Genomic DNA, 203,911 nt, shown 5'->3' on the forward strand with positions numbered 1-203,911 from the left:
GAGATCGACGCCGCCGTGCAGAAGGCCGCCAAGACCCTGCATATCGACCATCTGCTGGACCGCAAGCCCAAGGCCCTGTCCGGCGGCCAGCGCCAGCGCGTCGCCATCGGCCGCGCCATCACGCGCGAACCCAGCGTGTTCCTGTTCGACGAACCGCTGTCCAACCTGGATTCGGCGCTGCGGGTCAAGATGCGCCTGGAGTTTTCACGGCTGCACGACCAGCTCAAGACCACCATGATCTATGTCACCCACGACCAGATCGAAGCCATGACCCTGGCCGACAAGATCGTGGTGCTGTCGGCCGGCCGCATCGAGCAGGTCGGCTCGCCGCAGCAGCTCTACCATCATCCGGCCAACCGTTTCGTAGCCGGCTTCATCGGCTCGCCAAAGATGAATTTCATCGATGGCAAAGTGGTCGCTATCGGCGCCAACGGCGTGCTGGTGGAACTGGCCAGCGGCGGCCGCCAGTCGGTCGCGGTGGATGGCGGCAGCCTGCAGATCGGCGCCGCGGTCAGCATCGGCGTGCGCGCCGAACACCTGATGCTGGATGCGCGGACGCCAATGCTTAAAGCCAGATTCACGGTGCTGGAAGCGCTCGGCGATTTCTCCTATCTGTACGCCGATTCGACAGCATCCGAGGAACCGCTGGTGCTGCGCGTGGCCGATACCGTCAGCATGCTGCGCGGCAGTGAAATCGGCGTCTCCGCCGACCCGCAGCGCTGCCATCTGTTCGACCAGAGCGGCCGCGCCCTGCCCCGGCTGAACGCTCCTGACAACGCCGCAGCGGCGGACCAGGGCCGCGCAGCCGCACAGGTGGCATAAAACCGTCGCCAACCGGACAACTATCGAGAACCACGCTTTTTTGTGATTCGCTTTTGTCATTCGCTTTTATCAATATTCACCAGGACTCGTCATGCAAGTCACTTCCTCCGCTGCCAATGGATCCGAGCAGATCTGGCTGCACATAGGCGCAGGCTCTTTCCACCGCGCGCACCAGGCGGTCTATCTTCACCACCTGATGGAGAGCGGCGATCGCAGCTGGTCGCTGGCGCTGGCCAACATCCGCGACGACATGACGCCGCTGCTGGATGCGCTGGAACGGCAGGACGGCGCCTATACGCTGGAAACCGTGACGCCCGGCGGCGTCCGCAGCTATGAAGTGATACGCTCGATCAAGACCATCGTGCCGTGGGACGCCGCGCTGCTGGAACTGACCGCCATCGGCGCCCGCAGCAGCACCAAGGTGATTTCCTTCACCGTCACCGAAGGCGGCTACTATCTCGATCACCAGCATCGCCTCGACACCGCCAACCCGGACCTGGCCGCCGACCTGCAAGGCGAACTGAACACCATCTACGGCGCCATGACCGCCATCCTGCGCGCCCGCGCCGCAGCCAACGGCGGCCCGGTGACCCTGCTCAACTGCGACAACCTGCGCCATAACGGCGAACGCTTCCATGACGGCTTGCTGCAGTTTCTTGCACTGCGCGGCGAGACCGCCTTGCAGCGATGGGTAAAGGAACATACTCGCAGCCCCAATTCCATGGTCGACCGCATCACACCGCGCCCTACCGATGAAGTGCGGGCGCGCGTGGCGCAGGCATGCGGCGAGCCCGATCCATGTGCGATCATGGCCGAATCGTTCATCCAGTGGGTGATCGAGGATGACTTTGCCGCCGGCCGTCCGGCGCTGGAAAAAGTCGGCGTCGAAATGGTGAAATCGGTGCTGCCCTACGAAGAAGCCAAGATCCGCATACTCAACGCCACCCACAGCTGCATCGCCTGGGCCGGCACGCTGGTGGGGCTTACCTATATCGACCAGGATTGCGCGCGCCCGGATATCCGCAAAATGGCCTTCGACTATGTGACCCAAGATGTCATCCCCTGCCTGACGCCCAGCCCGCTCAACCTGGAAAACTACCGCGACACCGTGCTGGAGCGTTTCAGCAATCCCAACATCCAGGACAGCAACCAGCGCGTCGCCGCCGACGGCTTCTCCAAGATCCCGGGCTTCATCGCGCCGACCCTGCAGGAATGCCTGGCGCGCGGCGTGGTGCCGCATGCCACGCTGATGCTGCCGGCGCTGTTCTTCCTGTTCCTGCAGCGCTGGGCCGGCGGCGAGCTGCCCTACGCCTACCAGGACGGCGTGTTCGACGCGACGGCCACCCGCGCCATGCTGGCCAGCGCCGACCCGCTGCGCGCCTATTGCGCCGATACGGCCTTATGGGGCAAACTAGCCGGCAGCGCGCAGCTGGAATTGCCGCTGCGCGAGGCGGTCATCAGGGTCCAGGACTGGCTGGCGCAGCAGCACTGATTCGACGCGAATAACGTGACCGATGGCGCAGGCCGGGATTGAACCGGCTGACGCCGGATCACCCTGCCCGCAGCAAAACGCCACACGCAAAGAGGAATTGCAAAATGTATCTGGGCATCGACCTGGGCACCTCGGAAGTCAAGGTAGTCCTGATGGACCACGCCGGCAATCTGCTGGCCGACGCCGGCTCCGCACTCACTGTCTCGCGGCCGCAGCCGCGCTGGTCGGAGCAGGATCCCGAGCAGTGGTGGCAAGCCACCGGCGACACCATCGCCAAGCTGCGCGCCAAGGCGCCGCAGCAGTTCGGCGAGGTGCGCGCCATCGGCCTGTCCGGCCAGATGCATGGCGCGGTCGTGCTCGATGCCAAAGACCAGGTATTGCGCCCGGCGATACTGTGGAACGATTTGCGCAGCATCAGCGAATGCGCAGAACTTACCGCGCGCGCGCCACAGCTGCATCAGATCGCCGGCAACCTCGCCATGCCCGGCTTCACCGCTCCCAAGCTGCTCTGGCTGGCGCGCCATGAACCTGAAATATTCGACGCCATGGCGACCGTGCTGCTGCCCAAGGACTGGCTGCGCCTGAAACTCACCGGCAACAAAGTCTCCGAACCCTCCGACGCCGCCGGCACGCTATGGCTGGATGTCGCCAAGCGCGACTGGTCCGACCAGCTGCTGGCCGCCACCGGCATGCGGCGCGCGCACATGCCGCGCCTGGTGGAAGGCGGCGAATCCTCCGGCACGCTGCTGCCTGAAGTCGCCAAGGCCTGGGGCTTGTCGCCCGCGGTCATGGTCGCCGGCGGCGGCGGCGACGGCGCCGCCAGCGCGGTCGGCATCGGCGCGGTCAATCCCGGCGACGGCTTCATCTCGCTAGGCACCTCCGGCGTGCTGTTCGTCGTCAACGACCGCTTCCGCCCCAATCCCGCCCAGGCAGTGCACGCCTTCTGCCACGCCCTGCCCGGCCGCTGGCACCAGATGAGCGTGATGCTCTCCGCCGCCAGCTGCCTGCGCTGGTTCTGCCGCCTGGTCAGCGTCGACGAAACCACCCTGCTCAACGAAATCGCCGCGCTAAGCCCGGCCGAACTGGAAAACGCACCGCTGTTCCTGCCCTACCTGTCCGGCGAACGCACACCCCACAACGACCCCTACGCCCAAGGCGTCTTCCACGGCCTGTCGCACGCCCACGGCCGCGCCGCCCTGGGCTACGCCGTGATCGAAGGCGTCAGCTTCGGCATGGCCGACGGCCTGCATGCCCTGCATACGGCAGGAACCGAAGTGAGCGAATTATCGCTGGTAGGCGGCGGCTCACGCAGCCCCTACTGGGCGCAACTGATCGCCGATACGCTGAAGGTGCGGATGGTGACCCACATCGGCAGCGAAACCGGCGGCGCGCTCGGCGCTGCACGGCTGGCCTGGCTGGCGGCCAATGATCAATCCGACAAGGAAGCCGTCATTTGCGCCAAGCCGCCGCAGCGCGAAGCATTCACGCCCAACCCGCTGCGCCATGCCGCTTTGCAGCCGCGGCTGGAGGCTTATAGGGAGATTTACCGCTGCCGCCCACAACGCTCCGGTGATCTAGATCAAGCGGCGCATTAACTGGCTTCACTTTTGATTAATTGCTGATAAAATCATTGTCAGCTTTTGCTGGGTAACTTGCGAGAGCAGTGCCGGTGTAGCTCAGTTGGTAGAGCAATTCATTCGTAATGAAGAGGTCGGGGGTTCGACTCCTCTCTCCGGCACCACGAGACATTTTAGGAAATCGCCATGAAGCGCCGCAAACCAGGTAAATACTTGGTTCTGCGGCGTTTTTTTCATTCCTGTCCCAATCTACAAAAAACCACCAATAACCACTAATTACTGATATCGATTCCCCAGAATTTACCCAACGACTCCCCAATTTCGTGATGTAATTGGCACCGTTTTTTAGGGGAAATAGGATATATGGCATCAATCGTAAAGTGTGCAGGTGGCTGGCGGGTTCAAATTGCAATAAAAGGGAAACGTAAGTCTGGAACCTACGCGACCAAAGCCCAGGCACAAGCATGGGCTGCTATGCGCGAAACCGAGATTCGCACCGAAGCAGCAACTGGGATGGTCATTGGCAAAACCTGCCGCGATGCCTTCGAGCGATACGAAAAAGAGGTTTCGCGTACTAAGCGTGGTTTTCGATGGGAAGCCTTACGCCTTTCCGGAATGACCAAAGCCGTCGTTGGAAAAGCCGTCTTCGGCGACGTCAAACTCAACGAGCTGACGGCCCCAACCGCCCCATCCATGCCTCATCGCCGCGCCTGCGTCGATCTGGGCCGCTTAGTGCGGCCCTTTTATCGTCCTGAATTGTTGCCTTGGTATGAAAAAGACTTCAGCTAGAGCCTTTCAATTGCAGTCCCCCCCACGCCTGTGGGCTTCGTTAAATGCGCCGCTTTTAACGCAGTTCGCAAAACCCCCAAGCCCTAAAGCTACGCGAAGTTCGCGAGGAAACTGACTGTATCAGCGCGACGCAAAATGACGCACTTTTGGACTGAGCCCCACAATTAAGTTCGGAGAGCGGCAAGACTCAAACGGCCGTTTATACCGACTCGGTCTCAAATTAATTAGATGGCATCTAGTCAGACCATACGTTTGTAAGCCGCCTCGCCCATTCCAGCAACATAACGTACGGACACGAATTTCCAAACGGCTTGGCTTTGTGTGAACTTACAAGCTTGATAGCCACCGTCTGTGAAAATCTTCCTGATATTTCACAGTTGTTGGTTTAATGCTGTCATCTGTATCAAATATATTGACAATGTCAGTAGAGAGCGCTTGACGACCATGTTGGTTACGATATGCGAGTAAAGCCAAGCCCATCGACTCCTGCATCGGTGAAGGATAAACATTTTCACTTCCACCGAAACAACAAACAAGAATATTGCGCTTCTCCAATATCAATCGTATTCTTCGCAGCGCATCAAAAAATCCCCTTTCTGAGGATTCATTTAATGTGCAATCTGGAATGCTAAGCATCAGTCGGGCAACGCTATCCCCATTCTCAAGCTCTTCTTCAAATCCGACCACCTCCACCAGTTCTTTCAAACCGTTCGCATACAGAATGAGAATATTTTTCCGAAATTGTTCCATTTTTCGCACCACCTATTCGCAACCACAATTAGGATTCGGGACATAAGTATTGGATGGTATCCCCTTTATCTGGGGATACGCACCCATTACTTCTCCTCCTGAAATTCCACCAGGCATTGCCATTTCTTGCTGCTCTGGATAAGGAGATTTCGCACCAAGCGCCCTATTTACGTCAACACCTCTTGGGGAGCAGATCTTGTAAACATAACCATTTTTCCCCGAAAAAGCTTCTGCAATTCCTTGTGAACGAGATGTCGGAACATAACCACTGTCTGGCGATCCTTGCGCATGTTTAAGCAAATCCATGTTATTCCCCTTAGGACTAAATCCAGAATTAAAAACTATATTTGGCGGTTGGCTAGCTCTATCACCTCGATACACAATAAAAGTTTTGCATTCACAATCACCAATACGAGTGTCACCCGCAAGAGATATCGTAGCTCCCAAAGTACCTAGCATCCGAAGCTGGGCTAACAACCCTGATAAGCTCGGTAGAGAAACTTCAGGCTCCGGATATGTTGTCGCGGACAAACCAGTAGCGTCCGTATTGCTCATTGGATTTGCGTTTGTATATGCGTATGTATTAACGCCGCCGCCTAGCCCAATCGGATCAGACTGTACATATCGCCCCTGCTGCGGATCATAATCCCGGTTGATATTGTAGAAATTATTCGTCTCTTTATCATACAGCTGCCCTGGAAAACGCTGGTTGTACGCGAATGCTCCCAAACTGCTCGGATTCTCATCCGGCGGTTGCAATCCAAACGGATCGGCATTGTCCCAACGCCATACCATCTGGTTGTCGGTTGCCTGTGTGATCACCCGTGGCGTGTTGATGTGATCTGCGTAGACATAGTAGATGTTCGTCGCTGTGCTCTGACTTGATCCTGTGCCTGTGGTCGCTTGTTTCAATACTGCGACCGGCAGGCTACCCAGATACACCGTCTCTTCGATCACTTGTTGATTAGCGTCGTATTCGCCGATCAGATGGCTTGCGCTGTCATACATGTAGCTGTTGCTGCCCGTGGCAATGATGCTGGTCGGACCTTGCTTTTGCACCCGCTGGTCAATACCGTTGTGGATGTAGGTGACGGTGTTTCCAGCGTTCGTTGCACTGACCATCCTTCCCCGATCGCTATAGGTATAGCTGATGGTGCTGTCGCTGCTCAGATTCCCTGCTGCATCATAGGTGTTGCTCTTGGCCGGCGTCGGTCCTGTCGTGGCCGTCAGCTGATTGCTGTTCGCCGCAATCGTATTGGCGTAGCTGCCGCTGCCGAAAGTCGCCTGGGTGCGGTTGCCGTTCTGATCGTACTGGAAGCTCTGGTTGCTGGTACTGCTGCTACCGGTGACGGAGTTAAGCCGGTCCAGGTTGTCATAGCCGTAGCTTTGGTTGAAGTTGGCAGGTGCGCTATTGCCGGTGCCCGTGCCGCTGTGGCTAGTCGCTGTGATACGGCTGGCCGCATCGTAGCTGATCGTCCGGTTGGTGCCGTTACTCAAGGCATTGCCCAGCGGGTAGCTGATCACACGACCATCCAGGTCAATGCCCCTGGCATAGGTGTTCGTGCTGGTACTGCTGCTATTGCCCCAGGTCCAGGCATTCACAGGACCAAAGGCTTGATAACCGATACCGGTCAATAAAGGGATGGTGCTGCCGGTATTGGTGTCACCACCGGTGGTATTGGTCGGATTCAGGGTCAGACTATTGATCCGCCCTGCAGCGTCATAACCGTAGTTGATCCGGTTACCGCTGGGGTAAGTCGTGCTGATCAATTTGCCGGTGGTAGTGCCGCTGCTGCCATAGCCGTAGCTGAGCGTGCTGCTGGCGCCAGTGCTGCTGAGCGTCTGCACCTTGGTCAGCAAGCGGCCGAAGCCGTCATAGGCATAGGTGGTCTGGCCGGAGCCGTCGACCATCCGAGTCAGGTGACCCTTGGCGTTCGGGGCGCCGCTGGTACCACCGTCGTATTCAAACTGGGTGGCAGTACCGCTGGCATAGCTGATCTGGGTCAGGCGGTTGAGGGCATCGTAGCTATAGGTGGTGGTCTTGCCACGGGCATCGGTACGGGTCTTCAGGTTGCCGGCGGCATCATAGGTTTTACTCGTGCTGCCGGTATCGGGGCTGGTGAGCGCGTTCTGGTTGCCCAGGCCATCCACGGCATAGCTGGTCACCAGATTTCTCGGATCGGTGACGGTGCTGAGCTGGTCCTGGCCATCATAGGTAAAACTGACGGTGGGGCTGGTGCCGCCTGCAGCCGGAACCGGTTGCACCTACTGGATCAGGCGTCCCAGCGGATCGTAGCTTTGGGTGGTGATGTTCCCCAGGGGATCGGTGATCTTGGTTCGATTGCCCATGGCATCGTATTCATAGCTGGTGGTCGTGTTCTGGACCGCTTGCGCCAGGGCTGCCGTGCCATTCACACTGCCCATCAGCGGACTATAGGCCAGCGTGAACAGTACCGCGCTGACCAGAGTCTTGATACTCGCTTGTTTCCCCATTAAACGCCCTCTCATTGCACTGCTCCCGTGATTTGTTGTATTCGATTTAAGGCATCTACTACACGACTGGTCTGACGTGCCAAAGCGCCACTTGGATCTTTGACTTGTTCACTGATCCGGTTACCCATGTTGTCCAGGGTATAGGCGATGCTGTTGCCGAGACTGTCGGCGATGTTGGTCAGGCGATGGGCGGGGTCATAGGTGTAGCTGACCGTGGAGGTATTGGGCAGCGTGACCAGGGTCAATTGGCCGACGCCGTCGTAGCCATACGTGGTGGTTTCTACCGTACCGCCAGACGTCACCGTCTTGCCGGTCAGCCAGCCGCGTGGGCTATAAGTCAGTGCAGTCGTGGCACCATTGGCATCGGTGATCAGTCCTACCCGGCCGTTGGCGTCGTAGTTCGACAGAGTCGAGACCTGACCGACCGCATTGGTGATCGTGCTCAGGTTGCCGCTACTGTCGTAGGTATAGGAGGTCTTGTCAGCCACATCGGTTCTGGGGCCGGTAGCCGTTAGTATCTGGCCGACGCTGTTATAGGTATAGCTCCAGGTGCGTGCAATGCCGACCAATGTTGGCGACAGGCCTTGCGCACCGGTCACATCGCTGGTGGCTTGCACCGTCTTGCTCAGCAGATTGCCGGAGGTGCCGTAGGCATAGGTCGTCAACAGCTTCGGTTCGGCGATCTGCAATGGCAAACGATAGGTCGCATGCCAAGTCGTCGTTATCGTTCTGGCTTGTGGCGTACCGGCACCCTCAACCCGACTGGTCTCCAGGTCACGCGTTAAGTCGTAGCTGTAGGTCGTGACGGTGCCGTTGAAATCCGTTTTGCTGGCAATATTGCCATGTGTATCGTATGACATCGAGCGTGTGCGCGTGAGATTTCCGCCCGTTTCACTGACCAAGCCAACCTTGGCAATGCCGTTGACGACCTGAGACGAATAAGCGCGTGTCGCGCCGCCTGCGTCGGTTGCCGTAGAGCTCGTCAATGTTGGGTAAGTCAGTGTGACTTTTTCAATACCAACTGCATGCTCCGAGCTGATTGCATTGCCCTGATTGTCATACGACCAAGTAGCAAAACGGCTGCTGTTCTCATCGACGATGCCGGTCAAAGCATGAGGAAAGCGTGAGTCTTCATACAAATACTGACGAGTGCGTGTGTCGGGGTATGTCACCGCTGACAAGTTGCCGTTGCTATCGTAGGTGTAGGTGTAGTTGCCTCCGGCAGGGTCTATCATCCCAAGTAAGATGCCCTTACTGCTGTAAGTAAAGGTCAATTGTCGACCGAATGCATCGCTAACACTAGTAGGCATCCCATACACGTTGTTGTATTGCAGGGTTTGCGTCAGTCCTTCACGATTGGTAATGGAGATCAATTTACCGGCTGTATCGTATTTCTCGGCTTCGTCGTTTTCGTTGAGGTACGTATAACCTGTGATGTTATTGTTGCTGTCGATTTGCTGAGTCAAGGATGTAACAGCTTGGCCCACATCAGCCACCCATGCACCATTGGTGAATTTGAAAGTGCGTGCCTTGCCATCAGGGCGGTATAACGTTGAGACAAGGGGGGAGTTGGCTCCGGTCACAATCATTAGTGATCTGTCATAGCCCAAGCGCCAACTAGAGTCGATTGTCACGCTGGAATAGGCACCGACGATGGTTGGTGGCGCGCTCATTGCAAGTGGAGTCCACGTAGTATTGCCGGAGCTGACTGCTGCAGACCCCAATGAAGAACCGGGATTTGCACCAAAACTGTTATAGATCCGATCGACCAGAATCGGAAATGCGCCTGTGCCAGCGTAGTCACGTTCTATTTGATATTTATTACCGAATAGCGGGTTGATCGGATTGCCTTCACAGATTGGGCATTGGCCTTTGTTCAAATTTGGGTCTGTGGTTGCTGGTGACGCGTCGCAAGTGGTGGTAGCGTAATTTGGAACGCTGCCAGGAGGGCACTGTAATTTTAGTTCAGGAGCTGTAATGAAGTTGTTATAAACAGTTCCATCTGAAAGAGTACAAGTCACACTACAGCTATAAACATTCACATTGGGGAAACGCTGAACCACCCCTGCGAAATGAAATTTAGCTGAGGGTTCATTGTAATAGCAAGAATAGTAACCATCTACGGGAGAACAAGCAGCACTTGGAGTTGAGTACTGCCCTCCAAAGGTGCTATTCGTCCATGTCGCGACTGGTGCAATGGCTTGTGCATACGTGCCGGTGAAGAACAGCAAAACGACAATAAATTGTTTGCATTCGCTTCCTATATCCACATCCCACCTTCGTTCCATTGGTGCACTCTTGATGCCAGGTTGCTTCACTGTTAAACGCCCTCTCATTGCACTGCTCCCGTGATCTGTTGTATTCGATTTAAGGCATCTACGACACGACTGGTCTGACGTGCCAGGGCGCCGCTTGGATCTTTGACTTGCTCACTGATCCGGTTACCCATGTTGTCCAGGGTATAGGCGATACTGTTGCCGAGACTGTCGGCGATGTTGGTCAGGCGATGGGCAGGGTCGTAGGTATAGCTGACGGTCGATGCGTTCGGTAGCGTGACCAGGGTCAGCTGACCGACGCCGTCGTAACCATAGGTGGTGGTTTCTACCGTACCGCCAGACGTCACCGTCTTGCCAGTCAGCCAGCCGCGTGGGCTGTAGGTCAGCGCTGTAGTCGCACCATTGGCATCCGTGATCAGCCCTACCCGACCGTTGGCGTCGTAGTTCGACAAGGTCGTCACTTGACCAACTGCATTGGTAATCGTGCTCAGGTTGCCGGAGGTATCGTAGCTATAAGTCGTTTTATCGACGACATCAGTTCTGGGCCCGGTAGCCGTTAGTATCTGGCCGACGCTGTTATAGGTATAGCTCCAGGTGCGTGCAATGCCGACCAATGTTGGCGACAAGCCTTGCGCGCCGGTCGCATCGCTAGTGGCTTGCACTGTCTTGCTCAGAAGATTACCGGATGTGTCGTAGGTATAGGTGGTCAGCAGTTTTGGCTCTGCGATCTGTAATGGCAAGCTGTAGGTGGCATGCCAAGCGGTCGTGATCGTTCTGGCCTGCGTTGTCCCTGATGCTTCCACCCGGCTGGTTTCCAGGTTACGCGTCAGATCGTAGTTGAAGTTGGCGACGGTGCCGTTGAAATCGGTACGGGTCGCAACGTTGCCATTGGCGTCATAGGTCATCGATCGCGACCGACTGCAATTAGATCCGCACGTTTCGGAGATCATGCCGGCTTTGGCAATACCGTTGACGATCTGTGATGAATACGTGCGACTGGCTCCGCCCGCATCGGTGGCGATGCTCGTGGTCAACGAGGGATAGCTGAGCGTTACTTTCTCTATACCAACCGCATGTTCAGAAGTAATGGCATTACCTTGACTGTCATACGACCAGGTGGCGAAACGATTGCCGTTTTCATCGATAATGCCGGTCAAGGCGCCGACAAAGGCAGTGTTTTCGTATACGTATTGGCGAGAGTGGCCGTCCGAGTAAGTGACGGTCGATAAATTGCTATTGCCATCGTTTGTATAGCCATAGGAAATATTACCGCCATCAGGGGTGCCAATCGCCGATAAATTGCCCGCAATATTATAAGTAAATGTGAGTTGACGTCCGAAGCCATCGGTGACACTTGATAGCTTGAATTGGCTATTGTTGTACTTGTATTGCAGGGTCTGCACCAGTCCTGCGTGATTGGTAATGGAGACTAAGTTTCCGATCGAATCATAACGTTCTACTTCGTCGTTTTCGTTTATATAGGTCCAGCCTATGGTGTTGCCGCCGCCATTGATATTGATTTGCTGGGTTAGTGTCGTCACCAATTGCCCCAGATCGGAGGCCCACACACCATTGGTTTTTGTGAAGGTGCGCGTCTTGCTGTCACCCCGGTATAGCGTTGCTGTGATTGTCGCCCCGGAAACCGCCACGAGCGTCCTGTCATAACTATGCCTCCATCCGAAATCCACAGGTGACTTGGTGTACATGCCATCCACTGTCGGTGCCGCTGCAGCGCTTCCGCTTGAACTTGGAGGAACGAAAACCGTCCATACAGTGCTGCCGGAGTTCGCTGCTGCCGACCCAACAGGTGAACCAGGTGCCATGCCAAAACTGTTATAGACCCTCTCCAATACGATTGGGAATGCGCCATCGCCTTTGTAATCAAGTTCTATTTGATATTTGTTACCCACCAGAGGATTGATCGGATTGCCTTCGCAAACCGGGCATCGCCCTTTGTTTAGATTGGGATCCGGGGTCGTCGGACTAGCGACACCGCATGAGGCTCCGGATTGAGGAAAACCTGGCGGGCAATATAATCTTTGCACGGCGTTATATCCCCATGCATAGGGGCCTGGCTTATATGAACCGCAAAGAAATGTTGTATTGCAAATTCCATCGCTTGTTGAATTTGGAGTTGCAACCGGATTTACACTGTAGACGGATTTTGGAGATGCATCGCAGATATAGCCGGCATCCGCTACACCAAATCCCATGCATGCGGCATAAGGTGTATCCCCTTTATAACCGTTGGAATCATAGGCGATCTTATTTGAAGGAGCGATCTGTGCTTGCGTCAGAAATGGCACAGCGAAGATAAAGATCGCAAGCACCCAACTCGTCAGATGACGTTGATTAATTAAACTCAAAATATATTGCACCCGTACGCCTGAGAAGACGCTTAGGTCTTGGTCATGGCGCTTATCGCATGAAGATATCAATGCTGGCATTTACGCGTTCCCCGTTCGGTCATTTGAGCAAAGCGCAAGCTTATTGCCGTTATCTAACTGACTGCTGGAATACGTAGCCGAGATTGCCAGAGTGACAGTGGACCTCGCATAGATCAAGTCGTGTTTATTTGTAAAACATTCGCTCATAGTCCATTTCCTGTGATTTGTTGTAAGCGATTCAAGGCGTTATAGACGCGGGTGGTTTGACGTGCCAGGGAACCGCTGGGATCCTTGATTTGTTCGTTGGTGCGGTGATCATCATGATCACGCAGCACATGCACACGAACATCCACCTATGCGTAGTTTTCAAATTCGACAGATAATTCGAGGTGTCCAACATAAAATCAATGTTCGTAGTCATTTCAATACGCTCCACCACCGCTGCCGATAATGCCGATAGGGTTTTCGTACTTTCCAATTCCATCACGACCATCCCGTTTATTCACTCGTAAGTCTTCCCAGCACAGCGTTGCCATCGGGTTTTGTCTCTTTGGTATTTTTATCTGGCCAAGAAACAGAGCCCTATTTGGAGCAGATTCACAGCTTACAATCCACTTTGTTTTCTTGTCGCAAGCAATACGAACTTACATTAAGTTACATGTGGCCGTGCGAATGTATTATGCTCAAGAAATATTTGCAATCCAGAAAGCAATTTATTGCCACACTGCACATTCATGGACAATCAAATAACAACACTCCGTTACATCTCCTCCCTATTTATTGCCCTCCTCCATTAAAATGCGGCAGTAAAGCAAGATTTCCCCACAGAAAACTCCCCCATTCACATGCGCAACATCCGGTACCTGATCGTCGAAATAAGCTGCTTGAGCATGGCGTTCTGGGGTTCTGCACATGCCGCCGACATCTACAAGTCCACCGATGCCAACGGCGCTGTCCGCTACGCCACCCAAGCCCTCGATCCGAGCTTTACCCTGATTTTTAAGGACACCCCGGCTCGTGCTGCCGGTAAACAGGCACGCCCCGTTACCCAACAAGCGCTGAACCTTGAGCCGCTGATCCAGGAGATGGCGCAGAAACACACCGTCGATGCCGCCCTGATCCGCGCCGTCATCGACGTCGAATCCCGCTTCAATACTTCAGCGGTTTCCAGCAAAGGCGCCGTCGGTCCGATGCAGTTGATGCCGGCCACCGCCCTGCGCTACGGCGTCACCGACCGTGCCGATGTCGCACAAAACCTCAACGCCGGCGTACGCTATTTGAAGGATTTGCTGTCGCAGCACCATGGCAATGTCGCATTGGCGCTGGCGTCCTACAACGCCGGCGAAGGGACCGTTGCCCGCTATGGCCGGCGCATTCCGCCCTACCGGGAAACCATGCTGTACGTCCCTGCCGTTCTCTCTTCCATGCAAACCGCTCAGAATGCCTTACCCCAATGATTAATTTCCCATTGCCTGTTGCCAGCAACGCCCGCCGCTCTACCTCCATCCAACCAGCCCATCGTCTGCACCGCCAACCCGGCTTTACCTTGCTGGAACTGCTGGTGGTCATCGTCATCATTGGCTTGCTGGCTGCCTACGTCGGCCCTAAGTACTTTTCCCAGCTGGGCAAATCCGAAGTGACAATCACCAAGGCGCAAATCGAGGCATTCGATAAAGCCCTGGATACCTACCGGCTCGACGTCGGCCGCTATCCGACGACGGAAGAGGGATTGGCGGCGTTATTGGTAAAACCGGCGACGGCCGCCAACTGGAACGGCCCCTATCTCAAGAAGGAAGTGCCGCTGGATCCGTGGGGACATGCTTACCTCTACCGCTCCCCTGGCAGCAAGCGCGATTTCGAGGTGGTCTCGTATGGCAAGGATGGCCAGCCGGGCGGTACCGACGAGAACGCCGACATCACCAATTAATCCGATTTATTTGTCTTTCCCTTCAGTGCAGCCCTTTCCATCACGAGCTTTCTATGCGGTATGACGTACGGGCCCTCTCTGCCGACCACGTGATGGTGCAACTCACCGTGGACGCCAATGACGAAGCGGATGCGCGCCGTCAGGTCGACGCGCGCGGCTTGTTTACGGCCACCATCAGTCCGCTACGCGCATCCGGCATCAGCTGGTTGATGCCGCGGGGTCCGGGCGCCGCCCGTTTCTCGCTGGTGCTGTTCAGCCAGGAATTGCTGGCGCTGTTGACCGCAGGACTCAGCATTGTCGAAAGCCTGGACGCCTTGCTGGAAAAGGAAACCAATGCCAACACCCAGGGCGTCTTGAACCGCTTGTTGAACGGACTGCGCGAAGGCAAGCGCTTCTCGCAGGTGCTGGCGGAACAAAGCGATTTATTTCCCCCGCTGTACATCGGCATCGTCAAAGCCGCCGAGGGCACCAGTGACCTGCCGCGCTCGTTGACGCGCTTTATCGACTATCAGCAACGGATCGACAGCGTACGTAACAAGATCATCAGCGCGGCGATTTATCCGCTGATTTTGATGATCGTGGGCGGTGGCGTATCGGCCTTTCTGATCGGCTATGTGGTGCCCCGCTTTGCGGAGGTCTATCAAGGCACCGGCCGTAAATTGCCCTGGCTGTCGCAACTGCTGCTTGATTGGGGACAGTTCGCGGCCACGCACACCCAGACGCTCGTCATTGGCGCCCTGATTGCCTTGCCGGTATTGTTTTTGACGCTGCGCCACTTCCTGGCCCGCGGCGGCGTCAGCAAGCTGATGCATCGCCTGCCTGGCATCGGCGAGCGCGCCCGCATCTATGAACTATCGCGCCTGTATCTGACCTTAGGCATGCTGCTGGAAGGCGGCATTCCCATCGTCTCGGCCATGAACACGGTGCACGACATGGTGTCGCTACAGATCCGCACAGGCCTGTCGCACGCCCGCGAAGCGATCCAGTCCGGCGGCTCGCTGTCGGCCGCTTTTGAGGCCAACCAGCTGACGACGCCGATTTCGCTGCGCATGCTGCGCGTCGGCGAACGCTCCGGCGAGCTGGGGCAAATGCTGACCCAGTCGGCGGCGTTCTACGATGGCGAGATCAGTCGCTGGATCGACCGTTTTACCCGCACCTTCGAACCAATCCTGATGGCCATCATCGGCATCATTGTCGGCGGCATCGTGGTGTTGCTGTATATGCCGATCTTTGATCTGGCAGGGAGTTTGTCATGAACGCTGCCGTTCCATTACCCACCCTGCCCGCCATCGATGTCGCCCTAGTGCAGGATGCGCGCAAGCGTGCCGTGCTGTCGCAACGCTCGTTCATCGTGGAGCTGGCATCCCTGACCGGTTCGGAACCGCGCTCGCTGGTGGCAGCGATTGCGCTGCAATTCCACATGCCGATGATCGAGACGGCCGACATGCTGGCGATGACACCTGCCTTCGACCTGCTGCCGCTGTCCAAAGCGATGCACCGGCGCTGCATCCTGCTGCGCGGCCCGGACAACACCTTGATTGGGGTCATCCCCGACCCCTTCGATACCGATATCCAGACCTGGCTCGATGTGCACGCCAAGGGTCATGTCGACTATCGCCTGGCCTTGCAAGCCGATATCCAGGCCTGTTTATCCAAGCAGGAAGAGTCGGCCCGGGCGGTGGACAACCTGGTGCCTACTTCCACCGACAGCCGGCGCGACAATAAGACCGCTGCCTCCCTGTCGTTTGCCTCCGTCAGCGCGGTCGCCAGTCCTGCTGTAAGGCTAGTCAATTCGACGCTGTACGATGCCTTGAAGGTCGGCGCCTCGGATATTCACATGGAAAGTACCGCCAGCGGCCTGGCAGTGAAATACCGGATTGACGGTGTGCTAGACCACGCCACCTCCCTCAACGATGTGGAAGTCTCCGAGCAGGTGATTTCCCGCCTCAAAGTGCTGGCGGAACTTGACATTGCCGAGCGCCGCGTGCCACAGGATGGCAGCTTCCGGGTGGAGGCTGCTGGACGGGAGATCGATCTGCGGATTTCCATCATGCCCAGCATCCATGGCGAAGACGCCGTGATCCGTATCCTGGACAAGCGGGCCATGATCGAAGCCTATGGGGCCTTGACGCTGGAAGCGCTGGGCTTCGATGCGCCATCCTTGGTGACCTTGCGCATGCTGGCGGAAGAAGCTTATGGCATGCTGCTGGTGACGGGTCCCACCGGTTCCGGTAAGACCACCACGCTGTATGCAGCGCTGACTGAAATCCACAACGGCCGCGACAAGATCATCACGATTGAAGATCCCGTCGAGTACCAGTTGCCCGGCATCCTGCAAATCCCCGTGAACGAAAAAAAGGGACTCACCTTTGCCAAGGGCCTGCGCTCGATCCTGCGCCACGATCCAGACAAGATCATGGTCGGTGAAATCCGGGACAAGGAAACGGCGGAGATCGCCGTGCAATCCGCCTTGACCGGCCACCTGGTGCTGACCACCGTGCACGCCAATAACGTGTTTGACGTCTTTGGCCGTTTTACGCACATGGGCATCGATCCCTATGCCTTCGTCTCGGCCCTGAACGGCATCTGGGCGCAACGCCTGATCCGCCTGAATTGTCCGCATTGCGCCGTGCCCTATTCACCGTCGGATGCCGAACTGGCGCGCGTGCACCTGACCAGCGCCCAGGTCAAAGACTATCAGTTCAAGCAAGGCACAGGCTGTGGCGATTGCCGAGGCACTGGTTACAAAGGCCGCAAGGCGATTGCAGAAATATTGACCTTGAGTGATGAAATACGTGAAATGGTGATTGAAAAAAGCCCGATCCGGCAGATCAAGGAAGCGGCGCGCCGCAACGGCACCCGCAGCCTGCGGGAAGCGGCATTATCTCTGGTACGCAGCGGCGACACCACGCTCGATGAAATCAAACGCGTGACGCTCCATGCTTGACTGGTTCACGGATCGCCTCCATATCGGCCTGTCGCGCCAGGGCATCGCGGTATTGCATGCCAAGGGCGGCCGCCGCCCAAGCACCACCGTGCTCGCCGACCACGCCTTTGCCACCGATGTCGCGGCCTCGCCGGAACAATTACTCGATGAAGTCCGCCAGGTGCTGGCAAATATCCAATGCCCGCGCCTGCCGACATCGGTCGTGTTATCGAACGATTGGGCACGGTTCTGGACCGTGACGCCGCCGGTCAATGCGGTACGTTTGTCCGATTGCCAGGCAGCGGCCCAGTTGCGTTTCCAGGCCTTGTTTGACGCGCCCCTTACCGGCTGGCAGATGGCGGCGGACTGGCAGATCGATGCACCCTTCCTGGCGTGCGCCATCCCCGACACCCTCCTCTCCCCTTTGCTGCAAGTGACGTCGGCATATCGGCTACGTTTAATCGAAGTGGCGCCGCAATTCATCATCGGCTGGAACCGCTGGCGCTCGGCGCTGCAGGCGGGAGTATGGTTTGGGGTAACGCATGACGACACCATTACGTTTGCAGCGATGGACAAAGGACAGCTTTGCACGATGCGTTCGGTCACCCGTCAGTTGCGCGACAGGGAACGGCATGGCTGGTTGCAGGAACAGCTCACCCGTGAAGCGTTGCGCCTGCAACTCCCGGCACCATCGGCGATACAACTCTGCGGACATCGATCCACTTCATGGAGCAGTTCTGCCAGCGATGACCTGGCCGTCAGATGGCTGGGGACGCAGCCCGTGCATGCAGGCCATCCATCGCCTTCCACCCAGGTGATCCTGGCCCACACCGGGGTGCGCCGATGATGAAAACGATTCGGATCGATTTTGCACCGCGTTCGCTGGCGCGCACCATCTCCCGCACCGGTTGGCGCAGTTGGCTCTGCGGCGCGTTGGCATTGGCACTGTGCCTGAGTGCTATTGCCATGACGGTGCGTCTGACGCAACAGCAACAACGCCAGCAAGCGCGCATTGACAGCGTGCTGGCGCAAACGAAGCAGCGCACGGCTGCGCAACCGGCCGCGCCCAAGCTCGTGGTGTCAGAGGGACAAGCCACTGCCGTCAATACCGCCATCCGGCAACTGAATTTGCCGTGGCGTGACCTGTTTGAGGCCATCGAGGGTGCCACGCCGACATCGATCGCCCTGCTCTCGCTGGAACCGGACGCCAAGCGGCAAGTGATCAGGGGACTGGCCGAAGCCAAGAATAGCGACGACATGGTGGACTATATCGCCCAGCTGAAGCAGCAGAAGCTGTTCACGGACGTGGTTTTGAATCGCCATGAAATGAACGACAAGGACGTCAATCGGCCGCTCCGCTTCCAGTTCCAGGCGCAATGGGGGAACCGGCCATGAGTTCCGTTTCACTGTTACAACTCGGGTGCCGACTGCGCCTGGCGCTCATGCGCATCGGTCTGGTGCATAGTTTCATCGGCTGCGCCCTGCTGCTTGGTCTCATTGGATGGTTGTGGGTGATCCCACAGCTGCGCGCCGATGCCGATGCGCAGCAAGTGGCGCTGGTGCGCGCAAAGAGTACCTTGGCCGCTCCCCCGGCAGCTGCTGCCGTGCCGCCACAATCTGCTGCAGAAAGTCGTCTTCAGGCATTCTATGCAGCCCTGGCGCCAACGGCAGATGCTGAGCAGCACATTAAAACGCTCTTCGCCATCGCGGATCATCAGCATTTGCAACTGAATCTGACCGACTACAAGATGGCCGCGAATCCGGATGGCCATTATCGGAGCTATCAACTGCAATTTCCCTTGTCCGGATCGTATGCAGCGATACGCCAGTTCTGTGAACAGCTGTTGCGGGAAATGCCGTTTGCATCATTAGACGAAATCAATTTCAAGCGGGATACCATCAATAGCGCGAAACTCGACGCCAAATTGCGCATCACGCTGTACCTGGCAAATAAGCCTGAATCCAGTCAAGCGTCTGCGGCGAAGCAGGAGGTGGCGCGATGAAGCGACGTCACCTGCTCATGGTAGCCGGACTGATCGGCTCCGGCTGCCTGGTCGTCTTTGGCGACAAGACGCCAGCGACCTCGATTGCCGAGCCGGTGGCGCGGCCGGTGCCGGCACGCTCTGCCGTTGTAGCCACAACTGAGGAGGCAACGGATAAATCCGATAAGGATAGCCAGCGCACGATACTCGCGCTGGTGCCACGCAGCGTGCTGCTGGATCGCGCCGACATCGCGGCAGACAACACCCTGTTTGGCAACCAGACCTGGACGCCACCGCCTCCGGTAGTAGCGCCCGTCAAACCGCCTCCGCCGCCACCGCCCATGGCGCCGGCATTGCCGTTCACCTATATCGGCAAAAAGCTGGAAGGCAACCATTGGGAAATCTACCTGGCGCAGGGTGAACAAACCGTGATTGCCCGCGAAAAAGAGATCATTGGCGGCCTATACCGCGTCGACGCGATCAAGCCCCCCGTGATATCACTGACCTATCTGCCATTGAAGCAGGTTCAAACACTTACTCTTGAAGGATTCGACTGATGGCAGGTCGTCCGTTTTTTTTATTGTTTAGTTCTCCAGCATCGCTACGCGGTGTCGTGCCGGCACGGCTGACCCCGTTCGCTGCTGCGGCCTTGTGCCTGCTGACCGGTGTCTTGCTGTCTGGGTGTGCTGCCCAAATGAGCTATCGCGACGGCAAGGAATTCATTGCCCACGACAAGATCGAGGAAGGCCTGGCCAAATTCCAGGAAGCCAGCACCCAGGATCCGCAGAATTTCGAGTATCGCGTCGCCTACCTGCAAACGCGCGAACGCGCCGTCTCCGGTTACTTGAGCCAGGCGGATCGCTTAGCGTCGGCCGGCAAGCGCGCCGATGCAGAAAAACTGTATCAGCGAGTACTAGCGCTGGACGCCAGTAGCGAGCGGGCACAGGATGGCCTGCGCAAGCTCTCGATGTCGGACCGCCATGCTGTGCTGCTGAAGGAAGCGCAGGCCGCCTGGGCGAAGAAAGACAGTGAGTCCGCGCAATTCAAGCTGCGCACCATCTTGAATGAAAATCCGGACGATGCCGGCGCCCAAGCGTTTCGCCGCATGATGTCGGAGGCGCTGGTCAATCCGCCGCTGGAGTCGACCTTATCGGCCGCGTATAAAAAGAAGATTTCCATTGAATTCAAGGACGCGGCCTTGAAACAGGTGTTCGAGGTGATTGCTCGTACATCGGGCTTGAATTTCCTGTTCGACAAGGATGTCAAAAGCGATCAAAAGACCTCAATCTACTTGAAGAACAGCACCATCGAATCGGCCGTGCACTTCATGCTGCTCACCAACCAGCTGGAGCAGCAGGTGCTGGATGCCAATACGATCCTGATTTACCCAAACACCTCGGCAAAGCAGAAAGACTACCAGGAGATGGTAGTCAAAACATTCTTCCTGACCAATGCCGACGCCAAAACAGTCGCTGCGACCCTGAAAGCCATCCTCAAGACCAAAGATGTCGTCATCGACGAAAAGCTCAACATGCTGATCATGCGCGACTCGCCCGAGGTTATCAAGCTCGCAGAAAAGCTGGTCGCCTTGCATGACGTAGCAGAACCGGAAGTCATGCTGGAAGTCGAGATCCTGGAAGTTACCCGTACGCGGCTGCAGCAGCTGGGGATTCAATGGCCCAGCAGTTTGACGCTGACCCCGCTGTCGCTGAGCGGCAATGCTTCCAATGCCCTGACCATGCGCGATCTGGGGCATCAGAATTCCGGCACGGTCAGCGTCGGCAACCCCAACGCCGTGGTCAATGCCAACGTGACCGATTCGGACGCCAATCTGCTGGCCAATCCCCGCATCCGCACCCGCAACCACGAAAAAGCCAAGATCCTGATCGGCCAGCGTGTGCCGAATATTACGACGACCGCGACCTCGACCGGCTTTGTGTCCGAGTCGATCAACTATGTCGATGTCGGGCTGACCCTGAATGTCGAACCGACCATTTACCTGGACAACGATGTCGCCATCAAGGTCTCCATGGAGGTCAGCAACATCATCAGCCAGATCACCACCAAAGGGGGATCCACTGCCTATCAGATCGGTACCCGCACCGCCAGCACGGTCCTGAGCCTCAAGGACGGCGAAACCCAGGTATTGGCGGGCTTGATCAATGATGAAGACCGGCGCGGCGGCAACAAGCTGCCAGGGATCGGGGAGATCCCGATTCTGGGACGCCTGTTCGGCACCTCGTCCGACAACAAGCAAAAGACGGAAATCGTGCTGTCGATCACGCCGCATCTGATTCGCAATATCCAGCGGCCGGATACCTCGCTGTCGGAATTCCGGTCGGGCACGGACACCAGCTTCCGGGTACGTCCGGAAGGCGGCGGTACGGCCCCGGCAGTAATCAGCGGCCCGGCGGCAGGCGATGCAACGAATGGCATGCCAGCAGCAGGAGTCAGCGGCTTGCCTGCGGTGCCGCAGATCCCCGGCAGCACGCCAGCGGCGGCCGGCGCGGGTGGTGTTCCTGGCGCGGCATTGACTGGCTCCCAGTTGCAATGGCAAGGTCCGGCGCAGGTCAAGGCCGGCGGCTTGTTTGCGGTGCAGCTGATGATGCAGTCGGATCAGCCGGTCACCAGCTTGCCGATGGCGGTCAACTTTGATCCGCAGGTGCTGCAAGTGGTGAATATCACCGAAGGGGATTTTTTAAAACAAGGCGGCGCGCAAACCAGTTTTAATAGCAAGGTCGACAATGGCGGCAAGATCCTGATGACGGGCACGCGTTCCGGGGACGGCGGCTCCACCGCACTCGGCACGATTGCGACCATCAATTTTAAAGCGCTGACGACTGCCGATGCCGCCCAGGTGCAGCTGCTGACCCTGGCCGCCGTGGGCGCCAAGGGAAGCCAGGTGAACGTGCCTCTACCAAAGGCGTATCAGGTGCAAGTCCAGCCATGATGGCCAGCCTGCGCGCCCGTGGTTTCACGCTGATCGAGTTATTGATCACGCTTGCCATCCTCGCGGTCCTGGCTGGTGTCGCCGTGCCGCTGGCGCAAGTGGCGATGCAGCGCCATCAGGAACAGGAGCTGCGCCGCGCCTTATGGGAAATCCGAGGTGGCATCGATGCCTACAAGCGCGCCAGCGACGAAGGACGCATCCCCAAAGCGGTCGGCGCCAGTGGTTATCCGAGTACGCTGGCGATACTAGTAGAGGGACAGCCGGATCAACGCGATCCGAAGCGTTCCAAAATCTTCTTTCTGCGTCGGATTCCATCGGACCCGATGAATACGGACAACCCGGATGACCCGGCAGCGTCCTGGGGCAAGCGCAGTTACGCCAGCGAAGCCAATGATCCCAAAGAGGGGGACGATGTCTATGACGTCTATTCAACCTCGTCCAAGGTCGGCCTGAACGGCGTGCCCTACAGAAAATGGTGATGCCGTGATAGTTCACTTTCCATCGACATCGCACAAGAAGCTGGCCTCGTCATCAGGCAAAGCCACACTACGCCATCGCGGTTTCACGCTGATTGAATTATTGGTGGTCCTGGCGATTGTGGCCTTGCTGGCGACGATCGCCTTGCCGCGTTACTTTCAAAGCATCGATACGGCCAAAGAAGCCATCCTTCAAGAAAACCTGCGGCTCACGCGCGATACCATCGACAAATTCTATGGCGACACCGGACGCTATCCGGACTCGCTCAATGAACTGGTGCAAAAGAAGTATTTACGCGCCCTGCCGCTGGATCCGATCCTGGCCAGCAGCACCGCCTGGGTGATTGTGCCGCCGGACGACACTGCCAAGGGGAATGTCTACAGCATCAGAAGCAGCGCGCCGGGCAATAATCGCGCTGGCAAACCGTTCTCTAGCTTGTAGATCATGACAGCACTTCGCACCAGACACACACGAACGCCACGCTGCCGGCATGCTGGATTTACCTATCTGGGCGTGTTGATCATGGTAGCGATTCTGGGTATCGCCTCCGTGGCGTCCCTGCAAATCGGCTCGTTGCTGCAACGCCGTGCGGCCGAAGAAGAATTGCTGCGGATCGGCAGCGCATTTCAGAACGCCTTGATCGCGTACAGCAACGCGACCCCACCTGGACAGTCGCATGGTCCTCGCTCATTGGATGAGCTATTGAAGGATCCGCGCTATCCGGGGATACGTCGGTATCTACGGCAATTGTATGTGGATCCATTGACCGGGAAAAGCGAATGGGGCGTCGTAGAATCCCCAGAGAATAGCAGCATTATTGGGGTGTTCAGCTTGTCTGAAGCCACCCCAATCAAGATCGCCAATTTTGAATCAGAGTTTGCCGATTTTACGGGGAAAACGTCGTATCGGGATTGGCAGTTTATTGTGCCAGCAAATTTGCCTCACTAAGCCAAACATTATCTCGATGCTTATCTAAGCCTCCCTTCCAGACAGAAACGGGTTCCAGATCACTGAAAACCTGTTGATCGCATCATCCACACATTACTGGGACGCATTGGCATCCATGGCAGTCAAATGTAACTCCGAATTTGGGAGGCACGACATTCGCCCCTCACCCCAATTTTTATGCCTTCGAATTCTCTCCCCCCCCCCCCGAGAAATCTACTGGCAATCGCTAGCTCACGACGAGATTACCTAGAAGTTAGCAATACATCATATTCGTCGAGCGCTTCTCTAAGTTCATCTATTACATCGCGTCCATTTGCACCATCTATGCGAAGAATACTAATTAGCTCTTCATATAAAATTAGAGCTTCCTTTTTTTCTCCGCGATCTTTCAAGTGATCGGCAAGATCTTTTAGCGCTAAAGTATTTTTCGAATCTATTGAGAGAATTTTTTCGTAGCACGCTCTTGCCAAACTTAATTGAATATTACTTTGTGTTGTTGGGATTTCGTCAAATTCTGCCGAAATCCACAATTCAATAGTATTACCCTTTAATCTCAGAGCATCTATGTCGTCAGGAAACTGATTTAAAATTAAGTCAACAATTCTCAGCGCCGCTTCATAGTCACCAGACAGCGCTGCCATTTTCGCTTCTTCAAGCTTACTAATGCGGTCAAATTCCATTTAGAATGACCCCGCATTTGGATCAATTATTTCTCCGCCAAGGTCTTCGAACGCCTTACATGCCATCATATCCCCCGCCAGACATTGGACTCTTACGACTGCCATGGTAACTTCTTCAAGAAATGGTGGGCAAAAAGATTTAGTAAAGCCCCGCTTGGCCACTTTAATCCAACCTTTTAGAAATCTCTTCCGTACTGGCGATGCGCTCGGATCCTTGAGAATATCTTCAGCACGTTGGACGGCTGCGGATACTTCAGCTTTTGTACTATTTTTCGTAATTCCCGCTACCGCGGAATCACTACCGCCAATACTAGATTGGCCCTGAACTTTACTATTACCAGATTGATCAAAATACTTCACAGGATTTCCATCAACATAGCTATATGTATTCATACCCCCATTTAATCCAATCGGATCCGACTGAACATACCGTCCCAACTGTGGATCGTAATCGCGATTGATATTGTAGAAGTTGTTGGTCTCTTTATCATACAACTGCCCCGGAAAGCGTTGGTTGTAGGTGAAAGTTCCTAGGCTGCTCGGGTTCTGATCTGGGGGTTGTAGTCCAAACGGATCCGCGTTGTCCCAGCGCCAAACCATCTGATTGTCGGTTGCCTGCGTAATCACCCGTGGCGTATTGATGTGGTCCGCATAGACATAATAGATGTTGGTTGCGGTGACTTGGCTTGTTCCTGTTCCCGTGGTCGTTTGTTTCAGTACTGCGACAGGCAAGTCGCCCAAATACACCGTCTCCTCAATTGCCTGCTGATTAGAATCGTACTCGCCAATCAGATGACTTTGCTCGTCATATATGTAGCTATTGCTGCCAGTTGGAATAATGGAATTTTGTCCGCTTTTTTGAACCCGCTGATCTATACCGTTGTGTGTGTAATTGATTGTAATACCGGCAGCTGAGGCAGTCACCATCCGGCCGCGATCATTATAGGTATAGCTAATGGTGCCGTCGTTGGTCAGATTGCCCACCGCATCGTAGGTGTTGCTCTTCGCCGGTGTCGGCCCCGTCGTGGCCGTCAGCTGATTGCTGTTCGCAGCAATCGTGTTGGTGTAGCTGCCAGCACCGAAGGTGGCCTGGGTACGATTGCCGTTCTGGTCATATTGAAAGCTCTGGGTATTGGTACTGCTGCTGCCCGTGACGGAGTTAAGCCGGTCCAGGTTGTCATAGCCGTAGCTTTGGTTGAAGTTGGCCGGTGCGCTATTGCCAGTGCCCGTGCCGCTGTGGCTAGTCGCAGTGATCCGGCTGGCCGCATCGTAGCTGATCGTCCGGTTGGTGCCGTTGCTTAAAGCATTTCCCAGCGGGTAGCTGGTGACACGACCATCCAGGTCAATGCCCCTGGCATAGGTGTTCGTGCTGGTACTGCTGCTATTGCCCCAGGTCCAGGCATTCACAGGACCGAAGGCTTGATAGCCGATACCGGTCAATAAAGGGATGGTGCTGCCGGTATTGGTGCCACCACCGGTGGTATTGGTCGGATTCAGGGTCAGACTATTGATCCGCCCTGCCGCGTCATAGCCGTAGTTGATCCGGTTGCCGCTGGGGTAAGTGGTGCTGATCAATTTACCGGTGGTAGTGCCGCTGCTGCCATAGGCGTAGCTGAGCGTGCTGCTGGCGCCAGTGCTGCTGAGCGTCTGCACCTTGGTCAGCAAGCGGCCGAAGCCGTCATAGGCATAGGTGGTCTGACCGGAGCCGTCGATCATCCGGGTCAGGTGGCCGATAGCGTTCGGGGCGCCTGTTGATCCCCCATCGTATTCAAACTGGGTGGGAGTACCGCTGGCATAGCTGATCTGGGTCAGGCGGTTGAGGGCGTCGTAGCTATAGCTGGTGGTCTTGCCACGGGCATCGGTACGGGTCTTCAGGTTGCCGGCGGCATCATAGGTTTTACTGGTGCTGCCGGTATCGGGACTGGTGAGCGCGTTCTGGTTACCCAGGCCATCGACGGTATAGCTGGTTACCAGATTTCTCGGATCGGTGACGGTGCTGAGCTGGTCCTGGCCGTCATAGGTAAAACTGACGGTGGGGCTGGCGCCGCCTGCAGCCGGAACCGGTTGGACTTGCTGGATCAGGCGTCCCAGCGGATCGTAGCTTTGGGTGGTGATGTTCCCCAGGGGATCGGTGGTCTTGGTTCGATTGCCCATGGCATCGTATTCATAGCTGGTGGTCGTATTCTGGACCGCTTGCGCCTGTGCTGCCGTGCCATTCACGCTACCCAGCAGCGGGCTGTAGGCCAGCGTGAACAGGACCGCACTGGCCAGAGTCTTGATACTTGATTGTTTCCCCATGAAACGCCCTCTCATTGCACTGCTCCCGTGATTTGTTGTATACGATTTAAGGCATCTATTACACGACTGGTCTGACGCGCCAAGGCGCCGCTTGGGTCTTTGACTTGTTCACTGATCCGGTTACCCATGTTGTCCAGGGTATAGGCGATGCTGTTGCCGAGGCTGTCGGCGATGTTGGTCAGGCGATGGGCGGGATCGTAGGTGTAGCTGACCGTGGAGGTATTGGGCAGTGTGACCAGAGTCAACTGACCGACGCCGTCGTAGCCATAGGTGGTGGTCTCGACCGTACCGCCAGACGTCACCGTCTTGCCGGTCAGCCAGCCGCGTGGACTGTAGGTCAAGGCAGTCGTCGCGCCATTGGCATCGGTAATCAGGCCTACCCGGCCGTTGGCGTCGTAGTTCGACAAGGTAGTGACTTGGCCGACGGCGTTGGTGATCGTGCTCAGGTTGCCGCTGCTGTCGTAGGTATAAATCGTCTTGTCCGCCACATCGGTTCTTGGACCTGTGGCGGTCAAGACTTGGCCGACCGTGTTGTAGGTGTAGCTCCAGGTGCGTGCGGTACCGACCAACGTTGGCGACAAGCCTTGCGCACCAGTCGCATCACTTGTGGCTTGCACCGTCTTGCTCAGCAGATTACCGGACGTATCGTAGGCGTAGGTCGTCAACAGTTTCGGCTCAGCGATCTGCAATGGCAAACTGTAGGTGGCATGCCAAGCCGTTGTGATCGTTCTGGCCTGCGACGTGCCGGATGCTTCCACACGGCTGGTTTCTAGGTTGCGCGTCAGGTCGTAGCTATACGTGGTGACGGCGCCGTTGAAATCGGTACGAGTTGCGACATTACCATTCGCGTCGTAAGTCTTATTCAAATTACTCACTCCGCCGTTCTGACCGCCAGGCTGACTTAGATTTGTAAGGTGATTACGATCTAATAAATTTGCAAAATCAAAATTTTGTTGTGTCCCGAGAGGATTAGTTATGATCGCAGAAACAATATTTTCGGTGCTATCCAACGTGTACACCACGCCATATTTTTCTACGCCGCCAGCATGCTCAGATGAAATGGCATAGCCATGTACATCGTAGCTCCAGGTCGCGAAGCGATTGTTATTTTCGTCGACAATTCCCGTCAATAGCACGCTTCTAGTAGAGCCGTTAGTATATGCAGGCTCGTTGTACAAATAACTGCGCTTTTTGCCGTCAGGATAAGTTATCGAAGACAGTAAATTATTATTGTAGCCATAGGTATACACATCGCCGGCCGGTGATGTCAGGGTCTGAATTCGACTGTTTCCATCGTAGGTGAGATTTAGCTGACGACCAAACGCATCTGTTACCTTGATGAGTAAGCCCGCTTTGGGGGCAATATTGCTCGGTGTACTGGCGTCGCTATACGTTAATACGTGACTTTGCCCGTTACGATGTGTCACCATCAATAGTCTGCCTGCGGAATCGTAGGACTCAGTCGAATCGTCGTTTGCAACCGTATATTTCCATCCGACTAGTCCGCCATTTACATCCTTAACTGAAACCAGTTTGTCCATCACATCGGCATCAGCGGTCCATGCGTTATTCAACAATAAAAATGTGAATGCCTTTCCATCAGGACGTGTAATTACGGCTGTGGCAGGTTGAACCGTTACGTTCGCAAGGATAGAACGGTCATATTCGTGAGACCAATTGTAATCACTTGGATAAAACCTATAAAAACTCCAGCTTGGCGTGCTGTTATAGGTACGTTGGAATAAAAGAGGAAATTTGCCTTCGCTCGTAATATCCGTTTCCACTTGAACTTTATTGCCATTATGGCATGTAAGGGGATTCCCAAATTTTGCCTCACACGAGCCCGCAGGAGGGGCACCTGGTGTTTTAGGGGACAGCGTTGGTGCACTGCAGGAAGAAAATGGCTGCACCCAGGAATACACACTGCCGTCATGGAGATTGGTGACACTCTCAATGCACGAGGAACCGGAGGCTGGGATCGAAGAAGTAATCGCGCTGTAGGTGGAACTGCCCCCGACGCCAACTCTGGCCGCACACATTGCAGTAATCGTTGGAACACATGTGCCACCGGCAGTGTCATCCTTTATAAAACCGGCATGAGCAGCAATACTTGCGAATAACGTCACCGCGCAAATAGTCAAGCCGACACTTCTAGATTGCTCCTTTTGGTGCCGATAATAGTTCAATGCATTTCTCCCGTGATTTGTTGTAAGCGATTCAAGGCATCTACTACGCGACTGGTCTGACGCGCCAAAGCACCACTTGGATCTTTGACTTGTTCACTGATCCGGTTGCCCATGTTGTCGAGGGTATAGGCGATGCTGTTGCCGAGGTTGTCAGCAATATTGGTCAGGCGATGGGCGGGGTCGTAGGTGTAGCTGACCGTGGACGTATTGGGTAGCGTGACCAGGGTCAACTGACCGACGCCGTCGTAGCCATAGGCGGTGGTTTCAACCGTACCGCCAGACGTCACCGTCTTGCCGGTCAGCCAGCCGCGTGGGCTGTAGGTCAGTGCCGTAGTCGCGCCATTGGCATCGGTGATCAGACCTACCCGGCCGTTGGCGTCGTAGTTCGATAAGGTCGTGACTTGACCGACGGCGTTGGTGATTGTGCTCAGGTTGCCGCTGCTGTCGTAGGTATAGATAGTCTTGTCCGCCACATCGGTTCTGGGACCGATTGCCGTCAATACTTGGCCGACCGTGTTGTAGGTGTAGCTCCAGGTGCGCGCAGTACCAACCAATGTGGGTGACAAACCTTGGGCACCGGTCGCATCGCTGGTCGCCTGCACCGTCTTACTGAGCAGGTTGCCGGACGTATCGTAAGCATAGGTCGTCAACAGCTTCGGTTCAGCGATCTGCAATGGCAAGCGATACATCGCGTGCCAGGCGGTCGTGATCGTCCTGGCTTGTGAAGTACCCGAGCCTTCCACGCGGCTGATTTCCAGATTTCGCGCCAGGTCGTAATTGTAGGTAGTGACATTGCCGTTGAAGTCGGTACTGGTGGCGACATTACCATTGGCATCGTAGGCAGTCGAATTCGAAGCTGCACTGCAACCGGCACCACTAGGCTGACTTTGGCCAGTGCTTTTCACAACGCCGAGGACTGTTTGAAAATTATAGGTACGCGTGGTACCAAGCGGATCGGTGACGCTGCTTTGAGTAAAAAGGTTCGGATAACTCACTGCAAATTTCTGCACTCCCCCGGCGAGCTCTGTGGAAACTGCTTTGCCAGCGCTGTTGTACGTGATGATGGCATAGCGAGCTGAGTTTTCATCGGTTATCCCTGTCAATGCAACCTGCAAATTCGTGTTGGCAGTTTTATCTTGCTCGTTGTACCAGTAGGTGCGTTTCTTGCCATCGGGGTAGGTAACGGAAGTTAAGTTGTTGGCAGGCGAACTACCGGCCAGCATGGTAGAGCTAGCTTCATCATAGGCATAGCTATAAATGCCGCCGGCAGGATCGGTCATCTTGACCATGCGTGCGGCAGCATCGTAGGTGAAATTCAACTGCGCGCCAAAATGATCCGTAACACGGATGAGCAGGCCAGATTTTGGGGCAATATTAACTGGCGTACTGACATCGGAATAAGTCCATGTCTGTACCTGCCCATCCCGTGCAGTGCTAGTCTGCAAACGACCCGTTAAGTCGTAAATTTCTGTCGAATCATTGTCTGCGTTATAGACCTTCCAACTAGTACCATCATCGGTTTTAGTAACGCGATCGTTTATATCGGCAGCGGGGCTGAGGTTGCTTGTCGTACCGAACGCGAGCATCCGGCCATTGCCGCGTTGGACAGCAAAATCGTTGGCTAGTCCGGTTGGCGCATACGCGAAGCAGTATGGTCTTCCCGTTTGATTACCAGTCCCTGGATAGCATCCCGAATAAATAGAATTGGCATTTAGCACCTGTTGGGGAGCAGTAAAATCGACGCCAGCCACCTGGTAATTATTTACCCAAGTGTTTCGATCACTGCGGTAAGTACGAGAAAATCGCAAAGCGTTGGCACCACTGCCGGCATAGTCCGTTTCGGTAAGCTTTTCTATTCCTGTGGACGGATAGATTGGTTTCCCCAATGCAAGGCAACCCTGTGTTTCTGGTTTTTGTGTATTGGGATTGGGGGTGCAAGTTATCGTATAGTGGGGCGCGCCATCACCGTTAACTCCTGTATCTTTGCTGCATTCGTAGCTCGTGAGGACTGCATTCGCCTCATAGATAGTTGGGTCACCTGCAGTCACATAGTGCATATTGAAAGTTAGCGGCACGCCGTTGTACCATGCGCTTTGATTGGGGGGAGCGTACAAATCCAAAACTGTTGTGCCAGGATATCTCGCCATAAAATTTGCTTTGTTTATTTCAAATGCTTCTTCCGGCGTATCGTATTTTCCTTGTTTGTCCGCATCGGTCCACCAAGCATTTATATAAAACATATGTGGATTTGTATCGCGAGCATGAACCACGGACATGCTGATAAGCGACATTAATCCGAGCAAAGTCAGTTTAATTTGGTGCGATTGAATCAATTTTTTTAAATTCCATTGGTCATTAGTTATCTCAATTTCATTTCCATCGGCTCTCCTCACTGCACTGCTCCCGTGATTTGTTGTATGCGATTTAAGGCATCTACGACGCGACTGGTCTGACGCGCCAAGGCACCGCTTGGATCTTTGATTTGCTCACCGATCCGGTTACCCATGTTGTCCAGGGTATAGACAATGCTGTTGCCAAGGCTATCGGCGATGTTGGTCAGGCGGTGGGCTGGGTCGTAGGTGTAGCTGACCGTGGAGGTATTGGGCAGCGTGACCAGGATCAGCTGACCGACGCCGTCGTAACCATAGGTCGTGGCTTCTACCGTACCGCCAGACGTCGCTGTCTTGCCGGTCAGCCAGCCGCGTGGGCTGTAGATCAGTGCCGTGGTCGCGCCATTGGCATCGGTGATCAACCCCACCCGACCATTGGCGTCGTAGTTCGACAGGGTCGTGACTTGACCAACGGCGTTGGTGATCGTGCTCAGGTTGCCGCTGCTGTCGTAGGTATAGATGGTCTTGTCTGCCACATCGGTTCTGGGACCGGTGGCGGTCAATACCTGCCCCACACTGTTGTAGGTGTAGCTCCAGATACGCGCTGTGCCAACCAATGTTGGCGACAAGCCTTGCGCACCAGTTACATCACTCGTGGCCTGCATCGTCTTGCTCAGCAAGTTGCCGGAGGTGTCGTAGGCATAGGTCGTCAACAGCTTCGGCTCAGCAATCTGCAATGGCAAACGATATGTAGTGTGCCACGTGCTCGTAATAGTTCTAGCTAGTGGCGTACCAGATCCTTCAACCCTGCTGGCTTCCAGGTTACGCGTCAAGTCGTAGCTATACGTAGTAGGAGTGCCATTGAAGTCAGTGCGCGATGCAACGTTACCGTTGATATCGTAGACAACTTTGGATGAAGCCGCGGCACAGCCAGCTCCTCCAGGCTGCGATTGGCCGGTCGCTCTAATGGAGCCCAAGACGCTAGTAAAGCTAGTGGTACGTGCAGTACCCAACGGATCAGTGATAGTAGTACTGCTACCATCGGAACTATAGGTCAACTGATATTGATCGACGCCACCGGCGTGCTGCTCCGAATAGGCTTTACCCTGAGCATTATAAAAATAGCTGGCAAAGCGGTTACCATTCTCATCAACCATCCCTGTCAGTGCGTGCGGTTGATTAGTGCCGTCGGTGTATGCCTGCTCGTTGTATAAATAAACTCTGCTCTTGCCGTTAGGGTAGGCAATAGAAATCAAGTTGTTATTCGCATCGTAGTTGTATTGATACAGTTCACCGGCTGGATCGATCATCGTAACAATACGATTTCTACGGTCATAGGTAAAATTCAACTGACGCCCAAACGTATCGGCCACGCGAAGCAGCAAACCAGCTTTGGGGGCAATGGTAGGCGGAGTGCTGCTATCGCTATACGTTAGGTTCTGGATAAGGCCCTCACGATCCTGAAGCGATATCAGCCTGCCATTGGCATCATAGATTTCAGTTGAGTCGTTAATTGCAACTTGATATTTCCAACCGGTCAGGACCCCGTTCGTGTCAGTAAATTGAGTCAGCTTGTCCATGACATCCGCATCTTGTGCGATATAAACATTGCCGTTGACAGTAAAGCTATTGGCAGTACCGTTCGGACGGCCGATGACAACAACCGCAGTATTGTCGAGAGTGACGCCGACCTCGATAAAACGGTCATAGTCGTGACGCCACGCATTCCCCAGCGTGGTAACAGCGCTTCCGTTTTGACTATTATATTGGCGTCGAAAAAGCATATGGCTGGACGCAGCCGCTATGTAGTCGATGTCCGACCAATATTTGTTCCCAGTGCCGGCGTGAATCGGTTGTTTGGTGCCGACTGGGATTGGGCATTGAGCCGGCGGGCCGTTGTCCTTACTACCTTGGCACTGACCTTGCAGGTGAATCTGTCCAGCAGGACAAGCGCACACTTGGGGATCGTTTGTGGCTTGACTCCCCTCGGGGCAAAAAGGAACCTGCTGCTGATTACCTAGCACACCCTCATCACCGTTATATTGACTTTTGCCAATCATTTGCCAAACGGGATAGCTGGACAAAACTGAATACGCATAGTTGTAATGCCATATTTGTCCTGCTGCGCAATTTATCGCACTAACTCGCTTGCTTGCGTAATATGCTCCAGCAGTTTCCAGATCAGAATAGGATGTTTTTTCATTGTAGGCACCTGGATTACCACAATCGGAATACTCCAGCGTACCTACAAAATTGCTCTTAGCTGGAAAAGTACTTGTACGCGCATGCGCAACCGATATTACCGCCAGCAATAGGGCGCACAAAACGGCAATTTGATAAACGATTGAATATCCATCTTGTTTCACTTTACGATACACGGTGTCTTGAATTACAGATCGGTATACGCGATTATGTTTTTGGTGGATCTGCCCTACCGAATTCCTCAGATAACCACTCATAGACCATTTCCTGTGATTTGTTGCACGCGATTTAAAGCATCCACCACCCGACTGATTTGACGAGCTAAGGCGCCACTTGGATCCTTGACTTGCTCACTAACACGGTTACCCATGTTGTCCAGGGTATAGGCGATGCTGTTGCCGAGGCTGTCGGCGATATTGGTCAGGCGATGGGCGGGGTCGTAGGTATAGCTGACCGTGGAGGTATTGGGCAGCGTGACCAGGATCAACTGGCCGACGCCGTCGTAGCCATAGGTGGTGGTTTCAACCGTACCGCCAGAGGTCACCGTCTTGCCGGTCGGCCAGCCGCGTGGACTATAGGTCAGTGCCGTAGTCGCGCCATTGGCATCGGTGATCAGTCCTACCCGGCCGTTGGCGTCGTAGTTCGACAGAGTCGTGACTTGACCGACGGCGTTGGTGATTGTGCTCAGGTTGCTCGAGGGGTCGTAGGTATAGGTGGTCTTGTCGGCCACATCGGTCCTAGGGCCAGTGGCCGTCAATACCTGGCCGACCGTGTTGTAGGTGTAGCTCCAGGTGCGTGCTGTGCCAATCAATGTCGGCGACAAGCCTTGCGCACCACTCGCATCGCTAGTGGCTTGCACCGTCTTGCTGAGCAGATTGCCGGAGTTGTCGTAGGCGTAGGTCGTCAACAGCTTCGGTTCGGCGATCTGCAATGGCAAGCTGTAGGTAGCATGCCAAGCCGTCATGATCGTGCGTGCTTGCGGCGTGCCGGACGCTTCCACGCGGCTGGTTTCTAGGTTCCGCGTCAGATCGTAGCTGTAGGTGGTAACGGTGCCGTTGAAACCGGTACGCGTTGCGACATTGCCGTTGGCGTCATACGTGACGGCCGACGATGCAGCACCGCAACCGGCGCCGCCGGGTTGGCTTTGGCCGGTGCTCTTGATTGTGTTGAGGAAGGTTTGAAATGCATAAGTGCGAACCGTCCCCAGGGGATCGGTGACGGTGCTTTGGCTGCCAGGCTGCGTGTAGCCGATGCTGTATTTCTCGACGCCGCCGGCATGCTCGGTCGAAATTCCTCGGCCACTGCTGTCGTAATTGAAGGTGGCAAAGCGCACATTGTTTTCGTCAACGATACCGGTCAGTGCAGTCGGCAAGTTTGCACCGGCCGTATAGGCCGGCTCGTTATAGACATAGGTACGGGTCTTGCCGTCCTGATAGGTCACGCTGACGAGATTGTTATTGCTGTCGTAGCTATAGCTGATCGTCTTGCCGGCCGGGTCCGTCATCTGACTCACTCGGCTACTGCTGTCGTAGGTGAAATTGAGCTGACGACCAAACTGATCGGTGATGCGTAACAACAGTTCGGCTTGAGGCGCCATCGTCGTTGCATCCGAATAACTCAGCGTTTGTACCAAGCCTTCGCGGCTGGTAATACTAACCAATTTGCCATTGGCATCATAATTTTCCAGCGATTGATCTGCGGCGATACGGTATTGCCAACCAGTGGTGTTACCTGCACTGTCGGCTTGGCGCGTCAGGCTATCGGTAACATCAGCATCTGGGTGATATGCGCCACCCGTTAGGGTGAATGTCAGAATCTTGCCATCGTTGCGTTGGACGCCAGCATTGTTAGGGTAAGCACTGTTCGTCTGGACCATGCGCTCATAGTTGCTGCTCCAGCGCGCACCATAACGACCGTTACGTGTGCTATTGCCATTATAGGTGCGCTGCAATTGCACACCATTGCCTACGGCATTCAGATAGTCCGATTCCAGCTGCCGCTTGTTGCCGTTGCCATGGTTGATCGGGTTGCCATGTTCCAGTTTGCAAGCAAGCCCCGTATTTTCGTCGTTTGGCGCTGCACCAGGATTGTAATTACAACTGTTCTGATTCTCTGCTTCTGGCTTGCACGACGGATCGGCTGCAGGGGGAGCGCCGCAAGCAAACGTCACAGGATTAACAGCGTCAGGCAAATCACAACTGCCTGTGGGATCAGGAATACCTCTCTGGGCAATACCATTCATTGAATAGCACACACCATATTTTTGACCAGCCATAGCTCCCCAGTAGCCTCCGTGACTTCCTGGAAAACTAGACCACCCCCAATAGGCACAATTTGCAGCGGGTGTTGGGGATTGATCGAATTTCCAACTGGATGCTTGTGCAAATTTCTGGGTACTGATCATCGTTAGCCCAATGATTAGGCTGACAAATATCCGGCGGAATAGATGCCTCAGCATGACAACATTCTGACCAATGGGCGTGGAACTATTGTTCATTACTGCATTAACTGGTTTAGTCGTACTCAATCGCCTTGACAGCGTTTCAATACTTTTCACTTCCGTCATTTCCATCCCTTTATGCGCCCGAAACTAAACTCCCGTGCCACGCTGTCATCACGCCTCTAATGAGCAATTTTCTTTTACGCAACTAAGAAGCGGTATCAGATCGCGGAACAAGATCCTCTTTCTTTGAGCTGGCCCAGATTTTCTCAGACTCAATCATGCTCACCGCACATTAAGTTACATACGGCAACGCAAATGTATTACGCGAAAGCAATTCCAGCAATCCAAAAATCTCTTTTTATTGCACTGCACATTCATAGGCATTCAAATAACAACACTTTGCAATGTCTCTACGTTTTTTCGTCGAGAAAGAGGGAGAAATATCGGTGTGAAATATTAAATATCTGCGACAGGCTTATGTTGCAGCGGCAGTGTGGGCAAGTGAAACTGCGCTATATGTACCAGCGACGAAAAGCTGATTTTTGGACAGGCCTCGGGGAAAAGGTAACCTTGGTAACCTGTCCCGCTTGTGGCATGTAAGTGCCTGATTTATAGAGGAATAGCTGGTTACCTTTGAAAGGTAATCTTTGGTAACTCAACAGGTTATTTATCTCTAAGCTTTTGATATCTATAACTATTATTTTTTAGCTATATTACCTACCACTATGGTAACCAGATTACCTCGAAGTTACCTTTTATCGAACCCCTCAAAGCCTTACTTGACGAGGGTTTCCGAGCGATTTCCAAAAATATTACCAATGTTACCGTTTCCCCGAGTGGTACTTTATTTTCATGAGCGTAAGCTAACAGCGCCAGATATTTGCCGCACAAACGATGCAATATCGAGTGCTACTGATGCTTGGCAAACTCGCCTCTGCCAGCTGGAGTAAAAGAAAAGACCCGCTCTATTTGCAAGCAACCGAGAATGCATTAAAACGTTTCTCAGGCTATCGATTTTGGGCTTGCGGGTTAAGTGATTGATACAGGATTGATACTAGTGCGTCGTGGAGCCACTAGGCGCGCGAGGAGTATCCCCTTGAACTAACGAGACAATTAAATCCGCATTGCTCTATTTAACTGTAGTATGAATTTGTTTCGAAATAGCGACAACTTTTCAGCGCGTCTCACGCCATTTTTCAAAACTATTTACGTCATCCCCATTTTTTACGAGATAGATAATTAACTCATTGATTTTAAACAGAATCAATTTCCTCTCTCCGGCACCACGCGCTTTTTGAATCGTATTCCTGCGCCTGCCAGTCGTGCACACTACCGTCTCGATTCACGGCATACTTCGTTCCTTTGCGTGAAAACCGCTTCCGGCGCAACAATCCGGGCGCGTAATCGCACGTTCATTTCGGATCAAGCCCAGTGCATAACCACAAGCTGCCTCATTCCCTCAATGCCTGGGACGGCGTCGACACTATCCACCGCGATCTGCTAGCCAGCAAGGATCGGCTATACGATCCTTGCCAATTCGCCTGCACAGAACCGCGGATGGAAGCGGAAAGCGCCGAGTACGGCGCCTATGCCTTCGAGCTGAATGGCCTGGCCATGCGCTTTCGCACTGCCAAAATCACGCCCACCAAAACCGGACAATTCGTGACCCTGTGGAAGCGCGCCGGCAAAGGTCCGATCCAGCCGTACGACATGGCGGATGCAGTCGATTTTTTTATCGTCTGCACGCGCACGGAGGAGTTTTTCGGACAATTCGTTTTTCCAAAATCGTTGTTGCGCGCGCAGGATGTGGTTTCTGAAAACGGCGTCGGCGGCAAGCGCGCCATGCGCGTCTACCCGCCTTGGGACCGGGCTGCGAACCGGCAGGCGCAAAAAACCCAGGCCTGGCAGCTGGCCTATTTCCTGGAGCTGCCGCATAGCGGCGCCATAGACCACGAACGGGCACGCTTGCTCTATCGTCAAGAACGATCATAATTTCAAGCAGCAATCGTCAGGAGCGCGAGCGACAACAAGCGCCCGCCGCAATCGCTGCCGGCCATGGCGGCTGCGGCTTTAAAACCACATCCGGCATGATGGCGTCTCGCCGTGGCACTGGGGAACAGCCGATTTCTGTATCATTCCCCCATGCAAATGTTCCAAAGCATCAAATTCCGCCTGATAGGCCTCGGTATCCTGATTATCGTGGCCGGCATCGGCTTGCGCCTGTTTTTTGCGCTGCCCTTTGCCCAAGGCTTGCTGCGCGACGAGGTGGCGGCCCAGCAATTGTCAGTGGCGTCGTATGTGGCGCGCGACATCGGCCATAGCATCCAGGCACGCCGTGCGCTGCTCGCCGAACTGAGTTCGGTGCTGCCGCCGGCGCTGCTGTCGCAGCCGCAGCAGCTGACGGCCTGGCTGCGCGAGCGGCAGCGCATCAATCCCTTGTTCAACAGCGGCTTGCTGGTGGTGCCGCCGGACGGCAAAGGCGTGCTGGCGCAGTACCCGACCGTGCCCGGGCGCGAGGGCCTGGTCTTTTCCGACAGCGACTGGTTCCGCGCCGCGCTACAGGCCGATGCCCCCGTGATGGGCCGGCCGAAGCGCGGGCGCGCCAATGGCGAACCGATCCTGGTGATGGCGGCGCCGGTGCACAATGAGGCGCATCAGGTAGTGGCGGTGCTGGCCGGCGTGGTGGTGCTGAACACGCCCGGCTTTCTCGACCGCCTGCAGGAAACCAAGCTCGGCGTCAGCGGCGGCTTCCTGCTGGTGTCGCCCGCCGACAAGCTGTTCGTCGGCGCCAGCGATCCGGCGATGGTGCTGACGCCGACTCCGCCGGCCGGCATCAACCTGCTGCACGATCGTGCCATGACCGGTTACCGCGGCACCGGCATCACCGTCAACGCCAAGGGTGTGGAAGAACTGTCAGCGATGGTGACGGTGCCCGGCACCGGCTGGTTCGTGGTAGCACGCATCCCGACCGCGGAGGTATTCCATCCGATTAACGCCATGCTCGGCTTCTATGTGCGCAACACGCTGGCGATCGTCGCCGGCATGATCATCATCATGCTGCTGCTGTTGCCGCGCACCTTGCGGCCGCTGACCGATGCCGCACAGGCGATGCGCGAGATGGCCGACGGCAAGCGCCAGCTGGCGCCGCTGCCGGTGCAGCGGCACGACGAGGTCGGCGGCCTGGTGCTCGGTTTTAATTATCTGGTGGAACGGCTGCGCGACAAGGAAGCGGCGCTCAGGGCAAGCGAAGCGCGCATGGCGTTCATGGCGCACCACGATGCGCTGACCGGCCTGTGCAACCGGGCCATGCTGGAAGACCGCCTGCAGCAGGCGATGGCACGCGCGCAGCGCGACGGCTCGCATTTTGCCTTGCTGTTTTGCGATCTCGATGATTTCAAGCCAATCAACGATGTCTTCGGCCACGAGGCCGGCGACGCCATCCTGCGCCAGGTGGCGGCGCGCCTGCTGGACGAACGCCGCAGCACCGATACCGTGGCGCGCCTGGGCGGCGATGAATTTGTCGTCTTGCTGAGCGATCTCAGCGATGCGCGCGAGGGCGCGATCAGCGTCGCCCTGCAATTGCTGGAAGCGATCGGCATCCCATTCAATATCGACGGCCAGCTGTTCGAACTGAGCGCTTCGATCGGCATTGCCTTGCATGTGGAGGCTGGGATTTCCACTTCGCAGCTGATGTCACAGGCCGATATCGCCATGTATCAGGCCAAGCGGGCGGGAAAGAATGAGTATTGTGTGTTCGAGGAGTCGCTGGAGCCCTTTCGCGTTTAGCGCAAGGGCTGGCATGCTGCGGGACGGGCAAATTTTGCCCATGCGTTATCGCGATGCGCACGCATGGTACGCGTGGGCACAGATGCCCACGCTACGGTTTATTACTTGGCAGGAGCCGGTTTGCCATCCAGCGGGAAGGCGCAGACGAAATTCATCATCACTTCGGCGACGGATCCGGGAGCCGGTTTGACATAGGTGGAGTTTTTCAGGGCGTCGCTGTGATCGACCTTGGCGCCGCCGCCGTCGAGTTCAGCAAACAAGATTTCCTTGCTCAGGCGCAGGGTCTTGGCCTTGCAGTCGTACTGGGTGAAATCCTGGTAGGACTGGAAAGTCGCCAGCGCCTTGGGGTCGCCGTCGTTCTTGCGTGGTTCCTTGAAATTCCACATGGACCATACTTCGCGGATACCCTTGGTTTCCTTGATCGATGCCTGGTCCAGCTTCAGTTCGGAAGTATCGCTGGAACCGACGGATTGCCAGTCGGCGGCGTTGGCCGCTACACAAGCGAGGCCGAGAGTCAGGGTGAGCGCTAATTTCTTCATGTGGTTTTCCTTATAAGGTGCGTGCAAGGTTCGACTTCGCATAGTAAACATTAATTCCCGCCGTGAGGCGGCGAATTGGTAACAAAATGAAAATCAAAAAACCCCGCACGCGGCGGGGCTTTTTGTCAGCAGCGCTGATTTGCTGCTCGGAGCCGGCTTAGCCCTTAGGTTTCGACAGGCATTGCTTCATGAATGCCTTGCGGTCGTCGCCCTTTTTACCGCTGGCGTCGACATTGCATGACTTCATTTTTTCCTGCTGTGTCATGGGCGCGGCGGCTGCCGGCTTTGTGCTCAGGCAATCTTTCATGAAAGCCTTGCGGTCATCGCCCGCTTTGCCGGCGGCGTCCTTGTTGCAGGTTGCCATCTTGCTTTGCTGCGAATTTGCGGCAAATGCTGGATTAAAGATAAAGCAGCAAGCGAGCAGTGCCAGAGCTGACATTTTTTTCATGGTTTTCTCCGTTTCCAACAGTTGGGTTAGACCGCCTGACCGAATGCAGTAAGGCTTGCTGCATTACAGCACGAAAATTGTTGGCTGCCAATATATTAGCTATATGCATATGCGGCGTCGGTATAAGAATCGCTTGGCAGCGCCATCATACGATGATATTCATAAACAGAATGACTCGTATGTGAAACCGAAATTGGATTAGTCATTTCAACATCTCTATACTGCAATGCAACATAGAAGACGAAATGAAAGGACAAATGATGATCTCTCCTCCACTGCCGATGTCGGCACGTTCGATTGCACACGCAATGCAAGCACAAGCGCGCCTGGATGCACGCAAGTTCAGCAATAAAAGCGCCGTTCAGCAAGAACCAGGTCTGATCGACAAGATCCTGGCAATTTGGAGCGCGCCTTACAAAAGAATGGGCGGCTCTTTCCTGCGCTTCTGATACAGAGCGCCCGCTGTGCCAACCAGCCCTGCCGCCTGCGGGGCTTTTTATTGCCCGCAATAAAAGCGGAGGCGTCGAGTTACCCACAGAAATTGTGCGCAAGCCTGTTGATAACCTTGCCGCGGACAATCCAAGTGATTGATCTATATGGAATTTCAGCAACTGCATACGACCGGATCACATGGCGCCGCTTATAACTCGCTTGCGTTTCGGTTCGCCGATGCGCGACCTATATTTGCAAAAGGCAAAAAAAAGCCCGCTCACCTTGCGGTTGCGGGCTGAATCCAAACCTTAGGAGGTGTTGGAGGAGACAGGTACAACTATATGGCAACGCAGCATGCGTGTCTGCTTTATTTTCTTGATAACAGATATTTTATATCTATATATCTCTTGTCATTTGCGCGATTCGTTATGGCCGCGGCAGGCGTCCGCGCGCGCCTTGCGCATGGCGCCATCCTTGCAACGCATGACGCTGTGCGTATTTATGCGGCGACTGCCGTCGTAAAAAGATTCCTGGCGACGGTCGTTCCTGGCGTCCGGATGGCCTTCCAGCCCCATGCCAGGCTGCGGCCGCATGGGCGCATCCTGCGCATGCGCCGCAGGGGCAATCGCCAGCAACAGCGCCAGCATGCTCAATAGCTTCTTCATATATCGGACCTTTCGTAATGAATTCATCAACAAAGGAATTTCTGATACCGGATCATCGATTCAACGGCCTGGATTCGAGTCTTATCCAAGCCGATACGTTCCGTTCTCCAATGGCTTCTTATTGAGATTGAGCGCATAAGGCCTGATACAGCGCATCGCCACGCCAGGACTGCAAGGCAGTCCCCTCGGCGGCATGGATCAGCGCCGTGATGCGGCGATTGGCCGGGGCATCCTTGCCGAGCGACCGCGCCAGGCCGACAATCGCTCCATTCAGGTAGTCGACTTCCGTCAGGCGCCCTGCCCGCAAGTCTTCCCACATCGAGGAACGCGCTTCCGGATCGATTTCGAGCATGGCTGCGGCTACCCGCCTGAACAGCGCGTCGGGCAAGCGCAACAGCAGCGGCAGCCATTGCGGCGCGACCCGGGCGATTTTTTCCGGACGAATGCCGGCCGCGCGCAGCAGCCGCAGCGCTTCCTCGATCAGCAAGGCCAGGCAGCGCCGGTAGGCGCGTTGCGACAGCTCGGTTTTGAGCGGCAGGTCGGACAGCGCATTCACGGCATTATTCAGGTTCAGCAGCAGCTTGCCCCACTGGACGGCGTCGAAGCCGGCGCACAGCTGAATCGGCAGATGAGCCTGGCTGAAGACGGCTTGCCATGGCTCCAGCGCGGCGCTGGCTTCGACCATCAGCTGGCCGCCGCTGCCGCGATGAAAGCGGCTGCCCTCCATCTGCACCACGTTGAACGGCACCATGCCCGCCAATACCTGCCAGCCCGGCAAGGCGCTGCGCAACACGGCTGCATTGCCGACGCCGTTCTGCAGGCTGACGACCAGCGCCGACGGCCTGGCGTGCTGCGCGATAGTCGCGGCGGCGGCAGCGCTGTCGGCGCTCTTGACTGTGACCAGGATCAGCTGCGCATCAGTCAGCGCAAACGGATTCTCCTGGTAGGGAAAGCCGGCCGCGGCCAGCTGCTGCCGGCGGCCGTCGAGATCGCTCAGCAGCACGCCCTGGCTGGCGATCTGCTGGCGCATGCGGGCCCGGCCTATCATGACCACGTCGGCGCCGGCAGCATGCAGCGAGGCGCCGATATAGACGCCGATCGAGCCGGCGCCGAACACTGCGATCCTGGCCATCAATATGCGATGTGCAAGCGGCGATACAGGAAACCGAGTACGAACAAGGGACCGATCAGCAGGAAGCGCAGGTCATCGAAAAACGAAGGCTTCTTGCCCTCGATCTTGTGACCGACGAACTGCCCGATCCAGGCCAGCACGAACACCGTGATCGACAGCGGCAGCACCCACTGCGCCGGCAGCACGTAGAGCAGCGCCAGCATCGTCCCCGACATCAGCAGCATGCCGAGGGCGAACGGCACCGACAGCGAAAAGTAGTACAGCATGGCGGCCAGCGCGCCGGCCAGCGCTACCCAGGGATGGATCGCCCACAGCAAACCCAGCAGCGTGAAGACGATCACCGGCACGCAGATGAAGTGGATCACTTCATTCACCGGGTTCAGGTGGCTTTCGGAATATTTGGCGAGCAGGCTGTCGATGGCTCGCCCCGATTGCGCTTGTGAGGTCTGGTTCATGACGGTCTCCATTCTTGTCTTGGCATACGTCCATCTTAGACCATCATTTTTCCTCGCGCTTGAACGCAATCGCCATCTTTTGCAGCTCCGAGGGGACCACGCCGAAGGTATTGCGGAAGGTGCGGCTCATGTGCGCCAGGTCGGCAAACCCGGCGGCGTACGCGGCGTGCGTCATATTATCGCCGCGCGCCACCGCCTCCACCGCAGCCAACAAGCGCGACCACAGCAGATAGCGCGACAGCGACAGGCCGGTCTGCTGGCGGAACAGGTGGGTAAAGCGGCTGGCCGACAAATGCACGGCGGCAGCCAATGCAGCGCCATTGAGCGTATCACGCCGATGGGCGGCGATGGCGGCCAGCGCCTGGCTGATGCGCTGGTCGAAACCAGGCTGTGCGTGCTCGTGCAGCGCGCTGCAGGCCAGCCAGTCCTGGGTCAGCTGTTCGGCGCCTGGCAGGTCGAGGCCGCCATTGCGCGCTACAGCCAGGCCGTCGCGCACCGGCGCGAAACCCTCGGCATTTCCATAGTCGGCCAGCAGAATGCTTTGCGCCGCCGGCGAGCGTTGCGGCAATTCGATGAACAGGTGCGCCAGCAGCGTGGACTCGCAATGGATCTGGTGCGGCTGGTTGGACGAGAAAATAGCGGCGCGCGTGGTGGTCCACGGCAGGTCGGGCGACAGGCGCGCCTGGAACGGCGCATCCAGGCCCCAGGTCAGCTGGGTGGCGAAATGCGCGTGGAACTTCGAATCGATGCCGGGGCCGATCACGAGGGAACGGCCGCGCCAGAGAAACAGATGCGAGTGTTGCTGATTCATCAGTGTTGCCGTCCTCGCAGGAAAGCACGTCGGTGGACTGTAACAGCCGATCAGAATTTGTGGCAGGTGCAATTGCCCCAGCGGTACAGATGCATTTTGTGGAAGATGTGCTTGATCTCGTTCGGCACGCCGCCGAACAAGATTTCCGGCGCAGTCAGGCCGAACACCCCGAGGCTGATCGACGGCTCCAGCGCCACCACGGCATGCCAGGTGCGCTTGGGAATGAACAAGGCATCGCCCGCCTCCACCCTTGCATACAAACCCTGGGTCTTCTCAAATTCCTTGAGCTGTTCCGGCTGCTGGTCCAGGCGCGAGATATTGATGTCGCTCAGGATCGCGCCCCAGTCGAACTTCTGGGAGATGCACATGTGCGGCGTATTCTCGGGCGGGAACAGGATGAATTCCTTGCTGCCGCGCACCTGGCAAAACCAGTTGTGCGGGAAGTCGTAGTGCAGGCCGGTGACCGTGTTGGCCGGCCCCATGAACACGTACTCCCAGGTCCAGCGCCAGCCCGGCCACAGATCCTTGATCGAGAAATCGTGGCGCAGCGCCGGGAATTCGTCGAGGATATTCCACTGCGCCAGGTACATGCGATCCGGCTGGAACGACTGCATGTGCGACCAGTCGAGAAAGAATTTCTCTCCCGCAGACAACAGATGGCGCCGGCGGTCCGGCAGCAGGCCGACGTCGTCCGCGAGCGGCTCCCTGGCCAGCTGCGCCAGCTCCTGCAGATAAGGGCCGACCGGCATCACCGGCCGGTGCCGGGTCTGGCCCTGCTCCACCAGGCCGTTCTGGAATTTCACCTGCGGCTCGCCGCCGTCCTTGTAGCGCAGCGCCGCCATCTGTTCGAACGACCAGTTGTGCTGCGCCGGCCAGTTGCGCAATGCGCCTTTCACCAGCAACGGCCGGGTACGAGCGCCGAAGCCGCCGTCGCGCTGGAGCTGTTCGGCGTCGATCTGGTCGACTAGCTGGAAGGATGGGCCGCGGATCGGAGTCATAGAAAAATAAGCAGAAAGAAGAGCTGGCTGAATCCGCTAGTTTAGCAGGATGCGCCGGGAATTTTTGCCTGCGGCTTTTCCCCGGCCATGACCGTGCCGCACTCAGAAATTGCGGATATCGTCCTGGATCATGCGGATCCGGTTGTCGCTGTTGAGGCGGTTGATCAGCTGTGCCTGTGCGGCCTGCCACAGCTGGTCGCGGTCCATCAGGTAACCTTCGGTGCGATAGCCGTACCTGCCGTTGCCGGGCACGTCGCCGTAGTAGCTGATGGTGGTGCGCCGGCTTTCCGCCACCTCGTTATAGCGCAGGTCCAGGTTAGGCACCCGGGTCACCGAGAGATCGAGCACGATCTGCATTGAGTTTTCTTCCACCACCACCCGGCGGTTGAAACGATAGGTGCGCACCGCTGTCGTGCCGTCCTGGTTCTTGATGTCGACATTCTCGCTGACGGCTTCCACGTATTGCCGGACCTTGGGCGGATAGTAGAGGTAGGACGTGTTCAGGTACATGCCAAGGTCGGCCGCACCGCCGCTCTGGTACTGGAAGCGGGTGAAGCCGAGATCGAACAGCGCCAGCACGCTGCGGGTGATGTCGCTGGCGGGCTCGTTGCTGCTGATCTGCAGCACCACCGTGCCCATGGTGCGGTATTTGTCGGCCAGCGTTTGCGCGTCCTTGTAGGCGCCATGGTCGCGGTAGACCGTGTAGGCATTGTAGAAAGCCTGGCCGGCGTCGCGGTACATGGCGCGGCTGCGCTGCTGGTTGCGCGCCACCAGGTCCTGGCCCTGCTTGTAGAATTCGCCCGCGTCCTGGTTGTCGGCGGCGAACTTGTATTTGTCGGCCAGCTTGGCGGCGTCCTTGTAGGGGCCATACATTTGAAACGTGCCGGCGGCGGCGGCGAAGCCGATGGCTGCCTGGCGGTTATCCTTGACCGCCGCCGCGGCGGTAGCTTTCAGATAGTACTGGCCGGCCAGATTTTCGCGCAGCCCCCGTTCGGGGTAGCGATCTGGCAAATCGGTATATTTTGCGTAATAGCTTCTGCCCGCCAGCAAGGTGCGGATCTCCAGCAAGGCAGAATAGGCCGCGATCTTCTTGTCGTACTCGCGATCGGCGACATGCTGGAGGGTTGATTCGTAGCTCGATTCAATGATGCGGAAACGTTCGCGGATGCCATTGCGCTCATCGCTGTCGTCGTAGCCGGCTTTCTTGTATTTCTCATCAAGATAGGCAATTGTCGATTTGACACTGGCGATGTAATCGCCTTTTTCAAACTGCGAAATCGAGGTCGACAAGGAAGCGCAGCCGGCCAGCAGCGCGCAGCCCAAAAGCAACAAGGCAGATAAGGCGGTCCTGATTTTTTGCATGCATTTTCCTGTTAGTGGCTCGCGTTGCAGCAATGGCATGGAGCAATGGCAGATCTTAAGCGGAAGCAAAAGCGTGCGCAATCTTTGCAGGCGCCGCATAAAGAGGCAGGGAAAAGCTGCAGATAAAAAAAGCCCACCACCTTGCGGCAGCGGGCTAAATATCAACATAGGAGAGGATAGGCTCCGATAGACAACTCATTCTAGTAAGAATCAAGCCCCGCCACACCTGTCACATTTGACAGGTTTACAAATCCAAAAACCTGCAATTAATTTCCTATCCGACAACTCCCTGGACGCTGCCATCCGGTCCGTCACGCCAGCGCGGCAATGGCTTCACGCAGCCACAGCAAGGCGGGATCGTTGTGGTTGCGCGGGTGCCAGGAGGCGAACAGGGAAAATCCGCGCGCCGGGAACGGCAGGTCGAAGCCATCCAGCCGCTCGCGGCAGCGCTGCAAAAAACGGCTGGGCAGCGTGGCCACATAGTCGCTGTTGCACAACAGGTCCGGCACCAGCGTGAAATTCTGCACGGACAGCATGACCTCGCGTTGCCGTCCCAGCAATTCCAGGTGCTCGTCCATGAAACCGTGAAAGCTGCCGCCGCTGGTGGACACCAGCACGTGCTGCAGCGCGCAGTACTGATCCAGGTCGAGCGCGCCGGCGCCGCGCGGATGGCCCTTGCGCTGCGCCATGACAAAGTGCTCGTCATAGATTTTGCGGGCCTTCATGGACGCCGGCACCATGCGCTCCGAGCCCAGCAGCAGATCGATCTCGGAGCGCTCCAGCTGGCTCGCCACCTGGCGCTGATCGGCGCTGACGAACGCGACCCTGACGCCGCTCCCAGCCAGCTGCGGCAACTGCTCCATCAGGCGCAAGCCGAGCACGGCGGTGGCATTGTCGTTGGCGGCAATGACAAAACGGCGGCTGTCCTGCCAGGGATCGAAGGCGGGACGTTGCCTGACTACCGTCTGCAGATCGCTGAGCGCGGCGTGCAGCGGCGCAATCAATCCCAGTCCACGTGCACTGGGGGTCATGCCGCGGCCACTGTCGGCCGGTATCAGCAAGGGATCATCGAACACCTTGCGCAAGCGCGCCAGCTGGGTCGACACCGCCGGCTGGGTCAGGTGCAACCGCGCCGCCGCCCTGGTCACATTGCACTCCTCCAGCAATGCGTCGAGCGACACCAGCAAATTCAAGTCTATCCCGCGAAGATCAATCACTTTGATAGGTCCTATGCCATTAATTGATTTCAAATATACGTCGGCGCGCCTTAGAGTACAACCATCGTCATCACAACCACACAGGAGAGCGGCATGAAAGCATGGATGTTCAACCGTAACGAACTGACACTGGCGCTGCAGGATACGGCGCAACCCGAACTGCGCGCCGGCGCCGCGCTGGTGCGCATGGAGGCGGTGCCCTTGCTGAGCTACACGCGCGACTACCTGCAAGGCAAGCTGCCCTATGCCTACCCGCCCAGCCCTTTTACCCCGGGCACCAACGGCATCGGCCGCATCGTCGCAGTCGGCGCCGGCGTGCAGTCGCTGCGGCCGGGACAGCGGGTTGCCGTCAATCCTTACTGGATAGCCGATGAAGCCGTGGCGGAGCCGCCGCAGGTACTGATCGGCCTGACCGGCATCAGTGCCGACAGCGCCCCCATGCTGGCTGAATTCCCGCATGGCTGCTGGCGCGAAGTCGCCGATTTTCCCGCTGCCACGCTGCTGCCGCTGGACGGGCTTGAGCATGTGGCGGCAGAGCGGCTGGCGCTGCTGGCGAAATTCATCATTCCTTTCGGCGGCCTGCGCCGCGGCCGCCTCAGCGCCGGCGAAACGGTGGCGATCAACGGCGCCGGCGGCTACTTCGGTTCCGCCGCCGTGCTGGCTGCGCTGGCGCTGGGCGCCGCCCGGGTAATCGCCCTCGGCCGCAATGCACAAGCCTTGCAGCAACTGGTCGAACTGGGCAAAGGACGGGTGCTGGCAGTGCCGCTGACCGGCGACCTCGGCGGCGACGCAGCGGCCATCCGAGCCGCTGCCGGCGGCGGCGTTGCGCTGGGATTCGACATGGTCGGCCAGGCCGCCGATGCCGGCAGCACCCTGGCGCTGCTGCACAGCCTGCAGCGCGGCGGCCGGCTGGTGCTGATGGGCAGCATGCAGGTAGACCTGCCGCTGCCGTATGGCGAAATGCTGCTGAATAACTGGGAACTGATCGGCCACTTCATGTACAGCTCGGCCGACTATCTGGCGTTGCTGTCGCTGGTGCGGGCAGGCCTGCTGCCGCTGGAAGCGGTGGAATTGAAAACCTTTGCGTTTTCCGCACTGGAAGCGGCGATCGACCATGCCGCGCAGATGAAGGGCTTGCAGGCGACGGTGGCGCTGTTTTGAGCGATCGGCGGCGATGCGCTAGCGCGCGGCCGACCATTCATTGGCCAGGAACTCGCGCCAGGGCTCGAAATACTTTTCGCGCCAGCCTTTCTTGACTTCCTCGTAGTCCTGCTCGGGCACGTCCAGGTGGACCAGGTCGATGCGGCCGTGCTCGCCCTGCGGATGAAAGGACAGGAACAGGATAGAGTCCGGATCGCCGGCGGCAAACGCCGGCGAGCGCCAGGTCTGCACGATCAGCCGCGGCTTGACCACCTGCAGCATGACGCCGCTGAGGGCGCCGTCGAAGGCCTGGAACTGGTCGCCGGCCTCGGCGCCTATGGCGGCCGGCAAGCCGGTGATGGCCTGGTGCAGCTGCGGATCGAGATACATGTCGAACAGCGCTTCCACCGACGCCTTCAGGACCACGGTCTTATAAATCACATTGCGCATGCTGGTTCTTCCTTCAGGCGATGGGCGAAGCATCAGGTCAACAAGCGCCATGGACTATCCGGATTTCCTGCAAATGGCGCAACAAGCAATTCCTTGCCGCCGGCGATGCATGCGGCTGCGACAAAACTTTACCTTATTTAGGACCTGTTGGCCTATGAAACTGATTTCATCGCCCGCCGCATGCCGACGTACAAGGCTTCCACTTTCTCCCGCGCCCATGGCGTTTTGCGCAGAAACGTCAGGCTGGACTTGATGCTGGGGTCGCTCCTGAAACAGCGGATGTCGATGCGCTGGCCCAGGCCTTCCCAGCCGTAATGCTCGACCAGTTCAGTCAGCATCGCTTCCAGCGTGACGCCATGCAGATGAGTATGTGTGTTTTGTGTCATGTGCTTCTCGATCAACATTCAAGCAGTCATTTTACGGCCAGGCCGGCACTTGTGAGCGCTGGCGCCGGCAAACGCCTGCGGCTTAAGTAAAGAATTGCAGTTTTCGGGAATTTTGTCGTTAGTTGAATGACAGCAATCTTCAAAGGAAGGTCACGATTTCAAAAACCATTACTGCGCGCAGCGCGGATCACTTCACAGCCGGCATTGCGTTGCAAATCGCGGCGCTGCAAAAGCAATTTGTTCAGAAAGCCTGCCTTGTCTCGCCACAAGTAAGGCGGCTGCCGCGTCCGACCATGCGGCAACCGCCCGGCACTACTCGGCCGGCCTGCTCAGGTTGCCGAAACTGGCGCGGACAAAGGCAGTCACCGCGTCAGCCAGCAGCTTATGCGTTTGCGTGGTCGGATGCGATCCATCCCAGAACACGAAGGTATCGGGATTACTGCATTGGGAACGCGTTGTTTGCGTTTTCAGGTAGTTGGTGAAGGAATCAGTATTGATGTCCAGGCACGATTGGGTGGTGTTGCTGATCTTGTATTTGGCTGGATTATTCAGCAAATCGTTGAACAGCGCATAGGTGTCGTACAACTGGATATTCAGGCTGCTGCCATACTGCGACTGCAGCGAAGCCACCAACGCAACCAGGCGGTTGTTCAGGTCCTTTACCTGCACCGCCACCGCCGCGCCATTGGCTTTGAAGTTGAACGATGGCGCCCTGGAAAGATCCGGCAGCGTGAGCAACAGGATGTTGCGGGCGCCGGACTGGATCAGATTTTGCAAGGCCTGTGTTTCGCCGCGGATCACCTGGTCGACCGTGCGGTTGTAATTGATCAGGTCGTTGGCGCCGATCAGCAGCGTAAACAAGGTGTTTTGAGGCCGATAATTCTGCGCCTTCTGCATGTACGCCGCATACGACTGCACCTGCTGGATTAGACCGGGAATCACCAGATGTTCGGTGTTCACACCTGCCCCACCGACGGCCCAGTTGTACAACGGCAGTTGCAGATTGGCGGCCAGATATTCCACCCAGCTCTTCCCGTTGCTGAACCGGCCCAGGAACCAGCTGTTGGAGTTCGGGATATTCCAGTTCGAAGCGTTGTAGATGTTCTGGTCATCGGACAGGCTGTCGCCAAAGTTGACGATCTTGTTGATGCCGGTCTGGGTGACGCTGTCGGTGGTCCAGACCGTGTAGTTGAACGACAGCGCATTGTCAGCCGCCGCCGCCATCGCCACCTGCTGCTTGATGCCCTTGCCGGCCAGCGTGCTCTGGCAAACCGACTGCAAGGTGTTTTGCGTGACATCGCTATAGAACATGTTTTGCCAGTCCAGCAGGCCGCCTGCCCGCCAGTAGCCGTTGATCCGATAGTAACCGCCGCTGGATGGATCCAGGCCCCAGACATAGGTCGTGGTCGGCTTGGTCGGATTGCTGTCGGTGCGATAGAAGCAACGCAAATAGGTGTAGGTGTTGCTACTGGTGCTGGCAGTGCCGGCGACAACATCGACAGGCAAGCCTGCTGCGCCAGGTTTTTGGGTTTGTTCCCCGCGTTGTTCCTTGAGCAGTTGGTCCTTGGACAGCGGACCGGAAGACGACAGATGATGAGTGAAACGAGGATCGGGTTTTACTTCTGGAGAGACCTGTGCCCAAACCATGCCGGAACACAGGATACAAAGTACGAAAAGCGTTTTCATTGCAGGTTTCCTTGTTGTAGTTACTGCTAAAGACAAGTTATACGGAAGGAATACCGCCGGCGGCCTGCAAACAGACGGTTGCCGATGCAGGAAAGGCGGCATCGACGAATCTGCGGCATCGGGACATATAAGTAACAAAACGACACCATGAATGCAGCCACAAAGATATTGTCACAATGAAATGAATTAGTAATTAGGCAAAACAACTAAAGATGCTTTCCTCTGATGCCTAGCCGGCTGTAACAGCCGAATCTGGAGTGAAGGGCGGGTACGCGGCGCGCAAAAAAAATCCACGCTGGCGGCGGGCACCAGCGTGGATCTCTGCGTCTGAATCAGCAAGCCTGTCTTGTCTCGCCACAGGTAAGACAGCTGCCGCAGCCGCCCGGCACTAGTTGGCCGGACTGCTCAGGTTGCCGAAACTGGCGCTGACAAAGGCAGTCACCGCATCGGCCAGCAATTTGTGCGTATGCGTGGTCGGATGCAGAGTGTCCCAGAACACGAAACTATCCGGATTGCTGCATTGTGCGCGCGCACTCTGCTTGCTCAGGTAGTTCGTGCTGGAATCGGTATTGATGTTCAGGCACGACTGTGTGGTGTTGCTGACTTGGTATTTGGCGGGGTTGGCCAGCAGGTCGTTGAACAAGGCATAGGTATCGTACAGCTGGATATTGAGGCTGCTGCCGTATTGCGATTGCAGCGCGCCGACCAGCGCGGTCAGGCGGTTGTTGAGGTCGATCACCTGCGCTGCCACCGTCGGCCCGGTGGTCTTGATGCCGAATACCGGCGCCTTGGAAACGTCCGGCAGCTTCAGCAGCAGGATATTGCGGGCGCCGGACTGGATCAGGCTTTGCAGGGCCTGGGTTTCACCGCTGATCACCTGGTCCACCGTGCTGTTGTAATTGACCAGGTCGTTGCCGCCGATCAGCATGGTGAACAAGGTATTTTGCGGCTGGTAGTTCTGCGCCTTCTGCATGTAGCTGACATACGACTGCACTTGCTGGATCACGCCTGGAATCACCAGTTTTTGCGTGTCGACGCCAGCGCCGCCGATGGCCCAGTTATACAAGGGCAGCTGCAGGTTGTTGGCGAAATACTCCACCCAGTTGTTGCCGTTGCTGAAGCGGCCGAGGAACCAGCTGCTTGAATTCGGCAAGGTCCATTGCGAAGCGTTGAAGATGTTCTGGGTGTCGGACAGGCTGTCGCCAAAGGCGACGATCTTGTTGATGCCGTTCTGCGCCACGCTGTCATTGGTCCAGACCGTGTAGTTGAATGACAGCGCATTGTCCGCGGCGGCGACCATCGCCACCGGCTGGCTGATGCCCTTGGCGGCGAGCGTGCTCTGGCATACCGACTGCAGCGTGCTTTGCGCCACGTCGCTGTAGAACATGTTTTCCCAGTTCAGCAAGCCGCCTGCCCACCAGTAGCCGTTGATGCGATAGTAGTCGCCGCTGGAAGGATCCAGGCCCCAGGCATAGGTGGTGGTCGGCCTGCTTGCATCGTTGCCGGTGCGGTACCAGCAGCGCAGATAAGTGTAAGTGCTGGTGCTGGCGGCGTTGGCCACCGCGGCGCCGGCGGCCAGGCTGCGCGCAGCCGGCTTGCGGGCCGGCTTCTGCTTCAACAGCTGCTCCTTGGAAAGCGGACCGGAGGAGGATAGATGATGCGTGTAGGCGGGATCGGGTTTCACATCGGCGGCAACTTGCGCCATCGCCATATTCGAACACAAAGCACAAAATACAAACAGAGTTTTCATTGCTGGATTCCTTGTTTTGTCTTGCTATCTTTGGATCACTGGAAGGTCCGGCGCAAGCGGCAATGCCGGCGCCGGCAACGAAACGGGACGCTGTCGCCGGCCGCGAGCGCAATTGGCGGTCGCAAGACGGCAGCAAAGGCTGCCCGGGCGAATATTGGCACGTGGCAACAATTAAAAATTGACAATATCAGCCATTAGATTTTTGCCTCTAATTCCCGTTTTATCAAATACTTACCCACAGAATTTGTGGACAGGATTGTTGATAACCCTGCTACAACTTAGCTACATGCTTGATTTATATAAGATTTTTCTCACTGCTCAGTTGCTGCCTCAGTTGCTGTATCGGGACTTACCCACAGATTTTGTGGACAGCATTGTTGATAACTACCGGGCAATTTAATTAAACCATTGATTTATAAGGGATTTTTGTTGCTGCTCAGTTTCACTCTGTATACTTACCCACAAATTTTGTGGACAGTCCTGTTGATAACTACCGTGCGATTTAGCTAAATCACTGATCTGTATAGGTTTTTTAGCCATGCTCAGATTCAGGCGCAAGCCGCTTCCGGCTGCGCCGGCATTTGTTTAAGAATCATTTAATTCAATCCGGCTAAACTGCTGCAATTGGCGGCGGCATGATTCGATTTCGCGGAAATCAGCGCCCGCGGTTTTTTCTAGGGAGCTGTAGCTATGCGTTTGCTGTTGGTGGAAGACGACCTGATGGTGGGTGAAGCCGTGCGCAAGGGACTGCGCCAGGATGGCTTTGCGCTCGACTGGGTGCAGGACGGCGTCGCCGCACTGAGCGCGCTGGGGCAGGAAGATTATCAGCTGCTGCTGCTCGATCTCGGCCTGCCGCGCAAGAACGGCCTGGAAGTGCTGAAGTCGCTGCGCGCCGGCGGCAACCAGCTTCCGGTGCTGATCCTGACCGCGCGCGATGCAGTTTCGGACCGGGTAGCCGGCCTCGACGCCGGCGCCGACGATTACCTGGTCAAGCCTTTCGACCTGGAAGAACTGGCGGCACGCATCCGCGCGCTGCTGCGGCGGCAGTCGGGACGCGCCGAGCCGCTGGTGGAACTGGGCGGACTGATCCTCAATCCGGCCACCCACGAAGTCACGCTGGATGGCCAGCAGGTCAATCTGTCGGCGCGCGAATTTGCCTTGTTGCGGGCTTTTCTGGATCGTCCCGGCGTGGTGCTGTCGCGCGCCCAGCTGGAAGAAAAAATGTACGGCTGGGACGACAGCATAGAAAGCAACGCGGTCGAGGTTTACATCCACGCCTTGCGCAAAAAGCTGGGCAGCAATTTCATCAAGAATGTGCGCGGCATCGGCTACATGGTGGCCAAATGAGGACAACAGCGTCGCTGCCATCGATCCGCAAGAGCTTGCTGCGCTGGCTCGCCGTCGGCCTCGGCGGCGGCATCCTGCTGGCCGGGCTGGCTCTGTATTTCCAGGCGCGCGGCGAAGCCAATGAACTGTTCGATTACCAGATGCGGCAGATCGTCGCCTCGCTGCCGCGCCAGGCGTTTCCGCCGATCATCGACGGCAGCGTCACCGGTCCGCGGCTGGACGACCAGATCATGATCCAGATCTGGGACAATACCGGCGTCGTCATCTATCACTCGCATGCCCAGGATTTCCTGCCGCTGCAGGCGGAACTGGGCTTCGCCAACGTACGGCTGAACAGCGGCCTGTGGCGGGTCTACAGTGCGCAGATCGGCAACACCGTGGTGCAGATCGCGCAGCCGCAAAGCGCCCGCAACCAGATCGCCGCGCAAATGGCGGTCAAGACCGTGTCGCCGCTGCTGCTGCTGTTTCCCTTGCTCGGCATCCTGATCTGGATCGCCGTCGGCCGCGGCCTGGCGCCGATCAAGCGCGCCGCCGCGGAAGTGCAGGCGCGCGACATGCACGCGCTGTCGGCGATCCCCGACGCCACCCTGCCGCAGGAAATCCAGCCGCTGACGCAAGCCTTGAACGACTTGCTGGCGCGCCTGGGACAATCGATCAATGCCCAGCGCGCCTTCGTGGCCGACGCCGCGCACGAGCTGCGCACGCCGCTGACCGCCCTGCGGCTGCAGGTGCAGCTGGCGGAGCGCGCCAGCGACGATACCGAACGGCAGGCTGCTTTCAGCGACCTCAAGCATGGACTGGAGCGCGCTACCCATCTGTTGCAACAGCTGCTGACGCTGGCGCGGCAGGAGCCCGGCGCCTTCGAACAAACCCATGTCAAGGTCGACCTGGGCGCGCTGATGCACAGCGCGGTCAGCGATTTTGCACTGGCCGCCAACGACCGCCAGGTCGACCTTGGCATCAGCGCCGAGACGCCGGCCAGCGTCAGCGGCAATGGCGACGCGCTGCGCATCCTGCTCAACAACCTGATCGACAATGCGCTGCGCTACAGCCCAGCCGGCAGCAGCATCGATGTCTCGCTGGCCAGCGGCGCCGACGGCGTGACGCTGGCGGTGGAAGACCATGGCCCCGGCATCCCGGAGGCGGATTTAGAACGGGTGTTCGACCGTTTCTACCGCGCCGCCGGCAGCCAGTCGCAAGCGGTCGGCAGCGGCCTCGGCCTGGCGATCGTCAAGCAGATCGCCGATGCCCACCGGGCTAGGGTCAGCCTGCGCAATACCGGCCACGGCTTGCTCGCCAGCGTGCGCTTTCCGGCTTGAAACGCCGGTGCCGCCGCCTGGCGGGCATGGCGCCAGGCGGCGGCAAAATACTTTGGATTTTTTAAGTTTGCTTTAATTCTGGCTCTCTATGCTGTGTGTCATTCCATCAGCAAAGGAGCAATACATGAACCGTCTGACCTTTACCCGCAGCACCATTGCCGTCGCCGTTCTGGTAGTGGCCGGCGGTGCATACCTGCATTCCAGGAATAAGGACATCGGTGTCGAAAATGCCAACGCCGCGGTGCCGGCTGCCGTGACGGCGCCAGTCAGCAATCCGGCGCCGCCCGGCAATGCGGCGCCCGCTGTCGCCGTAGCTACCGACTTTTCCAGCATCGTCGAGCGCGCCGGACCGGCGGTGGTGAACATCAGCGTCACCGGCAAGGCCAAGCAGAGCGCCGTCTCCGACCAGGATGACGATTCCGGGCTGGATCCCAACGATCCGTTCTCGCAGTTCTTCAAGCGCTTCGGCCCGCAGCTGCAGATCCCGCGCCATCCGCAGATCATGCGCGGCGAAGGTTCTGGTTTCATCATCAGCGCCGACGGCCTGATCCTGACCAATGCCCACGTGGTCGAGGGCGCCTCGGAAGTGACCGTCAAGCTGACCGACCGCCGCGAGTTCAAGGCCAAGGTGCTGGGCTCCGACAAGCAAAGCGATATCGCCGTGATACGCATCGACGCCAAGAACCTGCCGACGGTGCAGATCGGCAATCCGGCCCTGACCCGCGTCGGCGAACCGGTGCTGGCGATAGGCTCGCCTTACGGCTTTGAAAACACCGCCACCGCCGGCATCGTCAGCGCCAAGTCGCGCTCGCTGCCGGACGACACCTATGTGCCGTTCATCCAGACCGACGTCGCCGTCAATCCCGGCAACTCGGGCGGTCCGCTGTTCAACATCAAGGGCGAAGTAATCGGCATCAATTCGCAAATCTATAGCCAGACCGGCGGCTACCAAGGCTTGTCGTTTGCGATTCCTATCGATGTCGCCACCAAGGTCGAACAGCAGCTGGTGGCGCACGGCAAGGTCACCCGCAGCCATCTCGGCGTCAGCGTGCAGGAAGTGAACCAGGCCCTGGCAGAATCGTTCGGCCTGAAGAACGCCGCCGGCGCCCTGGTCAGCTCGGTCGACAAAGGCAGCCCGGCGGACCAAGGCGGCATGCAGCCCGGCGATGTCATTCTGCGTTTCAACGGCCAGGCCATCAATCATTCCTCGGACCTGCCGAGCCTGGTGGCCGATACCGCTCCTGGCACTTCGAGCAGCATCGAAGTGATGCGCGGCGGCCAGAGCAAGACGCTGACCGTCAAGCTGACCGAAGCGACGCCGCTGAAGGTCGCCGGCAAGGACAATGGCGGCGATTCGCAGGGACGGCTGGGCCTGGCGTTGCGCGAACTCAGCCCGGACGAGCAGCAGCAGGTCGGCATCCGCGGCGGGCTGGTGGTGATGGACGCCAACGGGCCGTCGGCGCTGGCCGGCATCCAGCGCGGCGACGTGATACTGTCGTTCAACGGCAAGCCGGTCAGCAGCGTCGAGCAGTTGCGCCAGCTGGTCAGCAAGGCGGGCAAGAATGTCGCGCTGCTGGTGCAGCGTGACAAGGACAAGATCTTCGTTCCATTGAACCTGGGCTAAGGCTCGCCACATTGCGGAAAGCGGGGCAGAGATGATCAAGCCGATAACGGGCAATAATTTATCGCAGCACATCCTGCCCTCTTCCGCCACCATGATCGGCGTCTGCATCACTGCGCTGTCGATTATCAAACTCGCAAGATTCAGCGGCCTGGCGATCTGGCTCAGCCACCTGCTGGCACTGAACAGCCTGGTGTTCCTTACCAGCGGCGTGCTCTCCTATGCATCAATGCGCTCGCGCCAGAGCATACGGCTCGAACAATACGCCGACATCGCCTTCATCTTCGGCCTCACCCTGCTCAGCCTCTCCACCGTCTTCATGGCGGTCGTGATTGACTGAACATTCCGGATTGAATTCTCATTCATCCAAAGTTATTCACAGAATCTGTGGATAGTCCTGTTGATAACCCTCGTCCACATCTTCTATGTAGTTGATCTATATGGATTTTTCACGCGTGCTTAATGTTGTGCGCGATATTCGATAAAGTGCTGAAAAAAACAGCAGCAACGCTGCTGCAATTCGCACCTTCAGGCAATCCCAGCGATTTGAGCGATCGATCAATTTGAATGGCCGGACAGGCTTGACTAAGCTGTGAGTGAGCGCCTGCACCAGTGCTCGCCATCGATTTGCGCACCGCTGCCCTGCATCCGCCGTCAAGGCAAGAAATATAATTATTTAACAAGCATTTCATCGTCAGCAAATATAATTAAAAAATATTCGCCGGCTGTCGATTCAAGCTTGCGTCCTTCGACTAGTTAGCAGATTCAGGAATTCACCGGCCAGGCCGGCAACCACTATCCCATGGAGATATCAAGATGCGATTCATGATCATACGCAAGGCTGACAAAGCTACCGAAGCAGGCGAAATGCCCAGCGAAGAATTGCTGACAGCAATGATTAAGTACAACGAAGAAATGATACAGGCCGGCGTCATGCTGGCCGGCGAAGGCTTGCAGCCGAGCGCCAAGGGCGCGCGCATCAAGTTCGCCGGCGGCAAGCCGACTGTGCTCGACGGCCCTTTCGCTGAAACCAAGGAACTGATCGCCGGCTTCACCATGATCCAGGTCAAGTCGAAACAGGAAGCGCTCGAATGGGTCAAGCGCTGGCCGCCGCTCGATGCCGGCGGCGGCGTCGAGCTGGAGCTGCGCCAGGTGTTCGAAGCGGAAGATTTCGGCGACGAGCTGACGCCGGAACTGCGCGAGACCGAAGAGCGCCAGCGCCGTCAGGCCATCGACAACAGCAAGCCTTGATCGCCCGTTGCCCCTATCCTATCCACTGACTATTGAGGAAACCATGCTCAAGACCATCGCCATCGTTATCGTCGTCGCCATTGCCCTGATACTGGGTTATGCCACGTTCCGGCCAGATGATTTCCGCGTCCAGCGCTCCGTCACGATCAAGGCGCCACCGGAAAAAATCTTCGCGCTGATCGACGACTTCCACGCATGGAGCAGCTGGTCGCCTTTCGAAAAACTGGATCCGGGCATGAAGCGCACTTTCAGCGGCCCCGCCAGCGGCAAGGGCGCGGCCTATGCCTGGGACAGCACAGGCAAGGCCGGCGCCGGCAGCATGGAGATCAAAGAATCCACGCCGCCTGGCAAGATCCTCATTAAGCTGGATTTCACGAAACCGCTGGAAGGCCATAACACGGCCGAATTCAGCATCGACACCCAGGGCGACAGCAGCAAGGTCACCTGGGCCATGTATGGACCGTCACCCTATGTCGCCAAGGTGATGGGCATCTTTTTCAGCATGGATAGCATGATCGGCAAGGATTTTGAAAGCGGCCTTGCCAACCTGAAAAGCGTTGCCGAAAAATAAGCGACGATTACCCCTTCCGCATTTCCATCATTCATCATCCATCACAGGAGCATGTCATGCAATTGCATCCCTACCTCAATTTCAACGGTACCTGCGACGCCGCGTTCAAGTTCTATGAAAAAGTCCTGGGCGGGAAAATCACCCTCAATCTGCGCTTCGGCGAAACTCCGATGGCCGAGAATATCGCTCCAGCTTTGCAAGACCAGATCGCCCACGTACGGCTGGAATCCGGCAGCATTGTGCTGCTGGGTTCAGACTGCCCGCCTGAGCATTTCGAAAAAGCCCAAGGCACCGTACTCTCGCTCAACGTCGACAACATCCCCGAGGCCGAGCGCGTGTTCAACGCCCTGAAAGAAAACGGCACCATCAAGATGCCCCTGGAAAAAACCTTCTGGGCAATCCGCTTCGGCATGCTGACCGACCAGTTCGGCACGCCTTGGATGATCAACTGCGAGAAAGATAACTGATAGCCACGCAACGATACGTACTCCGTAGTCCGTCAATTGGGGTCAGAGTAATTTTCGCAAAGAACGCGAAAAAAAACTCTGACCCCAATTGACTAGAGCGGCTCCGGTTTTGACGTTGGGGTTGTTTTTGACGTTGCCGTTGCTTTTGACGTACCCCCGCATTGAGACGTTGCCAAATCCGGCGCGTGTCAGCCGGGAATTGTGAGGGGCATGTTTGAGCCGAAGGCGAGTTTTGCCCCTCACCCGGCTGGCGCGCGCCGGATTTGGGGACCCGACCGAAGGAAGGGCAACGGCTTTGCGGTCGCCTTCTTTTTGGTTACTTTTTCTTGGCGAAGCAAGAAAAAGTGACTAGCTGCCGGGCTACCCCCGGCAAGCTTCCACGGAGTAGCTACTGTTTTAATTACGCACTAACTGCTCTGAGCTTGCCACCACGCCCACTCCGTAGCCCGTCAATTGGGGTCAGAGTAATTTTCGCAAAAACCGCGAAAAAAAACTCTGACCCCAATTGACTACAGCAGTGGTGTTTTGGTGACGGTTACGCGGTCGATGAAAAATTCGCCGTCTATGCATTTCCGGTGCGGCACGCCGGCCACCTTGAATCCCGGACCACCCTCGGCCACCCAGATCCGCGCGACAGTGTCAAACTCCTCCACCTCCAGCCCCAGCATCGCCGCAGACAACACAAACTGCGCCCCGTCCTTTTGCCTGTCACGAATTTCGTCTATCGTCTTTGCCATATTCTCAATCTGCTTTTACAGTTCCAGTTAAATCTTCAAGCATCGCGCAATAATTCACGCGGCAATTCATAGGTTTCCTTGATCGCCTGCAGCACGATATTTGAACGGATATCCTGCACGCCCGGGATCTTGTACAGCTTCTCCAGCACGAACGCCGAATAATGCTTCAGGTTGCGCGCCTTCACCCGCAACAGGTAATTGGCGTCGCCCGTAATGATATAGGAGCCCACCACCTCCGGATAATTCTGCAAAGCCTGCATGAAATTCTCATGCCAGCTTTCCACATCCCGCCGCATCGTCACTTGCACGAACACATCCAGTTCCAGGCCCAACTTCTCCGGACTCAGCAAGGCGCTGTAGCGGCTGATGATGCCCTCCTCTTCCAGGATCCGCACCCGCCGCAAACAGGACGAAGGCGAGAGGAACACCTGCTCCGCCAGATCCTGGTTGCTGATGCGGCCATTCTGCTGCAACAGCGTCAGGATGTTCAAATCGATGGCATCAAGCTGCATTGAAATTATCTTTCAATATTTATAGTAAATATCTAGATTAATTCTAAAATTAATTGAAATTGTATAGTAATTTCGTATAAAAATTCCAATAAGCTCGCCTAAAATAATTCCACCGATTCAGTCTGGCCACAGGAGAAAGCCATCGCTACCGCACAACAAATCTGGGACATCAGCCCACTGCTTGCCGCCAGCATCCCGGTCTGGCCCGGCGACACGCCCTTCAGCGCCCAGGCCACCTGGGAAATCGCCGACGGCTGCCCGGTGCACGTCAGCCGCATCACGCTTTCCACCCATACCGGCGCCCACTGCGATGCCCCCAGCCATTACGATGCCCAAGGCGCGGCGATAGACCAGGTGCCGCTGGACGCCTATATCGGCCCCTGCCGCGTGATCCATTGCATCGGCGCTGCGCCTGTCAGGCCGGAGGATATCGCGCACGCATTGGCCGATACGCCGCCGCGCGTACTGTTGCGCACCTACGCCAAGGCCCCGCAGCAAGAATGGGATCCGGCATTTGCCGCCGTCGCGCCGGAAACCATCGCCCTGCTGGCGCGGCACGGCGTGCGCCTGGTCGGCATCGATACGCCCTCGCTCGATCCGCAGGAATCCAAAACCATGGCGGCCCATCACGCAGTCAGGCAGCACGGCATGGCCATCCTCGAAGGCATCGTCCTTGATGCGATCGCCGCCGGCGACTACGAACTGATCGCCCTGCCCTTGCGCCTGGCCGGCATGGACGCCAGCCCCGTACGTGCCATCTTGCGCCATCCTGCGCCCTCTTCATCATCAGGAATCCATTCATGACAAACACCATCGACAGCCGCGCCGCCTGCCAGGCGCTGGACGCCAACGACCCGCTGGCGCCGCTGCGCGCACAGTTCGATTTGCCGCCCGGCGTCATCTACCTCGACGGCAATTCGCTCGGCGCCCGCCCCCGCGCTTCGCTGCAGCGGGCGCAGCAAGTGATCGAACGGGAATGGGGCGTCGACCTGATCCGCAGCTGGAACAAGGCTGGCTGGTTCGAGCTGCCGGGCCGCCTCGGCAACAAGCTGGCGCCGCTGATCGGCGCCCGGGATAACGAAGTGGTGATCACCGATTCCACCTCGATCAACCTGTTCAAGCTATTGGCCGGCGCCCTGCAGCTGCAGGCGGCCAAAGCGGATGCCGCGACGCGCAAGGTGATCGTCACCGAACGCGATAATTTCCCGACCGATATCTACATGGCGCAAGGCCTGACGGAATGGCTGGAGCGCGGCTACCGCATCCATCTGATCGACTCGCCGCAGGAACTGGCCAGCGCGGTCAACGCTGAAACCGCTGTGCTGATGCTGACCCATGTCAATTACCGCAGCGGCCACCTGCACGACATGCAGGCAGTCACCGCCGCTGCGCAGGAACAAGGCGCATTGGTGCTGTGGGACCTGGCGCATTCGGCCGGCGCCGTGCCGATCGACCTGCATGCAGCCAATGCCGATTTTGCCGTCGGCTGCACCTACAAGTACATCAACGGCGGCCCGGGCGCGCCCGCCTTCGCCTGGATCGCGCCGCGCCACCATGCGCAGTTCCGCCAGCCGTTATCGGGCTGGTGGAGCCATCGCGCACCCTTCACCATGCAGCCCGGATTCGCCCCGGTGGATGGCATCCGGCGCGCACTGTGCGGCACCCAGCCTATCGTTTCGCTGGCGCTGGTGGAATGCGGCCTGGACGTATTCGCACAAACCGACATGCCAGCGCTACGCAAAAAATCGCTGGCGCTGACCGATCTGTTCATCGGCCTGGTGGAGAGCCGCTGCGCCGGCCTCGACCTGACGCTGGCGACCCCGCGCGCACATGCCGAGCGCGGCAGCCACGTCAGCTTCGCCCACGCGCACGGCTACGGCATCATGCGCGAGCTGATCGCGCGCGGCGTCATCGGCGACTACCGCGAACCGCAAGTGATGCGCTTCGGTTTCACGCCGCTGTACACCGGCTTCACCGACGTCTGGGACGCTGTCGAGACCTTGCGCCAGATCCTGGCGAACAAAGAATATCAAATCAACGCGCAGCAAGAAGCTGTCACCTAGGAGACGAGAGATGGAATGCCCTTACAAGCCGAACGACAGCTGGCATGGCGCGCAGATGGAGTTCAAGGAAGACATGAGCTATGGCGATTACCTGGCGCTGGACCAGGTATTGTCGGCGCAGCGGCCGCTCTCGCCCAACCACAATGAAATGCTGTTCATCATCCAGCACCAGACCAGCGAACTGTGGATGAAGCTGATGCTCCATGAGCTGCACGCGGTGCGCCAGCAGCTGCGCGCCAACGAACTGGCGCCGGCCTTCAAGATGATGGCGCGGGTAGCGCGCATCATGGACCAGCTGGTGCATGCCTGGGATGTGCTGGCGACCATGACGCCGCCCGAATACACCGCGATCCGGCCTTACCTGGGCCATTCGTCCGGCTTCCAGTCGTATCAGTACCGGGAAATCGAATTCCTGCTCGGGAACAAGAACGCCGCCCTGCTGCAGGTGCACCAGCATTCGCCGGAATCCTATGCACGCCTGCAAGACGCGCTGCTGCAGCCGTCGATCTACGATGAAGCGGTGATGCTGATGGCGCGCGCCGGCCTGGTGCTGGATCCGGCGCGCCTGAACGCCGACTGGAGCAAGGCGACAGCCGCCGATGCATCGGTGGAGGCCGCCTGGCTGACGGTGTACAAGGCGCCGGACACGCATTGGGAACTGTATGAACTGGCGGAAAAGCTGGTCGACCTGGAAACCTCGTTCCGCTACTGGCGCTTCCGCCACCTGACTACGGTGGAGCGCATCATCGGCTTCAAGAAAGGCACCGGCGGCACCGAGGGGGCCAGCTATCTGAAGATGATGCTGGACGTGGTGCTGTTTCCGGAACTGTTTTCCCTGCGCACTTCCCTATAAGGACGGCGGCTTGCGGCTGGCGGCGCGTTCGCGCGCATCCTTGACGTCGGTCGGGTCGCAACGCAATTCCAGCAGCTGGTTGACGGCGATTTCGTCGGCCAGCGAAGTGGCCGTCACCGTGGCGCCGAAGAAGCTTGCATCCAGGTTGAACGCATTGCAAATGCGCTTGCGGCCAGCTTCATCGGCCGGCAGCTGCAAAACCACCGTGAGGAAATTCGGCGCCGCGCTGCCGTCAGCGTTCTGCAGCGGCAAGGATGGCATCGACGGCGCCGCGGCTTGCGGCTGAACAGGAGCGATTTCCGCGGGCGTGCTTGCCAGTTCCAGTTCGGCCTGCGTCACCACCACCGCGCTGTGCGGGCCGGGCCATTTCTTGACGCCGCCGATCAGCGCCGGCACGCCGCCGCTGACCTCGTACTCCGTCTCGGAAATCTTCTCGTAATGAAATGGCTCCCAGCCGTCGACGCCGTGCTTGCGCATGGCCACCTGCTCCAGCGCCAGGCTCTGCGGCGCACCATTGCCGAGCATGCCGACATCGCTCAAGCCGGTATCGCTGCCTGCTGCTTCGTCCATCTCTCTGCCTCTTGTTTTCAATCCTGCATTCAAAACGGATTGCTGACCTTGACTACCGGCGCTATCGCCAGCTTGTCCGGCAAGGTTCTCGATTCAAGCGCCTCGACCACGCTATTGACCAGCGACTGCAGAGCCTTTGCCTGCTCCAGCCCAACCTGATCCAAGGTCAGGTCAAGGTCGCCGAACAGGCTGACCCGGTCCAGCCGGTTTTCCACATTCATCTTGCCGATGGCGAGGGTTGCGCTTTCATCGGCAAACGGTACAAATTTAGACATGCGACCATCCTTTGTTTATCAGGTTCGTAACGAAATTGACCAGCATCTTGAGCACATCATCCAACAATTTTGACAGCAAGTCCTTTTCTATTTTTTTGATCTGGGCGGCCGGCTCGGCGCTTCTTTCCGCAGCACCGCGATCGGCCGGGCCGCGATCGGCCGCGCCCTTGTCTGCAGCATAGCGTTCGCTGCCGCTGCCGCGCCCGCCTGCTGCCGGCAAGGTCATCGCCACATCCTTGACGCGCTTCGGCACGCCGGGCAGCAGATCGATGCGCAAGGTATTTTCCAGTTGCGACAGCGACAAGGTCTGGTAGTGCGAAGTATCCGCGTTCTTGATGAAATAGGCGGCGGCCTGCTGTCTCTTGGGACTATAAACGACTTTATAGATATAGGTAGGCACCAGCACATTGCCGATTTTTTGCAGGTCCTGGCCGAGGAAAGCCGGCCCGGTGATCACGTACAGCTCGCCCTCCTTCACCGCCAGGCGCCGCACCGCGCTCTCGATCTCGGCCCAGATGTGGCGATTGTTCTGCGGATTCTGCGGAATCATGTTGGCCAGGCTGAAACTTTCATACTGCGAGGTGCGGTTGGCCATGTCGCCGTTCGGGCTCATGTGGCCGCGGTCGAAACCGGAACGGGAATAGTCTTTCAGCTCGGCGCGGCCGCTGATCAGCAAACCCGGCTCGGGATGGAAGGAGTTTTCGCGCGACAGCGTGCGCGCGGCGTCGACGTTGTCGCGCGTCAGGTGTTCGGCCGACCACAAAGGCGTGCGCGTGACGCCGGAATGCATGACGACAAAAGCCTGGAAGCACAACTCTTGCGTCTGGCGCGCCAGCTTGTCATTGAGAATCCTGGGGGCCTGGCCGGCGGCGTAATGGGAGGGGCAATCTGTAGCAAAGGCGGAAGATGTCAGCAATAAGCCAACAACTAGAAAACGACGAAACTTGTGCGGCATTGTTCACCAAAACTGTATAAATACCCAGTATAAGGTTTAACTTAAATCGCACCAAGCACTATCCGAATTTCAAGTGTTTTTTAGAGCCGCTTGCATGCTTGTGCAGATCTTCGCATGCAAGCGGATTACTTTATCAAGCCTATGTGATTTCCTATCCTACTCAGCCCGCCGCTTAGTTGGGCAAGGCATTCAGCTTCGGTTCCGGCACCACCGTCAGCGTTGTGGCAGGATCGATTTTCTTCAGGGACTGCGTCATTGAAACGACCGTCACGGTATCGATCTTGTCGGCAAAGCGCCGCTCGTTGGGATGATCGTCGAAGGCGATATTGGCGCGGAACATGCGGCCGCCCAGGCGGGTCACGGGACCCAGATTGAGCGTGGTCGGCTCGTAGCCCATCAACTTCAGCCATTGCTGCGATTTGTCGCGGCTGTCGATCTGGATATTATTGTCGGCATAGGCCTTGGCGAGCAGCTCCAGCACCCATTGATTGGAGTTTTCGTAGCGGGTGGAGAAGGGATAAGCCAGCATATTGTAGTGCGGCGTGAACAGCGCCAGATACTGGGAACGGTCGGACAGCCGGGCCAGGATTTTATTCTGCGCCTCCGGCGACGGGACGATCAGCAGCGATTCATAGCTGAACAGGTCGTCGAGGAAAAAATTGGCCAGGCCCTCTCTCCAGATCGCTGAATCGGCCGTGCCGCAGGCGTTCAGCAGATGCATGGTGCGCCATTGTCCGCTGGCCGGGTCTTTCAGCACAAAGGCGATATGCGAATAGCGCAAGCCGTACTTCGAGAGATCCTGGCCGACCCGCGCCACCAGCGCGACCTCAGGCCGGGCCTGATCCAGCGCTGCGGAAAGCGCGCTGGCGCTGCTGAACGCCATGCGCACCGAATCCGGACGCGGCGGCGTCTCGGAACAGGTCTGCCCGGCGATCGCCGCGCCGTGCACAGCGACTCCGAGCGCCATGGCGCACGCAACGGCGCACCTAATGCGACGCGCCCGCATCATTGCGACAACTTCGACTGGTACAACAATTCCTTGCCGACCGCGTTGGGCACGAAGGCCAGGATCTTGCCTGAGGCGACCAGCGCATACCCGGTCGATTCGGCCACCACCTTGATACCGTTGCCGACCGAGAGTCCGACCTGGCGCGCTACCGCTGCCGATCCCCGCACCACGGCCTTGCTGCCGTCCACCGTGTTCTGGATGATGACTTCCATTGCATCGCCGACGATCGTGCCGATGCCGACCACGACGAAGGAGGCGCCGACCACGAAATAGGTGCTGGCGGCGATCGGGCCGCCCTCGATCGAGCCCAATGGCGATGCCGCCATGCTGACCGCGCCCTGGCTGACTTCCTTGCTGCCGTCGGCAGCCTGGGTTGGCGCGTGCAGCGCGGCGCAGGCGGCCAGCGCGAGCAGAGTGTTACGCAGAGTTTTCAGATGCATGATGTCCCCGGTGTAGTTAGCGTCGTTTTGTTGGCATTGCTTTGCCAAAACCTTAATTTCGCCGGCAATCATACCTGTCATTTTTTGCAATGGGCAGCGATATGGATTATTTACTCCAACCGGCTACGTTTTACGTTCCGGCCCGCGGGAAAAAGACGCCCAAGCCATCGCACGAGACCAATCCCAAGCATAGGAAATACCCCGGCCATGTCGCGCCGGCGATAAAAAAACGGGGCAATGTCAGGCAGGTTTGCGGAATCCGCTGTCCACCCAGGCGCTGGCGCTGCTTGGACTGAGCTTGAAGCTGGCGGCGACGCGCACCTGCGCCAGTTGCTCGCGGTCCTCATCGTGGGCGGTCAGCAGCGCGTAGGGAAAATCATCGTCGGGAACGATGTCGAGCGTAACGTTGACGGTTGCGGCGCCGTCGCTGACGGCAATCGTCTTATGCAGCATCGCATGCAGCTGCTGCTCATGGCGGCGCACGAATTCGGAGGCGGTCTTGACTAGGGTGATGAAGGCGGAAGCGTCCAGCGGCTTGGGATTCTTCTTGTCGCGGCCCATGGTCCAGGGGCCGACCAGGGCCGGCTCCGGTTCGCCATCCTTGATCATTGCCACCGCCCAGCCGTCATCGTCGTCGTTCTTGATGATGCGCGCGGTCCAGCCGTCGTCTTGCCACAGGCGCGGTTCCTGGGTCTTGTGATCGTCGGTATCGGCGAATTCTTCGGGGGATGCTGCGGAGTGGTCTGTCATTGCGTCGGAAAGTTCAGGAAGCGGCAAAAAATGCGGAAAGACGCATTGTATAGCACCGGCCGCAAACGCTCATGCGCGCCGGTATTGCTTGCGGTAGGCGGCGGGCGACATGGCGAAGGCAGCGGTGAAATGCTGGCGCAGCGACACCGTGGAACCGAATCCGGCCAGCTCGGCAATCCGGTCTATCGCCTTGTCGGACGTTTCCAGCAGTCGCTGCGCCGACGCCAGGCGGTGATTGAGTAGCCATTGCGAGACGGTGGCGCCGGTCTTCTGCTTGAAGCGGCGGGTGAAATTGCGCCGGCTCATGGCCGCCCTGGCCGCCAGCACATCCAGGCACAGCGGCTGCTCCAGGTGCTCGATGGCCCAGTCCAGCGTCACGGTCAGCGCATCGTTGCCGCCGCTAGCCGGCAATGGCTGTTCGATGTATTGCGCCTGGCCGCCATGGCGGTGCGGCGCCACCACCATGCGGCGGGCGATACGGTTGGCGACATCGGCGCCATGGTCGCGCCGCAGCAGGTGCAGGCAGCAGTCGATGGCGGCGGCGGTGCCGGCCGAGGTCAGGATGTCGCCGTCGTCCACGTACAAGACTTTCTGGTCCAGCTTGACCTTGGGATACTTGCGCGCAAAATCTTCGCTCCAGACCCAGTGGGTGGAAGCGGCGCGGCCATCCAACAGGCCGGCTTCGGCCAGCACGAAGGCGCCCAGGCACAGGCCGGCGATGCGGGCGCCGCGCGCATGTGCTGCACGCAGGGCTTGCAGCAGCATCTCCGGCGGCCGTTCATCGGGATCGCGCCAGGCCGGCACGATCACGGTATCGGCCTGTTCCAACGCGGACAAATCATGCTCCACTTCGATATTGAATCCCGACATGGTCGCCACCATGCCGGTCTGCGCGCCGCAGATCAGCAAACGGTAGCGCGGCACGCCCAGCCGCGCCAGGTCGTCGCCAAACACCATGCAGGGCACGGACAGGTGGAACGGACTGATGCCGTCAAAGGCGACCACCGCGACGGTGTGCGCTTGCCCGGAATCGAGGAGGGAAATTGACATGGCCCGATCCTATCACATTATGTCTATCGGGACACTTTCGCCCTTGCCGCCAGCCGCCGATACTTCGTCCTGTTCCGCCGCCCGCGCAGCAAGCAAGGGCGGCGGCAAGGCAGCGATGAGCGATAGGCGTTCATCGCGCCGAAACCGACCGGGAGTATCGCAATGAACCATCCAACCATCCGCACCATGGCTGGCGCAGCAGCGCCAGCCAAGCTCGAAGCCGCCAGCACCGCCTTGCTGGCGATCGATTTCCAGAACGAATACTTCAGCGGCAAGATGCCGATCCCGGACGGCATGCGCGCACTGCGCAACGCCAGCCGCCTGGTCGCCCTGGCGGACCAGGCCGGCATGCCGGTGTTCCATGTCCAGCATCTGAGCCCGGCCGGCGCGCCGGTGTTTGCCGCCGACAGCCTTAACGCGCAGTTTCACAGCGAGCTGCAGCCTGCGGCGCATCACAGCGTGCTGCAAAAAACCTCCGTCAGCGTGTTTCCGACTACCGATATCGACCAGCGCCTCAAGGCGGCCGGCATCAAGACACTGATCATCAGCGGCCTGATGACGCATGCCTGCGTCGCCGGAGCAGCGCGCGACGCCGTGCCGCTCGGCTATGAAGTCGTGGTGGCGGACGACGCCTGCGCCACGCGCGATCTCGACAGCGCCGACGGCAGCCTGCTGCCGCACGCCGTGCTGCATCGCGCAGCGCTGGCTTCCATCGCCGATACCTTCGGCGCGCTGATGAGCACCGAACAGATTCTGCAACTGCCGCTGGCTTAACAAAAAAACGAAAGCATCATATGAAAAATTCATCAAAGATCTTGCTGGCCCTCGGCTCGCTCCTGCTCTCCAGCCAGCTGCTTGCAGCAGAAGGCGACAGCCATGCAAAACATGCCGGCGCGCTGATATCCCTGCCGGCGGCGGATTTGCAGTGGACCGGCATCCCCGGCAGCGGCGGCATCAAGTACGCCAACGTCCATGGCAACCTGAGCGGCAAGGGGCCTTACGAAGCGTTCGTGATTTTCCCCGCGGGTAAAGACAATCCCTTCCACACGCATTCGCAGAATTTGCCGACGGTGGTGCTGAAGGGAACGTTTTATGCGGTGATCGACGGCAAGCGCATGGAATATCCAGCCGGTTCCTTCTATAACCTGCCGGCCAGGCTTCCGCATTACAGCGGCTGCAATAAAGGCGAAGACTGCCTGCTGTTCCAGTACCAGGCTGACCATTTCGACTTGCTGCCGCAGACGCCGAAGGACTAGCCGGCCGCGCGGAGTCAAGAATGGTCGGTGAATTCAGTGGCATACTGTGCAGATCCGGGAGCAAATATGCGCCATGATATAGCTTTAATACGGCTTTAAAGAGAGAAGGGGCGCCACGCAAGACATGGCTGCTCCAGGAATGCATCGGCAATCACTCAAAGGCGGAATGAAAATGAAAAACTGGATCCGGCTCAACAAGGGATTTTTACTGTTCCTGTTTCTCTTCGGGATTTTCCGTACCGCCGTGGCTGACTGGAATCCGATCCCGTCCGGCTCCATGCGTCCCAACCTGCTGGAAGGCGACGTGGTGTTCGTCAACCGCCTGGCGTTCAACCTGAAAATCCCGCTGACCAATATCGTGCTGGGCCATCTGGGCGAGCCCAAGCGCGGCGATATCGTCACCTTCTTTTCGCCGCTGGACGACACCCGGCTGATCAAGCGCGTCATCGCCCTGCCCGGCGACACTGTGGAAATGCGCAATGAAAAGATGATCATCAACGGCAAGGAAGCCAGCTATGCGGTATTGGACAGCGCGCCTGAACCGATGGACCGCGGCAGCATCGTCGCCCTGCGCCTCAGCGAAAAGATGGGCAGCGAGCAGCACCGCATCCAGGTCCTGCCGCAAGTCAACGCCAACCGCAGTTTCGGCCCGATCACGGTGCCGCAGGATCACTACCTGATGCTGGGCGATAACCGCGACAACAGCGGCGACTACCGCCACTTCGGCTTTGTGCCGCGCGAGCTGCTGATCGGACGGGCCGAACGGATCCTGGTGTCGGCCGACATCAAGGGCAACTGGATGCCGCGCGCAGAACGTTTCGGCATGGCCCTGCAATAAACTGGGGACCGCGGAGCGCCGGATTGCCGAGTTCGACCGCAAGAACCAGAGTTCCTCCGCACAGGACAAGCAGTATCTTTGAAGTTCGCGGCGCCTGCCGCTCAACTTGAAAGATACCCGCCATGAACCTGATTGAACTGTGCCTGCTGGCGGCGATCTGGGGCGCCTCCTTCCTGTTCCTGCGCATTGCCGCGCCGGAGTTCGGCCCGCTGGCCCTGATCGCCCTGCGCGTCGGCATTGCCGCCCTGGTGCTGGCGCCGGTGCTGCGCTCCGCGCCGGCGCGCCGCCAGTTGCGCGCCAAGGCCTGGCCGCTGCTGGTGGTCGGCATCACCAATTCGGCGCTTCCGTTCGGCCTGTTTGCCTATTCCACGCTGTATCTCGATGCCGGACTGGATTCCATCCTGAACGCCACCACGCCGATCTGGACCGCGCTCATCGCCGCCGCCTGGTTCCACGCCAGCCTCGGCCGCCGGCAGGTCGCCGGCCTGCTGCTGGGGTTGGCCGGCGTGGTGCTGCTGGCGTGGGATACCTTGGGCGCAGGCATTCCCGGCGTGCCGCTGGCAATCGCCGCCGCGCTGCTGGCCACCGCCTGCTACGGCTTTGCAGTGAATTATTCCAAACGCCGCCTGGCCGGCATACAGCCGCTGGTGGTCGCTTTCGGCAGCCAGTTCTTTGCCGCCATCGTGCTGCTGCCGGCCGCCTTGCCGTTCTGGCCGCGGCAGGCTATCGCCGCCTCGACCTGGATGTGCGTGGCGGCGCTAGGCGTGGTCTGCACCGGCCTTGCCTACATCCTGTATTTCCGCCTGATCGAGCGCGTGGGTGCGGCGTATGCGGCATCGGTAACGTTCCTGATCCCGGTTTTCGGACTGATATGGGGTGCGCTCTTTCTCGGCGAAAAGGTCACGCCGGCCATGCTGGCCGGCTGCGCCGTGGTACTGCTGGGGACAGCCCTGGCCAGCGGCAAGCTGGAAAACCTGTTCGGCGGAAAACGCAAAGCCGGCCTGACGGTTGAGCAAAAGCTTTCCTCGGAAATAAAAATCAATAATAAATCACCATAAAATCACAATTTATTATTGTTTTACGATAATTTTAGACTAGAATACGGCAATCCTATCAACAAGGAAGCGCCGTGAAGCTGGATTTCATTACCCTCGCTCGCCGTTGCCTGACGACACTTTGCTCGTGGCTGGCCATCGCCATCATGGCGCTCTACCTCGGCTTCAAGCTCATGCCGCATCTTGGCGTCCACGGCTCCGTAAAAATGAGTTTCCAGGCCGCCACGGCCGACCGCGCCATGGCGAGCCTGGGCAACGCTTTCAATTTCCATATTTTCATTCATCTGAATTATCCACAATGACAGCGCCTAAAACACCGGACCTGCAACAGGATCGCATTGCACAGGCCAGCCAGCGCATGGCGAGCGTCACCATGCTGCTGCTGATCGCCATGCTGGTTTTCAGCATCGGCGGCTGGCTGTTTCCGCAGGAGTTCACCCATTTCTGCGATTAGACCAACGCCGCCATACAGCTCGGCATCGACCCAGCCAGCCTGCCGCTCTGGCAACTGCTGGGCGCCATCGTTATCACCAATATCCCTTTGCTGGCGCTGGGCTACGGCTTGTACCAGCTGCGCGCCCTGTTCCAGCGCTATGCACGCGGTGAATATTTCTCCGCAGCGGCAGCCATACACCTGGGCAGGGTCGGCCAAAGCCTGGCCTGGTGGGTCGTGCTGGGAGTTCTCTGCCAGCCGCTGTCCAGCGTCTGGCTGACCATCCTGCGACCGGTCGGCCATCGCCTGGTCAATGTCGGCTTTGGCAGCAGCGAAGTGGTTTCCCTGTTCATGGCCGCCTCCATCACCGTGATTGCCCGCATCCTGCAGCGCGCCAGCGAAGTCGACGCTGAAAACCGGCAGTTCGTCTGAGGAAGCAGATGAGTATCGTGATCACGCTGGACGTCATGCTGGCCAAACGCAAGGCGAAATCGAAAGACCTGGCGGCCGCCATCGGCATTACCGAACAGAATTTGTCGCTGTTAAAACAAGGCAAGGTGAAAGGGGTGCGGCTGGAAACCCTGGAAGCGATCTGCCGCTACCTTGACTGCCAGCCGGGCGACCTGCTGAGCTACGAGCCGGACAACGCCATGCCTGACGCCGGCGCAGAATAAACCTGCCGGGCCGGTTGCCGCAACCGGTCAATCAAAGTGTGAAGATAATATGCCTGACGCAAGCCGCTGGCCTTCAGCACCATATTCGCGCGCCATGCACTGGGGCATCCTCGCCTCGCTGCTGTTGCACGCCGTGTTGCTGCAAATGTTTTTGCAGCGCCAGCCGGCGCCGCCCGCAGCGGTCCGCAGTTCATTCTCGGACATGACGCTGTTGCTGCTGCCGACGCCGCAGCCGAGGCTGCCGCCAGCACAGGTGCAGCGCCTGGAACCTGCCGCGGCGCAGGCAGCGCCAGGCAAATCCCGTCGGCCGGCGTCCGATGGCAGCAAGAAAAACGTGACGCTGCCCTTGGCTGCATCGCCGATCGTCAATCAGGCAATTCACGCAGAGGAAAAAGAGCTGCCGGCTCCGTCCGAACCGCGGCCTCGACTGGATCTGGATGCTGCCGTGAAAATGGCCGGGAAGATCGCCAGGGATCCAAACAGCATGCGCGACGACAGGGCAGTCGCCCAGTTGAAAAGCCACCCGCTGGAAGCGGTCAATCCCGATAGCCGCCTGGCGCAAGACATACAGCGCGGCGCACGCGCCGATTGCCTGCAAAGTCAAAGTTCAACGGGGTTGCTGGCGCCGCTCTTCCTGATTGCCGATGCAGTGACGTCAAAAAAAGACGGGGGCTGCAAATGGTAGGCGGCTGCAGATTGATGTGCCGGGGTGAAATGCTCACGCTCGGCAGGGACGATCCTGCAAAAATGCAAGAGATCGCCCGTTGGGATCACGCGCCGATAACGCGGCGCGCCTCGCGCTCGGCCAGTTCCAGCGCTGCCTGTTCGGTTTTTACCGGCCGTCCGCAGCCTTTGCCTGTGGTTTGCACGAAAACCTGATCGCCGCGCTGCGTCGATACCTGGATCACGCCCTTGAACATGCCTCCCGGTGCTGGAGCAACCCGCGCTTCGACCGTCTTGTTTCCTTTGGTTTCTTTAAAGGCCATTTCGCTCTCCATTGTGATCGTGGCGTGATATTAGCATGCATGCCAGGTCGGTCGATTTAGCGTGGTGTTTCGCACATGATGGCCGTGCCCTTGAAATTTCGATATTTCCATGTCTGATTAATTTTTCTTCAGAAAAATGCAGGCTCATGGTAAGTTTGTCATCAAGCATTCCGCCCACTCAAATCCACCATCATGAAGATAAACGTCGCCATCACCCTGAACATCAGTGACGATCCGCAGCAATCGATCTGGTACAACGGCGCTAACCAGAACTGCTTTTTCCTCTACCAGCTGCTGCGGAAGTCGCCGCTGGTAGACCATGTCTGGCTGGTGCACAGCGACGGCATCAAGAATTACCCTGCCGGCCTGCTGATGGGAGACCTGCAGCGCGCGCTGCGGCCCATTTCGAGCGTGCTGGACAAAACCGACCTGCTGGTCGAGATGAACGGCTTCGTGTCGCCGGAACAGGTCGAACGGGTGCGCCGGCGCAAGGGCAAGGCAGTATCGTTCCGCTTTGGCAACGACTACGTGATCGCCGTCGAGACCATCACCTTCGGACGCGACCAATGGCAGCCCAACCCCCATCGGATAACATTCGACGAGCTGTGGACCAATCCCCAGCATGTCCACACCTGCAAGAGTTATTGGGAAAGCGTCTACAAGGCGCCGGTATTCGTGCTGCCGCATATCTGGGCGCCCTATTTCATCGAAGCTGCGCTGGCGGCAAATCCCGAACTGCGGCAGAAATGGGGCTACCGCAACCACGGAGCCGCCAAGCGGGTGGCGATTTTCGAGCCGAACATCAATGTCGTCAAGAGCACCCTGATACCGATGCTGGCAGCCAACCAGTTTTATATCGAACACCCCGGGCTGCTGGCGCATGTGTTCATGACGAATACTTTCCAGCTCAAGGAAAACAGTGCGTTCAAGCACCTCGCCCTGGGCCTGGAGATAGTCAAGGACGGCAAGGCCACGGCCGATCACCGCTTTCCGTTCTGCGCCTTCGCTGCCGAGCACACCGATATCGTGATTTCCCATCAATGGGAAAACGGCCTCAACTATCTGTTCTATGACGCGCTGTATGGCGGCTATCCGCTGGTGCACAATTCGCCGTTCCTGCGCGAGGCGGGCTATTACTACCGCGATTTCGATGTCGCCGATGGCGCCAGGGCTTTGGCCGAAGCAGCCTTGTCGCACGATGAAAACAGCGCCGCTTACGCGGCCAGGGCGCAGGCATTCCTGCATACCGTCGACGCCACGGCGGAGGCAAATATTGCCGCGTATACGCAGCGCATCGGCGCCCTGTTCGGCCCGCGCTGACCTTATCCGACGCAGCATTCGCAGCCGCGAGAAAAAATGATCCAGGAAAAATAAAGCAATGAACAACGACGACAAGCTGAAAACGCTCGGGATACTGATGTATATCGACGACCATCCCAACATGCTGGAGGATTTCAGCTGGATCTACAAAAGCTGGATCTATAGCGGCAACTGGCGCAGCTCCGACCTGGTCGCGGTATGCAATCCAAAAGTCCTGGACAAACTGCCCGGCGACGATCCCGGCGTCATCAAGATTCCATTTGAGCCGGTCGCAGTCGAAGGCAGCATCTGGCAGGGCTATCCCTTCATCAATTCCATCGCTTGCCTGAGCGGTCCGCACACCGACGATCTGCAGCAGCGCTACAAATGGCTGCTGAGGACCGATGCCGACGTCTTCCTGACCGAGCATCTATGCCGATTGCGGCCCAACACGCCGGTTCACGGCAACGGCCAGTACCTGTATACGACGCAGGAAGCGTGGGACAAGATGCTGGATTTCTGCCAGCGCCACGGCTTTCAGCATCACCGCGTATTCGGCTGCGGCCATTCGCTGCTGGCGCCCAGCGGCCACGTTCTGTTCTTCATCAGGGAACAGACCCGGGTGTCCGAACTGGTCTTGCGGGATTTCGGCAGCAACACCGGCCAGTGGCCGGGCTGGTTCCGCGGCGTGACCACCATGTACGCAGCGGAGATCGTGGCGAACCATCACTATGGCGCGTTTCTTGAGCACGGCAAGACGCAGATCCTGGACGTGCCCAGCTACAGCGTCGGCGACATCGACCAGATGACTTTCCATATCCACGGGATCCATACCGACGATTATTTTTCCAAGCACCATTATCGCGCCGGAAAATACGCGCATATCGATCCACAGACATTAGACCGGAGCAAAATCAACCAGTACTGCCATTGGATCGTGACGACCCCGCTCGATGAAATCAAGCGGCTGGCCGACTATCCTTTCTAGCGGCAGCATGCCGGCAGGCAGCGCGGCAAAGCCATCGTCACGACTGCATCAGGCTGAAACCAAAAAGGGCTGAGTCCTGTGCAATACAGAACCCAGCCCTTGGCCACTTGGCAAACTTTCGTTCGCGTCCATGGCAGCGTGAATAGCCTTAACTAATAGCCTTAACTAATAGCCGTAATTAATAGCAGTAAATAACAGTAAATAACAGTAATCAATAGCCGTAATTTTTAGCGACCGTATTCCCCAGGTATCCGCCGCCAACCACGCCCGCTACCGTCGCCAGGGTACGGCCGTTGCCGCCGCCCACCTGATGTCCCAGCAAGCCGCCGATGACCGCGCCGGTAGCTATCCCCAGCGGGCTTACCGACGCTGCCGGGCGGGCTTGCTCGACCGGAGCCTGGTATTGCGGCGCAGCTTCGTTTTGCGCATAGCTTGCGCCCTGGCTGCGATAGACATGATGCACTATCGTTTTTTGCCTGGGCGCCGGACGAGCCGGTTCAACCTGGTAGCCGGCGACTGGCGGCGTTGCCAGCGGCTGCATGTATTGATAGCCGTTCGCGGTCTGCACCAATACCGGCGATGCGCCTGCCGGCGTCATCGGCGCGGCGGCATTTGCCGCCGGCTGCTGCATGGCAGGGCTTGCCTCCGGAGCCTGCGCGCCAACCGCATTGCCGTGCGAGCTCGGAAGAAAGCCGGTCATCGCTGCGACACCAAGCAAGCTCACCAGGATAAGGGATCCGGCGGCGCCCGCTACCAAGGGGTGCAGACGGCTGGTTGTCTGGCTGGCTTCCATTTGATTCTCCTTCGACGTTGACAGTGATTTGATTCTACAAACGTATCGGCCGCCAACCCAGCTTGATTGTGTATCAAGTGTGTCGAATTGAAACACAGTGTTGTTTCATCTGATGACTACCGGGAGCGATCAAAAAGGGCTTGCCTGCAGCTGCTTCAATATCTGATAGGCGGCAGTCACGCGCGGCTCAGCGGGAGAAGATTTATTGACCAGCATCACAATACCCATCTTGCGGGCCGGAATAAAGGCAGCGTATGCCCCAAAGCCGCCGGTGGCGCCCGTCTTGTTGATCAGCACGTCGGCACGGGGCGGCAGCGGCGGGCTCAGCTTTGCGACCTTATTAGTCTGATATACCATCGCATCGGAATTCCCTGCCAGCACCTGGGCAAGGCTTGCCGAATCGGGATACATTTCCCAAATCAAGCCCTGTGTCATTTCGCCTGCCTTGAAATATCCTGTGTGCGTGTCGCTTATCGCGCGCTGCAATTTTTCATCCAGCTTGAGCACCTGCATGTTGGCGTCAATGAAGCGTATCAAATCGGCGGTATTGGTCTTCACCCCATAGGCTTCGGCGGCCAGCACGCCGGGATTCAGCCTGACCGGCGCATCCGTCTTGTTGTAGCCCTGCGCGTAATTTTTCATCTGGCTCGCCGGCACATTGATGTAGCTGTGCTTCATGCCCAATTCAGGAAATAATTTTTTTTCAATCACATCCTCGTAAGATGCATTCATGCTCTTGGCCACAATCATGCCGAGCAGGCCGATGCTTGGATTTGCGTAAGTCCTGGCGGTGCCGGCGGCATACGCAGGCTGCCAGTGCTTGAAATAATCCATGAGCTGATCGTTGTCGTGGACGCTATCCGGAACCTGCAGCGGGAAACCGCCGGCCGTATGCGTGCCCAGGTTGAGCAGGCTGACATGGTCGAAGCTGCTGCCGCGCAAGGCAGGCAAATATTGACTGACGTCGCCGGTCAACGAAAGCTGGCCATTGACCTGAGCGTATGAGGCCAATGTCGCCGTAAATGTTTTGCTTACGGAACCGATCTCAAACAGCGTCTCGTTGGTCACCGGCTGCCCGGTTTCCTTGGACGCCACGCCATAGTTGTAGAAATAATTCTTGCCGTCGACGGCGACGGCGATTGCCATGCCCGGGATAGCGTACTTCTGCATCAGCGGCTGCACGGCGCTATCGACGATTTCCTTGACCCTGGACTGGTCGAGATCGGCGGCAGCGTGGCTGCCGGCGGCGATAAAACAACTTGAAACGGCTATTGCCTTCAGCATGCCCGTAACTTTTCTATGCATGATTAGATGCCTCTCTGAATGTGATTGAAGAGATTTTCCGCAAGCGGACCTGTGGTGCGGCGCATGGCCTGGACCGTGCAAAGCACGATCACTTCGGAACCAGGATATTAAATGGCTTGCCGGGCGTCAGCACCCAGCTCGCAATGACTTTCGCGCCAGCCGGCCCGGCTTTGGTGACATGCACCACGTTGGCCGCCATCTGATAGCTGCCGCCCGCATGGAGCACCTGGTCCGGCTTGCCATCCACCTGGACGATCAACTCGCCTTCAAGGACGTAGGCGAGTTCGGGTCCGGTAGCCATGTGGCGGGGCTTTGCGGCATTGGGAGGGAATACGGCAATCCCCATGCCCATCTGGCGATCGCGGCCCTCGAGGCCGATTCTTTGCAAGACTTGCGTCTCTTTTGCATCAGGCGCCTTGTCGGCGGCCGCCACAGAATGCATGGCCAGGATGGCCGCCAGCAGGACAAGGATAGAGCGACTGGTTTTCACGGAGGCTCCTCATAAGACTCGATTAATCAAAATTTCTAATGCTTCGCAGTTTGACCGCCAAATCTGAGCATGCGCTTCCAGAAGTCGTTTTCAGGAAAAACGGGATAGGCTCTATCGATCATAAAACTGCAGGCCAAGACTTCGGAAGCCACCGCAACAGGCGGCGAGAAACTCAGAAACGTTGCGAAGGCGTCAATATCGCATCTCGGCGGACAACGAACAAGCGAGAATAATTTTGACGAGACAAAAGAAAATCTTATGACTCTGTGTGAATGCGGCGTGACTGCCTTGCGGCGCTTCCCAGCGCCCGCTGACAATATGCCGGAGATGCAGACGCACAGCCGGCGTTACAGGCCTGGGCCTGCAACGCCCTTCGAGCGCGTTCCATGCAGTGCTGCTGGTGCCGCAGGATTCATTCAGAACGCATCGCCGGGCACGCGCACCCATCCCTCCATCAGCACCCGGGCGCTGCGGCTCATGATGGCTTTGGTCACGCTCCATTCGCCATTGACCTGGCTGGCTTCCGCGCCCACCCGCAACGTGCCGGAAGGGTGCCCGAAGCGCACCGCATTACGCGCGCCGCCGCCGGCAGCGAGGTTGACCAAGGTGCCCGGTATCGCCGCGGCGGCGCCGATGGCGACGGCTGCGGTACCCATCATGGCGTGATGCAGCTTGCCCATCGACAGCGCACGCACCAGCAAGTCGATATCGCCGGCGGCGACCTGCTTGCCGCTGGAGGAAACGTAGCCGGCCGGCTTGGCGACGAAGGCCACCTTCGGGGTGTGCTGGCGGTTGGCGGCTTCATCGAGCTGCTGGATGAGGCCCATGCGCAGCGCGCCATGCGCGCGTATGGTCTCGAATTTTTTCAGCGCCGCGGCATCGCCGTTGATGGCTTCCTGCAGCTCGGCGCCGGTGTAGCCGAGCGCTTCGGCATTGAGGAAGATAGTTGGGATGCCGGCATTGATCATGGTGACCTTGAGCGTGCCGACTCCCGGCACTTCGAGATCGTCGACCAGGTTCCCGGTCGGGAACATGGATCCGCCAGCGCCGTCTTCGTCAGCGGCCGGATCCATGAATTCAAGCTGCACTTCCGCTGCGGGAAAGGTGACGCCGTCGAGCTCGAAGTCGCCGGTTTCCTGCACCGCGCCATTAGTGACGGGCACGTGCGCAATGATGGTCTTGGCGATGTTTTCCTGCCAGATGCGTATGGTTGCCATGCCGTTTTGCGGAATGCGGCTGGCGTCCACCAGGCCGCTGGCGATCGCGAAGGAGCCGACCGCGGCGGACAGGTTGCCGCAGTTGCCGCTCCAGTCGACAAACGCCTTGTCGATGGCGACCTGGCCGAACAGGTAATCGACATCGTGATCCGGTCTGCTGCTCCTGGACAGGATGACCGTCTTGCTGGTGCTTGAGGTCGCCCCGCCCATGCCGTCGATCTGCTTGCCGTAAGGGTCGGGGCTGCCGATGACGCGCAGCAGCAGCGCATCGCGCGCGGGGCCGGGTTTCTGTGCCGCTGCGGGCAGGTCCTGCAGGCGGAAGAATACGCCTTTGCTGGTGCCGCCACGCATATAGGTGGCGGCGATCTTGATCTGGGGTGCGTGGGTCATTTCATGCTTTCCTATTAATGGGCAGAGTCATCTGGGGTCAGAGTCGACTTTCGCGGTGCTTTATCGCGAAAATCGACTCTGACCCCACATGACGGATTCGGAGAAAGAAAAGCGCGTTCATGGTTTTTCTTTTCTAGCGACAAAGTATGTACTCCGTAGCCCGCTAAGTGGGGTCGGAGTGAAGTTTCTGCAAAAAGCGCGCAGAAAGTTCACTCCGACCCCAGTTAGCTGCGCAGCTTAAGCGCGACGAAAACCGGGGGCCGGCGCCTTGTCAGAGTCATCTGGGGTCAGAGTCGACTTTCGCGGCGCTTTATCGCGAAAATCGACTCTGACCCCACATGACGCATTCGGAGAAAGAAAAAGTGCATTCATGGTTTTTCTTTTCTAGCGACAAAGTATGTGCTCCGTAGCCCGCTAAGTGGGGGCGGAGTGAAGTTTCTGCAAAAAGCGCGCAGAAAGTTCACTCCGCCCCCAGTTAGCTGCGCAGCTTAAGCGCGACAAAAAACAGGGGCTGGCGCCTTGTCAGAGTCATCTGGGGTCAGAGTCGACTTTCGCGGCGCTTTATCGCGAAAATCGACTCTGACCCCACATGACGGATTCGGAGAAAGAAAAGCGCATTCATGATTTTTCTTTTCTAGCGACAAAGTATGTACTCCGTAGCCCGCTAAGTGGGGTCGGAGTGAAGTTTCTGCAAAAAGCGCGCAGAAAGTTCACTCCGACCCCAGTTAGCTGCGTAGCTTAAGCGCGACGAAAACCGGGGGCTGGCGCCTTGTCAGGCAGCTGTCGACGATTCGAGGAAGTCCTGGGCGAAACGCTGCAGCACGCCGCCCGCTTCGTAAATCGACACTTCCTCTGCCGTATCGAGGCGACAGGTTACGGGCACTTCCACGCGCTCGCCGTTCTTGCGGTTGATCACCAGCGTCAGCGTCGTGCGCGGCGTACGTTCACCCAGCACGTCGAAGGTTTCGGTACCGTCGATGTTCAAGGTGATGCGGTTGACGCCGGGCTTGAACTCCAGCGGCAGCACGCCCATGCCGACCAGGTTGGTGCGGTGGATGCGCTCGAAGCCTTCCGCTACGATGGCTTCCACGCCAGCCAGGCGCACGCCTTTGGCGGCCCAGTCGCGCGAGGAACCCTGGCCGTAGTCGGCGCCGGCGATCACGATCAGCGGCTGCTTGCGTTCCATGTAGATCTCGATGGCTTCCCACATGCGGGTGATCGTGCCTTCCGGTTCGACGCGGGTCAGCGAGCCGGCTTTGACCTTGCCGCTCATTTCACCGCTCATCTCGTCCTTCTCGCGCACCATCTCATTCTTCAGGGTCGGATTGGCGAAGGTAGCGCGCTGGGCGGTGAGGTGATCGCCGCGGTGGGTGGCGTAGGAATTGAAGTCTTCTTCAGGCAGGCCCATCTTGGCCAGGTACGCACCCGCTGCACTATCGAGCATGATGGCGTTCGACGGCGACAGGTGATCGGTGGTGATGTTATCGCCCAGCACCGCCAGCGGCCGCATCCCTTTCATCGTGCGGGCGCCGGCCAAAGCGCCTTCCCAGTATGGCGGACGGCGGATGTAGGTGGTCTGCGGACGCCAGTCGTATAGCGGGCTGACTTTCTCGCCGTCATCGGCGACCGCGGCAAACATCGGTTCGTAGACCTTGCGGAACAGTTCCGGCTTGACGCTGGAGGCGACGATGGCGTCGATTTCTTCATCCGACGGCCAGATGTCTTTCAGCGTCACCGGATGGCCGGCAGCGTCGATGCCGAGGATATCTTTTTCGATATCGAAACGGATGGTGCCGGCAATGGCGTAAGCCACCACCAGCGGCGGCGAAGCCAGGAAGGCCTGCTTGGCGTAGGGGTGAATACGGCCGTCGAAATTACGGTTGCCGGAGAGGACGGCAGTAGCGTACAGGTCGCGCTCCACCACTTCCTTCTGGATGACCGGATCAAGCGCGCCGCTCATGCCGTTGCAGGTGGTGCAGGCAAACGCGACGACGCCGAAGCCCAGGGTCTCCAGCTCAGGCAGCAGGCCGGCGGCTTCCAGGTACAGCGCGACCGTCTTGGAACCGGGCGCCAGCGAGCTCTTTACCCATGGCTTGCGCAGCAGGCCGCGGGCATTCGCATTGCGCGCCAGCAGGCCGGCGGCGATCATGTTGCGCGGGTTGTTGGTGTTGGTGCAGCTGGTGATGGCGGCGATGATGACGGCGCCGTCCGGCATCAGGCCTGGTTCGTTCTCTACCGTGCCGCTGATGCCGCGCGCCGCCAGTTCGGAGGTCGGCACGCGGTTGTGCGGATTGGACGGACCGGCAATGTTCCGCACCACGGAGGACAGATCGAAGCGGATGACGCGCTCGTACTCTGCGTGCTTCAGGCTGTCGGCCCAGAGGCCGGTTTCCCTGGCATAGATTTCCACCAGCTTGACCTGCGCATCGTCGCGGCCGGTGAGCTTGAGGTATTTGATGGTCTGCTCGTCGATGTAGAACATCGCGGCGGTGGAGCCGAACTCGGGAGCCATGTTGGAAATGGTCGCGCGGTCGCCCAGCGTCAGGTGGGAAGCGCCCTCGCCGTAGAACTCGAGATAGGAAGACACGACCTTTTGCGCACGGAGGAACTCTGTCAGCGCCAGCACGATGTCCGTCGCAGTAATGCCTGGCTGCGGCTTGCCGCTCAGCTCGACGCCGATGATGTCCGGCAGGCGCATCCAGGAAGCGCGGCCCAGCATCACGCTTTCCGCTTCCAGGCCGCCGACGCCGATGGCGATCACGCCCAGCGCATCGACCATCGGCGTGTGGCTGTCGGTGCCGACCAGCGTGTCCGGGAAGGCGACGCCGTCCTTCACCTGGATCACCGGCGACATGCGCTCGAGGTTGATCTGGTGCAGGATGCCGTTGCCTGGCGGGATGACGTCGACGTTCTTGAACGCCTTCTTGGTCCAGTTGATGAAATCGAAGCGGTCTTCGTTACGGCGGTCTTCGATGGCGCGGTTCTTGTCGAAGGCATCTGCATCGAAGCCGCCGCACTCGACCGCCAGCGAGTGGTCCACCACCAGCTGGGTCGGCACCACCGGGTTGACTTGCGCCGGGTCGCCGCCTTGCAGGGCAATGGCGTCGCGCAGGCCGGCGAGGTCGACCAGCGCGGTCTGGCCCAGGATGTCATGGCACACCACGCGCGCCGGGAACCACGGGAAATCGAGGTCGCGCTTGCGTTCGATGAACTGCTTGAGGGAGGCGGCCAGGGTGGCCGGATCGCAGCGGCGCACCAGGTTTTCGGCCAGCACACGCGAGGTGTACGGCAGTTTGTCGTAGGCGCCTGGCTGGATGGCGTCGACCGCGGCCCGCGTGTCGAAAAAATCCAGCTGGGTGCCGGGCAGAGGTTTGCGGTTTGCTGTGTTCATGGCTCAGTCGGAAAAGGAAGTATCATCAGATTGCGTCTAGGCGCCCCCGCCTCGTCGGTCACGTCATTCCCGCGGACGCGGGAATCCACATTGCTGGCGACGGCAGGGAAAACGGATCCCCGCGCGCGCGGGTGACGGAGTTTATAGCGCTAGCGCTTGGCGATCGGCACAAACTCCAGGTTGTCAGGACCGACATAGTTGGCCGACGGGCGGATGATCTTGTTGTCGATGCGCTGCTCGATCACGTGCGCGGCCCAGCCGGAAGTACGGGAAATCACGAACAGCGGCGTGAACATCGCGGTCGGCACGCCCATCATGTGGTAGGACACGGCCGAGAACCAGTCCAGGTTCGGGAACATTTTCTTGACTTCCCACATCACGCTTTCCAGGCGCTCGGCGATATCGAACATCGCCGTCGAGCCGGCGTCTGCCGACAGCTTGCGCGCGACTTCCTTGATGACCTTGTTGCGCGGATCGGAGACGGTGTACACCGGATGGCCGAAACCGATCACCACTTCCTTGTTCTCGACGCGGCTGCGGATATCGGCTTCCGCTTCATCCGGATTGTCGTAGCGCTTCTGGATTTCCAGTGCGACTTCATTGGCGCCGCCGTGTTTCGGGCCGCGCAGGGCGCCGATCGCACCGGTGATCGCCGAGTAGAAATCGGAACCGGTGCCGGCAATCACCCGGCTGGTGAAGGTCGATGCATTGAATTCGTGTTCCGCGTACAGGATCAGCGAGACGTGCATCGCCTTTTCCCACGCGGCGGATGGTTTCACGCCGTGCAGCAGGTGCAGGAAATGGCCGCCTATCGATTCGTCGTCGGTTTCGACTTCGATGCGCTTGCCGTTGTGGCTGAAGTGATACCAGTACAGCAGCATGGAGCCGAACGACGCCATCAGGCGGTCGGCGATGTCGCGCGCGCCGGGCGCATTGTGGTCTTCTTTCTCTGGCAGCGTGCAGCCCAGCACCGAGGCGCCGGTGCGCATCACGTCCATCGGATGGGAAGCCGCAGGCAGCGCTTCCAGCGCGGCCTTGACGCTGGCCGGCAGGCCGCGCAAGGATTTCAGCTTGCTCTTGTAACCCTTCAGTTCGGCGCTGGTCGGCAACTTGCCGTGCACCAGCAGATAGGCGATTTCCTCGAATTCGCACGTGTCGGCGATATCCAGGATGTCATAGCCGCGGTAATGCAGGTCGTTGCCGGTCTTGCCAACCGAGCATAGTGCGGTGTTGCCTGCGGTGACGCCGGACAGCGCGACGGATTTTTTTGGTTTGAATGCGGTTGCTGGTGCTTCGCTCATTTTTTAGTCTCCGGACGGAAAGGAATCGGTGTGCCTTGAATTAGGGGGAATTATTTTTTCTGGGCTGCAAAAAGTGCGTCCAGATGCTGCTCGAAATCGTGATAGTTGATCCTCTCATACAATTCCATGCGGGTCTGCATGGTGTCGACCACGTTCTTTTGCGTGCCGTCGCGGCGGATGGCGTTGTACACGTTTTCTGCCGCCTTGTTCATGGCGCGGAAGGCCGACAGCGGATACAGCACCAGGCCGACATCGGCTGACTTCAACTCTTCTACGGTAAACAATGGCGTGGAGCCGAACTCGGTGATATTGGCCAATACCGGCACCTTGACGGCTGCGGCAAACTGCTTATACATCGCCAGCTCTGTAATTGCTTCCGGGAAGACCATATCGGCGCCGGCTTCAACGCAGGCGATTGCCCGCTCCAGCGCGGATTCCAGCCCTTCCACGGCGAGCGCGTCGGTACGCGCCATGATGACGAAATTGTCGTCGGTGCGGGCATCGACCGCAGCCTTGATGCGGTCGACCATTTCCTGCTTGCTGACGATTTCCTTGTTGGGACGATGGCCGCAGCGCTTGGCGCCGACCTGGTCCTCGATATGGATCGCCGCGGCGCCGAACTTGATCATCGATTTGACGGTACGCGCCACGTTGAAGGCGCTGGCGCCGAAGCCGGTATCCACGTCGACCAGCAAAGGCAGGTCGCAGACATCGGTGATGCGGCGCACATCGGTCAGCACGTCGTCCAGATTGGAGATGCCGAGGTCGGGCAAGCCGAGCGAACCGGCGGCGACGCCGCCGCCGGACAGGTAAATCGCCTTGAAGCCGGCGCGCTTGGCCAGCAAGGCGTGATTGGCGTTGATCGCGCCGATCACCTGCAGCGGCGATTCTTCTTGCACCGCCTTGCGGAAGACGGCGCCTGCGGAATACTGACTCATGGGTTCTCCTGATAGATTGCACGCTGGGTGCACTGTTTCATGCAGATATCTGCACTGGGGTTTTATCGTTATAGAGCAATCGTCATGCCAAGCAAGCTGCAATATCTGCACGCATGGCAGGGCAATAAAATAATTTAATCAAATCAATCGCCTACAAAATAAGATGGCAATAAATCAATTTTATTACGGCCGGATAAGACCATCGAATTGTTTCATTTCATGTTACATTCACATGCATTGAAACATACGTGCAACACACGATGAAACATGCCCCCTTCCCCTCAGCCCCCTGCCCGGCGTGAGTCCGGCGACGCCGGCGAACGCAGTCAAAAACCGGTGATCTGGACCGTCTCGGTCTCGCGCCTGTCCGACCTGTTCCGCGACATTACACTGGAATACGACGACCGCGCGACGATCGAACCCATCTACCTGGGATTCGACGAGGCCGCGCGCCACATCCGCGAACGAATGGAAACGGAGCGCTGCGACGCTGTGATCGCCGCCGGTTCCAACGGCGCCTATCTGAAAAGCCGGCTGTCAGTGCCGGTGGTGATCGCCAAGGCCAGCGGTTTCGACGTGCTGCAAGCCTTGTCGCGCGCACGCCAGATCACGCCGGACATCGGCATCATCACTTACCAGTCGACGATGCCGGCGTTGAAGGAATTCCAGAACGCCTTCGGCTTCAATATCCAGCAGCGCGACTACGCCACCGAAGAAGATGCGCGGGCGCAGATCCATGAACTCAAGGCCAGCGGCGTCAAGGCCATCGTCGGCGCAGGCCTGATCACCGACCTGGCCGAAGAAGCCGGGCTGGCCGCGGTGCTGGTCTACTCTGCGGCATCGATCCGCCAGGCCTTCGACGATGCGCTGGAAATCGCCCGCCTGACGCAGCTGGAAGCGGGCCGTAGTCACGGCCGCAGTACCCCGCTGGCCGACACGCTGCGCGCCAAGCATGGCCTCAACGATTTGCTCGGCGAGTCGGCGGCGATGGAAACCCTGCGCCAATCCATCGTGCTGTATGCCAAGTCGCAAGCCACGGTGCTGATCCAGGGCGAAACCGGCAGCGGCAAGGAACTGGTCGCGCAAGCGATCCACCGTGAAAATCCGCGCGCGCTGATCGGCAACAAGCCGTTTGTCGCGGTCAATTGCGGCGCGATTGCGGAATCGCTGCTGGAGTCGGAACTGTTCGGCTATGAAGAAGGCGCATTCACGGGCTCGCGCCGCGGCGGCCACGCCGGCCTGTTCGAAGCGGCGCACCGCGGCACGCTGTTCCTGGATGAAATCGGCGAAATGCCGCTGGCGCTGCAGACCCGTTTGCTGCGCGTGCTGGAAGAACGCGAAGTGGTGCGCGTCGGCGGCACCCGGCCGATTGCGGTCGATGTGCGCATCATCAGCGCCACCCACTGCGACCTGGAGCAGCGCGTGCGCGAAGGCCGTTTCCGCGCCGACCTGTTCTATCGCCTGGCCGTGCTGCGCTTGACGCTGACGCCCTTGCGCGAGCGCCCGCAGGACTTGATCGCGCTGGCCGAATGGTGCCTCAAGAAATCCCTGGCCGCGCTGGGCGCCCGCCCGCATCCGAACCTGCATGCTGAAATCGTCGCTTGCCGGCCCCTGCTCAGCGCCTATGCTTGGCCCGGCAACGCGCGCGAAGTACGCAACCTGATGGAAAGAGTGGCGCTGTTCCTGGCAGCCGAACCGCTGCAGGCATTGTCGCCCGCCTTCTTGCTCAGCATCGCACCGGAATTCGGCCAGGCGCCTGCCGCCGCAACCGCAGGCGCCGCGCTGCCGGCCGCGGAAAGCATCGCGCAGGTGCTGGCCCGTTTCGGCGGCAACCGCGAAGCCGCAGCCAGGCATCTCGGCATTAGCCGGACCACCCTTTGGCGCAAGATCAGGAAGCAATAAGCATCGGCAGTCGCGGATGGAACAAGCAATTTCAGTATGCTTCACACCAATTCCGACACTCACCATCCCCAGGCTGAAACCTTCCTGCCTCCTCATACGAACAGGAAAGCTTACGTTTCCTCACGCTCCAGTCCGGCAAGCACAACGTTCATCAGTGCTTCAAACTTGGGGAATGAGCTGGTCAACTCGGGCAGATTGACCACCCTGGCGAGATGTTCCAGGCGTACGCACGCGGCAACGACGGCCTGTTCGCGAATCATTGAAAATGCCCCCTTTATCGAATGCAGCTGCTCCTGTACTTCCTTGATATCTCCCGTTGCCAGCGCGCGATGAATCACAGCGATCGATTTGGCGCTGCTTGCGCGCAAAGTCTGCAACAAATCTTCGCTCAGGACAGGTTTTTTTTGATCGAGTGCGCTCAATGACACCGGCCGAACGCCGCCCTTCATATACTTTCGCACCATTTGATCGATGTCGTCCAACGACATCGGCTTCAACAGCACATCGCTAATGCCAACTTGTTTGCATCGGCTGTGTTCTTCGGCGGAAGCATGGGCGGTGATGGCGATGATTGGCAATTGCGTTCCCCGGCGGCGCAAAAACGTCGCCAGGGTATAGCCATCCATGCCCGGCATGCTTAGATCGGTGAACACCATGTCATAGGCATTTTTTTCAAAAAGCGTCAGCGCATCGCTTCCGTTATTGCTCAGGTCCGCCTGGTAACCGAGCGTATCGAATTGATCGCGAATCAATGCCAGGTTGACCTCATGATCCTCCACCACAAGTATCCGGGCATGCCGCCCGGCCGGCATGGCTTCTGCTGCCGCCTCGCTCTCCACGACTGCATCAACGGCCCCGTTCGGCGCAAACGCATGTGCGATTGCCTTATACAGGCCGTCAAGGGAATAGCAGGACACCATGCTGCGTTTTCCTTTGGTCACAACCGTCCTGGGGCCATCCTCGGTGGCGTCGATCGTCCACGATGCCTTTTCGCAGGCAATATCTTCGTCGGCGAAGGTCCAGTCGCGCGGATTGCCGAAAATAAGCAACGGCACTGCTGTCATGTGCATCTCTGCCGGATCGGCAATCATTTGGACGTTGATCCCCCAATGCCTGAGCTGGTCGCCGACAGAAGCCTGCCGCTCAGGGGCAGAACAAAGCATGACCATGTCCGGCATGCCGGCAAACGGCGCCCACCATGCCGCAGCATTGGCATCAACCTGCAATGGCAGGCTGACGGTAAATGTGCTGCCGGCAGCGCTGCGGCGATCAAGCGTAACAATGCCGCCCATCAGCTCCGCCAGGCGCTTGCATAGCGCAAGCCCCAGTCCGCTGCCGCCGAAGCGCCGGTTAATCGAAACATCGCCTTGTACGAACGGTTCAAACAGTGCGGCCCGTCGTGCTGCTGTGATGCCGATACCGGTATCGCATACGCTGACGGCCAATAGCGGCGACTTGCCGTCCGTGCTGAGGGCATGGCCGTTGACGACGACGCTGATCTTGCCGCTGTCAGTAAACTTGATCGCATTGCTGAGCAAGTTCAGCAAGATCTGGCGCAAGCGGGCAGGATCTCCGAAATAGAAACGCGACTGATCTGGCGTGACCGTATAGAACAGATTTAGCCCTTTAGCATCGGCCAGCGGAGAAAAGATGGTGACCACTTGTTCGACAGTATCGATCACGTCGAAACGTATGTTTTCAAGCGTCATTTGGCCGGATTCGACTTTTGAAAAATCCAGGATGTCATTGATAATTGCAAGCAAAGCCCGTGACGAAGAATTCACGGTGCGCAGGCGGTCGGCCTGCATTTCGCTTAATTGCGAGCGGCCAAGTAATTCCAGATTGCCAAGAATCGCATTCAAAGGTGTGCGTATCTCGTGACTCATGGTCGCCAGGAATGCGGACTTTGCCTGGTTGGCGGTGTCTGCAGCGATACGCGCTTCTTCCAGCTTCTGTTCAATGAGCTTGCGCACCGTAATATCGGAAATGCTGCACAGCAGGACATCTACGCCCTGGTATTTAGTCCCGATCAAATTGGTCAGTAAATGCGACGTCGTACCGTCCGGCGCGGTAATCGCCAAATCATGATGCATCAGCTGCTTGCCCTGGAGATTGCCGAGCTTCGTCAGCCCATCCCAATACAAATCAAGAAATTTTCTTCGCAGGGGCCGCGTCTCATTGTCATACGACCGCATCACGTCATTTTGCATCAAGGTTTCGCCAGTGCTTATCGACAAAAGACTTAAGCCCACCGGCGCGATGCCGATGATTGTGCGATTCAGGTTTTCGCTTTCAAACACGCGTTGCGAACGCCGATATATCGGCATGAACACTTTGCGGTCAAAAAGAATCAAAAAAATCCAGAGTGAACTGAGTACGACCGTCGTTCCGATCACGTACGCCAATAGCAGCGGCCATCGCGCTGCCAGTATGGTGCGCCAGGAATACGCGTAGGCCAGTATCCAGCCGGTATCCGACAACGGTTCGCTGATGGTGAATGTGCCGTTTTCATAGAAAGGCTCAGAGGTATAGAGCTTTTCTTTCCAACTTTTGGAATCGACGACACGCTGAGTCAGGCCGGGGTCGGCTGAGTTGCCATGCCAGGCATCCAGCATAAGTTTTCCGTTGGTGTCAAGAACAATGAAATTCCCGTCGAAAGGCGTCTGGCTAAGACTATTCTTCAATAATTTCATTGGCTGATCACTGACAAATACAATGAAAACACGACCGTTTTCGTCAAAGGCAGGCTCTACCAGCTTGAAGGCTTCTTCATTGGTCAATGGATCGCGAGTGGCCGGCAACCACGTGATTTTTCTTGATTCGCGCAATTGCCTGGCAACTTCAGGATCGCTCAGGTCGCCGATATCAGGCGCAATTCTGCGAATCAGATCGCTTGTATCCCTGGCGCCGATAGCCTTGATCGGATCGCCTGATGCCGGTGGCGGCGTGAAAGAAATAAAGCTATGTTCCGGATTAAATACATATCCATGAAAATTGACGTTCCGCTGGCGAGCAGCGGCTGTCGCGGGATACGCCTGCTGTTCGACAAACGATAGGTATTCCGCATACGTGCTCGCTGGAAGCTGCGGCCCTATCTGTGCCAGCACAAGCTGTGGATCCAGATTTTTGTTGGCTTGGACTACCAGACGGCCGCCTTTTGCAGAAAAATCGCTCAACAATTTTTCAGGAGGTTTGCGTTGATCCGCCCATATCAATTCCGCGTTAATCAAGCCACGGCGCAACGTCGCCTGCCTCACTTCGATTTCCTGCAGGAACAAAGCCTTGTGGGTAAGGTAGACGTAACGGCCATCTGCAATGTAATCCTTTATGGAGGACCACGTCGCCAACGCGCAAGCGATCAAGATCATGACGGTTAAAGCCATACCGCCTCCCCAGAGCAGTCCGCGCTGATAACGGCCGAGCAGTCCTAGCTCGCTGAGCTTTTTCATCGATGCGGCAACCTTATTTCTTCCTTTGGAAAAAGCGTCGGAATTTGTCGAAAATGCCATATGGCTGCCCTCCCTGAAGCCTGCGAATTTTTCAATATTGCTCAGAGTCTAACTTTACAAACCGGGACTGCGGATATTTTTTCGCTGCAAATTCACATTTTTAATTTATGAGACCAGACCTATTATTTATTTAAATAATTTCATACCTGTCTCATTGTTGTCAGCAGCAATCCCCGATACAGTGGCTCATCATGGAGATCGTTCCAAGGGTGGGAAATATTCAAAACTAGGTAGGACAAATTGAAACAGGAACAAACAAAAAAAATTGCGCGACTTCTGCTCGGTTATGCAAGTCTCTCCGATGATGAGGCCCGGCATTTCACTAATGTCATGAATCAGTTTATTTTCGCTTCGTCTGTCCGCAAACGACAAATGAAAGAATGCTGGGAGCAAGAAGGCCAGCCAGTCATCAATAAAGACAACAAAAGTCAGCATCTTTAGCATAGACTTATCAAAAAATATTACCAGTCAGCAAGGATATGACACCACTCTCGATACGCGTCGTTGTCGCCGACGACCATCCTGCAATCATCAAGGGCATCCAGCAAGAACTCGCTGAGGCCAAGACCGTCGATTTGGTAGGCACGGCCGGTAATTCCACGGAATTGATTAATTTGCTTGATAAGCATCCGTGTGATGTCCTGGTGACTGATTATGCAATGCCTGGCGGCGAATACGGCGACGGACTGGCGCTGTTTAAATTTATTCAACGGCGTTATCCAAACATAAATATTATTGTCATGACAATGCTGGATAATCCTGCGGTACTACGCACCTTGATCTCCAGCAAAATCCACTGCGTCCTCAGCAAGTCCGACGATTCCAGCTACCTGCTTCCTGCCATCCATATCGCCCACTCTGGAGGCGAGTATTTTTCACCAACCATGCGTGCGATCATGCAGACCGTCACACGCGGGAAAAAGTCTGCGATCGACCTCACCAAGCGAGAGCTGGAAGTTGTGCGCCTGCTCGTTTCCGGATTAACCGTCAACGAAGTCGCTGAACAGCTCCATCGCAGCAAACAGACCGTCAGTGCCCAGAAAATCAACGCCATGAAAAAACTGGGGATCGAGCGCGATGCCGATTTATTCAAATACGCCATTGAGGTAGGCCTGATATCTTCATCCGCCATACCGCCTTGAACTGTATTGAAAGCATTCCGGTAACTTGCCATAAACGGAGAGTTCAACAAGCCGGAATTTAGCCGGCTCCGCCTCCCCAAACTCTTATGGGAGGAGCTCAAGCATTGATAGCTTATTCAACATATTCAACATATCCAACAGCTATCGAGTCGGAAGAATGCAGGGTGTATAGCGATTCATCAATTGAACCCATTCTGAGCCGGCCACTACCTCAGTTAACTCCTCAGATTCGGCAGGCGTCGCTGCAACTGATGCCATCAACGCCCGGAATTGATCGCGATATTCGGTCCGGCTCTTTTGCCTGCGTATTTTTTCCTCGACTCGCTTCGTATATGCGCTGCTAAATACCGCTATCCGTTCCATCATTTTCCGCAAATCGGAATCGTCTCCAGCAACTTCGGGCAGTTGCTGCCATAGGGAGATTTCATTCCACCGCCTGAATCGCATATATGCCGTACTCCATTTACCGAATTCCTGAGGAAGCAATGCCCACTTGACGTCTTGCTCAGAAATCAAAATCATCGCTTCGATAAACAGTCGATTGTTCTTGCCTTTTGCACCGGCATCTCCCATCCTGCCAAGCAAAACAGGTTCCAGTTTTTCCCATTGAGCATCGCTAAGTTTCATCACTCTATACTTCCTTATCTTTTCGCAGGCATTCGCATCATGCGTGCGATCATGCAAAACGAGGCACCCGATCATCGAGCGCCCCCCCCTCATTTATTTTGTAGCCATGCGCAACATGACAGCCTAATTCCAGCTGTATTTCATGCCCACCTGTCCCTTGACTGCGTAGTAGCTCCCCAGGTCGGTCTCCACCCCCAGCAGCGCCGATACCGCGATCGCCTTCGTGACCTGTCCCTGCAGGCCGACCTTGACTTCCGCCCGGTCGCGCGGCAGGTCGTCGCGGAAGACATTGCCGTCCATCGTCATCGACGGCGCCGATTGGCTGCCATGCCACCAGTTCAGCTCGCCGTAGGGACGCATGTCCGGACCGGGACCAACCGCCGAGGAACCATGCAGGCGCACGCCCAGACGCGTCAGCACGTTGCTGCCGTTCTGGCCGCCGACCGCTGTCCCGCCGACCTCCGTGAAATCGCCGGCGCGATAACGTCCGTAGACGATCTGCGCCTGCGGCTCCAGGTACAGCTTGGTCTTGTCCTGATCGTAGATCGGGAAGGAATAGCCGCCCTCGATCGACGCGGTCAGCGTGCGCGACCGGTACTGCTCGGTCGCCAGGCCGGCGCCGCCCACCGTATTGTTGTAACGGCCTGCCGTCAGCCAGGTATCCACATACGGACCGGACAGGATGTCATGGTTGCCGTACCAGGTGCCGTACAGGCCGACGTTGTAGCCATCCACCGTCCCGCGTGCCGTGCCCAGCGTATCGCCCGACCACAACTGGGTGCGGCTGGTTGACCAGGTCGTGGCAGTGCCGTACATGCCCATCACGCCGACGCGGAAACTGCCGTCGCCGCCGTCCTTGAAGCGCAATACATCCGCGCCGACATGGATCAGGCGTTGCTTCGCTTCGATGTCCAGGCTGCCGCCTGCGCTCTCGCGAGAGATATCCTGGCCTTCCACCCGCGCCCACGCGGCGCCATCGATGCCGCCAGCAGCGTCTTCCGCCGTCATGCCCGGCGCCTGGCCCTGGCGCTGGTGCAGCGTATGCACCGCCATTGTGGACGCTGCCTGGCGGTTGCCGAAATAGGCGCCGACTTCCGGGCTGATCACGGGAATCACAGGATCCACCGGCAACGGTGGAGGTTCAATTGGTTTGTCCGGATCGACAGGCGTTGGAGGATCGACAGGCTTTTCATCAGGAGCAGCGGCCGACACCAGGTACCAGTCGTCCGCCACGCCGCCATTGCCGCCGCGCTTGAGACGATAGTCGTAACCGCCGGCTGCAATCGTGTTCTTGCCGCTGCGATAGCCGTCCGAAGCCGGATCCAATACAAATGCATCGGGATTGGTCGTGGCGCCATTCAGGGTCTCGACGATCTGGATGCCGACATTGGTCTGCGCACCGCTGCCGCCGGCATGCTTCACGATCACGCCGGTATCGCCCGATACATTGACGCTGCCCGGGTTGCTGCAAGAACTGGCGGCGATACTGAGCGGCCCGCCGCCACCGCCGGGGGTGGCAGGCTGGCAGCCGTCGATGACCAGCTTGTCGGTACCAGAGCTGTCGTCGCCCCAGAAGGTATTGACCAGCAGCTTGCCGCCGTTGCCGACGTAATTGCCTTGAATGGTCAGCGCACCGAAAGTGCTATTGCCGGCGCCGGCACTGCCCGGAGCGATTATGCCGGCATTATTGACGTCGCCGATAATCCGGCCATAGCCGGCCAGTGTGCCGCCGCTGTTGACTGCGGTGATCGGCGCCTGCAACGTACCTTCGACATGCAAGGTGCCGTTGTTGATGTCGGCACGGGTGTCGAACCGGCCTATGCCGTTGAGGGTCCAATCCTGGCCGTTCATGGCCAGGGTCTGGAAACCTTCGAATTTGTCGAAGTCTTCGCTGCCTGTGCCCTCCAGGATTAAATCATTTGTGCCGTGGCGGCTGCCGAACACGATACCGTTCAGTATCGATCCGGTATCCAGCGTCAGTTGGTTATGCGTTGGGAATCCACTGTCTTCAAACACAATCGCGTAGCCGCCGGTACCGGTAATGGTGCCGGCGTTGTAGATACGACTGTTGGCGGACTCAAGCGCGATGCCGACATCGCCTTCAATGGTTCCTGCATTATTGATCGACACATCTGCGATTTGACTAGGATCGGCGCCAGCCAGGCGCTGAATGCCGTAGTCGCTGCCTTGGATGATGCCGCCTGCCGGATTGCGAATCACAACATCAGTCTGATCGGGGTCGATGACTACGCCAACTTGTGCCGACGCCGCCAGCGGCGCCGCGCATATAGCCAGCGCAGCCGCGCTTAGCGCCACTGCGCCCGGTTTGCTCTTGCCACGTGTTTTCGTGAGTTCGGAAACGGGCACCCACGCACCCAGTAACTGGCTCCAGACAATGCGAAATACCTTGTTCATATAACCCACCCCCTGGCAACTGTTAAGATTGACAGGAGCAAGCATAGGGATTTAGCCCTTGCTCAGATATTGGACCAGTAAGAAAATAATTTAAAAACGATAGGAAAAATCAGAAAATACTGATGAAATTTCGGAAGAACAAAATTTCCATCGCGCTCCAGAAATTTCTGGAACGATACAAGCTCGCCAGGCCGTACCCAAGCCCGCAAAAAAAAGCGGGACACCCGAAAAAATCGCGCGCCCCGCCCTTTCTTGCCGTCCAAGTCCGCTTAGGACAATTTACGACAATTACTTCCAGCTGTATTTCATGCCCACCTGTCCCTTGACAGCGTAGTAGTTCCCCAGGTCGGTCTCAACCCCCAGCAGCGCCGATACCGCGATCGCCTTCGTGACCTGTCCCTGCAAACCGACCTTGACTTCCGCCCGGTCGCGCGGCAGGTTGTCGCGGAAGACGTTGCCGTCCATCGTCATCGACGGCGCCGACTGGCTGCCATGCCACCAGTTCAGCTCGCCGTAGGGGCGCATGTCCGGACCGGGACCAACCGCCGAGGAACCATGCAGGCGCACGCCCAGACGCGTCAGCACGTTGCTGCCGTTCTGGCCGCCGACCGCTGTCCCGCCGACCTCCGTGAAATCGCCGGCGCGATAACGTCCGTAGACGATCTGCGCCTGCGGCTCCAGGTACAGCTTGGTCTTGTCCTGATCGTAGATCGGGAAGGAATAGCCGCCCTCGATCGACGCGGTCAGCGTGCGCGACCGGTACTGCTCGGTCGCCAGGCCGGCGCCGCCCACCGTATTGTTGTAACGGCCTGCCGTCAGCCAGGTATCCACATACGGACCGGACAGGATGTCATGGTTGCCGTACCAGGTGCCGTACAGGCCGACGTTGTAGCCATCCACCGTCCCGCGTGCCGTGCCCAGCGTATCGCCCGACCACAACTGGGTGCGGTTGGTTGACCAGGTCGTGGCCGTGCCGTACATGCCCATCACGCCGACGCGGAAACTGCCGTCGCCGCCATCCTTGAAGCGCAATACATCCGCGCCGACATGGATCAGGCGCTGCTTCGCTTCGATATCCAGGCTGCCGCCTGCGCTCTCGCGAGAGATATCCTGGCCTTCCACCCGCGCCCACGCGGCGCCGTCGATGCCGCCAGCGGCGTCTTCCGCCGTCATGCCCGGCGCCTGGCCCTGGCGCTGGTGCAGCGTATGCACCGCCATTGTGGACGCTGCCTGACGGTTGCCGAAATAAGCGCCGACTTCCGGGCTGATCACGGGATCCACCGGCAACGGTGGAGGCGGCTCCGGCTTGCACTTTGTATCATCGGTGCACGGCTCTGGAGGCGGTGGTTCCGGCTTGCACTTTGTATCATCGGTGCACGGCTCTGGAGGCGGTGGTTCCGGCTTGCACTTTGTATCGTCGGTGCACGGCTCTGGAGGCGGTGGTTCCGGCTCGCACCTGGCGCCGGCGGCACACGGCTCCGGCGGCGGTTCCACAGGAGCGGCAGCCGACACCAGGTACCAGTCGTCCGCCACGCCGCCATTGCCGCCGCGCTTGAGACGATAGTCGTAACCGCCGGCTGCAATCGTGTTCTTGCCGCTGCGATAGCCGTCTGAAGCCGGGTCCAATACAAATGCATCGGGATTGGTCGTGGCGCCATTCAGGGTCTCGACGATCTGGATGCCGACATTGGTCTGCGCACCGCTGCCGCCGGCATGCTTGACGATCACACCGGTATCGCCCGACACATTGACGCTGCCCGGGTTGCTGCAAGCACTGGCGGCGATACTGAGCGGCCCGCCGCCACCGCCGGGGATGGCAGGCTGGCAGCCGTCGATGACCAGCTTGTCGGTACCAGAGCTGTCGTCGCCCCAGAAGGTATTGACCAGCAGCTTGCCGCCATTGCCGACGTAATTGCCCTGGATCGTCAGCGCACCGAAGGTGCTATTGCCGGCGCCGGCACTGCCCGGAGCGATGATGCCGGCATTATTGACGTCGCCGATAACCCGGCCATAGCCAGCCAGTGTGCCGCCGCTGTTGACTGCGGTGATCGGCGCCTGCAACGTACCTTCGACATGCAAGGTGCCGCTGTTGATGTCGGCACGGGTGTCGAACTGGCCAGTGCCGTTGAGGGTCCAGTCCTGGCCGTTCATGGCCAGGGTCTGGAAATCACTGAATTTGTCGAAGTCTTCGCTGCCTGTTCCTTCGAGGATCAGATTGTTTTGCGCACCGATGCCACCATAGACCATGCCATTGAGCACCGAACCGGTATCCAGCGTCAGGTTGTTGGTGCCACCGTCGTTGTTTGAACTGAATATAATGGCGGCCGCATCATTGCCAGTAATGGTGCCTGCATTGTAGACATCGGCATTGGTATTGTCGAAGTAGATACCGACTTGCCCCTGGATGCTGCCAGCATTGCTGATCTTAGAACGCGAAGCCCCATTCCCTGCCACAAAGATGCCATTGCCTTCGTCATAATTTGTTCCGCCCTGGCCGATAATCTGTCCGGATGCCGCATTGGTAATATCTGCATCCCCTCTTATGACATAGACACCATTTCCACGTCCGTTATTTGCCGGCAAAAAGGCTGTGCCGCCATGATTGCCGGTAACCTGCCCCTCGTTGACCAGATTGAGCTTGCCGCCAAACCACGACGACACGCCGGCATTGCCGGTAATAGCTGCGCCGGCGCGATTGACAATGCTCGCGTCGTTCTGCACGAAGATGCCGGCGCCGGTGGCGCCGGCATCGATAGTACCGGCGTTATCGACAGCAATAGCTGCCGTTTGTTCGCCATAGATCGCCGCATTGGAACCCTGGATGCTGGCGCCGGCTTCATTGACGATCAGCGTCCCGCCCGTAGCGTAAATACCGCGGCCGGTTTGCGATGTCGGCGAGCTTGCAACGATCTGCCCACCCGATTGATTCACTATGCTAGACGTCATAGTCGCATCCTGGCCGAACAGCGCAATCCCGAAGTTGGCACTCCGGCTCTCGATCAAGCCGCTATTGACAATATCAGCCGTACCGCCGCTGACAAAGACACCAGCATCCTGTCCCGATACAGTGCCCTCATTGCGCAAGGCTAACGGCGCATTGGAAACAAGAATTGCCATACTACTTTGGGGATTGGTGAGACTGTCTTCAGCCCGAATGACTGCACCTTGCTGATTGAGGATGTTTAGATAAGAAGCTGCTCCCCCGGCGCCGTTGGTGATAGCCACGCGATCGGCAGAGATATTGCCAAAATTATTGATGGTCAGGCCGTCGCCGCGAATGCCATAAGGACGAAAGAAGGCAGTGCCATCGACCAGCCTGCCGACAATGCTGCCGTAATTGGTGATGCTGCTGCCGATGCCGGAAATATCCATGCCGGAATTGGAATTCGTGCCGGTGACCGTGCCGCGGTTAACGATGTCCCACACAAAACCGGCGGCGCCGACCAAGGCAGCGCCGGAAGGGTTGTTGGCGTTCACCGACGAACTAAGATTCACACCGTCGTTGATGACTGCCAAATTTCCCGTAGGGCTGCTGCTGGTCAGCACATATGGCGTGCTCTGATCGGTATCGATCACCACATTCGCCTGCGCCGACGCCACCAGCGGCGCCGCGCATAAAGCCAGGGCGACAGCGCCCAGGCCCACCGTGGCCACCGTGCTTGCGGCGCTCTTGCCGCGTGTTTTCGTGAGTTCGGAAACGGGCACCCATGCGCCCAGTATCTGGCTCCAGATAATGCGAAATACCTTGTTCATTTTTCGTTCCTTGACAACTGTAAAATTTGACAGGAGCGATTATGTGGATTTAGTCCGTCGGTGGATATTTGACGAGTATGGAAATGGACATTCAAACAATCAGACAAATACGAAACATTGATAAATTTCGATAAAGGCAAAATCTTCGTTACGCGCCAGAAATTTCTAGAGCAATACAAGCTCGCCAGGCCGTACCCAATCCCGCAAAAAAAGAGCGGGACACCCGAAAAAATCGCGCGCCCCGCCTTTTCTTGCCGTCCAAGTCCGCTTAGGACGATTTACGACAATTACTTCCAGCTGTATTTCATGCCCACCTGACCCTTGACTGCGTAGTAGCTCCCCAGGTCGGTCTCCACCCCCAGCAGCGCCGATACCGCGATCGCCTTCGTGACCTGTCCCTGCAGGCCGACCTTGACTTCCGCCCGGTCGCGCGGCAGGTTGTCGCGGAAGACGTTGCCGTCCATCGTCATCGACGGCGCCGACTGGCTGCCATGCCACCAGTTCAGCTCGCCGTAGGGACGCATGTCCGGACCGGGACCATCCGCCGAGGAACCATGCAGGCGCACGCCCAGACGCGTCAGCAGGTTGCTGCCGTTCTGGCCGCCGACCGTCGTCCCGCCGGCCTCCGTGAAATCGCCGGCGCGATAACGTCCGTAGACGATCTGCGCCTGCGGCTCCAGGTACAGCTTGGTCTTGTCCTGATCGTAGATCGGGAAGGAATAACCCCCTTCGATCGACGCGGTCAGCGTGCGCGAACGGTACTGCTCGGTCGCCAGGCCGGCGCCGCCCACCGTATTGTTGTAACGGCCTGCCGTCAGCCAGGTATCCACATACGGACCGGACAAGATGTCATGGTTGCCGTACCAGGTGCCGTACAGGCCGAGGTTGTAGCCATCCACCGTCCCGCGTGCCGTGCCCAGCGTATCGCCCGACCACAACCGGGTATCGTTGTTCGACCAGGTCGTGGCAGTGCCGTACATGCCCATCACCCCAACGCGGAAACTGCCGTCGCCGCCATCCTTGAAGCGCAGCACATCCGCGCCGACATGGATCAGGCGTTGCTTCGCTTCGATATCCAGGCTGCCGCCTGCGCTCTTGCGCGAAATGTCCTGGCCTTCCACCCACGCCCACGCCGCGCCGTCGATGCCGCCAGCGGCATCTTCCGCGCTCATGCCCGGCGCCTGGCCCTGGCGCTGGTGCAGCGTATGCACCGCCATTGTGGACGCTGCCTGGCGGTTGCCGAAATAGGCGCCGACTTCCGGGCTGATCACAGAAATCACAGGATCCACCGGCACCGGTGGAGGTTCAATGGGTTTATCCGGATCTACAGGAACCACAGGCGACACCAGGTACCAGTCGTCCGCCACGCCGCCAATGCCGCCGCGCTTGAGGCGATAGTCGTAACCGCCGGCCGAAATCGTGTTCTTGCCGCTGCGATAGCCGTCCGAAGCCGGGTCCAATACAAATGCATCGGGATTGGTCGTGGCGCCATTCAAGGTCTCGACGATCCGGATACCGATATTGGTCTGCGCACCGTCGCCGCCGGCATGCTTGACCACCACGCCGGTATCGCCCGATACATGGCCGCTGCCGCCTGGGCTGCACGCGTCATGCGGGGCGACAAGGCCAGAACCGCCGCCAGGGCAGGCGCCATCGATGATCAGCTTGTCAGTGGCTGCGCTATCGTCCCCCCAAATCGTGTTAATGATCATTTTCCCGTTGTTGCCGACAAGATTGTTGACGGTCAGGGTCTTGAAAATACCGTCGGAAACAAAGTTCAAGCTGCCACCATTGCTCAATTCCAGTTTATCGATGGCCTGGACACCGTTCTCCATGACGTTGACGGTGCCGCCATTGTCGGCATTGAGCTGGCTAGCCCTGGCGCCGCCATGCAGATTGACGCTGCCGCCGTTATTGACCAGGGTGCGCTTCGAGGTTGCGCCATCGTAGACGTTCTGCACACCGCCATTGACCGAGACATCGTTCGCGATGCCACTCTTATAGATATTCTGTGTACCGCCGTTATTGACAATCGTGTTATTGGCCTGACCGGAATATACGTTCTGCATGCCGCCGCTGTTGATCTTTGCATGATTGGCCGTGCCGCCCGTATCCACCACTTGATCAGCTCCGGCGTTGATCGTCGTATAGTTGGCCGTGCTGCCGCGGCCTCGCACTACCTGGGCGCCGCCGTTGAGCGTGGTATTGATTGCAGAGCCAGAAACGACATCTTGCATGCCGCCGGCGTTGACAACCGTGTCCGTCGCCACCGCTGGACCACCGCCAGGATCGCCCATCCAGGTGACCGTGTCGTCAATCATCTGGATACCGCCGTCGATGACGGTATCTGTGACACGGCTACCCGAATACACCATCTGCTGACCGCCGGTTTCTATGGTCGTATTTTCTATGTCGGTGCCGCCGCCCGCGGTACCGTACAGTTCCATGATGCCGCCATCGAGAATAAAGATATCCGCTCCGCCGAGGACAACGTCCTGCCAGACGACCGGGAGTCCTTCTATAAAAATAGGAATGCCTGCCACGGAAGCAGCACTATCAGCGAAATTATCGACTGTCGCATATGCGCTATTTGCGGCGCTAAAGCCGGTGCTCAGCAATGCCGCCGCCATCAGCGCATGTGAACATTGCCTGCCCCTGCGATTGACACTTGCTTTCTTTTTGCAGCCTCTGACCAGTTCAGATACTGCAATCCAGGCCGCCAAAGTCTGGCTCCAGATAGTTCTAAAGACGGTATTCATTCATCGCTCCTTTGCATTTACCAAGGAGAAATTATGTTGATCCGACCTGTGCTTTTATATAAGGCAGGGATTAAACAATCTATAAAAAAAATTGCGTCTGCCTTGGAAAACAGATTCCGTTGTGGAGAAACACAATGACTTGCACGCGCCAGACTTCCAACCCGATCAGGCGCGCTTCAGCGTATGCGATATCAAAAAAAACGAGGCGCCCGAATCATCGAGCGCCCCGCTATGGATTACTACCCTACTACCTCAGTACGTTAAGGTTGAGATAACCGGCCATTACTTCCAGGTGTATTTCACCCCCACTTGCCCCCCTACCGAGCGGTAATTGCCCGCACCGGTTTCGACGCTCAAGGAACCCCAGGCCGAGACGTTCTTGCTCAGTTGCCCCTGCAGGCCTATCTTGGTTTCCAGACGGTCGGACGGTTGCTTGTCGTTGAACGTATTGTTGTTCATCATTACGTTTTGCGTCGCCGGGCCATGCTTCCAGTTCTCTTCGATAAACGGATTGATCTGGTGATCGCTGCCGATGTTGAAGCTGCCGTTGAGGCGTACGCCAAGACGGGTCATGACGCTGTTGCCGGACAGGCCCGAGATCATGGTGCCGTTGGCAGTGTGATCCGGGGCGCGGTAGTTGGAGTAGATCACCTGTGCTTGCGGCACGATGGAAACCTTGCTCTGGCCATTGTCGAACAACGAGAAGGCATAACCGCCTTCCAGCGAAGCGCTCATGACGTGCGAACGGTAGCTGTCGCTCTGGGTGCCTGCGCCGCCGACCGTGTTGCTGAAGGCGCCGTAGTTGATCCAGGCATCCGCATACGGGCCGGTGCTGGTATCGCGATTGCCGTACCAGGTGCCGTACAGGCCGACGCCGTAGCCTTCGACCTTGCCGCTGGCGGTGACGTCCTGGCCCAGGATGCGGCCGGTGGAGCGGGTGGTGTTGCTGCCGTAGCCGGCCATGGCGCCAATCCGCACGCTGCCTTCGCCGCCGTCCGAGAAACGGAACACATCGGCGCCGCCATGGATCAGGCTGCCTGAGTTCTCGATGCGCAGGCCGCCGACGCCGTCGCCGCGGTTCTGGCTGCCTTCGACACGCACCCAGGCGTTGCCGTCAACCGCTGGAACGCCGGTTTGCGCGGTCGCACCTGCGCCCTGGCCCTGACGATCATGCAAGGTATGCGTGAACATCGACGTGGCCGCGGTACGGGCGCCGAAGTAGGCGCCGACTTCCGGCGAAATGACATCGGTTTCCGGCGACGGCAGCACAGGCTTCTCGCCAGGATCTCCACCGCCGTCACCGCCACCGTCGCCCGGATTTGGCTGGGTAACCGGATCGACAGGCTTGATAGCCGAGACCAGATACCAGTCATCCGCCACGCCGCCATTGCCGCCGCGCTTGAGGCTGTAATCGTAGCCGCCCGCCGACAGCGTGCCGACGCCGCTGCGGTAGCCGGTCGAATGCGCATCGAGCTTGAACGCATCCGCGTTGGTGGTGCCGCCGTTGGCGGTCTGCACCACCTGGATGCCGACGTTGGTCTGCTCGCCGGCGCCGCCGGCTTGCTTGACGATCAGGCCGGTATCGCCGGAAGCGTGGCCGCCGTCGATCACCAGCTTGTCGGTGGCCGAGTTATCGCCGCCGAACTCGGTGTTGATGACGACCGTGCCATTGTTGCCGACGTAGTCGCCCTTGACCACCAGCTGGTTGCCCACCTGGCCGCCGGCCAGGTTGATCGTGCCGCTGTTGCTCAGGCCGTTGGCCAGCGTGAAGGTGCCAGCAGCGTCGCTGGCATGGCCGGCCAGCGCGTTCAATGCGCTGATCGTGCCGGCGTTGCTGACGTGGCCGCTGACGGTGCCGAGGCCGGCCAGCGTCGCGCCATTGGCGACCGCGACATCGCCTGCGCCCGGCGCGCCGAGCGTGCCGTTGGCGATCAGGGTGCCGGCGTCGATGCTGGTCGTGCCGGAGTAAGCCAGGTTGTCGCCCGCCGTCAGCGTGCCGTTGCCGGCCTTGGTGAAATTGCCGGCGCCGGTGACGGCGTTGGCAATGCTCCAGTCTGTAGCGGTGTTGACCACCAGGTCACCGCCGTTGCTGACGCTGGCGCTACCCAGATTGGCGGCGTCGGCCACGGTCAGGGTGGCGCCGGCGTCGATATCGAAGGCGCCGCTGAAAGCACTGTTGTTGCCCAATGCAGCAATCGAGGTCGCTGTATCCAGATGCACCGAGCCGTTACCCGACAGCGCATTGCCGAAGACGCCGGTTGCACCGTTCAATTGCAAGCTGCCGTCGTTGGCGATAGCGCCGCTGCCCAGGCCTTGCACATCGTTCAACACCGCGCTCGCAGCAGCAGCGATGGAGGTCGCTGCCGACAGGCCGGCGTTAGCGCCGTCTACCGTCAAAGTGCCGCCTGCCAGGTTCAACTGGCCGGCGCCCTTCAGGGCGCCGTCGCTGACACCGCCGTTGGCGATGGTGAGCGCGCCGCCGTTGAGGTCCAGCGTGGAACCTGCGGCGCCGGTCAAGGCGCCGATGGCCTGGCTGTGACCAGCCATGTCGACTGTTGCGGCGTTAGCGATATGCAATGCCGAGGTCTGGCCCAGCGCATTGTTATTGGCCAGCAGCAGCGTGCCCGAACGCACATCGGTAGCGCCGGTGTAGTCGTTGCTGCCGTTCGACAGCGACACGGTGTTGCCCGCGCCGGTGTCGATCGCCAGGTCGCCGCTGCCGGTCAGCTTGGCGCTGAGGTCGCCGGCGGCGCCGCTGGCGCCTTCCCTGTTCGCCAGGATCAAGGCGTCGCTGCCCGTACCTTGCAGGTCGAGCTGCTTCAAGCCGTAGCCGACGTACAAGCCGTCTTGCGCCGTGCCGGTCATCAGGCGATAGTCGTAGGTTGCTTCCGCCACCTTGCTGCCGCCCTGGGTGATATCGACCTGCTGGGCGTCCGAGATCACATTGCCGTGCTGGTCGACCAGCGCAATGCTGCCGGCGGTGCCAGTGACCGTGCCGTTGCTCTTGACCAGCTGCACCATGACTTCCTGGTCGTCCTGCGCCAGCAGGTTGAGGGTGGTGTCGACGATAGGCGCGTCGTTGTCCAGGCCGCCGTCCGGCAGCTTGATCTGCACCGTGCCGGCGTCCATCACATTGAGGTTGCCGGAAGTGGCGACCGTGCCTGCCGCGACATTGTCGGACGGGATCGTCACATCGAAGACCGCCGTGCCGCCATTGAAGGCCAGCCCGCCGATCTGCTGGGCGCCATTGCCTACAGTCGTGGTGCTGCCAGCGCCCAGGTTCAGCGTGGCATGGGTCAGCGCGGCGGTGTTGTCGGCTGCCAGGTTAAAGGTGCTGTCGCTCAGGTTGACCTTGCCGGCAAACGCATTACCGACATTGCCAGTGAAATCGAACGCGTTGCCGCCGGCGTTGACGTTCACCACGCCGATACCGGCCAGGGTGTTGTTGAGCGCGCCCAGGTTGACGTTCAGCGTGCTGCTGCCGTCGATTGACAACGTACCGACATCGCTGCCGTTGTCGCCCAGCTTGAGTGCGGTATCCAAGGTCAGGCTGGAGCCGTTCTTGAGGTTCATCTGCTCGAAGTTCTGGAACACGCTGGCATCGCTCAGCGTATGGCTATGGCCATCGAAGTTCAATGCGTCAGTACCTGCGCCGAGGCCGCCGTCCAGCGAAGTGAACGTCTGGCCGTTGCCCTTCAGGGTGAACGTGTTGGAGCCCGAACCGGCCGCCACAGTCGTCACGCTGGCAGTGCCATCGAGTTCGACCGTGTTGCTGCCGTTGCCCAGGACGATCGCACCGCTCACCTGAGCGCCGTCCGCTACTGTCACAGCGTTGTTGCCGTTACCAGCCGTCATCGTGCCGTTGAGCTGGCCGCCAGTCGCTACTGTCAGCGTGTTATTGCCATTGCCGGCGCTGATCGCGCCGTCGAGGACGCCGCTGTTGGTGACGGTGTTGTTGGCGCCGTTCAGGGCGACCGCGCCGCGAATAGTCGCCCCCGCCGCATTCGTCAGCGCCATGCTGTTGCTGCCGAAGGTGAACGCGTCATGCGCCGCATCGACTGCCTGGATCGTACCGGTGTTGGTGAAGCTGGTCGCCGCGCCGGTATTGACCACCGCCGCGGTCGTGCTCTGGGAAGTGAGCACGCCGGACTGCGTGACCGCCGCCGTGGTGCCGCCGATCACCAGCGCTTCGCCACCGGCCGCGTTGGCGATGTTGACGCTGGCGCCGCTGTTGACGGTGCCGCTGGTGTTGGTGACGATACCGTGACCGCCGGCTGCATTGGCTGTGATGACCAGCGCCGCCGAATCGGACATATCCAGGTCCTTGTCGGTCATCGAGCCGTCGGCATGCATGAAAGCGATACCCGCGCCGCTGCCGTTGACCGTGATGGCGCCGCTGTTGGTCTGCGCCAGCGTGTTGCCGGTACGGATGCCGGCGCCGTTGGCCACCGTGAAGTTCACGTTGTTCAACTGCATGCCGGCGATTTCCGCCTGGTTCTCGATGCCGTTGCCGGAACCGGTGACGTTGATGGTGGCGCCGTCGGCCGTCAGGCCGGCTGCGCCGGCGCCGATCAGCACACCGTGCGCCGTGCCCTGGGCGGTGACCGTCGCCACGCCCGAACCGACCAGGTTCAAGGACGCATCCTGGCCCAGCTTGATCGCCGCTTCGCCGCCGGTCGCGACAATGCTGCCGCCGGTATTGTTGATGACCGAATTGGCTCCTTCCACATAGACAGCGACGCCGTCCACCGAGATATTGCCTTGATTTTGCAGCTGGCCGCCCAGCACCTTGATGCCGGTGTTGCCGCTGCCGGCGGTCATCGTGATATTGCCGTTGTTGACCAGCTTGCCGGCGTTCTGGCTGACCAGCGCAGTGGCGCCGGACAGGCCCGAAGTCAGGGTGGCGTTGTTGATCAGCTGGGCATCGGTATCGGTGGCAATCACGTTGCCGGCCAGATCGTATTCGTTGCCGTCAACCACGCCGGCAACCGCACCGTTGCCGGTCAGGCTGATGTTCACGCCTGCCTGCAAGGTGGCGTGCGCGCCGCCGGAGACCGCGACCGCGCTGGCATTCTGGCCGGCCACATCGAACTGGCTGCCGCTGGCCACGTCCACCGTGGTGCCGGCGCCGGACGCGGCAATCCCTTTGGCGCCGATGCCGGAGGTACGCAAGTTCGTCACGCCGCCCAGGCTCGCGCCATTGTCCAGGCGGAACAGGGTCGAATTGGCGCCGCTGGCGTCCAGCACCGTGCCTGGCGCCACATTGGCGTTGACCGAGGAACCCGCGCCATTGAGGCGGAAGGCGATCTGGTCGGTCACGCCGCTGCCGGCGGCGGCGAATTTCGGCACCGCCGTGCCGGACAGGTTGACCGTTGCGCCATTGGCCGCTTCGACGCCGATGGCGCCCTGGCCCTGCATGTCGATCTCGCCGGCCGTCATGTTGACCGTCACCGCCGAACCGTCGGCCGAAATGCCTGTGGTGCGATTGGCGTTGCTGCCGCCTGCCAGGATCAGGTTGCCCGAATTGTTCAGCGTGGTCGCTGCGCTGGTGGAACTGGCTACCAGGCCGATGCCGCCGTTGTTCATCGTGATATTGCCGGTGTTGGCGCCGGTCGAACCTTCATCCACCGCGATGCCGGTGGCGTTGGCGCCGGTGAAGACGATGTTGCCGGAGTTGGTCAGCGAGGCGCCGTTCTTGGCGATATAGCCGGTCACGCCGTCCAGGGACGAATTGAGGGTCGCACCCGCCGTCAGGCTGGTGGTCGTGTCGATCGCGCCGCTGGCGTTGCCCGCCAGGTCATGTCCCTGGCCGTCGACCACCGCCGCGGTGGCGTTGGCCTGGTTCAGGTTGATGGTGGCCGTATTGGCAATCGTGCCCTGCGCGCCGCCTTCGACCAGCACGCCGGTGGCGCCGTCGCCGGTCAGGTTGATGGTCATGCCGCCGGAGTTGAAATGGCTGGCGTTGCCGCTGGCGGCATCTTTACCAGTGACGACCACGGCAACAGAATCTTTACCCGAAGCGGTAAGCTGTGAAGCCGCACCGGCGCCGCCGGTGAAGCCGGCGCCTGCCGCCATGCGGAACAGGGTCGAGCCTTCGCTCGAGACATCCTGCGTACCGGTGCCGGTGTTGGTGATGGTCGCAGTCGGGCCGTAGACAAAGTAGCCGATCTGGTTGCTGCCCGATGTGAAGTTGACTGCGCCGTTGCCGCTGATGGCGACGTTGCCGCCGTTACGCGCATGCACGCCGATGGCGTGGTCGCCGGTCAGGTTGACCGTGCCAGAGAGACCAACTGAGCTGCCCGCGCCATCGGCCCACAGGCCGTAGTTCGGCAGCGTCGGGTCTGCGCCAACCGGCGCCGAGACGTTGATCGTGCCGGAACTGGTGGCTTTACCGCCACCAACCGCCTGAACACCAATACCGTTGACGCCGTTGAGATTGATGATGCCGGCGTTATCGATGACAGCATTGCTGCTCACGCCGGCGGCCTGGATACCAGTGTTAGCCAGCGGTGAACCGCTGCGCGCGCCGTTGACGTCGATGGTGCCGTGATTGATTGCGCTCGCCGCGCTAGTGCCCAGCGGTCCGACCCGAATGCCGTTCGCATTCTGCATGCCGCTGCCGATGACGATCAGGCCCTGGTTGTCGACATTACCGCCACCGCCGTTGTCGCCAACCCACATGCCGTTGCCGCCAGCATCAATGGTCGTATCCGCACCGCCTGCGGCCAGACTGCCGCCGGAGATGTCACCACTGGCGCCACGGCCAAGATAAATCACACCGTCGGCGCCGTTGATCACCGTGCCGCCGCTCAGCGCCACTGGACCATTCACCGGACTGAGCGACGTCGCAACCGAATTGATCACGCCGAGATTCATCGCACCGTTATTGACGAACGTGCCGTTAGTATCAGCGTTGACGGTATACACATTGCCGTTCCATACACGCTGCGTTTGTGTCCCGAGATTGATGATGCCATTGTTGGTCAAGACAGAGCCGGAGCCGCTGACCACATTGTAACCACCGGGAGCGAGAATGTTGGAGCTTGGTGCCGCATCCGCTGCCGTCGAGACGTAGCCAAGCGTCAGCACGCCATTGTTGATGCCCTGGCCGCCCCACCGCACATTAAATGGCTGGCCACCATCGGAGGCTGTACCAATACGACCATCATTGATGACAGTGCCGCCATTGGTGGCCAGCAACGTGGTACCGTAGGCCTGCTGGATGGTGGTGCCTGCCGGATTGGCAACGCGCGCAATCGCGTTGGCGCCGTCAGCCTGCAACAGCGCCTGGTAGCCGAGTGGAGCAATCAGTGAGGGATCCGGCGTATTGCCTTGACCGACCGGATTGAAGTCGACCGTTACAGGCGTCGTTGCGTAAGCCATTTTCACGTTGGCATCGTAAGTGGACGCGGCAAGATTGCCGGCCTGCATCTGCTGTACCAGCCAATTATTGTATTGCTGCAACGATGCCAGATTGGTGACCGTATGATTCGTGGTGGTGCCATGGCTATCGGTCACCGAGAAGTTGCCAACGTAGTTCACGGCTTGATAGGTCAGGGGACGATCTGCAACCTGTGCAGGCGTAGGGGCAATTGCAGCAGCCTGCCCCATGTTCACGTAGTTGCCGGACGTCCAGACCGCTTCGGCCCTGGTTCCTTGGGTGCCGTCAGCCAGCACCAGCGCGGTCTGTTTGGCCGCGCCCATGTTGATGCTGGTATCCGCCAGATTGACGTTGACCGTGCCATTGCTGACCGTGGCCAGACGGGCATCGAGATACGGAGACGCAGAAATGCCATTGCCGAACACGAGGACCTGGTTGGCAGAACCATCGTTGGGAAAGGCCGTACCCATCTGGCCCTGTCCAAACGATGCATCGTTGTACACCGGCACAACGATCATGTTGCCGGTGATCGGGTCAGGGACCGAGATCGTGCTGGCCTTGGCGCCCACCACCAGCTGCTGGTACTGGCTCAGGTCGCCGTGGGCGCCGGTGTCTACGTAGCCTTGCGCCATGGCATCGGCCAGGCTCAGGTAAGTGCCGCTGCCTTGCGTCGCAAAGCGGATGCTGTTTCCTGTCAGGTTGACGGTGCTGCCGTCGTTGATAATGGTGGCGCCGACCTGATGGTTATTGCCGGTATCCCAGTTGGCCGGGATCGTAATGTCGCTATCCAGCGCACCGATTGAGCGCGCCATGCCGGCAACGCCCGAAGCAGCTGGTTTCGCAGCAACAGCCGCAAACGCGTCGGCCACGCTGGTATCGGCGCTGCCTTCTGTCACCAGGTCGGTCAGGCTGCCGGTGTCGACGACGATATGGCCGCTCTGGTAGCCGCTGTCAGGGCTGGTGGCTGCATCGGTTGCCAATACCGCGCCGGACAAGGTCAGCCCCATCGCTGCCGTGGCCAGCAACTTGCGGGCGCTGCTTGAGCGCTTGCCTTTGCTCTTGGTGGTTTCTGCAACCGCAGTGAAAGTGCCGGTGGCTTCGTTCCACAGCACGCGATGGATTTTGTTCATTGTCAACTCCTATCAAGATGAAATTTCGATAGGAGCGAGTATGGAGATTCAGGTTTTTCTTAGATATTGGATGGGTCCGAAATTTAACCAAACAATAATAGGACTAGTCAGAATAAGTCGATTTCATTACATAAAAACAATACCTCTAGTACGTTTGAGGTTTCAGATATGCCTTGCTCGCTGCGGCTTGCCCTCTGCTTTCAACTTTTGCCAAAAACGGAGGGATGACCATCAACCGGGTTCAGACTACATGCCCCATTTGTTTTCGCATAAGAAAAAAATCGCTGTCATTACGAATGCCTAGTTTCTTGAATGCAAAACACTTTTGCGTGCTGATGGTTTTTGGACTGCGTGAAAATTTTTCGGCAATCTCCTTGATGCTCATGCCTTCCAGAAAGCAGCGCAGTACTTCCTTTTCCCGAACGGTCAACGATGTGCTGAGTATCAAAAATTCATTATCGGATGATGATATTTCAGGCTCCGCGATGTCGTTCTTCTTTCGACTGACTGTTTCCGAAAAATCCCTTATTACCAATGACGGCACATAGCACTTCCCTGCAGCGACCATCCGTATCGCGCTCACTATATCCTCCGGATTTTGCGTCTTGCTGACATAACCAAGACCTCCGGCCCGAAGCACCAGCGATACCCTGCTGAGGTTGCAGCAGGCGGAAACAACCAGGATTTGACTTGCGGGAAATTGCGATCGCAAGGACTTGATCATGGCCACGCCATCAATTTCATTCGGGCCGAGCGCATAATCAATCACCAGGACATCTGCCGGATTCCCGCGTAAGCCAGCAAATAATTCCTGGCTGCGCGAATACAGCCCGACCACCTGAAAATCAGCCTGGTTCGCCAGCAAGCCGGCGAGGCCCTGCAGAGTGACATGATGATCGTCCAAAAGGGAAATACGAGTCGGATTTGGCATGCTCTTCCTTGGTTGACTGATAAATATCGGAATGGAAATATTAATATGGTTTGGTGCATTTGAAGGCATCGGCTAACCATCATCGACTGTCAGCTTGTTGTCGAGCTGCATGACTATGTCAGCCAAGGCGTCAACGGCATCTCGCACGATATCCCAATCGATACCGTCCGGAACATTCAGTCCCGACTCCAGCGAATCCGCCAGCTCCCCTGCCTCCCATGCATCAAACATAGGGGCGCTTCCTTTGATCCGATGGCTGAGATGCTGCAGCAATGTGATATCGCGGTCAGCACAGGCTTGCCGCATCCTGCCGACATCGCTGCATATCGAGTGAACGAACAGAGCGTATAGCTCTTCTCCCTGCATGGGCTGAAAGAACCCGGCTCCGTCGGCGAGGGACGCATCCGGCAGCCAAACTTGCAGGAGCCGCCTCAGATCATCGAGCCTCAACGGCTTTTCGAGAATGTCGTCCATCCCGCTACTCAGGCATTTTTTGCGATGCACCGCATCAGTGGCCGCGGAGACTGCGATGATGGGCAAGTATTGTGCTCTGTTGCGGATGTTGTCGCGGATGGCTTTGGCGGTGGCATAACCGTCCATGTCTTGCATGTAGCAATCCATGAGCACCAGGGATATCTGCTTTCCCCCGGATGGATTTTTCTGTTCCTCTTTCAGAATCTGCAATGCATCCGCACCGCTTCCCGCAATCAGGGCAGTGCAGCCCAGCACCTCCAGTTGCCGCTCAATCGTATATTGATTGGCCCATTGATCTTCGACCACCAAGATGAGCGGGGATAGCGCTTGCATCGTCACAGCCTGCTGTACAGGAGCCGCGTCGGAAAGCATTTTTGCACTTGCTTCACCTCCTGCCATTTCGCGCGAGATGCATTGACAAGGTATGGTGAAGCTGACGGTAGTCCCTTTGCCTTGGTCGCTGTGCAGTGTTATCCGGCCGGCCATCAACGCAATCAGCTCGCGGCAGATCATAAGGCCCAATCCAAAACCAACATGCCGGCTGGAAATCGACGCATCAACCTGGAAAAAGGGCCGGAACAGATGCTTTTGATTTTGTTTTGATATACCGATGCCGCTGTCGATAACGTCCACGGTGAGTTGCCCTTGATCTTGTCCGCGATCTTGTCCTTGATCTTGCCCGGCCGACGCCGCATGTACTGTAGCAACCACCTCTATCGTGCCATGCTCGGTAAATTTGCTGGCGTTCGATAGCAGATTGAGCAAAACCTGACGCAGCCGCATGGTGTCGACAACGATCAGGATGTCTGGCGGAACATCGACCATGACATGAATTGGCACTCTCCTGGTCTGTATCTTGGCGGACATCATATCGACCGTTTCCTGCACCAGGCTGCCGATGTCGCAGGGGACGGCAGTCAATGCCAGGCTCTTGGCCTCCAGCTTGGAGAAATCAAGAATATTGCTTAGCAAGCCAAGCAGCGTCTCCGACGCAGCGTCCGCTACTTTCAACGTTTTCTGAAACTGTTTTCCCGTATCGGATTGCTGCAACAGCTCGATGGAGGCAACGATGGCATTCATCGGCGAACGTATTTCGTGGCTCATGACGGCCAGGAACATCGACTTTTCCTGTTCGCTGCGTATCGCCCGACGTCGTGCGATGCGCTCTCGACAAGCAAAAATGACCGTCAGAATAAAACCTAACAGGCAGAGCGCTATTTCAACAGCATAGTCGACAAGCAAATTCGATAAAGTACGATGACGAAAGCCGATTCCGGCTTCCCACTCGCGCGCCAATTGTTCGTTTTCCCTTGCAGTCATGGAATACAGAGCTTTGTCGATGATTGACGCGAGGATGGGGGCGTCCCTCCGTACCGACATGCTGACATTGAGAGGCCCCATGTCAATTCTTCCAGCAATACTCAGTTTCTCGGCAAACTCATTGCTCAGCGTCCGAAACGACATCACGTCCAGACTCAAAGCGCCTTCTCCCAAAGTGGCATCGGCCCGGCCATCCGCTACTGCCTCTAGCGCATCGCGCATATTGTCGACAAGAACAATCCGAATCGATGGATCTTTTTCGCGGAAAAAGGATGTGTATGCACTATCAGATTTGAGAGCAATGGTTTTGCCGGCCAGGTCCTGCCATCTGTATATGTGTCGCGCGGCGGGCAGGGTTATCGCAGTTGTCAAAGTACGATAGTAAGACACTGTATGGGCAACGGCATCGTTCGTCGGCGCATCGTCGCCAAGCTTGACAACAAGCGGATTCAAATCGATGTTTCCTGCTTCAATCTCTTTTTGAATCGTAAAGGAATCGGCGTATGGCACCATTTGGAGGCTCAGTCCAGTGACACGCGAGATAAATGCAAGATAGCCGGAAGCCAGGCCTTTATATTCACCGTTCTGTATGCGTTCACTCAGAACGCTATTTCTATCGATACCAACCCGCAGTATTGGATTTGCTGCAATCCATTGTCTTTCTTTTTCACTGAAACGCACGCCTTGATCGGCTTCAGTTGAAGCAGTTTCAGGCGAAGTAAAAATGGCTAGAAAAAAAATGCACAAAATCGGTTTTCGCATAAAAAACTCTTCGAAACCAGCCCTACAAAAATTGAGCAATGTCAATGGTGATTTACTCCAGGAAAATATGAATGCCAGTATTTCACTCCTTAACATCTACAGCAACCCTACCTGCCAATTGAAAAATGGATTTAAGAAATGCACAGGCTTCGCATTCGCGAAGTTTCATCACCTTGATGCGATGGAAAAAAATGGGCTCACCGCTTGATAAGCCATCATCAAGGCAGTGTGAATGGAAACGCCAAGGAACTATGGCGGCGAATACAAAATGGAAGCGGTGAAATTGGAATTAGAATTAGGCCAAGGCTTACCGATAACAGAAGCTGCTCATCGGTTGAGTATGTCAAAAAACAGTTTAAGAATGAGTTGAGAATTCAAAATATTCACGCCAGGTCACGGAACCAAGACGAAAGCCAACGCCATGGCGACAACTCAAAATAATTAAATAACAGCACGATCACGACGATCAAAATGCAATCAGCAGCATAACGAAATTTATTCATATTTACATTCCAATATATCAAGGGGGATATGAGTTCTACACATTGCAAATTGAACCTCAAGATTTTCCAGACTGAAATATCGGTGCAATCGCCGGCTCAAGATTGGTTGGTCCGTTGTGCGTTGGATCAGATCGACCAGACTGCGATCATCCGGCACTGTTGATCGATGAGATTTCTCATCATTCAAAACGATAGCCGAGCCCCGCCTGAGCAAAAAAAGCGCCAGCTATCAAATGCGTCAAGATGGCTGAGGAGGATGAATATCGCATTTCAAAAAGATTTAATTTCAAAAGAAAACTGCCCGCTCAAGTCTTGATCCGATGAAAATTTCGTGCGGGCAGCGTCATGCAATATCTCTACCTCTGCCACCACACCTAACTGCATGATGGGTGTGCTCTGCCCTGCGATCTGAGGGCTGACGCTGTCGCCTGGCGCCAGTACAATCGTTTGTCCATTGCGAAAAACATCGCGCTGGGATGTCCATGTGGCGGCCTTGCCATCCGCCAGCGCCTCTTGCAATTTCAGTTTTAGCCACGTCGCGTCATTCGCTGCGCTTAAACGATGAACATTGTCTACCCCGGCGCCAGAATCACCTCGCAATTGAATCGAGAAACGCGTCGGTACAGCGCAAAAAACATTAAGCATCAACGTCTGCTTGCCTAACGAAATTTGACCTTGCGTGCGGCGCATCACATTCAGACTCCCTAGGCTGATACGGCCAAGCTCCAGCTGCGAGCGACTCAGTATCAATTTACATGGAGGAGACGAGCTGTTTTCTTGAGCTTGCGACATGCTCGCTGTGCAAGCCAGACACAGCCACACTACAATGCATCGCCTGCACCAAGGGTTTTCCGCTTTCATTGATATTCCTCAAATGACCTCTGGCCAAGCGATGCTTATATCGCCTGGCGACAAACCGTCTCTGTACGCTCATAAAAAGAATCAACAGCTGCGTACTCCGGCAATTCAACATCAATGAAACAAGCTGAACCAGCAATATTGGTCACGCGTAACGACTGCTTCAGTTGTTCTGCCGTCAAAAGGGTTGTACCCCCAGTGCCGATTGACGCAATCCATGCCCCATTCTCATCGAAGATCGACGCGCCTTTGTCGGCAGGCTTGCCATGGTGATCAACGATCTTGAGCAGCACGCGACGTGTGCTTACAACACCGAAGGTCATATTGCTGACCGCACCTCGAGCCAGTCCTGCCATACGCACACCATTCTTGACGTCGGTATTTTTCGGCAGACTTTTCGTCACCAATTCAAGTCGAGCTTCTTGATAGGGAGGCATGTAAGGAGCAACCGCCCTGCCGCTGAGATCAGTCCATACTGGTCCTTGCGGCGTCTGAATTTTCACATCGGAAAGACCCGGCACTGTCATCAGTGCAAAGGTATCCTGCACACGATACGGCGACAAAGTAATGCCATCCCCATGGGCAACCAAGCCTCCTGAAATTTGTCCACTGTAGGAAATGCCACCCGCTCCGTAGCTCCCCACATTAACGCTGGCCTGCGCATACTTCGGCAAAATTGACAACCCAGCACTGTTGGAGATAGATCGATTTGTACTGCCGCCGTCTGCTGACAGGCGATAACTTGCATACTCATTGATACGATCACTGTAATCAAAAGTGACTGCTTGACGCCGGTTATTGCGACTGACCGCACTATTTAGACTACCCGATCCGAAAGGAATACTAAGCCCTGCGTATACCATTAAATCTCGGTTCACACCGGTGCTGCGATCAATGCTGACAGACACATTTTTCTTCTTGAAATTTCGCCCCCAGCGCAACCCAAACTGACGTATCCCTACGCTCTGACCGCCGCCAAATTGTGAGTAGTTGAGCGCCACACTACCTATGGCGGAGTGCTGATAGTTCGCAATAAAATTCATTTGCTTATATCCGAACTCACGCGAATCGACCTGCTCGACGCCGCCGATTATTGGCGCATCATATGGACTTACCCATGTATCTGAAAAAGTACGAAATTTTTTTGTGCGATAACTATACGAACCACTTGCAGACAACCGCTCGCTAAGTTGAACGCTAACATTGAGCGTGGCTTGCATCCCCAACTCCATGGTGCCGGCAGAATAGGCAAGCAAATGGTTAAGATCGGCCACTACTCCCCGTTTGATCGAGGCAATATACTGTGCGCCAAGCGAATAGTATCGTGGCGCCAGCAATGCGCTGGCTGCAATACTGGATCGATTGTCAAAAGGTAGATTCGCCCTGGCAGTTACTAACCAGTTATTGCCAGCTGCATAATTACTTTCGTCCCCGTAGCGTATTGGTCGGCCGAGTGCAATCGAAAAATTTCTTTCGCGAGGAACATAGTTGAAGGCCAATGCAGCTACAGGAACGATGAAACTGCGCTTCCGACCGTCTTCTTCAATCACGCTCACTTCCAGATGTTCGCTCGCATTATTGAGCATCAAACTGGTCAGCGAAAACGGCCCTGGCGGCACAACAGTTGAATAAATCAATGCGCCGCTTTGCCGTACTTCCACACGTGCTACTGTTTGCGCAATACCATCGACAGAAGTGCTGTTGCCAGCTTGCTCCAGCAAGGCCCCTTCAGGGAAAAATTGCATGCCGAGCAAAGATGGCATATTAAATTGCGTGTCGGCGACATTGATTTGTCCCGCCTGAAAAACGGATTTGTAGCCAGGCACTGTTTTTTGCACATGCGTACCCAGATGAGAAATCGATTTCCCTCTTCGTGAACGGGAATACGTTTGCCGGCTACGCAACATCCAATCAAACACATTCAATCCTGTCTCGGTATTGGCCAGGATTGTTGTATTGCCGCTCTTTGAAGCGTCTTTCATATAGGCCAGTTCGTAATTCAACAGACCGGCCGTACCACCTCTAATAAACCGATCGACATTCAATCCGGTGGAAACACGCAAAGCGTTTTGCGGCACAATTAACTCTACTTCTTCTCGGCTCGGATGTAAGCGTACGATAGTTTGCGGATACAGCTTGTGTAGATCAATACATGACGCAAGATGATCCCGAGGAGGAACGATAATATCGGCACGTCCAAGAAAATCCGCATCAGCACATAATTTTCCTTGCTCATCAAATTGCCCATGAGCCCGGCCAACCTTGATACCGTTAACGAACAGGGTGACATAATTGCCACCCTGATTAAAGCGCTTTTCATCCTTAAAAAAGAAGGCAATATCAGGCGAGAATCCCCTCGCCTTCAACGTTTCACGATCAAATGATTTGTCATTAGGTTTCACGTTATTTGCAGCAATGACCAATACCGATGGAAAAAACAGCAGAATTGCCATGCCAGCAAGCAGCTTTAGTCTCATGACATACCAAAAAATAAAAGGCTTCGCGATAATATGATTGCATTGTCACGATTTACTGAACGTATTCCTTATAGATAAAGCACTTCTATCGTAGCGTTGCCATCGAAGCGGACGTCCCCCGCTCCGGGAATGTTTGTGCTGACATCCAGGGATGGCGCTATATCCATGGGAAACTTAAACTGCGAACCAATTGCAGCAGATGCTGCAGATGGAGAGGCGGAAGTTGAGGCCGCTATATAAGGCCGGCTGTGCGCAAACAAAGCGGCAGGAAATGCCAGATTAGCCCAACCAGCCGCTGCTGTACTTACATTATTGGCGAGAAAAGAAACCCCTTTACCATCTACTTGTGGAGTTCCAAAACGTATCGCATAAGCTCCAATTGCTTTGCCGTTATCAGCTTTTCCTAGTCCGAAAAGGTTATCGGCGGCCACCTGCAAAGCCGGGCCAGGTGCAATCTGATCAAATTTGACATTCATATTTCCTGCTGGTTTATCCGTAGCACGATTGTCGGCAATCTTGATAGCAATCACCGTAGCTGCTGTACATTCGACATTGGCATCAATCGTACGTGAGCCGATCGCTGTTGTTAGAGTTGGACTGAGGATGGCTCGAGAGAAGGAACCAAACTTCACTTCTCCGCCATCGCTCAACGAAACTTTGCAGGCTGGCGAAGTAAGAGTCCCTGTGACCTTCATGACTTGGGTCGTTTGCCCGGCAGCTAAGCCCGCTACCGTTGTCAATCCTAAACCGGCCAATAACAAAACGCATGATTTCATCTCTACTCCTTTAGAAAGATAAATACGGGTTATAAAATCTACTACGGGTGGTGACGTCCATGAACTGCCTCAATGAACTTAACGTCCTGCAACCTGCCCTTCTACGACAAGCGCTTCCTGGTTATCCAGCAAATAACCGTTAACCGATGCTGGCCTGAATAATATTTTTCTGATCTCGGGATAAAACTGCTGGCTGCGAAGAACCACTCTCTCACCAGGCAAAATATAATTTCTTGGAAGGAATATGCCATCCCCGGACGGCTGTACTTGAATTTCTGCCCCCATGCGTACGACATATGGACCGGTATTTTCAACAGCGATCTGCCCGGCCGCGTTTTCCCATTTCAAAAGCTTCCACGGCTCGCTATTAGGCGGCAATTGAGCCGGACGTATGATGAGCGGAATATTCTGGCGAATCGTAACCCGCACTACATTGGGCTCGGCGTAGGGGATGCCTTCAAAAGAAACACGTTTGAGACGCTCCACCTTCAGGTTTGCATCATCTTTAAGAATGAAGCGAACTATTTGGGTATCACCGGGTTCCACACGCGTAATCGATGGCGCCACAAATAAAACATCGCTGATATCCTCAGGTATATCGATTATTTCGGAATGCAGCAATAATGGTTCACTTGAAGTGTTACGTAGTCCAATACTCCCTTCACCATCTTTTTGGTTGACGATCACTACGGACGACTCTAAATCCAGTGAAGCGTGTGCCGGCAACATCATCGAATACGACAATCCAGATAACGCTGTGCCTACCAGAATGAAATGTGAAAACCGTTGTTTTATTGGGCGTTTTCTAAAGTGGTTTAGGCCAAACACGGATGGACTTTCTTATCAGTTTTCACTTTCAGACAATGTCGTAGGATCGAAAAAATCTCATCCACGACTCCCTGATGCAGGTGACTACTATAGATAAGATGCGTATTTGAAAATATCGGGTATGAATTAGACTCTGGCTTATTTTTTTAAGGCGCGTTTTCTTCAGTTTTTGCTAAGGCTCAGCGACCGAAAAAATGACACTACCTTGCCATCTGGTGCGATCGCGCATACGGGTGGCGGCATCACTCACGTTGGATTCGATGTGCACTTGCACGGAAAGATTTTTTGCCTTTCTGTCCCGCTCCGCAACAAGTGAACACACTTTACTGCCTGGTAGCACACTGGCTGCAACCAGGTCTCGTTGACGGAGATCGCCAGACGTTTTGGCATCTCCAGAAACACTGTCAGGCGTTACCTGCGCTCTGATGCCATAGAGCCAGCGTATCCGGATCTGCGCACTCCGAGTGTCCTTGATCAGTACACCTTTAAGCTCTCATCCTGGCTTAAAACCGAAGTGACCAAATCACTGAAGCAGCGCCGCAACCTAAAACAGATGCATGCTGATCTATGTGCGTTGGGTTTTGAAGGGTTGTACGACTAGGGCGCGGCCTTTGCTCGACAGTAGCGATTGGATCAACAAGACAGAGTCAATTTCGCAAGCAAAAGCACAGTACGGCCGGGTTTTGTAGTGCAAATGAAAAGGCCTCCCGCTCGGGAGGCCTTTTAAATACTTGGCGGGAGAGGGGGGATTCGAACACCCGATAGGCTACGAAGCTACACATTCCCCCGTCACATTTCCCTTACAGATCACGCAGTTCCGTAAATTCACCTGCGATATTAGATTTAATTTTCAATCTGTGTAACCCATTGATTTGGTTGATTTTTGATTTATCAATATCGCAGTTTTATGAGCATGATTCACATCGAAGTCGTTGGACTCGAACCAAGTAGATGGGAGTACTGTGGGATTCATTTGTCTAGGACGGGACCCCGATCATGCCCCCGAAATCCCCTAGTTCGTCCCCCGATTCTTCCCCGAACACCGGACAGACTATGAACCTGTAGCGAGGGTACCACTATGGTTTTGGCCTGGACTTTAACATGAAGGCTAACGGAGTATGTTTTGTGTCATTCGGCGGAAGCTCGAAAGGTTGTGATTTCTCAATTGCTTGACTAACCGCCTTGTCAAAATCTACCAAACCAGATGATTTAAGTAAGGTTGCGGTGCGGATTTTCCCGTCAGGAAATAGCGTCACTGAATACACCACCGGATCATTTCCTTCCAAATCCGACGGTACGTCATATGTAATATTGGATTTGATTCTTTGCCCAATTGAAGAAACGGCGTTTTTTACATCCATATCACTATGGTCGGCCTCGGCAGTTTGGCAGAATGTCGATGACGAAAGAAGTAAAAAAGATATAGTGCCGGCAAGTTTCAAAAATATAGTCATTATTTTTATAAATCGTAATTTGATCTGAAAAGCAAATACCGCCAGCGATGTGAACGGCGACTGACAGAGGTTCGACGATTAAACTTGGCGGCTAACTTGGCGGTTAATGACTTGTCCCTGGACCAGCAATCGAAAAATTAAATAATTTCAGTTGGTGAACAGGCTCACAATATGCTGTGATAGTTCACCTTCATTTTCTCGCCTTGCCATACAATTTAAATCTCAGTTGGCTCAACTCTGAGACTTCAAAAATTGTTCAATTTCAGCCACATGATTGCTGTAGGAGTCCAAAGTGACACGATCGCATTCTCCCTCGCGAACTTGCCCTGAAGGTTTATCGGCCGGGAACAGAGTCACCCCATATCGCGCTGCCAATTGCAAGCGAGCATTTTCAAATCGCTGATTAATCGCAGCAAATGCGCCCGCGTCAAAAAAATCGCATTTGCGCACTTTTACAATTGCTCGAAAGTAGTTCGCGCGCCCGAAAAGAAACACAGCAGTAGGCGCTGTTTGACTTGGCGCTTTGAGAGAAGATGAGCCAGAATTCTGTGCGCCTGGAGGCGCAATAGGTTGTTTTGAACGTAACTGCTCTATATAGCGCAGCTCCGCCTTAGCCTTTGAGTCATTTTGATCAAGGTCCACACATTGCTGGTATATTTTTTCAGCGTCATCCAGTCGATTCTGCTCTACATACGCATAACCTAAACCTCGCCATGCTCTCGAAAGTTCTATATTTTTGAGGTCCGCAGGTGAAAATTCACGAGCAGCTGCTTCAGCAAGCTGGAAAGTTTGAATGGCCATCGACCAGTTCTTTTGTCGTTGGTATATGTTGCCTAATTCAGAGAGATATTGAGAATTGCGCGGTGAAAGCGCAAGCGCGTGCTCCAGAACCTCTTTCGCTTCAGAAATACGACCTAATTCACCTAGCGCATATGCCTTCGTATAATACGCCGTTGCCCAAGTAGTAGACGGAATCACCAGGGTGTTGGCATGTTTATTTATCCCCTCCCCAAGATACATAAGACTTTCCTGAAGTGTGCGAGCACTAAATAGCTTTTGTTCGGTGCCTTTGAATTTCGTTTGATAATAGTCGATAATTTTATCGAAATACCCATCTATCGCCGCGTGAGGATTCCCACCTTTTAGTAATGCGACGCCATCACTCAGCAACTGAAACTGCTGAGCCTCCTCTTTCGATGGAGTCTGTAAATTAGACGGCTCTTGATCAGCCCATGTCAAAGTAACCGAAAAATAAAAAAGACAGAACAGACATAAAAAAACACGACGCATAATTTAATCTCCGATCAGAACTGAAGGGCTGTCAACTGCTGCTCAAATAAAACCGCAAAAATATCTAATCGGTGAAGAAATACGCACCATTGACTTTCTTCGCATTCATGAAAGCAAAATCGGGAAATATTTTCTGGCGAACATACCACGTGTAGGCACACAGTCCAATGCCTATGGCGATAGCAATTAGTGTCTCAATCGGCGCTTTGGCGAATCCGCTAACTTGATTCCCAAATTGGGCAATCGTCAAAAGGATTGTGGCGTTATAGAACGCGACTTTGTTTTTATGAAACCCCCAAGCAAACCAGAGCATGAAGAATGCAATGAGAGCGCCGATGACCCAGCTTGCCGTGCGTCCAATTTGCATGCCGATGGAAAACCCGACAAGGAAACCTAGGCAAACTTGTAGATATGTAATCACCAGCAAAATTCGGACATATATCTTGTTTGCACCACATCTATGTGGATCAGCGTACGACGCTATCAAATAGGCGAGATCACTATCTTTTACACCTTGACCGGATAGTTTGTTGAATACATCAGTCTTGCTGGCATCTGACGAAAGAAGATCTGAAACTTTGTTTTTTATTTCTTTTTTATTCATCATAAATTTCACTCAAAATTTTCTCTTGAAAAATGTCGAGCAATGCCAGCCACGACTGCGTAGAATCACATTCCTTCGACACTGTGATACTTCTGTCTCCAAATCAACGAATAGCCGACAAATTCAGCGTCCCAACGCTCGCGGCAAGTTGAATCCGTGCATTCTGCCAGCTGGCCATGGCCTGAATGCGCTGCTGCTGCGCATTCGCCAGTGCCGTCTGAGTCGTCAACACTTCGAGAATATTCGCGACACCTTTTTGATAGCGGCTCGCGGCGGCCTTGAAGGCGTCATGCGCGCTATCCAGGATGTCTTGCGAGGTACGTAAATTCTCCGCACTGACTTTCAGGCTTTGATAGCTGGTCCAGACAGTCACCGCCACTTGCAGCTCAGCATCGGCCAGATTGGCTTCTTTTCCTTCGACTTGTGCTTGCGCAGTACGGATTTTGTAGGTTCGGCTAAATCCCTCGAAGAAGGGAATATCGACCTGCACCCCGACATACCGATCGCGCCCATTCGCACCAATATAGGGCTGCCCGACTCCCGAGCTTTGCGACTGGTTATTCGCGTTGTAGCGACCAACCAGGCTAATCGAAGGCCGTCCCTGTGCCCGCACCATTTGCTCGTTGGCCTGTGCCGCCTCCATATCCGCCCGCGCTGCAATCAGCGATGGATGGGCTTTCTGGGCCGACTGCAGCAACTCACCGACCGACTGCACCATTTCCGACTCCCGCATCGCCGGATTGTCCGATTCGATCAAGATGACAGAACCATCCGGGCGCTGCCCCATATCGATGGCGAGTGTGCCCAGGGCAGACTGCCAATCCCCCTCCGCTTTGTTGCGATTGAATACCGCCTGTGAGTATGCAGTCTTGGCTTGCAACTGATCGCTGATCGCAGCAACACCTTTCTGCACACGCACTGCCGCGGCTTCTAGAACGTGTTTGGCGTCCTCTTCAATATCGGTCGTTGCCTGAATGTTCTTTTGCGCGACGAGCGCCGCATAATAATCTTTGACGGCCGTTGCAAATACCGTCTGCAACACGTTGTCCTGACTTGCCATGGCCGACGTCAGCATCTTTTCGGCATTGTCTACCGTCGCCGAACGCAAGCCGAAATCGTACAGTACCCAATTGAGCGTCAGGGTGTCATTGTGATAGGTGCTATCGGACGCCACATAGAACGGCACAACATTGGCGCCCTGACTCGTAGACTTATCTTTTATCGCTTGCACTGAACCGCTCAAGGTCGGCAGATAGGCCGCCTTGGCAACACCAACCTGCGCCGCTTGCGCCTTCACATTGGCCCAGGCCGCCCTGGTCTTTGGATTGTGGCATAGCGCATTTTCAACAACATCGAGCAGCGTATAGGTCGCTTCCGGTCCTTCCGTGCACCCATGAGATGCGACCGATGAGGCCATCATCGTACTGGCAGGGCTTGCCGGCACGCTGCCAAGTTGAAACAGTGGATCATGTGGCGCCAGCTCGAATCCGAAACAGGGCTGGGCGCTTGCAAGGAAACCAAGCAATGCCCATTTATTGGCATGGTGTCGCGGTGGCGTTCGCCATATTCGGCGAGCGCCACCGGATAAGAAACCACCGGTCCGGCCAATCATCGTCTTCAGCATGATTGGCTTGAACTGGTGGCATCAACACCTATTTCACTAACGGGAACAGACATCCGTTAGGCGTGCTGAACAGCATGAGCTGCTGCCACTTGGAACGTATCAGCATTGGCACTCGCCGATGAGAAGGTCGGATCAATACCCGTACTACCATCTGTGAACGCAGCCATGGACTGAATCAAATGATTCAACGAACCAGATAGCGTCGTGCTTGGAGTGCTGCCTGCGACTGTAGAACTCGCCACCGCGTTCGGGTTAAATGCCAGGTTGACGCCAGCAATATCGCCGGTCGTTCCGTTTTGCCAGGTAAAGGTGCTGTCGTTGAGAATCGTATTGCCGTTGCTATTGACGTTTTCAGCGGTGGAGCTGAGATTGATCGACGTAATGCCCAACTGGCCCAAGGTTTCCAATTGGCCCTGCTGGAAGTTGCCCTTGCCGGTCGGATCGACCCACACCTTCAGCTCGCTCCACAAGGGATTGCTGGCATCCAGTACGCCACCAGTTTGGTTTGCCAACGTTGACAGCGCGCCAAAGCCAGCAACCAGATTGGCATCGTCCGTGACAGTCCCCGTGTTATTCGGGTCATAGACCAACATGCCTTCGCCCGCAGTGGCCCAACCGGTTTGCACCTTCTGACCATTATTCTGCATGTCGAAATAGGTGTTTGACCCGCTGAGCGACGTCGTTTGTACTTTGTTACCTTGCAAATTAAGAATAATAGGATCAGACACCGTTTCGTATTGAGCCACTTCTCCGTAAATAGCCTCTCCAGTGTTCGGATCAGTTCCAATTTGTTCTTCCTGATACCCCATCAATTCCTGATGGGTAGTCATACAAACAGGCTCTGTCGCTGGAGGTGTTGTTGCGGGAGGTGTTGTCGAGCTTGATCCACTGTTATCGATGTACGTTTCCGCTTGTGTCGGATCGGACGAGGTTCCTACATTCTTGCCACTTGCAGTATAGTCAACGGACGATTCCGCTCCGCTGCTGCTCCAGTTATCGACGATGGAGCCATTGGTGAGATTTTCTGTAACCGTGGCACCAGCCTGACCATAGATAGCGTCATTACCATTGACAATGGCGCTTTCGTTCGGTGCTACATAAATCGTATCCGGCGCAGCGGAATTAATCGTTTCCTTGCCTTTGTCATTCAACCCAACTGTCTCGCCCGCAGTTCCCAGATTGACGGTGTTATTCCCGGTACTGACGTCATTGATAATTGCGCCCGTTGCAACGCCGTCTACGATGTTACCGCCTTGCGTACTTCCGAAATTGACGTACGAGGTTCCGCCTACATAGGTCGTGTCCTGCGTACTGGCGTTGACTGTTTCCTTACCATTCACATTCACGCCGACCGTTTCGCCAGCCGTATCCATAGTGATCGTATTATTTCCAGCACTCACGTCATTAATGATCGCGCCCGCTGCAACACCGGTTACGCTATTGCCGCCTTGCGTGCTCCCGAAGTTGAGGTACGTGGTACCGCCCACCTGAATCGTATCTTGCGTGAAGGCGTTGACCGTTTCCTTGCCGTTCACATTCAAGCCAACTGTCTCGCCAGCCGTATCCAAAGTGAGCGTGTTATTGCCCGCACTCACATCATTGATGGTCGCGCCCGATGCAACACCAGTCACGCTATTGCCGCCTTGCGTGCTCCCGAAGTTGAGGTACGTGGTTCCGCCCACCTGAATCGTGTCCTGCATGAAGGCGTTGACCGTTTCCTTGCCGTTCACATTCAAGCCAACTGTCTCGCCAGCCGTATCCAGAGTGATCGTATTATTGCCGGCGCTCACATCATTGATCGTCGCACCGGCAGCAACACCGGCCACGCTGTTGCCACCTTGGGTACTCTCGAAGTTGAGGTAGGACGTGCCACCCACCTGGATCGTGTCCTGCGTGAAGGCGTTGACCGTTTCCTTGCCATTTACATTCACACCAACGGTTTCGCCTGCTGCTTGCAAAGTAATCGTATTGTTACCCGCGCTCACGTCATTGATGGTCGCGCCCGCGGCAGTACCGTACACGGTATTGCTACCTTGCGTGCTGCCGAAATTGACAAACGATGTTCCACCCACGAAGGTTGTATCCTGCGTACTGGCATTGACCGTTTCCGTGCCTTTGACGTTCACGCCAACCGTCTCGCCAGCGGTATCCATCTTGATAGTGTTGTTGCCCGCGCTGATATCATTAATCACAGCTCCCGCAGCAGTGCCTTCGACAACATTGCCACCTTGGGTACTGTTGAAATTTATATCGGTATTTGCAGAAATTTTGATGAGGTCCGCTGTGCCAGCATTTACAGTGTTGGCGTTGCCAGTACCCGTAACGGCAAGGGAGCTTCCATTGCCAACATTAAATGTATTCCCGTTCCCTGTAACAATATTGTTAATACCGGTAAACCAGATATTGTCAGTTCCTAACGCGCTCACCGTATTGCCGTTGCCGTTGATAGTTGCCTGTGCACCGCTAGCGACCGTGAAGGTCGCGTTATCAACTGTGACAACACCACCGATGACAGGTGCTTGGGTCGGCACCGACGTTGAGCTAAAGTTTAGTACTGATCCATTAGATGTCTTTGTGCCGTCATTTTCGAGCTGTTGCCATATATTAGTGCCATTAATGGTCTCGGCATGCTCCGTCGGATTAAACTCCCTAATCGTGCCAAACACGTCGTAATTGTTGCGTGTTGGCTCACCCAACTCATTTGCAACCAAGGTTTCCTGTTGCACCGCAACCTTCTCCGCCACAGTTGTGTATTGTGCATCTAATACGTGAGCATCAGTGGCAGCATTGGGATCCAATGCATGGGCGGCCTCATGTATGAAGGCAATTGCCGCAGATTGCACACTCAATACGCCATTACTTGATATTGCATGTGCCGCGGTAGGGTCCCAACTCATGACGCCGGATTGGGTAGAAAAATTATCACTATCGTCATGAACAATACTTATTGATGTGCCTTTGGCGACCAAAGCATCCAGCATCGTACGTGCAGTAGGGCTACCATCCAGGTAGGCCAAAGTTTGATTTAAATTCGCAATATCTTGTGCACTGGCGTTGGTGGAGATATTGAAGTTAGCTGCTGTGTAGGCCATTTTTTTCCTATCTATCATTTAATTTCCTCCAGTTCATATGAAGATCCTGAGGGAAATGAATACAAATAATTTTTGTCGTTCAATGCTTGCAATTAGTTACGGCACTTAATTACTGATGAATTGTTCGCAAACAATTTAATCTTGTTTCAAAATTTTTTGCACTCGGAGCGCCGGTCTCAACTGCCCAGTTGACTAAATCCTGAGGTAGCGAATCTATCGCGGCAACGGAGAGATTCACATTCGTTGAAGAATGGTTAAACGTCCCTTGAACTGTGTTTAGCCCAGAAAATTGCTGTCCAAACAAAATCTTGATAATTGTCCCATCCGCTAAAATCAGAAATATTCCATTGCGAGCGTCGAATTGCGACTCCTTATTTATGGTGGCTTTCACTTCGTTTTTCTTCAGGATATTTTGAAGATGGGCAATCATGGATGGATCTCTCGTACTATAACTACACCCTAATTTTCGCAGTTTATTTTCATCTAAACGCCCGTAAAATAACCAAGATGAAGGCGCCAAACTAACGGTCGCCTCTTGAATCGATCGAAGACTCGCAAGGCGACTAGATAAGTCCGTCGTTTGATCCTCTGAGTCTTTGAGTTTGTCAGTGGAAGCACTAATATTCTGTCCGAATGTCTGCATCGAAAACAAGACGCATCCCAGCGTTAGAGTCGCCAATAAACATCCGCTTGTTGTCATAATACGAAACCCGTTTAACCATTTCATCTGCATCGTGTTACCTCTCTTGAAATTTTTGAAATTGCATATAACAGACCCTTCATACTGTTTAGCGCTCTCTTAACGCTTCACTCCGATACTTCAACAACGGCGTCAGCAAATACTCAATGATCCGTCGCTGCTCCGTCTTGATCTCGACTGAGGTCGCCATGCCCGGCGTCAACGGTTCGTTCTTGCCATCGGCCATGATGGTGATCTTCAGTAGCTTGATCCGCGCCGGATAAATCAGCCCGAGCTTGTCGTCCTTAACAGCGTCCTGCGAAATTGATGTCACCTTACCTGGTAACGTGCCGTAATGGGTGTACGGGAAAGCATCGAGCTTGACGGCCGCCTCCTGACCAGGCCGCACAAAGCCAATGTCCTGATTCAGAATCTGCACTTCAATCTCTAAGCCGGCATCATCCGGCACCAAGACCAGTAATTCTTGCGCCGGCGTCACAACGCCACCAACCGTATGAATCGCCAGTTGCTGCACCGTGCCAGCAACCGGTGCATTGAGGTGCGTTTGCGTTTGCTTCTGCTCAGATTTCGCTTCATCGCCCTGCACCTGCGCCAATTGCTGTTGCGCCTGATTGAGAGCGTCCAGTTGCTCTCGCCGGAATTGCGCCATTGCGGTTTCGATGTCCTGCCGCTGCTCAGCAATGCCGTCCGTAAGTTCACGTGCGTAGCTTTGTTGCGAGGCCAACTCCTGCTCTGCCTGAATGCGAGTCTGCTGCTTTTCCAAAGCAGCATGGCGTGGTACGTAGTTCTGGCCCAGCAAGGATTGATAGTCGGCTTCCTCGGCACGCGCGATCGGCAAGGTCTGCTGCAGTCCCGCGATCTTTTGGCGTGCAGTCTGCAGTTCATGCTCACGCTTTTGCAGTTCCGTACGTAGCGAGGTCAGCTTACTGCGATATTCGACGAAGGTGCCTTCGGCCAGGCGCTGTACGTCATGCTGTCGCTCTGGCGTGGCATCGTGTATAGCTGGGACTTGTGGCGGTTTGTTGTCACGTTGTGCGTCCAGCAGCGCCTGTGCGCGCTTGGCTGTCAGCATCGCATCAATCCGTGCGGTGCGCGATTTGCCGACATCGGCAGTCGCCTCAGTCGGATCAAGTTCAATCAATGGCTGTCCGGCAGTCACATGCTGGCCGTTACTCACCAGGATCGCCTTGACGATACCCGCCTCCAGCGGCTGAATCACTTTGCTGTTCCCGTTGGGTACGATCTTGCCTTGCGCCACGGCGACAACATCGACCTTGCCGATGATCGACCAGATCAACGCGATCGCGAACAAGATCATCAAGGCCCACATCAGACTGCGTCCAACCGGAGAAGCGGGCGTTTCCAGCACCTCCAGTGCCGCCGGCAGGAACTCGACTTCATCGCGCTGCCGCCTGGCCGGCGCGCCCTGCGCCTTTTCTTCGGCCAATGAGGCGCGGGCGATGTCCCAGTAATGGCGCAAGGTATCAAGCAACATGGAGATACCCTGTCTGATGCTGCCACAAGGAGGCGTAGCGACCACCGCGTCGCTGGATCAATTCGTCGTGCGTGCCTTCCTCGACAATCTCGCCCTTCTCTACCGTAATGATGCGCTCAGCAATGCGCACTGCCGACAGGCGGTGCGCAATGATAAAGACGGTGCGGCCTGCGCAAATCTGCCGCATATTGCCCTGGATGATGGCTTCGGATTCCGCATCCAACGCCGAGGTCGCCTCATCGAAGATCAGGATCTTGGGATCCGTCGCCAACGCCCGGGCAATCGCAATGCGTTGCCGCTGTCCACCAGAGAGGCCAGTGCCGCGCTCGCCCAACTCCGTGTCATAGCCTTGCGGCAGTTCCAGCACGAACTCGTGGGCGCCGGCCAGCGTCGCCGCTTCGACCACTTTGTCGAAGGCCATACCAGGCGAGGCGAACGCGATGTTGTCGCGCACCGTCCCTTTGAACAGCATGTTCTCTTGCAGTACAGTCCCGATCTGCCGGCGCAGCGATGCCGGATCGAGTACCGCCAGGTCCATGCCGTCAATCAGTACCCGCCCCCGCTCCGGAGAATAGAGACGTTGCACCAGCTTGGTCAAAGTACTTTTGCCGGACCCGGAAGGGCCGACGATGCCGGTGACGCTACCTGGCTTGACCGTCAATGACAGGCCGCGCAAGATCTCCGGACCATCATGGCGGTAGCGGAACACCACTTTATCGAACACGACTTCGCCTTTGACTGGCGGCATCGAGGTTTGCCCGCTGGAGGTATTCGACTCGGCCTTGTTGTCGAGGATGTCGCCCAAGCGATCCATCGACAATCGCACCTGCTGGAAATCCTGCCAAAGCTGCGCCAGACGCAGCACCGGCGCGCTGACACGACCGGCCAGCATATTGAAAGCAATGAGCTCACCGACCGAGAGCGTGCCGTCGATGGCCAGCTTGGCGCCGTACCATAGCAATGCTGCCGTGGTCAGCTTGCTGATGAGGGATGCCACCTGATTGGCGGCATTGGAGAGATTAGAGGCTTTGAAGGCGATCGACACGTAGCCGGCCAGCTGCGTTTCCCAGCGGCGCTGCATCAGCGGCTCGACCGCCATCGATTTGATGGTTTCCACGCCGGTCACCGACTCCACCAGGAAAGACTGGTTTTCTGCGGAACGGCGGAATTTTTCGTTGAGGCGGGATTTCAGTGCCGGCGTTACCAGCACCGACAAGGCGATGTAGCACGGCAGCGAGATGAACACCACCAGCGTCAAGATGCCCGAGTAGGACAGCATCACCGCAAAGAACACCAGCGTGAACAGTAAATCCATGACAACCGTCAAGGCGTTACCGGTCAGGAAATTGCGGATGTTTTCCAGCTCGCGGACACGTGCCACGCTGTCGCCGACGCGCCGCGCCTGGAAATACGCCAGCGGCAGGTTGAGAAGATGATTGAACAGGCGGCTACCCAGCTCGACATCCATGCGGTTGGTAGTATGGCTGAAGACATAAGTGCGCAGACCACCCAGTAATGCCTCGAACACGGAAATCGTGACCAGGCCGAACACCAACACATCCAGCGTCGACATTGACTTATGCACCAGCACCTTGTCGATCACCACCTGCATAAACAGGGGCGAGACCAGGCCGAACAGTTGCAGGAAGAAGGAGCCGGCCAGTACTTCCAGCAATTGCTTGCGATATTTGACGATCGAGGGGATGAACCAGGACACATCGAACTTGCCGCCGCCCTGGGACAGGATGGCGCGCGATGTGATCAGGATCAGGCGGCCGGACCACAGCTGCTCGAATTCAGCCAGAGGGAGTTGAAAGGTGCGCTTCTGGACCTCGTCGTGCAACAACACGCCGTTGGCGCATTTGGCGAGAACGATAAAACTACCGTCCTTGAGCTCAGCAATGGCCGGTAACGGCGTCTGCGCAAGCCGATGAGGCTGGCTATTGACGAGCCTGGCCTTGAGCGCGATCTGTCGCGCCAAGCGTACCAAGGTGATCGCATCGACGCGATCCGAGCTGCCTGACAAGTGTTTGAGGCGTTCTACACTCGCCGCGACACCCGATAGCTGCGCCACCACCATCAGCGCAGCAATACCGCTGTCCAGCGCACTGCCCGGCAGTTGCCCTTCCCCTTCGCCAGACACGATACGCCCCATCATTTTTATTGCTTTCTACGCACGTCCTATGAGGAGGTGATTTTAGTTAGTATTTCAATGTTAATAATTGTTATCATCGTCATTGTTTCAAATAGTTACACTTTTCAAAGGAACCATATCGGGAGTGGTTGTGCTGTTGCAACAATTCTATTTTGAAAATGTCACAGAATTGCAAAAACAAATTTACCTCGCCCCAAAACACCAGGCAAATGCGTTGTGGTGCGCCAATCCGTTAAGACAATTTCCCCTAAACCGAAAGCAGTAGAAAAGCTTGGCATTTTTCGAACCGCGTTAAAAATAATCCATTTCACCTTCAGGACAGGCGTATGGGGCAATTGCTCTATGAGCGCCATTGCGGCTATTTTGTGATGACTGAAATTAATGTCGCTTATGCACAACGCATTTATGAGGAACGAGCCAAAAATGTAAATGAGATTGTTTATTTGCTGATGACAAATATAATGCGCCGTCAATTTGACGTTTGAAGATTCGCAATAAAATTCCAGCCAATAATAGAAAAGACATGCGCAAACTATCCATCACTACCGCACTGATCAGTGCCTTATCCGTCTCTACCGTCCATGCCGAAGACATCATTTCTCGATTCTCCGTTTTAGATCAAGGACGCTTTGCGGTGGATGGTGATCTGTCGACACAAAAAAATACCGGATCTCAAATTGACCGCACTGGCTTAACAGTAAACGGCCAACCAAAATTTTCTGGAACATCTAGAATTTACTCCAGCGCGGCATCGGTCGACGCAAATGTGGGACTTGGTTACGGACTCGAACTGTTTGCCAGTCTTCCCTATGTTCTTCGCAACTATAGCGAGACGAAATATAACAACGGGCAGAATTTTATATTTAACTCGGATGGCTTTACCGATGCCACCTTCGGCGTGAAATATCGCTTATTTAAAAGCGCCGACGCAACGGACGAAGTACTGTTCAGAGGCTCATTTTTGCATCACAGTGGCTCCAGAGGAAACATGCTCGGCGAACTGGATTTTCTGCATACGTTTTCGCAGACCATCAAGATCGCGCTTTCTGCACACTATACAAAGGTGCAGAGTGGCCCGGACAGCACCGGCTATGGCGCATACTTGATGTGGCAAACGTCACCGCAAATTACTTTGGTGCCATTCATCGCAGCAGGAAAAACCAATGCTTATCAACATTTATCTTCCTACAATTCGTACGAGGGTGGCTTAGAATTGCGCTATTCACCGAGCAGCAATTGGAACATCACACCAAGATTGACATTAAACCACGTCGACCAAAGAGATACCAATTACTACGTCGACAATCTGGGAAGCCAACGTATTATTGCTGGCTCAATTACTATTCAAAAAATATTTTGACCAGCTACTTGAGGCGATATAGGCGCTGCCGGTAACAACGCAGTAGCTGGGTGAGTGTACTATCAGCTCCTGGCACACCTCTTCGCCTCTTGCTCAATCTAGTAGTTAGTCATCACGATAGTTAGCTTGTATCTGCCTGCCACCAAAACCAGTTGGCCACATTTGTGGCCGCTTGTAGATGTGCATAATATTCGCGCAGACCTAACGCCAACTCTCGGCAGGCGCGACAACTGGTTGCGCTGTCTGCTTCGTCAGCTTCGATTTTCTGCTCCGTCTCCGCCGCCCACTCGGTGCGCGCGGCCGGCGCCGTGCTGGTCGCCGACAAAGACCAGCGCGGCCGCCGCAAGGCACCCTAATAACAGCTCCCATAGCCAGCCCGTACGTTCGCCACACCTCAGCCAATATCAGCGTCATAGCAGCATCTTCCGCGAACTCTCATACAGCGCAAGGCGATCCGCGTAGCCGTTCGAATCGCCGACCGTCGGCGTCTTCCGTTCGAGATTGACCAGGTCGCAGACGCCGTCGAAATCGCCGGCATCCGCCCATCTATTCAGACCATCGGTTTGCCAGAACCAGCCAGCAGACCGGCAGACGCCGGCAGACTGTGCGATCAGCTCGGGATGCTCAACACAATCAATGCCGAGCGCCATCATCAGCGCCGTATAGTTAGTCCAACCGGTAATTTGAATCAGTCCACGTCCGCGGAACAAATATCAGTCGCCATTGGTTTGCGCTACTGACGCCTGTCGCGCAACCGGCCGCAAAGGCAATATGCAAATCCCCAGTGCAGGCGCTGAAATTTAAAGTTCAAAAATGAAAGCGAGGAAAAATGGGCGAATCATCAATTTAAATTCAATGGGTATCCCGCAAGGTCAAATTGAACAGCTTGTCGTTGGAGGTGCTCAAGAGGTAAAAGGCTCACACCTTCCTGGCGAGCGATTTCATTTTCCACGATCCAAAAACAAATAAGCCTTGTGGCTACCGGCGCGTCACTGACGTTCGGGGACATTGGGATATAACGCTGAAGCGGGTGGGCATACGAAGTCGACGGCCATACAACGTGCGACACACCTCTGCAACAATCGGGCTCATGAGCGGCGCCAGGCCAGCGTTTCTCGCGAAACAACTCGGACACTCGTTACACATGTTTTTTGAGGTCTATGCGGACTGGATCAACGACACTGACGATGACCGTGAAATGGATAAAATTGAAGAGTCCCTAGGGAAAACTATCCCTGAGTTAACCCCAAAAGAAAAAGCCGCCCAATAATAAAGGCGGCTTTTCTTGAAAAGTCATTTAGTTTTAATGACTTGTATACTTGGCGGAGAGACGGGGATTCGAACCCCGGATAGGCTATGAACCTATACACGCTTTCCAGGCGTGCGACTTCAACCACTCATCCATCTCTCCTGCATTACAGCATTTCGTAAAATTTGAATTTCACGAAGCCGCGTATTATAGCAACAAATCGAGCAGAAGTAGAGATTTCTGTTTCAAGCCGTCCATTTTTGTAGATTTGTCCGCAAAGCCACAGCTTCATCCGGCAACTTCGCCCAACTTATCAAACCCGGCAACTATTGCGCTTCCTTGAGTTGCTCCAGGATCGCCGGATTTTCCAAAGTGGAAACATCCTGGGTGATTTCCTCTCCTTTCGCCAATACCCGCAGCAAACGCCGCATGATCTTGCCGGAGCGGGTTTTCGGCAGGTTGTCGCCGAAGCGGATTTCCCTTGGCTTGGCGATCGGGCCGATTTCCTTGGCGACCCAGTCGCGCAGCTCCTTGGCGATCTGCTTGGCTTCGTCGCCGGTGGGGCGGCTGCGCTTGAGGACCACGAAAGCGCAGATGGCTTCGCCTGTGGTTTCGTCCGGCTTGCCGACTACCGCGGCTTCAGCCACGATCGGATTGGCGACCAGCGCCGATTCGATTTCCATGGTGCCCATGCGGTGGCCGGAGACGTTCAGCACATCGTCGATGCGGCCGGTGATGGTGAAGTAGCCGGTGTCCTTGTTGCGGATGGCGCCATCGCCGGCGAGGTACAGCTTGCCGCCGAATTCAGGCGGGAAGTAGGCGCTCTTGTAGCGCTCAGGATTGTTCCAGATGGCACGGATCATCGAAGGCCATGGACGCTTGACCACGAGGATGCCGCCGTGGCCATCCGGCAGTTCGTGCCCTGCTTCGTCGACGATCACAGCCTGGATGCCGGGCAGCGGCAAGGTGCAGGAACCCGGCACCAGCGGTGTGGCGCCCGGCAGCGGCGAGATCATGTGGCCGCCGGTTTCGGTTTGCCAGAAGGTATCGACGATGGGGCAGCGCTCGCGGCCGATGTTCTTGTGGTACCACATCCAGGCTTCCGGATTGATCGGCTCGCCGACTGAGCCCAGCAGGCGCAGCGACGACAGATCGTATTGGGAAGGATGGATGTTCTTGTCTGCATCGGCGGCCTTGATCAGGGAACGGATCGCGGTCGGCGCGGTGTAGAAAATGGTGGCCTTGTGCCGTTGCACCATATCCCAGAAACGCCCGGCGTTGGGGAAGGTCGGCACGCCTTCAAAGATGATCTGGGTGGCGCCGACCGCGGTCGGGCCGTATGCGATATAGGTGTGGCCGGTAATCCAGCCAATGTCGGCGGTGCACCAGTAGACATCGTCGGGTTTGACGTCGAACACCCATTTCATGGTCAGCGCCGCCCACAGCAGATAGCCGCCGGAGGAGTGCTGCACGCCCTTCGGCGTGCCGGTCGAGCCGGAGGTGTACAGGATGAACAGCGGATGTTCGGCATCGACCCATTCCGGTTCGCACACATCGGCTTGCGATGCTACCAGTTCGTGCAGCCAGAGATCGCGCCCGGCGACAAAGTTGATGTCGCCGCCGGTGCGCTTGTAGACCACTACATTTTTGATGGTGTCGCAACCGCCCAGCGCCAATGCTTCGTCGACGATCGATTTGAGCGGCAGGCGCTTGCCGCCGCGCGCCTGTTCGTCGGCGGTCAGCACGGCGACTGCGCCGGCATCGATGATGCGTTCCTGCAGCGACTTGGCGGAGAAGCCGCCGAACACTACCGAATGGGTTGCGCCGATGCGGGCGCAGGCTTGCATCGCCACCACGCCTTCGACCGACATCGGCATGTAGATGACGACACGGTCGCCTTTTTTGATTCCGAGCGATTTCAGGCCGTTGGCGAACTGGCAGACTTTCTGGTGCAGCTCGCGATAGGTGACCTTGCTGACATCGCCGCCGTCGGTTTCAAAGATGACCGCGACCTTGTCGGCGTTGCCGTTGTGCAGATGGACGTCGAGGCAGTTGTAGGAGACGTTCAGCTGGCCGTCGTCGAACCATTTGTAGAACGGCGCATTGGACTCATCCAGCACCTTGGTGAATGGCTTGTGCCATTGCAGGTTTTCACGGGCCAGGCGGCCCCAGAAGCCCTGTTCATCCTGCTCGGCTTCGGCGGCCAGGGCGCGGTAGGCGTCCATGCCGGAAATTGCCGCAGTCTTGGAAAATTCTGCCGGGGCCGGAAAAATGCGGGTTTCCTGGCCAAAGGTTTCAATGTTCGCCATGCTGTCTCCTGCCTTTAATAGTTAAAGCCAAACATAAACTTTTACACTTACTCAAGCCTTACGTGCCCTTTACGTTCCTTATGCAGGGCAATGCTAGCGCTATCAAAGCACCACAATCGGATATCATCGCACATTCAGCTTATTCCTACAGCCCATGCGTCACACAAAATCCTACGTTTACCTGGCATTGGCCATGATGCTGGTAGGCGCCAACATTGGTTTCGGCAAGGCCGTCATCGCCGTCGTGCCGGTGCTGACGTTCGCCCTGCTGCGCTTCGTCATTGCCGTGATCGTGATGGCGCCGCAGTTCTTCAAGGCCGCGCCGCGGCTGGCGCGCCATGAATGGCTGACCTTGTTCGGCCAGGCTTTCTTCGGCACCTTCTTGTTTACATTGTGCATGCTGTACGGCGTCCAGCACACTACCGCCACGGCTGCGGGCGTGATCACCAGCACACTGCCGGCGGCGGTGGCAATCCTGTCGCGCCTGATCCTCAAGGAAAAGCTGCAGGCGCGCACGCTGGCCTCAGTCATGCTGGCGATCGCCGGCATCGCCGTGCTCAACCTGAGCAAGGGCGATAGCGGCGACAGCGGCAACACCCCGCTGGTGGGCAACCTGTTCATCATCGCCGCAGTGCTGTGCGAGGCAACCTATGTGGTGCTGTCCAAGCGCCTGACGCAAACCCTGTCGCCGTTGCGGATCACCGCTTACAGCCATCTGTTTGGCCTGCTGCTGATGCTGCCCATCGGGCTGGGCGCCGCCCTGTCTTTCGACTTCAGCGTGGTCACTGCCAGCATGTGGCTGCTGATCATCTGGTATGCGGTGGCGGCCAGCGTGATCGTGTTCTGGCTGTGGCTGACCGGCACCAAGCATGTGCAAGCCAACGTGGCGGGCATCTTCACCGCCCTGATGCCGCTGGCGGCAGCCTTCATCGGCGTGGTGTTCCTGCACGAGAGCCTGGGCTGGGCGCACTTCGCGGCGCTGGTGCTGGTGCTGACCGGAATTGCGATAGCCAGCTGGCCGCAGTCCGTGAAAGCGGTGCAAGAAGTGTAAAATAGCGCGCTTCGGCTACTACGCCTTTATCACATCGTAATGGCAGCGCGTTATTGCAATTCGTTGTTGCTACCGTTGTTACAACATCAATATCATCACCGCCACACCAGACAATACCAATGAGCAACATTCAAATTTCCCCGGTCAAAAAAGCCATAGGCGTCCTGCCGAACCTGATTTTCATGAGCCGCTGGCTGCAGCTGCCACTGTACCTGGGCCTGATCCTGGCGCAGTGCGTGTATGTCTTTCATTTCTGGGTCGAGCTGACCGACCTGATCGGCGCGGTGTTCGGCAATGCAGCCTCGCTGGACCACATCCTCGATGTGGTCACCATCGAGGGCGCAGTGCGTCCGACCAAGCTGACCGAAGCCACCATCATGCTGGTGGTGCTGGGACTGATCGACGTCGTCATGATCTCCAACCTGCTGATCATGGTGATCGTCGGCGGCTATGAAACCTTTGTCTCGCGCATGAACCTGGAGAGCCATCCCGACCAGCCGGAGTGGCTGTCGCACGTGAATGCTTCCGTGCTGAAGGTCAAGCTGGCGATGGCGATCATCGGCATTTCCTCCATCCACCTGCTGAAGACTTTCATCAACGCCAACGCCTATGACGTCAAGACGCTGATCGCCCAGACCGGCATCCACATCACATTCCTGCTGTCGGCGCTGGCGATCGCCTGGTGCGACCGCATCATGACGGCGACCCAGAACCAGGCCAACCAGGATCACTAATCGCTTCACCCATTTTCTGACAGAGCATCTTAAAGAGATACGCCATGACCACTCTAGCCACCCTGACCACGATCAAGCAAGAAGACCTCATCGAGTCGGTAGCCGCTGCGCTCCAGTACATCAGCTACTACCATCCCGTCGACTACATCCAGCACCTGGCGCGCGCCTACGAGCAGGAACAGAATCCTGCCGCCAAGGACGCGATCGCGCAGATCCTGACCAACTCGCGCATGTGCGCCGAAGGCAAGCGGCCGATCTGCCAGGACACCGGCATCGTCAACGTGTTCCTGAAGATCGGCATGGACGTGCGCTTCGAAGGCTTCAAGGGATCGATCACCGACGCCGTCAACGAAGGCGTGCGGCGCGGTTACCTGAACCCGGACAACATGCTGCGCGCCTCGATCGTGGCGGACCCGCAGTTCGAGCGCAAGAACACCAAGGACAACACGCCGGCCGTGGTGCACATGGAACTGGTGCCCGGCAATACCGTGGACGTGCAGATCGCGGCCAAGGGCGGCGGTTCGGAAAACAAGACCAAGTTCGTGATGCTCAATCCTTCCGATTCGCTGGTCGACTGGGTCATGAAGACCGTGCCGACCATGGGCGCCGGCTGGTGCCCGCCAGGCATGCTCGGCATCGGCATCGGCGGCACCGCCGAACGGGCGATGCTGATGGCCAAGCAGGTGTTGATGGAAGATATCGACATGTACGACCTGCTCAAGCGCGGCCCGCAAAACAAGACGGAAGAACTGCGCATCGAACTGTTCCAGAAAGTGAACTCGCTGGGCATCGGCGCGCAAGGACTGGGCGGCCTGACCACCGTGCTGGACGTCAAGATCATGATGCACCCGACCCACGCGGCCTCCAAGCCGGTGGCGATGATCCCGAACTGCGCGGCGACCCGCCACGGCCATTTCGTGCTGGACGGCTCCGGCCCGGCCTATATGGAGCCGCCATCGCTGTCGGAATGGCCGGAAGTGCACTGGGTGCCGGACACCGAGAAATCAAAACGCGTCGATCTCAATACATTGACGAAGGAAGAAGTCGCATCGTGGAAGCCTGGCCAGACCCTGCTGTTGAACGGCAAGATGCTGACCGGCCGCGATGCCGCCCACAAGCGTATCCAGGAGATGCTGGCCAAGGGCGAGAAGCTGCCGGTCGATTTCACCAACCGCGTGATCTATTACGTCGGTCCGGTCGATCCGGTGCGCGATGAAGTGGTTGGCCCGGCCGGCCCGACTACTGCAACCCGCATGGACAAGTTCACCGACATGATGCTGGAACAGACCGGCCTGATCTCGATGATCGGCAAGTCGGAACGCGGCCCGACCGCCATCGAATCGATCAAGAAGCACAAGTCGGCTTACCTGATGGCCGTCGGCGGCGCCGCTTACCTGGTGTCGAAGGCGATCAAGTCGGCGCAGGTGCTGGGCTTTGCCGACCTCGGCATGGAAGCGATCTACGAGTTCGACGTCAAGGACATGCCGGTGACGGTAGCGGTCGATTCCAACGGCATCTCGGTGCACAACACCGGGCCGAAGGAATGGCAGGAAAAGATCGCGCATGCAGCGCTGTCGAAAATCCCCGTGACCACCATCTGACCAGTCAAATCCATGACAGCAAGCAGTAACTCCATGCCGATGGCGCCCAGCGCGCCCATCGGCATTTTCGATTCCGGCATCGGGGGCTTGTCGGTGCTGCGCCACATCCACCAGAACCTGCCGCACGAAGACCTTTTATATTTCGCCGATTCCGCCTACGCGCCTTATGGCGACAAGTCGGAAGCGGCCATTTCGGTGCGCACGCTGGCGGTGACGGAATTCCTGCTGCAAAGCGGCGCCAAGGCGCTGGTGGTGGCCTGCAACACCGCGACCACCGCCGCCATCAAGGCAGTGCGCGCAGCCTACCCGGCGCTGCCGGTGATCGGCATCGAGCCCGGCCTCAAACCGGCCTCGGCGCAAACCCGCAGCAAGATCGTCGGTGTGCTGGCGACCAAGGCCACCTTGTCCAGCGCCCGCCTGCTGACGCTGCAGGAACAGATCTGCGCCGCCAGCGGGGTCCGCTTTATCCTCCAGCCCTGCGTCGGCCTGGTCGACCAGATCGAAAAAGGCGAACTGCGCTCGCCCCAGACCGCCTTGCTGGTGCGCCGCTATGTGGCGCCGCTGCTGGAACAGGGTGCGGACACCCTGGTGCTGGGCTGCACCCACTATCCTTTCATCCGCCCGCTGATCGAAGACGTAGTGCAGGAACTGGGCAGCGGTGCAGTGACCATCATCGATACCGGCGACGCCGTCTGCCGCCAGCTGGCCAGGGTCTTGAACGAAAACGGCCTGCTGCAAACGCAGGCACGTCCCGGAAGCGTCGCCGCCTTTGCCACCGGCAGCCTGTCGATGATCAAAACAACATTTGCCAGCCTGTTGCAGCTGTATCCGCCGGTGTCGCAAGTGGCAACGATTGCCCTGCCGGAAGGAATATCGTAATTCTGCATTATTTGATTTGCCAGGCCGCAGGTTAGTTTGTATAATAGCCAGCTGCCTTACTGCTGAACAAGCGGTGAGGTGTTGCAGAAGTAATGCAATGGTGGCTGTAGCTCAGTTGGTAGAGTCCAGGATTGTGATTCCTGTTGTCGCGGGTTCGAGTCCCGTCAGCCACCCCAACTAATTCAATAAAATCAAACAGTTATACGATTGCTTGATTTTCATATCGTGGAATTTCCAACGAAAACCGCGATTTAACAACGAAGCCCATCCAAATGATGGGCTTTTTTGCATTTAATCCAGCGACTCGCAGCGCGCTTCCTCTCAAAATCATCATTTTCCCCACCTGCCATAAGAGCAACATATTCTTGGCTCACGATTGCCAAATGCGCCTCGATCTCTTTATCACGCCAGGCCTGGTTACAGTTAGCGATCCAGACGCAAGCGCAGGCGAGATTGAGAAACGACCGGTAGTTGCAGCAAGTTTTCATGAGGGCCCTGTTTCCGAATCAATGAGTTCCGTCCGTTGAAGACTGTCTTGTCCCATGACAAACTCAATGAACTGTTCCGCCGGCATGGGTTTTCCAAAGTAATAGCCTTGCATCATGTCGCATGAATTTTCTCTCAAGAAATCAAGCTGGGATTCGTTTTCCACCCCCTCGGCAACAACTTCCAGACGTAAGCTATGCGCCAGCGCAATAATGCTTTTAACGATGGCGGCGTCGTCCTGGTCATGGGGGATGTCGCGCACGAAAGACTGATCTATCTTGATGATATCGACAGGAAAGCGCTTGAGGTAAGCAAGCGAGGAATAACCGGTACCGAAATCGTCGATAGTCAGGCGCACTCCGAGGGTATGCAGCCGATGCAGGGCCTGTAAATTATCTTCGGCGTTTTCCATGAGCGTACTCTCGGTGATCTCCAGCTCCAGCAGGTGCGGCGGCAAACCGGTTTCTACCAGGACCTGCTCCACAGCGGCAGTGAAATCGGATCTTAGCTGCCTAACAGAAAAATTCACAGCCATCCTCATGGCCGGCATGCCCGCTTTGATCCAGCTCTGCAATTGAAAACACGCGGTGCGCATGACCCAGGCGCCAATGATGTTGATCAGCTCGGTTTCTTCTGCAAGCGGGATGAACTCCTTGGGAGCCAGCATGCCCCGGGTCGGATGATGCCAACGTATCAGCGCTTCCATGCCAACGATGCGACCTGTGTCGAATTGGACTTGCGGCTGATAAAACACATCCAATTCCTTCCGATGCAATGCTTCGCGCAAGTCGCTTTCCAAGCGCATGCGTTCCGATATGGAATGCTCCATGGAGGCTTCGAAAAACATGAAACCGGAACTGGCCTTCTTGGCGCGGTACATTGCGGTATCGGCATGCTGCAGCAAGGTGCCCACGTCGGCGCCGTCCTGAGGATAGAGCGAAATACCGATGCTGGCGCTGACGACGATGCCATGGTTTGCAATCAGAAAAGGCTTGGATAAGGACTGGCAAATCTTCTGGGCCACGACACTGGCCGTATTCGATGTCGTCACATCGGCCAGCACGACAGTGAACTCATCCCCGCCCAGACGGGCCACGCAGTCGACGACGCGTACGCTGCGCTGGATTCGACGCGCCACGGCAATCAGCAATTGATCCCCGATATCGTGGCCAAGGGTGTCGTTCACGTACTTGAAGCGATCCAGGTCAAGGAACAGCACCGCCGCGCCGTTTCCGCTTTGCCGCGCCTGCTCGATGCAGCGCTTCAGCTGATCGAAAAACATGGCCCGGTTCGGCAGGCCCGTCAACGAATCGTTGAAGGCCAGGTTGCGCACCCGCTTCTCCGCGCGATTGGCTTCGACGATGCGGCGCACCCGTTGCGGCAGGACCGCGAAGTGGATCGGCTTGGGGATATAGTCGCTGGCTCCGGCTGCGAACGCGCGCTCTACCGACAGGTTGTCTTCCAGGCCGGTGATGATCAGCACGGGGATATGCTGGCGGCCGGGCAGCTCTTGCATGCGGGCGCAGGCGGTAAAGCCGTCCATCACCGGCATCACGGCATCCATCAGGATGACGTCCGGCTTGATACGCTTAAGGACACGCAACGCCTGGGCGCCATTTTCCGCCTCCGCCACCCGGAAGCCGTCTCTTAACAAGGTGTAGCGCAGGGCGCTGCGGGTGCTGCGGTCGTCATCGACCACCAGCACCAGGGCGCTGCCTTCCGTCGGCTTGGTGCTGAAATAGTTTTCGCTTGTCACCTCGCTGTACAGCAGGGCAGCCACATCATCGAATGCTGAACGCAGTTGCGACAGCAGAGGGTGGATTTCGTCGATATGCCCGGCCTGCTCCAGCTCCTCCACTTTCTTGGCCAGCATGGTCATGTTGGTTGCCCCCAGGTTGCCGCTGCTGCCCTTGATGGTATGGGCCAAAGACCGCACGGCCTCCGCATCCTTCTGTTCGATCGCCTTCTCCAGCTGATCAAGATTAAGCGGCGTATCTTCCAGGTAGGGCGTTATTGCATGCTGCAAGCTCGGCCCCAATATCTCCCGCAGCTTGTCGAATACCGAGCGATCCAGCGGACGCCCTTCGCTCTCGGCAAGGCTCGCCGCCGCCAATGCCGCTTCAGGTTCCCCGGCCTTGCTTCCGGCAGCTTGAATCAGCCAGCGCTCCAGCTTGCGCCGCAGCTCAATCAGGGTGATTGGCTTTGCCAGGTAATCATCCATGCCTGCCGCCATGCATTTTTCCACGTCGCCGCTCTGGGTATTGGCAGTCATGGCAACGATTGGCGTATGCAGTCCTTCAAGCTCTTCAATCTTGCGAATGCGCGCGGTGACCTCATAGCCGTCCATCTCAGGCATGTTGCAATCCATGAGAATCAGATCAAAGCGGTTGCGCTGAACCGTATCGATCGCCTCCCAGCCATTGTCGACACATTCACAGAGACAATCGCTCATGACAAGCATGCCGGTAGCCACCACTTGATTGGTGCGATTGTCGTCGACCACCAGCACGCTGTATTTTTTTGTCTTGGCAGGCAGCGCGTCCGGCAAATGTGCGCCCAGGACCGCGGCGGCATCTGTCTGTCGATCTGCCCGCGGCTGCCGGATCGCTTCCAGCAGGCGCTGCAGGCGCAACGGTTTGTCCAGGTAGGCATCGACCTCCTTGAACTGCACGCCTTTCGATGCGCCATGGTGCTGCAACAGCAGCAGGCGTGTCGCCGACAGCGTCGGTATGGAGCGGATATACCTTGGCAAGTCCCCGTCCTGCTCGTCTGCCTGGCTGCCTTCAATGATAAGTTGCGTATATGGCGCTGGCGCCGCCCGCGCCAGTTCTTCCCGCACTTCCGCAGCACTGCCGGCCATGCGGCAATGGATTCCGCGACTGGCCAGGCTCTGCTCCAGGAAGCTGCGAACGATCTCGCTTTTGGCCGAAATCAGGACCCGCATCCCATGCAAGTCCGGCTCCGGCGCGGCCATGACTGGATTTTCGCCTGGCTGGCAGACAATCGTGAACCAGAATGTGGAGCCTTGGCCCGGCGCACTGATCACGCCGATCTCGCCTCCCATGAGTTCCACCAGCTGCTTGCAAATCGCCAGGCCGAGGCCGGTGCCGCCGTATTGGCGCGCGGTGGCGCTGTCGGCCTGGGCAAACGAATCGAATACATGGCGAATCGCTTCCTGGTCCATGCCGATGCCGGTATCGCTCACTTCGATCCTCAGGCCGAAGCGTTCGCCGCTATCCGGATTGCGGGAGATGCGGACCGCCACCTGGCCGGTCCCGGTGAATTTCAAAGCGTTTCCGACCAGGTTGATCAGGACCTGCCGCAAGCGCATCGAGTCGCCTTTGATCCGGTCTGCGACATCGGTGGCCAGCAGATAACCAAGATCCAGCCCTTTTTCCTGGGCTTGCCTGGCCAGCAGCTCGAGGACTTCTTCCACCAGTTTGCGCAAGTTGAAATCGATCTCTTCCAAAACCAGCTTGTTAGCCTCCATCTTGGAAAAATCAAGGACGTCGTTGATCAGATCGATGAGCGTATGGGCCGAACTCCAGGCCACCTCGACGCATTCCATCTGCGGCTTGCTGAGCCGCATCTCCCTGAGCATGTCCAGCATTCCCACCACGCCGCTCAAGGGCGTGCGCACTTCATGGCTGACGGTGGCCGCAAATTGCGCCTTCATCATTGCCGCGTGCAATGCCTGGTCGCGCGACTGCTTCAATTCGAGTTCGCGCTCCTCCAGCACCGCCATCATCTTGTTGAAAGCCTGGGCCATGTCGATGATGTCGCGCGGCCCCTCGCGCATTGCACGCATGCCGGACTCGCCTGCCTCGGCGCGCCCCATCAGCTCTGACAAGGCATTCAAAGGCCGGAGCAGATTGCGCGCCAAAAGGCGCATGATTCCCAGCAAGATGAGAGCAAAGGAAAGCGTAATGGCCAGGTTGACCATCAGTAAGGAGAACACCAGCCGATTCATGGTTCCCTTGCCGAGCACGATATAGACATACCCTAGGAGTTGCGGCTTGTTCTCCTGCAACTCGAACGGCGATGCCGCTTCATGGCCTTGGTAGACCGGCGCGCCGAAGCGCCATTCCTTATCGTTTTCCTGTTCCAGCGTGGCCCTGCTCAGGACGACGCCAGAGCGCAGATTTTCGGTCGGCTTGACTGTCCGCCCTGCCTTGGTTTCCAACAACAAGACTTTGTGCGCAGTGTCAGTAATCTCTACCTGGATCACGTCAGGAAACGCGAGCGTGGTGGCGACCTCTTCACGGACATTGTCCGCGGAATGGTAAAGCAAGGCCAAGGTGCTCTGGCGCGCCAGATTCTCTGCAATATGCAGCCCTTGCTCGATCAGATAGCCCCGCACGCTGCGGTTGGTTTGCCAGGAATTCATCAGGGAGGAAAACAATGCCAGGCCCAAGATCGAGATGGTGACAATCGCCATCAATTGACGGCGAAATCCGGTGCGGCGTAAATAGGCTTGCAACATGATGAACTCGTCAAGATGAGGGAAAAAAGGCATCACATACTGGCTGGCCGCGCGGATTGCATCTGCATTGCATGAGCAATTTCGTCAACTAAGGCTCTGGAAAGACAAAATCAAAACTGCGTTGCTGCTGATAATCGAGATTCAATCCGATGTGGCTGGCGGTGCGCAGATTGACCGCCGTCAGCACCTCGCGCAACGGCGACACCCCGCGCTTGCGCGACTCTCCCGAAAGCACGCTCAAGGCGGAACTGGCCAGGTCGCGCCCTAGTCCCAGGTTATTAGGATACAAGGCGAACATGACGCCTTTCTTGACATGCAGGAAGCTGCTGGAAAACACAGGCAAGCCTCTGCTCCAGGATTCTTTCAGGACCAGCGGCAGGATGGTTTCATCATCTACCGTGGTGGCATCCTGGGGCAGCCAGATGGCGTCCTGCCGACTGTCGGCGACGGCGAAGGCAGCGTCGTAGAGGTGCGCCGCCGAGGCCAGGTCATGCGCTTCACGCGTGACCAGTTCCAGCCCCTGCGCCTTGGCTGCCTCGCGCGCCAGCTTGATCAGCCAGTCGTTATGCTGCGGGTCGTAGATCACGGTCACCCTTTTTATGCCGGGCAGCAGCCTTTTCAATAGTGCGAACAGCAGGGCCGGATCCGGCGTCAGGCTGATGCCGGTCAGATTGCGGCTTTCGCTTTCCGGCACCGACAGCACCCCGCCGACCACCACCGCGATGTCCGGCGTCAGCCCGGATACAGCCTTCAATCCTTGACGCCCTAGTGCAATCACCACCCTGACGCCGCCGCGCGTCAATTGCGCGCTGAGATCGCCGGCATTGCTGTTTGGCCCGACGGGATAAATGCTTATCTGTACCTTGGCTTGCTCCTGAATGCCTTCGATTATCTTGGAAAAGATGCTGCGATACGGCTCGCCGATATCCGGATAAATGACAGCGATCGCGCCTTTGCCGTCCAATACATCCTGTCGCCGTGGCGCGTCCAGCGTGGCCATGGTGGCGATGATCAGCGGCTGGAGCTCGCGGCGCACCACCTGCGCCTCGGCGGTATTTTCACGCCAGTCGGGCAAGCGGTTGACGACCGCGCCGGCGCGACCGCCAGGATCCTGGCCGGCGCTTCCCTGGGCGGCGAGGCCGAACGTGCATGCCAGCGAAAGAAGCAGGCCGGCTGCGATCCGCAATACAGCGGTGCAGGATATCCTGCACCGCTGCATCAGCACGGACGACTCACAGTTTGTGCTGAAACTGCACATAGAAAGTACGGCCTGGCAACGGGAAATCGAATGGAATGTTGCCTGGGGCGAAGCTGGGCTCCCTGGCATCTCGATTAAACACGTTCAACACCATCACGCTGGCACTCCAGTTGCCAATCAATTTTTCCTTGCGCACATTCAAATCCAGAGTGGTGTAGTCGGGCAGCTGGGGACGGGTATCGCCCGGCTGCCGCTTGCGGTCAGTGACGCGATTGATCGTGCTGCCGAATTGCCATAGCGGTGCGAAACGCCAGTCGGCGCGGCCGAACCAGCGCTGACGAGGCGCCAGGCCGGCATCCTGGCCGGTGGTCTGGTCTGTGGAATGCTGCAACGAATAGCTGCCGGACAAGCGCAGATTGCGCGTCGCGTCCCAGGTGGCTTCCATTTCCAGGCCGCGTCCGGTTTGATCGCCCGTGTTTTGCGCAGTCGAGCCGCTCGAAGGGTCGGCGTTCGGCACAAACTGGATGATGTTGTGCATGCGGTAGTAAAACAGGCTCAGGTTGGTTTGAAGCGTCTGGGTAGGCTGCCACGAGAACGCCAGTTCGCGGGTAGCAATGGTTTCCGGCCTGAGGCTGGGATTGCCGATGGTGACCGGATTGTTGATGCTGTACTGCTCGGTGAACGACGGTGCGCGGAAGGCGCTGCCATACAAGGCCTTGATCGAAAAATTGTAAGCAGCGTCCCAAACCAATGCCAGGCGCGGATTGACGGTGTTGCCGAAATCGGAATAGCGATCCTCTCGCACTCCGGAAGTCAGCGTCCAGTCTTTCGCCAGAGTCCACTCGTCCTGCGCGAACACATAACTGATGGTGCGCTTGTGGGGAGTCAGGTATACGTCGCTGGTGCCGCTGACATCGACGACGCTCGCAAGCGGAACGAATTCGACCCCAACCCCGGGAACCGCCACGATCTTGAAGTTCTTGCTTTCGCTGGTCTGGTACAGGTTTTCAATCCGATAGCCGGCGCCGAGCCGGATCCGATGCTTGTCGAACCCGGTATAGAAACCGGACACGCTGAATTGACTGTCGCGTTCAGCATGCCCCGGATTGCCGATCACCCCGTTCGGGAAAGCGCCAGCGAAAGCGCCTGGCGGGAACAGCACAGTTGGCGGCGACGCCGGCAGCTCGTTGACGTCTTTCACCGACGCTTGCGCCGTGACATCCCAATTGCGGAAAAAATTGGGGTTGGAGTAGGTCAGGTCTGCATTCCAGCGTTGCGCCCGCACCCGCGCGCCGGGATCGAGGCTGTTGGCCAGCCCGGCGCCGGTGCCGGTTTCCTGATCCTGGTAGCCGGCGCGCAAACGCCATAGCTCATAGGCGATGTCGACCTGCATATCCAGGCTGTTGCGCATGAGCTGCTCGTGTCCAGGGGCCAGCGAAGCGCGCGTGCCGAAGATTTTGTCGAGGCCGGTTTGCGCGTCCGCGTCTATCGTTTTATTCGCGCCGCCGGTGTGGCCCGCGCCAAGGTAGAAAGCGACATCCAGCGGCCCCATTTTCCCGCCGTGCTGAAACCAGGCCTCATGCGTATCGAATGATCCAGCCCGTGCGCCATACGCGGTGCCATTGATATCGGCCGCAGTCTTGGTAATGACATTGATCACCCCGGCGAAAGCATCGGCGCCATACAGCGCGGATCCAGGGCCGCGGATAATTTCGATGCGGGCGATATTCTGGACTGGCACGCCGCCCCAGGCGAAGTCGCGGTTGCCGAGAAAAGCATTGTTGATGGGGATGCCGTTCACCAGCATCAATGTCTGCGGGTTGTATTGCGTAGTGATGCCGCGGAAGGAATAGATCGGATCGTTGTAGAGGCCGGAGTAAGACACATGCAAGCCCGGCACGCTTTCCAGCGCCTGGTTCATATTGGTCGCCCCCATGGCCTGGATATCCTGGGCGGTTATCACCGAGGCCACCGCCGGCGCCCGGGAAATATCCTGCTGACTGCCGGTGGCTATGCTGACGAACGCTTTGTTCCCGTAAGAAAGCACCAGATCGTCTTCATCTGCATTTTGCTGTGCCGCAGCCGCAGCGGCGCTCAGAAACAGGATGGCAGCACATGGAATTCGAGATTGCCAGCGGTTTTTCATTGTTGCTCCATTTAATGGAACTCAAATATCGTCAGAAGATGTCGCCTCACCATCCCTCGCCTCCTCCTATCGACTACCTTATTCTTGCTGCCAGAGCCGCCGTCCGGGTCCTTCATAACGCAGCTGTGAACAACGCAGCGGAAATGTCGCTCCTGCAGGGCGTTCGCTGGCTTCCAGATAGCAAGGAGGCATGCCGGCCATAAACGATGGCAGCAGGAACAAGTAGCACTCTCGCGGCGAGAAGCCCATATCCAGCGGAATGGCCACGACTACGGCTGCATAGTTGATCGGTAGCCGCCGTCCCATCTGCAACAGCTGCCGTTCTATGTCAAAGGCCAGTCGAAGATGCGGCCCCTGCGGTATTTTTTCGCCTTCTATGCGCGCCAGAATCGCCGGAATGCGTTCATCCACCTGCAATGTCGCCACAGGGCGGCCATATCCCAGGATGCGCCGATGCTGCAGCAACTCTTGCTGCAGGACTGCTTCCAGCGACTCGCCTCCATTGATGCGGCCATGGGCCCGGACCAGGAAATCTGCCGCGGCGAATTCCGGTTGCCATCCATAGATGCTGGCTTCCGAGACCGCGATGGCGGCGGCGACGCCGAGCGCGCCGGTACTGCGGGCACTCCCCGCCAGGGCGGCAACACGGTTGTTCCACAATCGCGGATCCGGGTAACTGGTATAAGTCCAGAGAGCATGCAGGACGGCTATTTGCTCCTGCGAGTATCGGCGGCCGGTAATACCGAAGGTATACAGTGCGATCCAATCCATGTCTTTCAGATCCGCATGCAGATCGTGTCCGCGGAATACCGCGCGCTCTCCAGGAAAACAGGCGCCCATCCTGGTGCGCAAAGGGCCTTCATAGTCCAGCAAGACGTTGCTCATGCTTGCTCCTCGCGGAAAGCGGGACCGGGATCGTTTTCCAGATCCAGTTCAAAGAAGGGAAACTGACGGAAACCCTGCCTGCCTTGTTCCAGGGCGTGGATGGCGGCTCCCGGGAGGCGCAGCAGCAAGGCCAGCATCTCGCCTTCGCTTGCGGAAAAATCCATATCGGCAAGCGCAGCGGCGGCCACGCCGGTCATTGCCAGCGGATGGCCGGCTATCGTTTCCAGCGCCTCTCTTTCTTGCGACAACCAAGCCAGGCGCCCCGCAGGCATCATCGCAGCCAGATGCGAGAGGGTCTGGCGCACCGGATTGGCGCAGCGTTTTCCATAGGGATCGAAGCCAGGGGGATGCTCCGGCTCCGGCCATACTTGCAGGCGGGTCGGCGCGGCCGGGCTGGCAAGAGCGAAGCGCCAGTTTGCAAGTTCGGTTCCATTATTCTTCCATGCCTCCAGCGCCAGGAAGATTTCTCTTGCGCCGCCATGTGAACCAGCGCCGACCGCCAGCGCGGCCATGAGCACGGAGGCAGCGGTTGAGCCGCCGACTCCGGCTGCCATCGCCGCGTGCACGGAAGGATCGCGCGGGCCGGGATTGGCCAACGCTACGGCCAGCATTTCCAGGACTGCGGTCACAGCCGGTTCCGGGCGTTCGCCTTTGAACAGAAGGTACAGATATTCGACATAAGTGATCTTGCCGAGCAAATCGCCATAGACATCGTAACCTCGGCAATAGCAGGCTGCGGCGGCGAATGGATTGTCCGCTTCAGCTTCTTCTTGCCAGACGCTGCTGCGAATGCTGTGCCGGCTTTCTTTATCGCTCATCTGATCCCCTGTCCGAAGAAAACTGTTAAAGCAGGCTCATGCCGCCATCGACCACGATTTCCTCGCCGAGCACATAGGCAGCGTCGTCCGAAGCCAGGAACAAGGCGACCTTGGCTACTTCTGAAGGATGGCCGAAACGCTTGCTCGGGGACTTTTGCGCAATCTCGGCTTTTATGCTGTCGGCGACGTCGGGCGGCAGGCCGAATCGATCGAAGATCGGGGTGGCGATGGGACCAGGACTGATCGCATTGATCCGGATCCCGCGACTGACCAGTTCCAGTCCCAATGACTGCACCAGGGAGCGCAAGGCGGCTTTGCTGGCGCCGTAGACGCTGAAATTCGGCGATCCCAGCTGGTTGGCAATCGAGGTGGTGACAATGATGGACGCCGCGGCGCTGAACAGCGGCAACGCTTTCTGGATAGTGAAGAATGCGCCTTTGAAATTGGTCCTCATGATGTCGTCAAACAGGGTTTCCGAGACCAGCTCCATAGGCGCTGCCGCGGCAACGGCGGCATTGACGAACAGCACGTCCAGGTGCGTGAAGCGGCGTTCTACCTGCTGCATCAAGGATTCGATTTCGGCCAGATTTCCGGTATCGCTGCGGATCGCCAGGACATCGCCGCCTAACTCATCCCGGGCGCGCGCCAAGCCGTCCGGATCGCGTCCGGTAATCGCCAGGCGGGCGCCATGCTCCAGGAAAAGCTTGGCGCTTGCCAAGCCGATCCCGCTGGAACCGCCTGTGATGAGTACAGTCTTGCCGTTCAGTTTGCCCATGTCTGCTCCTTATAGATTTCCGGCCAGAACCCGCATGCGAAGATTGATCGGAGGCACCTCGTCGCGGTCTATCAGCACGTCCAGCAGCGTCGGCCCCGGCCGCGCGCACATCGCAGCGATATCCAGCTTGACCAGATCTTCAGGCGCGCGAATGGTATAAGCTGCAGCGCCCATGGCGCGCGCCATGGCAGCGAAATCGGTAGGCGGCAGATCGCAGCCGATATGCTCTGCTTCCGCCAGCCGCTGGCCATGCTTGACCATTCCCAAGGCCTGGTCGTTGAGTACGACGAAAATGACGGATAGCTTTTCGGCGACGGCTACCGATATTTCCTGACCGTTCATCAGGAAACTGCCGTCACCGGTAATGCACACCACTGGCATTTTCGGATTGCCGATGGCGGTGCCGATCGCGCCGCCGATAGCCCAGCCCATCGGCGCAAAATTCATGATGACGCGCAGCCAGCCGCCATAGGTCTTGCGTCGCCCCGGTGCGCGCGTGCTGCCTCCCCCGCCCTGGCGCCTTTCGGATATGCGCCTGTCCCGGGGTTGCAGATAATGAATCGCCCAGGCGGCGCTATTGCCGGTATCGGCAAGGAAACGCGTGGTCGGCGGAAATAACCTGCTGAGCTCACGCATCAGCCGCTGCGGAAGGATCGGTATGACGCTGCTCTCGTATTTTTTGGGAGCAATCAGCATCGTCTCAGGCTCCCAATGGTCGCTATGCTGCTTGCGGGCGAAGCGTCTCTGTTCATACTCGAAATTGCCGGAGCGGCGAACATCCTGCATGTGCTTGATCAAGCGATTGAAGATCGACAGGATCCGTCCCCGCATGTGAAAACGCGCCATTGGGCTCTGGCTGAGATGCTCCTCGGTGTCATCAATATGCACCAGCCGCGAGTTGAGCAAGCCGTCGCTCCAGCCGCCGCTGCTCCACTCCCCCAAGCCGGTGCCTATCGCCATGATCAAATCCACCGACTTGTCGCGTAAGGCCGTCTCGGCGGAAGCGTGGCCGGCGAAACCGAATACGCCGCGAAAAAGCGGATGACGCGGATTCACCAGGCCCTTGCCGTCTGGCGTAGTGATCACCGCAGCGCCGCTCAGGTCGGCAAATTCCAGTATTGAGCCAATCGCTTCGCAGCAGCCCACGCCTACCAGTAAGACGATATTTTCCGCTTTGGAGAGCATCAGAAGCAGCGTTGCCAGCGCTTCGTCGTCAACCGACGATGATGGCTGCAAAAGCGCCTGCAAATTGTAGGAAGGGACTAATTGCGTATTCGGACTGCGAAACACATCGACAGGTATGCTTAAGTGCACCGGTCCGACAGGCGTGCGGATGGACCGCTGCAAAGCAGTCATGAGCTTGTTTTCGAACTGCTGCGGATGGGATATCAGAGAGTTGTAGTGGGTGCAGTGCTGCAGCATGCTCAGCGTATCGACGCCGGTGCAAGTCGACTCTTGCAGAGGATGTTTGCCGAAAGTCGGCAAGGCTGGTTGCGCCGTGATCACCAGCATGGGGATATTGTTATCGTAGGCGCAAGCCACCCCGGTAATCAAATTGGTGGAGCCGGGGCCGGAGGTGGCGCAGCAGACGCCGATTTTGCCGGTTTCACGGGCATAGCCGTCGGCCATGTAGGCAGCCCCGGCTTCGTGCCGCGCCAAGACGTGACGCACTCCGCCCCTGCGGCCGCTTCTGGCAAGGGCATTGAAAAAAGGCTCGATGGCGCCGCCAGGAACACCGAAGACGCATTCGATTTCCATCTGCTCCAGATAGGCCACCAGCAGATCGGCTACTACCATGGGCGACGCGGAAGGCCGCTCCCAATTCTTACCCGGCATATCGCCATACACCGGAAAATTATCAGCACCCATATCAAATCCCTTCTTGATGGCGGGAAGATTGCTGCGGTACGTCGATGCACGTCGGACATTCTCGCGGGCGCCAGTGCCGGAGAAATATTGCCATACGGAAATTAATTGTAGCCTTCTCTTAGCAAATCGCAAAGCAAATAATCAAATCAAGTCGCTCTGACAACGATCCGGTCTTGAGTACTGGATGCCCAATGTTGCCGTTTTCTTCAAATATTGCCACCTATCAATATTGACAGCTATTTTTCTGAGATCTAATGCATTAATGTTAATAAGCGGTTAATGGTTATTGAACTGCCCTGCCATCGGACGCAACCTGCTATTCACTAGGGGAAAACCAGCCATGGTCATCGCCATGCCGTAGGCTCCACCTGGAATTGCAACGCGCCGGCCTGCCTGCCAGGCGATGCAATCCGCCTATGACGCCATTGGCCGCGTCTGCATCAACCGGCAGATCGCTATCAACGGCGACTGCACGGTCAACAGCATCACGACTGGCGGCGCACCGCTCATCCTGGCGGCGGCATCTCCGGCTTGCAATATGGCGGCATGCAGCGCAAGCCGGCTGGCCGCATATCAGGAGGCAACCCATGGTGAGAAAATCGCTTATCTTTTTCGTATTCAGCACGATGCTTGCAGGCCAGCTGCATGCTGCGGATCCGGGAATTTCCGACACCGAAGTACGCCTGGGCATGGTTAACGCGCAATCCGGGGCCGCCGCCGGGCTGGGCCAAGGCATGCGGGTTGGCGCCATGGCGGTTTTCAACGATATCAACGGCAACGGCGGGATTCACGGACGGCAGATAAATTTGCTGGTGGACGACGATGCCTACGATCCCAACAAGGCAATCGATGCAACATTGAAAATGACGGAGGAAATGAATGTCTTTGCTTTGTTCGGGTATGTAGGAACGCCAACCGCAAACGCTGTCCTGCCTATTATCAAGGACACGAAAATACCTCTCGTGGGGATATTCAGCGGAGCGATGTTTTTACGAAAGCCAGTCATTCCGGAAGTGTTCAATCTGCGCGCCAGCTACGGAGATGAAACGGAAATCCTGGTCGATCATTTCATCAAGGATAAAGGCGCCAAACGCTTTGCAGTCTTTTATCAAGACGACGGATTCGGCCTGGCGGTGCTGGCCGGAACAGAACAGGCATTAAAACGGCGCAACATCGACGTTGTCGCCAAAGCGACTTTCCAGCGCGGCACGATTGCCATCCAGGCCGGGCTCGCCACCCTGATCGAGAGCAGGCCTGACGTGGTGATCATGGCCGGTCCCTATACGCCTCTGTCGGCATTTATCAAAGATGCGAAGAGAGAGGGATTGAATGCCAATCTGGCGACCGTGTCCTTCGTCGGAACAGACAATCTGGTGAAGCTATTGGGAGTCGACGGCGACGGCGTCGTCATATCGCAAGTAGTCCCTTTTCCAGAAAATCGCGGCTTGCCGCTCGCTAGAGAATGTGCAACCTTGATCGAAAAATACGCCCCAGGGGAAAAGCTCGGATTTGTTAATTTCGAAGGATGCATTGCCGCCAGGGCCATGGCAATCGCCCTGGAAAGAAGCGGCTCGGGATTGACGCGGCTGGGACTCATCCGCGCTCTCGAATCGATCAAGGGATTGGATATCGGCGGCATGCAGCTTAACCTCGGGCCGGACAATCATCAGGCCTCGAACTCAGTTTTTTTGACCAGAATATCGCAAGGAAAAATAACCTCGGTTGAGACCATTCCAAAATAGCAGATGCGATGTCCAACCTGACAGAGAAGTTAGGCGTTAAAAAACGAGGTCTTCGTGAAAATAAAAACGAAACTGATGGCGAGCACCGGATTGCTGTTACTGGGGGTGATGGCGATCTCCGTGACAAGTCTCATCGCTTTAACCGCTGTTTCTTCAAGCGTATACAGGCTGACCGACGAAGCACTGCCCTTGCAATTGAAGACAAGCGAACTGCAGCGGACAATCGAAAAAATGTCAGCCAATTTTTTCACGCTCGGCATGTCCACTGATCGTCAGCAACAAGCGCAATCGTCTGCGGCGATCAATGGCAATATCAAATCGCTCGAGACCATCACGCGCGATATCCAGAAGCTGGACAGGCAAGGCATGGAGATCAATCCTGCCTTGTACAGGGACATGCAGAACAAGATGAACTTGGCGGTCAGCGACCGCTTAAGCGATACCGAAATATTCAGAGACGAGGCTCGCAACGTTAAAGGCACGTTAACAAATATAGAGCAATCGATAAGCACCGTTAAGACTAGTATTGACTCGCTGAATATCCAGGCAGAAAAAGTGGTCGCCGCGGCACAGCAAGAAAATCTTTCATCGAACCAGATCATCAAAGAATTCAGCAGCATCAGGCTGCACGTGAAAGACTTGATCATCATCGTGGGCGAGCTTGAAACCGTAAAGAACCGCTATCGGCTCACCCCCCTGGTGGAGCGCATGAAAGCTGCGGAAAATGCGATAAAGAATATTTCTTACACCCAGGATGACACGACAAAAATCAAGGAAATAGGCGATTCCGTTTCTGCATTGATTGAGCGCGTTCTCAACAACAAAAGCGGATTGATTGCCTTGCGCGCCAAAGTATTTGCGAACATCAGCGCAGAGGCCGATTATTTTTCGGAAAAGAAAAACATCATCCAGGAATTGGAGTCCGTTGACGCAAAGATATCCGAGGCCATCGATCCGATTGAAATGCAGCTCGTCCGCGACCGCCACGAGCTCGAAGCTGCCAATGCTTTCCTGCAGCAAGCGACACGCGTGAAAGACGCTGGAAACGCCATCACCGTCGATGTCAACGAGCTCAATAGCGCAATTGCAGGCGTGATCCTGAGCGAATCGGAGAGCCAATTCAAAACCAGCGTGGCCGTTGCAAGGACCGAAGCCAAAGAGTTGCAGGAGAGCGATTCCTTATTCAGAAAGGAGCTGCTGGAAACGCGGAAAAAAAAATACATTACCGATGCAAATGCCATCAGCCGGCTTATCCGGGTACTCATTGAGGGATCTGAAAGAATCATCACGGCAAAGGCGCGCGTGCTTGTAAGCGACGTTGCGCTGCGCGAAATCGTCGAGCAGGTGAATGTCGTCTCGCAGGGAAGAATGGCTTACAGCGACTTGCAAGTGGAAAAAATCGGCGAGCAGCAGCAAGGCGTGGTATCGAATGTTCAAGGTTCGGTCAATGCATCGTTTATCGTCATCATGGTCGCGACATTATTGCTGGGTTTCTGCGGCATCGCCGTCAATACGAAAATCGGAGCCTCGATCGTTCGTCCGCTTTCCCGTTTATCCACCACTATCGAACGCATACGAGGCGGCAAGGATCTCTCTTTGCGGGTGCTCGAACACGGCTCGGACGAAATCGGCATACTGATCAACGGCTTTAACAGCATGCTCGAGAATATCGACCAGCGCGATACCCAGCTCAAGCTCGCGACTGCGGAAGCGCAGGCCGGAAGCCGCGCGAAGTCGGAATTTCTTGCCAAGATGAGCCACGAAATCCGCACCCCCATGAACGGCGTGCTGGGCATGACCGAATTATTGCTGCGCACCGATCTCAGCGCCAAGCAACAACGTTTCGTCAACTCGGTGTACCGCTCCGGCGAATCTCTTCTGACAGTGATTGACGACATCCTGGATTTTTCAAAGATCGAAGCCGGCAGGCTGACATTGGAACAAAACGAATTCAATTTGCGGCAGACGATTGACGATGTCATTGTCTTGCTTGCTCACAGCGCGCATCGCAAGGACCTCGATCTCATTTGCCATATGGCAGACAATTTGCCTCAGAATGTCCAAGGCGATTCGGTGCGCCTGCGACAAGTCATCACGAATCTGATCAACAATGCGATCAAGTTCACCGACCACGGACAAGTAGTGCTGGACGTGCGCTGCGAGGACCAGGACCGTGTCTGTTTTACGGTATCCGATACGGGCATAGGAATAGCGCCGGGGGTCGCAGCGAATCTGTTCCAGCCTTTCCAGCAAGCGGACAGTTCAATTTCACGTAAATATGGCGGGACCGGACTGGGCTTGGTCATCACCAAGCAGCTCGTCGAAATGATGGGCGGGACAATCGAATTGAAGAGTTCGCCAGGTCAGGGGTCGATTTTTTCGTTCACCTTGCACTTTGAGCGGCTAGCTGAGGCGGCCGCCACCCATGCTTCTGCCATGCGGGCATCGCTAGCCGGGGTGAAAATACTGATCGTCGACGACAATGCGACCGACCGCAGCATCCTTCTGGAGCATGCGGGTGAATGGAAGATGGATGCCGCAAGCGCCTCGAGCGGCGCAGAGGCGTTGCAACAGTTGCGCGCCGCCGTGGCCAATGACGCCCGCTTTGATGTCGCCATCATCGACGTCTGCATGCCGGTCATGGATGGCGCTGCTCTCGTAAAAGCGGTCAAAGCCGATGCTTCCCTGGCTCAACTGAAGATCATCATGCTGACTTCGTTCGACACCGTCGACGACATCAATCTTGCCCGCAAGCTGGGGGTCGAATACTGCTTCAATAAGCCTGTGCGTGGAACCGATCTCTACGACGGCATCGTCACTGCAATGGCAGGAAATGCGCCAAATGCCGCGCGGCCCACGCTGACGGCGATCACTCCGGCATGCGCTCCGGCCGACAGTTCAGCTTCCCGTTCTCCTATGACGGTCAAAGTTTTACTGGCGGAGGACAACACAATCAATCAAGAAATCGCTGCAGCAATGCTTGAGGATACCGAGTACCACGTCACCATCGCTGAAAACGGTCATGCGGTGCTGTCCATGCTTGCTGCGGGCGATTTCGATGTTGTATTGATGGATTGCCAAATGCCGGAAATGGACGGCTTCCAGGCCACGCGCGTGCTGCGGCGCCAGGAACACCTCACCGGCTGCCCGCGCATACCCGTCATCGCGCTTACCGCGAATGCAATTGGCGGCGACAGAGAACGCTGCCTGGAAGCCGGCATGGACGACTATATATCGAAGCCGTTTCGTCGCGACATACTGTTGAAGACGCTGGCGCACTGGACACAAGCCGCAAAAATCGCGCCGAGCCCCGTATCAATTGCAGACGAGGCGCTGACCACGTCATCCGCGATGGAAGCTGTCATCATCGACCCTAAAGCGCTGCAGGCACTGCGCTCGCTGCAAAGACCCGGGCGTCCTGACGTGCTGACCCGGGTTGTCGATCTGTTTATTCTTGACGCGCCCCGCTTGCTTGCCGCAATGCGCAAGGCCGTCGCGGAAAATGATGCTGAGGCTTTGCGGCATGCGGCGCATACGCTGAAATCGACAAGTGCGAATGTCGGCGCCGTGGCGCTCGCCGCGAACTGCCGTGAAATCGAACAATTGGCGCGATCCGCGAATGTTGCAGCCGCCGCCGCACCATTGGATGGCGCGGTGGGAGAACTTGATCGCGTCCTTGCAGCACTTGCATTGGAAAGGGTTGCCGCATGAGCCAAGAAACCAACAGCCTTACCCTGGTGCTTGTCGTGGATGACGATGCGATGACCCGTATGCTTGTCGTCGAGGCGCTCGAGCCGGAGGGTTTCACGGTGGCGGAAGCAGCCAGCGGCATCGAAGGCATCGAGATGTTCCGGCGGCTCCAGCCTGACATCATGCTGTTAGACGTCAGCATGCCTGAGATGGACGGATTCGAGTGCTGCAAGCGCATACGTGAATTACCTGAGGGAAAGCGGATACCGATTGTCGTCCTCACCGGAAACGACGATGACGAATCGATTACGCAGGCATTTAAAGCCGGCGCTACTGATTTTCTTTCCAAGCCCATGCGCTGGAAACTGCTTCCGCATCGGGTGCGCTACTTGCTGAGGGCAAGCGAAGCATTGCAGGACCTGGCGCGCAGCGAGGCCAGTCTCACATATGCTCAGGGATTGGCCCACGTGGGAAACTGGGAATATGACCCGGAAAGCGCTGACGGTTACTGGTCTCCTGAAATCTATCGAATTCTGGGGCTCGACGAAAATAACACGCCGCCCCGTTTCGAATCGCTGCTGCAAGCGGCGCCCAACGATGAGCAACCCAAATTGATTTATTGCTTCATGAATCTACGTACCGAGGGCATCAGCTATAGCCTGGAGCACCGCATCACGCGCCCCGACGGGGACCAGCGAATTGTTCTCCAGCAGGCGGAAGCGTTGCGCGAGCAAGGCCGGATCCTGGCGCTGCGAGGCACTTTGCAGGACATCACCGAACGGAAGATGCACGAAGCAAGGATCGAGTACCTGGCCAACCATGACGCGCTTACCGACCTGCCCAACCGCAACTTGTTAAGCGACCGCATTACACAGTCAATCGCTCATGCGAATCGTAACGGCCAGCATATGGCTGTGATGTTTCTCGATCTGGATCGATTCAAATTCATTAATGACAATTTCGGCCACCCCGCGGGAGACAGCTTGCTGAAAGCCGTTGCGACCAGGCTGAAAGCGGCGACGCGCGAAGAGGATACCGTAGCGCGGCTGGGAGGAGATGAGTTCGTCATCATGCTGCCGGCTTTCAGCACTCCCGATAATACGGAGACTGCGGTACGAAGAGTACTAGAGGCATTTTCCGCGCCCTTCTCTGTCGGCGATCACGAACTGCATATCACGACCAGCATCGGGGTGAGCATTTATCCGGAGGACGGCGGCAATAGCGAGACCTTGCTTAAAACGGCCGATGCCGCCTTATACAGCGCGAAAGAAAAGGGCAGGAATTGCTCCCAGCTCTATACCCGCGAGATGGGCGTCCAGGTAGAGGAACAGGCGGAGCTCGAAAATGCACTGCGCCTGGCTGTCCTGCAGCATGAATTCGAGCTCCACTATCAACCCAAGGTCGACCTCAAAAGCCGCCGTGTCAATGGCGTTGAAGCGCTGCTGCGCTGGCGCCGTCCAGGAGTTGGCTTGATCCCTCCGGATAGCTTCATTCCGTTGGCAGAAGAAACGGGATTGATTGTACCGATAGGCGAATGGGTATTGAGAACGGCTTGCGTCCAGGCCAAAGCCTGGCAAGCCGCCGGGCATCTTGAGTTAAGCATGGCCGTGAACGTGTCAGCGCGCCAATTCCGGCAGCAAAATGTTATAGAACTGGTCCGCAGCGCTCTGCTTGACAGCGGCCTTGCGGCCGAATACCTGGAACTGGAGCTGACAGAAAGCGTGCTCATGCGTGATCGAGAGACTGCGGTGAAAACCCTGCGCAGCCTCAAAGAGATAGGCGTGGTTCTAACGCTGGACGATTTCGGCACCGGATATTCGAGCCTCTCCTATCTCAAGGAATTTCCCTTCGACGTAGTGAAGATAGACAAATCGTTCATCTCCGACGTGACGAATAGCGTCGATGGCGCTTCGCTCACCAAATCTATCATTGCCATGGCCGAATCTCTTCATATGACGACCGTTGCCGAAGGAGTCGAGACGGAAGGTCAATTGGGATTTTTGAGCAATAATCGCTGCGACACCATGCAAGGCTACTATTTCAGCCGCCCATTGCCGATAGACGAAATGGATGCGCTGCTTGGCGCAGGAACGCATCTGCCGAGCGACAACCGCCCCAGCGATCCGCTCAAGCGCACTCTGCTGCTGGTCTGCAACGATGAAGAAATACTGGCCTCCCTCAATCGTCTTTTACTTCCCGACGGCTATCAAATCTTCAGCACAAGCAGTCCGCTTGAAGCGTTGGAACTGCTGGCGATCCATCCTGTCGGCGTCATCGTATCCGACCTGGGCAAGCCGGAAATATCCGTCGTCGATCCCTTAAGCCGCGTCAAGGGACTTTATCCGAATATCGTCCGCATCATGCTTTCCGGCTATTCCGAAATACAGCTGGCGACTGGCGAAATCAATGAGACAACCGTTTATAAATTCCTGACAAAGCCGTGGGACGACCGGCTGCTGCGGCGGCATGTCGGAGAGTCGTTTCGTCGCTACGAAGCACGCACAAAGCCTAAGAATCCGGTGCAGGAATTCAAACCCAATGCACCTGCTCTGAAATGAGGAATCGCGGTACGCCGAACGAAAATTTTTCTTGAAATGCAGCGGTTTTTGAATCAACACGGAGAAGTTTATGAATACCGATTTCGACTGGCCACTGCCACCGCACTTCGAATCAATCTCTGCATCCTCAGCAGCCAGCGACGGCAAAGTGCCGTGCATCGTTGCCATGCCCGACGGTAACCGGAAAGTCGGCAATCTGCTGAGCTTTGACCTGGAAACCTCGTCGATAGAGTTCCACCCGGAACGCGCCAGCGGCAACCTGCGTATCGGCTTTGCCAATCTCAAAAGCATCCGCTTAACGTTGCCGATAGAGTTAAAGAAAATGGAATTGCCTTTAACGGTTGAAACACAAGGAGGTTTAACCATCCCAATGCGGCAGAAATGCATGATTTCGTTCAAGGACGGGGAACATTTGCTCTCCGAAACGGTAGGTTACGTTCCGCGTGAAAGCGGGATTTTTCTCTTTCTTGTTGGCGTCGGCAACAGCGTTGTGCGCTGGTTTATTCCGACGGAGGCAATTGCCAGCTATCAAATTGGCGAGAAACTCGGCCAGATGCTGATAGATACGAGAATGGCGTCAGCGGACGATGTCGATGCCGGCTTGAAGAAGCAAAGCCAGCTAAGGGAATCCAAGCTGGGTGAATATCTGCAGCTGGAGAGCCTGGTCACGGAAGTGCAGGTAGAAATGGCATTGCAAAAGCAGCGGTCGATGCCTCATCTTAAGCTGGGGGAGGCATTAATCCAGGAAAAACTGATCACCATTGAGCAGCTGGCGCAGGCGCTAAAGAAGCAGAATGAAGACAGAAAGCTGCACCTGGGCGAAATTCTGGTCGGCATGGGTTTCGTCACCAAGGAAAGCATTAAAAGAATATTGGCGCAAAAGCTTGGCATTCCCTTCGTTACCCTGCCCCAGTTCCAGTTCGACTTGAATCTGACCAAGATCGTGCCTGCCGACCTGGCGCGGAAATACATTGTGATGCCGCTCTACCGAACCCAGTCACGCATGGTGGTGGCAATGGAAGATCCACTGTCGTCAGAAGCGTTGAAGGCGCTGGCGTTCTGCGCCAAGCTGACGATCGACCCCGTCATGGCGTCGGAAACTGATCTGGTGGAAGTCATTTCAAGATTCTATGGCCGGCAGGGAGAACGGCAGGATATCTCTGAATTTGTTTCTAAGATGGACGATGGCATCGGCGCCGAACTGAGCCCGGCTGCCAATGAGGTCATTACTGAATCCGACAACACCATGGTTCGCCTGGTCAACAAGATCATCCTCGACGCCTTCGAACAAGGCGCCTCCGACATCCATATCGAAGTCATGAAAGGCAATGAACCCACCCGGGTCCGCTTTCGCAAAGACGGCATCATGGTCGATTATTCGAACATTCCGGCAAACTATCGCAATGCCCTGGTGTCCCGTCTCAAGATCATGAGCCGCCTCGATATTTCCGAGAAGCGCCGCTCCCAGGACGGGAAGCTGAATTTCGAGCAGTTCGGCCCTGCCAACATTGAGCTTCGAGTCGTCACCATGCCGACCACGGAAGGCCTGGAAGATATCGTGATGCGCATACTTGCCGCGCCAAAGGCCTTATCCCTGGACGCGCTAGGCCTGTCTGCCTCGGTGCTGGAAGGACTCAAAAAACTCGCCCTGAAACCCCATGGGCTGTTGTTTGTCTGCGGTCCGACCGGGTCGGGAAAAACGACGACTTTGCATTCTCTGCTTAGTTATATCAACACCAGCGAACGGAAAATATGGACGGTCGAAGATCCTATAGAAATTACCCAGAAGGGTCTGCGGCAAGTACAGGTCCACGCAAAAATCGACCTGACATTCGCTGCGGTATTGCGCAGCTTTTTGCGGGCAGATCCCGATGTCATCATGGTCGGAGAAACAAGGGATCCGGAAACGGCCAGGACCGTCATCGAAGCTTCACTCACCGGGCATCTGGTATTTTCCACCTTGCATACCAACAGCGCAGTCGAAAGCGTCGTCAGGTTGCTGGATCTCGGCCTGGACCCTTTTAATTTTGCCGATGCGCTATTAGGCGTAGTCGGTCAACGGCTCACGCGAAAATTGTGTACAGCCTGCCGTCAACGTTACTCCGCCACTGCCGAGCAAATCAAGATGCTCGCTTACGAATATTGCCTGGAAACCGGCCTCCAGGAAGACGAAGTGGTAGCGCAATGGCAAAAACAATATGGCAACGGCAGTGCAGCGCCGACGCTATACAAGGCCGTAGGCTGCGACAAATGCGACAAGAGCGGCTACAAAGGCAGATTAGGCGTACACGAATTACTGATTAACGCTCCAGCCATCAGGAAACAAATCCATGCGAAAGCGAATGTGCCGGAAATATTGAAAACCGCTGTTGGAGAAGGCATGCGGACCTTGAAGCAAGACGGAATCGACAAGATATTTCAAGGCTTGACCGACTGGGAGCAGGTAAGAATGCTCTAAGGCGAATATCGGCAGACCGGGCAGACCGAATAGATAAATCCACCTCCCGTTCAAGAGGTGGATGGAATTCTACCCGGCATGATCAGGTACTACTTGCCTTCTCCAGCTGTATCGGCTGCTTGGCAACCGGGGCAGCTCCGGTGTCGAAATAAAGCTTCAAAGCCATGATCTCGCGCGAGACATCCGCAGGAAAACCTTTGCGGGTTCCTCGTTGATCCAGCAAGAGTTCGGCAAACAGTTTTTCACCAGCAGGACGCTGCGGCCAAACTTCGGCGAATTGATTGGCGATACGCGGATAATGTTTGATGAGCCATAAAGGCCAGATTTCTGTAGGCAGGGACAGCAACCAATTGTATGTCCGCTCCTGCAACTTCAAATCGGCGGGCCCATGCAAGCGGCGCAATTTTTCCCAGTTCTGTTCTTGCCTGCTCTTCAGCTCCGCGTCAAGTACAGCCTTTGCTTCCGAAACCGAGACTTTTTCGAATGGAATTGAGTCCATAAAACCTCCTGAAAGGGGGGATGCAGAGTCGAAGTCGTCACTCTCCAGGTAACAATGGCGGGTGATTGGCGTCAATTGAAATATCCGACAACAAGCAGCTAAAATGTTTCCACCTGGAATTTATTCTACACCTTTTCAATCGTTGGAAACGATTGCTCCCTCTCGGCGATGTTGAGAATTTTCTGGCATGCAAGCCGTTAAGCAGCGGAACCCGCTATCGAAACAGCAGATTCTCACAATGAGATTAATAAATAACTATTGTATTGATCTGTGGCAGCCTATGATGAATAATAGTTTCCACAGAAGAACATTTTGATATATTTCCGTACGCCCTTTTACGATAGAAAAGAGACACGCCGACTTTCAATTTTGCAATCACTTCCCACAATAAAAAACCATGAACGGTCTCCGAGACAGATTGGCACGGCAAGCAGGATTAGCGACCAAACGTATATCGATTACGTCGCTGGCCATGATTTTCGTGATTCTTGTATGCCTGTCTTTGGTATTCATCGATGGCTGGCGAAGCTGGACAGCCCGTAATATCCAGCTGCAGGAAATGAGGGTTTCCACCTCCAATATGACGCGCGCCATAGCGCAACATGCGGACGATACGATTAAGGCAGCCGACACCACCCTGGTCGGTCTCGTCGAGCGGGTGCAAGCTGACGGCACCGGTCCTGAAGCTTTGCAGCGACTGCATCGGCTACTGGTCCAGCGGGTTCGCGAACTGCCTCAGCTCCAAGGTTTGTTCATCTATGACGAAAAAGGGAATTGGCTCGCCAATGCGTTGCCGGCGATGCCATCCAACGTCAATAATTCAGACCGGGATTATTTCATCTATCACAGTACCCACTTCGAACCAAAGCCTTACATCGGACTGCCCATACGCAGCCGGTCGACAGGCAAATGGATCATCACCGTCTCGCGCAGAATCAACCATGCCGACGGTAGCTTCGCCGGCGTTGCGCTGGCCACCATCGACATGGATTACTTCAATAAATTTTACGAAAGCTTCGATATCGGCCACCACGGCGCCGTCGTGCTTGGACTGAACAATGGCATCATGCTGACCCGTCGGCCGCTGTTAGAGGATACCAATGGGAAAAGCATAGCCAATACTCCTCTGTTCCGCGACTACGTTGCCAAGAGAGCCACAGGCACGATCTTCATCGTTTCCGCGCTGGACGGGGTAAGGCGCCTGAACAGCTTCCGACACTTGGACCAATATCCCTTGTTCGTCGCCACGGCGCTGTCGGAAGATGAAATCCTTGCCGATTGGCTCACAGATACTTATTTGCATTCCGCAGGCGTGGGGATACTGCTCATCGTATTGAGCATGCTGGGATTTCATCTGGTCGCTCAGATCAAACTGCGCTTGAATGCCGAAGCAGAACTGGTCCGGGCACGGGATGCATTGGAAACGCTCAACCAGACCCTTGAAAGGCTGGCGCTGCAAGACGGCCTCACCGGCCTTGCGAACCGCCGCCATTTCGACCTTGCGCTGGACAAGGAGTTTAGCCGCGCGGTGCGGGAGGCAAGTTCACTGGCCCTGGTGATGATTGATGTCGACTGCTTCAAGCAATATAACGACATCTACGGCCACGCGGCAGGAGATGAGTGCCTGCGGAAGATCAGCGAGGTTGTAAAGACCTGCCAAAGCCGTCCCGGCGACGTCGCCGCCCGCTATGGCGGCGAGGAGCTTGGTGTGCTGCTTCCCGGCACCGATGTGCGCGGCGCGATGGCGATTGCCGAAAAAATCCGTCTGGAGATCCACAACCTGGGCATTGAGCATACGGGGAATTCAGCCGGCGTGGTCACAGTCAGCGCTGGCGTCGACGCGTTCGTTCCGATCCGGGATCTGGATAATCCGCTAGAGCTGATACAGGCGGCGGACAAGGCCCTATACGCGGCGAAATCCGGCGGACGTGACCGCGTTTGCGAAAACAATAGCCCCGCTAGCTCCCACCGATCCGCCTTCCTGCAGGAGTCGCCTGCCGTCCTGTAAAGCGATCACCGTCGGCGCACAAGGCAAGCAGGCTGGAAGAGAGACGCCATCACGCTTGCACCTTACAGCCAGGCGTCAGAAATCCGTTTTCCCAAAACGGGCGACACCCTTGTTCATGCCGGGAGGATCGAGCGGCGCAAGATCAAGTTCGATGGGCTCGCCTATCCAATGCGCCAGACTGGTGTGATCGGCGAGGTCGTCGTCGGTGAGCGGATGCACCAGCGCTGTCAGCCCCGAGGATTCGATGATGGGAACAATTGCTCCCAGGTCCGCTTTTACGAAATGGATTTCAAACTGGGGAATCGGATGCGGGCCGACCTTGCGGTCCCGCAGCTGCCCGACAAAAAGAATCGGCGCAAGTCCGCTCAGGCGCCGATGCAAGGCTTCGGCGGCTGCGCGCTTATCGAGCTGGTAGTAGATATGGGCGTGATAAGGAGCGTTGTGATCATTCATGTTGTTTTCAGTTTGAAGGTTATATGATGAAGCTGCCGTGACTAGACTGAGACGCAGATCATTTTACAGCGCATTCCGAGTCGCCTATCCCGTCCCCTCTTTCCCCATCACATGCTCAGCGCGGAGATGCCATGACTGAAAAATCGATTCCCCCGGGCCAGCCTCCGGCTGCCGGCATTTAAATTCCCGGCCAATACAATATTTCCGCCTGTGATACGTCTTCACAGCATGGCAACGACGCTGACCCCTGACCTGATGGCCGCATCCGACAAGCAAATCACCGATACCGTCTTGCGCGAAACGGCGCGGCTGCGCAATTTCATCCGCCAGCGCATGTCCGATGCCAACGAGGCGGAAGACGTGCTGCAGGAGGTGTTCCATGAACTGGTCGAAGCCAGCCGGCTGCCTGAGCCGATAGAACAGGTGGGAGCATGGCTGTTCCGGGTGGCGCGCAACCGCATCGTCGACCGCTTCCGCAAGAAAAGGGAACAGCAGCTGCCGGATACGGAACAGCTCGACGACGAGGACGCCGGCATAGCCGAGCTGCTGCCGCAGGCCGACGCCGGCCCGGAAGCCGCCTATGCGCGCAGCGTATTGCTGGCGGCGCTGCATGAGGCGCTCGATGAATTGCCGCCCAAGCAGCGCGATGTATTCATCGCCCACGAACTGGAACGGCGCAGCTTCAAGGAACTGGCGGCGGAGAGCGGCGAGAGCGTCAACACGCTGCTGGCGCGCAAGCGCTATGCCGTGCTGCATCTGCGCCAGCGCCTGCAGGAAATTTACGACGAATTCGATGTGTAATATGAAGGAGAAATGAAGATGGACGACAGAAGAGGAAAGCTCCTGAAAATCGCGTTGCTGGTCTTGTTCGGCATCGCCGCCCTCGGCTGGATCGTGATGTCGCTATGGAACTGGCTATTGCCGTCGCTGTTCGCCGGCGTGCACCAGATCGACTACCTGCGCGCCATCGGCCTGCTGGTCCTGTGCCGCATTCTGTTCGGCGGCTTCCGCGGACGCGGCGGCTGGCATGGCGGCCATCATCGCCGGCGCTGGGAACAGATGACGGAAGAGGAAAAAGAAAAATTCAAGGATGGCATGCGCATGTTCCGCGGCCGCGGTAGATGGCATGAGTAAGCCGGTTTCAGCAAACTGCAAGCAGCCGCCCGGCGTCATCGTGCCGCTGGTGAATTTCAAGCGCTGCGAAGGCAAGGCGGATTGCGTGGCGGTGTGTCCGGAAAACGTGTTTGAAATCCGCCGCATCGACGCCGCCGATTTCCAGCCGCTGGGGACGCTGAATAAATTGAAGCTGCGGGTGCACGGCATGCAAGTGGCTTACGCGCCGAATGCCGACGCCTGCCGGGCTTGCGGCTTGTGCGTGGCAGCCTGCCCGGAAAAAGCGATTTCCCTGACGCGCGCAGCCTGATCAGTTCCTCCCAGCAATATTCTGGCAGGCGCGCTAAAATCGCGGCTACATTCCGTTACATGTCATCCGAAACTATGGAGCCCGATTCATGCTGCGTTCTGCCGTGCTGTCCGCCTTGCTCACCCTCACCGTCACTCCCTTCGTCAACGCCGCCAACGATTCCTTGAGTACCGTCGCCGAGCGCTCCGGTTTCCAGAAGACCGGGCGCTACGAAGAAGTCATTGCGCTGTGCGCCGCCTTCCAGAAAACTTATCCGAAACAGGTACGCTGCACTGAATTCGGCCGCACGCCGGAAGGACGGCCGATGCTGGCGCTGATCGTCTCGCGCAGCGGTGCGCTCAGTGCTGCAGAGGCGCACAAGCGCGGCCTGCCGGTGCTGCTGGTGCAGGGCGGCATCCATGCCGGCGAAATCGACGGCAAGGATGCCGGCTTCCTGGCTTTGCGCGAAGCCTTGCAGGATACATCCGCCGACAACCCGCTCAGCAAGCAGGTGCTGGTCTTCGTGCCGGTCTTCAATATCGACGGCCATGAGCGCTTCGGCCGCTGGAACCGTCCCAACCAGCGCGGTCCGGAAGAAATGGGCTGGCGCACCACCGGCCAGAACTTCAATCTCAATCGCGACTATGCCAAGGCCGATGCGCCGGAAATGCAGGCCATGCTGAAGCTGGTCAACCAATGGGATCCGCTGGCCTATATCGACCTGCACGTCACCGACGGGGCCAAGTTCGAACACGACGTCTCGATCCAGGTCGAGCCGGTGCATGCCAGCGACCTGGCCTTGCGCAAGGATGGCCAGGCGCTGCGCGACAACGTCATCGGCGATCTCGCCAAGCATGGTTCGCTGCCGCAGGCTTTCTATCTCTCCTTCAATGTCGACGACGATCCGAGCTCGGGTTTTGTCGACGACGTTTCACCGCCGCGTTTTTCCACCGGCTATTTCCATCTGCGCAACCGCTTCGGCATGCTGGTGGAAACGCATTCCTGGAAAGATTATCCGACCCGCGTGCGCATCACGCATAACGCCATCGTCGCCGTCATGGCGCAGATCGCGGCGCATGGCAGCGACTGGCTGAAGACGGCGCAGCAGGCCGACCTGCGCGCGGCGCAACTGGGCGGCGAGGCGGTGCCCTTAAGCTACAAGGCCAGCGCGCAAACCCGGCCGGTGGCGTTTCGCGGCTACGAATACACCCGCACGCCATCGGATATTTCCGGCGCGCTGATGACGCATTACGATGAAAGCAAACCGCAGATCTGGAATGTGACGCTGCGCGACGACCTGCAGCCGGACCTGAGCGTCAAGGCGCCGCTGGCCGGTTATCTGGTGCCGGCAGCGCATGCCGCCTGGGTCGGGCAGAAACTGCAGCAGCACGGGATCGCTTTCCGCGTATTGCCGGCGGCCCAGGCTAACGCGCAGCTGGAAGCCTTCCGCGCCGACAAGACCAGCCTCGATCCGAAATCGCTGGAGAGTCACCAGCGCCTGACGCTGCAGGGCGCATGGCATGCCGAAACCCGCGAGCTCGGCGCCGGCGCCTTGTTCGTACCGATCGCCCAGGCCAAGGCGCGGCTGGTGATGGCTTTGCTGGAGCCGCAGGCGCCGGATTCGCTGGCAGCCTGGGGCCGATTCAACAATGCCTTCGAAAAGAAGGAATATATGGAAGCGTATGTAGCGGAAGACGTCGCGCGCGCGCAACTGGCGGCGGATCCTGCGCTGGCGGCGGAGTTCAAGAAGAAGCTGGCCGACGATCCTGAATTCGCCAAGGATCCGGCAGCGCGGCTGGAGTTCTTCGCGCGCAGGCACTCTTCCTGGGACGAACGGTTCAATCTGTACCCGGTGCTGCGCACCGATGTAGTGCCGGGGTAAAAACGGCGCTGAACGCTGGTTTTGTTGTTGCGCCCGGGATTACTGCCGGCGCAGCAACGATTTACTCTTGCGAACCGCCGGCTTTACGGGACAGGTAGAAACGCAGGGCGAAAGCAGCGACAACGGCCAGCAGCGGCAAAGTTTGAAGAAAGGTCATGATAGGGCTCCGAAAGAATAGAATCAGTGTTGATGCGTTGCAGCATATAAAAACGCTGCACATATAGCCAATTCTTATTTCTGATGCCTACTATCAGTTCCGTGAATAACACGGCGCCGGCTTTCCCGTTTTCCCATATAAAAAGCCCGCTATCTTTAACGATGCGGGCTTTCCCTGTCTCCTCACCTCTAGAGAGATGGACTCTTTTTTGCGTGAAAGTGATACTGAGCTAAAAAACTTTAACAGTCATCATGCGCCGCAACATAGCGTTGTTTTGCGCCCACACAGACAGATACAACTTGTTGCTCAGGTCGATTTCGCGTAGCGGTAGCATCACCGTCCCTGCCGGATAAAATCCACGGCCTTTTCGGCAATCATGATGGTCGGTGCGTTGGTGTTGCCGCCAATCAAGGTCGGCATGATCGATGCATCAACCACCCGCAAACCCTGTACGCCATGCACTTTCAAGGTGGGATCGACCACCGCGGCCGGGTCGGCGCCCATCTTGCAGCTGCCGACCGGATGATAGACCGTATCCGTATAAGTCCGCAGCACATCGCGGATCTGGTCGTCCGACTCCACTCCCGCGGTGCGTATGTCGCGTTTGCTGTAGGCGGCCAGCGCCGGCGCCTCCAGCAGCTTGCGCGTCATCTTGAAGCCGGCCACCATATCTTCCAGGTCTTGCGGATCACCGAAAAAATTCGGGTCGATCAGCGGTGCATCCTGCGGATTGGTGTTGCGCAGCCTGACCTCGCCTTTGCTGCGCGGGCGCAGCAGGCAGACGTGACAGGAAAAGCCGTGTCCCAGATGCAGTTTGCGAGCGTGGTTTTCGACGCAGGCGATGACAAAGTGCAGCTGCAGATCCGGCGCCGCCAGCTCCGGACGCGTCTTCAGAAAACCGCCGCATTCAGAGAAATTACTGGTGAGCATGCCGCGCCGCTCATGCCGAAAGCGCTGCAGTTCCTTGAACATGCGCAGCGAACCGCTAGCGGAAATGCCGAAGGTGTCCAGGCTGTCCGACTTATGGCAAAACACGAAGTCGGGATGGTCCTGCAGATTCTTGCCGACGCCGGGTAAATGATGCTGCACCTGGATGCCGAGCTTGCGCAGCTCGGTGCCGTCGCCTATGCCCGACAGCATCAGGATCTGGGGCGACTGGAAGGCGCCGGCCGACAGGATCACTTCGCGCCGCGCGCGCACGGTGCGCAGCTGGCCGCCCTGCCGCACTTCGACGCCGACGGCCCGCCCTTGCCGCATGATCAGGCGCTCGGTATAGGCGCCGGTTTGCACGCTCAGGTTGCTGCGCTGCCCGATATGCGGCAGCAGATAGGCGCGCGCCGCACTCCAGCGCTCGCCATTTTTTTGCGTCACCTGATATATGCCCAGCCCTTCTTGATGCTCGGCGTTGAAATCGGAACTGAGCGGGTAGCCGGCCTGGCGCGCGGCTTCCAGATAGTGCTGGTGGATGGGATTGTCGGTGCGCAGGCCGCTGACCCATAAAGGACCGTCCTGCCCGTGCCAGGCGTTGGAAAACTGTTCGTTATGTTCTGATTTCTTGAAATAAGGCAGCACATCGTCGAAGGACCAGCCGCTGTTGCCCAGCTGCGCCCAGTGATCGTAGTCTGTGCGATGGCCGCGGATATAGACCATGGCATTGATCGCCGAGGAGCCGCCCAGCGTCTTGCCGCGCGGCTGATAACCGCGACGGCCGTTGAAACCGGCTTGCGGCACGGTCTCGAAGGCCCAGTTGTTGAACCTGGTGGGCACCATGCTGAGCGCGCCGACCGGCATCTTCACCGCCCAGCTGTCGCCGCTGCCGCCGGCCTCCAGCAGACATACCGACACTGCCGGATCTTCCGTCAGGCGCCCTGCCATCACGCAGCCGCCAGAGCCGCCGCCGACCACCACAAAGTCGAACTCTTCATCCACGTCGCGTCTCCCCGTCTTGTTATAGGCATTGCGTGCAGCAGGCTCAGCCGGCCGATGCAACAAATTTAACAGCTACGGGAAAATCACGCTACGTGGTGAGCTAGAGCAATTGTTTCAATTGCGTAAAACGATTACATAAACCGATCGGAAAGATATCTGCTGGATTCAGTGTGCTTTTGACATCACTACCAGCCATTTGCGGAACAGCAGGATTTCCAGGTGGCCGGCCTGGATGCCGGCATTGCACTCGAGGACAGGATTGCTTCGATACAGGCGTTTGTAGAAATCGCGGCAGATGAACAGCTCGCGCTTGCCGAAACGCATCATGATTGAGGAAGGGGTAGACTCCATACCAAAGCGGGAGCCGGAGGTAATATCCAAGTTCGTCATGGCAGCAATTCCAATCTCGTTGAAGGAGATTGAACTGTACCACAACTACTGTATATTCATACAGTAAAATGCGGCGTGTCTGTTTTTAGTCACGCCGCACTATATTGCTTCTCTTGCCGATCAGCGCGGCAAGATCAACGACGCCAGCCGCCGCGGTCATGCCAGTGATCGTGCCAGCCGCGTCCGCGCCAGTAGGCCGGACGGCCATAGCCATAATAGCCGGGAGGATAGTAGCCCGGAGCGCCATAGACTACGACTGGCGCCGGACGCACATAGACTGGCGGCGGCGGTGCATAGTAGACCGGCGGCGGCGCTAAATAGACCGGTGGCGGCGGATAATAAGCCGGCACGCCGACATTTACCGACCAGTTGACGCCGGCAAAGGCAGGCGCGGCCGAAAACATCAGGCCGGCGGCGGCAAACAATCCAAGCAAGGTAACGCGCATGGTCTTTTTCATGGCAGCTCTCGATGTATCTGGGTTAAACATAGCTATATTTAACCTAAATTCCGGACACATCGCCACGCAGAAGTCGTAAGGCCTGTAACAACATGTATCGCGATGGCCAAACCGTGGCGTTTTAGGAACAGCCGAGAGCTAATCGGTCGCCAGTTCGCTGCGCTTGAACCTGGCGACAGCGACCATTCCCAATGCGATCACGAAGAGCCCTGCCAGCAGCATGGCGGCGTTGCCCATCACCCGGGCATAACCCAGATTGGCGACATTCAGGAAAGGATAAGGATAGAAGCCGGACGAACCGCCGCGCAGCATCGCCATCACGAAATACGCCAGCGGATAGATCAGCCACAGCAAGCTGTCCTTCGCCTGCAAACCCTGCTTCGGCACATACAGCGACCAGTACAGCAAGCACAGCAGCGGCACGACCGTGTGCAAGCCCTCGTCGGACAGGCGGTGCAGGCCGGTGAACGGCGCATGGTTGCGCAGCAGCAGGTTGTAGCCGACGCCGACGAAGATGATGTACAGGGTCACCGCCGTCTGCACCCCGGGCCGGGAGAAATACTGGCCGGGCAGCGAGTCCGGTTTCAGCAGCAGCACGCTGCAAGCCACTGCGACCAGTATATTGGTGAGGATCGTCAGGTAGCCGAACATGCGCCACACCGCCTCGCCATAAGTCATGCCTTGAGACAGCAGCAAGGGAATCGAAATCGAGAATTGCGCAATGATGGCAAACCATGCAATCAGGGCAATCAGGAGCAGCAGCAAGCGCGGCGCAAGGGCGGTATTTTTATTCATAGCCGGGCCTGGATTCAAGCGACGCCCTGATCGAGGCTCAGCATGCGTTCCACGTAGCGGGCGATCAGGTCGACTTCCAGGTTGACCTGCTTGCCGACCTGCAGATGCTTGAGCGCGGTCACTTCGATCGTATGCGGAATCAGGTTGATCGAAAACAGGCAGCCGTCGGCGACGTCGTCGACCCGGTTGACGGTCAGCGAAACGCCGTTGACCACCACCGAGCCCTTGTAGGCGAAATACTTGGCCAGATCGCGTTCAGACTTGATCACCAGCTCCCAGGACTCGCCCACCGGTTCGAATTTTTCGACGCGGCCGAGGCCGTCGACGTGGCCCGACACCAGGTGGCCGCCGAGGCGGTCGGCCAGGGTCAGCGCCTTTTCCAGGTTGATCTCGCCGCTGGCGTCGAGGCCGACAGTGCGGTTCAGGCTTTCGCGCGAGACATCCACTTCAAAGGTGTTTTCGGTCTTGGCGACCACCGTCATGCAGGCGCCGTTGAGCGAAATCGAATCGCCCAGCGCGACGTCGGCCAGGGCCAGGCCGCCGGCATCAACCACCAGCCGGACGCCGTCTTCGGCGCTGCTGCCCAGTGGTTTAACAGAAGTGATTTTGCCGACTGCGGCGACGATACCAGTGAACATGATAGCAATCAAAAAATTAATGGAATCGTGCAAGGATACGCAAATCCTCGCCGATTTGCTCGATTTGGTGGAATTTCAGGGCAATTTTATCCTGCAGGTTTTCCAGCGCGGGCAGGCCGAACATGCCGCGGCCGTCGCCCAGGATGACCGGCGCCAGGTAGACCAGCAGCTCATCCACGCAATGCTCGCGGATCAGGGAAGCGTTCAGCTTGGAGCCGGCTTCCACGTGCAGTTCATTGATCTCGCGCTTGCCCAGCTCCAGGATAACTTGCGGCAAATCCACTTTGCCGCCGGGATTCGGCAGCACCACTACCTCGGCGCCCTGCTGCTCCAGGATGGCTTGCTTGGCGGCATCGACAGTCGCGGTAAAGATCAGGTTGCCGCCGCCGATCAGGATCTTGGCGTCCGCACTGATGCTTAGCTTGCTGTCAACAATTACCCGCAGCGGCTGCCGCGCCAGCTTGACGGTGCGCACCGTGAGCTGGGGATTGTCTTCCTTGACGGTGCCGATGCCGGTCAGGATGGCGCCGGCGCGCGCGCGCCACATATGGCCGTCATCGCGCGCCGCCTGGGAAGTAATCCACTGGCTCTGGCCGTTATGCAGCGCGGTCTTGCCATCCAGGCTGGCGGCCACCTTGAGCCGGACCCAGGGCTTGCCGGTCTGCATGCGTGTAAAGAAACCGATATTCATTTCGCGCGCCGGCGCCGCCAGCACGCCAGACTCGACGGCAATGCCGGCCGCCTGCAGGCGCGCCATGCCCTGCCCGGCCACCAGCGGATTAGGATCTTCCAGCGCCGCCACCACCTTGCCGACGCCGGCGCGCACCAGCGCATCGGCGCAAGGCGGGGTGCGGCCGAAATGACTGCACGGCTCCAGCGTCACGTACACCGTGGCGCCGCGCACATCGTGGCCCCTGGCGGCAGCATCCTGCAGGGCCTGGATTTCGGCATGGTTGCCGCCCGGCGGCTGGGTAAAGCCGCTGCCGATCAGCTGGCCATCCTTGACGATCACGCAGCCGATCGCGGGATTGGGCGAACTGGAGAGGCGGCCGTTTTCAGCAAGCTGCAAGGCTTGCGACATGAAGATTTCAGCCTGGGTCATGGGGTGCGCACGAAAATCATAGGTAAACCGTCGGAAAGGGGGATATATATTGATTGTACAAAATATGCCGTATCGCAAGCGAATTTAAATCGGAGATGGAGATCAGGCAGTTATGGCGCCGGCGGCGGGGCCAGGCTGGCGGCGGCCTGGTTGCGCAGCGTGACGGTGCGCATGAATACCTGGCGCAGGCTGCGGTCGCCCGCTACCCGGGCGGCGCCGTCGCAATCGAGGTAATGTTGCGGCGCCGCGCCGACCATCTGCTCGCCGCGGATCTGCAAACACAGCCGGACGCTGACCACGCGTTTCCAGTTGGCCTGCTGATCCTCCGATAACGCCGCAACCTGGCTGGCGTCCAGCAGTTGGCCCGGCGTCGCATCTCCCGCCGCCGCCACGCCGTACATCAGCTGCAATTGTTCGACGTTGTTGAGCAGCGGCTGCGCGCTGTTGTTGCCATTGCCGTGGCAATACAAGGTATTGACGGAGCTGTCGGGACTGCTGGCGACAAAGAACCGATTGAGCGCGATGCGGACCTGCGGGCTCAGGCGGTAGGCCGGATGATCGTCAGGCACCGCCATCGGGTCCACTTTGTAGCTGTTGCAGTCCACCCCGGCGCCGCTGGCCGAATCCACATAATCGTCAGTCCGGTAAGCGACTTCAAAAGCCGCCGTTCCTGGCCCGCTGCCGCAGGAAAAATCCTTCTTGCCTGAACCAAGCGGCGTGGCAAAGCCATGCGCACAACCGCGCAAGCCTTGCGCCGGCCGTCCGTCCGCTTGAATAAAATCGGTGATGGCCGGCATACCCGCCGACACCAGGTTGCCGAAACCGGCCTGCCGCAGATTCCGCTCCATCAAACCCATGGCATGGCTGCCATCCTGCTGCAGCCGCAGCTTTTCATCGCTCAGGCGGAAGCTGGCTTTGCTGCTGAGATAAAGGGTTGTGCTCAACAATAGCAGCGCCGCACCCAGCGCCGTCGACACCAGCAATTCCACCAGTGAAAAGCCAGGCTGCACTGCTGGCTTCAGCATTTGCTGCCATCGCTCTTCAATCTGATGCGGCCGGAACCGGCGACGCATACCATGCGCGCAAACTCACCCTTGTGGCTGAATTCCACATTAGTGTAGCTGGAGCCGGCATCGCCGCCGGCGTGATAGGTAATCGTGGCGCGGCTGGCTGGGGCCTGGGTATCGGCGCCGAGCGCGCCTTGCCGCAGCAGTATCTGGCCATTGTCGGCCTCCAGCACCAGCCAGCCCGCGGCCCAGTCGGCGCCGTCGCGATCGCCGCTGGCGGCGGCGCTGCAGCGCGCGCCGCCCGCATCGGCAGTGCTGCTGCGGCAGACCTTCACCGCGCGGCCACGCTTGACGGCTTCGCTGCGCGCCAGGGTAAGTGCAGCGATCAGCAGGCGGCTTTCCGCCGCCAGCCGGTTCTGGATCACAAACGCGCGCATCGACGGCAGCGCCATGGCCAGCAAAATGCCCATGATCGCCAGCACGGCCAAGGCTTCAAGCAGCGTTATGCCGCCCTGCCGCGGCAAGAGCTGCTCAGGCGATCGAGGAAAGGACATCGGCGGCCTCATGCTTATCTGAAAAATTTCATTTCAAACAAGCATTCTGGCAAGAAAATAGCGCCGCTTGGCGCGGCGCTGGCTTATTTAAGCGTTTACTTCCTCCGGCTCGGCGGTCCGGAGAATTCTTCGATCATGTTCTGGAATTCGGCGACGTCTTCAAAACTCTTGTAGACCGAGGCGAAGCGGATATAGGCGATCTTGTCCAGCCGCTTCAGCTCGCGCATGACCAGCTCGCCGACGTGGCCGGACAATACTTCGCGCTCGCCGCTGGAGAGCAGCTTGTCCTTGATGCGCTGCAAAGCCTCGTCCAGCGCCTCGACCGAGACCGGCCGCTTGCGCAAGGCCAGCATCAGGCTGGCGCGCAATTTGAGCGGATCGAAATCGGTGCGGCTGCCGTTTTTCTTGACGATCACCGGCATCGCCAGCTCGATCCGTTCAAAGGTGGTGAAGCGCTTGTCGCAATGCATGCAGCGGCGCCGGCGGCGAATCGAATCGCCCTCTTCCGACACGCGGGTGTCGAGCACCTGGGTTTCTTCATGCTGGCAGAATGGGCATTTCATGATGGCAGTAATCCGAAGGTGATTGCGGCTGACTGGGTCGACATCTCTACATTATTCCTATTCGGGGCCACGCGCCGGTCGCTGAGAACCGGTATTTCATTGAGGCTTGCTTGGTCTTGCTTGGTCTTGCTTGGTCTTACTTGGCACTAGGGCCCGTGCAGTGTTAAAACTGCAACGGGCCCAGGATTTCCCTGACCGGCATCCGCAACGGCATGCCGGTCAGTACATCGGACTACGGTATTAAGCTGCGTACACCGGGAAGGCGTCAGTCAGCTTCTTGACTTCAGCCTTGACCCGTTCGATGGTCGCGGCGTCATGCGGATTGTCCAGCACGTCGGCGATCAGGTTGCCGACCTTGACGGCTTCCGCTTCCTTGAAGCCGCGGGTGGTGAACGCCGGGCTGCCGACACGGATGCCGGAAGTGACGAACGGCTTTTCCGGATCGTTAGGAATGGCGTTCTTGTTGCAAGTCATGTGCGCCGAACCCAGGATCGCTTCGGCTTCCTTGCCGGTGATCTTCTTGGCGCGCAGGTCGACCAGCATGACGTGCGATTCGGTGCGGCCGGAAACGATGCGCAAGCCGCGTGCAATCAATGTCTTCGCCAGGGCGTCGGCATTCTTCACCACTTGCTGCTGGTAAGCCTTGAATTCCGGCGTCAGCGCTTCCTTGAACGCCACTGCCTTGCCGGCGATGACGTGCATCAGCGGACCGCCCTGGATGCCTGGGAAGATCGCCGAATTGATGGCTTTCTCGAACTCGGCCTTCATCAGGATGATGCCGCCGCGCGGACCGCGCAGGGATTTGTGGGTAGTCGACGTGACGAAATCGGCATGCGGCACCGGATTCGGATACTCGCCGGCAGCGATCAGGCCGGCGTAGTGCGCCATGTCGACCATGAAGTAAGCGCCGACCGCCTTGGCGACCTTGGACATGCGCTCGAAGTCGATGCGCAGGGCGTAGGCGGAAGCGCCGGCGATGATCAGCTTCGGCTTCTTTTCGTGCGCCAGGCGCTCGAATGCTTCGTAGTCGATTTCTTCTTTTTCGTTCAAGCCGTAGGACACCACGTTGAACCATTTGCCGGACATGTTCAATGCCATGCCGTGGGTCAGGTGGCCGCCTTCCGCCAGCGACATGCCCATGATGGTGTCGCCAGGTTTCAGCATGGCGAAGAATACGCCCTGGTTGGCTTGCGAACCGGAATTCGGCTGCACGTTGGCGGCTTCGGCGCCGAACAACTGCTTGACGCGGTCGATCGCCAGCTGCTCGGCGATGTCGACGAATTCGCAGCCGCCGTAGTAGCGCTTGCCTGGATAGCCTTCAGCGTACTTGTTGGTCAGCTGCGTGCCTTGCGCTTCCATGACGGCCGGCGAGGTGTAGTTTTCCGACGCGATCAGCTCGATGTGTTCTTGCTGGCGATGGTTTTCTTTCTGGACGGCGCTCCACAATTCCGGATCGACATTGGCTAAGGTATGGTTTTTCTCGAACATGTAATACTCCAATCGATAAGGGTGAGCCTAAATCGAATGAGGGCCAAAAAATTAGGGGAATGCGGCAGCCTCAGTCGTACTTTCCATTCGGGCTGCCCAGGCGCACGGCGGATGAAATCTCACGCTTCCCGGTGGATGCCCACCTTTTGCCAATGCCCGCCGCGATTTTTTGGACCTGCGGCGGTATGGTTTTTTCGCCAGTCACGTGAGACGAAATGGTGCGCTTATTGTAAGCGAAGCACTCGATTTGAGCAAGATTGGCCCGGGCTGCAGCGCCGGACAAAAAAACCGCCCCGGAAGGCGGCTTTTGCATAGAGGTTACTAAAAACACAACGGCGATGGACCGTTATATCTTGCCCGCCAGGCTGATCCCTATGGTACGCGGATCGAGCCGGTAGCCTTCCGATACCGACTGCACGTTCGGACGCTGGATCACCTTGTCGTTATTGAAGGCATTCTTGACGAACAAGGTCAGCTCCCAGCGGTCGAAGGTGGCGCCGATGCTGGCGTCGAAGGTGCTGTAGGCCGGCCGCTGGTAATCCGGGTCGGTCGCCACCAGGGTGCCGTGGCTGCTGCCGGTCCAGTGCGCGGCGGCACGCGCAAAGCCGTAGTAATCGCCCGGCAGGTTGAAATTGTACTGGCCGGTCAGGGTGGCGTTGTATTTAGGCACGCCCTGGATCTGGTCGCCTGCATGCGCATGCAGGGATGGCACATCCGATGACAAGGTGGCATTGGTATAGCCGCCCGATAGCCCAAGCACGATATTGGAAGCCGGCTTGGCCTTGATCTCGAACTCGGCGCCATAGCTGCTGGCGTTGCCGACATTGGTTTCATAGTCGAAACCGCAGCCCGGCAGCTGGATATCCTGCTGCAAGCCATTCCATTTGATATAGAACAAGGCGGCATTGACCTGCAGGCGGTTGCCCAGCAGGCGCGACTTGTTGCCCAGCTCGTAGCTCCACAGCTTGTCCGACTTGAACGAGGTCGGCGCCGCGGTGATGCCGAGATTGTTGAAATCCGCCGCGCACAGCGAAGCCGGGATCGGACGGTCGTTGCCGCCCAGGCGGAAGCCTTCGGTGGCTGAGGTGTACACGGTGTTGTTGGGGTCGACTTCCCAGCTCAGCGAGAACTTCGGCGTAAATGCCGACGACTTGCTGGTGACAGAGGAACTGGTCGGACCGCCGTTCCAGTAAAAATCGCCGTTGCGGCTCAGGCTGTCGGTGGCTTGCAGGTAGCGCATGCCGATCGTGGCGTGCAGGCTAGGCATGAAATAGTAGTTCAGCTCGCCGAAGACAGCCTCTTGCTCGGTATGGTAGTGGCGCTCGCTGAAATACGAATTATCGTTGGGGAAAGCGATGCCGAGCTGGCCCGGGTCGGCTGGATTGGCGCCGAACGCCGCATAGGTCGCGTTGAGGCCGAAAATCGGTTCGTTGTCGGTGACGTTGGTATGCAGGTTGGCGTAGTAAACCCCGCCCAGCCAGGTGAACGGCGAGACCTTCTGGTCATACGGCTTGGAAGTGACGCGCAGCTCTTGCGAGAATTGCCGCACCTGGTTTTGCAGGTAGACCGCCGACGGCAAGGCGCCGACCGCGGCCGCCAGGCCTGGCGGCGTAGCCGGCACCGCAAATCCCAGGTTGTTGACAGTGGTGCCGTCCTGGGTGCGGTTGAAGGTGCGCTGGTAAAAACTGGAGACCGAAATCAGGTCTGCCATGCCCATGTCGTAATTGACAGTCAGGCTGGGCACCAGCAAACGGTCGTTGCCCGGCTCGCGCACCAGCTTGCCGGTCTGGTTCTTCGGCAGGGCCAGGTAGGAGGCGTCGATATCCTTGGAATTGACTTCCTGGTAGAACACCGAGGGCGTCAGGCTGAGCTGCGGCGTCGGCGCCCACTTGATGGCCAGCTTGACCACGCTCGCATCCTGCGAGTTGATGCCGCTGGCGACGACGTTGCCGGTGGCCGGCGAAACCTGGTCGATATAGCCGCTCTGGTGTCCGCTCTGGACGCCGACGCGCAGCGCCAGTTCGCCCGGAATCAAGGGCTGGTTGACAACGCCGTTGACGGTGTAGTTGGCGCCGCCGCCGACGGTCCCCGACACTTCCGAATAGACGCTGGCTTCGCGCTCCTTCAGGTTCGGCTGGTTGCTGATGAACTTGATGGTGCCGCCCATCGAACTGGCGCCGTACAAGGTGCCCTGCGGACCGCGCAGCACTTCGATGCGGTCGATGTCGAAGAATTTCGGTTCGGAACTGCCGAGGCTGTACAGATTGCGCGTGGTCATCGAGACATCGTCCAGGTAGACGCCCACCGTGGCCGAGCCGGCCGCCGAGCTGATGCCGCGGATTTCGATGTTGCTCAGGCCGGCGCCGGCGCCGCTGGCGCCCGAGAACGAGATATTCGGCATGGCCCGCGTGACGTCGGCAAAGTTGTTGATGTGGGCGGCCTGCAGTTCCTCGCCGCTGATCACCGAAATGCTGAGCGGCACCTTGCTGGCGTCTTCCTTGCGCTTTTGCGCCGTCACCACCACCGCTTCAATCTGCTCGCTCTGCTTCGCCGTTTTTTTCACCTCGGGCGCGGCGGCCGGATCGGCGCCGGCGGGCGGCTGTTGCGCCGCTGCCGTCGCTGTCGCCAGCAGCAAGGTGGAAGTTGCCGCGGCCGCGGCAATCGCGCAGGTCAGATTCGAGGAAGCAGGTCTCATTGTTTTATCGCCCTTATCGTAGACAGCAGTGAAAAATGCTTATCTGCAATATTTATGCCACGCCACGCTTTCCGGCAAAACCAGGCATCGCTACCGGCAACGATCTTGGCTGGCCAAAACCGGCACCGGTTCCTGTGCCACGTTCTGGTGCGCCCCTGCACCAAGGCAAATGCGGAGCCGCGGTTCTGCGATAGGCAATGGCGGCCCGCCAAATTGGGCTACAATTTCCGGCTAGACCTACACCGCAACGACAGGAGCATTGACCATGATTGTCTTGATTACCGGCGCAACCGCTGGCTTCGGCGCCGAAATGGCACGTAAATTCACCAAGAACGGCCATCGGGTCATCGCTACCGGCCGCCGCAAGGACCGGCTGGACCAGCTGGCCGCCGAACTGGGCGCGGCGGTCCTGCCGATCGTCATGGATGTCACCGACAAGGCTTCCATCAGCAGCGCGCTGGCGGCGCTACCGCCGGAATGGCAGGAAATCGACGTGCTGGTCAACAACGCCGGCCTGGCGCTGGGCGTGGAATCGGCGCAGCAGGCTTCGCTGGAAGAATGGGAAACCATGATCGAGACCAACTGCAAAGGGCTGGTGACCATGACCCGCCTGGTGCTGCCAGGCATGGTGGCGCGCGGCCGCGGCACCGTCATCAATCTCGGTTCGATCGCCGGCGAATATCCGTATCCGGGCGGCAATGTGTACGGCGCCACCAAGGCTTTCGTCAAGCAGTTCACGCTGAACCTGCGCGCCGACCTGGTGGGCACCGGCGTGCGCGCCACCGACATCGCGCCCGGCCTGTGCGGCGGCACCGAGTTCTCCAACGTGCGCTACCGCGGCGACGACGCAGCGGCTGCCAAGGTCTATGAAGGCACGCAGCCGCTGACGCCGGCAGATATCGCCGACACCGCGTTCTGGGTCGCCACCCTGCCGCCGCATATCAACATCAACCGCATTGAAATGATGCCGACCTGCCAGGGTTTCGCCGGCATGAGCATCAAACGCAATTAATCAAGCACGATCGCAGGGCGGACACTTGTGTCCACCCTGCCAGGCCTTGCCTCAGATTTCCGCCAGACAACTTAAAGCAACAGCACCGATGAGCCTCCCCCTTTCCGACCCGCATGCCGATTTCAGCTGGCGCATCCGCGTGTACTATGAAGACACCGACGCCGGCGGCGTGGTTTTCTATGCCAACTACCTGAAGTTCTTTGAGCGCGCCCGCACCGAATGGCTGCGCGCGGCAGGCATCGGCCAGCATGCGCTGGAACAAAGCGACGGCGCCATCTTCATCGTCAAAAGCACCAGCATCGACTATCATGCCCCCGCCAAGCTGGACGACGAGCTGCAGCTGACCGTGGTGGTCGAACGCCTCGGACGGGCCGGCGTGGACTTCGTCCAGCAAGCCTGGCGCATCGGCGATGGCGAACCGGTCCTGATGTGCACCGGCCGCATCACCGTGGTGTGTGTCGGCACCGATACGTTTCGGCCGCGCGGCATTCCCAGGCAGGTGCTGGAGAACATCAAAGCCGCCGTCAAAGCCTAACCCAGTCCAGCGCTGGCACGCCTTTCGCTATGGCAATGAGATGAAAGCCGCGCCAGGGCGTCCGCTGCCGATAGTTCAAAAAAGCAATTTTTTGCAGTGCAATGAACCTTCTCCAGGCAAGCATGGTCTGAAGCTTCGTTGCAGCGAACTTGGAGCAAAGCGATAGCGCCCGGCAAGATTGCCTGCCCCACCGCAGATATTGCGGCAAGCACTTTACGTTTACAATTCACTGTTTAAGTCTTTTACTTAAACCTAAGACCATTCCTCAAGACCGCTATCCATGACTGTCACCCAAGATCTTTCGTTTATCACCCTTATTACCAACGCATCTGTATTAGTACAGCTGGTCATGGCGCTGCTGCTGGCGGTCTCTGTGATGAGCTGGACTTATATTTTCCGCAAGATGTTCGCCATCCGCAGCGCGCGCCGCCAGACGGAAGAATTCGAACGTGCATTCTGGTCGGGCGGCAACCTGGCCACCTTGTACCAGGACGCTACCTCCAACCGCCGCAAAGGCGCGAGCCGGACCGGCGCGCTGGAACGCATCTTCGAAGCCGGCATGGACGAGTTCAACAAGGTCAAGGCCTCGCTCGGCAGCAAAGGCGGCAACGACTCGGCCGCCCTGCTGGACGGCGCCCGGCGCGCGATGCGCGCGGCCTACCAGCGTGAGATGGATGCGCTGGAATCGCACCTGGCCTTCCTCGCCTCGGTCGGCTCGGTGTCGCCCTATGTCGGCCTGTTCGGCACCGTGTGGGGCATCATGAATGCGTTCCGCGGCCTGGCGAATGTGCAGCAAGCTACCCTGGCAGCCGTCGCGCCGGGTATCGCCGAAGCCCTGATCGCCACCGCCATCGGCCTGTTTGCGGCGATTCCTGCAGTGGTTGCCTACAACCGCTTCTCGCACGACGTCGACCGCCTGGCGATCCGCTTCGAAAGCTTCATCGAAGAATTCTCCAACATCTTGCAACGTCAGGCCCGCTAATGTCCGGCTCTTCCATGCGCGGTGGCCGCCCCCGCAAGTTCAAGGCGGAAATCAACGTCGTCCCGTATATCGACGTGATGATGGTGCTGCTGGTGATCTTCATGGTCTCGGCGCCGCTCACCAATCCGAGCGTCATCAATTTGCCGAATGCGGCGAAATCGGCGACGCCGCCGACCGAATATATCGAGATCACCCTGAAGCCGGAGCAGCAGACCAGCGTGCGCATCAACGGCCAGAAGAGCGGCACCAGCGCCGCTGAAAGCGTGCCGCGCAACGGCCTGAAACGCAAGCTGCAAGCCCTGCACGCCGACAAGCCGGACATGCCGGTGATGATTTCGGCCGACAAGGACATCAAATACGATGAAGTGATCCAGGTCATTTCCGAGGCCAAGATGCTTGGCATTAACCGCGTCGGACTGGCGACAAAGTGACGATCTGGTTATGACAGGCAACTCCCCGTATTCCGTACCGAAAGAACCCGGCAGCATCCGCGCCATCATCCTTGCAGCGGCAGTGCATGCCGCCCTGTTTGCATTCCTGTGGTTCGGCATTCATTGGCAGAGCCAGCAGCCGATCGCCGTGGAAGCCGAAGTCTGGAGCCCCGACATCAAGGAAGCCGCGCCGCCGGCGCCGGAACCGACCCCGCTGCCGCAGCCTACGCCCGAGCCGAAACCGGAACCCGTGGTGCAGGAAACCGCGCCGCCGAAGGTGGTGACGCCGCCGCAGCCGGATCCTGAAATCGCCCTGGAAAGGGAAAAGAAGCGCAAAGAACAGGAGCGCAAGGACCAGCAACGCCAGGAAGAACTTGAAAAACAACGGCAATTGCAAAAAGAGCAAGCTGAAGAAGAGCGCAAGGACAAGCTGAAAGCGGAAGCCGAGCAAAAAGCCGCCAAGGACAAGGCCGCTGCCCAGGAAAAGCAGAAGCAGGAAGCCGCCAGGAAACTGGAGGCCGACGCCGCCAAGAAGAAACAGGCTGCCGATGCCGCCGCTGAGACCAAGCGCCGCAGCGACGAAATGAAGCGCATGCTGGGCCAGGCGGTCGGCAACGGCGCCGCCAACAGCAGCGGCACTGCGGCCCAGTCGCAAGGGCCGCGCGGCGATCCTGGCTATGGACAAAAGGTAGGCGCCAAGATCAAGTCGAACATCATCTTTAATGTGCCTGAAAGCCTGGCCGGAAACCCCGACGTGCAATTCGATGTCCAATTGCTTCCCGACGGCTCGGTGGCCAGCATTCGACTGAAGAAATCCTCCGGGGTATCCGGCTTTGACGAAGCGGTGAAACGCGCAATCGAGAAATCGGCGCCTTATCCGAAAGACAAGACCGGTACTGTACCATCCAGCTTTATCGGAACTCATAGACCGAAAGATCAGTAAGCCATGAAAAACAAATTGCATCAAATATTCGCAATCCTCGGACTTGCAGTGAGCGCGCTGGTTGCCAGCGTCCCGGCCAGCGCCCAGCTGCGCATCGAAACCTCCGGCGTCGGCGCCAGCCAGATCCCGATCGCCATCGCCGGCTTCAGCGATGAAAACCTGGCGCCGCAACAGGTCACCGCCATCATCAAGGCCGACCTCGCGCGCAGCGGCTTCTTCAAGATCATCGATACCGGCGACGTCATCTCCGAAGCCAGCCAGGTCAACCTGCCCGACTGGAAAGCGCGCGGCGCCGACGCACTGGTGGTCGGCAGCGTGCAGCGCCTGGCCGACGGCCGTTTCGATGTGCGCTACCGCTTGCTCGATACCGTCAAATCGTCCCAGCTGTCAGCCCTGGCGATGGCTGCCGCGCCGCAGTACACGCGGGTCACCGCCCACAAGATCGCCGATGACATCTACGAAAAACTGATCGGCGCGCGCGGCGCTTTCGCTACCCGCATCGCCTACATCATCAAGGCCGGCAAGGAATACCGGCTGGAAGTGGCAGACTCCGACGGCGAAGGCACGCAAGTGGCCTTGCGCTCCAACGAACCGATCATCTCGCCGGCCTGGTCGCCGGACGGCACCAAGGTGGCCTACGTTTCGTTTGAAGCGAAGAAGCCGGTGGTGTATGTGCAGAACCTGATCACCAAACAGCGCATCGTGGTGGCCAACTACAAGGGCAGCAACTCGGCGCCGTCGTGGTCGCCGGACGGCAGCAAGCTGGCGATTGCGCTGGCGCGCGACGGCCTGACCCAGGTCTACGTGGTCAACAGCGACGGCGGCAACCTGCGCCGCCTGACCCAGACCAACGGCATCGACACTGAACCGCAATTTTCGGCTGACGGCCAGAGCATCTACTTCACCAGCGACCGCAGCGGCGGCCCGCAAATCTACAAGATGAGCGCCAACGGCGGCGACGCCCAGCGCGTGACCTTCGGCGGCAGCTACAACATCAGCCCGCGGATTTCACCGGACGGCAAGACATTAGCGTATATTTCGCAGCGCGGCGGCCGCTTCCAGCTGTATGCGCTGGACCTGACCAACAACCAGGAGCAGCGTTTGTCGGATACGGTCAAGGATGAATCCCCAAGTTTTTCACCCAATGGCAAATACATCATGTACGCCACGGAATCAGGACGCCGCGGTTCGCTGGCGGTGGTCTCGGTTGACGGCCGCGTGAAACAGCGTTTAACTATGCAGGCAGGCGATATACGGGAGCCTACTTGGGGTCCTTTCATGAAATAATCAGGTTTTACTTTGAATCGACGTTCGTTTCCCACTCTGGAGAATTAAAAAATGCTAAATATCAGAAACTTTGCCCTTATCGTCGCCAGCGCCATCTTGCTGGCTGCCTGCTCATCCCCTGTCAAGCTGGACGACAAGGCGGTTCCGGTAGTCGATAGCGGCGCCACCGGCGCGGACGCACGTTCGGTCAATACGGTTGACGCCGGCTCCAGCGATCCGCTGAACCAGCCAGGCGGCATCCTCTCCAAGCGCAGCATCTACTTTGATTTCGACAGCTACATCGTCAAGGACGAGTTCAAGTCGGTGGTCGAAGCGCACGCCCAGTACCTGAACAGCCACAAGAACCGCAAGATCATCATCCAAGGCAATACCGATGACCGCGGCGGCCGTGAGTACAACCTGGCGCTGGGACAAAAGCGTGCTGAAGCGGTTCGCAAGGCGCTGGTATTGTTAGGCGTATCCGACACCCAGGTCGAAGCAGTCTCGCTGGGCAAGGAAAAACCTAAGGCCCTCGGCAGCGACGAAGCGTCCTACGCTGAAAACCGCCGTTCAGATATCGTTTATCAATAATGATGCGGACGTTCTTCAAAGCTACGATGACCGCGGCCATGCTGGCCGCGGTTTTTTCCGCTCCGACCGCCCGCGCCGGGCTGTTTGACGACGATGAAGCACGTCGGGCGATATTAGACATACGCGCCAAGATTGACGCGGTCAATGCACGGGTCGACGCCAAGGCGGACAAAACCAGTTCGCTCAGCCTGTCGGACCAGAATGAGCGCCTGAATCAGGAGCTGGCCAAGCTGCGTGGACAGATCGAAGTGCTCACCAATGAGCTGGCCAACACGCAGCAGCGCCAGAAAGATTTCTACGTCGACCTGGATACGCGCCTGCGCAAGCTGGAACCGCAAAAGGTCAGCGTCGACGGCCAGGAAGTCAACATCGGCGCCAACGACCAGAAAACTTATGACGCAGCGCTGGCGACCTTCAAGTCCGGCGACTACAAGGGTGCAGCCGCAGCCTTCTCCAGCTTTGTGCGCAGCAGCCCGGACTCCGGCCTGGCGCCATCGGCACAATACTGGCTGGGCAATGCCTACTATGCCCTGCGCGACTACAAGAATGCGATTGCAGCCCAACAGGTGGTCGTCACCAAATATGCCGACAACCCCAAGGCCGCGGATGCATTGCTGAATATCTCCAGCAGCTACACCGAGCTGAAGAACAAGCCGCAGGCGAAGCGCGCGCTGGAGCAACTGCTGTCGCAGTATCCCAACACGCCGGCAGCGCAGACGGCAAAAGAACGCCTGGCCACGCTGAAGTAGGCGCCGAATATTATTTTGCGGATTTCGCAAATAAAAGCGCATATAGGTTTGACACCTGATATGCGCTTTGTCTATAATAGCGGTCTTTCGGGTCGTTAGCTCAGCTGGTAGAGCAGCGGACTTTTAATCCGTTGGTCGCAGGTTCGAATCCCGCACGGCCTACCACGAATAAGCAGTACAGATAAGGCCCTCAGCAATGAGGGCCTTTTTCTTTGTCCTCTGACGTTCGATCACCGATGCCGGATCCCCTTATAGAAATTCTCAATTCCCTGTCGCCCTTGTTTTGGGCAATCCACTGAAGGCTTGATAAGCCGCATAGCCTTCAGGCCTTGAGCAACGAATGCATCGCGCCAAGCGCAGCTGGCTCAATCAAAGCAAAGTAGAACGATCTCTGGGAAATGACGTGCAACGAATTTGCCACAGCAAATCGTGAAGGCCGGAACTGGCGCCGAGAGCCGGTTCTGCAAGGTTCGCACGACTCAGTAGCATGTGAAGAACCAGTTCCTTGCCCAAGGCAGTTTACGGACCAGGGAGCTGATTTTATTTGTAGGCAAAAAACAAGGTCAGCAACGAACAGCATTGGCCTCATTGCAAGACCCGCCCCTTGCCTATTGTCGATAAGCGCGTGGCATTTGATTCGTTTCGCGCTTCATTGACACAAAATCAGCCTGTGTAGGCACCCTTATACCAGCCTTCACCATCCCAGCACCACTCGGTCGTTTGGCTGCCAGTGGTTGCGTAGACGCGGATATGGATGGTGCTTCCGTTCAACCAGCTGGTTGCAGAGGCATTTTCACCAGGTTGCTTAAAAGCGCCTGTGTACCACCCCTTCGGTCCGTCGTAGCAACGTTCAGTGATTGTAGAGCCATTGGAAGTATAAACACGGATCGACGGCGAGCTGGTTCCCCATGAAACGGCGGCAGTTTGAGTTGACATTTTTAAACTCCTAGGATGAGTTGAATAAAGTGACGAACTAAAACACTTCAGCGATCACGACATGCGCGTCACTGCGATGGTGCTCATCCAGAGTAGCAAGCGGCCAGCGAAATAAACACCTGTCAACTTTCGCAGCGAGCGGATGCAGGCACAATCTTGCGGACGCTGGATCCGGGGTCAATACAGTTTGGCTGGATGAGAAATGATGAGTCATCAAATGATGGCAATAGCCAGCCCAAAAAAACTGCAGCCCCTCCCCTCGGCATGCTCCGGCCGTCCCAGGCTTGCCGCCAGCCAGGGAAAATTCAAAGACACTATTTATTTCCCATGAGAAACAATGTAATCTAGCCCGCAAGGATCATGCAACGCCGATCCCTCCTGGCTGCTGAAAACGCATTTTGAGTCAAACGAAGCGCAGATCTTGCGCATCGTTATGGGGGAGCATGACGAAGCAATCGTAGTAAATCCCCCCACTGACATGCGGCTTCGGAAGGCCTAATTTCTACTCATACGATTGTGCATTGTGCTGCGCCGGCAATCCAATCATCAGGGGAGATTCATAATGAAGAATATATGCACGTTGCTGATACGCGCTGCGGCTGCCTTGTGGCTGATTATTCCTTTGGGCTTGATATCGAACGCCGGCGCCAATCCTCTTTTTGCAAGGCAAACCAGCCTGAAGTGCTCGTCCTGCCATACCATCTATCCCGAGCTGACGCCGTTCGGCCGGAAATTCAAGCTGGGGGGATATACCTTGGGGGAACGCGAGAAGATTCCGCTGGCCTTCATGGCCATCGTCTCGCGCAACTCGATCAACAATAATACGGACAAATCCAGCGGCGACATGCTGTTCGCGAAGAACCGCGAATTGGTGGTCGAGGCAGCCAGCCTGTTTACCGGCGGGAAATTCACCGATTACGCCGGCGGCTTTGTCCAATGGACCTACAACAATATCAGCACCACCGACAACCAGAGATATTACGGGCACGGCGCGCTGGACAATACCGATCTGCGGCTGGTGAAAATGACCGGCACGGAAGAAAAGCCGACGTTTTTCGGCCTGACCTTGCACAACAACCCTACCGTTCAAGACATCTGGAATACGACGCCGGCCTGGAGCTTTCCATACTACAGCCCGACCATCGCCGGCCCGGGCCGCGGCGTGCCGACCTTCCTTGAGTCCGGCGTGCGGGTGGCGGGCATCGGCGCCTACACTTACCTGTTCGATGCGCTCTATCTGGAGGCAGCCTCGTATCAAACCGCCAAAGGTCCGCTTTCGGTTTTACGCTCGGGTACGCCCGATGCGCAAAGAGTATCGCTGTCAGGCGGCAATCCTTACTTGCGCGCGACCTACACCTTCGGCAGCGACCATCAGAATTTCACCATCGGCGCCACCGCCGCCCGGGTGGCGATGAAGGCGCCGGACATGACTCCCCAGGGCGACCGCTTCACCGACCTGGGATTCGACGCCACCTATCAGTTCTTCAGCAAGGACGACCTCCATATTGTCACCGCCATGGCTTCCACCATCCACGAGAAAGCCGATTGGCGGGCCGGCTTCCCGAACGGGAACAACGATAATCCGAGCTCGAACCTGCGCTCCACCCGCGCCAAGCTCAGTTATCTATATGACCGTACCTACGGCATTACGGGCGCTGTGTTCAAGCTCACCGGCGATGCCGACTTCGCGCGATTCCCCACCAACAATGGCAAGCCGGACACCGCGGGCTATATCGTCGAACTGAATTACTGGCCGCACTACGTTTTCAACTGGGACCCGCAGGCGAACATCCGCTTCGGGCTGCAATACACCGGCTATACGAAATTCAATGGCAGTAAAACGAATTACGACAGCACCCTGAGAGATGCCAAGGACAACAACACGCTTTACCTGTACGCCTGGCTCATGTTCTGACAGCCGCCAGGCGTATTTTCCAAACCGTAGTGCGGGCGTAACGGATAGATGCGGGCAATCCAGGCTGGCCCATTTTATTCGAAGAGGAAACGCCATGAACCAAGAGAAAAAAACATCGCGCCGCATTATGCTATGCCGCAGCGGCGCTGTGCTGGGAGCGATCATCCTGACTCCTCTCGCGACGCACTCGCCGCCTGCCCATGCAGGCTCCACGAAAAAAGGCATGCTGCATTACCAGGATAGCCCCAAGGATGGAAGGATGTGCGCCGACTGCGCCGCGTACACACCGCCGCCGTCGTCGGACCAAGGCACCGGCACCTGCAAAATCGTGGAAGGCCCGGTCAATCCCCAAGGCTGGTGCATGGCATACTCGCACCGCTGAAGGATCGCAGCAAACCGTCGTCAAACAGCAGGCAAAAACGGCGCTGCAATTCGGCGCCGCTGCATCTGCAGGCCATGTGCTTGATCAAGCTGCTCGATCAAGCAGCCGGCGGCTACGCGTCCCGCTCATTCCAGCGAAATTGCCGAGCTGTCAGGCGGCTTTTTGGAAGACAGGTCCGGCGACAACGCCGGACTGCCGGCCGCTCCGTTGGCGCTGTGCGAGGAATGGTTGACATGCTCGATCAAGCCCATGTCCAGGGCCATCAGGATCAGCTCAGCCGAATTGTGCAGACCGAGCTTGTGCATCAGATTGGCGCGATGCTTTTCGACGGTCTTGGCGCTGATATTGAGAAATTCGCCGGTCATGCGATTGGTGCGTCCCTCCGCCACCAGCTTGAGGATGCTGCGTTCGCGCGCGGTGAGCTTGTTCCAGGGCGTCACCGCCTTCGGCGCATCGCATCGATGCAGGAAATCGTTGATCAAGTGCATGGAGACGTCGGGGCAAATATATTTCTTGCCGCCGATGACCGTCTGGATCGCAATCACGAACTCATCGTACGAAGCATCTTTCAAGACATAGCCGTCCGCCCCCACCCGCAGCGCTTCCGTCACATATTCGTCGGTCTTGTAGACCGTCAGCACAAGCACGCGGATATCCGGCACGCGCCTTTTGATCTGCGCCGTAGCCTCGATGCCGTTCATGCCAGGCAGGGACAGGTCCATGAGGATCATGTCCGGACGCAACGACAATGCCTCGCGGATGGCTTCTTTTCCTTCGCGTGCTTCGCCCACCACCTCATAGTTGGGCAACGCCGTGATCATTGACCGCAGCCCGTGCCGTAGCAGATTGTGGTCCTCGACTATCAGAATTCGGTAGGTCATGGCTTTCCTCCGCTGGCTACGGGTGGATGCGACAATGGCGACGGCAATTTGCGGCTGGTTTTCCCCGATACAGGTGGACTAAACAGGAATCTCCATTGATTGTAGGTCTCAAATCCCTCAAATGCACTATCGGCGCGAGAAAAACCGCTGCGTTTGATGGTCGGCGTTGTAGAACTGCTGACTACGCCGCTGATTTGTTCGCCATTGCGCAGCAATTCAAATGGCTGGCCGGTGACCGGATCCGCATAGGCGCGCCGCAAATGCCGTACTGGCACCGGGAAACGCTGATCTTCAACCAGGTCGTCAATGCTCGTCGGCAGCGTCTTGCCGGCCCCGGGCGTGGCGTAATAGTAGTGTTCGATCGCCAGCCGGTACTGGTCGCCGACATACAGCAACTCCGCCTCGGTCTCGCGCTGCCGTTCGAACGACCAGACTTCGACCGCCCCCATCAGCGCCACAGCCATCAGCGCCAGGGTCAGCAGCAGCGCCAGCAAGACGATGCCGCGTGCGGGAAGCTTAATTCGTGGTTGCGCTAACATTCTCGCTCCCCGCGGTCTTTGCCGCGCTCCGCACATCGTAAACCCCGCTCAGGGCGGGATCGATGGGAGCAATGGCAATCCAGTTAGGGCTCTCTGTCATCGGATCTACCGGGACGCTGCGCAAATAATGCTTCTGCACCAGTTCGTCGAGTGTTTCCGGATAGCGGCCCTGATCGCCGAAGAATTTGTCCAGCGCGTCGCGCATGGTTGCCAGGTTTTGCTGCTGCACCTTGACCTTGCCGTTATCAAGTGCGACGAAATAGCGCGGCACGGCGAGCGTCAGCAGCAGGCCGATCAGCGCCATGACGATCACCATTTCGATCAGCGTGAAGCCATGCCGGCAGCCGCCGGCCTTTTGTCCTGGATGCTTGCCGCGCAAGAGTGGGAACGTTCGCAACATGGCTACCACTCCTTGTAGGCGATGCCGTTCAAGCCCTTGCCGGTCGAGAGCGACGCCACGTCATACACGTCGTTCCCCGGCACCGGGTCGGTAGGCGGACTGCCATAGCTGCGCAACGCCCAGGTTTGTTCCGCCGGCTGGGTTGGATCCGGGTAGAACGGGTCGCGCGGCACATGGCGCAGGAATACCAGGCGGGAGTGATTCACATCCTTGGCATTTTCGACGCCGTTCACCAATATTTCCAAGGAGGGCGGATAGCCGGAATCGCCCGACTCCAGCGTAATCTGGCCGGTGTCGGCCGCGGTCTTGTAGTTATCCAGGGCGACGCGGATCTGGCGCAAGGCCAGTTTCAGCTCGGTTTCCTTCAGGCGGGTCGCCGAAATTTCGTAGAGCGGCAACGCGACCAGCGCCACTAGGCCTACCAAGGCCAGCGTGATGACCAGCTCTATGAGCGTAAATCCGCGCGTTTTCATGGCTCGATCTTCAGCTTCAGCGGTTGTGGCCGGGAGATGTTGCGCAGAGCGCCGCCGCTCATGCCAAGCTGCGCCAGCTGCATCTCCACCGTTGTCTGCCTGCTCGATACCTTGGCGGCGAAGGTCAGGTTCATCAGCGCCCCCGAGCCGGCGAAGAACTTGCCGGCGTCGGCGTCCAGCGTCATGTTGACGCGGCCGGCGGCGTCGTTGACGGTCGGATCGATGTTATTGACGCCGACCCGGCTGCTGACCGCTCCAGGGCTGGCGCCGACAAAGGACAGCACGCGCGGATCGTAGAGGATAAAGAATGGCAGCGAATGAACGCCATTGAAACTTGAAGCGTTCAAAGTGACCTTGAACTGATCTCCCGCCTTGACGCTGTCAAGCTTGCTCCAGGTGATCTGCGGCCTGCCGCCGGCACTGTTAGCGCTACCGTCGGCGCCGCTATCCCCGCTGCCTGGCGCCGGGCTTGCTGCCGGACTTGCCGATTGAGCGCTTTTGTCTGCTGCAGCAACAGCCGGCATGCCGGCGGCAACCATGACCGGTGCGGCGTTTGCAGGCGGCGCAGCGGCGCTTGCTGCTGCGGGTATCTCCGCGGCCGCCGAACTGACCGGCACGGCCGCCGGCGCAACCGCGGGCACCGCAGCTGCCGGCACACTATCCGGAGGCAGGGCCGCTGACTGATCGGTCGACGCCGGCGTGACAGGCTCCGGTATCGGCACAGGCGCGGGCACAGGCGCAACCGCCGGCGGCGCAGGCATAGGTGCGGTTGATGGGTAGGCTCCATCCAGCGGCGGCGGATTGAGGACTTTCTCGACGCCTTGCGGCTGCGACGCCGACGGTGTCGGCGCGCTAGGCGACACGCCGTTCAGGATGGCTGGCGTGACCGGCGGCACCGTTGGCGCGGATACTGCGGCAGGCGGCGCCGGCGGTGTTACTGCTGCAGCCGGCACAGGTGCCGGTGCGGCGTCGGCGCGCGGCGCGTTACTGCTTACGCCGCTGCTGGAGCCCGACACGCTGGAGATCGGATCAAGTCGGAACTGGCCCGAGTGAATCGTGGTTTCGGTGCCGGACCAGACATCGCGCATCGTGTCTTCGGCAATGCCTTGCGCGCGCAAGATGCGGGGCGTGATCGACAGCACGATCTCGGTCTTGGTGTGATCGCCGTTATGTTCCGAGAACAAGCGCCCGATGATCGGCAACTGGCCGAGGCCAGGAACCTTGGCGGCGGCATTGCGATCGGAATCGCTGATCAAGCCGCCCAGCACCTGGGTTTCGCCGTCGCGCAGGCGCAGGCTGGTGGTGGCGCTGCGGGTGCCGATCTGATAGGCGAGCGAGCCGGAAGGGCCTGAGATTTCCTTGACGATGTTGCTGACCTCCAGGTTCAGCTTGATGCCGACCTCGCCTTCCGGATAGACATGCGGTTCGGCTTCAAGCTTGATGCCGACGTCGATATACTGGATCGAGCCGGTGACCACCGAGGCGCCGGTTTGCACCGGCGTCACGGTATTGGTGATGATAGGCACCTTGTCGCCGATCAGGATCTTCGCCTTTTCATGATCGCGCACGCGGATGCGCGGACTGGCCAGCAGGTTGGCGTCGGTATCCTGGAGCTTGAAGCCTATGCCCAGCGAGAACGGCGTGACCTGCAGCTGGCCGCGCGTCAGATCGCCGAGGGCGCCAAGGGTCAGCGTGCCGGCGGCCCCGGTCGGGGTCGATATGGTGGCGCTGTTGGGCCAGGTGATGCCAAGGTCGGTCAGGCGGTCGCGGGAAATTTCCAGCACTTCGACTTCCAGCATCACTTCGGCATCGGCCAGATCGTGGGCCGCGATGACCTTGGCGGCGACATCCAGCGCCTCCGGCGTATCGCGCAAGACCAGCGTGTTGGTGCGTTCGTCGACCAGGGCATCCTTGATCTTCAGCACCGACTTGAGCACTGTCAGGATGTACTTCGCATCGCCGTTCGAAATATGGAAGGTGCGCACTTTCAGCTCTTGATATTCCTTTTGCTTGGCCGCGGTGGCCGGATAAATGAACATCGTATTGACGTTGAGCACTTTCTTTTCGAGCTGGTTCTGCAGCAGGATCAGATTGACGGTATCTTCGACCGAGCCTTCATGCACAAAGATGGTGGTTTTCAGATCGGGGCGCACGTCGCGGTCGAAGATCACGTTGAGGCCGGTGGTGCGGGACAAGGCCTCGAACACCATGCGCAGGTTGGCGTCGCGGAACTGCAGCGTGACCGGCTTTTTCATCACCGATTGCGAGGCGGTCAATGCCTCTTTGGCGCGATGCTGGGTATCGATCTCGGTATTCACCTTGCGCAGCAACAGCTGCGCATTGGGGTTGGCCGGATTCTCCAGTATCACCACCATGGTGCGTTCGCGCGCCATATCCAGTTTGCCGGCAGCGTACATTTTTTCGGCTTCGGCCAGGATATCCCTATGGCGCACGTCCATGTCGATGTCAGACACGCCGCGCCGGGCGCGCTCGTTGGAACCGTCGAGCTGCAACGCCTCCAGATAGGAATTGCGCGCTTCCTTGGTATCGCCGGCCGAACGCTGCTCATCGCCTTGCTGTATCAATTTTTTCGTTTCTTCGTCAAGACGGTTGATGTAATCGAGCTTGTACGGCAGGTTGCCGGGATCCTGGCGCATAGCTTCGCGCATGTTGGCGAGTCCCTCGGCGACATGGCCCTCCTTGATCTGGCGCTGGCCGTCCGAGTGCAGCTGCTGTGCCGCGCAACCGGCCAGCGCGCCTATGATCAGCAGCAGCGCAGCCGGACGACGCCAGCTTGTTGACATGGTTTGGATAAGGCGCATTACAGCCCCCCGGAAATCAAAATGGATTGCCGCTGGTTGAGCGGAAGATAGGTCAGGACAATTTCCTTGGCGCTGACGGAATCGATGCGATAGGTTCCTTCCACGGTGTCTCCCGTGGTCACCAGCAATAACTGGTCGTCCTTCGCCAAAAACGCAGTAGGCTTGGCCTGATCCTGCAGCAATCCGACAAAATTGAAAGGCATGGGCGGCGCAGTCGGCGGCGGCGGCGGTGGCGGCGGCAACTCCTTGGGCGGAGGTGGCGGCGGCGGCAGCCAGCTGTTGGCGGCAAATAAATTGCTTGCAGCGCTCTGATCCAGGCTGGCCCGCACCGGCGGTGCTATCGTTTTTGGCAGAGCTGCCTCCGCTGCGCCCGGCTTGCTGTTCCCCGCTTGATGATTGCCTGCGGTTCGCGTCACCGGCTCAATCACCCCGGATTCGGCAGAGCCGCCCGAAAACACCATGGCGCCATAGGAAACCAGCGCACCGGCAACCAGCACCAGTCCTATTTGCCGCCGTGAGAATCGGTTGCGCATGTCAGGCTCCGCGGTAGACAAAAGTGAAATGGATCCGCGCATCCTGGATCGTGCTGTTCACCGCGGCGCGTTCGATATGCAGTTCGGCCAGCGATGCATTGGGAATGGCATTGAGCACGCCGGCAATAAAGCCGCGCAAGGTGTCGTAGCTGGCTTTTACCGGCAGCACTACCTCATAGCTGATGAAGGCCGCGCCCTGCGCATCCGACATGTGATACTCGCCCTTGACCAGATCGAGCTTGGCCAGCTGCGCTTGCTCCATCAGGCGCCGCAGATCGCCCGCATTGCGGTCGATCGTCGGAAACCATGCGGTAAAGCGCAGCAGCTGCTCGCTGGTTTTCGGCTGGATCCGATGTTCGAGCCGGGCCCGGTTCAGATCGACCAGCGCGGCGCCGGTCTGCAGCTTGATCTCGCCGGCATTCTTTTCCCAGCGCGGCGCGACCGCGAGAGCAATTATCAAAGTGAGGGCCAGCATCAAGATGCCCGCTGCGCCGGGCCAGCCGATGCGGCGCGCAAGCGCATAACGCAGCGCCAGCGCCATTGAGCTCATGCGGTTCATCGCTCCTCCCAATGCGCCTGGATTTGAAAGCGGACCGGCGAGCCGGGCTGGGTTTGTATCTGGTGCGAAGTCAGGATGACGCGCTGCAGGCCCGGCTGGTCCTGGAGATAGGACAGGTAATCCAGCATGGTGGCAAGATCCTTCGCCTCGCCGACCAGATGCAATTGCCGGCGTGAAGCGACCGGCTCCACCGACAGCAAGGCTACATGCTCCATCGGCGCCGATTCGAGCACTTTGAGCAGGCGATCCCAAGGCGTGTTCAACTGGCCGGCGATCTGCGCCGCGTTCTTAAAATTCTGCAACTCGGCGGGCGTGACCTTGGCGCCAACCTGGTCGGCATTCTTGACCGAATGGAGGCGCAGCACCATGGCGTCATACACGGTCTGCTGGGTCTTGCGCGCGCTGTAAGCCGACGACAGCTGCACGCCCGCATAGACGCTTGCCACGGCGCCCGCCACCAGGAGCGCCACACCGATCGACGGCAACTTGCGACGCTCGGTGGAAAAATCCAGATCCAGTTTTTGAAGAGAGGCCATGGCATTTGGCTCCTAGGCGAAATTCGAGGCCAAACCGGGCGCTGCATCGGCAGCCGCCGCCGTCTCCGGGCGCGACGGCAGGCGCTGCCAGCGGCTGCTTGCCGCGGCCGGGATATCGCCTATGTCGGCATCGAAATAGATCGGCAATCCAGCGTAGTCCGGCACGCACAGGCGGCGGCAAAATGCCTCGCAGCTGTCGCTCAAGGCGGGCCAGTCATTTTCCGATAAGCGTTCGGCGGCAAGCGCTTGCCATTTGCCATCCCGCAGCCAGCCGAGCATCAAAGCGCTGCCGCGCAAACGCGCCAATAGCGCGCTGTCGTTCTTGTTGCGCGCAAAGTAGCCGTTCCAGAACGCCGCGAAGCCCGGCTCCAGCCGGTTCAGGCGGCATCCGGCATCGTCGCAGGCCAGCCTGATCGCATCCGTCAGGGCTGCCGGCATGCCGCACACCACCGCGCTCAAGCCATCCAGCTGGACCGAACAGCGCATCTCCAGCGAACCGGCATCGAGGCCCAAGGTATCGGCCATGCCAAACGCAGCCAGGCGATCCAGCTCGGCCGGCGGCAGGCGGCGTGCATCGATAGTCAGTACGTCGTAGTGAACCAGGGTGTCTGCCACTTCGACATTCAGCCTGGAGGCTTGATACACGGCGCGCTCCGATCTGCCGCGCAACTGCGGCAAGATGTCGCGAATCGCCTTGCCGATGCCATCGTATGCGCCGGGCGCGCCGTCAGGCCTGGCGACCGGCACGACGATGCCGTCCCGCCGCAGGCCGGCTTCTGGCATCGGCGCCGTCACTTGATGCGGTTCGACCACGATTTGCAGCGGCTTATTCCACAGGCGTAACACGATTGATCTCCTCAAGAGTGGTCATGCCGGCCGCCACCAGGGCAACCGCCGCTTCGCGCAGCGTTTTCAGGCCGTTCTGGCGGGCGGCATGCTTGATCTTGGAAATGGCGGCGCGCTCCACCATCAAATCGCGCAACGTGTCGTTCAGCGAAAGCGTCTCCGCGATCGCGCGCCGGCCCTTGAATCCGCTGCCGCGGCAGTGCGCGCACCCTACTCCGTGCTTGAAATCGAAACTGGCCAGCGCCATGGGGGAAGTGCCCAGGCCCGAGCGCAGCATCAGTTCCTTGTCAGGGTGATCGTCGGCGACGCACATCGGACAATTGATGCGCACCAGCCGTTGCGCCAGGATGCCGTTGAGGGCGGAGACGAAACTGTAGGAATCGACGCCCATGTTGGTGAAGCGCCCGATGACGTCGAACACGTTGTTGGCATGCACGGTGGTGAACACCTGATGGCCGGTAAGCGCCGCCTGCACCGCGATTTGCGCGGTTTCCGGATCGCGTATTTCACCCACCATGATTTTGTCAGGATCGTGGCGCAGTATCGAACGCAATCCGCGCGCAAAGGTCAGTCCTTTTTTCTCGTTGACCGGGATTTGCAGCACGCCGGACAGCTGGTATTCGACCGGATCCTCGATCGTCACGATCTTGTCGAGGCCGGTATTGATTTCCGTGATTGCCGCATAGATGGTGGTGGTCTTGCCGCTGCCGGTAGGCCCAGTCACCAGCAGCAAGCCGTAGGGAAGCTGCGACAGCCGGCGCACGAATTCCTTGGCCGGCTCGGCGAAGCCCAGGGTTTCCAGGCTCAAGGTTTGCAGTTCGCCCGACAAATGATAGCGGTCCAGCACCCGCAATACGGCATCCTCGCCGAACAGATTGGGCATGATCGAGACGCGCAGGTCGATTTCGCGCCCTTCGGCCAGCACTTTGAAGCGGCCGTCCTGAGGAATCCTGCGCTCCGCAATGTCGAGTTCGGAAATCACCTTGATGCGCGACAGCACCTGGTTCGCCAGATCGCTGCCGTCCAGGCGCTTGATCACGCTCAGGACGCCATCCAGCCGGTACTTGATGTTCAAGCCCTGCGGCTGGGTTTCGAGGTGGATATCGCTGGCGCCGGCGCGCAGTGCGTCATAGATGGTCGAATTGACCAGGCGCACGATGGTGCTCTCGGTGCTGCTGATGTCTTCGATCGAGATCGACAATGCGCTGTGGTCAGTCGCGTTGACGGTATCGGCAATGCCTACCGAATCCATCGCCCGCACTGTTTTCTCGATGACGGCCAGATAAGAGCGCACGTCGCCGGCGGTGGCGATGCCCCAGCTGACCGGCTGCTCGGCGCGGCTGCGCAAACGCGCGTTGATCCAGGCGCGGGTGCGCACATCCAAAGGATCCGTGGTCACCAGCAGCAATTCGCCCGCGGGTTCGATAAACGCCACGCACAGGCGCTTGCCGGCCTCGATGAACGACAGCAATTCAAAATCCGGCTTGAGCTGCCGCATCATCGCCATCGTCACCGGCCGCATCCTGAAGTAAGCCGCGGCTTCCGCAAGATAGGCGGCGGCATCGTCGCCGAAGCCCTCCGCAATCTGTTCGATGGTCTGCTGCGTGGAGCCGGTCTGCCCCTGTATCTCGCGGATGGACTCCGCATCCAAGGCGTTCCTGGCGGGGCGGAAAGCGGGGCTGTAGACGTTGTCCATGGCAGTCACTGAATACTGGATGCAAGGTCGAAAATCGGCAAATACATGAGCACCACGATGGCGCCGATAACGAGGCCGATGCACAGCATCAGCACCGGCTCGAACAAGCGTGTCGCCACATCGATGGCGCGGCTCAGGGTTGCCTCCTGAAAAGCGGCGATACGCGCCAGGATCTCGGCCAGCTTGCCGGTGCGTTGCGCCACCATCAGCATGCGCAAGGCCACCGGATCGGCCAGGCCGACCAGCTGCAGGGCCGGGCCGATAGCACACCCCTCCCGGATCGACGCCACCGCGTGGACCAGCTTGCGGTTGTCTTCCGGCGTCAGCAGCGAGCCGCACATGTCGAACGCGCGGACGACGGGAATGCCGCCCTCGATCAGCATGCCGCTGGTACGATAAAACTGGGCGTGGCGGAACATCCTGATCAGCGGCCCGACGATGGGCAGGCGCTGCAAGACAGGCAGGTTCCAGCCCGCACGCGAAGCATGGCGGATCGCCCAGATCAGCGCCAGGAAGGCGCCGATAAACACGGCGGCGACCAATTGCGGATGGGCATGGATGGTTTTGCCGAGCTGGATCAGGATCTGCGAAGCAAACGGGATCTCGCCCCGGGTAGACTCAATCAAGGTAGAGAATTTCGGCACCACCACAGCCAGCAGAAACAACACCACCAGCGACCCTACCCCCAGCAGCATCAATGGGTAGACTGCCGCCCCCAGCGCCTTGGAGCGGATCGTGCGCAGGGTTTCGAAATTGGCGGAATAACGGCGCAATGCAGCCGCCATGTCGCCGGTCTGCTCGCTGGCGGAGATGCTGGCAACCAGCAGTTGCGGAAAGACATCGGGCCGCTCGCCCATCACCGCGGAGAAGTTGCGGCCCTCCTTCAGCGCCTGCACCATTTTTTCGAATACGCGCCGGGTTTCCGCAAGGCGCTCTTTTTCGGCCAGGGTTTCAAGGGCGTCGATGATTCCGAGCCCCGCATCCAGCAGCGACGCCAGCTCGTGCGCGAACAGGGCGATGTCCAGGCGTGTGCGGGTAACGCTGACAGCGCCGCGGCCGCCCCAGGAAAAACTGTTGCGATGCGGTGTGCAGGAAAGGACGCGCAGGCCTTCCCTTTCGGCGAGCCGGGTTGCCGCCGCCGCATCGACGGCGGCTAAGCGCAGCGAGCGCATCGCGCCAGCCTGGGCTTTGGCCACAATGTCGAATTCAGTGACGCGAGCGACGGGCGCAGTGTTCATGGCGGCTCCCTAGTTAGACATCCAGTTGCCGACATCAGCGTTCTCGCCTGTGCCGCCGGGTTGCCCGTCTGCGCCCAGGGTGCTCAAGTCCAGCTCGCCGTGATCGCCAGGCGATTTGTAGATATAAGGACGGCCCCATGGGTCCATCGGCACAGCCTTTTTAAGATACGGCCCCTGCCATTTTTCTTCGTTGCCAGGCTTTACAAAAAGGCTGTCGAGGCCTTCATCGGTAGTAGGGTAATGCCCTACGTCAAGCCGGTATTGATCGAGCGCCTTCTCCAGCGACACAATCTGGGCACGCGCGATCTTGGTATTGGATTTGCCGATCTGGTCGAAATAGCGGGGAGCGACCATCCCGGCGAGAAGGCCGATGATGACGATGACGACGAGCAGTTCAAGCAGCGTGAAACCTGCGCGCCGTTGGTTAGGGGCCGGCGCAGGATGCTCCAAACAGGCGGCAGCGAGACGCGTCATTATTATTCTCCCTAGGCCGGCGTATGGTATTTTTTTCGACGGTTCTTCTGTGCTTGAATTTTTAGAAGACCCTGCGAGACCGACCCCTATGCTCTGTAGATTACTACGGCTTGTCTTAAAAGCTACTGGGTATATTCCCTCCATTTAGGGGGTGCATGGGTAGTTATCCTCAACCCGGCAAACGACCCTGCTTTCCGCAATGAAGCACCCCCGAAAAAGCACCTGGAAACGCTTCGCGTTTACCATCGCCGCGCTTTGCAAGGTAGGACAATCAAGTAGCTGAAGACCAGCCCCCCGCAACCGTGAATATTCTCTTCAAGCAACCAATAAAAATCGGAGAGCGATTGCTGTTGAAGTTGAAGTTGCTTTTGAAGTTGAAGTTGCTTTTGAAGTTGAAGTTGCTTTTGAAGTTGCGGTTGCTTTTGAAGTTGCGGTTGCTTTTGACGTTGCTTTTGAATTCCGCATGGAGACGTTGCCAAATCCGGCGCGTGTCAGCCGGGAATTGTGGGGAAAGATGTTTGAGCCGAAGGCGAGTTGCTTTCCCCACCCGGCTGACACGCGCCG

At 57.6% G+C, this 203,911-nt stretch carries 167 protein-coding genes, 4 tRNA genes, 1 pseudogene and 1 riboswitch (1 of these 173 only partly in view); of the genes and pseudogenes, 73 read left to right on the forward strand and 99 right to left on the reverse strand.

Annotated features, from left to right (window positions below):
- The 5 genes from KHU30_RS21195 to KHU30_RS21215 form a co-directional block, all read left to right on the forward strand.
- Positions 1-822, forward strand: partial view of an ABC transporter ATP-binding protein gene (locus tag KHU30_RS21195; protein WP_211444594.1) — the 3' portion only. 324 nt of this gene lie to the left of the window's left edge; the window shows 822 of its 1,146 coding nt (coding positions 325-1,146); the start codon falls outside the window, past its left edge; the stop codon is at positions 820-822.
- A 91-nt stretch (positions 823-913) separates the two neighbouring features.
- Complete coding sequence (gene dalD, locus KHU30_RS21200; RefSeq protein ID WP_211444595.1) at positions 914-2,314, forward strand: D-arabinitol 4-dehydrogenase; 1,401 nt, start codon at positions 914-916, stop codon at positions 2,312-2,314.
- A 104-nt stretch (positions 2,315-2,418) separates the two neighbouring features.
- Positions 2,419-3,909: a xylulokinase gene (gene xylB / locus KHU30_RS21205; protein WP_211444596.1), complete on the forward strand. Its 1,491-nt coding sequence runs from the start codon at positions 2,419-2,421 to the stop codon at positions 3,907-3,909.
- 70 nt (positions 3,910-3,979) lie between these two features.
- Positions 3,980-4,055: transfer RNA gene (locus KHU30_RS21210), tRNA-Thr, on the forward strand.
- A 199-nt stretch (positions 4,056-4,254) separates the two neighbouring features.
- Entirely contained in the window at positions 4,255-4,680 is a 426-nt protein-coding gene (locus KHU30_RS21215; RefSeq protein ID WP_211444597.1) for a hypothetical protein, read from the forward strand.
- A gap of 327 nt (positions 4,681-5,007) precedes the next feature.
- Here KHU30_RS21215 and KHU30_RS21220 read toward each other — a convergent pair whose 3' ends face one another.
- The 5 genes from KHU30_RS21220 to KHU30_RS21240 are packed head-to-tail and all read right to left on the reverse strand — an operon-like array spanning position 5,008 to position 12,646.
- Entirely contained in the window at positions 5,008-5,430 is a 423-nt protein-coding gene (locus KHU30_RS21220) for a hypothetical protein (protein ID WP_211444598.1), read from the reverse strand.
- Between the two features lie 12 nt (positions 5,431-5,442).
- A complete protein-coding gene (locus KHU30_RS25595) occupies positions 5,443-7,695 on the reverse strand; it encodes an RHS repeat-associated core domain-containing protein (RefSeq protein ID WP_211444599.1) in 2,253 nt (750 codons plus the stop codon).
- Positions 7,696-7,923, reverse strand: coding sequence for an RHS repeat domain-containing protein (locus KHU30_RS21230; RefSeq protein WP_211444600.1), 228 nt, complete (start codon positions 7,921-7,923; stop codon positions 7,696-7,698).
- Positions 7,924-7,934: 11 nt separating this feature from the next.
- Positions 7,935-10,211, reverse strand: coding sequence for a DUF6531 domain-containing protein (locus KHU30_RS21235; RefSeq protein WP_211444601.1), 2,277 nt, complete (start codon positions 10,209-10,211; stop codon positions 7,935-7,937).
- Positions 10,212-10,255: 44 nt separating this feature from the next.
- The gene (locus KHU30_RS21240; protein WP_211444602.1) at positions 10,256-12,646 is read right to left on the reverse strand and encodes a DUF6531 domain-containing protein; all 2,391 of its coding nucleotides are present in this window, start codon (positions 12,644-12,646) and stop codon (positions 10,256-10,258) included.
- 785 nt (positions 12,647-13,431) lie between these two features.
- Between KHU30_RS21240 and KHU30_RS21245 the strand changes: the two genes are divergently transcribed.
- From KHU30_RS21245 to KHU30_RS21300, 12 genes are all read left to right on the forward strand, one after another.
- Positions 13,432-14,043: a lytic transglycosylase domain-containing protein gene (locus KHU30_RS21245; RefSeq protein WP_211444603.1), complete on the forward strand. Its 612-nt coding sequence runs from the start codon at positions 13,432-13,434 to the stop codon at positions 14,041-14,043.
- The gene (gspG, locus tag KHU30_RS21250) at positions 14,040-14,513 is read left to right on the forward strand and encodes a type II secretion system major pseudopilin GspG (protein ID WP_211444604.1); all 474 of its coding nucleotides are present in this window, start codon (positions 14,040-14,042) and stop codon (positions 14,511-14,513) included. Before KHU30_RS21245 ends, gspG (KHU30_RS21250) begins: the two co-directional genes overlap by 4 nt.
- A 53-nt stretch (positions 14,514-14,566) precedes the next feature.
- Entirely contained in the window at positions 14,567-15,769 is a 1,203-nt protein-coding gene (locus tag KHU30_RS21255; RefSeq protein WP_211444605.1) for a type II secretion system F family protein, read from the forward strand.
- Positions 15,766-17,460: a GspE/PulE family protein gene (locus tag KHU30_RS21260; RefSeq protein ID WP_211444606.1), complete on the forward strand. Its 1,695-nt coding sequence runs from the start codon at positions 15,766-15,768 to the stop codon at positions 17,458-17,460. Before KHU30_RS21255 ends, KHU30_RS21260 begins: the two co-directional genes overlap by 4 nt.
- Positions 17,453-18,286, forward strand: a complete 834-nt coding sequence (locus tag KHU30_RS21265) for a hypothetical protein (protein ID WP_211444607.1) — start codon at positions 17,453-17,455, stop codon at positions 18,284-18,286. Before KHU30_RS21260 ends, KHU30_RS21265 begins: the two co-directional genes overlap by 8 nt.
- Positions 18,283-18,834 carry a PilN domain-containing protein gene (locus tag KHU30_RS21270; protein ID WP_211444608.1) on the forward strand — a complete coding sequence of 184 codons (552 nt, stop codon included), beginning with the start codon at positions 18,283-18,285 and terminating at the stop codon, positions 18,832-18,834. Before KHU30_RS21265 ends, KHU30_RS21270 begins: the two co-directional genes overlap by 4 nt.
- A complete protein-coding gene (locus KHU30_RS21275) occupies positions 18,831-19,442 on the forward strand; it encodes a GspMb/PilO family protein (protein ID WP_211444609.1) in 612 nt (203 codons plus the stop codon). Before KHU30_RS21270 ends, KHU30_RS21275 begins: the two co-directional genes overlap by 4 nt.
- Positions 19,439-19,978 (forward strand): hypothetical protein, encoded by a 540-nt coding sequence (locus tag KHU30_RS21280; protein ID WP_211444610.1) that lies wholly within the window; start codon positions 19,439-19,441, stop codon positions 19,976-19,978. The genes KHU30_RS21275 and KHU30_RS21280 overlap by 4 nt, the downstream gene beginning before the upstream one ends.
- Before the next feature lie 56 nt (positions 19,979-20,034).
- Positions 20,035-22,371 carry a cohesin domain-containing protein gene (locus tag KHU30_RS21285; RefSeq protein ID WP_329956704.1) on the forward strand — a complete coding sequence of 779 codons (2,337 nt, stop codon included), beginning with the start codon at positions 20,035-20,037 and terminating at the stop codon, positions 22,369-22,371.
- The gene (locus tag KHU30_RS21290; RefSeq protein ID WP_407928127.1) at positions 22,371-22,850 is read left to right on the forward strand and encodes a type II secretion system protein; all 480 of its coding nucleotides are present in this window, start codon (positions 22,371-22,373) and stop codon (positions 22,848-22,850) included. The genes KHU30_RS21285 and KHU30_RS21290 overlap by 1 nt, the downstream gene beginning before the upstream one ends.
- A gap of 40 nt (positions 22,851-22,890) precedes the next feature.
- Positions 22,891-23,289 carry a type II secretion system protein gene (locus KHU30_RS21295; RefSeq protein WP_211444750.1) on the forward strand — a complete coding sequence of 133 codons (399 nt, stop codon included), beginning with the start codon at positions 22,891-22,893 and terminating at the stop codon, positions 23,287-23,289.
- 81 nt (positions 23,290-23,370) lie between these two features.
- Positions 23,371-23,796, forward strand: a complete 426-nt coding sequence (locus tag KHU30_RS21300; RefSeq protein WP_230427509.1) for a type II secretion system protein — start codon at positions 23,371-23,373, stop codon at positions 23,794-23,796.
- 242 nt (positions 23,797-24,038) lie between these two features.
- Here KHU30_RS21300 and KHU30_RS21305 read toward each other — a convergent pair whose 3' ends face one another.
- The 6 genes from KHU30_RS21305 to KHU30_RS21330 are packed head-to-tail and all read right to left on the reverse strand — an operon-like array spanning position 24,039 to position 36,058.
- Complete coding sequence (locus KHU30_RS21305) at positions 24,039-24,476, reverse strand: tetratricopeptide repeat protein (protein ID WP_211444613.1); 438 nt, start codon at positions 24,474-24,476, stop codon at positions 24,039-24,041.
- Positions 24,477-26,774: an RHS repeat protein gene (locus KHU30_RS21310; RefSeq protein ID WP_211444614.1), complete on the reverse strand. Its 2,298-nt coding sequence runs from the start codon at positions 26,772-26,774 to the stop codon at positions 24,477-24,479.
- An 11-nt stretch (positions 26,775-26,785) separates the two neighbouring features.
- Positions 26,786-28,960: a DUF6531 domain-containing protein gene (locus KHU30_RS21315; RefSeq protein ID WP_211444615.1), complete on the reverse strand. Its 2,175-nt coding sequence runs from the start codon at positions 28,958-28,960 to the stop codon at positions 26,786-26,788.
- A complete protein-coding gene (locus KHU30_RS21320) occupies positions 28,957-31,353 on the reverse strand; it encodes an RHS repeat protein (protein ID WP_211444616.1) in 2,397 nt (798 codons plus the stop codon). The genes KHU30_RS21315 and KHU30_RS21320 overlap by 4 nt, the downstream gene beginning before the upstream one ends.
- A complete protein-coding gene (locus KHU30_RS21325; protein ID WP_211444617.1) occupies positions 31,350-33,749 on the reverse strand; it encodes a DUF6531 domain-containing protein in 2,400 nt (799 codons plus the stop codon). The genes KHU30_RS21320 and KHU30_RS21325 overlap by 4 nt, the downstream gene beginning before the upstream one ends.
- The gene (locus tag KHU30_RS21330) at positions 33,746-36,058 is read right to left on the reverse strand and encodes a DUF6531 domain-containing protein (protein WP_211444618.1); all 2,313 of its coding nucleotides are present in this window, start codon (positions 36,056-36,058) and stop codon (positions 33,746-33,748) included. Before KHU30_RS21330 ends, KHU30_RS21325 begins: the two co-directional genes overlap by 4 nt.
- A 1,308-nt stretch (positions 36,059-37,366) precedes the next feature.
- On the opposite strand from KHU30_RS21330, the gene KHU30_RS21335 reads away from it, so the two are divergent.
- Positions 37,367-37,927 (forward strand): MepB family protein, encoded by a 561-nt coding sequence (locus KHU30_RS21335; RefSeq protein WP_329956705.1) that lies wholly within the window; start codon positions 37,367-37,369, stop codon positions 37,925-37,927.
- Positions 37,928-38,077: 150 nt separating this feature from the next.
- Entirely contained in the window at positions 38,078-39,721 is a 1,644-nt protein-coding gene (locus tag KHU30_RS21340) for a diguanylate cyclase domain-containing protein (protein WP_211444619.1), read from the forward strand.
- 101 nt (positions 39,722-39,822) lie between these two features.
- On the opposite strand, the gene KHU30_RS21345 is transcribed toward KHU30_RS21340, so the two are convergent.
- Positions 39,823-40,260, reverse strand: a complete 438-nt coding sequence (locus tag KHU30_RS21345; RefSeq protein WP_211444620.1) for a surface-adhesin E family protein — start codon at positions 40,258-40,260, stop codon at positions 39,823-39,825.
- 157 nt (positions 40,261-40,417) lie between these two features.
- A complete protein-coding gene (locus tag KHU30_RS21350; RefSeq protein ID WP_211444621.1) occupies positions 40,418-40,708 on the reverse strand; it encodes a PsiF family protein in 291 nt (96 codons plus the stop codon).
- A gap of 245 nt (positions 40,709-40,953) precedes the next feature.
- On the opposite strand from KHU30_RS21350, the gene KHU30_RS21355 reads away from it, so the two are divergent.
- Positions 40,954-41,157 (forward strand): hypothetical protein, encoded by a 204-nt coding sequence (locus KHU30_RS21355; protein WP_211444622.1) that lies wholly within the window; start codon positions 40,954-40,956, stop codon positions 41,155-41,157.
- Between the two features lie 393 nt (positions 41,158-41,550).
- On the opposite strand, the gene KHU30_RS21360 is transcribed toward KHU30_RS21355, so the two are convergent.
- The 7 genes from KHU30_RS21360 to KHU30_RS21390 form a co-directional block, all read right to left on the reverse strand.
- Positions 41,551-41,805: a hypothetical protein gene (locus KHU30_RS21360; RefSeq protein ID WP_211444623.1), complete on the reverse strand. Its 255-nt coding sequence runs from the start codon at positions 41,803-41,805 to the stop codon at positions 41,551-41,553.
- 118 nt (positions 41,806-41,923) lie between these two features.
- Positions 41,924-42,937 (reverse strand): 2-dehydropantoate 2-reductase, encoded by a 1,014-nt coding sequence (locus KHU30_RS21365; protein ID WP_211444624.1) that lies wholly within the window; start codon positions 42,935-42,937, stop codon positions 41,924-41,926.
- Entirely contained in the window at positions 42,937-43,392 is a 456-nt protein-coding gene (locus tag KHU30_RS21370) for an Mpo1 family 2-hydroxy fatty acid dioxygenase (protein ID WP_230427510.1), read from the reverse strand. The genes KHU30_RS21365 and KHU30_RS21370 overlap by 1 nt, the downstream gene beginning before the upstream one ends.
- Positions 43,393-43,435: 43 nt before the next feature.
- The gene (locus KHU30_RS21375; RefSeq protein WP_211444626.1) at positions 43,436-44,203 is read right to left on the reverse strand and encodes an AraC family transcriptional regulator; all 768 of its coding nucleotides are present in this window, start codon (positions 44,201-44,203) and stop codon (positions 43,436-43,438) included.
- Between the two features lie 50 nt (positions 44,204-44,253).
- Positions 44,254-45,201, reverse strand: coding sequence for a cupin-like domain-containing protein (locus tag KHU30_RS21380; RefSeq protein WP_230427511.1), 948 nt, complete (start codon positions 45,199-45,201; stop codon positions 44,254-44,256).
- A gap of 102 nt (positions 45,202-45,303) precedes the next feature.
- Positions 45,304-46,563, reverse strand: coding sequence for a hypothetical protein (locus KHU30_RS21385; RefSeq protein WP_211444627.1), 1,260 nt, complete (start codon positions 46,561-46,563; stop codon positions 45,304-45,306).
- A 311-nt stretch (positions 46,564-46,874) separates the two neighbouring features.
- Positions 46,875-47,780, reverse strand: coding sequence for a LysR family transcriptional regulator (locus tag KHU30_RS21390; protein WP_329956706.1), 906 nt, complete (start codon positions 47,778-47,780; stop codon positions 46,875-46,877).
- 93 nt (positions 47,781-47,873) lie between these two features.
- Here KHU30_RS21390 and KHU30_RS21395 point away from each other — a divergent pair, with 93 nt between their 5' ends.
- Positions 47,874-48,941, forward strand: a complete 1,068-nt coding sequence (locus tag KHU30_RS21395; RefSeq protein ID WP_211444629.1) for a zinc-binding dehydrogenase — start codon at positions 47,874-47,876, stop codon at positions 48,939-48,941.
- 18 nt (positions 48,942-48,959) lie between these two features.
- Here KHU30_RS21395 and KHU30_RS21400 read toward each other — a convergent pair whose 3' ends face one another.
- From KHU30_RS21400 to KHU30_RS21415, 4 genes are all read right to left on the reverse strand, one after another.
- Entirely contained in the window at positions 48,960-49,370 is a 411-nt protein-coding gene (locus KHU30_RS21400; RefSeq protein WP_211444630.1) for an SRPBCC domain-containing protein, read from the reverse strand.
- A 152-nt stretch (positions 49,371-49,522) separates the two neighbouring features.
- Positions 49,523-49,756 carry a VF530 family protein gene (locus tag KHU30_RS21405; RefSeq protein ID WP_211444631.1) on the reverse strand — a complete coding sequence of 78 codons (234 nt, stop codon included), beginning with the start codon at positions 49,754-49,756 and terminating at the stop codon, positions 49,523-49,525.
- 312 nt (positions 49,757-50,068) lie between these two features.
- The gene (locus KHU30_RS21410) at positions 50,069-51,442 is read right to left on the reverse strand and encodes an SGNH/GDSL hydrolase family protein (RefSeq protein ID WP_230427513.1); all 1,374 of its coding nucleotides are present in this window, start codon (positions 51,440-51,442) and stop codon (positions 50,069-50,071) included.
- A gap of 388 nt (positions 51,443-51,830) precedes the next feature.
- A complete protein-coding gene (locus KHU30_RS21415; protein ID WP_211444633.1) occupies positions 51,831-53,192 on the reverse strand; it encodes an SGNH/GDSL hydrolase family protein in 1,362 nt (453 codons plus the stop codon).
- A 690-nt stretch (positions 53,193-53,882) separates the two neighbouring features.
- On the opposite strand from KHU30_RS21415, the gene KHU30_RS21420 reads away from it, so the two are divergent.
- The 7 genes from KHU30_RS21420 to KHU30_RS21450 all read left to right on the forward strand — a co-directional run bounded on the left by KHU30_RS21420 (position 53,883) and on the right by KHU30_RS21450 (position 59,768).
- Positions 53,883-54,539 (forward strand): response regulator, encoded by a 657-nt coding sequence (locus tag KHU30_RS21420; protein ID WP_211444634.1) that lies wholly within the window; start codon positions 53,883-53,885, stop codon positions 54,537-54,539.
- Between the two features lie 14 nt (positions 54,540-54,553).
- Positions 54,554-55,858 (forward strand): sensor histidine kinase, encoded by a 1,305-nt coding sequence (locus KHU30_RS21425; protein WP_211444752.1) that lies wholly within the window; start codon positions 54,554-54,556, stop codon positions 55,856-55,858.
- A gap of 124 nt (positions 55,859-55,982) precedes the next feature.
- A complete protein-coding gene (locus tag KHU30_RS21430) occupies positions 55,983-57,482 on the forward strand; it encodes a DegQ family serine endoprotease (protein ID WP_211444635.1) in 1,500 nt (499 codons plus the stop codon).
- 31 nt (positions 57,483-57,513) lie between these two features.
- The gene (locus KHU30_RS21435) at positions 57,514-57,819 is read left to right on the forward strand and encodes a hypothetical protein (RefSeq protein ID WP_211444636.1); all 306 of its coding nucleotides are present in this window, start codon (positions 57,514-57,516) and stop codon (positions 57,817-57,819) included.
- A gap of 476 nt (positions 57,820-58,295) precedes the next feature.
- On the forward strand, positions 58,296-58,730 hold the full coding sequence (locus tag KHU30_RS21440; protein ID WP_211444637.1) for a YciI family protein: 435 nt from the start codon (positions 58,296-58,298) through the stop codon (positions 58,728-58,730).
- A gap of 43 nt (positions 58,731-58,773) precedes the next feature.
- Positions 58,774-59,301 carry an SRPBCC family protein gene (locus KHU30_RS21445; RefSeq protein ID WP_211444638.1) on the forward strand — a complete coding sequence of 176 codons (528 nt, stop codon included), beginning with the start codon at positions 58,774-58,776 and terminating at the stop codon, positions 59,299-59,301.
- A gap of 56 nt (positions 59,302-59,357) precedes the next feature.
- Positions 59,358-59,768 (forward strand): VOC family protein, encoded by a 411-nt coding sequence (locus KHU30_RS21450; protein ID WP_211444639.1) that lies wholly within the window; start codon positions 59,358-59,360, stop codon positions 59,766-59,768.
- A 509-nt stretch (positions 59,769-60,277) separates the two neighbouring features.
- Here the strand turns inward: KHU30_RS21450 and KHU30_RS21455 are convergent.
- Together KHU30_RS21455 and KHU30_RS21460 are read right to left on the reverse strand one after the other, a co-directional pair.
- Complete coding sequence (locus tag KHU30_RS21455; protein WP_061942834.1) at positions 60,278-60,505, reverse strand: hypothetical protein; 228 nt, start codon at positions 60,503-60,505, stop codon at positions 60,278-60,280.
- A 35-nt stretch (positions 60,506-60,540) separates the two neighbouring features.
- On the reverse strand, positions 60,541-61,017 hold the full coding sequence (locus KHU30_RS21460; RefSeq protein ID WP_098493604.1) for an Lrp/AsnC family transcriptional regulator: 477 nt from the start codon (positions 61,015-61,017) through the stop codon (positions 60,541-60,543).
- 141 nt (positions 61,018-61,158) lie between these two features.
- On the opposite strand from KHU30_RS21460, the gene kynB reads away from it, so the two are divergent.
- From kynB to kynA, 3 genes are read left to right on the forward strand one after another with little or no spacing between them, the layout of a single operon-like run.
- Entirely contained in the window at positions 61,159-61,821 is a 663-nt protein-coding gene (gene kynB, locus KHU30_RS21465) for an arylformamidase (protein ID WP_211444753.1), read from the forward strand.
- On the forward strand, positions 61,818-63,080 hold the full coding sequence (gene kynU / locus KHU30_RS21470) for a kynureninase (RefSeq protein WP_211444640.1): 1,263 nt from the start codon (positions 61,818-61,820) through the stop codon (positions 63,078-63,080). Before kynB ends, kynU begins: the two co-directional genes overlap by 4 nt.
- A gap of 10 nt (positions 63,081-63,090) precedes the next feature.
- Complete coding sequence (kynA, locus tag KHU30_RS21475) at positions 63,091-63,933, forward strand: tryptophan 2,3-dioxygenase (protein ID WP_211444641.1); 843 nt, start codon at positions 63,091-63,093, stop codon at positions 63,931-63,933.
- Here the strand turns inward: kynA and KHU30_RS21480 are convergent.
- From KHU30_RS21480 to KHU30_RS21510, 7 genes are all read right to left on the reverse strand, one after another.
- Positions 63,928-64,503: a hypothetical protein gene (locus tag KHU30_RS21480; RefSeq protein ID WP_211444642.1), complete on the reverse strand. Its 576-nt coding sequence runs from the start codon at positions 64,501-64,503 to the stop codon at positions 63,928-63,930. The two genes, kynA and KHU30_RS21480, sit on opposite strands and share 6 nt — an antisense overlap.
- Positions 64,504-64,532: 29 nt before the next feature.
- Positions 64,533-64,778 (reverse strand): hypothetical protein, encoded by a 246-nt coding sequence (locus KHU30_RS21485; RefSeq protein ID WP_211444643.1) that lies wholly within the window; start codon positions 64,776-64,778, stop codon positions 64,533-64,535.
- A complete protein-coding gene (locus KHU30_RS21490) occupies positions 64,771-65,694 on the reverse strand; it encodes a DNA/RNA non-specific endonuclease (protein ID WP_230427514.1) in 924 nt (307 codons plus the stop codon). Before KHU30_RS21490 ends, KHU30_RS21485 begins: the two co-directional genes overlap by 8 nt.
- A 211-nt stretch (positions 65,695-65,905) precedes the next feature.
- A complete protein-coding gene (locus KHU30_RS21495; RefSeq protein ID WP_211444645.1) occupies positions 65,906-66,700 on the reverse strand; it encodes a DUF2145 domain-containing protein in 795 nt (264 codons plus the stop codon).
- Positions 66,701-66,738: 38 nt separating this feature from the next.
- Positions 66,739-67,182 (reverse strand): hypothetical protein, encoded by a 444-nt coding sequence (locus KHU30_RS21500; protein ID WP_211444646.1) that lies wholly within the window; start codon positions 67,180-67,182, stop codon positions 66,739-66,741.
- Positions 67,183-67,422: 240 nt separating this feature from the next.
- A complete protein-coding gene (locus KHU30_RS21505; RefSeq protein WP_211444647.1) occupies positions 67,423-67,932 on the reverse strand; it encodes a hypothetical protein in 510 nt (169 codons plus the stop codon).
- Between the two features lie 69 nt (positions 67,933-68,001).
- Entirely contained in the window at positions 68,002-68,982 is a 981-nt protein-coding gene (locus tag KHU30_RS21510) for a GlxA family transcriptional regulator (RefSeq protein WP_211444648.1), read from the reverse strand.
- A gap of 162 nt (positions 68,983-69,144) precedes the next feature.
- Between KHU30_RS21510 and KHU30_RS21515 the strand changes: the two genes are divergently transcribed.
- The 9 genes from KHU30_RS21515 (at position 69,145) to KHU30_RS21550 (ending at position 73,923) form a co-directional block, all read left to right on the forward strand.
- Positions 69,145-69,756, forward strand: a complete 612-nt coding sequence (locus KHU30_RS21515) for a cysteine hydrolase family protein (RefSeq protein ID WP_211444649.1) — start codon at positions 69,145-69,147, stop codon at positions 69,754-69,756.
- Between the two features lie 20 nt (positions 69,757-69,776).
- On the forward strand, positions 69,777-70,238 hold the full coding sequence (locus tag KHU30_RS21520; RefSeq protein ID WP_211444650.1) for a cupin domain-containing protein: 462 nt from the start codon (positions 69,777-69,779) through the stop codon (positions 70,236-70,238).
- A gap of 172 nt (positions 70,239-70,410) precedes the next feature.
- Entirely contained in the window at positions 70,411-71,076 is a 666-nt protein-coding gene (gene lepB, locus KHU30_RS21525; RefSeq protein ID WP_211444651.1) for a signal peptidase I, read from the forward strand.
- A gap of 122 nt (positions 71,077-71,198) precedes the next feature.
- A complete protein-coding gene (locus KHU30_RS21530; RefSeq protein WP_211444652.1) occupies positions 71,199-72,134 on the forward strand; it encodes a DMT family transporter in 936 nt (311 codons plus the stop codon).
- A gap of 71 nt (positions 72,135-72,205) precedes the next feature.
- Positions 72,206-72,433, forward strand: a complete 228-nt coding sequence (locus KHU30_RS21535) for a hypothetical protein (protein WP_211444653.1) — start codon at positions 72,206-72,208, stop codon at positions 72,431-72,433.
- Positions 72,430-72,585, forward strand: a complete 156-nt coding sequence (locus tag KHU30_RS25795; protein WP_230427515.1) for a hypothetical protein — start codon at positions 72,430-72,432, stop codon at positions 72,583-72,585. Before KHU30_RS21535 ends, KHU30_RS25795 begins: the two co-directional genes overlap by 4 nt.
- 72 nt (positions 72,586-72,657) lie before the next feature.
- Positions 72,658-72,996 (forward strand): DUF2975 domain-containing protein, encoded by a 339-nt coding sequence (locus KHU30_RS25800; protein ID WP_407928128.1) that lies wholly within the window; start codon positions 72,658-72,660, stop codon positions 72,994-72,996.
- Positions 72,997-73,004: 8 nt separating this feature from the next.
- Positions 73,005-73,238 (forward strand): helix-turn-helix domain-containing protein, encoded by a 234-nt coding sequence (locus KHU30_RS21545; protein ID WP_211444654.1) that lies wholly within the window; start codon positions 73,005-73,007, stop codon positions 73,236-73,238.
- A 49-nt stretch (positions 73,239-73,287) separates the two neighbouring features.
- Positions 73,288-73,923 carry a hypothetical protein gene (locus tag KHU30_RS21550; RefSeq protein WP_211444655.1) on the forward strand — a complete coding sequence of 212 codons (636 nt, stop codon included), beginning with the start codon at positions 73,288-73,290 and terminating at the stop codon, positions 73,921-73,923.
- Positions 73,924-74,008: 85 nt separating this feature from the next.
- On the opposite strand, the gene KHU30_RS21555 is transcribed toward KHU30_RS21550, so the two are convergent.
- Positions 74,009-74,224: a hypothetical protein gene (locus KHU30_RS21555; RefSeq protein WP_211444656.1), complete on the reverse strand. Its 216-nt coding sequence runs from the start codon at positions 74,222-74,224 to the stop codon at positions 74,009-74,011.
- A gap of 192 nt (positions 74,225-74,416) precedes the next feature.
- On the opposite strand from KHU30_RS21555, the gene KHU30_RS21560 reads away from it, so the two are divergent.
- Positions 74,417-75,544 carry a DUF2827 family protein gene (locus tag KHU30_RS21560; RefSeq protein WP_211444657.1) on the forward strand — a complete coding sequence of 376 codons (1,128 nt, stop codon included), beginning with the start codon at positions 74,417-74,419 and terminating at the stop codon, positions 75,542-75,544.
- Positions 75,545-75,602: 58 nt separating this feature from the next.
- The gene (locus KHU30_RS21565; protein WP_211444658.1) at positions 75,603-76,511 is read left to right on the forward strand and encodes a DUF7164 domain-containing protein; all 909 of its coding nucleotides are present in this window, start codon (positions 75,603-75,605) and stop codon (positions 76,509-76,511) included.
- A 211-nt stretch (positions 76,512-76,722) separates the two neighbouring features.
- On the opposite strand, the gene KHU30_RS25420 is transcribed toward KHU30_RS21565, so the two are convergent.
- From KHU30_RS25420 to prpB, 7 genes are all read right to left on the reverse strand, one after another.
- On the reverse strand, positions 76,723-77,304 hold the full coding sequence (locus KHU30_RS25420; RefSeq protein WP_211444659.1) for a glycine zipper 2TM domain-containing protein: 582 nt from the start codon (positions 77,302-77,304) through the stop codon (positions 76,723-76,725).
- Between the two features lie 129 nt (positions 77,305-77,433).
- Positions 77,434-78,609: a class C beta-lactamase gene (ampC, locus tag KHU30_RS21575; RefSeq protein ID WP_211444660.1), complete on the reverse strand. Its 1,176-nt coding sequence runs from the start codon at positions 78,607-78,609 to the stop codon at positions 77,434-77,436.
- A gap of 88 nt (positions 78,610-78,697) precedes the next feature.
- A complete protein-coding gene (locus KHU30_RS21580) occupies positions 78,698-79,099 on the reverse strand; it encodes a cupin domain-containing protein (RefSeq protein WP_329956707.1) in 402 nt (133 codons plus the stop codon).
- 416 nt (positions 79,100-79,515) lie between these two features.
- Positions 79,516-80,706 (reverse strand): 2-methylaconitate cis-trans isomerase PrpF, encoded by a 1,191-nt coding sequence (prpF, locus tag KHU30_RS21585; protein ID WP_211444661.1) that lies wholly within the window; start codon positions 80,704-80,706, stop codon positions 79,516-79,518.
- 772 nt (positions 80,707-81,478) lie between these two features.
- Entirely contained in the window at positions 81,479-84,097 is a 2,619-nt protein-coding gene (gene acnD, locus KHU30_RS21590) for a Fe/S-dependent 2-methylisocitrate dehydratase AcnD (protein WP_211444663.1), read from the reverse strand.
- A gap of 149 nt (positions 84,098-84,246) precedes the next feature.
- Positions 84,247-85,398 (reverse strand): bifunctional 2-methylcitrate synthase/citrate synthase, encoded by a 1,152-nt coding sequence (gene prpC / locus KHU30_RS21595; RefSeq protein ID WP_211444664.1) that lies wholly within the window; start codon positions 85,396-85,398, stop codon positions 84,247-84,249.
- A 50-nt stretch (positions 85,399-85,448) separates the two neighbouring features.
- Positions 85,449-86,336 carry a methylisocitrate lyase gene (gene prpB, locus KHU30_RS21600; RefSeq protein ID WP_211444665.1) on the reverse strand — a complete coding sequence of 296 codons (888 nt, stop codon included), beginning with the start codon at positions 86,334-86,336 and terminating at the stop codon, positions 85,449-85,451.
- A gap of 267 nt (positions 86,337-86,603) precedes the next feature.
- On the opposite strand from prpB, the gene prpR reads away from it, so the two are divergent.
- Positions 86,604-88,238 (forward strand): propionate catabolism operon regulatory protein PrpR, encoded by a 1,635-nt coding sequence (gene prpR / locus KHU30_RS21605; RefSeq protein ID WP_211444666.1) that lies wholly within the window; start codon positions 86,604-86,606, stop codon positions 88,236-88,238.
- Between the two features lie 110 nt (positions 88,239-88,348).
- Here prpR and KHU30_RS21610 read toward each other — a convergent pair whose 3' ends face one another.
- Positions 88,349-91,747: a hybrid sensor histidine kinase/response regulator gene (locus KHU30_RS21610; RefSeq protein WP_211444667.1), complete on the reverse strand. Its 3,399-nt coding sequence runs from the start codon at positions 91,745-91,747 to the stop codon at positions 88,349-88,351.
- 240 nt (positions 91,748-91,987) lie between these two features.
- Between KHU30_RS21610 and KHU30_RS21615 the strand changes: the two genes are divergently transcribed.
- Together KHU30_RS21615 and KHU30_RS21620 are read left to right on the forward strand one after the other, a co-directional pair.
- Positions 91,988-92,188, forward strand: a complete 201-nt coding sequence (locus tag KHU30_RS21615) for a hypothetical protein (protein WP_211444668.1) — start codon at positions 91,988-91,990, stop codon at positions 92,186-92,188.
- Between the two features lie 38 nt (positions 92,189-92,226).
- Complete coding sequence (locus tag KHU30_RS21620; protein ID WP_211444669.1) at positions 92,227-92,889, forward strand: response regulator transcription factor; 663 nt, start codon at positions 92,227-92,229, stop codon at positions 92,887-92,889.
- A 141-nt stretch (positions 92,890-93,030) separates the two neighbouring features.
- On the opposite strand, the gene KHU30_RS21625 is transcribed toward KHU30_RS21620, so the two are convergent.
- From KHU30_RS21625 to KHU30_RS21675, 12 genes and pseudogenes are all read right to left on the reverse strand, one after another.
- Positions 93,031-93,516, reverse strand: a complete 486-nt coding sequence (locus tag KHU30_RS21625; protein WP_211444671.1) for a transposase — start codon at positions 93,514-93,516, stop codon at positions 93,031-93,033.
- 123 nt (positions 93,517-93,639) lie between these two features.
- Positions 93,640-95,931, reverse strand: a complete 2,292-nt coding sequence (locus KHU30_RS21630) for an autotransporter outer membrane beta-barrel domain-containing protein (protein ID WP_211444672.1) — start codon at positions 95,929-95,931, stop codon at positions 93,640-93,642.
- 288 nt (positions 95,932-96,219) lie between these two features.
- The gene (locus tag KHU30_RS21635) at positions 96,220-99,684 is read right to left on the reverse strand and encodes an autotransporter outer membrane beta-barrel domain-containing protein (RefSeq protein WP_211444673.1); all 3,465 of its coding nucleotides are present in this window, start codon (positions 99,682-99,684) and stop codon (positions 96,220-96,222) included.
- A 287-nt stretch (positions 99,685-99,971) separates the two neighbouring features.
- Complete coding sequence (locus KHU30_RS21640; RefSeq protein ID WP_230427517.1) at positions 99,972-102,131, reverse strand: autotransporter family protein; 2,160 nt, start codon at positions 102,129-102,131, stop codon at positions 99,972-99,974.
- 225 nt (positions 102,132-102,356) lie between these two features.
- Positions 102,357-102,443: pseudogene (locus tag KHU30_RS25805) on the reverse strand (ESPR domain-containing protein); the annotation flags it as partial.
- Positions 102,444-102,725: 282 nt separating this feature from the next.
- Positions 102,726-110,954 (reverse strand): autotransporter outer membrane beta-barrel domain-containing protein, encoded by an 8,229-nt coding sequence (locus KHU30_RS21645; protein WP_211444676.1) that lies wholly within the window; start codon positions 110,952-110,954, stop codon positions 102,726-102,728.
- 241 nt (positions 110,955-111,195) lie between these two features.
- Entirely contained in the window at positions 111,196-111,885 is a 690-nt protein-coding gene (locus tag KHU30_RS21650) for a response regulator transcription factor (RefSeq protein ID WP_211444677.1), read from the reverse strand.
- A gap of 72 nt (positions 111,886-111,957) precedes the next feature.
- Positions 111,958-114,486: an ATP-binding protein gene (locus KHU30_RS21655; RefSeq protein WP_211444678.1), complete on the reverse strand. Its 2,529-nt coding sequence runs from the start codon at positions 114,484-114,486 to the stop codon at positions 111,958-111,960.
- Positions 114,487-115,214: 728 nt separating this feature from the next.
- Complete coding sequence (locus KHU30_RS21660) at positions 115,215-115,736, reverse strand: hypothetical protein (protein WP_211444679.1); 522 nt, start codon at positions 115,734-115,736, stop codon at positions 115,215-115,217.
- Positions 115,737-115,840: 104 nt separating this feature from the next.
- A complete protein-coding gene (locus KHU30_RS21665; protein WP_211444680.1) occupies positions 115,841-118,255 on the reverse strand; it encodes a fimbria/pilus outer membrane usher protein in 2,415 nt (804 codons plus the stop codon).
- 92 nt (positions 118,256-118,347) lie between these two features.
- Positions 118,348-119,055, reverse strand: coding sequence for a DUF1120 domain-containing protein (locus KHU30_RS21670; protein WP_211444682.1), 708 nt, complete (start codon positions 119,053-119,055; stop codon positions 118,348-118,350).
- Positions 119,056-119,133: 78 nt separating this feature from the next.
- Entirely contained in the window at positions 119,134-119,883 is a 750-nt protein-coding gene (locus KHU30_RS21675; RefSeq protein ID WP_211444683.1) for a fimbria/pilus chaperone family protein, read from the reverse strand.
- A gap of 361 nt (positions 119,884-120,244) precedes the next feature.
- Here KHU30_RS21675 and KHU30_RS21680 point away from each other — a divergent pair, with 361 nt between their 5' ends.
- Complete coding sequence (locus tag KHU30_RS21680; protein ID WP_211444684.1) at positions 120,245-120,484, forward strand: hypothetical protein; 240 nt, start codon at positions 120,245-120,247, stop codon at positions 120,482-120,484.
- 475 nt (positions 120,485-120,959) lie between these two features.
- On the opposite strand, the gene KHU30_RS21685 is transcribed toward KHU30_RS21680, so the two are convergent.
- The 8 genes from KHU30_RS21685 to KHU30_RS21720 all read right to left on the reverse strand — a co-directional run bounded on the left by KHU30_RS21685 (position 120,960) and on the right by KHU30_RS21720 (position 132,300).
- Positions 120,960-121,325, reverse strand: a complete 366-nt coding sequence (locus tag KHU30_RS21685) for a TonB family protein (RefSeq protein WP_211444685.1) — start codon at positions 121,323-121,325, stop codon at positions 120,960-120,962.
- A gap of 243 nt (positions 121,326-121,568) precedes the next feature.
- A complete protein-coding gene (locus KHU30_RS21690; RefSeq protein ID WP_211444686.1) occupies positions 121,569-122,627 on the reverse strand; it encodes a tetratricopeptide repeat protein in 1,059 nt (352 codons plus the stop codon).
- Positions 122,628-122,691: 64 nt separating this feature from the next.
- A complete protein-coding gene (locus KHU30_RS21695) occupies positions 122,692-123,234 on the reverse strand; it encodes a hypothetical protein (protein ID WP_211444687.1) in 543 nt (180 codons plus the stop codon).
- A 100-nt stretch (positions 123,235-123,334) separates the two neighbouring features.
- A complete protein-coding gene (locus tag KHU30_RS21700) occupies positions 123,335-124,855 on the reverse strand; it encodes a TolC family protein (RefSeq protein ID WP_211444688.1) in 1,521 nt (506 codons plus the stop codon).
- A gap of 56 nt (positions 124,856-124,911) precedes the next feature.
- Entirely contained in the window at positions 124,912-127,965 is a 3,054-nt protein-coding gene (locus KHU30_RS21705; protein ID WP_211444689.1) for a beta strand repeat-containing protein, read from the reverse strand.
- Positions 127,966-128,056: 91 nt separating this feature from the next.
- Positions 128,057-128,674, reverse strand: coding sequence for a hypothetical protein (locus KHU30_RS21710; RefSeq protein ID WP_211444690.1), 618 nt, complete (start codon positions 128,672-128,674; stop codon positions 128,057-128,059).
- Between the two features lie 61 nt (positions 128,675-128,735).
- Positions 128,736-130,142: an HlyD family type I secretion periplasmic adaptor subunit gene (locus KHU30_RS21715; protein ID WP_211444691.1), complete on the reverse strand. Its 1,407-nt coding sequence runs from the start codon at positions 130,140-130,142 to the stop codon at positions 128,736-128,738.
- Entirely contained in the window at positions 130,132-132,300 is a 2,169-nt protein-coding gene (locus KHU30_RS21720; RefSeq protein ID WP_211444692.1) for a type I secretion system permease/ATPase, read from the reverse strand. The genes KHU30_RS21715 and KHU30_RS21720 overlap by 11 nt, the downstream gene beginning before the upstream one ends.
- Positions 132,301-132,623: 323 nt before the next feature.
- Between KHU30_RS21720 and KHU30_RS21725 the strand changes: the two genes are divergently transcribed.
- Positions 132,624-132,782 (forward strand): hypothetical protein, encoded by a 159-nt coding sequence (locus KHU30_RS21725; protein ID WP_211444693.1) that lies wholly within the window; start codon positions 132,624-132,626, stop codon positions 132,780-132,782.
- A gap of 38 nt (positions 132,783-132,820) precedes the next feature.
- On the forward strand, positions 132,821-133,657 hold the full coding sequence (locus KHU30_RS21730) for a hypothetical protein (protein WP_211444694.1): 837 nt from the start codon (positions 132,821-132,823) through the stop codon (positions 133,655-133,657).
- Positions 133,658-134,067: 410 nt separating this feature from the next.
- Here the strand turns inward: KHU30_RS21730 and KHU30_RS21735 are convergent, their stop codons facing one another.
- The 3 genes from KHU30_RS21735 to acs all read right to left on the reverse strand — a co-directional run bounded on the left by KHU30_RS21735 (position 134,068) and on the right by acs (position 137,215).
- Positions 134,068-134,367, reverse strand: coding sequence for a glycoside hydrolase family 19 protein (locus KHU30_RS21735; protein ID WP_211444695.1), 300 nt, complete (start codon positions 134,365-134,367; stop codon positions 134,068-134,070).
- A gap of 610 nt (positions 134,368-134,977) precedes the next feature.
- Positions 134,978-135,068 (reverse strand) — tRNA-Ser (locus tag KHU30_RS21740).
- Between the two features lie 164 nt (positions 135,069-135,232).
- Positions 135,233-137,215 carry an acetate--CoA ligase gene (gene acs, locus KHU30_RS21745; protein WP_211444696.1) on the reverse strand — a complete coding sequence of 661 codons (1,983 nt, stop codon included), beginning with the start codon at positions 137,213-137,215 and terminating at the stop codon, positions 135,233-135,235.
- 154 nt (positions 137,216-137,369) lie between these two features.
- Here acs and KHU30_RS21750 point away from each other — a divergent pair, with 154 nt between their 5' ends.
- The 5 genes from KHU30_RS21750 (at position 137,370) to KHU30_RS21770 (ending at position 141,656) form a co-directional block, all read left to right on the forward strand.
- Positions 137,370-138,266, forward strand: coding sequence for a DMT family transporter (locus KHU30_RS21750; RefSeq protein WP_211444697.1), 897 nt, complete (start codon positions 137,370-137,372; stop codon positions 138,264-138,266).
- A gap of 119 nt (positions 138,267-138,385) precedes the next feature.
- Positions 138,386-139,000 carry a YqhA family protein gene (locus KHU30_RS21755; RefSeq protein WP_211444698.1) on the forward strand — a complete coding sequence of 205 codons (615 nt, stop codon included), beginning with the start codon at positions 138,386-138,388 and terminating at the stop codon, positions 138,998-139,000.
- A gap of 62 nt (positions 139,001-139,062) precedes the next feature.
- A complete protein-coding gene (locus KHU30_RS21760; protein ID WP_211444755.1) occupies positions 139,063-140,601 on the forward strand; it encodes a fumarate hydratase in 1,539 nt (512 codons plus the stop codon).
- A 12-nt stretch (positions 140,602-140,613) separates the two neighbouring features.
- Positions 140,614-141,480, forward strand: a complete 867-nt coding sequence (gene murI, locus KHU30_RS21765) for a glutamate racemase (protein WP_230427520.1) — start codon at positions 140,614-140,616, stop codon at positions 141,478-141,480.
- A gap of 100 nt (positions 141,481-141,580) precedes the next feature.
- Positions 141,581-141,656 (forward strand) — tRNA-His (locus tag KHU30_RS21770).
- Positions 141,657-141,964: 308 nt separating this feature from the next.
- On the opposite strand, the gene KHU30_RS21775 is transcribed toward KHU30_RS21770, so the two are convergent.
- From KHU30_RS21775 to KHU30_RS21805, 7 genes are all read right to left on the reverse strand, one after another.
- Positions 141,965-146,449: an EAL domain-containing protein gene (locus KHU30_RS21775; protein WP_211444699.1), complete on the reverse strand. Its 4,485-nt coding sequence runs from the start codon at positions 146,447-146,449 to the stop codon at positions 141,965-141,967.
- 88 nt (positions 146,450-146,537) lie between these two features.
- Positions 146,538-147,635 carry an ABC transporter substrate binding protein gene (locus KHU30_RS21780; protein WP_230427521.1) on the reverse strand — a complete coding sequence of 366 codons (1,098 nt, stop codon included), beginning with the start codon at positions 147,633-147,635 and terminating at the stop codon, positions 146,538-146,540.
- Between the two features lie 46 nt (positions 147,636-147,681).
- The gene (locus KHU30_RS21785) at positions 147,682-149,793 is read right to left on the reverse strand and encodes a TonB-dependent receptor plug domain-containing protein (RefSeq protein WP_211444700.1); all 2,112 of its coding nucleotides are present in this window, start codon (positions 149,791-149,793) and stop codon (positions 147,682-147,684) included.
- Between the two features lie 78 nt (positions 149,794-149,871).
- Complete coding sequence (locus KHU30_RS21790; protein WP_211444701.1) at positions 149,872-150,678, reverse strand: citrate synthase family protein; 807 nt, start codon at positions 150,676-150,678, stop codon at positions 149,872-149,874.
- The gene (locus tag KHU30_RS21795) at positions 150,675-151,496 is read right to left on the reverse strand and encodes a citryl-CoA lyase (RefSeq protein WP_211444702.1); all 822 of its coding nucleotides are present in this window, start codon (positions 151,494-151,496) and stop codon (positions 150,675-150,677) included. The genes KHU30_RS21790 and KHU30_RS21795 overlap by 4 nt, the downstream gene beginning before the upstream one ends.
- A 25-nt stretch (positions 151,497-151,521) precedes the next feature.
- Positions 151,522-152,271 carry an SDR family oxidoreductase gene (locus KHU30_RS21800; protein ID WP_211444703.1) on the reverse strand — a complete coding sequence of 250 codons (750 nt, stop codon included), beginning with the start codon at positions 152,269-152,271 and terminating at the stop codon, positions 151,522-151,524.
- A gap of 9 nt (positions 152,272-152,280) precedes the next feature.
- Positions 152,281-154,140 carry a thiamine pyrophosphate-binding protein gene (locus KHU30_RS21805; RefSeq protein WP_230427522.1) on the reverse strand — a complete coding sequence of 620 codons (1,860 nt, stop codon included), beginning with the start codon at positions 154,138-154,140 and terminating at the stop codon, positions 152,281-152,283.
- Positions 154,141-154,727: 587 nt separating this feature from the next.
- Between KHU30_RS21805 and KHU30_RS21810 the strand changes: the two genes are divergently transcribed.
- From KHU30_RS21810 to KHU30_RS21825, 4 genes are all read left to right on the forward strand, one after another.
- The gene (locus tag KHU30_RS21810; RefSeq protein WP_211444704.1) at positions 154,728-155,882 is read left to right on the forward strand and encodes an ABC transporter substrate-binding protein; all 1,155 of its coding nucleotides are present in this window, start codon (positions 154,728-154,730) and stop codon (positions 155,880-155,882) included.
- 54 nt (positions 155,883-155,936) lie between these two features.
- Positions 155,937-159,593: a response regulator gene (locus tag KHU30_RS21815; RefSeq protein WP_211444705.1), complete on the forward strand. Its 3,657-nt coding sequence runs from the start codon at positions 155,937-155,939 to the stop codon at positions 159,591-159,593.
- Positions 159,590-162,130 (forward strand): EAL domain-containing protein, encoded by a 2,541-nt coding sequence (locus tag KHU30_RS21820; RefSeq protein ID WP_211444706.1) that lies wholly within the window; start codon positions 159,590-159,592, stop codon positions 162,128-162,130. The genes KHU30_RS21815 and KHU30_RS21820 overlap by 4 nt, the downstream gene beginning before the upstream one ends.
- Positions 162,131-162,200: 70 nt before the next feature.
- Entirely contained in the window at positions 162,201-164,588 is a 2,388-nt protein-coding gene (locus tag KHU30_RS21825) for a GspE/PulE family protein (RefSeq protein WP_211444707.1), read from the forward strand.
- A gap of 82 nt (positions 164,589-164,670) precedes the next feature.
- Here the strand turns inward: KHU30_RS21825 and KHU30_RS21830 are convergent, their stop codons facing one another.
- Positions 164,671-165,087: a hypothetical protein gene (locus tag KHU30_RS21830; protein ID WP_211444708.1), complete on the reverse strand. Its 417-nt coding sequence runs from the start codon at positions 165,085-165,087 to the stop codon at positions 164,671-164,673.
- 397 nt (positions 165,088-165,484) lie between these two features.
- On the opposite strand from KHU30_RS21830, the gene KHU30_RS21835 reads away from it, so the two are divergent.
- Entirely contained in the window at positions 165,485-167,095 is a 1,611-nt protein-coding gene (locus tag KHU30_RS21835; RefSeq protein WP_211444709.1) for a sensor domain-containing diguanylate cyclase, read from the forward strand.
- Between the two features lie 75 nt (positions 167,096-167,170).
- Here the strand turns inward: KHU30_RS21835 and KHU30_RS21840 are convergent, their stop codons facing one another.
- Entirely contained in the window at positions 167,171-167,548 is a 378-nt protein-coding gene (locus tag KHU30_RS21840) for a DOPA 4,5-dioxygenase family protein (protein ID WP_211444710.1), read from the reverse strand.
- A gap of 228 nt (positions 167,549-167,776) precedes the next feature.
- Here KHU30_RS21840 and KHU30_RS21845 point away from each other — a divergent pair, with 228 nt between their 5' ends.
- The 4 genes from KHU30_RS21845 to KHU30_RS21860 all read left to right on the forward strand — a co-directional run bounded on the left by KHU30_RS21845 (position 167,777) and on the right by KHU30_RS21860 (position 170,832).
- The gene (locus KHU30_RS21845; RefSeq protein WP_230411170.1) at positions 167,777-168,349 is read left to right on the forward strand and encodes an RNA polymerase sigma factor; all 573 of its coding nucleotides are present in this window, start codon (positions 167,777-167,779) and stop codon (positions 168,347-168,349) included.
- An 18-nt stretch (positions 168,350-168,367) separates the two neighbouring features.
- Positions 168,368-168,682: a hypothetical protein gene (locus tag KHU30_RS21850; RefSeq protein WP_211444711.1), complete on the forward strand. Its 315-nt coding sequence runs from the start codon at positions 168,368-168,370 to the stop codon at positions 168,680-168,682.
- The gene (locus KHU30_RS21855; RefSeq protein ID WP_211444712.1) at positions 168,675-168,971 is read left to right on the forward strand and encodes a 4Fe-4S dicluster domain-containing protein; all 297 of its coding nucleotides are present in this window, start codon (positions 168,675-168,677) and stop codon (positions 168,969-168,971) included. Before KHU30_RS21850 ends, KHU30_RS21855 begins: the two co-directional genes overlap by 8 nt.
- 88 nt (positions 168,972-169,059) lie before the next feature.
- Positions 169,060-170,832, forward strand: a complete 1,773-nt coding sequence (locus KHU30_RS21860; protein WP_211444713.1) for a M14 family metallopeptidase — start codon at positions 169,060-169,062, stop codon at positions 170,830-170,832.
- A gap of 490 nt (positions 170,833-171,322) precedes the next feature.
- On the opposite strand, the gene KHU30_RS21865 is transcribed toward KHU30_RS21860, so the two are convergent.
- The 11 genes from KHU30_RS21865 to KHU30_RS21915 form a co-directional block, all read right to left on the reverse strand.
- The gene (locus KHU30_RS21865) at positions 171,323-172,918 is read right to left on the reverse strand and encodes a GMC family oxidoreductase (protein WP_211444714.1); all 1,596 of its coding nucleotides are present in this window, start codon (positions 172,916-172,918) and stop codon (positions 171,323-171,325) included.
- A 165-nt stretch (positions 172,919-173,083) separates the two neighbouring features.
- Positions 173,084-173,308: a hypothetical protein gene (locus KHU30_RS21870; protein WP_211444715.1), complete on the reverse strand. Its 225-nt coding sequence runs from the start codon at positions 173,306-173,308 to the stop codon at positions 173,084-173,086.
- Positions 173,309-173,442: 134 nt separating this feature from the next.
- A complete protein-coding gene (locus KHU30_RS21875; RefSeq protein WP_230427523.1) occupies positions 173,443-173,766 on the reverse strand; it encodes a hypothetical protein in 324 nt (107 codons plus the stop codon).
- 138 nt (positions 173,767-173,904) lie between these two features.
- Positions 173,905-174,561 carry a Pr6Pr family membrane protein gene (locus KHU30_RS21880; RefSeq protein WP_211444716.1) on the reverse strand — a complete coding sequence of 219 codons (657 nt, stop codon included), beginning with the start codon at positions 174,559-174,561 and terminating at the stop codon, positions 173,905-173,907.
- A 14-nt stretch (positions 174,562-174,575) separates the two neighbouring features.
- A complete protein-coding gene (locus KHU30_RS21885; protein WP_211444717.1) occupies positions 174,576-175,199 on the reverse strand; it encodes a riboflavin synthase in 624 nt (207 codons plus the stop codon).
- A gap of 16 nt (positions 175,200-175,215) precedes the next feature.
- The gene (gene ribD, locus KHU30_RS21890; RefSeq protein ID WP_211444718.1) at positions 175,216-176,301 is read right to left on the reverse strand and encodes a bifunctional diaminohydroxyphosphoribosylaminopyrimidine deaminase/5-amino-6-(5-phosphoribosylamino)uracil reductase RibD; all 1,086 of its coding nucleotides are present in this window, start codon (positions 176,299-176,301) and stop codon (positions 175,216-175,218) included.
- Positions 176,302-176,411: 110 nt separating this feature from the next.
- Entirely contained in the window at positions 176,412-177,326 is a 915-nt protein-coding gene (locus tag KHU30_RS21895) for a PilW family protein (RefSeq protein ID WP_211444719.1), read from the reverse strand.
- Positions 177,320-177,862, reverse strand: coding sequence for a GspH/FimT family pseudopilin (locus KHU30_RS21900; RefSeq protein ID WP_211444760.1), 543 nt, complete (start codon positions 177,860-177,862; stop codon positions 177,320-177,322). The genes KHU30_RS21895 and KHU30_RS21900 overlap by 7 nt, the downstream gene beginning before the upstream one ends.
- Before the next feature lie 95 nt (positions 177,863-177,957).
- Positions 177,958-178,425, reverse strand: coding sequence for a transcriptional regulator NrdR (gene nrdR / locus KHU30_RS21905; protein WP_061942946.1), 468 nt, complete (start codon positions 178,423-178,425; stop codon positions 177,958-177,960).
- A 240-nt stretch (positions 178,426-178,665) separates the two neighbouring features.
- Entirely contained in the window at positions 178,666-179,913 is a 1,248-nt protein-coding gene (gene glyA, locus KHU30_RS21910; protein WP_168230657.1) for a serine hydroxymethyltransferase, read from the reverse strand.
- Between the two features lie 87 nt (positions 179,914-180,000).
- Positions 180,001-180,128: riboswitch (ZMP/ZTP riboswitch) on the reverse strand.
- 131 nt (positions 180,129-180,259) lie between these two features.
- Positions 180,260-182,608, reverse strand: coding sequence for a TonB-dependent receptor (locus tag KHU30_RS21915; RefSeq protein WP_211444720.1), 2,349 nt, complete (start codon positions 182,606-182,608; stop codon positions 180,260-180,262).
- A gap of 265 nt (positions 182,609-182,873) precedes the next feature.
- Between KHU30_RS21915 and KHU30_RS21920 the strand changes: the two genes are divergently transcribed.
- The 9 genes from KHU30_RS21920 to KHU30_RS21960 all read left to right on the forward strand — a co-directional run bounded on the left by KHU30_RS21920 (position 182,874) and on the right by KHU30_RS21960 (position 189,282).
- Complete coding sequence (locus tag KHU30_RS21920; protein WP_211444721.1) at positions 182,874-183,620, forward strand: SDR family oxidoreductase; 747 nt, start codon at positions 182,874-182,876, stop codon at positions 183,618-183,620.
- A gap of 88 nt (positions 183,621-183,708) precedes the next feature.
- The gene (gene ybgC, locus KHU30_RS21925) at positions 183,709-184,155 is read left to right on the forward strand and encodes a tol-pal system-associated acyl-CoA thioesterase (protein WP_211444722.1); all 447 of its coding nucleotides are present in this window, start codon (positions 183,709-183,711) and stop codon (positions 184,153-184,155) included.
- 280 nt (positions 184,156-184,435) lie between these two features.
- Entirely contained in the window at positions 184,436-185,137 is a 702-nt protein-coding gene (gene tolQ / locus KHU30_RS21930; RefSeq protein WP_211444723.1) for a protein TolQ, read from the forward strand.
- Positions 185,137-185,568, forward strand: coding sequence for an ExbD/TolR family protein (locus tag KHU30_RS21935; RefSeq protein WP_211444724.1), 432 nt, complete (start codon positions 185,137-185,139; stop codon positions 185,566-185,568). The genes tolQ and KHU30_RS21935 overlap by 1 nt, the downstream gene beginning before the upstream one ends.
- Before the next feature lie 10 nt (positions 185,569-185,578).
- Complete coding sequence (gene tolA / locus KHU30_RS21940; RefSeq protein WP_211444725.1) at positions 185,579-186,511, forward strand: cell envelope integrity protein TolA; 933 nt, start codon at positions 185,579-185,581, stop codon at positions 186,509-186,511.
- 3 nt (positions 186,512-186,514) lie between these two features.
- Positions 186,515-187,798, forward strand: a complete 1,284-nt coding sequence (gene tolB, locus KHU30_RS21945; protein ID WP_211444726.1) for a Tol-Pal system beta propeller repeat protein TolB — start codon at positions 186,515-186,517, stop codon at positions 187,796-187,798.
- A 51-nt stretch (positions 187,799-187,849) separates the two neighbouring features.
- Positions 187,850-188,368 carry a peptidoglycan-associated lipoprotein Pal gene (pal, locus tag KHU30_RS21950; protein ID WP_211444727.1) on the forward strand — a complete coding sequence of 173 codons (519 nt, stop codon included), beginning with the start codon at positions 187,850-187,852 and terminating at the stop codon, positions 188,366-188,368.
- A 2-nt stretch (positions 188,369-188,370) separates the two neighbouring features.
- Positions 188,371-189,117, forward strand: a complete 747-nt coding sequence (gene ybgF / locus KHU30_RS21955; protein WP_211444761.1) for a tol-pal system protein YbgF — start codon at positions 188,371-188,373, stop codon at positions 189,115-189,117.
- Positions 189,118-189,206: 89 nt separating this feature from the next.
- A tRNA-Lys gene (locus KHU30_RS21960) sits at positions 189,207-189,282 on the forward strand.
- Between the two features lie 498 nt (positions 189,283-189,780).
- Here the strand turns inward: KHU30_RS21960 and KHU30_RS21965 are convergent.
- On the reverse strand, positions 189,781-190,053 hold the full coding sequence (locus KHU30_RS21965; protein ID WP_211444728.1) for a fucose-binding lectin: 273 nt from the start codon (positions 190,051-190,053) through the stop codon (positions 189,781-189,783).
- A 562-nt stretch (positions 190,054-190,615) separates the two neighbouring features.
- Here KHU30_RS21965 and KHU30_RS21970 point away from each other — a divergent pair.
- Positions 190,616-191,968: a cytochrome C gene (locus tag KHU30_RS21970; RefSeq protein WP_211444729.1), complete on the forward strand. Its 1,353-nt coding sequence runs from the start codon at positions 190,616-190,618 to the stop codon at positions 191,966-191,968.
- A 94-nt stretch (positions 191,969-192,062) separates the two neighbouring features.
- Positions 192,063-192,350: a high-potential iron-sulfur protein gene (locus tag KHU30_RS21975; protein WP_211444730.1), complete on the forward strand. Its 288-nt coding sequence runs from the start codon at positions 192,063-192,065 to the stop codon at positions 192,348-192,350.
- A 125-nt stretch (positions 192,351-192,475) separates the two neighbouring features.
- On the opposite strand, the gene KHU30_RS21980 is transcribed toward KHU30_RS21975, so the two are convergent.
- The 13 genes from KHU30_RS21980 to KHU30_RS22040 all read right to left on the reverse strand — a co-directional run.
- A complete protein-coding gene (locus KHU30_RS21980) occupies positions 192,476-193,231 on the reverse strand; it encodes a response regulator (protein WP_211444731.1) in 756 nt (251 codons plus the stop codon).
- Complete coding sequence (locus tag KHU30_RS21985) at positions 193,228-193,770, reverse strand: type II secretion system protein (protein ID WP_211444732.1); 543 nt, start codon at positions 193,768-193,770, stop codon at positions 193,228-193,230. Before KHU30_RS21985 ends, KHU30_RS21980 begins: the two co-directional genes overlap by 4 nt.
- Positions 193,748-194,170, reverse strand: coding sequence for a type II secretion system protein (locus tag KHU30_RS21990; protein WP_211444733.1), 423 nt, complete (start codon positions 194,168-194,170; stop codon positions 193,748-193,750). The genes KHU30_RS21985 and KHU30_RS21990 overlap by 23 nt, the downstream gene beginning before the upstream one ends.
- 2 nt (positions 194,171-194,172) lie before the next feature.
- Positions 194,173-194,643 carry a type II secretion system protein gene (locus tag KHU30_RS21995; protein ID WP_211444734.1) on the reverse strand — a complete coding sequence of 157 codons (471 nt, stop codon included), beginning with the start codon at positions 194,641-194,643 and terminating at the stop codon, positions 194,173-194,175.
- The gene (locus KHU30_RS22000) at positions 194,640-197,465 is read right to left on the reverse strand and encodes a cohesin domain-containing protein (RefSeq protein WP_211444735.1); all 2,826 of its coding nucleotides are present in this window, start codon (positions 197,463-197,465) and stop codon (positions 194,640-194,642) included. The genes KHU30_RS21995 and KHU30_RS22000 overlap by 4 nt, the downstream gene beginning before the upstream one ends.
- Entirely contained in the window at positions 197,465-197,998 is a 534-nt protein-coding gene (locus tag KHU30_RS22005; protein ID WP_211444736.1) for a hypothetical protein, read from the reverse strand. The genes KHU30_RS22000 and KHU30_RS22005 overlap by 1 nt, the downstream gene beginning before the upstream one ends.
- A 1-nt stretch (position 197,999) precedes the next feature.
- Positions 198,000-198,548, reverse strand: a complete 549-nt coding sequence (locus KHU30_RS22010) for a hypothetical protein (RefSeq protein ID WP_211444737.1) — start codon at positions 198,546-198,548, stop codon at positions 198,000-198,002.
- A 5-nt stretch (positions 198,549-198,553) separates the two neighbouring features.
- Complete coding sequence (locus KHU30_RS22015; RefSeq protein ID WP_211444738.1) at positions 198,554-199,093, reverse strand: hypothetical protein; 540 nt, start codon at positions 199,091-199,093, stop codon at positions 198,554-198,556.
- 12 nt (positions 199,094-199,105) lie between these two features.
- A complete protein-coding gene (locus tag KHU30_RS22020; RefSeq protein ID WP_211444739.1) occupies positions 199,106-199,939 on the reverse strand; it encodes a hypothetical protein in 834 nt (277 codons plus the stop codon).
- Complete coding sequence (locus KHU30_RS22025; protein ID WP_211444740.1) at positions 199,920-201,635, reverse strand: GspE/PulE family protein; 1,716 nt, start codon at positions 201,633-201,635, stop codon at positions 199,920-199,922. The genes KHU30_RS22020 and KHU30_RS22025 overlap by 20 nt, the downstream gene beginning before the upstream one ends.
- A 5-nt stretch (positions 201,636-201,640) precedes the next feature.
- Positions 201,641-202,873, reverse strand: coding sequence for a type II secretion system F family protein (locus KHU30_RS22030; RefSeq protein ID WP_211444741.1), 1,233 nt, complete (start codon positions 202,871-202,873; stop codon positions 201,641-201,643).
- 9 nt (positions 202,874-202,882) lie between these two features.
- On the reverse strand, positions 202,883-203,347 hold the full coding sequence (gene gspG / locus KHU30_RS22035) for a type II secretion system major pseudopilin GspG (RefSeq protein ID WP_211444742.1): 465 nt from the start codon (positions 203,345-203,347) through the stop codon (positions 202,883-202,885).
- Positions 203,348-203,618: 271 nt separating this feature from the next.
- A partial coding sequence (locus KHU30_RS22040) for a hypothetical protein (protein WP_211444743.1) occupies positions 203,619-203,911 on the reverse strand: 293 nt, incomplete at its 5' end.

This window comes from Collimonas humicola (genome assembly GCF_018304945.1).
Taxonomy (GTDB): domain Bacteria; phylum Pseudomonadota; class Gammaproteobacteria; order Burkholderiales; family Burkholderiaceae_D; genus Collimonas; species Collimonas humicola.

Excerpts from the sequence above, each read along its gene's own strand:
- dalD (WP_211444595.1), top strand. The coding sequence starts at position 914 with ATGCAAGTCACTTCCTCCGCTGCCAATGGATCCGAGCAGATCTGGCTG.
- xylB (WP_211444596.1), top strand. The coding sequence starts at position 2,419 with ATGTATCTGGGCATCGACCTGGGCACCTCGGAAGTCAAGGTAGTCCTG.
- KHU30_RS21215 (WP_211444597.1), top strand. The coding sequence starts at position 4,255 with ATGGCATCAATCGTAAAGTGTGCAGGTGGCTGGCGGGTTCAAATTGCA.
- KHU30_RS21220 (WP_211444598.1), bottom strand. The coding sequence starts at position 5,430 with ATGGAACAATTTCGGAAAAATATTCTCATTCTGTATGCGAACGGTTTG.
- KHU30_RS21230 (WP_211444600.1), bottom strand. The coding sequence starts at position 7,923 with ATGGGGAAACAAGCGAGTATCAAGACTCTGGTCAGCGCGGTACTGTTC.
- KHU30_RS21235 (WP_211444601.1), bottom strand. The coding sequence starts at position 10,211 with ATGGAACGAAGGTGGGATGTGGATATAGGAAGCGAATGCAAACAATTT.
- KHU30_RS21240 (WP_211444602.1), bottom strand. The coding sequence starts at position 12,646 with ATGCCAGCATTGATATCTTCATGCGATAAGCGCCATGACCAAGACCTA.
- KHU30_RS21245 (WP_211444603.1), top strand. The coding sequence starts at position 13,432 with ATGCGCAACATCCGGTACCTGATCGTCGAAATAAGCTGCTTGAGCATG.
- gspG (WP_211444604.1), top strand. The coding sequence starts at position 14,040 with ATGATTAATTTCCCATTGCCTGTTGCCAGCAACGCCCGCCGCTCTACC.
- KHU30_RS21255 (WP_211444605.1), top strand. The coding sequence starts at position 14,567 with ATGCGGTATGACGTACGGGCCCTCTCTGCCGACCACGTGATGGTGCAA.
- KHU30_RS21260 (WP_211444606.1), top strand. The coding sequence starts at position 15,766 with ATGAACGCTGCCGTTCCATTACCCACCCTGCCCGCCATCGATGTCGCC.
- KHU30_RS21265 (WP_211444607.1), top strand. The coding sequence starts at position 17,453 with ATGCTTGACTGGTTCACGGATCGCCTCCATATCGGCCTGTCGCGCCAG.
- KHU30_RS21270 (WP_211444608.1), top strand. The coding sequence starts at position 18,283 with ATGATGAAAACGATTCGGATCGATTTTGCACCGCGTTCGCTGGCGCGC.
- KHU30_RS21275 (WP_211444609.1), top strand. The coding sequence starts at position 18,831 with ATGAGTTCCGTTTCACTGTTACAACTCGGGTGCCGACTGCGCCTGGCG.
- KHU30_RS21280 (WP_211444610.1), top strand. The coding sequence starts at position 19,439 with ATGAAGCGACGTCACCTGCTCATGGTAGCCGGACTGATCGGCTCCGGC.
- KHU30_RS21290 (WP_407928127.1), top strand. The coding sequence starts at position 22,371 with ATGGCCAGCCTGCGCGCCCGTGGTTTCACGCTGATCGAGTTATTGATC.
- KHU30_RS21300 (WP_230427509.1), top strand. The coding sequence starts at position 23,371 with ATGGTAGCGATTCTGGGTATCGCCTCCGTGGCGTCCCTGCAAATCGGC.
- KHU30_RS21305 (WP_211444613.1), bottom strand. The coding sequence starts at position 24,476 with ATGGAATTTGACCGCATTAGTAAGCTTGAAGAAGCGAAAATGGCAGCG.
- KHU30_RS21310 (WP_211444614.1), bottom strand. The coding sequence starts at position 26,774 with ATGGGGAAACAATCAAGTATCAAGACTCTGGCCAGTGCGGTCCTGTTC.
- KHU30_RS21325 (WP_211444617.1), bottom strand. The coding sequence starts at position 33,749 with ATGAGTGGTTATCTGAGGAATTCGGTAGGGCAGATCCACCAAAAACAT.
- KHU30_RS21330 (WP_211444618.1), bottom strand. The coding sequence starts at position 36,058 with ATGACGGAAGTGAAAAGTATTGAAACGCTGTCAAGGCGATTGAGTACG.
- KHU30_RS21340 (WP_211444619.1), top strand. The coding sequence starts at position 38,078 with ATGCAAATGTTCCAAAGCATCAAATTCCGCCTGATAGGCCTCGGTATC.
- KHU30_RS21345 (WP_211444620.1), bottom strand. The coding sequence starts at position 40,260 with ATGAAGAAATTAGCGCTCACCCTGACTCTCGGCCTCGCTTGTGTAGCG.
- KHU30_RS21350 (WP_211444621.1), bottom strand. The coding sequence starts at position 40,708 with ATGAAAAAAATGTCAGCTCTGGCACTGCTCGCTTGCTGCTTTATCTTT.
- KHU30_RS21355 (WP_211444622.1), top strand. The coding sequence starts at position 40,954 with ATGAAAGGACAAATGATGATCTCTCCTCCACTGCCGATGTCGGCACGT.
- KHU30_RS21360 (WP_211444623.1), bottom strand. The coding sequence starts at position 41,805 with ATGAAGAAGCTATTGAGCATGCTGGCGCTGTTGCTGGCGATTGCCCCT.
- KHU30_RS21365 (WP_211444624.1), bottom strand. The coding sequence starts at position 42,937 with ATGGCCAGGATCGCAGTGTTCGGCGCCGGCTCGATCGGCGTCTATATC.
- KHU30_RS21370 (WP_230427510.1), bottom strand. The coding sequence starts at position 43,392 with ATGAACCAGACCTCACAAGCGCAATCGGGGCGAGCCATCGACAGCCTG.
- KHU30_RS21375 (WP_211444626.1), bottom strand. The coding sequence starts at position 44,203 with ATGAATCAGCAACACTCGCATCTGTTTCTCTGGCGCGGCCGTTCCCTC.
- KHU30_RS21380 (WP_230427511.1), bottom strand. The coding sequence starts at position 45,201 with ATGACTCCGATCCGCGGCCCATCCTTCCAGCTAGTCGACCAGATCGAC.
- KHU30_RS21385 (WP_211444627.1), bottom strand. The coding sequence starts at position 46,563 with ATGCAAAAAATCAGGACCGCCTTATCTGCCTTGTTGCTTTTGGGCTGC.
- KHU30_RS21395 (WP_211444629.1), top strand. The coding sequence starts at position 47,874 with ATGAAAGCATGGATGTTCAACCGTAACGAACTGACACTGGCGCTGCAG.
- KHU30_RS21400 (WP_211444630.1), bottom strand. The coding sequence starts at position 49,370 with ATGCGCAATGTGATTTATAAGACCGTGGTCCTGAAGGCGTCGGTGGAA.
- KHU30_RS21405 (WP_211444631.1), bottom strand. The coding sequence starts at position 49,756 with ATGACACAAAACACACATACTCATCTGCATGGCGTCACGCTGGAAGCG.
- KHU30_RS21410 (WP_230427513.1), bottom strand. The coding sequence starts at position 51,442 with ATGAAAACGCTTTTCGTACTTTGTATCCTGTGTTCCGGCATGGTTTGG.
- KHU30_RS21415 (WP_211444633.1), bottom strand. The coding sequence starts at position 53,192 with ATGAAAACTCTGTTTGTATTTTGTGCTTTGTGTTCGAATATGGCGATG.
- KHU30_RS21420 (WP_211444634.1), top strand. The coding sequence starts at position 53,883 with ATGCGTTTGCTGTTGGTGGAAGACGACCTGATGGTGGGTGAAGCCGTG.
- KHU30_RS21430 (WP_211444635.1), top strand. The coding sequence starts at position 55,983 with ATGAACCGTCTGACCTTTACCCGCAGCACCATTGCCGTCGCCGTTCTG.
- KHU30_RS21435 (WP_211444636.1), top strand. The coding sequence starts at position 57,514 with ATGATCAAGCCGATAACGGGCAATAATTTATCGCAGCACATCCTGCCC.
- KHU30_RS21440 (WP_211444637.1), top strand. The coding sequence starts at position 58,296 with ATGCGATTCATGATCATACGCAAGGCTGACAAAGCTACCGAAGCAGGC.
- KHU30_RS21445 (WP_211444638.1), top strand. The coding sequence starts at position 58,774 with ATGCTCAAGACCATCGCCATCGTTATCGTCGTCGCCATTGCCCTGATA.
- KHU30_RS21450 (WP_211444639.1), top strand. The coding sequence starts at position 59,358 with ATGCAATTGCATCCCTACCTCAATTTCAACGGTACCTGCGACGCCGCG.
- KHU30_RS21455 (WP_061942834.1), bottom strand. The coding sequence starts at position 60,505 with ATGGCAAAGACGATAGACGAAATTCGTGACAGGCAAAAGGACGGGGCG.
- KHU30_RS21460 (WP_098493604.1), bottom strand. The coding sequence starts at position 61,017 with ATGCAGCTTGATGCCATCGATTTGAACATCCTGACGCTGTTGCAGCAG.
- kynU (WP_211444640.1), top strand. The coding sequence starts at position 61,818 with ATGACAAACACCATCGACAGCCGCGCCGCCTGCCAGGCGCTGGACGCC.
- kynA (WP_211444641.1), top strand. The coding sequence starts at position 63,091 with ATGGAATGCCCTTACAAGCCGAACGACAGCTGGCATGGCGCGCAGATG.
- KHU30_RS21480 (WP_211444642.1), bottom strand. The coding sequence starts at position 64,503 with ATGGACGAAGCAGCAGGCAGCGATACCGGCTTGAGCGATGTCGGCATG.
- KHU30_RS21485 (WP_211444643.1), bottom strand. The coding sequence starts at position 64,778 with ATGTCTAAATTTGTACCGTTTGCCGATGAAAGCGCAACCCTCGCCATC.
- KHU30_RS21495 (WP_211444645.1), bottom strand. The coding sequence starts at position 66,700 with ATGGCGCTCGGAGTCGCTGTGCACGGCGCGGCGATCGCCGGGCAGACC.
- KHU30_RS21500 (WP_211444646.1), bottom strand. The coding sequence starts at position 67,182 with ATGCATCTGAAAACTCTGCGTAACACTCTGCTCGCGCTGGCCGCCTGC.
- KHU30_RS21505 (WP_211444647.1), bottom strand. The coding sequence starts at position 67,932 with ATGACAGACCACTCCGCAGCATCCCCCGAAGAATTCGCCGATACCGAC.
- KHU30_RS21510 (WP_211444648.1), bottom strand. The coding sequence starts at position 68,982 with ATGTCAATTTCCCTCCTCGATTCCGGGCAAGCGCACACCGTCGCGGTG.
- KHU30_RS21515 (WP_211444649.1), top strand. The coding sequence starts at position 69,145 with ATGAACCATCCAACCATCCGCACCATGGCTGGCGCAGCAGCGCCAGCC.
- KHU30_RS21520 (WP_211444650.1), top strand. The coding sequence starts at position 69,777 with ATGAAAAATTCATCAAAGATCTTGCTGGCCCTCGGCTCGCTCCTGCTC.
- lepB (WP_211444651.1), top strand. The coding sequence starts at position 70,411 with ATGAAAAACTGGATCCGGCTCAACAAGGGATTTTTACTGTTCCTGTTT.
- KHU30_RS21530 (WP_211444652.1), top strand. The coding sequence starts at position 71,199 with ATGAACCTGATTGAACTGTGCCTGCTGGCGGCGATCTGGGGCGCCTCC.
- KHU30_RS25795 (WP_230427515.1), top strand. The coding sequence starts at position 72,430 with ATGACAGCGCCTAAAACACCGGACCTGCAACAGGATCGCATTGCACAG.
- KHU30_RS21545 (WP_211444654.1), top strand. The coding sequence starts at position 73,005 with ATGAGTATCGTGATCACGCTGGACGTCATGCTGGCCAAACGCAAGGCG.
- KHU30_RS21550 (WP_211444655.1), top strand. The coding sequence starts at position 73,288 with ATGCCTGACGCAAGCCGCTGGCCTTCAGCACCATATTCGCGCGCCATG.
- KHU30_RS21555 (WP_211444656.1), bottom strand. The coding sequence starts at position 74,224 with ATGGCCTTTAAAGAAACCAAAGGAAACAAGACGGTCGAAGCGCGGGTT.
- KHU30_RS21560 (WP_211444657.1), top strand. The coding sequence starts at position 74,417 with ATGAAGATAAACGTCGCCATCACCCTGAACATCAGTGACGATCCGCAG.
- KHU30_RS21565 (WP_211444658.1), top strand. The coding sequence starts at position 75,603 with ATGAACAACGACGACAAGCTGAAAACGCTCGGGATACTGATGTATATC.
- KHU30_RS25420 (WP_211444659.1), bottom strand. The coding sequence starts at position 77,304 with ATGGAAGCCAGCCAGACAACCAGCCGTCTGCACCCCTTGGTAGCGGGC.
- ampC (WP_211444660.1), bottom strand. The coding sequence starts at position 78,609 with ATGCATAGAAAAGTTACGGGCATGCTGAAGGCAATAGCCGTTTCAAGT.
- prpF (WP_211444661.1), bottom strand. The coding sequence starts at position 80,706 with ATGACCCACGCACCCCAGATCAAGATCGCCGCCACCTATATGCGTGGC.
- acnD (WP_211444663.1), bottom strand. The coding sequence starts at position 84,097 with ATGAACACAGCAAACCGCAAACCTCTGCCCGGCACCCAGCTGGATTTT.
- prpC (WP_211444664.1), bottom strand. The coding sequence starts at position 85,398 with ATGAGCGAAGCACCAGCAACCGCATTCAAACCAAAAAAATCCGTCGCG.
- prpB (WP_211444665.1), bottom strand. The coding sequence starts at position 86,336 with ATGAGTCAGTATTCCGCAGGCGCCGTCTTCCGCAAGGCGGTGCAAGAA.
- prpR (WP_211444666.1), top strand. The coding sequence starts at position 86,604 with ATGCCCCCTTCCCCTCAGCCCCCTGCCCGGCGTGAGTCCGGCGACGCC.
- KHU30_RS21610 (WP_211444667.1), bottom strand. The coding sequence starts at position 91,747 with ATGGCATTTTCGACAAATTCCGACGCTTTTTCCAAAGGAAGAAATAAG.
- KHU30_RS21620 (WP_211444669.1), top strand. The coding sequence starts at position 92,227 with ATGACACCACTCTCGATACGCGTCGTTGTCGCCGACGACCATCCTGCA.
- KHU30_RS21625 (WP_211444671.1), bottom strand. The coding sequence starts at position 93,516 with ATGAAACTTAGCGATGCTCAATGGGAAAAACTGGAACCTGTTTTGCTT.
- KHU30_RS21630 (WP_211444672.1), bottom strand. The coding sequence starts at position 95,931 with ATGAACAAGGTATTTCGCATTGTCTGGAGCCAGTTACTGGGTGCGTGG.
- KHU30_RS21635 (WP_211444673.1), bottom strand. The coding sequence starts at position 99,684 with ATGAACAAGGTATTTCGCATTATCTGGAGCCAGATACTGGGCGCATGG.
- KHU30_RS21640 (WP_230427517.1), bottom strand. The coding sequence starts at position 102,131 with ATGGAACTGTACGGTACCGCGGGCGGCGGCACCGACATAGAAAATACG.
- KHU30_RS21645 (WP_211444676.1), bottom strand. The coding sequence starts at position 110,954 with ATGAACAAAATCCATCGCGTGCTGTGGAACGAAGCCACCGGCACTTTC.
- KHU30_RS21650 (WP_211444677.1), bottom strand. The coding sequence starts at position 111,885 with ATGCCAAATCCGACTCGTATTTCCCTTTTGGACGATCATCATGTCACT.
- KHU30_RS21660 (WP_211444679.1), bottom strand. The coding sequence starts at position 115,736 with ATGTCGCAAGCTCAAGAAAACAGCTCGTCTCCTCCATGTAAATTGATA.
- KHU30_RS21665 (WP_211444680.1), bottom strand. The coding sequence starts at position 118,255 with ATGGCAATTCTGCTGTTTTTTCCATCGGTATTGGTCATTGCTGCAAAT.
- KHU30_RS21670 (WP_211444682.1), bottom strand. The coding sequence starts at position 119,055 with ATGAAATCATGCGTTTTGTTATTGGCCGGTTTAGGATTGACAACGGTA.
- KHU30_RS21690 (WP_211444686.1), bottom strand. The coding sequence starts at position 122,627 with ATGCGTCGTGTTTTTTTATGTCTGTTCTGTCTTTTTTATTTTTCGGTT.
- KHU30_RS21695 (WP_211444687.1), bottom strand. The coding sequence starts at position 123,234 with ATGATGAATAAAAAAGAAATAAAAAACAAAGTTTCAGATCTTCTTTCG.
- KHU30_RS21700 (WP_211444688.1), bottom strand. The coding sequence starts at position 124,855 with ATGCTGAAGACGATGATTGGCCGGACCGGTGGTTTCTTATCCGGTGGC.
- KHU30_RS21705 (WP_211444689.1), bottom strand. The coding sequence starts at position 127,965 with ATGATAGATAGGAAAAAAATGGCCTACACAGCAGCTAACTTCAATATC.
- KHU30_RS21710 (WP_211444690.1), bottom strand. The coding sequence starts at position 128,674 with ATGAAATGGTTAAACGGGTTTCGTATTATGACAACAAGCGGATGTTTA.
- KHU30_RS21715 (WP_211444691.1), bottom strand. The coding sequence starts at position 130,142 with ATGTTGCTTGATACCTTGCGCCATTACTGGGACATCGCCCGCGCCTCA.
- KHU30_RS21720 (WP_211444692.1), bottom strand. The coding sequence starts at position 132,300 with ATGATGGGGCGTATCGTGTCTGGCGAAGGGGAAGGGCAACTGCCGGGC.
- KHU30_RS21725 (WP_211444693.1), top strand. The coding sequence starts at position 132,624 with ATGGGGCAATTGCTCTATGAGCGCCATTGCGGCTATTTTGTGATGACT.
- KHU30_RS21730 (WP_211444694.1), top strand. The coding sequence starts at position 132,821 with ATGCGCAAACTATCCATCACTACCGCACTGATCAGTGCCTTATCCGTC.
- acs (WP_211444696.1), bottom strand. The coding sequence starts at position 137,215 with ATGGCGAACATTGAAACCTTTGGCCAGGAAACCCGCATTTTTCCGGCC.
- KHU30_RS21750 (WP_211444697.1), top strand. The coding sequence starts at position 137,370 with ATGCGTCACACAAAATCCTACGTTTACCTGGCATTGGCCATGATGCTG.
- KHU30_RS21755 (WP_211444698.1), top strand. The coding sequence starts at position 138,386 with ATGAGCAACATTCAAATTTCCCCGGTCAAAAAAGCCATAGGCGTCCTG.
- murI (WP_230427520.1), top strand. The coding sequence starts at position 140,614 with ATGACAGCAAGCAGTAACTCCATGCCGATGGCGCCCAGCGCGCCCATC.
- KHU30_RS21775 (WP_211444699.1), bottom strand. The coding sequence starts at position 146,449 with ATGTTGCAAGCCTATTTACGCCGCACCGGATTTCGCCGTCAATTGATG.
- KHU30_RS21785 (WP_211444700.1), bottom strand. The coding sequence starts at position 149,793 with ATGAAAAACCGCTGGCAATCTCGAATTCCATGTGCTGCCATCCTGTTT.
- KHU30_RS21790 (WP_211444701.1), bottom strand. The coding sequence starts at position 150,678 with ATGAGCAACGTCTTGCTGGACTATGAAGGCCCTTTGCGCACCAGGATG.
- KHU30_RS21795 (WP_211444702.1), bottom strand. The coding sequence starts at position 151,496 with ATGAGCGATAAAGAAAGCCGGCACAGCATTCGCAGCAGCGTCTGGCAA.
- KHU30_RS21800 (WP_211444703.1), bottom strand. The coding sequence starts at position 152,271 with ATGGGCAAACTGAACGGCAAGACTGTACTCATCACAGGCGGTTCCAGC.
- KHU30_RS21805 (WP_230427522.1), bottom strand. The coding sequence starts at position 154,140 with ATGGGTGCTGATAATTTTCCGGTGTATGGCGATATGCCGGGTAAGAAT.
- KHU30_RS21810 (WP_211444704.1), top strand. The coding sequence starts at position 154,728 with ATGGTGAGAAAATCGCTTATCTTTTTCGTATTCAGCACGATGCTTGCA.
- KHU30_RS21820 (WP_211444706.1), top strand. The coding sequence starts at position 159,590 with ATGAGCCAAGAAACCAACAGCCTTACCCTGGTGCTTGTCGTGGATGAC.
- KHU30_RS21825 (WP_211444707.1), top strand. The coding sequence starts at position 162,201 with ATGAATACCGATTTCGACTGGCCACTGCCACCGCACTTCGAATCAATC.
- KHU30_RS21830 (WP_211444708.1), bottom strand. The coding sequence starts at position 165,087 with ATGGACTCAATTCCATTCGAAAAAGTCTCGGTTTCGGAAGCAAAGGCT.
- KHU30_RS21835 (WP_211444709.1), top strand. The coding sequence starts at position 165,485 with ATGAACGGTCTCCGAGACAGATTGGCACGGCAAGCAGGATTAGCGACC.
- KHU30_RS21840 (WP_211444710.1), bottom strand. The coding sequence starts at position 167,548 with ATGAATGATCACAACGCTCCTTATCACGCCCATATCTACTACCAGCTC.
- KHU30_RS21845 (WP_230411170.1), top strand. The coding sequence starts at position 167,777 with ATGGCAACGACGCTGACCCCTGACCTGATGGCCGCATCCGACAAGCAA.
- KHU30_RS21850 (WP_211444711.1), top strand. The coding sequence starts at position 168,368 with ATGGACGACAGAAGAGGAAAGCTCCTGAAAATCGCGTTGCTGGTCTTG.
- KHU30_RS21855 (WP_211444712.1), top strand. The coding sequence starts at position 168,675 with ATGAGTAAGCCGGTTTCAGCAAACTGCAAGCAGCCGCCCGGCGTCATC.
- KHU30_RS21860 (WP_211444713.1), top strand. The coding sequence starts at position 169,060 with ATGCTGCGTTCTGCCGTGCTGTCCGCCTTGCTCACCCTCACCGTCACT.
- KHU30_RS21870 (WP_211444715.1), bottom strand. The coding sequence starts at position 173,308 with ATGACGAACTTGGATATTACCTCCGGCTCCCGCTTTGGTATGGAGTCT.
- KHU30_RS21875 (WP_230427523.1), bottom strand. The coding sequence starts at position 173,766 with ATGAAAAAGACCATGCGCGTTACCTTGCTTGGATTGTTTGCCGCCGCC.
- KHU30_RS21880 (WP_211444716.1), bottom strand. The coding sequence starts at position 174,561 with ATGAATAAAAATACCGCCCTTGCGCCGCGCTTGCTGCTGCTCCTGATT.
- KHU30_RS21885 (WP_211444717.1), bottom strand. The coding sequence starts at position 175,199 with ATGTTCACTGGTATCGTCGCCGCAGTCGGCAAAATCACTTCTGTTAAA.
- ribD (WP_211444718.1), bottom strand. The coding sequence starts at position 176,301 with ATGACCCAGGCTGAAATCTTCATGTCGCAAGCCTTGCAGCTTGCTGAA.
- KHU30_RS21895 (WP_211444719.1), bottom strand. The coding sequence starts at position 177,326 with ATGCTGAAGCCAGCAGTGCAGCCTGGCTTTTCACTGGTGGAATTGCTG.
- KHU30_RS21900 (WP_211444760.1), bottom strand. The coding sequence starts at position 177,862 with ATGTCCTTTCCTCGATCGCCTGAGCAGCTCTTGCCGCGGCAGGGCGGC.
- nrdR (WP_061942946.1), bottom strand. The coding sequence starts at position 178,425 with ATGAAATGCCCATTCTGCCAGCATGAAGAAACCCAGGTGCTCGACACC.
- glyA (WP_168230657.1), bottom strand. The coding sequence starts at position 179,913 with ATGTTCGAGAAAAACCATACCTTAGCCAATGTCGATCCGGAATTGTGG.
- KHU30_RS21915 (WP_211444720.1), bottom strand. The coding sequence starts at position 182,608 with ATGAGACCTGCTTCCTCGAATCTGACCTGCGCGATTGCCGCGGCCGCG.
- KHU30_RS21920 (WP_211444721.1), top strand. The coding sequence starts at position 182,874 with ATGATTGTCTTGATTACCGGCGCAACCGCTGGCTTCGGCGCCGAAATG.
- ybgC (WP_211444722.1), top strand. The coding sequence starts at position 183,709 with ATGAGCCTCCCCCTTTCCGACCCGCATGCCGATTTCAGCTGGCGCATC.
- tolQ (WP_211444723.1), top strand. The coding sequence starts at position 184,436 with ATGACTGTCACCCAAGATCTTTCGTTTATCACCCTTATTACCAACGCA.
- KHU30_RS21935 (WP_211444724.1), top strand. The coding sequence starts at position 185,137 with ATGTCCGGCTCTTCCATGCGCGGTGGCCGCCCCCGCAAGTTCAAGGCG.
- tolA (WP_211444725.1), top strand. The coding sequence starts at position 185,579 with ATGACAGGCAACTCCCCGTATTCCGTACCGAAAGAACCCGGCAGCATC.
- tolB (WP_211444726.1), top strand. The coding sequence starts at position 186,515 with ATGAAAAACAAATTGCATCAAATATTCGCAATCCTCGGACTTGCAGTG.
- pal (WP_211444727.1), top strand. The coding sequence starts at position 187,850 with ATGCTAAATATCAGAAACTTTGCCCTTATCGTCGCCAGCGCCATCTTG.
- ybgF (WP_211444761.1), top strand. The coding sequence starts at position 188,371 with ATGCGGACGTTCTTCAAAGCTACGATGACCGCGGCCATGCTGGCCGCG.
- KHU30_RS21965 (WP_211444728.1), bottom strand. The coding sequence starts at position 190,053 with ATGTCAACTCAAACTGCCGCCGTTTCATGGGGAACCAGCTCGCCGTCG.
- KHU30_RS21970 (WP_211444729.1), top strand. The coding sequence starts at position 190,616 with ATGAAGAATATATGCACGTTGCTGATACGCGCTGCGGCTGCCTTGTGG.
- KHU30_RS21975 (WP_211444730.1), top strand. The coding sequence starts at position 192,063 with ATGAACCAAGAGAAAAAAACATCGCGCCGCATTATGCTATGCCGCAGC.
- KHU30_RS21980 (WP_211444731.1), bottom strand. The coding sequence starts at position 193,231 with ATGACCTACCGAATTCTGATAGTCGAGGACCACAATCTGCTACGGCAC.
- KHU30_RS21985 (WP_211444732.1), bottom strand. The coding sequence starts at position 193,770 with ATGTTAGCGCAACCACGAATTAAGCTTCCCGCACGCGGCATCGTCTTG.
- KHU30_RS21990 (WP_211444733.1), bottom strand. The coding sequence starts at position 194,170 with ATGTTGCGAACGTTCCCACTCTTGCGCGGCAAGCATCCAGGACAAAAG.
- KHU30_RS21995 (WP_211444734.1), bottom strand. The coding sequence starts at position 194,643 with ATGAAAACGCGCGGATTTACGCTCATAGAGCTGGTCATCACGCTGGCC.
- KHU30_RS22000 (WP_211444735.1), bottom strand. The coding sequence starts at position 197,465 with ATGCGCCTTATCCAAACCATGTCAACAAGCTGGCGTCGTCCGGCTGCG.
- KHU30_RS22005 (WP_211444736.1), bottom strand. The coding sequence starts at position 197,998 with ATGCGCAACCGATTCTCACGGCGGCAAATAGGACTGGTGCTGGTTGCC.
- KHU30_RS22010 (WP_211444737.1), bottom strand. The coding sequence starts at position 198,548 with ATGAGCTCAATGGCGCTGGCGCTGCGTTATGCGCTTGCGCGCCGCATC.
- KHU30_RS22015 (WP_211444738.1), bottom strand. The coding sequence starts at position 199,093 with ATGGCCTCTCTTCAAAAACTGGATCTGGATTTTTCCACCGAGCGTCGC.
- KHU30_RS22025 (WP_211444740.1), bottom strand. The coding sequence starts at position 201,635 with ATGGACAACGTCTACAGCCCCGCTTTCCGCCCCGCCAGGAACGCCTTG.
- KHU30_RS22030 (WP_211444741.1), bottom strand. The coding sequence starts at position 202,873 with ATGAACACTGCGCCCGTCGCTCGCGTCACTGAATTCGACATTGTGGCC.
- gspG (WP_211444742.1), bottom strand. The coding sequence starts at position 203,347 with ATGACGCGTCTCGCTGCCGCCTGTTTGGAGCATCCTGCGCCGGCCCCT.